The organism is Marinobacterium sp. BA1 (assembly GCF_041155135.1).
Lineage (GTDB): Bacteria > Pseudomonadota > Gammaproteobacteria > Pseudomonadales > Balneatricaceae > Marinobacterium > Marinobacterium iners.
This window is the reverse complement of sequence record NZ_BAAFHC010000001.1, coordinates 1718048-1948733: the sequence shown is the minus strand read 5'-3', so window position 1 is coordinate 1948733 and position 230686 is coordinate 1718048. Positions and strand designations below refer to the sequence as shown.

The following is a 230686-nucleotide window of genomic DNA, read 5'->3' as shown; positions in this document are numbered from 1 at the left end:
GCAGAGTGGAAGCGTGCTCCAGATACTGTTGCACCCTGTCCTGGCGGACCTGATGCAGGAACAACACTGTCAGCAGGAAAAGGCCGGAAAGCAGTAATACATAAAGACCCTTGCGCATAGTTCGGCCCTTCATGGCTCAAGATCCATTAAGGAGATCTTGGAGTCAGCTTAGCACCCGTTGCTGACGGGCACAAAGCATCCTCTTCCCGGGCTCAGTCCGGTTGGAACAGAGCACCGCTGGTAATTGCGCGCAGGGTTTTGAGCAGCAGCAGACAGACTACAAATGTCACCACAATCAGTGAAAGCCAGGAGAGCAGCAGAAAAAACTCACTGCCTGTCTTCATCAACATGATTTGGGTCGCGATGCAAAATGCTGCCAGTGGGAAGCTGTAGGCCCACCAGGAGATGAAAAAGCGAATGCGTGAAAAACGCGGTAGCTGGGTAAAAAGAAGCAGCGTAATGAACATCGCGCTGTAGTAGAGAATACGTGCAAAGCTATCGACCACTCCCTGATTCAGTTGCAGGTAGGAGACAAAGCCAACCGCAGGCGGTGCGATCATGATGAAGAGTGTCGGCAGCATTTTTTCAGGCAAGGGGTCGTGAAACAGCACCCGGTTGAAAATCAGTGTTTTCAGTACCAGCCAGTAAAGCAGACCGATGCTGAAGAAGAACCAGCTGGCTTCGGTGTAGCCGTGCTGTACACCGGCAATCGGCGCGACGATGTTCCCCACGACCGGGATAAACCAGGCAGGCGTACTGTGCTGAACCTTGAACCGAGAGTGGTGTATCCACTGGGTCATCACATGCAGCGTCAGCAGCAGATGAATGATGGCACCGCTGATCCACAGATAGCGTGAGAGACCCGGTGAAAGCTCCAAGGTGGCGGTGGCGATAAGCAGCAGGCTGATTGAAAAAGCCGGAAAGAAACTGATTTTGATCGGGTGGTTGAACTCATCCATCACTTCAGAGCTGAAGCGCATGGTTTTGAGCAGGTAGATGCTGGTAATCATCAGCAATACACAGGCAGTTACTACCAACAGGATCTGTCCGACCAGTGGTGACATCCCCAGTGTGTAGGCTGCTTTCTGCCAGCTTAGGGTGAGGCCTCCGAGTCCCATTACCATTGCAATCAACGCAATGGGGAAGTGCTGCAGGCGTTGCGGGGCAGACAGCGTTGAGCTGGGCTGCTCGGTCATGGCGGCGGCTCCTTTATTTAGTTTGTTCTAATATTCTAGGGCCGTAATCAATCTGGATCAATCCTGATCAGTCTGAAGGGTGATACTGTTTACATCGACCCGGTCCCGCGTGATACGAAAGCGAATGTTCAGACCATACAGGCTGATACCGTATTCTCTTGCCTCATCCTGTTTCCTGTAAGCCGGGCGCGGGTCACACAGCAGGACTTCGGTGATCTGTCGTGCCAGTGGCTGGCCAAGGCGGTCTGCATGAATCTGGCAAGCCTGTTGCGCAGACTGACTGAAATGCACAGGAAGCGTTAACCGCTCGATGCGCGACGCCAGAGCAAACTCCGCCTCAGGCAGGCTGTCGGCGTAGGGAAGGTAGGGTTTGATGTCGAGAATGGGAGTTCCGTCAAGCAGGTCTGCCCCTTCCACTTCCAGCCAGACCCTATCTCCGCTTTGCTCGATACTGCACAGACGGACCGGCGACAGGCCTATGGGGTTGGGGCGAAACGGTGAGCGGGTGGCAAATACTCCCAGACGCTGGTTGCCACCCAGTCGAGGTGGCCGCACTGTGGGACTCCAGCCCTGGTCTGAGGTTGCGCTGAACAGGAACAGCAGCCAGATATGGCTGCACTGCTCTAGCCCGCGTACCGATTCAGGGTTTGAATAGGGGGGAACCAGTTCAATTCGTGCGCGAATAGAGGCCAGCCCCGGCTGGCGCGGGATGCCGAACTTTTGGTCAAACGGGCTGTGGATAAAGCCGATCGGTGTCATGCTGTGGCTGTGTGGGACGGTCATCGTCTACTCCGCAGGATTCAGCCGGCAGTATACCCGATCAGGCCGCCTCAACCAGTGGTGCTCGTTTCTGCACTGGCGTTGTACTGCTCCAGTGGCGAGATGCTTTCTCGGCCTGCTCGGCCAGACGATGAATGTGGCTCAGGGCATCCATCAATGCAACAGAGTCAGCTGTGTTCAGCAGGCTGGAAATGGTCTGGTTCAGCAGGCTGCCCTTGAGGTACTGATATTCACGCTGTACCTGGCGCATCATCTGGTGTGCTTCGTAGCCCTGAATGGCCTGATCTTCGCGCACTTCACAGGCGTCGATGAGATGGATGACCGCCTGCTGAAACTCCTGCACGCTCGTGCGAACACCGGGGTCCTTGAGTTGCTCCAGTACTGGGTAGTATTCCGGAAGGCGCGCTGACAGGCGTGCGACTTCACTGAAGTAGCGCGCAACCCTGAGTGAGATTGGCAGCGTTTCACTGATCTCAATACTCAGGTTCTGTCGTGCCAGCTCCTGGTTGAAGTCACCGATGCGGCTGATCAGAAGGTTCACGCTATCCGACTGTTGTTGCAGCCGAGTGGCCGCGCCGCGCTCAGCGCTGATCGCTTCACGAGCCATTCGGCTGCAGATGCGGCTGACGCGAGCCAGCTCCATATTAATCGCTTCAACCGCGAGGGAGGGGGTCGTGATGATGTTTTTGTCCAGATACTGGGGCGTTGCCTCATCTTCTTCCTGGGTGCGGAAACGTTGCTTCAGAAACGTGACCATGCGGTCGGTCAGAGGCCACATCAGCAGTACCCCCAGTATATTGAACAAGGTGTGGAACATCGCCAGTAACGCAACCAGATCAAATTGGGCTGGGTCCAATCGGTTGAGGAAGCCCCCCAGCAGCATCAGCAGCGCCAGACCGACCAGCCCTGTCAGCAGGTTGAAAATGACATGTGCCGCTGAGATTCGCTTGGCATTGGATGTGGCGCCAATGGACGCCAGCAGGGCGGTGGTTGTGGTCCCCACGTTGGCGCCGATAACCAGTGCAGCGGCTGCCGCAAGAGAAATGCTGCCCGTGTACACCAGCGACAACGCGATCGCAATGACGGCGGCGGAGGCCTGCATCAGAAAGGTCATCACAATACCGGCCAAAACAAACAGTGCCAGTGCCAACGGGCCTGCACCCAGCTCGGCAAGGGGCACCGAAGAACTCAGGCCGTCGAACGCGTCGCGCAGGAAATCCAGGCCGATAAAAAAGATGCCAAAGCCGGCCACAGCGGTACCGATATGGCTCAGCCGATTGTTGTTGCCTGTAATGCGCAGCACCATGCCGAGCCCGATCATGGGTAACGCAAAGGCGCTGATCTTGAACTTGAAGCCGATCAGTGCCACCAGCCAACCGACCATGGTGGTACCGATATTACTGCCATAGATGATCGAAACCGATTGGGTCAGTGTCAGCAGGCCTGCGTTCACGAACCCCAGGGTCGCGACGGTTACGGCGCTGGATGACTGAACCAGTGCAGTAATCAGTGTACCTGATACAAGCCCTCGCAGTCGTGAGCCTGTTGCCATTTCAAGTGCTGCGCGCAAGGAGCGCCCGGCTGCCTGTTTCAGGCCATTGGTGAGCAGTTGCATGCCCAGCAAAAAAAGACCGATACCACCAAACAGCTGTCCCAGCATTTCAAATGTCATCGCCTTTCCATCCAGGCAGAAAATAAGCTTCAAGCTAGCAAAAACCCGGACATCCGTCGATATGGACCGGTAGCCGAATCCTATGCTTATCGGCTTTTAACGGTTCTCGGGGGTTCTTGCCAGAACCCAGACATCGACCCGTTTACAGCCATGCTCACGCAACAGTCGCGCCAATGTTGATACAGTGGTACCGGTGGTCATGACATCGTCGATCAGTGCGACGTACTCAGGAGCGGTTGAGCGCACAGTAAATGAGTCTTGCAGGTTACGGCGCCTGGCTTCAAGACTGAGCGACATCTGTTTGGGGGTTCGACGATGCTTGCGCAGGCTGAGCTGAAGCGGAATGTGTAACTGATGGCTCAATCTTTGTGCCAGCAGCTCGGCCTGATTGTAGCCTCTGTATATCTGGCTGAAGGGGTGCATTGGGACCGGTATCAAGGCATCCGGCCAGCGGCCCTCGTGACGCTGGCGAATAAAATCGCTGAGCGTGGCCGCCAGCCACCCCAGGTGCGCAGGCTGGCGTTGATACTTGATCGCCGGAATTAACTGGCTGAGTGGGAATGAATAGGTGAAGGCGGCCTGTACCTTGTCAAAGGCTGGCAGTTCATTGCTGCAATGTGAGCACAGGCCCGACAGGTGGCGGGGAAGAGGCAGAGCACAACGAGGGCAGGCATGTATCAACCACGGCAGGTCTGCGTGGCAGCCTTCGCACAGGCCGTGAAACCGGTGGTCTGACGCACCGCAAAGCGAGCACTTCTGTATATTATATAAACAGCTGTTGATTGTGTATTTAAACATAGGTTGACAGTTCCTTCTGTCTAATTAAGATGCTGGGAATTGATATGCGATCCGTGCATGTCCCATGATTATGTCACAAGGGGATTGGAGTTATGCTAAGCCAGGCTGAAGTGCGCCACGACTGGACCGAACAGGAAGTACGCGCCCTGTTTGAATTGCCGATGAATGATCTGCTGTTTCAGGCTCAAAGCGTACACCGCCAGCACTTCAATCCCAATGAGGTACAGGTCAGCACGTTGCTGTCGATCAAGACCGGCTCCTGCCCGGAAGACTGCAAATACTGTCCGCAGAGCGCTCACTACAATACCGGTCTGGAAAAACAGCGCCTGATGGAAGTCGAAGCGGTGTTGAACAAGGCCAGGCAGGCGAAAGAGTCTGGTTCAACCCGTTTCTGTATGGGCGCGGCCTGGAAGCACCCCACCGAGCGTGATCTGCCCTACGTGATCGAGATGGTCAAGGGCGTGAAGGCGATGGGGCTGGAAACCTGCATGACGCTGGGCATGTTACAGGAGTCTCAGGCGCAGCAGTTGGCAGAAGCCGGGCTGGACTATTACAACCACAACCTGGACACCTCGCCGGAGTTCTACGACAAGATCATCACTACGCGCAGCTACGAGGATCGTCTGAATACCCTGCAGCATGTACGTGATTCCGGCATGAAAATCTGTAGCGGCGGCATTTTGGGCATGGGTGAAACTGCCAGGGATCGTTATGGCCTGCTGATGCAACTGGCCAACCTGCCGCAGCAGCCAGAGTCGGTGCCGATTAACATGCTGGTGAAGGTGCAGGGCACGCCGCTGGAAAACGTGGAAGACCTCGACCCTCTGGAATTCATCCGTACCATCGCCGTGGCGCGTATCATGATGCCCAAATCCCATGTGCGTCTGTCTGCCGGTCGTGAGCAAATGTCCGACGAATTGCAGTCCATGGCGTTCTTTGCCGGTGCCAACTCCATCTTCTACGGCGAATGCCTGCTGACCACGCCAAACCCGGAAACCAACCGCGACCTGCAGCTGTTCAAACGTCTGGGTATTCGCCCGGAACAGCGCATCGAAGACTCCGATGCCGACCAGGAGCAGAAACTGGCCGCCGAGATTCAGGCCCAGCAGGATGCTGATCTGTTCGTCGACGCCACCGTCGCGCACTGAGGCAGATCCATGTCCTTCAATGATCTGGCTGCCGCGCTCGAGTCGCGGCGGCAGGAGAACCTTTATCGCCAGCGTCGGGTGCTGGAGTCGGCTCAGGGGCCGGAAGTCAGCGTTGATGGCCGTCGCTATCTGGCGTTCTGCTCCAACGACTATCTGGGGCTGGCCAACCACCCAGAGGTGATCGCTGCGCTTCAGCAGGGTGCCGATACCTACGGCGTGGGCGGCGGTGCGTCTCATCTGGTCAACGGACATTCGCAGGCTCACCATGCGCTGGAAGAAGAGTTGGCGGAATTTACCGGCCGTGAGCGGGTGCTGCTGTTCTCAACCGGCTACATGGCCAACATTGGTGCCGTCAATGCCCTGATCGGCAAACAGGATGCGGCGTTTCAGGACCGTCTCAATCATGCATCCCTGTTGGATGCGGGCCTGCTCAGTGGTGCTCGTTTCCAGCGTTACCTGCACAACGACCCCGATAGCCTGGCTCAGCGGCTGAGTCGCTCAGAAGCGCGCCGCAAGCTGGTGGTCACTGATGGCGTGTTCAGCATGGATGGCGATATTGCCGACCTGCCAGAGTTGAGTCGAGTAACCCGCGAGCATGACGGCTGGCTGATGGTGGACGATGCCCATGGTTTTGGCTGTCTGGGCGCCAAGGGCGGCGGCTGCGTCGAGCACTTCGGTCTGAGCAATGAAGAGGTGCCGGTACTAATCGGCACTCTGGGTAAAGGCTTCGGTACCTCCGGCGCTTTTGTAGCCGGTTCCGAGGTGCTGATCGAAACCCTGATCCAGTTTGCCCGCACTTACATCTATACCACCAGCATGTCGCCGGCGGTGGCTCAGGCCACCCGTGCCAGTCTCAGGCTGGTGCAGTCCGAAAGCTGGCGCCGCGACAAGCTGACGCAGCTGATCCAGCGCTTTCGCAGTGGCTGTGAGCAGCTGGGTTATGCGCTGATGGATTCGCCAACGCCTATCCAGCCGATTCTGATCGGCGATGCCGGTGAGGCGATGCGGATCAGTGCCGCGCTGGAAGCGCGTGGTATCTTTATAAGTGCCATCCGTCCGCCCACTGTCCCGGCGGGTAGCTCGCGCCTGCGAGTGACCCTCAGTGCGGCCCACAGCGAAGAGCAGGTGGATCGCTTGCTGGAAGCGATGAATCAGGTTCGTACCGGAGGCGTGGCATGAGTCTGTGGCATGAAACCCGTGGCACTGGCCCTGATCTGGTGCTGCTGCATGGCTGGGGGCTGAACTCTGGCATCTGGGGTGATTTTTCCGACCGCCTGGCCGAGCGTTATCGTGTAACGCTAATTGATCTGCCGGGGTTGGGGCGTTCTGCACCTGCAGGCGATATGTCGTTGGGCTCCGTGATTGGGGCTCTGCTTGAAGCCGCACCCGAACAGGCGCACTGGGTGGGTTGGTCACTTGGCGGACAGCTGGCATTGGCCTGTGCCGAACAGGCGCCGGTACGAGTGAAAAGTCTGAGCCTGATTGCCGCCAACCCTTGTTTTGTCGCCCGTGAGGATTGGTCCTGCGCCATGGCGTCGGACGTATTCAACGCCTTTGTTGAGTCACTGGCGGACAACGAGGCCAAAACCCTGCAGCGCTTTGCCGCCCTGCAGACGCGTGGTTCAGCCAGCGCCCGTGATGAGTTGAAACGACTTAAAGGTGTTATGGCAACGGCGGAGCCTCAGGCACTGGCATCAGCGCTGATGCTGCTGGAATCCGACCTGCGCTCGGCCCTGGCCACTCTGAACTGCCCAGCCCAGCTGATATTGGGTGCTGAAGACCAGCTGGTACCGGTAGGTCTGGCGAAGCAGGTACTGGCATTGAACTCTAAGCTGAAGGTTAATGTACTGGCGCAAAGTGCACACCTGCCTTTTATCAGCCATGCCGATGAAGCGCTGAACATGCTCAATGCGCTGGTGCGCCAGGTGGATGGTGCCGATGCAGCGGGATAAACGCAGGGTTGCCCAGGCATTCAGTCGTGCGGCCGAGAGTTACGACTCCGTTGCTCAGTTGCAGCGCGCTATCGCCGACCGTCTGCTGCAGTGGCTGCCCAAGGAGGTCGAAGGCAACCTGCTGGATCTTGGTTGTGGCACCGGATATGCCGCGCCGCATCTGCATGCGTGTTATCCAGAGTCACCGCTTCTGCATCTGGATCTGGCCCATGGCATGCTCACCTTTGCCCGCGAACAGCGGTCGGTGCCGGGGGCATTCTATCTCTGTGGTGATGCCGAACAACTGCCACTGGCGGACGCCAGCATTGAGCTGATCTGGTCCAGCCTTGCCGTGCAGTGGTGCGAACAGCCGGACCGGTTGATGACCGAACTGGCGCGGGTGCTTAAACCGGGCGGTCGTTGTCTGCTGGCCACGTTGGGACCGGATACGCTGCATGAGCTGAAGCGGGCATGGGCAGCGGTGGATGACGATGTGCATGTGAACAGCTTTACAGCACTCGAACGGCTACTGGCATACAACACCGGCCTGACATTGGCGCGGTGCGAGACTGAATACAGGGTGCTCCGTTACAATCGCCTGCAGGAGCTGATGCACGAGCTCAAGGCGTTGGGTGCTCATAATGTGAACAGTCGTCGCGATCAAGGGCTGAGCAGTCGTCAACGCTTGATAAGGCTGCTGGACGCCTATGAACGGCAGCGTCAAGCCGATGGTGCTCTTCCCGCTACCTATGAAGTTTATTATCTGGAACTGTTCAAGGAATCCCAGTGAAAAAGCGCTTTTTCATCGCCGGTACCGATACCGATGCAGGCAAGACTCTGGTGACCACCGGACTGCTCACGGCTGCAAACCGCAGAGGGTTGAGAACCATAGGCCTGAAACCGGTGGCAGCCGGGTGTGAACAGACGCCGGATGGACTGCGCAACTCCGATGCGCTGCTGCTGCAACAGGCTGCCAGCGTCAAGCTGAGTTATGAGCAGGTCAACCCGATCGCTTTCGAACCACCGATCGCACCGCACATTGCCGCCGAACAGGAAGGGCGAGTTTTGACCGCCGACCGACTGGCGGCCTATTGCCGTGGCACCATGATGCAACCGGCAGATCTGGTGCTGGTGGAAGGTGCCGGTGGCTGGCGCGTGCCGCTGAGCATGCGTGAAAGCCTGGCGCGGCTGCCACAATTGCTGGAGCTGGATGTGATCCTGGTGGTGGGGATGAAGCTGGGCTGCATCAACCACGCTATTCTGACCGCCGAGGCGATCGCCCGCGATGGCCTGCGCCTGGCCGGCTGGGTCGCCAACCATATCGACCCGGACATGAGTTGCCCGGATGAAAATCTGGCCACGCTGGAGAGGCTGTTCCGCGCGCCTCTGCTGGGGCGGATTCCCTGGTTGGATGATCCTGACCCAGAGCGAGTTGCCGACCATATTGATCTGATTCCACTGTTGGATGAGTAAAAAGTGACCAATGGGTGCAGTTGTTCTATACTGCTACCAGATGCAATCAAAGGCGTACCGAGCGTCAGGATACTAAGGTCCTGACGCGTGCTGTTTTGTCGCCTGAACTGCAATTGAAAATGGAAGGTGCCCCATGAACATTACATCAGCTCAGAACAGTGGCATGTTCAACGTAAACCGTACTCTGGACAACACACCGAAAGTATCCGGTGACACTCAGGGCAGCGGTCGTCCGGACTTGGCAGAAGTCGCTTCCGGGCGTGAAATTAATCAGGCTGTTGCCAACTCTACCGTCAATGAAACCACCGAAGCTGCCGCTACCAAGGTGGTTAATGCGACGGATGAGGTGCTGGGTAACCTGATCGATACCATGGCCTGATACAGGAAGGGAGGGGTGATCCTCCCTCTTCTGCCATGAGCACAGCACTCTCCAGTATCTCACCCCCGTCGGTTCCTGTTTCCGGCACATATTCACAGCCTGCCACCCGGGCAAGCCAGCCTGATTCGTCTGCGCAAGCGCAGGCAGGCAGTGCAAGCGACACTGCGCAAGGCTCATCCTCGACTCCAAAAGACACTGTATCAAGTTCACGCCAACAGTCGGTTGAGCAGCGTCAGGAGCAGCGCGTTTTACAGCAGCTAAGCGCCCGTGACCGGGAGGTACGGCAGCATGAAATGGCGCATCAGGCTGCCGGCGCCGGTATTACCGGTGCTGTTTCCTACAGTTACGAACGTGGCCCTGATGGCCAGATGTATGCTGTTGGCGGTGAGGTGAGTATTGATACCTCTGCCGTCAGCGGAGACCCGCGTGCGACCCTGGAGAAGGCGGAAGCGATTATTCGTGCGGCGATGGCGCCGGCTGAACCTTCGTCTCAGGACTATAGAGTTGCAGCCAGTGCTCGTGCCATGGCCGCCGAAGCACGTGCTGAGCTGGCCCAAATGGAGGAGAGTGAAGCGAGCGAAGAAAGCGGTGAAGAACCGGAGCAGACAACGGGTGCCGCAGCTGAAACGCGTCAGGAAGACGGTGCCGGTAACGAGAGGCGCGCCGAGATGCGTGAGGCGCAGGCAGAATCCATGGGGCGGCTGCAGCGGCAGCTGGTTGAGGCCGGTGTTTTTGCTCGGATGTATCCGCCCGGCACTCTTTTCAGTTATCAGGTCTGAGGAATTTTTCGACCAGCCGAGTAAATGCGCTAGGTTTCTCGACATGCGGCAGATGTCCCGCACCGGCGATAATCTTGAAGTTAGCGGCAGGAAAGCGTGACAGAATGGCCTGCTGATGCTCTGCCTGGATATAACCTGACTCCCCGCCCTTGATGAACAGAACAGGTCCTCCGTAAGGCGTGCCCTCGGGCGCAGCCGCTATCTGGCGATATTGCTGCTCAAGTGCGGGCAGGTTCATGCGCCATGCGAAATGTCGGTCTTCATTGCGGTAGAGGTTTTTCAGCAGGAATGCGCGGGTTGCCTCTGAATTCACATGCTGGCTCAGTATATCGTCAGCCTCGCGTCGGCTTTTCAGCTGCGACAGGTTAATGCATTTAAGGCCTGCAAACACATCGTTATGATGTGGTGGATACTCGACCGGGGCAATATCAACCACTATCAGCCGCTCGACTTTGCCTGGATGATCCATCGCCAGCTGCATCGCGGCCTTGCCACCCATTGAGTGCCCCATCAAATTGACCTTTTCAAGCCCCAGCCGGTTCATCAGCTCGATCACGTCATCTGCCATGGCGGTATAGTCCATACGCGAATCGTGTGGGGAGCGGCCATGATTGCGAAGATCGACGGCAATGACATCAAAGTGTTCACTGAGCTGTTTAATCTGGGCACCCCAGTTTTCCAGCGTGCCAAACAGGCCGTGCAGAATGACCAGCGGCGCTCCCTTGCCACTGCGATGAAAATTCAGTTGCATGATGAATACCCGAAATGAGCAGGCCGCACGTATGCTTGGCTACGTGCGGCGACAGGATCACAGAATGTCGATCAGCTCGACATCGAATACCAGAGTTGAATAGGGCGGAATGCCACCGGGAGAGCCCTGGGCACCGTAGGCCAGTTGGTAAGGTACATAGAGGCGCCATTTGGCCCCTTTGGTCATCAGCTGCAGGGCTTCGGTCCAGCCTGCGATCACGCCACCGACCGGGAATTCGGCCGGCTGGCCGCGTTCATAGGAGCTGTCGAACACCTTGCCATCGATGAAAGTGCCGTGATAGTGGGTGCGCACCTTGCTGCTGGCGGTCGGATTTTCACCATTTTCGTCACCGGCTTCGATGATTTCGTACTGCAGGCCTGATTCAAGCGTCACCACACCTTCACGTTTGGCGTTGTCTGCCAGAAACGCTTCGCCCTTGGCTGCCGCTGCGCGTGCCTGTGCTTCCTGAGCTTCGCGCATGCGCTGAGTGATCTCGTTGAACGCGGCCTGAATCTGCTCGGCAGGTACCCGCAGGCCTTCACCACCAAAGGAATCGCGCAAACCGGTAATCACTGCTTCCACATCGACACCATCAAAGCTGCCCTGAGCCAGCTGGTCACCCATCTGCCGGCCAATGCCATAGCTGGCGCGCTGTTCTGTTGTTTCGAATACCTGTTCAGACATATTAAATCCGCTTGTCGTTCGGTTGATTAAAGAGGGCGATGCTAACATAACTGCAGCTTTGACGGGGCTTCAGTCGCTGATCTTCTCGACGCGGCAGATCAGAGAACCCCGGTGCAATCGGGCCTGGATCTGCTCGCCCGACTTGACCTGTGTGTTTGCAGTAATGGCGGTACCATCGCTGGACTGAACAATGGCGTAACCACGCTCCAGTGTTGCCAGAGGGCTGACACTGTTCAACTCGCGCATGAGTCCCTGCAGCTTGAGCTGGCGACGTTCAAGCAAATGGCAAATGGAAGACTGCAGCCTCTGTTGCAGTGGCTGCAGCTGCTGTGCCTTTTGCTGCAGCATGCGAGATGGCGAAACCTGACGCAGTCGCTGTTCCAGAGTATCCAGCCGCTGTTGGCGTCTGTTCAGCTGCTGTTGAAGCGCACGCTGCAAACGCAGTTCCAGCTGGTCGAGTCGTTGGCTCTGCTCACGCAGGCGTTCACCGGGGTGACGCAGCCTGAGTCGAAGGTGATCCATACGCTCACGGCAGAGCTGCAGCTGTAGATGCATTTGCCGCTGCAAGCGGTGCTGCAGGCTTGCGAGATGCTGCAATTGCACCTGCTGATCCGGACTGATTAGCTCAGCCGCAGCTGAGGGCGTAGGTGCACGCAGGTCAGCCACAAGGTCGCTGATCGACACGTCGACTTCATGCCCTACCGCAGATACAACAGGAATACGGGAGGCTGCAATGGCGCGTGCCACAATTTCCTCGTTGAAGGGCCAAAGATCTTCCAGAGAGCCGCCGCCGCGACCCACAATCAGTACATCACAGCGCTGATCACGGTTGGCCAGTTCGATGGCGCGTACAATCTGGCCTGCAGCCTCGTTACCCTGAACCGCGACCGGATAAAGCGCTATCGGCAGTGCCGGGCAGCGTCGCTGCAGAACGGTCAGTATGTCGTGGATCGCCGCCCCGGTAGGGGAGGTAATCACGCCAATATGGCGTGCAGGGGAGGGAAGCGGTCGTTTACGGCCGATCTCGAACAGGCCTTCACCGGCCAGTTTCTGTTTCAATGCTTCAAAAGCCAGCTGCAGCTTGCCCAGTCCGCTTTCCTGCATCTGCTCACAAATCAGCTGAAAGTCTCCGCGTCCTTCGTACAGGCTCACCTTGGCCTGAATCACCACCTGGTCCCCTTCTTTCGGGCGAAAGCGAACCTGTTGGTTGCGGTTGCGGAACATGGCGCAGCGTACCTGCGCTTTGTCATCTTTCAGCGTAAAATACCAGTGTCCTGAGGAAGGACGGGCGAGGTTGCTGATCTCGCCTTCGACCCTCAGGCTCATGAAGGAATTTTCCAGCAGTGAACGCACCTGACGGTTCAGTTCACTGACGCTGATGGCGGTAGAGTGTGTGGCTTCAGATCGGTTCATGCCGGCATGATAAACGACATCGGCAAGGCTGGCATCCATCGTGATCGCTGATTGTTGTCTGCGCAGGTTTTGTGTATAATTTCCTGTTTAATTTTTCACAGAAAACGGGCTGGTTCAGTATGTTGCGAATCGTTGAAGAAGCGCTAACCTTTGATGATGTTTTGCTGGTTCCGGGATACTCGGAAGTACTCCCGAAGGACGTTTCACTGAAGACCCGCCTGACCAAGGGTATTGAACTGAATATTCCGCTGGTCTCGGCGGCCATGGACACCGTTACCGAATCCCGTCTGGCCATCGCGATGGCACAGGAAGGTGGTATCGGCATCATCCACAAGAATCTCACCCTCGAACAGCAGGCCGAAGAAGTGCGCCGGGTCAAAAAGTTCGAGTCTGGCGTTGTGCTGGATCCGGTTACCTGCAGTTCCGATACCACCGTGCGCGAAATCATTGAGCTGTCGCGCAAGCTGAGCTTCTCCGGCTTCCCGGTTGTAGATAACGGCGAGTTGGTGGGTATTGTTACCAGTCGCGATGTGCGTTTTGAGCATGATATGGATGCGACTGTTTCCACTATCATGACACCCAAGGATCGACTGGTCACAGCCAACGAAGGCGAAGATCCTGACGTTATTCGCGAATTGCTGCGCAAGCACCGCATCGAAAAGATCCTGCTGGTTGACGACAAGTTCGCTCTGCGCGGCATGATGACCGTGAAGGACATGAGCAAGGCTCAGGCGTTCCCCTATGCTGCCAAGGATAGTCGTGGTCGTCTGATCGTTGGTGCCGCAGTGGGTACCGGCCCCGAAACCCCTGATCGTGTGGCGGCTCTGGTAGCAGCCGGTGTTGATATGATTGTGGTGGATACCGCACACGGTCACTCCAAGGGAGTTATTGATCGTGTGGCCTGGGTGAAGCAGAACTTCCCGCAGGTGCAAGTGGTGGGTGGCAACATCGCAACGGCAGAAGCTGCCATTGCGCTGGCTGAAGCAGGTGCGGATGGCGTGAAAGTGGGTATCGGTCCCGGTTCCATCTGTACTACACGAATTGTTGCCGGTGTGGGCGTGCCGCAGATTTCGGCGATTGCCAATGTGGCAGCTGCACTGCGCGAGCATGGTGTTCCTTTGATCGCTGATGGTGGCATACGTTTCTCCGGCGACCTTTCCAAGGCGATTGCTGCCGGAGCCTCTGCGGTGATGGTCGGTTCCATGCTCGCCGGTACTGATGAGGCGCCGGGCGAAGTCGAGCTGTTCCAGGGGCGTGCCTTCAAGTCCTACCGCGGCATGGGCTCTTTGGGTGCCATGTCAGGCCTGACAGGCTCTTCCGATCGTTACTTCCAGGATGCGAAAGACGGTGCCGAGAAGCTGGTGCCGGAAGGCATCGAGGGTCGTGTGCCCTGTAAGGGGCCGATGGCGGGTGTCGTGCATCAGCTGATGGGTGGTCTGCGCGCTTCGATGGGCTATACGGGTTGCGCCACCACCGAGGAGATGCGCAACAAGCCCAAGTTTGTACGCATCACCAACGCGGGTATCACGGAAAGCCATGTACATGACGTAAGTATTACCAAGGAAGCCCCCAACTATCGTGTGGGCTGAACAACCAATATCTAACTGACAAGTGGGGCGGTGGACTGCCCCACTTTTTGTTTGTGCCGCCTGGCGGCCAGCATTCGGTGGAGTCACTGAGTATGAGCAAAGATATTCACGCGCAACGCATCCTGATTCTGGACTTTGGGTCCCAGTACACCCAGTTGATCGCTCGTCGGGTACGCGAGATCGGGGTTTACTCCGAGATCCATGCCTTTGATATGGATGAGGCGGCGATTCGTGAATTTGCCCCCAACGGCATCATTCTGGCAGGCGGTCCTGAGTCCGTCACTGAACTGGATTCACCGCGGGCTCCGGCATGCGTATTTGACATGGGTCTGCCGGTGCTGGGCATTTGCTACGGCATGCAGACCATGGCCGAGCAGCTGGGCGGCAAAGTCGCCAGTTCCGACAAGCGTGAGTTTGGTTATGCGCGTGTGCGTCTGGCCGATAGCCCGAGCCGTTTGCTGGAAGGTATTGAAGATCACATCGCAAACAACGGCACTCTGTCACTGGACGTCTGGATGAGCCATGGCGACAAGGTGACTGAAATGCCTGATGGCTTCCATGTGATTGCGGCCACGGATTCTGCGCCGGTTGCTGCCATGTGTGATCCCAAGCGTAACCTGTATGGTGTTCAGTTCCACCCGGAAGTGACGCATACCAAACAGGGTCTGCGCATTCTGGAACGCTTTGTACGTGAGATCTGCAACACAGATGCACTGTGGACGGCAGCGAATATTATTCAGGACCTGATCGAAAAGGTGCAGAAGCAGGTCGGTGACCAGAAAGTGCTGTTGGGCCTGTCGGGTGGCGTGGACTCGTCCGTGGTTGCAGCCTTGCTGCACAAGGCGATAGGCGACAAACTGACTTGCGTGTTCGTGGACAACGGTCTGCTGCGCAAGGGTGAAGGCAACCAGGTGATGGAGATGTTCGCCCGTAACATGGGTGTCAACGTAATCCGTGTCGATGCCGAGGATCAGTTCCTGGGGCGCCTGTTGGGCGAAGCTGATCCTGAAGCCAAGCGCAAGATCATTGGTAACACCTTCATCGAGGTGTTCGATGATGAAGCTGAAAAACTGAAGGATTGCCGCTTCCTGGCACAGGGAACCATCTATCCGGATGTGATCGAGTCTGCCGCTTCCAAGACCGGCAAGGCGCATGTCATCAAGTCACACCACAATGTGGGTGGCCTGCCGGAAGACATGAAGTTTGAGCTGGTTGAACCGCTGCGTGAACTGTTCAAGGATGAAGTGCGCAAGATCGGTCTGGAGCTGGGCCTGCCGTACGACATGGTTTACCGCCACCCCTTCCCGGGGCCGGGGCTTGGTGTGCGTATCTTGGGTGAAGTGAAGAAGGAATACGCAGAAATTCTGCGTGAAGCGGATGCGATCTTCATCGAAGAGCTGCACAAGGCCGACTGGTATCACAAGACCAGCCAGGCATTTGCCGTCTTCCTGCCGGTGAAGTCCGTGGGTGTTGTGGGTGATGGTCGTCGCTATGAGTACGTGATTGCCCTGCGTGCCGTTGAAACCATCGACTTCATGACAGCCCGTTGGGCTCACCTGCCCTATGAGCTGCTGGAAACCGTATCCAGCCGTATCATCAATGAAGTCGTCAAGGTTTCGCGCGTGACCTACGACGTTTCCAGCAAGCCGCCGGCCACGATTGAGTGGGAGTGACCCTACGCTAGATACTAGTTTTTAGTAACTGATTATAAGTGAAATAAAAGCCCATGTCTTCATGGGCTTTTTTGTTCCTGTAGCCTCTTGAAAGTGCTACCCCAGGTGGTGTCATCGGGAAGTAATGCCATGAGTTCCAGCTAGTACCTTGCTTTTTGATTTTGTGTGTTTATGCGATAGAAGTTTTTTGATTTTTATTTGATGTTTTCTTGGGTTTGAGGTCGTTTTTCCAGTATGAATTAGAAGTCAAGAAAGAAAAGGCTCTTGCTGGCCGGTACGGGTTTGCGCAACATCAAACCGAAGGCAAACTCTATAAAATGACTTGGTAGGGCTACCTTAATATAGGCTTCATTGGGGGCTGCAGCGAAGCACGTCACAAGGCTCTTGGTTGATTGTTATAGGTTTTATAGGTGGCATTAGTGAAAAAAATAGAGAGGACCTTTAATGACATTCCTGATGGGAAAGTTAATGCTGCCGACCAGCAGTCTTTCTTGGTCAGTCTGGGCTGGTCGAGAGGGTGTACATGGAATGAATTGCTGCATTCAAAACGTGTACTGATAATTTCAGAGGCCGGGGCAGGAAAAACCTACGAATGCCGTAAACAGTCAGAGATTCTTTGGGCTGCGGGAGAACCTGCATTCTTCGTTGAATTGGCGGCGTTGGCAACAGAAGACCTTCGCAGTCTGTTAGATGCAGATGAAGAAGCCCGGTTGGACTCTTGGCTTGTCTCACAGTCTGAAGTGGCGACATTTTTTTTGGACTCGATTGATGAGCTGAAATTGACGATGGGTTCGTTTGAGCGAGCGCTCAAATGTCTGAAAAAGTGTATCGGAGGTCAGCTTCATCGGGTGCGGGTTGTCATCACGACACGGCCGATCCCCTTCGACGAACAGTTGGTCCGAAATGTGCTTCCTGTTCCTCTGGCGCCGACTTACGAATCCGCTGAAGAGGCATTTGCGAAGATCGCAATGCGTGAGCATCGGGAGCAACACAATAACAGAAGCAAAAATCAAGCGCCCGATTGGCGGTCTGTAGCTTTAATGCCGCTATCGGACGAACAGATCGTCGATTTTTGTCGACACCAGGGAGTGAGCGATCCTGATCTTCTTTTTGAGGACTTACGACGTCGCAATGCCCTTGAGTTTGCACGCAGGCCTCAGGACTTAATTGAGTTGTGCGCAGACTGGCGTGAGCATAAACGTATTCGAACACATCGCGATCAGGTCGCTACGAATGTTCGCATGAAGTTGCTTCCTCGTGAAGACAGGCCTGAGCCGGCGGAATTGTCTATCGACAGGGCGATTGAGGGCGCTAGCCGGCTAGCGCTCGCAGTTCAGATGACGCGACGTCTAACCATTCGTCATAGCGCCGCGTCCGACGCTGTTGACGATGAGGCTGCTCTCGACCCTGCGATCATCCTCTCCGATTGGCAACCGAACGAACGAAAAGCACTGCTGGAGCGTCCGTTATTTGGCTTCGCTTCTTATGGCCGAGTGCGCTTCCATCATCGTTCTGTTGCCGAGTATCTTGCCGCGGAACGGCTAATAGCTTTTCGAAGGCAGGGCATGCCGTTTCGAGCCCTTAAACGTCTTCTGTTTGCGGAGACGAAAGGCAGCACAATCGTTCGCCCGTCCAAACGGCCAGTGGTGGGATGGTTGGCCTTACAAGAACACGGGATATTTGAACTGTTGCGGGACAATGAACCTGCTGTGCTTCTAGATGAAGGTGACCCTGAGTCGCTAACGCAAACTCAGCGAAATCAAGCTCTTCACGCCTACGCAGAGCGCTACGGCCCTGGTGGATGGAGAGGCCTTAAGGTGCCTCACATTCAGGTCAACCGTTTTACATCTAACGAGTTGGCAGGAGAAATCGGTAGGATTTGGCGCAGTGGAGTGGTAGAGAATCCGGATGTGCGAGAAGTCCTCATCAGCCTCATCGAGGCGGGTCGCATAGAAGCTTGTGCTGACATCGTATTCGAGATCACTCAGGACATTGCAGCAACTACGGTCGAGCGCATAATGGCTATCGACGCCTTAATAGCCCTTGATGACGAGAGATTAGGCACAATCGCCGCGCGTATAGCAGATGCTGACGATCTCTGGCCCGATAGAATATCGCGTGGTGCCGTGCTGCGTCTTTTCCCAAAATATATGTCGGTTGAAGAGCTTTGTCGGGCGCTTCGATGGCTAAAGCGAGAGAAGCGGAGTGCAGGAAGCCTTAACTGGCAACTTCCGCGCCTAATAGCTGCATCGGCCTTTGAGCCCTCTATCCTCGAGGAGCTTCGTGATGGCCTTCTTGCTCTAATCTCAGAGGGGCTAAAATGGCAAAAGGAGTGGCCACATATCACGAGCGATCGACCGGATCTCATCGGGTCACTTGCCGCAACCTGTGAGCTCGGCCTCAATATAAGCCAAGACGAGCAGTGGCTATATGCTGGTGTAATCGCATTGCGATTACACCAAAGGGACTATGGTGACGATGATCCGATCAAACCGCTTCGCGAAAAGATAAGTAATCTGAATGCGGTAGACAGTGCGCGTCTTTTCTGGGTTATGGATGGTTTGCTGCAGTCGCTCCATGAAATTAAAGATCCTTGGAAGCGGTTCGTAGAGATAACTATTTATGATGGACCAGTTCAGCTAAGACCAGACCGGGATCTGACTTGGGTGAGCGAGGCGCTTGGAGACACGACCCGGGATGCGGGTGAGCGCGCAATGCTCTTGGAGGCAGCTATCAGCCTGTCGCCGGATCGTGATACATGGAAAGAACACGTTGAGGGACTGAGGCCTCTCATAGAGGATGAACCTTCATTCGTGCAAAGACTTGACGACAGGCTGAAGCCATCGAAGTACGACAAAGAACATCGTCGCAGGGAAAAGAGGCAGGCTGAAAGAAATAAGCAAGAGGAGCGGCGAAAGGCAAAGAACCACGCGAGCTGGGTTCAGTTCTGGCGAGAGGTTGCCAATCAGCCTGAAAACGCATTTTCGACAGAGCAGAGCTGGAACACTGCTTGGAACTTGTGGCGCACAATGAGTCACGATGGTGAGGACAGTCGATCATCAGGCTGGAACCGGCGATTCATTGAAGAGCAATTCAATCAAGAAACGGCCGACAAGCTTCGCCGGGCGTTGATGAAAATCTGGCGTGATGACCATCCAACTTTTCCCAGCGAAAGGCCCGAAGGCGAACGCAATACATTTCTTGTACCTTGGCAGCTTGGTCTGGCCGCGATCTACGCCGAAGCGGAGGACCCTGACTGGGCAGCTAAACTCAACGATGCCGACGCCGAGCTGGCCGCGCGGTACGCTCCGATTGAACTGAACGGCCTGCCTCAGTGGATAGAAAGTCTCGTAGACACGCATCCAAACACTGTGGAGCGGGCGCTTGGAAATGAATTGTCGTGGGAACTGAGCCAGCCGCTAGGTGAGCATGGACATTCAGGCCTGCTTCAAGGAATTGGTTACGCGCCTGAGAGAGTGGCGAGACTATTTCTTCCACGGCTGGAATCTTGGTTAGATGCCGGCGGGGAGCAGATCAATGGCGCCGACAACGCGACTGGGATGACCGAAAGGCTTCGGCAGGTCACACGGGTTATCTTGAAGCATGGGGATGCTTCGGAAATTGAGAGACTTCGAGAACGGGCACTCCAAAGATTGGAGCAACAATTACCGTTTGTGCTGCGTATTTTTTGGTTGTCGACCTTGATGCGGATTGATCCGCAGGCGGGCGTCGAAAAGCTGGCTGATCAGATCGAGATAGTTGAACCATCTGAGAGATCAGACGCTGTAACATGGCTGGCCAGCCTCTTTGGGGATCGCCAAGACGGAGTTGGGTTGGGTGACGAACGCTTCACGCCGCAATTACTGCTGCGGCTGCTTCGCCTGGCCTATCGACACGTTCGAATACAAGACGACGCGCACCACGAAGGATCCTATTCACCGGACACTCGCGACGACGCGGAACAGGCACGTAATAGCATTGTAACGGCATTGTTTAACTCGAAGGGCGAGGAGGGCTTGGCTGCCAAACTCGAGATGGCCGCAGATCCTTTGTGCGCTCATTTCAAGGATCGGATTTTGGCTGTGGCAGAAGAGAGTTGGGCGCAAGAGATTGATGCTGAAGCATTTGATGAGGCTCAAACGATAGCACTTGACCGAAGCGGGGAAGCGCCTGCCTCAACGAATGAAGCCATGTTTGCGATTATGAAGGATAGGCTGTCGGACCTAGACGACCTTCTTCTCCGTGATGCGTCACCGCGAGAGGCTTGGGCAGGGATATCAGACGAGAGGGTCATGCGTCGAGAAATTTCGCGCGAGCTGAGCCATGCTGCGAACTCGATCTACACTGTGGACCAGGAGGCTGTTACAGCTGACGAAAAGGAAACTGATATACGTTTGCGCTCTATTCTTTCTAAACATGAAGCTGTGATTGAACTAAAACTTGGTGATGGGCGTACAGCGACAGACTTGCGAGATACAATAGAAAATCAGCTTGTTAGGAAATACATGGCAGCAGAGCACAGTAAAGCTGGAGCATTACTGGTGACTCTTGCAAAAGATCGTCAATGGCAACATCCAGATGAAAAGCGCATGATCAAAGCGGATGAGTTGTTGTCGCTGCTGACTGCAGAGGCTGACAGAGTGCAACAGGCTTTGGGAGGTGGAACTTACATATATGTACACCTTCTTGATCTGCGTCCTAGGTTGCCTATTGAGTCTCAGGCTACGCCTTGAATGTTCAGGTAGGCCCTGATTATCGACTGTGTTACTTAAATTGGTGATTTTTCTGTGTGGTATTTTTTATGGTCTTTTGCTTTAAGTGTTTTGTATGGCATTGGAAAATAAAGGATTTCAGTGGCTACATATAATTGAGTGGGAATGATCACACGTTAGGCATTAGCTGGTACTGGCTGGCATTGAATGAAACTTAAGCCCATGTTTTCATGAGTTTTTGTGTCTGGCGGTATTTGGCAACTGATGGCAGCGGGAAGCACCGCTTGAGCGTGGTATCCAAGGTGGTATTATCGAGACATGATGCCATGAGTGATGGCTTATACCATGCTGCGCAACCTCAAGCCACGGGATAAACTCTACAAGGTGAATGACCGGGATGACCTCTATGTGGCTGTCACCCCTGCCGGTTCTTTCTCATTCCGTTACAACTACTCGATCAATGGCAGGCAAGAGACAATCACCTTTGGCTGATTGGCGAGGCCAAGTGTTATAAGTCGTTGCGACGTTTCAGTGAGGCGACAAGGCAACCCAGCCATTTTTTGCTCGGCCGCTCAGCCTGATTTCAAGGCCAGAAAGCCGCTACCGACGGAACAGAGGTAACGGCTTTCTTATATCGATTGCACGTTAGGCTGAAACCTGGAATCGCGACATCAGTCCGGTGAGATTACTCGCTTGCTCTGTCATCTGCGAAGCCGCTTCCGAGCACTCCTCGGCCCCTAAACTGTTACGCTGCGTTACCTCATCTATCTGGGTGAGTCCGATGCTGACCTGTTCAATCGCCTGTGCCTGTTCCTGAGAGGCAGAGGCGATCTCGGCCACCAGGGATGAGACTTCCACCGCCCCCGCGACGATCTCCGCCAGCGCTCCAGACGTACTGCCGGTCAATTCCATGCCACGCAACGTGCGTTCGTTGGAAGCCTTAATCAGGGCAGCAGTTCGCCCTGCTGCTTCTGCGCTGCGGGCTGCCAGGTTGCGTACTGTAGTGGTCAACCAGTCCCGGACAGTATTTTAAGGTTTCCTCAGCGGCAACAGGCGAAATTTAGTTTCGAGCAAATCTGGCATGCTCACCGAGAGCGTGACACAGCTCACCGATGACTACGAGAGTTGGTCGTTGAACTAGCGGCCGATTAATTTTTGATACCTACTGATCAATCTTTATATTACCCCCTCCATGGCAGCTATTACCTCACTCAGGTATCCCTCATGAAGTCACCGACAACCGATTACACTCCAGAATATTTTATTTTCTGTCCCCGGGAAGTAGATGCTTTGGATTACTAGTTGCCGTGATGGTATTGCTTGTCGCACTCAATCCAGTAAGCATCCCAGTGTTTGCAAGGCTGGGGACAGCATCGATTCCCACGGCAATGCGCAGTTTATTCGGAAATGGTGTTTGAATCGTTGATCGCTGGAAAATAAATATCCAGGGGCGATGCTGATATTGTGTTCCAGTGCTTTTTGATAAAGCTCGGTGGTATCGAACTCCCCAGGCAACTGCACCCACAATACAAAGCCGCCGCGAGGTTGGGAGGTGCGGGTGCCGGGTGGAAACGTTGTCTTAATCAGGTCAATACATTGTCCTATATTCACGGCATAACGGCGGCGTATTTTCCGGACATGCCTGTCCATACCGCCATTACGCAGGTATTCATCCAGTACCCGTTGGTTCAATGTAGCGCTGGCAATATTCTGGGTGAATTTCAGGTAGGCGGCTTTCTCCGTATAGCGACCGGGTGATAGCCACCCTACCCGCAGGCCTGGGGAAACCGATTTGGAGAAAGAGCTGCAATAGAGTACCTCCCCGGTCGTGTCGAAGTGTTTGTAAGGGGCCGGGCGATGACCGTCGAAGGCAAGGTCACCATAAATATCGTCTTCCACCAACGGCACATCGAAGCTATTGAGCAGTGACAGTAACGCCTGTTTTTGATTGTTGTCTGGGCAGCTCCCCAGTGGATTGCTGAAGTTGCTGACGACGATACAGGCCTTTACGTCCCACTGCCGGCAGGCGTCCTCGACCTTGTCTAGGTCCATGCCGGACTCGGGGTGGCAGGGGATTTCCACCGCGCGTAATCCCAGGGTATCGATCACCTGCAGTAAACCATAGTAGGTGGGGGATTCAAGCAATACCACATCACCGTGTTCGGCCACGCACTTGAGGGCAATAATCAGTGCTTCGTGACAGCCGTTGGTGACGAGGATGTCCGCGGCACTCACATCACAGCCGTAGCTCAGCATCCGCAGCGCCAGGGATTCGCAAAGTGATGGCAATCCGGGCGGAACTTCGTAGCGCATAAGTCCGGTACCGTTGGCTCGACTGATTCGGGCAGCGATTCGTTGCAGCTCCTGCCCGGGGAAGCAGCTTTCGTGGGGCAGGGCCGCTCCCAGTTGCACCATGGTCTTGCTGCCAGTGGCCTGGATCAAATCCAGCGCCAGTCGCTGGCGCTTCACCAATATTGGTCTCAACGTGGCCTTGGCAGGTTTTTTTACTAGCAGTGCGGAGTCTTCGCCGCACCATTTGACGAAAAACCCCGAGCGCGGAACCGCTTCAATCATGCCCTGATTTTCCAAAAGTTTTTGCGCCTGGAGGACAGTATTGATGCTGACACCATGGGTTTCCGCCAGCACACGCGTTCCGGGGATTTTTTCTCCTGGACTGTAGCGTCCTGCCTGAATCTCCCGGGTCAGCTGTTCGGCAAGCTGCTCGTAGCGATGGAGTTGAAAGCGTGTAGTGTCCAAAATCTGTATCCGTTTAAATTCATATAAACTGTATCTGTACCCTTTTCTTGGAAAGATTACACTTCCAGCATTGCTCCCTCAATAGCCTGAACCGGATGAGACCATCAATGGCATCGTTATCTTTCAGGCAGCACAAGAACGTCAACTCTGTGAGGTGATACCGGATGCAGGCCCAACCCATGTGTCATACAAAAACGAAGTATTCTTGCTGGAAGAATGGTGAGCTTGTGAGCGCTGATCAAGCAGTTGTTTCGATCTATGATCACGGTTTGCTATACGGTGACGGCTGCTTCGAGGGACTGCGATTTTATCACCGGTATCCTTTCCGGCTCGATCGTCACCTGGCGCGGCTGCGCTGTTCCCTCAGTGCACTGGCGATCACTGTTCCCTATAGCGATGATGCTCTCGCAGAAGCAGTCATGGCTTGTATCGCTCGCTCGGGCATGGCCGATGGTTACCTGCGGATTCTGGTGACCAGGGGGGAGGGGGATATGGGGCTAAACCCCCTTAATTGCACTGCGCCCAACGTATTTATCATTCCGGCATCACTGTCGTTGGTCAGTGATGAAGTCCGGAACCAAGGGGTTAGCCTGATCACCAGCAGTATCAGGCGAGCAGTCGGTACGGGGCTGGATGCAAGGGTCAAATCCCTGAATTACCTGCATTCGGTTTTGGCCAGGGCGGAAGCGAATGCCGCCGGAGTTGATGAAGCAATTTTGCTCAACCAGTTTGGTCATGTGGCGGAATGCAGCGCCGAGAATATCTTTGTCGTCAACGCGGGATCGCTGCTAACGCCGCCAGTTCAGGACGGTGCATTGGAAGGAATTACCCGCGAAACCATTTTGGAGCTGTCGTCTCAACAAGGATTGGAGGCTTGCGAGCAGTCCCTCACCAGCTATGATCTTTACACTGCCGAGGAGTGTTTTATCTGCGGCAGCGGTGCGCGGTTGATTCCAGTTAAAACAATCGATGGTCGGCAGATCGCCCAGTGTCCTGGGCCTGTATATCAGCGTCTGTCAGTTGCCCACCAGGCTTTGATTGATGACGAATGTGGGGAGAAAAGACAATGACCTTTGACTTGGCCAGCTACGCAAACAACATGGCTCGCTACAACCAATGGATAAATGGCGGTCTGTATTCGGCTGCGGAGACCTTGCCCCCTGAGCAGCGCCGGTCGGAGTGCGGCTTGTTCTTCGGCTCCATCTACAACACCCTCAATCACTTGCTGGTTTGCGACCTGATGTGGCTGGCTCGATTCAAAAAGGAGTCTGTCACAGTGAACAGCCTGACCCAGGAGCTGTTCGGTGATTATGCCCAGTTGCGACAAGCTCGGCAGCAAACTGACAAGGACATTATTGCTTGGGCACAAAGCCTTGCGTTATCCCCGCCGCCCGAACGCTTGAACTATGTCAGTTTGTCGAGCAATACCGAGCGGAGTGTGGACTTCGCTCAGGCTATCGTGCATTTCTTCAATCACCAAACCCACCATCGTGGACAGGTGACAGCGGCGCTGTCCCAACAAGGTGTGGACTTCGGGGTGACTGACTTGATCTTTATGCCTGATGAGAATTGACGACATTAAACCCTTTCTCTTTTGTATATTCATTATTTTCGAGAGACAGGCATCGAATCAAACGCAGTAATTTTTCAAATAAAAATTAGGTAGGGAGATAAAAGGTGAAAGCACAAGATACAGGTTATGAATCCAAGACATTCGAGAGCTTTGGCCGCCAGGTAGTGATGCAAACCCTGGAGGCGGAGCTGAGTATCCAGGGGGCAGGAATCGTCTCCATTCGCTTTCCCTTCCAATCTCAGTTTACGCAACAAAACGGCTATATCCATGCAGGCATTGTCGCGACTATTCTGGACAGTGCCTGTGGCTATGCTGCATTTACACTGATGCCACAAGGAGCGGATGTGCTCACCGTGGAATTCAAGGTAAACCTGTTGCGCCCAGCCAAGGGGGATAACTTTGTTGCGAAGGCAACTGTGGTCAAGCCAGGCAAAACAATTTCTGTCGTGGAAGCTGCATTGTACAGCTCGGAATATGGCGAAGAAAAACCGGTAGCGACGATGACGGCAACTATCATGACAATGTTGCAATCATAAAAACTGAGGAGTAAGCAGGAAAGAATAATGAATCGCTACACAACCTTGACCTAAACCACGGTGCGTTGATCAGCATCAATGTACAAAACGACTTTGTGAGCGTGATTTCAGGATTATGCTGGTCACAGATGCGATTTCTCAGCTCTATCCCAAGGGAGAAAAAAGATATGAAAAATGTTGGCGTGACACTCTGCTCCTCTAAAGGTCTGGACTAGTTGGTACGGGGATCCATTTGTAAGGAATGATTTGGAGGGATCAACGTGATTGGGCACTGTAGATGTACGAATATGAAAGTGGAGTGGCAGTTTGACCGTGCCAGCGAAGTTCATCCCGTCATTTGTGATTGTGAATACTGCACAGCCCACAATGCTCAGTATGTATTCCAGGCTGGCACTGCCGTGGAAATACACATAAGGGATTTTTCATTCTATGGCCAAGTCCAGCAAGGAACGAAGACTGCCGTATTTCATGAATGTCGAAAATGCGGAATGTTGGTTTGTGTGACTGTTGAATCAGGTGGAAAAGTTTATGGGGCGATTAGCCGTGACTGTTTTCCTGATGAGCTGGCTTTCGCAACGCCGTTAAGGATTAATCATGATGGTGCTCCTGTAAAAAACCGAATAAAGAAATGGGAAAAAAATTGGTGCTCTTCGGTGACTATTAATTCAGGATAGATCACAGGACATTGAGATAAATAAAAATTGATCGAGGATGAGCGCAGTGTTGTGTGGGAAAAATATACATCAATGAGTCAATCAGCTAGGAAAGCAGCGAATAAGTCCGCTGCATGAGCTAATTCCTGCTGTATCCGATTGAGCTCGCACCGATTACGGGTAGAGTCGGCGTGTGTAGTATCGTTGGATCCAGCTGCATGGAAAGGAACTCTGTCCATGAAGCACTTCATCCGCATTTCTTTTCACGCGGTCCACAATGTCGGATGCTCAGTCAGTTAGGTGTCTTCTTTTTTGCGTACACTCAAATGAGCGAGTGCTAACTGCAGGTGTTCCAGAAACGCCTTCACTTTGCTCTGTGGGTACTTTCTTCCGGAATAAAGCGCATATAGCACTAAATCCTCTGGTTCGCGGTTACAGTCAATTTTAACAAGGGATCCGTTGTCGATGTCTGATTGACAGGCATGAAGGGGCAAAATGGCGAAGCCAAGCCCTTTCAGTGCAGCGGCCTTGGCCATTTGGCCACTGTTCACCTTGTAGTTGGATCTAACTTGGACGGTTTGGTTCTGTTTAAACCGCCAAGGCGTTCCTTGGAGTACCGACATACTGGTAATACAGGGGGCTTTGGTCAGTTCATCCAGTGATTGTGGCGATGGATGATGTTTCAGAAGTTCTGGTGCAGCCACCACACAGCTCGGCCATCGCAGGATTTCTTTGGCGACCCAGCTAGAATCTTCCAGGGGTCCACGTCCAAAACGTAACACCAAATCGAATCCTTCCAGTAGTCCGTCTGTTGGGTCCAGTTGGGTGTCACAACTGAGCTGTATTTGAGGATGTCGAATGCAAAAGTCCGCGAGAATATCAGCCATGAATGGGAGATCTGGTGTAATGATCTTCAAGTGGCCGGATAGGGAATCTCCAAATAGGGATACCTCTTCCAAGGTATGATCCATGGCTTGAGTGAGTGGTGTAATGGATCGATACAGCTGCTTACCGGCTGCTGTTGGAGTCATCCTACGCGTTGTACGTTCCAGCAGCCGCACATTAAGTTGTCGTTCTAGCAAAGCGACGTGCCGACTGACATTGGATGTTGGCAGCTGTAGTTGCTCAGCTGCGAGCTTAAAACTCAGCCTTTCATAGACAGCCTGGAAGCACAGCAACCACTGAATTTCGACTTTCTCTATCATTGATTATCCCAAAATATGAGATTAATAAAACTATAAAATCATATTTATCATGAATTTGGGTTTCATTACAGTCACTATCAAGTTGCATAAATCAGGAGAGAGTCGATGATCAGAACTAGTAAAATTGCCATAGTAGGTGCCGGTGTTGCCGGGATAGCACTGGCAATACTCGCCACGAAACGGGGCTGTCAGGTCAGCCTATTTGAGCGTGGCAGTACTGTCTCATCCATGGGTGCTGGTGTTACGCTATGGCCCAATGCCATGTTTGTCATGCAGCAGATTGGGCTGGACAAGGAGGTCAAGCGTATGGGAGGCGCGCCAGGCACTATGCGTCAATTTGACCGGCATGGGGTCCTGCAAACTGAGTTCGATATCATGGCAGTAAACTCGCTCTGCGGCTTTCCCAGTGTGACGGTATTGCGGCGTGATCTGATGAGTCTACTGGCCGGTGCGCTCGATGACCTAGGGGTGAAGATCAAGTTTGACTGCTCAATCACAGCCGCGGATGTGACGAAGTTAAGCCAGGAGTTTGACCTGGTAGTCGGGGCCGATGGACGGATGAAGTCGGTCGTGCGCCAGGCATTGTATGCGGAGAAAGTGACTCCTCGTTATCACGGGTTTGTCAATGTCGTAGGAGTGAGCAGGCAGCGAGAGGGTGCTTTGGATAACGCTATTCATGACTTCCGCGGTCTAGGTGAGCGTTTTGGAATTGTCCCGGTGAATGATGGGTGGTGCTATTGGGCGGGAGCCTGGAACGCCGCTGTCGACAGGGAGCGGTCCGGGGCCCATTGGTACGAGGAGTTGAATCAGCGTTTCCGGGACTGGCCCGATCCAGTGCAAAATGTGTTGCAGTCCTGTGATAGAGCATCGGTTAATCGCATTTTTGTTCATGACATTGATCCTCTTCCCTATTGGCATCAAGACAATGTCATAATTATCGGGGACGCGGCCCATGCTCCCTTGCCGACCTCTGGTCAGGGGGCATGTCAGGCGCTAGAAGATGCATGGCACCTTGCCCGCTTACTGATGGAGACCGATGAGCTGGAAGTCGCTTTGCAAGGCTTCTATCAACAGAGGAATGTTAAAACTTCTGCAGCTCAATTGGTTGGAAGACAGGTAGCTAAGAAGATATTTTCTGAACAACCTGAACCGCTGCTGCCGGCATCCCATATTTCTGCTACTGAACTCAGCCAGTTCTGGATGCAAGGATTAAAGTAGTTGTGACCAGCTCCCCACTTTCTAATCCATGAAGCTGTCAGTAATGTTCATCACAGAGAAAGGCGATGAACATGAAGAAGCGATTCACTGAAGAACAGATCATCCCGATCCTGAAAGAAGCGGAAGCAGGTGTGCCATCTGTGTTTGTGCCAGCAATGGTGAGAATACTAGAGATCATGAGCCGTTCGTTTGTCCAAGGGTGATAGCGGCTGCTTGACGGGCGACCTTGGCGACATCGAGACTCAGGGCAAGGCCGGCATCGGTCAGTTCGTCGAGGCTAAACCACTTCGCATCAAGCGCATCGTCTCCAGCTACGGGCTCTCCGGCAATCCATTCACAAAGGACCGCAATCAGCACGAAGTGCTGATGTATCCGGCCGCTTTCGTCCTGGTCGAAGGCGTCCACCGCCGTGAATACTTGACGTGCACGACCCTGCACCCCGGTTTCCTCAAATAGTTCTCTGACGGCGGCAAGTTCAATCGATTCGCCAGCCTCTATTTTCCCTCCGGGGAAGCCCCAGCGGCCTGCGTCCGGCGGGTTGGCCCGGCGTACCAAGAGTATCTTTTCTTTGTGATAGACGGCGGCAATCGTAGCGGCGATTGGTCGAATGGTGGGGGTGTTCTCTGTCGTTGATAACATGTCAGCCTCGTTTGCGAGGCCAGCGAAGGTATGAGGCGTCAAAACCTGTCCCTTCGCCGGCATGATCCGATTCAGGCTCAAAGGGTCACTGTGCTGCAGCATCGCCAACAGTATTTCAGCCCCTTGGTGGGTGCCCCCTCGGTAATGAGAAGCATATCAGGCATTTTCGAATGGCGCAGTACCAGGTTAGTAGGTCTGTCTTATTCCACCTGGAGCGACCTGATTGATCGTCTCATGGTACAGAATTTCGAATAGATCTTGCGCTGCCGGGCTAGCATTCGAAGCACAGAGCAGCTTAAGGGCAGTAGGTGGGAGTTCGGGCAGATCAAATTTTTCGCCAATACACCTGATGTCTTTAGGCATGCCATGCTGGGTCCGCACTGCAAGACCGAGATTCGAACGAAGCGCGGCCCAGATGCCCGGAAGACTTGGTGTTGTCACTGCTACTTTCCAGCGCTTACCCGCCTGATCGAGTGCGGCTAGTGCAGATTGTCGGAAGAGGCAGGGATGGTCGAATAGCACCAATGGTACCCGGTCATCGAGGGAATCATTCATAAAGCGCTCATGTGCCAACCATTGCGTGGGAAGCTCACAAATGAGATCACCGTCACTTTCACCAGCGGAGCTTGCTGGGAAAAAGGCGATGGCACCATCCAGACGGCCAGCCCGAACCTCTTCCGCAAGTACGTGATTTGGGCCAGCTTGAATCTCGACGTGTACTCCCGCGTGTTTGCGGGAGTATGCAGACAAGGCTGCAGGCATCACGTCCTCAAAGAAATCCTGTGGCAGGCCAAGCCTAACGGTGGCAGAAGTCGCCGTCGCGCCGAGTGCGAGTGCGGCTTCATCGTTGAGAGCGATAATTCGGCGGGCATACGCCACCAATACCTCTCCAGCTTCGGTTGGGACCAGATTTCTGCCCTTGCGGATGAATAGCTGTGTGCCAGCCTGCTGTTCCAGTTTCTTGAGTTGCATGCTGACTGCCGACTGTGAGCGCCCCAGTTGCATGGATGCTCTTGCAAAGCTGTGTAGGTCAGTTCCGGCCACAATCGCACGTAGTGCATCAATGTCGAAAGCAATATTCACTTCAAAAATCCAAAACTATTATTTAAAATATATTCGATATTAAAAAGAATATCTCGGTGCTAGCATCGGCGTCAATAAGGAGTGACAGGCAGCTGAGTTGCCAATCAATTTTCCTCAAAGACTTAAGGTGCAAGAGTGAGATAGCCATGATGCTTCATAGAAAAGCCTCCAAAGGCTCGAATCCGGAGATGATGCCAATCGTATTTGCTGGTGGCTTTGTATTGGCCTTGGCCTTTGGGGTACGTGCGATCTTTGGTGGTGTTATCGAGCCGCTGTCCGACGAGCTGTTCGGTGGCAGAATCGAGGTGTTTTCGCTTTCAATCGCTATTCAGAATCTGGTGTGGGGGCTTGCACAGCCGGGCTTCGGAATGATCGCCGACAAGTTTGGTGATCGTCGTGCATTGTGGCTGGGCTTCGGTTTCTATGTGGTGGGAATGGTGGTTTGCGCCTTTGGTACGACACCCTTGGCTCAGCATCTTGGTGCCGGTGTGCTTGTCGGTATGGGGATATCCGGGACGGCATTCGGCGTCGTCCTGGCCGTGATTGGACGAGCCGCGCCCGAAGCCAGGCGCAGCCACTATCTCGGTATCACATCGGCCATTGGCTCCGCTGGACAAGTCATCCTGCCATTGCTGGCTTCGTGGTTGACGGAGTGGCTTGATTGGCGGCTTATGGTTGTTGTGATAACCGGAGCGCTTCTGCCTATGGCTCTGTGTATCCCTCTTCTGCGAGTGAACGAAGCACCATTGTCCGGTCGCGCTGAGTATGCTCCGGTCACTCAAACGGTTAGAAGTGCCTTTGGCCACACGAGCTATCTGTTGCTCAATATGGGTTTTTTCGTATGTGGGTTTCATCTCGCATTTATAACTGCTCATCTGCCCAATTACGTACAGCATTTCTGTGTCTCCTCGGCCTCTCAAGATGAATTGCGTGCTCTAGGGCTACAGGCACTGGCGTTGGCCGGTTTCGCAAACATATTCGGTACGCTGCTCGCCTCGCGCCTCGGCATGTTTTTTCCAAAACCCTACGTGCTTGCGGCAATCTATGCCCTTAGAGCCGTGGTAATCATCATTTTTATCTCTCAGCCAGTCACCCCGGCCTCGGTGATGATCTTCGCATTGGTCATGGGGGGACTATGGCTTTCCACCGTCCCATTGACCAGCGCGCTGGTTCTGACCATGTTTGGCCCCCGTATAATGGGTACTCTGTTTGGTTTTGTATTCCTGAGTCATCAGCTTGGGGGCTTTGCTGGGGTTTGGCTCGGCGGTGTTTTGTTTGATCGCTACGCGAGCTACGATCAGGTTTGGTATATTTCCATCGCCTTAGGCGTGTTGTCGGCAATTGCTCACCTGCTGGTGCATGAGCGTCCGGCTCCCCGAGTAGGTTTGGCGTATGATGGATAATCTCATTTTCATGTGGCTGGCGGCTTTTCCCCTGATGGGAAGTCCTGGGCCGGCGACACTGAGCCTTGCCGGTCTTGGTTCCGCTTTTGGATTCCGGACCAGTCTGCGTTATATGCTCGGCATTATTCTGGGAACAATCGTTGTGCTACTAATGGTCGCAACTGGTGTTACTACCCTGGTGCTTGCTCAGCCAACCTTGCTTTTTATACTGTCCAGTATCGCAGGCCTGTATATACTTTATCTTGCTGTAAAAATCGCAACGGCACCTGTAGGAAAAGTTACAGCTCCAACAGAAAGTGCGCCGAATTTTCTTCCAGGATTCAGCCTCGCAGTGGCAAATCCAAAGGCTTTTGCAGCAATTGGCGCGGTTTATTCGAGTCATAGTATTGTGGCTGATAACGTGATCGTCGACATGGTCTGCAAGCTGTTGGCACTAACCGTGGTTATACTCATTTTTAGTGTCGTCTGGCTTGCTTTTGGCGCTGCTTTTTCGAAGTACCTGAGGAACCCCGTCATCGGGCGTATGACAAACATTATCTTTGCCGTCATGCTGGTTTTGTCGGTTGGATCATTGTGGTTGCTACCAAAGGGGAACTAATGCTGCTGCGTATACCCAGAGGCTGCTAAGTAGGCTACCCAGCTCTACAGCTGCATGAAAGTACATTTGAGGCAGGAGTTGCCAACTTGCTGTACAACAAGCCAAATTATTTCGTTTTAAATAATTTTCTTACATTATGGTTCTGAGCATGGGGTTTGTCATGAGAAGGGGGGCATGACGCTTAACTTATTGATAACAAAATTTCTTTTCACAATCGAGAGAGAGTGACAGGCACTAGCCGACAAGGTCGGTAATGCAGTTCTTTTTGCACTCTCTATTCTGCAGAAGGTGGTTCAGGAAACTGTAACTCTGCTTTTACTCCGTGATTCAGCCATTCCAGAGACAATTGCCAGTCAAGCCGATCACAGATTTTCTGTACAAGCATCAGTCCCAGCCCAAAGCTGCTATCACTATCCTCGGCCAGGTATTCGCTCTTATTACGAATGACGATGCTCTGGTTCGTCACGGTAAGTGTGATGGTGCCCCTTTCTGTAAACTGATAGGCGTTGCGTAGAAGATTGGCCAATACGATACGCAATGGAACAAGAGGCAGGGTTTGCACCGATCTCGCTTCTGGATAGTCCCGCTGCAGCTGTACCTCTTTGCCCTGAAGCAGATATGCCAGTTCTTCACTGATGTCATCCAGTAACCTTACAGGATCAACAGAAGATATGGATGGCGGGGTGTCGTTTTCCCGGCTTAACCAGAGCAGGGTTCCTGTTAGCTGCTGCATGTTTTGGCTGGCTCGGTTTATCCGTTCCATCGGACGCTCGAACATTGTTGGTATACCCACTCGTTGAAGTAATTCCAGGTTCGTCCGGATGATAGCGATTGGCGTGCGTAATTCATGACTGGCGTGACGGAGGAATTGATGCTCCCGGTCCAGAAGCCTTGCGATCCGATCAAAGGCGCTTCTTAGTTGCTCTGCAATGCTGTTGAGTTCGTGGAAGTGGAAGTTCGGCACCGACTGCTGGATATTTTCAAGAGAAAGGCTGTACGCCCAGTCTGCCAGTTTCTGAGTGTAGTGGTTGATCCGGCGATTATAGAGCCAGATAGCCAGCAGCATGATCAGCAGATAGCCCCCGGCCAAGTAGAATTTCAGCTGCCAGGTCTGATCTAAATCCGCCTGTTCCTCTTTGGTCAGCAGGTTGCTCTGGTAGTCGGAAATAACAAACAAGCGCCGCTGATCAGGCAGCAAGTGCAAGTAGACGATCAGGTAACGGGAATCTTGCCAGTTTTCCTCACCATAGGGTTCCCAGTGATATTCGCTGAATTGTTCGGGCTGCAAGGTATCCGGATCGATCAGTTGGCGATAAAACTCAGGTGCGTTATCCAGGTTATCCAGAAAGGAGCGGATCGATGATGAGTTCGATAGTGGTGTCTCAGGATTCTGTCGGTATTTGGCCTCGAAGGACCGGGCTTCCATCAGCAGGGCGCCACCGACTGCTTCATCCAGTCCTTTGATAAAGAACAATTCCAGCGCAAAAGCGAAGGCCAGCGCTGTCATCAGCGCCAGACCCGATACGTAGAGGGCCAGCTCCCGACGCATGGTGCGGGGTTGCCGCTTACTGCTCCGGTTCTTCATCACGGATCGCAAATCCCTGTCCTTTGATGGTCTGTATCAAAGCTTTATCGAAAGGCTTATCCACTAGCTGCCTCAGGTGGTACATATGTACTTTCAGGCTGTTACTGTCAGGTGGTTCATCCGGCCACAGGGCCTGCTCCAGTTGGCTTCGGCTCACGACCGCCGGGCTTGCCCGCAGCAGCGTTTCCAGAAGAACCAGGCCGGAAGGTTTCAGTTTAAGCAGGGTGCCAGCACGGCTGGCGGTGCGGTTATCCAGCTCCAGTGTAAGGTCGGCCAGACACAGTTTGCGCACCTGGCCACTGCGTCGTTTAGCCAGCGCCCGAACCCGCATGATCAGCTCTTCCATTGCGAAGGGTTTCACCAGGTAGTCGTCAGTGCCGGCACGGAAACCGGCGACTTTATCGTCCAGCGTATCCCGGGCGGTGAGCATCAGTACGGGGGTGTCTGTTCCCTGTTGTCTGAGTTTTTCACACAGACGCAGGCCGTCAATCTGTGGCAGCATAAGATCCAGCAGCAGTACGTCATAACGGTTAGAGGTTACGAGTTGCAGTCCCGCCTGACCGTTGTAGGCATGATCGACACAGATCTTTTCCAGCGCCAGGTAGTCGGCCACCGACGCGGCCAGATCACGGTCATCTTCTACCAGTAATACCTGCACAACCTGATCGCTCATGACATGGTTTCCATCGTCGTTTTTGATGTGGTGCTGTGTTGGCGGCGTTTCTTCCGCCATTGACGAATATTCAGATCCTCACTGATCATCACCAGTACGGGAATCAGGATTAGGGTAATCAGAGTGGCAAACAGTATCCCGTAACCCATTGCGACAGCTGCAGGAATCAGGAACTGGGCGTTCTCAGCGGTTTCCCATATCAGCGGTACCAGACCAGCGTAAGTCGTTATTGAGGTCAGTACGATAGCCCGCATCCTGCTGCAGCCAGCTTCCACCATCGCCAGTCTGGTTGGTTTCCCCTGCAGTCGATTCTCATTGTAGCGGCTGATCAACAGGAGGCTATCGTTAACCACGACTCCGGACAATGCCAGGATGCCAAACAGCGACAACAGGCTCAGCGGAATATCGTGCAACCAGTGCCCCAGCAGGGCACCGATCACACCAAAGGGGATCGCACTCATAATCATCAGCGGTTGCAGGTATGACTTCAGCGGGATCGCAAGCAACGCGTAGATCGCAATCAGTGCAACCAGAAAAGCGCCTTTCAGCGAGTTGGTGGTTTCTGCTTCTTCCTGCGCTTCGCCGCCAAACCGAATGGTCAGGCCTGGATAGTCCCGTTGCAGTTGGGTCAGCAATTGAGCGTCGATACTGGCGATTATTTCCGCGGGGGCGGCAATCGCTTTATTCACATTGGCGGTGACCACTGCCACCCGGCTTCGGTCAGTTCGCTTGATCTCATCGGCGACATACCGGGTGGATATATCCGCAACTGTGCTCAGCGCGACCGTCCGGCCGTCCGGGGTGCGAATACGAGCCCGCTGCAGATCATCCAGTTGTTGGCGTTGATCCTGTGGATAATGCACTTTGACCTTCATCTCGTCCCGGCCACGCTGTATGCGCTGCACCTCATACCCCTGATAGGCTTGTTGGATCTGGCGTGCCAACAGGGCGGTGGTGAGTCCCATCGCCTCACCGGCCGGCCGTAGTTGGAGGTCGATCTGGGCCTGGCCGGTTTTCATGCTGTTTTCGATACCGGAAACACCGCTGTAGAGTGCCAGCGCTTCCTGTACTTTTGTGGCGGCCTGTTGCAGCGTTTGCGGAGATTCAGCAGCCAGTTCAATACTGATATCTGCGGCGCCTTCCCAGGTGGTGACAAACTTCAGCTTGCGCACGGCCTCCAATGGCCCGACCTCCTGTTGCCATAAATCAGCAATCTCCTGAGTGCCGAACGGACGCTGATCGCGGGGCGACAGTCCGGCAATGACAGACGCACTGCTATCACCGGACAGTGTCATCAGGTGGGGGATGGGAGGCTGAGACAGCTGGTACTCATCCTGCAGGCTCTGATTAAGGCGGGCGGCGGTCTGTTCAATCTCGACCGCCTGTTGCTGAACCAGGCCGTAGCCTGCCTGCGGGTCCAGCTCCAGTTGCACTTCGATAAAGTCGCTGGGAATGTCAGGGAAAAAAACTGCGCGTATCTGGCCGGAAGGCACCATTCCACCGACAATAATGAACAGACTGATTGCCAGCATAAGCGCGACATAGCGGAAATTCAGAGCCTGATGAACAAACGGCCGATAGATCTTGCGGGTGAAGTAAGTCAGACCGTGACTGGCCTGAGTTTGTAGCCATTGCCAGCCGCGGCTGACGGGATTGCGGGCAGGGCTGTTGTCCATTTTCAGGTGGGCCAGGTGGGCGGGCAGGATAAATTTGGATTCCACCAGCGAGAAGATCAGGCAGAAAGCGGCCGCGTAGGCAAAGAAGCTGAAGATTTTACCCAGTTCTCCTTCAACCAGAACCAGCGCCAGAAAGGCGACGATGGTGGTTAACACCCCGAACACTGTCGGCACCGTGACTTGCTGGGCTCCCCTGATCGTCGAGTTGAGGCTTGCACCGTAGCGCTGACGCTCGCTGTAGATGCTTTCGCCCACCACGACGGCATCATCGACGACGATGCCCAGGGCGATAATAAAGCCGAAGGTGGTCAGTTCATTGAGGGTCATGTTGAATAGTCGGGCATCCATCAGCAGCATCGCGCCGGTGAAAATGACCGGCAGACCAGCCCCGACCCAGAACGCAACCCGGATATTCATGAACAAAGCTAACAGCAGCATGACCAGGGCGATACCCATTACACTGTTTTTCAGCAGCAGGTTAAGGCGAGCACCAATATACAAGCTCTGATCGTTCCAGATCGTGGTGGTAACGCCTTGCGGCAGACTGTCACTGAAACGGTCGACTTCCATCCGGACCGCTTCGCTGATGGCCATGATGTTTGAGCTGGAGTACATTTTGATGTCGAGCCAGATCGCCCGCTCACCGTTGAACCGGGACAGCACTCCGGATGGTTCATAGCTGTCCCGGACTGTTGCGACATCGCTGAGCGTCAGGCGCTGACCGTCGCCGGTCTGACGGATCACAATCGCTTCAAAGTCGCGCAGCCGGTAACGTTGCTGATCGGCTTTGATAATGATTGAGCCTTCCCGACTGAAGAGTTCACCTCCGGCCACGGTGAGGGATGAGGCGGCGACCTTTTCGGCAATATCGCTGATGGTCAGGTTCAGCGCCTGGAGTCGATGCTCATCAACCTCGATGCTGATCTCCGGTGTTTCCCGACCATTGGTGTTCACCCGTTCGATTGCCGGATTGCTCAGCAACCGGGTGCGTAACTGACGGGCGGTTTCTTGCAGCACATCCTGAGGAACATCGCCGGCCAAATGTACCGATACCGCATCTTCAAGATAGGTGTCTTTGGTGATGACTGGGCGTTCGGCTTCGGCGGGCAGAGTCGCGATGCCGTCGATCCGGTTCTTGATGTCCCGGTACAGCGTATCCAGATCGTACCCGCTGCTGCGCTCGACCGTGATATTACTGCCCTCTGTGTTGGAGATACTGCTGATCTTTTTAATACCCTGAATGCCTTGCAGGGCCTCTTCTATTTTGAGGGTAATGCCTTCTTCTGCGGAATGGGAAGAGCCACTGTCGTAGCTGACAAAGATACTCACACTGTTCGGTGGAATCGGCGGAAACGCTTCGACCCGCAGATTAAAAGCGCTGATGCCGCCAGCCACTAGAATCAGTAGCATCAGCAGATTGGCCGCGACCGGATTGGCGGCGAACCAAGCTACCCAGCCTTTCTGGCCCAGATCATTCATTGGGTGTTTCCTCAGACAGGTCAGGCTGAACCGCCATTCCCGGCATATAGCTGGCCAGTGGTTTGGCAACCAGTGCGATTTCTGCCGGCAGTGAAGTTGCCGGAATGTAGTGCAGTCCCTGAGCGCTGAACAGCGGTGTCGCCGCATGCCTTTGCAGCCGGTTTTCGGTCACGGTCCAGATATAGCCATCAGCCGTAAGTGCGCTGGCCGGAATCGCAAACAGATGGCTGCGCGGTTGCCCTTTCAAGCTCACTTCCACGAAACTGCCGCTGAGCAGGGGAGGCGATTGTTTCAGAGGGTCTGCGACGCTGACAGTCAAACTACGCTGTCGAGTTTCAGGGTTAATCGCGGCCGATAGCTGGCTGACCTGTCCCTGCCATCGATGTGTTGGCTGGTCCGGGTCACGTAGCTGTACCGCAACCTGTTGAAGGTTTTCAGGAAGTTGTTGCCACTGCTGGCTGGACAGTGTCAGCTCCAGTTCTACACGTTGGGTTCCTCGAAGGGTTGCTACGGTCGCACCGGACTCGATGTAACTTCCCAGGGTTGCGGAACGGTTTATGACAACCGCATCAAAGGGGGCTCGCAGCGTGGTTTCTTCCAGATCCCGTTGTGCACGCTGAAGCGTCTTTTTGGCAGCAACGACCCGTGCCTCAGCGAGCTTTAGTTGCGGTTTCCTCAGCACCAGATCGCTGGGGGCCTCCTGAATCCCTGAGCGTTGCCAGTCCCGCTCCGCTTGCTTCTGCTGACGACGTTCCTGAATCAGCGTTAACTCGGCATCGGCCAGCGCTTGGCGAGCATTGGCCACCACTTCCTCATAACTGGTGGCATCCAGCCTCAGCAGTGCTTCGCCCTGTTTCACTGGATTGCCATTATGGAACGCGTCCGAGCGCCAGGTGACCCGACCGGAAACCAGACTGCCCAGCTGAACTTCATCGGTGGCACGGACCTCGGCATAACCTTCAATGCGGCTCTGATACGTGCCGCTTTGTAGTGAGAGAACGGTGACCCGGGGCAATGTTGCCGGTGCTTTATATTGCTCCGGTTGCGGCTGGTTGCTGATGGCAACGTTGGTATAAACCAGCGCCAACGGGATCGTACACAGTGCCAGACCGGTAAGCGTGAAAGGGAGCCAACGACGTCTTGGTTGCATGATGTTCTCTTGTGATTCAGATGTTCATCCCCAGCGCCAGGCCGAGGGTGATGCGGTTAGACAGGCGGTTCTGGCGAACCTGGAGAAGCTGGATTCGGGCCTCAAAAGCAGTCTGCTCGGCATTGATCAGATTCAGGATGTCGCCCACGCCATCGCGGTACAGTGAACGGTAGTGATCGAGACTGGTTTGCGAATGTTGCAGGGCTTGTGCAAGGGCCTTTTCCTGTCGGGCCAGGGTCGCTTCCAGGTCGAGTCCGTTATCCACTTCGTTTACCGCATCCAGCAGCGTTTGCTGATAGTTGAGGTAGCTGAGCTCGGCATCCAGCTGGGCAATGTCTGCCTGGGCTTTCAGGCGTCCGGAATTGAACAGCGGTGCCGTCAACTGCCCGAGAAGACTCCACAGCGGCGACCCTTTGAGAAGTTGATCCAGGTCTTGTCCGGTATTGGAGAGGGTAGCCTGCAATGAGAACCCGGGAAGCAGCTGCTTGTAAGCTTTGGCGGCACGGTGATCAGCGGCCTGGATTCTCAGGTAGGCGGCTTGCAGGTCGGGGCGACGTGCCAGAACATTACCGGGAAGTGATATCGGTGGGATGGTGATATCCGGTGTCACCAGGTTCCCGGGCGGCTGACTGTTATTGCTGACGCCGCGCAGGAGATTTAACTGCCTTAAGGCCGCTCGTTGCTGGTTCTGACGCTCAATCAGGCTGGCCTGAACTCGGGCCGTTGCGGCCTTTGCCGTCGCCAGATCCGCCAGGTTGCCCAGTCCGCTCTGATAGCGGTCCAATATTACAGCGCGGTTGTTTTCAGAACTTTTCAGCCATTGCTGCTCAGTTTCGATGACCTGCTGGCGCAGACTGATATCCAGCCAGCTTTGAACCGTGCGGGCCGTCAGAGAGTTGCGTGCAGCGTTATAGTCGAGTTTCTGCGCTGCTGCCGTTTGCTGTGCTGCCGCCTGACCATCCGCCAGGCGACCCCAGACATCCAGTTCCCAGTTGAGGGTCAGGGCCTGTGTGTGTTGCTGAGTGATGGCGTTTTCCTTTGACCGCTGGCTGGTCAGCGCAGCAGACAGTTCCGGGCGACGGGCGGCTTGTTCAGGAACGATAAACAGTTGTTGCTGACGTAAACGCAGGGCGGTTTGTTGCAAATCCAGGTTATTGTTAAGGGTTTCATCGACAAGCTGTTTCAACTGCGGTTGCCGGAACAGATCAAGTAGCCCGGCATCCTGCGGCAGCAGGGAGAGATCCAGGGTTTCTGCGGGTACCGCCCAGTCTGCGGGCATGGCCAGACTTTCTGCCCTGCCAGCCTGAGGGTCACTCAGGGTGCTGCAACCACCGAGTAACGCCAGTGACAAACTTAAAGTTAACGCGTCTGGTTTCACGTCCGCCAGTTCCTATTCGGGAGCCAATATCACAATAGTTTTAAACGGACAGTGGTTAATGGAGGGTTAAATGAAGGAATAGATAATGAGTAATTTCGCAGCTTCAAGGAGTCGGGGGGCAGCTCAGTATCTTGATATGGAGTTGCTCGTTATCAAAAATGGGCAATTGACCTGATCACGTCAGGCGCGTTAGCACTGCATCTACATCATCTAGAAAACTCGTCCAATCACCATCTTCGTCAATGCCATTGATACGCAAGAGGAATAACCCCTCAACGGCAAGGAAGGCAACGCGTGCTGCTTGGGCGTTTGAAGATGCGCCTGCCATACGGTCGAAAATTCCCCGGTACCAGGCGCGTGTTTCCCTTAAGTTCTCAGGGTTTTCCAGATAACTGACCATCAGGCCTGCAATCTTGGCATCCATAGCCTTTTGTGCGGTTCTCATTGCCTCAATGTAGCTTCGAATAAAGTCGAGCGGATCATTTGTCGGTGTTTCGTCCAGCATCGCATCGAACCGACTTGTCCAGCGGTCAACTAAGCTGCTTACCAACTCATCTCTGCTGGAGAACGAGTACTGTACGCCTCCCTTGGAAATGCCTGCAGCCTTTGCCAAAGCACCAATGGTCAGCGCTGAACCACCTTGTTCGCGTACAAGTGCTTCGGCCACATCCAGTAACCTGTCACGGGTAATAGTTGGTTTTCTGCCCATTGTTTTTCTTTTTTACCCCCACTATTATCTTTTTAAATACGATTGTATTTTTATTTAAAATGACGCGCAAATCAGGGGTGAACCTGTGTCTTACTACTTTCCAAACCCCAGGCGCTGGCTGATTCTGATAGCAGTAATGCTGGCATTCCTGCCGGTTGTTCTCGATATGACCATTCTGCATGTTGCGGTCCCCACGTTAACCCAGGCGTTGGGAGCAACAAATAACCAAGTTCTGTGGGTCATCGATATTTATCCGCTGTTGATGGCCGGCTTGCTGGTGCCTATGGGTACTCTGGCCGACAGGGTAGGTAACCGACTCATCTTACTGATCGGCTTGATGATCTTCGGGGCTGCCTCAGCCGCGACGGCCTTTGCGCCTACTGCACAGATGCTGATTGGTGCGCGCGTTATGCTGGCGTTGGGGGGATCAATGATCATGCCGTGCGTGCTGGGCATTATCCGCCGTACCTTTGAGGACGATAAGGAGCGAGGACTGGCGCTCGGATTATGGGGTACGGTGGGGGCTGCCGGTGCGGCGGTTGGCCCGTTGATAGGTGGTGCGCTGCTGGAACATTTCTGGTGGGGCTCGGTGTTCCTGATCAACGTGCCTCTGATGCTCGTTGTAGCTCCGGCCTGCTGGCTACTGCTGCCGCGTCAGGAGCAGACCGTACCCGGTCATTGGCCGATTGGTCAGGCTTTGCTGCTGGTCATGGGTATGATTGCAGTGGTGTATGCGGCCAAGACGGGATTTGGTGGCAAGCAACCCCTTGCAGTGGTATTGCTGACGTTGGCTTTTGGATTGGCAATGCTGGTGCTGTTTGCTCGTAAGCAGTTCCGCACTGCTGCGCCGATGCTGGATCTTTCCTTATTGGCACACCCTGCCATCGTCGCTGGCATTATCATGGCGGTGGTCGCCAGCGGCGCATTGGCCGGGGTCGAACTGACTCTGGCGCAGGAGCTGCAATACGTCCTGGACAAAACACCGCTTCAGGCCGGGATATTCCTGATTCCCATCATGGCTGCGGCAGCAGTGGGCGGTCCGGTTGCGGGCTGGCTATCTGCCCGGTATGGACTGCGGCCAGTGGCCAGCCTGTCGATGGTCGTCGCAGCGCTGTCGCTGGGCTGGCTTGCCGTGCAGGATTTTCATGCTCCGGGAGTGATCGTACCGCTACTGCTGGCACTGCTGGGTTTAGCGCTGAGTATCGGTCTGACTGCGTCGTCCATCGCTATTATGGGCTCAGTCGATGCAAGCAAGGGCGGTGCTGCAGGTTCGCTGGAAGCGACCGGGTATGAACTTGGCACTGGTCTCGGCATCACTCTATTTGGTGTGTTTATGTCGGTTATTTTCAGGCGTAACCTCACGACCCCTGCTGGGTTATCCCCTGATCTCGCAGATCAGGCTGCGGTTTCGATGGGCGATACGTATCTGGTCGCGCGGCAGCTTTCCGACGATCAGGCCGCCGCATTGGTTGCTGCGGGCAAGGCGGCTTTTTCGACCACACACTCAGTGCTGCTGCTGACGTCTGCCGCATTGATCGGGGGGCTGGCGGTGTTGGTGTTTTTCCTGCTGACTGACATGCGCAAAGACTCTGCCTGAGATTAGCGCATGCCGACATCGTGCCCGGTTTGCTCGGCTCGGACAAATCTCATATCCGCAGGGCAGGCTCAACAGTTATATTTTTAGTGATAAAGTGGGAATAGGCGGCGAAGAGAACGTCTGATGTGAAAACGGGTATGGTATGCGGCTCTATGGCGGTTGGGATCAGCATGAATGCCGAGACGGGACGGTGAGGCAGAGTAACGAGATGGACCAAGAAACACGGGATCAGGCTTTCATGCGTCATGCTCAGGTGCTCGCGGCGCGTGCAGCCGAGCTGGGAGAAGTGCCGGTAGGAGCGCTGGTGGTGCTGGATGGCGTTGTGATTGGCGAAGGCTGGAATCGACCGATCAGCAGTCATGATCCGACAGCTCATGCTGAAATCATGGCGTTAAGGCATGCTGCAGACAAGGTGGGAAACTATCGCCTGGTGGGAGCCGAGCTGTATGTCACCATCGAACCCTGCACTATGTGTGCCGGTGCCATCGTACACGCGCGTATTGCAAGGGTTGTGTTTGGTGCTACTGAGCCCAAAGCAGGGGCTGTGGTAAGCAATGGCTGCGTGTTTGATCAGACCTGGGTCAATCATCGTCCGGAGTATCAGGGTGGGGTATTGGCACAAGAATGCAGTGAGCAGATCAGTGATTTTTTCCGCTCGCGCAGAGCACAAAAGAAACAGCTCAAGGTTACAAACGGCCAGATTCCAGATGGCACAAATTCAGAGTGAGCTGGGCAGGTTACTCAAGGGCAGAGGGCGTGTTTCCGAGCTGCTTTCATTCGAGTCAGCGGCATCGCTGTCGCTTTCAAGGTCCGGGTTCAGGTTGCGTGCCCCGGCGGTCTCCACTTCCCAGCGCAACAGCTCCATATACTTGCGGATGTTGCTGACGTACTGCACCGGCTCATGCCCTCGGGCGTAGCCGTAGCGCGTTTGGTTGTAGTAGCGAGGGTTGCTCAATAGAGGCAGGTATTCGCGGACATGTTGCCACTTGTCGGGGTCCTTGCCGGCTTTCTGGGTCAGGATGCGGGCATCTTCAAGATGACCAAACCCCACGTTGTAGCCTGCCAGTGCAAACCAGGTGTGGTCGGGCTCGGGGATCCGCTCAGGGATCTTCTGCTTCACATTGACCAGGTATTGAGCACCGCCGAGAATGCTTTGCTTCGGGTCGGTACGGTCATCAACACCCACTTCAGCTGCCGCTGCCTGCGTCAGCATCATAATGCCTCGAACGCCTGTGGGAGAGACGGCATCGGCTCTCCAGTGTGACTCCTGATAGGCGATGGCCGCCAGCAGTAGCCAATTGATCCCGCTTGCGTCTGCTGCTTCACGGAACCAGGGGTAAAGTGGTAGAAAACGTTCTTCCAGGTCCCTCCGAAATGAAACCGTATCGAAGAAGTTAAGCGGATTGGTGCGTGAAAAGTAGCGCTCCTCGAGGGTTTTGATCAGTTGTGCTGTTTCTTCCAGAGCAAACCATTGTTGCAAAGCTGCCTTGAGAGTGCCGTCATGATGGCGATTTAGCATCCAGGCGATGGGCTGGGGTGGTTGCAGTTCAAATGCGGCTTTCAGGCCGGGATAGAATGATTTTTGTGCATCAAAAACGGTTGAATCCAGAATGGTGTAGTCGAGGCTGCCCTCATGGACTCGGTCGAGCAGGTCGGTAACCGTATCATCCGGGTTACTGAACCACCGCAGCTTGGGGAATTCTTGTCGCAGTTGATCCAGCAGTTCTTCATAACTTGAGCTTTTGAGGACACCGATGCTGCGTCCGTAAAGGTCCAGCGGGGTTTTGGGCGCCGGATTTCCCTGTCGTACTCGGTAGATCAGCACGGGTGCGCTTTGGCGGTAGGGAGGCGAAAACTCAAAGCGCTGCTGGCGCTCGCGGGTGACGGTCAGGCTGGCAGCGGCCAAATGGGCGTTACGCTCCTGCAAGACCTGAAACAGCCCCGAGAAACTGGATGGCAGGACCAGTTCAAGCTCCACCCCCAGGTGGTCAGCAAATGCCTTGGTAAGTTCATACTCAAACCCTGCCGGCTCGGAGCGGCGAATAAAATAGGTCATGGGAGTATTGGTGGTGGCTACCCTCAGAACACCGTTGTTGCGAATCGCATCGAGCTGGGTAGGCGTTTTCAGCCCGATTATGGCGAGCACGAGCGTGAGACTGATCAGAGCGCCCGAATAGATCAGTTCTCGCAGGTGGGGTGATTTCCGCTCTTTAAACATAGGCTCGGCTATTCTGTATCTCGGTCGCCCGATCGGGTAAAATCAGCTTTCATTCTTTCGCTCTCCCATGCCTGGTCTGCAGGTAGAATCAAGAGGCTCGATATCAACATGCTCGTACTGCGTGGAGCTCCCGCTCTTTCGTCTTTTCGTCATGCCAAACTGCTTTCCTCGATCCGGTCGCAGGTTTCGTCCGTTACAGGTCTATACGCAGAATACACTCATTTTGCAGATCTGCAGCGTGATCTGGAGGAACAGGAGTCTCAGGTTCTAGATCGTATCCTGCGTTATGGTCCCAAGGCCAGTGCGGAAGAACCGGTCGGAGAACTCTTCCTGGTTGTTCCGCGTCCCGGCACTATCTCGCCCTGGTCCAGCAAGGCCACGGATATTGCCCGTAATTGTGGTCTGAATGCAATCGAGCGCCTTGAGCGCGGCGTCGCCTACCATGTGCGCAGCGAACAGCCGTTGACTGCTGAGCAGCGCGGTCACATCGCCGAGCTGCTGCATGATCGCATGGTCGAAGCGGTGATGACTGACCTGGATCAGGCGCAGTCCCTGTTCCGCCACGAACAGCCACGAACCATGACTCAGGTCGACATTCTCGGCGGTGGTCGTGATGCCCTGGCCAAAGCGAACGTAGAGCTGGGTCTGGCGCTGGCAGACGATGAGATCGATTATCTGGTTGAAAGCTTTAACGGTCTGGGGCGCAACCCCAACGATGTAGAGCTGATGATGTTCGCCCAGGCGAACTCCGAGCACTGCCGTCACAAAATCTTCAATGCCAGCTGGGATATTGATGGCGTGCGTCAGGAGCATTCCCTGTTCGCCATGATCCGCAACACCTATAACCTGGGTGGTGAAAACGTCCTGTCTGCCTACAAGGATAACGCGTCCGTAATCGTGGGCAGCAAGGCGGGTCGTTTCTTCCCGCATCCGGCCACCGGCCAGTATGGCTACAACCCGGAAGCGATCCATATTCTGATGAAGGTGGAAACCCACAACCACCCGACCGCCATCGCGCCGTTTTCCGGTGCCGCGACCGGCTCTGGCGGTGAGATTCGTGATGAAGGTGCTACCGGCCGTGGCTCCAAGCCGAAGGCGGGCCTGACCGGTTTCACGGTATCCGATCTGAACATCCCAGGCTTCGAGCAGCCCTGGGAATCCGGCTATGGCAAGCCGGAGCGCATCGCGTCTGCGCTGGATATCATGATCGAAGGCCCCATCGGCGGTGCTGCGTTCAACAACGAATTCGGTCGTCCCAATCTGACCGGTTACTTCCGTACCTTCGAACAGCAGGTGCCGGGTGCCAATGGCGATGAAGTGCGCGGTTACCACAAGCCGATCATGATCGCCGGTGGTCTGGGCAACATCCGTGAAGACCATGTGGAGAAGGGCGAAATCACTGTCGGTGCCAAGCTGATCTGCCTGGGTGGCCCGGCGATGCTGATCGGCCTCGGTGGCGGTGCGGCATCCTCCATGTCCTCTGGCAGTTCTTCTGCCGATTTGGACTTCGCCTCAGTACAGCGTGGCAACCCGGAGATCGAGCGCCGTTGTCAGGAGGTAATCGATCGCTGCTGGCAGCTGGGTGACGACAACCCGATCGCGTTTATCCATGACGTGGGTGCCGGTGGTCTGTCCAACGCTTTCCCCGAACTGGTGAAAGATGGTGGCCGTGGCGGCAACTTCGAATTGCGCAACGTCAATAACGACGAGCCGGGCATGTCGCCGCTGGAGATCTGGTGTAACGAAGCTCAGGAACGCTATGTGATGGCGGTGAAGCCGGAAGATCTGGCCCGCTTCGAAGCGATCTGTGAGCGTGAACGCTGCCCGTTTGCCGTGGTCGGTGAGGCTACCGAAGAGCACCACCTGACCCTGGGTGATACCCACTTCGAGAACAAGCCGGTGGATCTACCGATGAGTGTGCTGTTCGGCAAGCCGCCGAAGATGCACCGCTCAATCGAGCGCAAGGCCTACGAAGTGCCCGAGTTCGATACCCGCAAAATCGAGCTGGCAGATGCGGTCGAGCGCGTGCTCAAGCTGCCGGCGGTTGCATCCAAGTCCTTCCTGATTACCATCGGTGACCGCTCCATCACCGGCACCGTTGCCCGTGATCAGATGGTCGGCCCCTGGCAGGTGCCGGTGGCTGACTGTGCCGTGACTACCGCGTCCTACGACACCTATGCCGGTGAAGCGATGGCGATGGGCGAGCGTACCCCGCTGGCGCTGATCGACTCACCGGCCTCAGGCCGCATGGCGGTCGGTGAGACCATCACCAACCTGGCCGCGGCTCGTATCGGTAAGCTGTCCGACATCAAACTGTCCGCCAACTGGATGTGCGCTGCCGGCCACCAGGGTGAAGACGAAAAACTGTATGACACCGTCAAGGCGGTGGGTATGGAGCTGTGTCCGGAGCTGGGCATCACCATTCCGGTGGGCAAGGATTCCATGTCCATGCGTACCGTTTGGAATGACAACGGCGAGCAGAAGAGCGTGACTGCACCAATGTCGCTGATCATCTCCGGCTTTGCGCCGGTGTTGGATGCGCGCAAGACACTGACGCCGCAGCTGCGCACCGATAAGGGTGAGACCGACCTGATCCTGCTGGATTTGGGCAACGGCCAGAACCGCATGGGTCTGTCGGCACTGGCGCAGGTCTACAACGAAGTCGGTAACAGCGTACCTGATGTGGATGACGCCGAGCTGCTGGCCCACTTCTTCACCGCCATTCAGGAGCTTAACGAGCAGGGCCTGCTGTTGGCCTACCACGATCGCGCCGATGGCGGTCTGTTGGCCACTGTTGCCGAGATGGGCTTTGCCGGTCGTACCGGTGTGGATCTGAACCTGGATCTGCTGGCCGAAGACACCTCTGAGCTGGCCGCCGCCCTGTTCAACGAAGAGTTGGGTGCGGTAATTCAGATCCGTCGCGACGATATGGAAACCGTGCTGAACGAACTGAACGCGGCAGGCCTGGGTGATGTGGCCAAGGTGATCGGTACGCTGAATCCGGATCTGCAGCTGAACTGCTTCTTCGATGACGAAGAGGTCTACAGTGCCGATCTGATTCAGCTGCAGCGCTGGTGGAGCGAAACCTCCTTCCGTATTCAGGCGCTGCGAGACAACTCCGAATGTGCACGGCAGGAGTTTGATCGTCTGTTGGATCGTGAAGATCCGGGCCTGAATGTAAGCCTGAGCTTTGACCAGAACGAAGACGTGGCGGCCGACCTGATCGCCTCCGGTGTGCGTCCGAAGGTTGCGATCCTGCGTGAGCAGGGCGTCAACGGTCAGGTCGAGATGGCGGCAGCCTTTGACCGTGCCGGCTTCGATGCCATCGATGTGCACATGAGCGATATACTGTCCGGTCGCATTACGCTGGATCAGTTCCGTGGTCTGGTCGCCTGTGGCGGCTTCTCCTACGGTGACGTTCTGGGTGCTGGCGAGGGCTGGGCCAAGTCCATTCTGTTCAACCCGGTGGCGCGCGAGCAGTTCACCGCATTCTTCGAGCGTGAAGATACCTTTGCGCTGGGCGTGTGCAATGGCTGTCAGATGCTGTCCAACCTGCATGAACTGATTCCGGGTGCCGATCTCTGGCCGCATTTCGTGCGTAACCAGTCGGAGCAGTTCGAAGCCCGTGTAGCGATGGTGGAAGTACAGGACAGCCCGTCCATCTTCCTGCAGGGCATGGCCGGCTCCCGCATGCCGATCGCGATTGCTCACGGTGAAGGTCGTGCCGAGTTTGAAGACGATGCGCAGCTGCGCATGCTGAATGAATCCGGTACAGTCTCTCTGCGTTTTGTGGATAACCGTGGTGATGCCACCACTGTGTACCCGGCTAACCCGAACGGTTCGCCTCTGGGTATCACCGGTCTTACTACGCCGGATGGCCGCGTCACCATCATGATGCCGCACCCTGAGCGTGTCTTCCGTGGTGTGCAGAACTCCTGGGCGCCGGATGACTGGTCCGAGGATGGTGCCTGGATGCGCATGTTCCGCAATGCGCGTGTCTGGGTCGGTTGATCGGGTAATGGCTTGAATTTAGAAACGGCAGCTTCGGCTGCCGTTTTTGTTGGTGTTGGATAAACGCTGGCAGACAGCATCCAACAAAAAAGCCGGCACAAAGGCCGGCTTTTTATTAGAGCAGAAGGGTTCTTATTGCTGAGCGCGCTTCTGACCCATGATTTCAACGTCTACACGACGATCCGGACGCAGGCATGCGATCAGTTCTGCGCCACGACCGGTGCAGTTTGCAACCGGAGCGGACTCGCCCATGTAACCGATAGTCATTTTGCTGGAGTCAACACCGACCTGACCCAGTTTGGCGGCAACGGCTTCAGCACGACGCTTGGACAGCTGTTCGTTATAGGCAGCTGAACCGATGAAGTCAGCGTAACCTACCAGTTTCACACTCTGGAGGCTGGCCAGTGAACCGATGTAGTTAACGATGTTGCTTACATCACCAACCTGAGTGCTGTCGAAGTCGAAGTACAGAGCGAACTTCTTCTCAACATCAGCCATGGTGGCAACCGGAGCGGCTTCAGGGGCGGCCGGCTCAGCTTTGGCAACAGCGCCATCACAGCCTTCTACTGCCTGATCCTGAGTCCAGAAACCGGTGTGCCAGCATTCGCCGAAGCTGGTGCGCCAGATGGTATCATCAGAGTTTACGGCATAACCCGGAACCTGAGCCTGTACCGCAGCTGAGGTACCCAGTGCCATCGCCAGTCCAGCAGCAATTGCAATTTTCTTCATCATCATATCCTTGTGTGCCAGGTGGATGTTTTTTAATTGTGTACAAGTATAGAACATTCAATCAGGTTTTTCCTTAACGGCACCCATACAGGCAACTTGAGTCCGTTAAGCAGCCGTAACCTGAATCCGGTATGCAGCTAACAGCTATATTAGCTTAGGGTAGAACTTTTTTATATGGTTTTACAGTCACCTTTTGATAGACGCCTGCCTTGCAGTAAGGGTCGTCATCGGCCCACTGGCGGGCGGCTTCAAGCGATGCAAACTCTGCAATGACGAGGCTTCCAGTGAATCCGGCAGGCCCTGGATCTTGACTGTCAATGGCAGGGTGGGGGCCTGCAACCAGCAGACGCCCTTCACCTTTGAGTTGTTCCAGCCGTGCAAGGTGCTCAGGCCGTGCGGCCATGCGGGCTTCAAGTGAATTTTCAATATCTTCTGCAATGATAGCGTAATACATCAGCTTTCTCCGCTGTTCTCTTCCTGTTCGGGCATGTGCCTGGATATATAAATGCCCTGGCTAATGACAAAAACGAGGGTGCAGCCGAGCATGCCGAACAGCTTAAAATTGACCCAGGCTTCCTCGCTCAGGGTGTAGACCACCGCCAGGTTGGCTATTCCCATAATAATGAAGAAGCCTATCCAGCCAATATTAAGATTGCTCCAGACTTTGGATGGCAGTTCGATGCTACTCTCCATCAGGCGCTGTACGATGGGTTTCTTGCCGATAAACTGACTTAGCAGGAAGGCTGCTGCAAAAAGCCAGTTAACAACAGTAGGCTTCCATTGAATGAATGCCTTGTTGTCCAGTAACACAGTGGCGCCGCCGAGAATCACAACCAGACCAAGGGTGACCAGTTGCATTTTCTCGATCCGATGAGTCTTGAGCCAGGTGTATGCCATCTGGGCCAGCGTGGCCGGAATTAGCACAGCGGTGGCCAAAATGATGTCACCACTGAATTTATATACCGCAAAGAATATAATGACAGGAAGAAAGTCGAGTAATAGTTTCATCGGGCCGCTAATATGGTTGGTGAAAGGTTCATTTCAACAGAGGTAAACAGCTTATCGTGACTGAGTCCACAAAAGTGGCACGCCTGCCAGGGTTTGACCTCCACATGCATAGTACCGCATCTGATGGCGCACTGTCCCCGTCAGAGCTGGTTGCAAGGGCGGTGGATGCAGCGGTCGAGTATATGGCATTGACTGACCACGATACGCTGGCAGGGCTTGCGGAGGCGCAGCAAGCGGCCAACGATGCCGGCTTGACGTTGATACCTGGTGTGGAACTTACCTGCCTGTGGAATCGACGTGTGCTGCATCTACTGGGCTTGGGGATTGATCCTGACTACCCGGGTTGGAAAGACTATGAAGCCCGGCTGGCAGAGCTGCGTGTTACCAGAGCTGATAAAATCGCACGCAAGCTGGTTGCTCGTGGTGTGCCGGATAACATTATTGAGCTGGCCAGAGCACAGGCAGGGGATGGTCAAATCGGCAGGCCTCATTTTGCGCGTGCATTGCTGGCGGCAGGAGTTGTAAGCAGTGAGAATGAAGCGTTTGATCGTTATCTTGGACAGGGCAAGCCCGGTGATGTGAAGGCGGAATGGCCGGATATCGTTGAGTCGATTGATATTATTCGCAAAAGCGGCGGCTTTTCCATTCTGGCCCATCCAACAAAGTACAGTTTAACCTTTTCAAGGCTGAGGTTGCTGATTGCTGAGCTTGCCAAGTCTGGAATTGATGGTATTGAGATTGGTTGTCCCAATGTTAGCCGAGACCAGGTAGGTCTGTTGTTGAGAATAGCGGATACACTTGACCTTAAAATTTCGTCCGGCAGTGATTTTCACAATCCGGACATGACCTGGACGCGACTTGGCCGTTTCCCTGCCGTCGAAAGCGACAGGCATCTTATTTATGACTTTATCAGGCGCTGAAGCAGTTCAGTGCTGATTCGACAGGAGGCTTGAAAATGAGCCAGTTTTTTCAGATACACCCGGAAAACCCCCAGGCACGCCTGATTCAACAGGCGGTAGAGATTATTCGTTCAGGCGGGGTTGTCATCTACCCCACTGATTGTGCCTATGCGCTGGGTTGCCATTTGGGAGATAAAAAGGCGGTTGATCGTATCAAGCGTATTCGGCAGTTGGATGATAAACATAATTTTACCCTGGTATGCGACGATCTTTCCTCTATAGGTACCTATGCCAAAGTGGATAATCAGACCTTTCGTCTCTTGAAGGCGCATACCCCTGGGGCGTATACATTTATCCTGCCTGCCACTACAGAAGTGCCACGCAGGTTGCTGCATCCGAAGCGTCGCACGATCGGTATTCGTGTACCGAATAATCCGATCGTTGCAGCGCTCTTATCCCAGCTTGGCGAGCCCATTATGAGTACCTCCCTGATTATGCCGGGTGAGGAGTTGCCAATGACGGATCCATACGAAATGCGAGACCTGCTTCAACATCAGGTTGATCTGATCATTGATGGTGGATATTGCGGTATGGAAGCAACCAGTGTGATTAATATGGTCGATGAAGTGCCGGTGGTCGTGCGTGAAGGGGCTGCTGATACTTCACATTTTAAATAGGATTTTTTTGCTGTCAGTATTGAAAAAAAAAGTTTTGTAGCGATAATTAAGCACATTCACCTGTTCAATTAATTTATGGCGGCAAAATATGACTGATTTTAACAAGATTCTGACTCGCAAAAACTCTCTGCGTAAGCACTGCCAGGAGATGACACTGGCCGAAATCGACAAGGTTATTACTGACCTTAACGATATTCGTTTGGAGCTTGAAGAGGCTAAACTGCGTGAAGAGCAGGAGCAGCAGGCCAAAAAGCATCAGGTAGAAGAAATCCAGCGTTTGATGCGCGAAGCCGGTATTGGGCTGGAAGAGCTGAAGCAGAATGTTGAGCCGGTTGCGCGTAAAAAAGCGGTCAAGGCCAAATACGTTATTAAGGATAGCGAAGGTAATGAGCACGCCTGGTCTGGTCGTGGCCGTACACCGGTTGCTTTCCGTGAATATATGGACGCGAATAATCTGACCAAGGAGCAGTTGCCCACCGTTGATTGATCGGGCATCATGCATGTGGCGATAGCCTCTTCGGGGAAACCCGAAGGGGCTTTTTTGGTTTTTCGCCGATTTATATCAACAGGGCAGTCGTCAGGTGCCCCGAAAAGAGACGTCAAAATGTCAGATGAAAAATTGCAAAAGGTTTTGGCGCGCTCCGGTTTTGGCTCACGTCGTGAGATGGAGCGTTGGATAGAAGAAGGTCGTGTTGTCCTGAATGATCAGCCAGCCAAGCTGGGGGACAGAGTCAGCGCTGCTGACAAAATCATTCTGGATGGCAAGCCGGTCACACTGACCTTTGCCTCGATGGCAGAGCGTCGTGTTCTGATTTACAACAAGCCGCTGGGTGAAGTGTGTACGCGGCATGATCCTGAAGGGCGGACGACGGTTTTCGATAATCTGCCTCCCCTCAAGCAGGGGCGTTGGGTTGCCATTGGCAGACTCGATATCAATACCACGGGGCTGCTGATTTTTACCACTGACGGCGAGCTGGCCAACCGTATGATGCATCCCTCCATGCAGATCGACCGCGAGTATGCGGTCAGGGTGCTTGGGAATGTGGACGATGACATGCTGGAACGATTGAAGCAGGGTGTTTTGCTGGATGACGGCATGGCCAGGTTCACTGATGTGCGTTACTTCGACGGTGAAGGCGCCAATAAGTGGTATCACTGTGTTGTGATGGAAGGGCGTAACCGTGAAGTGCGTCGCTTGTGGGAATCGCAGGGGCTGCAGGTTAACCGGCTCAAGCGGGTGCGCTTTGGTCCTGTATTCCTGCCCAGCGATATCAAGGTAGGCACCTGGCGTGAACTGCCGCCCAAAGAGGTTGAGTTGCTGGCACGTGAGCTGGAGCTGGATACCGCTCGTACCCATCGCCCGACACCAAATGAGGCAGAAAAGGAGCAGCGCCTGTACAAGCGCCAGAAAGTGCGCCAGGCAGTCATCAAAGGGCAGCCTGCTGCGGTGGAAGAGAAGCGTCGCAGTGGCAAAACCAAGGCCCGCTCGGTGGGTAAGCGAAACACCGGTAATCGCGGGCGTCGGGTCTGAGTTCCGGGGTCAGGCGGATTCCTGACCCTGAGCGTCCATGGAGCGGCCATTGACCCCTTTGCTGTCCGGCCCCATCAGGTAAAGGTACAGCGGCATGATTTCAGCCGGGGTGGGGTTGGTTTCGGGTGGCTCGGCGGGGTAGGCGTAGCTGCGCATCTGGGTGCGGGTCGCGCCCGGATTGATGGCGTTGATCCGAATGGCCGGGTCGTTATCCAGCTCGTCTGCCAGTACCTGCATCATCCCTTCGGTCGCAAACTTTGACACCGAATAGGCCCCCCAGTAGGCACGGCCTGTGCGCCCTACGCCTGACGATGTAAAGATCACGGATGCATCGCTGGACTTGTGCAGCAATGGTAAAAGCGCCTGAGTCAGCAGGAAGGGGGCGTGTACATTAACGCGCATGACCTTTTCCCAGGTAACCGGATCATAGTTTTCGATCGGGGTGCGCATGCCGAGAATGCCGGCATTGTGCAGTACCCCGTCCAGGTGGCCGAACTCATCATACAGCTGGTTGCTCAGCTCGATATAATCATGCTCGACCGCAGTGTCCAGATTCATGGGTACGATGGCGGGCTGGGGCAGACCGGCGCTCTCGATTTCGTCATACAGTGATTCAAGCTTTTCCAGGGTGCGGCCAAGCAGTACCACGGTGGCGCCGTGTCTGGCGTAGTGCCAGGCAGCGGCACGGCCAATCCCATCGCCGGCGCCGGTAACCAGAATGATCCGGTCCTTGAGCAGCTCGGCCGGTGCATCGTAGTGAAACATCCTTAGCTCCTTAAACTCCCGGTTTTTCCGGGAGTATGTTTTCAGCCTGTAACAATAATGAGTTTAGCAGCGGCTGCAGCTCTGATGGCTGATGTGAAATATAGTGACTGTTCCAGTCTTCGGCCTGTTCTCCGGCGTTCAGGTAGCCCCAGGCTGCCGCGACGGTGATCATGCCTGCGGCGTGACCTGCTTCGATGTCCCGCCTGTGATCACCCACGTAGATGCACCTGGCCGGGTCGACCTCCAGCTGTTGGCAGGCCAGCCAGAGGCCTTCTGGGTCGGGTTTGCTGGCGTTGACATCCTCCGGGCAGACAAGGCTGGCACAGCGTTCGGTCAGGTTGAGGCTGTCAAGCAAGGTGAGGGTGAAACGCTGTGGCTTGTTGGTGACGATGCCCCAGCGAATCCCTCTTTCTTCCAGCCAGCTCAGCAGAGGCTCTATCTCGTCAAACAGTCTGCTGTCTTGGCAGGTATCAGTGCCATAGTAATCGAGCAGTTGCTGGTGCAGCGCAGGAAAAGCATCCGCGTCCTGCTTCAGCTTGAACGCATGCATCACCATGGCACGGGCGCCGTTGGAAACCTGGGTACGCAACTCACTGAATTCAATTGGCTCGCGCCCGGCTTCGTTTAGCATGCGGTTGATAATGCGGTGGAAGTCGCGAGCGCTGTCGAGCAGGGTGCCGTCCAGGTCAAACAGCACGGCATCGATGGTTGCCATTATTCCGGGCTCCGACTGCAGGCTAGCATGTAGTTGACGCCAACATCGCTCGGGTCAAGGCGGTACACCTTGGTCAATGGGTTGTAAACCAGACCGCTCATTTCCCCTACATTAAGACCGGCGCCTCGTACCCAGCCACCCAGCTCGGCCGGGCGAATGAATTTGTTGAAGTCATGGGTGCCATCAGGAACCAGTTTAAGCATGCGCTCGGCACCCAGAATGGCAAACAGGTAGCTTTTGGGGTTGCGGTTCAGAGTGGAGAAGAACACCTGCCCACCGGGTTTGACCAGGCGGGCGCAGGCGCGTACCACAGACTCGGGGTCAGGGACGTGTTCCAGCATTTCCATGCAGGTGACCAGGTCAAAGCCGCCGGGCATCTCATCGGCCAGGTCCTCTACCGTGATGCGACGGTAGCTGACGCGGGCACCGCTCTCCAATCCATGCAGTTTGGCAACCTTGAGAGGGGCCTCGCCCATGTCGATACCGGTGACCTCGGCGCCACGGTGTGCCATTGCCTCGGACAGTATGCCGCCGCCACAACCTACATCCAGAACGGTCTTGCCAGCCAGGGAGCCGATTCGATCGATAAAGTCCACCCGCAGAGGGTTGATGTCGTGCAGAGGCTTGAACTCGCTGTTGCGATCCCACCAACGGCTGGCCAGCTCCTCGAATTTGGCAATCTCGGCCGGATCAATATTCGGTGTACGCTCGTCACTCATCAGTTTTGCCCTTGCGTCCAGAATCAGATATGCCGCATTCTAGCACTATGGTTTGAGGGTCGGAAATTCACCTCTTTCAATACATCAGGGAATACACGCCGGGAGTAAAAGGATGATCGGTTTCTGGAAACGCAATGATACGGGTGCGGAAGACAAGCCTCGGGCGTCAGGGGTGCGGAAACAACCGCCGCTGCTGACGGGGCGGGCGCAACTCTCCGAGACTGCCATGGTAGAGCTGCTCAATCGGGCGAGTGTTGTTCGTTTTGCTGCCGGTGATGACCTGCTGGCAGTGCAGTCGGAGCTGGCCAGTAGTTATATTTTGCTTCAGTCGGGTACTGTTCGCGTGGCGCCTGCCGCAACCGAAGAGGCGATCAGTCTGGAAGTGACTACGGCACTGAACCTTATAGGTGCTGAAGGATCAGGCCTGCCTCGCTTCAGCGTGCAGGCCCAGAGTGATGGGCAGTTGTTGCTGTTGAGTGATGCTGCGTTCAGTCAGCTGCAGGAATCCACTCAGTTAGTGTTGTTGCAAATGGCACAGCACTCGGCCGCAGAGCGATTTCTGCAGTTGCTGGATCATTATCGTCGGGCGCAGCAGCGTTATGAACGGCTGTCTTCGGTGCTGTTTACTTCTGCCGCCGATGCGGCTGAAGCCTTTGCAGGTTCAGAGCCGGTACAACAAATCATTGCCCGTATACCGAGATTGCCGGTTTCCAGTGTGGAGCTGCTTAATCGGCTGCTCGATGAAAAAACAACACACTCCCAGATTGCAGAGCTGGTGCGTCAGGATCCCTCCCTCACGGCGACCCTGCTGAAAGCGATCAATTCATCACGCTATAATTTTGACCAGAAAATTACCGATCTGAGCCATGCGGTGAGTCTGCTGGGCTTTGAAGGTGTGTATCAGATCATCATGGCCGAAAGCATGCGCAAAAGCCTGCCGGATACGGACCGTTTTCGTGTCAGCTATCATCGTGCGCTCTTGCTCTCCTATCTTGTGTTTGCCCTTGCGCAGGCCAGTGGTCGAGCGCGGCCCGCCGAAATGGCCACCATCGCGCTGCTGCATGACGTGGGCCGTATCGTAATCGAACTGTTGCAGCGCCAAAACCCGGCCTTCAAAGCGATGATTGGTCAGATACATCCCGGTGTGGTGGGGGCTGAGCTGCTTAAGGCCTGGCAGCTGCCTGAGCCGGTCTGGAGCAGTATCGCCTTGCAGCACTACCCTGATTTTGTTCAGCCGCGCCGACTGCCAGCCGAGATGCAGGATCGGGTTGCGTTGTTACACCTTTCAGCCTGGTTGCTGGACTGGCGAGAGCAGGGGGGGAGTGTCGATGAGCCCCTGTTTTTGCAGGAGTATCTGGCGCACGTGGGCTGGGAGGGGGCTACGGCAGAGCAGGTCTGGGAGCGTAAGGTCAAGCCTTTGCTTCGTCAGCGCCGAAGTGCCCTGCCCAAGGCGCTGCAGCAGATGCTTGATGATGCTTGATCCCTGTCAGGGAGTCGGCCGGTTAGCGTGAAATCCGCTCAGCTGTGGTATACTCCCGCGGTTTGAAAGCGCGCCATCAGGGTGTGCCCAGGTACCGGATCAAGGAAAGCTGAGCGAATGGGTGATTTAGCCAAAGAAGTTCTGCCAGTCAACATCGAAGATGAGCTGAAACAGTCCTATCTCGATTATGCCATGAGCGTCATCGTCGGGCGTGCTCTGCCGGATGTGCGTGACGGCCTTAAACCGGTTCATCGGCGTGTACTCTTCGCCATGAACGAACTGAACAATGACTGGAACAAGCCTTACAAAAAGTCTGCCCGTGTGGTGGGTGATGTAATCGGTAAGTACCACCCTCATGGTGACAGTGCGGTATACGACACTATCGTGCGTATGGCGCAGAACTTCTCCATGCGTTACATGCTGGTAGATGGTCAGGGCAACTTTGGTTCAGTCGATGGCGACTCGGCTGCGGCCATGCGTTATACCGAAATCCGAATGGCCAAGATTTCCCATGAGCTGTTGGCCGATCTGGAAAAGGAAACCGTTGATTTCGTCGACAACTATGACGGTACGGAGCGTATCCCGGCCGTGCTGCCGACGCGGGTTCCCAATTTGCTGGTGAACGGCTCGTCCGGTATTGCCGTGGGTATGGCGACCAATATCCCGCCGCATAACTTGGGCGAAATCGTCAAGGGCTGCCTGGAGTTGATCAATAACCCGGATATCAGTATCGATGAGCTGATGGAGTTCATTCCGGGGCCTGATTTCCCCACCGGTGGCATTATCAATGGTCGAGCCGGCATCCTGCAGGCCTATCGTACCGGTCGTGGCCGCATCTATGTGCGTGCGCGCCACCATATCGAAGACCATCCCAAAAACGGCCGGCCGATGCTGGTGATCACCGAGATCCCGTATCAGCTGAACAAGGCGCGTCTGATCGAGAAAATCGCTGAGCTGGTCAAAGAGAAGAAAATAGAGGGAATCAGCGAGCTTCGAGACGAGTCTGACAAGGACGGCATGCGCATCGTGATCGAGTTGCGCCGTGGTGAAGTGCCCGAAGTGATCATCAATAACCTGTTTGCCCAGACTCAGCTGCAAAGTGTGTTCGGGATTAACATGGTGGCGCTGGTTGATGGTCAGCCGAAGATTCTGGACCTTAAAACGATTCTTCAATGTTTCGTTCGTCACCGCCGTGAAGTGGTGACCCGCCGTACCATCTTTGAACTGCGCAAGGCACGCGAACGTGGGCATGTACTGGAAGGTCTGGCAATTGCGCTGGCCAATATCGATCCGGTCATCGAACTGATCAAGCAGTCTCCTTCGCCTGCCGAAGCGAAAGAACGTCTGATCGCAACCGCTTGGGTGCCGGGTAATGTGACCGACATGCTGGAACGTGCAGGTGAAACCGCTTGCCGGCCTGAAGATCTGGAGCCCCAGTATGGCATGCGCGACGGTCGTTATTACCTGTCACCGGTTCAGGCCCAGGCAATCCTCGACCTGCGTCTGCACCGCCTGACTGGCCTTGAGCACGAAAAACTGATCGCTGAATATCGCGAGCTGCTGGATAAGATCGCCGAGTTGCTGCATATCCTGGGCTCTTATGAGCGCCTGATGGAAGTGATCCGCGAAGAGCTGGAAGCGCTGGTGGCAGAGTATGCCGATGAGCGCCGTACCGAGATTCAGGCCTCCATGCAGGATCTGACCGTGGCGGATCTGATCACCGAAGAGGATATGGTGGTGACGATCTCTCATGCCGGCTACGCCAAAACTCAGCCTCTGACCGATTATCAGGCTCAGCGCCGTGGTGGCAAGGGCAAATCAGCGACGGCAATGAAAGATGAAGACTTCATCGAACACCTGCTGATTGCCAATACCCACGACACCATTCTCTGTTTCACCAACATGGGCAAGGTGTACTGGCTTAAGGTTTACGAAATTCCTCCGGCCAGTCGTGCCTCACGTGGTCGCCCAGTGGTCAACATTCTGCCATTGGCCGAAAACGAGTGGATCAGCACCATTCTGCCGGTACAGGCGTTTGATCCTGACCGTTTCATTTTCATGGCAACTGCCAACGGTACCGTGAAAAAGACGCCGCTGGATGCCTTCTCGCGTCCGCGCAGTACCGGTTTGATTGCTCTGGATATTGTTGAAGGTGACCGCTTGATCGGCGCATCCCTGACCAGTGGTCAGGATGATGTCATGCTGGTGACCAGTGCCGGCAAGGCGATCCGTTTCAACGAGAACGATGTTCGCGCCATGGGCCGCACGGCACGCGGTGTTCGCGGTGTGCGCATGGATGATGATGTCCAGGTCATAGCCCTGATGGTGCCGCAGGCAGGAGGCGAAGTACTGACCGCTTCCGAGCACGGTTACGGCAAGAAGACCCGTGTGGACGAGTTCCCACTGCGCGGTCGTGGTGGTCAGGGTGTGATCGCCATGCAGTGTACCGAGCGTAACGGCCAGCTGGCCGGTGCGGTGCAGGTGTTCGAAGGCGACGATGTGATGCTGATCAGCAACCGCGGTACTCTGGTACGGACGCGCAGCAGTGAAATCTCAAGTCTGGGCCGCAACACTCAGGGCGTGATGCTGATCCGCCTGGCTGAAGAAGAGGCGCTGGTGGGGATTGCGCGTATTGAAGAGCCTGACGAAGAGGATCTTGAAGCGGCAGAAGACAGTGCCGAATCACGCACCGAGGTACCGGAAGAGGCTGCCGATGATGCGCAGGATACTCAAGCTGATGATACCGGCAGTGATGCCTGATTCCCTTTATCTAACTGGAATTAAAAGCTGAAATGACACGTAAATACAATTTCAGTGCAGGGCCTGGAGCCCTGCCGGAAGAGGTGCTGCAACAGGCACAGGCTGAGCTGCTGGACTGGCACGGTCAGGGGCTCTCCATTATGGAGATGAGCCATCGCAGTGACGAGTATGTTGGTGTTGCGGCTCAGGCCGAGCAGGACCTGCGCGACCTGATGGGCATCCCGGCCAACTACAAGGTGCTGTTCCTGCAGGGTGGTGCAACGGCCCAGTTTGCCATGGTGCCGATGAACCTGCTGCGCGGTGCGAGCTGCGCGGACTATATCGATACCGGCATCTGGTCCGGCAAGGCGGTCAAGGAAGCCCGGCGCTATGCACAGGTGAATGTGGCTGCCAGCACCGCAGGCAATAACTACACCTCGGCGCCGGCGCAGTCAGAACTGCAGCTGACACCTGGGGCGGCCTATCTGCATTACACCACCAACGAAACCATTGGTGGTGTCGAGTTTGACTACATTCCCGACAGTGGCGATGTACCACTGGTTGCCGATATGTCTTCCGATATCCTGTCTGTCCCGGTGGATGTCAGCCGCTTTGGCCTGATCTACGCCGGTGCACAGAAGAATATTGGTCCTGCCGGCCTGACAGTGGTGATCGTGCGTGAAGACCTGATCGGCCAGACGCTGGCCGGTACGCCAAGCATGTACGACTACAAAATCCACGCTGACGCCGACTCCATGAACAACACGCCGCCAACCTTTGGCTGGTATCTGGCCGGGTTGGTGTTCCAGTGGCTCAAGCGCCAGGGCGGTGTGGAAGCAATGGCCGAGCAGAACCGCCGCAAGGCCGCCAAGCTCTATGCGGCTATTGATGCCAGCGATTTCTATGGCAATCCGGTGGCGATCAACAACCGCTCCATCATGAATGTACCGTTCACGCTGGCCGACGCCGCGCTGGAAAAACGTTTCCTGGAGCTGGCAGAGGCGGAAGGAATGCTCAATCTTCAGGGGCATCGTTCCGTTGGTGGCATGCGGGCGAGCATCTATAACGCGGTACCAGAAGCGGCAGTGGATACGTTGATCGACTTCATGCAGCGGTTCGAAAAAGAGCAGGCCTGAGTATGAAGGCGACTGACAAGGGTGCGGCAGATGCGCAGGAAGCAGAACTGCGGGTGTTGCGTGATCGCATCGATACGGTGGATCGTCAGATCCACCAGCTGCTGAATGATCGCGCCCGGCTGGCACAGGGCGTGGCTGAAGTGAAGGAGCGCTATCGCGAAGGGGGCGAGACACCGGTATTTTACCGACCTGAACGTGAAGCGCAGGTGTTGAGAGCCGTAATGGCCCGCAACGAAGGGCCGTTGCCCGATCAGGCCGTTGCACGCCTGTTTCGCGAGATCATGTCGGTCTGCCTTGCGCTTGAGCAGCCGATGCGTGCGGTGTTCCTCGGTCCTGAAGGCACCTTTACGCAGCAGGCAGCGCAGAAGCATTTCGGGCAGGCTGTTCATTGTCAGGCGTTGCCAAGCCTGGAGCAGGTGTTCAGTGAAGTGGAGCAGGGCAGTGCTCACTATGCTGTTGTCCCCATCGAGAGTGAGAATGCCGGTTTGATCCGGCATACGCTGGATCTGTTTCGCCGCTTCGGCCTGTATATATGCGGTGAAGTGGAGCTGGCTCCCGAAGCGGCAGCGCAGGCCACTGATCGTTGCCCCCGTTTTCTGGTCGTTGGTCGTGAAGCGATTGGTCCCAGCGGTGATGACAAAACCTCACTGTTGCTCATCTGCCGTGATGAGCCTGGCGTGCTGCATGATCTTTTGTCGCCTTTTCACCGACGCAATATCAGTCTGACGCGTCTGGAAACACGCAGCAGCGGTGAGCACGACTGGAAAATGCTGTTCTATATTGATTTCGAAGGTCATCGTGAAGATCCCGCAGTTATCGAATTGCTGACGGAACTGGGTGGTCTCGATATCGAGGTAAAATTTCTCGGATCCTACCCGAAAGCGGTGCTCTGAGTTCATACAGTATAAGGATGCCAAGGGATGTCATGTGATTTTATGGCACTGGCGACACCTGGAGTACAGGGGTTGCACCCCTACGAAGCAGGCAAGCCGGTTGAGGAGCTGGAGCGTGAGCTGGGGATACACGATATCATCAAGCTTGCCAGCAATGAGAATCCGCTGGGACCCAGTGCGTATGCGATTGAAGCTGTACAGAAAGCATTGGCCGAAGCTACCCGTTACCCAGACAGTAATGGCTTTCGTCTCAAGGCGGCGCTGCATCAATATTATGGACTGATGCCAGAACAGCTGACGCTGGGTAACGGCTCCAACGACGTGCTTGAGCTGATCGCGCGTGCCTTTCTTCAACCCGGAGATGAGGTTATCTTCTCCGAATACGCCTTTGCGGTGTACCCCATTGTGACTCAGGCCTGTAGTGCCAAGGCGGTCATCACGCCCGCTCGTGATTATGGTCACAATCTTCAGGCGATGGCTGAAGCCATTACAGAAAGTACCCGCCTGATTTTCATTGCCAACCCGAATAACCCAACCGGCACCGCCTTGATGCGTGACGAGCTGACAGCATTTCTGGCAGCGGTGCCGGAGCATGTCATTGTCGTGCTGGATGAAGCCTATACGGAATATGTTGAGGCTGGAGACTTTCCGGATGGGCTGGAGTTACTGCCTCAGTTCCCGAATCTGGTGGTAACCCGCACATTTTCCAAGGCCTGGGGGCTTGCCGGCCTGCGCGTCGGTTTTGCTGCCGCCAGTACAGTGATTACCGATCTGCTTAACCGTGTACGGCAACCGTTCAATGTATCCCATCTCGCGCTGGCGGCTGCTGAGGCTGTTCTGGATGACGGTGATTACCTGGCTCGCAGTGTCGAGCTTAATCGCAGGGGAATGGCTCAGCTCGAGCAGGGGCTGAAACAGCTTGGAGTCGGTTATATCCCCTCATTCGGGAACTTCATCACTGCCGATATGGCACGCCCGGCCCAGCCCCTGTTTCAGGCACTGCTGCATGAAGGCGTGATCGTGCGGCCATTGGGCGGATACCGGATGCCTCAGCATCTGCGTATCAGTATCGGTCTGACAAATGAAAATGACCGGTTCCTGCGGGCACTCAAACAGGTGCTGGCGTGCTGAACTACTCGGGTAAGTCGCAATACCAGCTCGACAGAGTGCTGATCATTGGCTTGGGGCTGATAGGTGGCTCTTTTGCCAAGGCACTGAAGATTCGCTCCTGTGTTCGTGAAATCGTGGGTGCCGATCGCAGTGAGGAGGAGTGCCGGCTGGGTCTCGAGCTGGGTGTGATTGATCGTGTTGCCACTGACCTTGAAGCGGAAGTGTCAGCGGCTGATCTGATCGTGCTGGCCGTTCCGGTCAAGGCGATGGAAAGTGTGCTTGAACAGATTCGTCCCTGGCTGCGTTTGCGCACACTGGTGACGGATGTCGGCAGCACCAAGGGAAGCCTGGTAGCAGCCGCACGTCGTCTGTTCGGGCAATTGCCACCGACCTTTATTCCTGGGCACCCCATTGCCGGTGCCGAGAAAAGCGGTGTGCGTGCTGCCGATGCTGACCTGTTCGAGCGACATAAGGTGATCCTAACACCGCTGCCCGAGACCGATCCAAATGCCACGCTTGAGTTGGCACGCCTGTGGCAGGCGGTAGGTGCCGAAGTATTGCAGATGGAAGTTGAACGGCATGATGAAGTGCTGGCTGCAACAAGCCACTTGCCGCACCTGCTGGCATTTTCGTTGGTCGATACACTGGCGCGTGAAGAGGAAAATCTGGATATTTTTCGTTATGCCGCAGGCGGCTTTCGTGACTTCACGCGCATTGCTGCCAGCGACCCAACCATGTGGCATGACATCTGTGTTGCCAATCGAAGTGCGGTGCTGGCGCAGATTGATCGTTATACCACCGGTCTGACTCGTCTGCGCAGTGCCATTGACACTGGCGATAGCCAGACGATGCTGGGAATCTTCACGCGAGCCAAGGCGGCTCGAGATCACTTTACCCGATTACTGACGGGGTCAGCCTATTCATCGAATGATCATGCGGCTGGAGTAAGCTTGCGTGTCAGCAGTGATGCTGCACCAGTAGGTGAACTGGTATTGCCGGGTGATAAGTCGGTTTCACACAGGGCGATTATTCTTGCGGCCATAGCCGATGGCGTAACGGATATCAGTGGTTTTCTCGAAAGTGAAGACAGTCTGGCGACGTTGCAGGCAATGCGTGATATGGGCGTAGTCATTGAAGGTCCGCATCAGGGCAGGGTCAGAATCTACGGAGTTGGCCTGCATGGGCTTAAACCGCCACCCGGGCCGCTCTACCTGGGTCACTCGGCTACCTCGATGCGTCTTTTGGCGGGTGTGCTGGTCGCTCAGCCGTTCGATACCGAGCTGTTCGGTGACGAGTCCCTGAGTCAACGTAATATGTCACGTGTGGCGGAGCCGCTGCGCCTGATGGGGGCGGATATTGAAACCGGTATTGGCGGCTGCCCGCCACTGAAAATAAAAGGGGGACGCAGGTTGCGGGGTGTTCGCTATACCCTGCCGATGCCCAGTGCACAGGTTAAATCAGCGCTGCTGCTGGCAGGGTTGTGGGCGGAAGGTGAAACCCGAGTGGTTGAGCCGGTGGCGACACGTGATCACACCGAACGGATGCTGTCAGCGCTTGGAGTTGATATGAGCAGTGACGCCGGGGAGGTCTGCCTTAAACCTGCTCAATCGCTGCGAGCTGCACCTATCGAAGTTCCGCGCGACCTGTCCTGGGCGACACTGTTCATGCTGGTAGCCAGTCTCAGCCCTGGGGCTGACCTGCTGCTCAAAGGGGTGGGTATTAATCCCAGTCGAGCGGGTGCGCTGCGCGTGCTTGAGCGCATGGGGGCTGTCATTACACTGTCTGAGCAGCACCTCCAGGCAGGGGAACCGGTAGCCGATATTCATGTCAAGGCGGGGCGGCCACTGTCTGCAGTGACAGTGGATCTGTCAGATCTTGCCACGGCCAGCGACGAGGTACCTCTGTTGTTGGTGGCTGCAGCCTGTGCAGTGGGACACAGCCGATTTACCGGGCTGGATGGGTTGCGTCGCAAGGAGGAAGATCCGGTGGCGCAAACAGCGCAGCTGTTACAGCAATTGGGTGTGCGGCTAGAGCTGGATAATGACCGAATCGAAGTAACCGGTGGGTGCATCGAGGGTGGTGAGATCATGTTGAATGGGCAGATCCGAGTTGCCATGGCGGCGCTGGCGGCTGGGCTCTGCGGCGAAAATACACTCAAAATTGGCGGAGGCGGCTGTTTGTTGGCAGCATGCCCCGATCTGATCGAGTTGATGCAACGACTGGGTCTGAATGTGCATAAGGAGGAGGGCTGATGTCCAGCCAGGAAAAACAGGCCGCCGTCATTACGGTGGATGGCCCCAGTGGGTCGGGCAAGGGAACAGTCTGTCAGTTGCTGGCACGCGAGTTGGGCTGGCACCTGCTGGACAGTGGTGCGCTGTATCGCGTAACCGCTTTGGCTGCCCGTCACCATGGGGTTGAGCTGGATGATGTAGAGGCGCTGGAAGTACTGGCGGCTCACCTTGATGTGCGTTTCAAGGCGACAGATGGGGGGGATACTCAGATTATCCTTGAAGGCGAAGAAGTGACCCATGCCATCCGTAACGAGCGGGTAGGAGAGGATGCTTCGGTAGTGGCGGCGCTGGGACCCGTGCGTGAGGCCTTGTTGAGCCGTCAGCGTGATTTTGCGCTTGCGCCGGGACTGGTGGCTGACGGTCGTGATATGGGCACGGTGGTGTTCCCCCAGGCCGGTTTGAAAATATACCTTGATGCCAGTGCCGAAGAGCGTGCACAACGACGTTATAAGCAGTTGATTAGCAAGGAACCCGGTGCTAGCCTTGGTGATATATTGAACGATATAAAGGCGCGTGATGCACGCGACATGAATCGTGCAGTTGCGCCCCTTAAGCCGGCGCCGGATGCGGTGATACTGGATTCCACCTTGATGAGCATTAAAGAGGTGTTACAAGCCGTATTGGATGAGGCAAGACACAGAGGCCTACGTTGATGTAGCCGAAACCTGGGAAGGATCAGTAATGAGCGAAAGTTTTGCGGAGCTGTTCGAAGAGAGTCTGAAAGAGCTGGATATGGCGCCGGGTTCCATTGTAACCGGCACTGTTGTGGCGATTGAGAATGACTTTGTGATCGTCAATGCCGGACTTAAGTCCGAGGGGGTTATCCCTCTGGAACAGTTCCGTAATGACAAGGGAGAAGTCGATCTGAAGGTGGGTGACGAGGTACGTGTTGCCCTCGAAGCACTGGAAGATGGCTTTGGCTCGACTGTCCTCTCGCGTGAGCGTGCCAAGCGTGCCGAATCCTGGGGAGTGCTGGAGCAGGCCTACGAGGCAGGCGAAAGTGTGCATGGTCATATCGTGGGTCGGGTGCGTGGTGGCCTCACGGTCGAGGTCAATGGCCTCAATGCCTTCCTGCCAGGTTCTCTGGTAGATATCCGCCCGCTGCGTGATACCTCTCACCTTGAAGGTCAGGAACTGGAGTTCCGCATCGTCAAGCTGGATCAGCGCAGCAACAATCTGGTGGTATCTCGCCGTGCCGTGCTGGAGGAGGTCTACAGCAAGGAACGTGAAAAGCTGCTGGAAAAAATGGAAGAAGGCCTGGTGGTCAAAGGGATCGTCAAGAACCTTACCGACTACGGTGCCTTTATCGATCTGGGTGGTATCGACGGCCTGCTCCATATTACCGATATTGCCTGGAAGCGAGTCAAGCACCCGAGCGAAGTACTCAACGTCGGTGATGAAATCGATGTGAAGGTGCTGAAATACGATCCTGAGCGCAAGCGCGTTTCTCTGGGTCTGAAGCAGCTGCAGGAAGATCCCTGGAATCAGCTTACCAAGGAATATACCGTTGGCAGCAAGGTCAAGGCGCGGGTTACCAACTTGACCGATTACGGTTGCTTTGCGGAAATCAGTACCGGCGTTGAAGGTTTGGTGCATGTGTCCGAAATGGACTGGACCAACAAGAATATCCATCCCTCCAAGGCAGTTCAGGTAGGGGAAGAGATCGAAGTCATGATCCTCGATATCGATCAGCAGCGCCGGCGTATATCACTGGGTATGAAACAGTGCCAGCCGAACCCCTGGGAAGCCTTCTCCAGTCAGTTTGCCAAGGGTGACCGGCTCAAGGGGCGGGTGCGCTCCATTACCGATTTTGGTGTCTTTATCGGGCTTGATGGCGGCATTGACGGTCTGGTCCATCTCTCCGACCTGTCATGGGACCTGCCGGGCGAAGAAGCGATGAAGGCGTACAACAAGGGGGATGAGGTCGAAGCCGTTGTGCTGTCGATTGATCCGGAGCGTGAGCGAGTTGCGCTGGGTATCAAGCAGCTCGATTCCGATCCCTTCACAGAGTATGCCGATCAGCATCCGAAGGGCAGCCGTGTCAGGGGTACTATTCGTGAGGTAACGCCGCGCCAGGCTTTGGTAGAGCTTGCCGAGGGTGTTGAAGGTGTGCTCAAGGTCGCGGAGCTTTCGCATGACCACATCGCTGATCTGACTACTGAGCTTAAATCAGGTGATCAGCTCGAAGCGGCAGTTCAGAGTGTCGATCGCCGTAACCGAACACTTAACCTGTCGGTGCGTCAGTTGGAACAGGAGCAGACCCGTCAGGCGATGAAGTCCGTTCAGGAGCAGCCGGTTGAGGACGCAGGTCCGAAGACCATCGGTGACCTGATCAAGGAACAGATGAAAAAACAGGACTCCTGAGCCAACGGCTCAAGTTCGACTCCGCACCCGGGGCCGGGTGCGGAACCTGGTCTCAACCGGAGGTGTTATGACCAAGTCTGAGTTGATCGAGCGCTTGATAGACGCGCATCCTGAGCTGTCTGTGAAAGATGTGGAGCTGGCAGTGAAAACCATGCTGGATCACATGACCGATGCACTCTCTACCGGTGAGCGCATTGAGATTCGCGGTTTTGGCAGCTTCTCGTTACACTATCGGGCACCGAGAATGGGGCGGAACCCGAAAACCGGCGAAGCGGTACCCTTGCCGGCCAAGCACGTTCCCCACTTCAAGCCTGGCAAGGAACTGAGAGATCAGGTCAATGAAGGACTCAAGACCGGCTATTGATCTCTTGTACCGGGGCGGTACAACGCAGAGGAATTACGAGTGAACTGGCTTAAAAACCTGATTACCATAGTGCTGGGGCTGATCGTTATCGGTGTCGGTATTCTGTTCACCATTCACAACACAGATCAGGTCACCATTGATCTGGTGTTCTTTCAGCTGCCGCAGGCAAGTCTGTCACTCTGGTTGATTGCGACTTTTGTTCTGGGCGCTCTGTGCGGCATTGTGCTGAGCATTTTGACCATTCTGTCCCTTAAAACGAGGCTCCACTCTTCTCAACGCAAGGTGGTTGCCTTTCGCAAGGAGCTGGACCAGTTGCGCACGGCTGGCCTGAAAGACAGTACCTGAAATGAGTGCGGATTATCTGCTTATTGTTCCCCTGTTTCTGGCAGTGGGAGCAGGCTGGTGGTTGGGGCGATCCCAAAACCGTTCGGCGCAGCTTGAGCAGGAACGCAAGGTTAATCTGAGTCGCGAGTACTTCATCGGCCTCGATTACCTGATCAGCGAAAAAACCGATGAGGCGATCGAGAGCTTCATCCGTGCCCTTGAAATCAACTCCGATACCATTCCGGCACACCTCACTCTGGCGAAGCTGTTTCGACGCAAAGGCGATGTTGAACGTGCGATCGGCATTCATCAAAAGCTGCTTGCGCGGCCTGACTTGAGTCAGCAGGACTTTTTGCGTATCCAGATGGCGCTGGCGCGCGATTATGATGCCATCGGCCTGCTCGATCGGGCTGAAAACCTGTTGTCGGATATTATTCGTCAGGCTGGCGGTCAAGAGATGAAGCGCAAGGCGCAAACGCTTTTGATCAAGCTTTACGAAAAAGAGGGTGAGTGGCGGCAGGCACTGGATACCGCCAGCCAGTTGCAGACTCAGGAGTTGCGCGAAATCAGGCATGAGCTTGCGCATTATTGCTGTGAGTTGGCTCAGCGCCTGTCACGGCAGGGTGATGCCGAAGCCGAACGCTTCCTGCGTCAGGCCCTGTTGTATGACCCGAATTGTGCCAGAGCCAGTCTTATACGAGCGAAACTTCAAATCGAGGCCGGGCGCTGGCGACATGCGATCAAGAGTCTCAAGCAGGTACTTGAACAGGATGTGTTGCTGGTCTCCGAAACAATACCGCTGTTACAGCGCTGCTACAGTGAGCTGGGTTCGCTGGCAGAGTTTGAAGGCTATCTGCGTGCCTGTCTCAGCAAGGCACCCTCTGCCAGTGTAATCATTGCGCTGGCCGATCGCATTCGCAGCCAGAAGGACGTGTTTGCGGCTGGTGTCTTTCTGACAGAAGAGCTGAAGAAACGTCCCTCGATAAAGGGCTTTAACCGCCTGATCGACATGCATATTGAGTATGGTTCCAGCAGCGCACGTCAAAGCCTGACAGTGTTGCGCGGCCTGACTGGCCAGCTGGAGCAAAGCAAGCCCGTTTATCAATGTAACCACTGCGGTTTTGCCGGTCGTACGCTGCATTGGCAGTGTCCCTCCTGCAAGCAGTGGAGTAGCACTCGGCCGATCCAGGGACTGGAAGGCGAATAAGAGAGAAGAGCATGACCCTCGATACCAACAGAATCATCGTGGCCCTTGATTATCCCGATCGGGTGGCTGCCCTGCAGATGGCGCAACAGCTTGATCCGGCACTATGCCGCGTCAAGGTAGGCAAGGAACTGTTCACGCGCGGTGGTCCATCCATCGTAGAGGCCCTGCAGAAGCTTGGCTTTGATGTGTTCCTGGATCTGAAGTTTCACGATATCCCCAATACAACGGCACGTGCCGTGCAGGCGGCAGCCGAACTGGGCGTGTGGATGGTCAATGTGCATGCTTCCGGTGGCCGGCGCATGATGGAGGCCTCGCGCGAGGCGCTGGAAAAGGTCAATGGTGCCAGTACCCTGCTGATCGCAGTGACCGTTCTGACCAGTATGGAGCGGGATGATCTGGCCGAGGTCGGTCTGGATATCGACCCGCTGGAACAGGTGGTGCGATTGGCCAGGCTTACGCACAGCAGTGGTTTGGACGGCGTTGTGTGCTCAGCACAGGAGGTTGCTGCAATTCGGGCGGCTGTCACAGGCGATTTTGCGCTGGTGACACCCGGAATACGTCCCGCTTCAGCCGAGCAGGGAGATCAGCGTCGGATCATGACCCCGGCACAGGCGATTATTGCTGGCAGTGATTACCTGGTGGTTGGTCGCCCGATCACCCAGGCGGAAGCACCCTTAACCGTTGCTGCCGAGATTCGTGAAGAGGTTTTGGCAGCGCTGGGCTGATATTTCAATCCTGATCCGGATCAATGGATGGTCTGTAAGGGTTGTAAATTACAGTGTGATGGCCTTAAAGTATTAGAGCCGGTCAGGGAGTGACTGGCTTCCATATGACAAGGAGAAAGTCATGATCAAACGCCTGCTGTCTGCCGCCGCTCTCGCCGGTGCGCTCCTGTTCTCACCCCTGTCCATGGCCGCTGAACCGATTGATATCAATACGGCTACAGCCGCTGAAATTGCAACTTCCCTTAATGGTGTTGGGCCTGCAAAGGCTGAAGCAATTGTTGCGTATCGTGAAGCCAATGGTCCTTTCGTCAGTGTCGATCAATTGACTGACGTAAAGGGCATCGGCGCTGCCACGATCGAGAAAAATCGCACTCAGATTATCATCGAACCCCGCTGACCCCTTGCCATCACTCCCTGATCCATACTCTGAGGCAGGCAAAACCGCCTGCCGCTGCCCGTTCTAAAGTACGAATGCGAGCACCACCGGAATGGTGACAAGGCTTCCGATATTGCCGATCAGTACAATCGATGCAACCAGATGTGGCTCCTGATTGTAGCGTTCTGCGATCATGTAATTCAGTACTGCCGGCGGCAAGGCGCCGAAGATCAGCAGATAGGCAAAATATTCGGCGGGCAGATTCAGTATCGGGTATAACATAAGCGCTACCGCGATGCCGCTCAGTGGAGCGAGTATGGCCCCCCACACCCCAACTCTCCAGTGGGTAAAGTCCACGCTGGTCATCCGTACGCCAAGTGCAAACAGCATCAGTGGGATCGCGATCTGACCCAGCATATCAATAGGGACCTGTGCGGTTGTGGGCAGCGTAACATTGAAGCTGCTGACCAGTAATCCGGCAATGGTGGCGATGATCATTGGCATGCGCAGCACGTTCAGAGGGTTGGTACGATGGTCCAGCATGTAGGTGCCCACCGTGAAGTGAAGCAGGTTTTCCACCAGAAAAAGTACAACAGCGGCTGGCAATGCTTGCTCGCCAAACGCGAGTACCAGCAGTGGTATGCCAAGGTTGCCGCTGTTGTTGAACATCATGGGGGGGAGAAACGTCTTGCCTTTGACGCCCATTAGGCGGCAAACAGGCAGCAGCAATAACCCCGATCCCAGTACAACCACAGCGGCCCCAATGGCCAGCATGGAGTAGGTTGGCAAATCGAAGGATTTTGCAGACATGACCGAAAAGATCAGTGCGGGGCAAAATACATCGATGTTGATTCGGTTGGCGATCGACATGTCAGTGTTGCGCCAGCGGGCATAGAAATAGCCCACGCTGACGATGGCAACCAGCGGGAATACGGTCTGAAAGATCCGTTCCAGCAGTGTGTAAACCGTGCTCTCCATATCCTTTCCTTAATCCTGCAGATACCAGCGACCGGTAGGGCGGTCCTATCGAACCGCACAGTGTACAGGATTTGCCATGATCGATGCAGAGGCGGTAATCAGGGTTGTCTTGGCCTTGAACACTGATCAATCAGGTACACCGGAGAACGGTATTCAATACCACTGTGGTGGCTGAGGCCAATCTCACAGGTGCGACTTGTGGAATAGCCTTCACTGCAGTGGGCGACCGAGTCTTTCAGTGTGCGCAGTGCCGAAGCATTCAATTCAGGTGTGGTAAAACCCTTGTCACCCGCAAAGCCACAACAGGTTATCTGCTCGGGAATCACCAGGTTGTGGCAACAGGCAGATAGAATGCGTTTAAGCGGCTCTGCCAGTCCCATCCTTGTGGTGCTGCAGGTGACATGCAGAGCAACGGGACCTTCTATCGGATCAATAATCAGCTGCGGCAGTACAAAACGGTCCAGGAACTCAATGCTGTCAAATAACTGCAGAGCTGGATCGAGTCCTTCCTGCAGTCGCAAAGAGCAGGGGCTAGTGTCTGAATACACTGGAATGGTGCCTTGGCGGGTCAAGTTCATCAAGACACGATTGAGCTCGTTGCGCTTTTGTTCAGCTGCCTCAAACATGCCCTTGGATTGAAAGGGCATGCCGCAGCAGAGCCCGTCAGCTTGAGTCGGCAGAATGACCTCAAAGCCGGCTTTTTCCAGCAGTGTGATTGTTTTGTCTGCCAGCGAGGATTTGTCTGCCGCCCCGCGCGTGGGCCCCATGGTACGGCTGGCGCAGCTGGGCAGGTAAACGACCTGCCCTGTGGCACCGGTGCTGTGGTTACCGCGGGTAGCGGAGAGAGCGGGAGCCGCGGTCGGCATGGCTGGGGTCCACTGCTGTACCCGGTTACCACTGATCTTGCGCAGACCACGCGTCAGGCCGCCCATGGCTGATGTGCCGATCAACCGGTGTGTAGTATCGGCGATGCGGAAAGCAGCCTTGCTAAGACGCATGGCGCCTCCATAGTGGCTGGCAATCCAGGCGGCAGTGTTTTCATGGGACTCATTGTGAAAGTAACGAATTTCACGGGTCAGGTCACCGGTATTGATACCGACAGGACAGCTGGTTGAACACAGACCACAGGCGGCACAGGTTGTATCGCCCTGATAGTCGTAGTCCTTTTTCAACTGACGCAGGCGCTCTGCATCATCGCCGCTGCGCTCAAGCCGCTGAATCTCGCGCCAGACTGCGATACGCTGGCGCGGTGTCAGAGTCAGGTCTCGCGAGGGGCAAACCGGCTCACAAAAACCGCACTCAATGCACTTGTCTACCAGCGGATTGGCGGCGGGCAGGGGTTTAAGGTTTTTCAGGTGTACCTGCTGATCGCGGTTGAGAATGACGCCGGGGTTGAGAATGCCGGTTGGATCAAGAAGTTGTTTGAGTTCCCACATCAGTTCATATGCGTCGGTGCCCCACTCCAGTTCGACATAGGGAGCCATGTTGCGCCCGGTGCCATGCTCTGCCTTGAGTGAACCACCATAAACTTCGACCACCAGCTTGGCGACATCGTCCATCAGCCCTTCATACCTTATCAGAGCCTCCTGAGTGTCAAACGATTGTGTGAACACAAAGTGAAGGTTGCCTTCCAATGCATGGCCAAAAATCAGGGCTTCGGGGTACTCCCAGCGCTGGAACAGCCGGTGCAGATCGGCAACGGCATCCGCGAGGCGCTCAACCGGGAAAGCGACATCCTCAATGATGACGGTAGTGCCGGTTTCACGCACGGCGCCAACGGCAGGGAAAAGGCCCTTGCGGATCGCCCAGTAACGCGCACATTCGTCCGGATTTGTGCTGAACTCAACTGGTCTCAGAGTTTCAAGATGGATCAGGCTGGCGCAGATAACATCAATTTGCTGCTGCAGTACTGCAGCGGTTTCTGCGCGGGTTTCAATCAGCAGTGCCGCGGCATCATCGGGCAGTTCGCGCATGAAGTCCGGCATGCCGGGCTTGTTTTCGACCGAGCGCAGGCCGGCGCGATCCATCAGCTCGACGGCGGCGACCGGTGTTGCCTTGAGCAGTGCGACAGCCTCGCATGTGGTGCGTACATCATTGAAAAACACCAGGGCGGAGGCCTTGCAGGGATGTTCGGGTACGGTTTTGTAGGTGATCTCGGAAATGAAGCCCAGCGTCCCCTCGGATCCAATCATCAAGTGCTGAAGAATATCGATCGGGTCACCAAAGTCGATCAGTGCGTTGAGCGAATAGCCGGTAGTGTTCTTGAGCCGATATTTGTGTTCGATTTTCTGGCGCAAGGATGTATTTGAGCGAGTCAGCTCTGCCAGTGATCCAAGCGCGTTGAGCATGCAGCGGTGCTGTTGCCGGAACTGCTCGACAGACTCCGGGTTACCAGTGTCAAGAACGCTGCCATCGGACAGAATCATACGCATGCTGGCGAGCGTGCGATAACTGTTCTGCGCCGTACCACAACACATGCCGCTGGCATTGTTGGCGGCAATGCCGCCAATTTTGGCGGCGTTGATGGAGGCGGGGTCTGGTCCGATCTTGCGCTGAAAAGGTGCCAGATAACGGTTGGCATGGGCACCAATGACACCGGGTTGCAGGCGTATTTCACTGGCATCGGCGTTGATTTTGTGGCCATTCCACCCATCCCCCAGCTGGACCAGTATGGAATCGGTTACGGCCTGGCCTGACAGACTTGTACCGGCTGCCCTGAAAGTGAGAGGCAAGGCGTGCGCGTTGGCCAGGCTGATTAGCTTGATGACCTCCTGCTCATTTTCTACACGCACAACCAGCTGTGGAATCAGGCGATAGAAACTGGCATCCGTACCATAAGCCAGGGTTCGCAGTGGATCGCTGATCAGCCGCTGCTTCGGAATAAAGGTTTTGAGCTGGTCGAGAATAGCCTGATAGCGAGCCTGCATGTTTAAGCGCCTCAAATTGGTAAGACCAATTATCCATATTTATTTTTCAGACTTTATTGTGATCCTGTTTGGCTGTCAATTGCTCATTAAACAGGCAATAGGAAAAAACAGATGCTTGAATAATTGGTCAAGCCAATTTATGTTGAGGCTTAAACTTATCCACTGGGTCAACCACGCGTCATGTCGTATCAGCGAGTCAAACAGCCAAAAATTTCAGATGTCATCATGCAGCAGCTTGAAACGATGATTCTGGAGGGTACGCTCAAGCCGGGGCAGCGCCTGCCACCGGAACGAGAGCTGGCCAAACAGTTTGATGTCTCTCGTCCTTCGTTGCGCGAGGCGATGCAGAAACTGGCTGCGCGTGGGCTACTGAACAGTCGTCAGGGTGGTGGCACTTTTGTGTCGGAAGAGATTGGCGGCAGTTTGTCGGATCCTTTGCTGGAGCTGTTTCGAACCCATCCCGAGTCACAGTATGATCTGCTGGAGTTCCGCCATGCACTTGAAGGCGTCAGTGCCTACTATGCGGCGCTTCGTTCCACGGCTGCAGACAAACTGGAAATTCAGGCTCGTTTTGATGAGTTGCAACAATTCCATGAGCAGAAATCTTTCGACCGAGAAGTGGCCGCTGATGTCGAGTTTCATCTGGCGATTGCCGCCGCGACCCATAACGTGGTGCTGCTGCATATGATGCGTGCCCTGTTTACCCTGCTGCGTCAGCACATTTGGGACAACCTTGAGCAGATTTATCCCAAACATGATATGCGCGGACGAATCCATGATCAGCACTATCTTCTGCTGCAGGCGATTTTGGCGGGTGATCCTGAAACGGCACGTCAGGCTGCCCATGACCATCTTGCATATGTCGAAGAGGTGTTGCTTGAGCGGGGCAGAGAACAGACTCGACTGGAAAGAGCGCTCAGACGCGCTAACCTGAGTCATGAGGATGCAACTTGACATTGTCAAAATACTACATCAAGCCCGCTCTAAATACGGGTTAATGCCTAGGAAAATGCGCTATCTGGACAGTGCTTGGGAGTAATTGTAGTATTACTACACACAAAATCATAACAACCGGGACGGCCCGGGGTGCTCCGGCGTGTAATCCATGCCAGTATCAGGCCAGTCTTGGCACATCCACGCTTACAAGTGATCGGAGAAGGCAAAGTGCGAGACATGATTGAAGATATCGATCCAATCGAAACCCAGGAATGGATGGATGCTCTCGAATCCGTCGCCAAAAACGACGGTGACGAACGTGCGCGTTACCTCATGCGCGAACTCGGTTCCAGGGCTGCAGCGCTCGGTGTGCAGGATGCCACCACGCTTAACACCCCATACGTAAACACCATCTCACCTCGCGATGAAGTGCGCATGCCGGGTGATCTGTTCATGGAACGACGCATTCGTTCCTTCATTCGCTGGAACGCAATGGCAATGGTCATGCGTGCCAATGACAATGAAGACGCACTCGGCGGTCATATCTCCAGCTTCTCCTCCTCTGCAACACTCTACGATATCGGTTTTAACTACTTTTTTCATGGCCCTGAAGGCGATCGCGAATCCGACATGGTGTTCTTCCAGGGACACATCTCACCGGGTATTTATGCGCGTGCTTACCTTGAAGGTCGTCTGACAGAAGAGCAGCTGGACAACTTCCGCCGTGAAGTGGATGGCAATGGTCTGTCCTCCTATCCGCACCCCTGGTTGATGCCGAACTTCTGGCAGTTCCCGACCGTTTCCATGGGTCTCGGCCCGATTCAGGCGATCTACCAGGCGCACGTGATGCGTTACCTGTCTGCGCGGGATCTGGTCAAGCGCGGTAACCGCAAGGTGTGGGCATTCCTGGGTGATGGTGAGTGTGATGAGCCGGAAACACTGGGGGCCATTTCACTGGCAGGGCGCGAGCAGCTGGAAAACCTGGTATTCGTGATCAACTGCAACCTGCAGCGTCTGGACGGCCCGGTACGCGGCAACGGCAAGATCGTGCAGGAGCTTGAAGGCGTATTCAAGGGCGCAGGCTGGAACGTGATCAAGGTCCTGTGGGGTCGTCACTGGGATCCGCTGTTTGAACGCGACACCACTGGTCTGCTGACCAAACGCATGAATGAAGTCTGCGACGGTGAGCTGCAGAACTACAAGGCCAACGGCGGTGCCTACACTCGCGAGCATTTCTTCGGCAAATACCCGGAGCTGCTTGAGCTGGTGAAGGACATGTCCGATGACGAGATCATGAAGCTGAACCGTGGTGGCCACGACCCCTACAAGGTGTACGCAGCCTACCATGAGGCGATGAACAACAAGGGCCAGCCTACCGTTATTCTGGCTCAGACCGTCAAGGGTTACGGCACAGGCCAGTCCGGCCAGGCCAAGAATGATACCCACTCACTGAAGAAGGTGGCACTGGACGATCTCAAGGCGTTCCGTGATAACTTCAACATTCCGCTGTCTGATGATCAGCTGAAGGAAGTGCCGTATTACCGTCCGTCGCCGGACTCGCCTGAAATGAAGTACATGCTGGAGCGCCGCAAGCAGCTTGGCGGTTTCTATCCGGCACGTCGTACCGAGTTTGAACAGCTGGAAATTCCCGGGCTTGATGCCTTTTCCGGGCAGCTTAAATCCAGCGGAGAGCGAACCCTTTCGACTCAGATGGCGCTGAACCGTGTACTCAGCACCCTGGTCAAGGACAAGAGCATGGGGCAGCGTGTGGTTCCGATTGTACCGGACGAAGCGCGCACCTTCGGTATGGAAGGCATGTTCCGTCAGTTGGGCATATACTCTTCTGAAGGTCAGCGTTACGTTCCGCACGACTCCGACCAGATCATGTACTACAAGGAGTCCAAGAGCGGCCAGATCCTGCAGGAAGGGATTAACGAGGCAGGCGCCATGTCGGCCTGGATTGCGGCGGCCACCTCATATGCCAACAACAACTGCACCATGGTGCCGTTCTACATTTTCTACTCCATGTTCGGCTTCCAGCGCATTATGGACCTGGCCTGGGCAGCAGGTGACTCTCAGGCGCGTGGCTTCCTGATCGGTGCCACATCCGGGCGTACAACCCTGAACGGCGAAGGTCTTCAGCACCAGGATGGTCATAGCCATCTAATGGCGCAAATGATCCCGAACTGTGTCTCCTACGACCCGACCTATGGCTACGAGATGGCCGTGATCGTGCAGGATGGCCTGCGTCGCATGTATCAGGAACAGGAAAACCGGTTCTACTACATCACCACGCTGAACGAGAACTACCAGCATCCGGAAATGCCGCAGGGTGCCGAAGAAGGCATCATCAAGGGCATGTACCTGCTGGAAGAGGGCAAGGATTCCGATCTCAAGGTGCAGCTGATGGGCTGTGGTTCGATTCTGCGCGAAGTGCGCGAGGCGGCAAACATTCTGCGCGACGAGTTCGGTGTTGAGGCGGATGTATGGAGTACGACCTCCATCAATGAGCTGCGCCGCGATGCGCAGGCAGTCAGTCGCTGGAATCTTCTGCACCCTGAAGAGGATGTGCGCAAGTCCTATGTGGAAGAGTGTCTGGAAGGGCGTGAAGGCCCGGTGATTGCATCCACCGACTACATTCGCCTGTACGCGGACCAGTTGCGTGAGTACATCCCGCGCCGCTACAAGGTGCTGGGTACTGACGGCTTTGGTCGCTCGGATACCCGTGGCAAGCTGCGTGAATTCTTTGAAGTTAACCGCTACTACGTCACGGTTGCAGCCCTGAAAGCACTGCAGGAAGAGGGCAAACTGGAGGCTTCGGTTGTCGCCAAGGCCATTCAGAAGTTCAACATCAACCCGGAAAAGCCGGCGCCCTGGACACTGTAAGTGGCAGGCGAGTGAACATCTGACTGGTTAAGCGAGAGGAATTATTGTGACTACCACTACCATTAAAGTGCCTGATATCGGCGGTAGCGAAAACGTCGACATCATCGAAGTATGTGTCAAAGAGGGCGACACCATCGCCGAGGGTGATTCTCTGATCGTGCTGGAGACTGATAAGGCCTCCATGGAAGTCCCCTCCACCCACGCGGGTGTGGTGAAGAAAATTGTTGTTTCAGAAGGCAGCACCTGTAACGAGGGTGACGTGATTCTGGAGCTGGAAACGGACGCGGAGGGCGGCTCTGAGCCAGCGGCGTCTGGTGAGTCTGCAGCGACGAAGGCGGAAGAGTCGGCGCCGGTATCTGAGCCCGAAGCGACCAAACAGGCGGCGCCCACGTCTGATTCCGGCAGCCGCATTGAGCAGGTGCTGGTACCGGATCTCTCCGGCGCATCTGATGTGGATGTGATCGAAGTGCTGGTCAAGGCCGGCGATGAAATCGCTGAAGGCGATAGTCTGATTACTCTGGAAACCGATAAGGCTTCAATGGAAGTGCCAGCCCCGATGGGTGGTAAGGTTGTTTCCATGAAGATTAAGGAAGGCGATCAGGTTAATGAAGGCGACCTGCTGCTCGAGCTTGAAGTCAGTGGCGGCGCGTCCGGATCTGGCCAAAGTGACACTCCGGCTGCTGATGCATCGGTGACACCGTCTAATTCTGAGTCTGCAGCTGAATCTGCGCCTGCAGCTGCATCCGGTGGTGTGGAACAAGTGACCGTTCCGGACCTGTCCGGTGCCAGCGATGTAGACGTGATCGAAGTGCTGGTCAAAGCCGGTGACGAGATCGCGGAAGGTGACAGCCTGATCACACTTGAAACCGACAAGGCTTCTATGGAAGTGCCGGCTCCGAAAGGTGGCAGGGTCAAGTCTGTCAGTATCAGTGAGGGCGATAAGGTCAATGAAGGTGATGTGATCATTGAGCTGGAAGTGGCGGGTGCTCCTGCCGCAGCCCCCAAGGCTGACACTTCCAAGGCTGACACTTCCAAGGCTGCATCAGCGCCCGCTGCCAAGTCTGCATCGGCTGCTGCACCTGCCAAGTCGGCTGCTCCGGCAGCGGATAAGAATGTGGATCTTGGAGCGCTTGAGCAGAAGAACCGCAAGGTACATGCTGGCCCGGCCGTGCGTGCACTGGCACGTGAGTTTGGCGTCGAGCTGGCCAATGTCTCCGGTACGGGCCGTAAGGGTCGTATCCTGAAGGAAGATGTTCAAGCCTATGTGAAGTCTGCGTTGAAGCAGCTGAGCGAAAAAGGTCCGGCTGCCGTGACCGGCGGCAGTGGTATTCCGGCCATTCCGGCGGTGGACTTCAGCAAGTTCGGTGAAACCGAGATGGTTAAACTGAGCAAGGTGGACAAGATCACCCGTGACAACATGTCGCGCTGCTGGCTGAATATTCCGCACGTGACTCAGTTTGATGATGCTGATATCACTGAGCTTGAAGCTTTCCGCAAAGAGATGAAGGACGCGGCTGCGAAGGAAGGCGTCAAGCTGACCCCGCTGCCGTTCATGATCAAAGCCTGCGCCATTGCGCTCAAGCGTCACCAGAAATTCAATGCATCGCTGCATCATGATGGCGAGCACATTGTATACAAGAAGTACGTCAACATCGGTATCGCGGTGGATACACCGAACGGTCTGATGGTGCCGGTGATCAAGGATGCAGATCAGAAGAGCGTCTACGATCTGGCACGCGAAGCGACCGAGCTGGCCGGCAAGGCCAAGGATCGCAAGCTGAAGCCGAACGAAATGCAGGGCGCCTGCTTCACCATCTCCAGCCTCGGCGGTATCGGCGGCAATGGCTTTACGCCGATCGTCAATGCGCCGGAGGTGGCGATCCTCGGTATCTCCAAGGCGGATATCAAGCCGCGCTGGAATGGCAAGGAGTTCGAGCCGCGCCTGATGCTGCCACTGTGCCTGTCCTACGATCACCGTGCCATCAACGGTGGTGATGCCGGTCGTTTCCTGACCGACCTGAACGGGCTGCTGAGCGATATCCGTCGTCTGGTTCTCTGACCTGCTGTAATCGGCAAGGCTTGGAAATACGGCAATAAAAAAGGGGTGAAGATCCAGTGATCTTCACCCCTTTTTTCGTTGTGCCATAGCGCGGTGCATGACCGGGATAAACTCGCGTGCCTCTAGCCGTAAAACGCCATTTTAACGATGAACAGGGCGGACAGTATCCAAAGCGCTGGATTAAGCTGATCAAAGCGCCCACTCAGTGCTTTGATCGCGGTGTATGAGATCAGACCAAAGGCGATACCGGTAGTGATGGAAAATGTCAGCGGCATGCTGACGGCGGCGATGACAACGGGCGCGGCTTCGGTGATGTCATCCCAGTTTATCTGGATCAGGCTGTGAGTCATCAGCACGGCAACGAACAGAAGGGCAGGGGCAGTGGCATAGGCCGGAATGGTGCCTGCTAACGGTGACATGAACAGGCAAGCCAGAAACAGGATGCCCACAACGACAGCCGTGAGGCCGGTGCGCCCGCCGGCAGCGATGCCTGCGCCGGATTCGACATAGCTGGTGGTCGTTGAGGTGCCCATGACCGAACCAGCCATGGTAGCGGTGGAGTCTGCCATCAGGGCGCGGCCCAGGCGTGGCAGTTTGCCATCGGGCGTCAGCAGCTTGCCTTTCTGAGCTACCGCGATGAGTGTGCCCGAGGTGTCAAACAGGTCCACAAACAGGAATGAGAAGATAACACTGACCAGGCCAATGCTGAGAGCGCCGGCTATGTCCAGTTGGCCAAGGGTGGGGGCGAGGGACGGTGGGGCGGAAAATACGCCGTTGAACTCTGTCTGGCCTGCTATCAGGCTGACCAGAGTGATGGCGAGAATGCCGATCATGACAGACCCGGTAACCTGGCGGTAATACAGAGCAGCAATCAGAACAAAACCGATGCAGGCCATGATCGCACCCCATTGTCCCATGTCTCCGATAGTGACCAGAGTGGCGGGGTTGTCCACCACAATGCCTGCGTTCTTGAGGCCGATAAAACCCAGAAACAGACCGATGCCTGCGCCAATGCCTGCTTTCAGTGCCAGTGGGATGCTATTGATGATCCACTCGCGAATGCGGAAAACTGACAGCAGGAAAAAGCAGACGCCGGAAATGAATACGGCACCCAGTGCGGTTTCCCAGCTGTAGCCCATCTGTCCGACAACGGTAAAGCTGAAAAAGGCATTCAGGCCCATGCCGGGTGCAAGCGCGATTGGGTAGTTGGCCCAAAATCCCATCACAAAACAACCGATGGCCGCTGCAAGGCAGGTGGCGACAAACACGGCGCCTGCATCCATTCCGGTACTGGCCAGCATCGAGGGGTTCACAAAAATGATGTAGGCCATTGTCAGAAAGGTGGTGATTCCGGCAATGACTTCAGTCTTGATGGAGGTGTTATGCTCTTTGAGCTTAAATATCCTGTCCAGCATGAGTGAGATATCCACAGATTACGGGAAAGGCGAAATTCTACCTGAGTCTCACGCAGTGATCAGTATTGAATATGATGAAAGGCGGGAAAGAAGATTGGTCGGGGTGACAGGATTTGAACCTACGACCCCTGCCTCCCGAAGACAGTGCTCTACCAGGCTGAGCTACACCCCGACGCAATACCTAGATTCAGCAAGTGGTCGGGGTGACAGGATTTGAACCTACGACCCCTGCCTCCCGAAGACAGTGCTCTACCAGGCTGAGCTACACCCCGACAAAGCTGAAGCTAAGTAATTGTTCTGATTGGAGGATGGCGTGGGAACGCCTCAATCAGGAACGGGGCGCATTATAGAGAGCCGGTGCCTGATTGCCAATAGGCGAGAGGTATTTTGTTAAGAAAATAAGTACACTCCTCAACGCTGATAACAGTGAAAAAGGGGGGGATATGCTGATTGGGTTGATGGTGCTGCTGATTTGTCAGCTGCTGGGTGAGTGGGTGGTGTTGGCGTTGGAGCTTCCGGTACCCGGGCCGGTAATGGGCATGGTACTGCTGCTGGTAGGGCTGGTGATCAAGCGACAAGTGCCGGACCTGATCCGGCAGCCATCCGAAGGTTTGCTGCGCCATCTGACGTTACTGTTTGTTCCGGCTGGTGTTGGCTTAATGGTGCATGCCGAGCTGATTGCGGCTGAGTGGCTGATTATTATGGTAGCGCTGGTAGTCAGTACAGTCGTCACGGTACTGGTGACGGCGCTGGTACTGAAACGATTGACTCGTAAGCTGGATATGGCCGCATTGGAGGAACGGCGATGAGTAGCTTTTGGGTCTATTTTGCCGCCAAGCCCCTGTTCTGGATTATTGTCACCATTGCCACTTTTCTGTTCAGTAGTTGGCTTAATCGGAGGGTGGGAGGCACGCCTCTGCTACACCCCGTGCTGGTAGCACTGTCGCTGATCATTGTTTTTCTCCAGCTGACCGGAACGGACTATGACACCTATTTTAGTGGTGCCCAGTTCATTCATTTTTTGCTGGGGCCAGCAACAGTCGCCCTCGCAGTACCGCTGTATGACCATTTTGAACGGGTCAAGAAAATGTTGGTGCCGTTACTGGTTGCGTGTTTGTGCGGCGCGGTAACCGCCAGTGCATCGGCCATCCTTGTGGCCTGGGCATTGGGCGCATCCGAAGGGATGCTTTTGTCATTGGCACCCAAATCCGTGACTTCACCGATCGCCATCGGGATTGCCGAGAAAATTGGTGGCTATCCTTCGTTGGCAGCGGGTCTGGTACTGATTACCGGCGCCATCGGATGCATTGTTGCGCCCCCGATTTTTCGGTTGCTCAAAATCGAGGATGATGCCGTGAAGGGGTTTACCCTGGGGGTTTCAGCTCATGGTTTTGGTACGGCGTATGCTTTTGAGTTCAGTACGCTGGCCGGTGCTTTTTCCGGGCTTGCGATGGGGATGACCGGGTTGCTGACCGCTTTTCTGGTGCCGGTGTTGGTACGAATATTCGGGCTGGGGTGACCTTGAATACGGCGGCTTGCGTAACAGCCGTGTTGCGGATTTGCGAAAACCGGTCTGCAGCAGTAAAGTTCGCCCCCGTTGTGGCGTTCATAAACTGACCAGAGGTGCAGACTGAAGATGACCCCGCTTGAACGATACCGTAAAGACCTGGAGCGTGAAGACTTCTCCTATGATTCGACTCAGGAGATGGCGGTCGGCCATCTGCAGCGCCTGTACGATGAGCTGGTAGCGGCTGAACGGGCGCCAAAGCCCGGTCTGATGCAGCGTTTAGGCGGAAGGATCAAGCGTACGCCACAGGAGCCGGTCAAGGGGTTGTATTTCTGGGGTGGTGTCGGACGGGGCAAAACCTATTTGATGGATACCTTCTATGACAGTCTGCCGTTTGAGCGCAAGATGCGGACCCACTTTCACCGCTTCATGCAGAGGGTGCACCATGAGCTCAAAGCGCTGGATGGAACCAAGAACCCGCTGACTGAAATTGGTCGCAAGTATGCGCAGGAGGCGCGCATCATCTGCTTTGATGAGTTTTTCGTGTCCGATATTACCGATGCGATGATTCTGGGTGGATTGATGCAGGAGCTGTTCAACAATGGAGTGTCGCTGGTGGCGACGTCCAATATCGTTCCTGACGGGCTCTACAAGGACGGTCTGCAGCGTCAGCGTTTTCTGCCGGCCATTGATATGCTCAAGCGTTTCACCGAAGTGGTCAATGTGGACGGGGGAGTCGACTATCGTCTGCGCGCGCTGGAGCAGGCCGAACTCTACCATTGGCCGCTGGATGCAGCTGCAGACGAGAGCCTGAGTCGCAGTTTTGAAAGCCTCGCGCCCGACCTGGAGGAGGAGCAGTATGGTGCCCAGATAGAGATCAATGGTCGCAAACTGCAGGCGCGGCGTCTGTGTGAGGATGTAGCCTGGTTTGATTTCAATGCACTGTGCGAAGGTGCGCGCTCTCAGAACGATTACATTGAGCTTGGCAAAATCTATCATGCTGTGCTGCTCAGTAATGTTCCCCAGTTGGGGCGCAAGAATGATGACGCTGCTCGCCGATTCATCAACCTGGTCGATGAGTTCTATGACTCAGGCGTCAAGCTGATCATCTCCGCAGAAGTACCGATTCATGAAATCTATACTGAAGGTCGGCTTTCATTCGAGATTGAGCGTACCCAGAGTCGTCTGCTTGAGATGCAGTCGCATGAGTATCTGGCGCGCGAACATCGGGCCTGAAAGCACTTTTCAAGCAGGGTTGAAGCAAGTATAATGCGCGCTCCCTGAATGCAGGGTGCCGAAAAAGTGTACGTTAGCGGCTTTTGCTGCTAACCAATAACTATAAGGTAAGTCGGAATCTCGGATTCGAGACTTAAATTGTAAGGTGAAACCATCCATGAAAACTTTTACCGCCAAACCGGCCGAAGTAAAACGCGACTGGTATGTTGTGGACGCAGAAGGTAAAACTCTGGGTCGCCTGGCAACTGAAATTGCCCGTCGTCTGCGTGGCAAGCACAAGCCGGAATATACTCCGCACGTTGATACCGGTGACTACATTGTTGTAGTGAATGCTGAAAAGGTTCACGTAACCGGCAACAAGCGCAATGACAAGATGTACTATCGTCACTCCGGTTTTCCGGGTGGTCTGAAGGAAGCTAACTTCAACAAGATGGTACAGACCTTCCCTGAGCGCACGATTGAGCTGGCTGTAAAGGGCATGCTGCCGAAAGGTCCTCTGGGCCGTGCCATGTACACCAAGCTGAAAGTCTACGCTGGTGGCGAGCACCCGCACCAGGCTCAGCAACCGAAAGAACTGAACATCTAAGGGGAAGGCGAAAATGTCTACTACTCAGTATTACGGTACCGGCCGTCGCAAAACCTCTACTGCTCGTGTCTTCCTGCGCCCGGGTACAGGCAAGATCATGATCAACAACCGTACTCTGGAAGAGTACTTCGGTCGCGTGACTGCACGTATGATCGTCAAGCAGCCGCTGGAGCTGACTGATAACGTCGAAAAATTCGACGCGCACATCACCGTCAAAGGTGGTGGTGGCTTCGGTCAGGCCGGTGCTATCCGTCACGGCATCACTCGTGCTCTGATGGAATATGACGAAACTCTGCGTGGCGCCCTGCGTGAAGCGGGCTACGTTACTCGTGACGCACGTATGGTTGAGCGTAAGAAAGTGGGTCTGCGCAAAGCACGTAAGCGTCCGCAGTTCTCCAAGCGTTAATTTGCCTGCGGCATTGCCGCGTTATGGCAGCGAAAAAAAAGCCTGCAGCCTTATGGTTGTGGGCTTTTTTTGTATTTGGGGTCAGGTCAATGAATGCTGCGTTCGCCTAATGGAGGGTTCTTTTTACCTTGTAAAAAAAGGGTATTTTCTTTAATATTCGGCGCATTTGAACGAACCGGTTTTTGTGTTTTTTCATGACTGAGCGGTCCGCAGGTCTTTTGTGTCCGTACAAAAGCGGCGGGTCGATTGAGGGGAGATGAAGTTAATGAGCAATGACGGCGTGAATAAGGGTCGACGTCGTCTCCTGATCGGTGCCACATCTGCAGTAGGTGCAGTGGGCGCTGTCGGAGCGGCCGTCCCGTTCGTGGCTTCCTGGAATCCGAGTGCCAAGGCGAAAGCTGCCGGCGCTCCTGCAAAGGCGGATATCAGCAAGCTGGAGCCAGGTCAGCAGATGATCGTGGAATGGCGTGGCAAGCCGGTATGGGTTGTGCGTCGTGGAGAGGAAGCGCTGGCGAATCTGGAAAAGCTGAATGATCGTTTGGCTGACCCGGCTTCCGAGAAGCCGCAACAGCCGGATTATATTCCGAAGACTGCTGCTCGTGCGATGCGTCCTGAAATCGCCGTTATGGTGGGTATCTGTACTCACCTGGGTTGCTCTCCGACCTACCGTCCTGAAGTGGCTCCGGATGATCTGGGCCCTGAGTGGCTGGGCGGCTTCTTCTGCCCCTGTCATGGTTCGCGTTTTGACCTTTCGGGCCGCGTGTACAAATCCGTACCGGCGCCGACCAATCTGGTCATTCCGCCCCACTCTTATGAAGACGACAACACACTGATCGTCGGTGTTGATCCGGAGACTGCATAATGGCTGGCACACGAAATAAAGGGAATCCGGGCCTGATGGGCTGGATCGACGACCGCTTCCCGGCAACTGCCATGTGGGAAGATCATCTGTCCAAATACTACGCACCGAAGAACTTCAACTTCTGGTATTTCTTTGGCTCTTTGGCACTGCTGGTACTGGTTAACCAGATCATTACCGGTATCTGGCTGACCATGAGCTATAACCCCAGCGCTGAAGGCGCCTTCGCTTCCGTCGAGTACATCATGCGTGATGTCGAGTATGGCTGGCTGCTGCGCTACCTGCACTCCACAGGGGCCTCTGCCTTCTTCGTTGTGGTCTACCTGCACATGCTGCGCGGTATTATGTACGGCTCCTACCGCAAGCCGCGTGAACTTGTGTGGATCTTCGGCATGACGATCTACCTGGCGCTGATGGCTGAAGCCTTCATGGGTTACCTGCTGCCCTGGGGTCAGATGTCCTACTGGGGTGCACAGGTAATCATCTCCCTGTTTGGTGCCATTCCGGTTATTGGTCCGGACCTGCAGCAGTGGATTCGTGGTGACTTCCTGATCTCCGGCATTACACTGAACCGTTTCTTTGCACTGCACGTGATCGCGCTGCCGATCGTGATTCTGGCACTGGTTGTCCTGCACATCATCGCCCTGCACGAAGTGGGTTCCAACAACCCGGATGGCGTTGAAATCAAGGACAAGAAAGACGAAAACGGCGTGCCGCTTGACGGTATCCCGTTCCACCCATACTACACCGTGAAAGACATTGTGGGCGTGGTGGTGTTCCTGTTCGTATTCTGTACCGTTGTGTTCTTCTTCCCTGAAGGGGGTGGTTACTTCCTCGAGAAGCCGAACTTTGAACCGGCCAACGCGCTGAAGACACCTAACCACATCGCACCGGTCTGGTACTTCACTCCCTTCTACGCCATGCTGCGCGCGGTGACTTTCCCGATGTTCGGTCTGGATGCCAAGTTCTGGGGTGTAGTGGTCATGGGTGCGGCAATTGCCATCCTGTTTGTACTGCCCTGGCTGGATCGCAGCCCGGTCAAATCAATCCGCTACAAGGGCTGGCTGAGCAAACTGTGGCTGGCAATCCTGATCGTCAGCTTCGTGATCCTGGGTGTACTGGGTGTGCTGCCTGCAACTGAGGGCCGTACCATCATGTCCCAGATCTGCACAGTGCTGTACTTTGCGTACTTTATCCTGATGCCGTTCTATACACGCATGGAACGCACTAAACCGGTTCCGGAAAGGGTTACAGGCTAATGAAAAAGTTCCTTATTACTCTGCTGATGGCGCTGGCCCCGATGACGGCAAGCGCGGCTGGCGGCGCCGGAGTGCCGCTGGACAAGATTGATATCGACCTGAACAATCAGGCATCTCTGCAGCGCGGTATGCAGACCTTCGTCAACCGTTGCATGGGCTGTCATGAAGCCGGCTACCAGCGCTTCGAGCGTTCGGCTCAGGATTTGGGCATGCCAAATGAACTGGTTGAGCAGTATCTGATTTTTGATCCCGAACGCAAAATCGGTGATCACATGAAGATCGCCATGGCCAAGACCGATGCAGCTGGCTGGTTCGGTGCACCGCCGCCGGATCTGACGCTGGAAACACGCCTGCGTGGCTCTGATTGGGTGTACACTTACCTGCGCAGCTTCTATGCTGACGAAAACCGCCCCTGGGGTGTGAATAACGCTGTCTTCCCGGATGTTGGTATGCCTAACGTACTGGAAGATCTGCAGGGTAAGGTGGTTAACCACTGTTCACCAGCAGAACTGGCGCACGGCGGCAACGATGAAATCGATCCGCTGACCGGCAAGAAGATGGGTGGCTGTCTGACTGTTTCCGAAGCCGGCTCTCAGTCTGCTGAAGAGTTTGATCGTACCATCTATGACCTGGTCAACTTCATGACCTACATGGGTGAGCCGTCACGTATGGAGTCCGAGCGTATCGGCTTTAAGGTACTGATCTTCCTGGCGATCCTGTTCGTCTTCGCCTTTGCTCTGAAGAAAGAGTACTGGAAAGACGTACACTGATCCCCACGGGGTTGGCACGTCCAATACTACGCGGTCGCAAGGCCGCGTAGATTTTTTGTTTCTGCACGCAATATTTTTATGGGGATAGTTCGATGGGAGTAGTGGCAAAGCGTTCTTCCATGACCTTTTACTCTGATGGTACCGACCATTACAGTCACCGTGTACGTATCGTACTCTGTGAGAAAGGTGTGGCAGTCGATATCGTCGAGTGCAAAGAGAATGAGCTGCCGGAGGATGTGGCAGCGCAGAACCCGTACAGCGCGCTTCCGACTCTGCTGGATCGGGAGCTGGTGTTGTATGAACCGAATGTGATGATGGAGTATCTTGACGAGCGCTTCCCGCATCCGCCGTTGCTGCCGGTCTACCCGGTTGCACGCGCCGAAAGCCGTCTCTACATGCATCGTATTCAGAAAGACTGGTGTGCGCTTGTGGATCAGATTCTTCTGGGTGAGGGGACTGATGCCGAGCTGGATGCCGCTCGCAAGGAATTGAGCGACAGTTTGGTAGCGGTATCGCCGATCTTTGCCGAGAAGCCTTTTTTCATGAGTGAAGAGTTCACCCTGGTGGACTGCTGTATTGCCCCGATTCTTTGGCGTTTGCCTCAGTTGGGTATTGAGCTGCCGGAAGCGCAAACGCGTCCGCTGCAGAAATACATGCAGCGCCTGTTCGAGCGTGAGTCGTTCCAGGACAGCCTGTCCGAACTCGAGCGCGAAATGCGCGACTGAGAGAGTCGATACCGGACAACAGGGGGATGAAGGTAACTTCGTCCCTTTTTTATATCAGGACGTAAGATATGCCATTGTTGCTTCTGGCGCTTTGGCACTATCAGGAGTCAAATCATGAGCAGTATCAAGCCGAGCCGTCCCTATCTGCTTCGCGCCCTCCATGAGTGGGTGCTGGATAATGGCCTGACACCCCATCTGGCTGTTGATGCCACGCTGCAAGGCGTTCAAGTGCCTGAACAGTTTGTACAGGATGGCCAAATTACCCTGAATATCGCGCCTGGGGCAGTGCAGGGGTTGATGATTGACGATCATGGCATCAGTTTCAGTGCGCGTTTTGGTGGTGTGCCGATGAATGTCTATGTGCCAATGGTGGCTGTCATGGCGATATTCACGCGTGAAAACGGCATGGGGATGGGGTTTGGCGTGGAGCCGGGTGTTGAGGAGCTTCTGAAGCAGGCTGAGGCTGGTGTGCAATTGTCACCGGATGATGAACCGCCAGAGCCTCCCAAGGGTGGTCGCAAGCCTGCGTTACGGGTAGTGAAGTAGACTCTGTGAACTCAAGCGGCCGGGAAGGATACCCGGCCACAGAAGGCTTCAGGTGGCTTGGGTTTAGCCACCAATATACTCAAATACCTTGACGATCTTGCGCACACCGGTGACCGAGCGCGTAATATCAACAGCGCGATCAGCCTCATCCCGTCGCACCAATCCCATCAGATAGACCACACCGTTTTCGGTGACGACCTTGATACGGTTGCCCTCAATGCTCTTGTCAGCCAGCATCTGTACCTTGATGCGGCTGGTCAGATAGACATCATTGCTGCGGACAATGGTGGATGTGGGACCTGCTATCTCCAGCTCGTTATGAATCTTGCGCACATGCCGCACCTGGCTGGCTACCCGTTCGGCTTCCTGTTTAACCTGTTCATTCGGAACCTGTCCCACCAGCAGTATTTGGCCGTTATAGCTGACCACATTGATGTGAGATTGGGCCAGTGGTTGAGAGCCCTTGCTGATGTTGACCAGTGTCTTGGTCTCGATAGCCTCGTCTTCCAGGTAGCTGCCCAGTGTGCGGCTGTCCTGACTCTCGCGGATGGGCTCGTCGCGCGTCGCACTGATGATGTTGGAGCAGCCGGTGACAAGAGTGGACGTCATTACGATGGCGATCAAGGAGTGTTTCAGCATGGGTCAGCCTCCAAATAGTTGATATTCAATCAGGTCACACAAGCAGTGCAGCACCAACAGGTGAGCGCCATGAATCAGTGCATCTTCGCCGCCTGGAATGCATATTTCGATCTCGTCCGGCAGCAGCAGTGCTGCCATGTTGCCACCATCACCACCGCTGAGTGCAATCACCATCATGTCACGGTCATGGGCTGCCTGTATGGCCTGTACCAGACTGTTGGCGCGTCCGTGAGTGGAGATCACCAGCAGTATATCGCCAGGTTGACCCAAGGCTCGAATCTGCTTCGAGTAAACCTCTGTGAAACCTGTTTCTTCTCCGATGCCACTCATGGCGGCCGAGTCATTCAGTGCCAGCGCCGGCAGGCCAGGTCTTTCATGGCGAAAGCGGTTCAGCAGCAGTGATGCAAAATGCTGGGCCAGTGCGGATGAGCCGCCGTTACCGACACACAGAATCTTCTGTTCACTGACCAGGCACTGCAGCAGGAGTTCACCTGCGTCTGCGATAAGGGGAGTGTGCTGCTCAATGGTGAGCGCATTGATCTCCATACTGTTGTGAAACTGACTGACAATACGGTCTTCAAGTTCCATTAAAAACATTTCCGGTGTTCATGGACGAAAGGCATCTTTATACCACACTGGAGGGGTAGTCTCCGAATCTCCCTCATAGGCCAGTACATCGAAGCGGCAGGGAAAATTGTTCCAGTGTGGATTACGGCTGAGCATGAATCGAGCGGCACGAATAAGTTTTTGCTGCTTGCGCCAGTCTACTGAGGCAGCGGCGCCACCGAAGCCGGCTCGGCCGCGGGTTCTGACCTCAACAAATACGATCTGATCATGATCACGCATGATCAGGTCGATCTCGCCAAGGCGGCACTGTGCGTTGCGCTGCAACAGGGTGAGTCCCTGTGCAGTAAGCCAGGCTTCGGCCCGGCGCTCGGCATCCATGCCGATCTGTCTGCGATCCATCGCAATATCTCCATCAGGTCAGGGGCGGTTTGACGGCACGGGGGCCGGTACACCATCAACAAAGCGGGTACAGCTCAATACACGCTGTACCCTGCGGTTGGCATCAATGCTGAGCATTCCGGTTTCGGCCTGCAGGAAAGCGCCTGGGGCACTCTGCAGTTGCTCTAGCCACGGATACAGGTTGATCGCATCGACCCCCAGGGCGTAAAGGCGACCAAAGCGTGACAGGGTATCCTTGCCTTCAGCACTGAGTGCCCGGTGTGCTTCGCTGGGCGGCTCCAGAATCCACGGCAGGTCGCAGAAGGTGATGTTGTTCAGGTCCAGATCGCGACTGGCATCAGGGTATCCCGGATACAGGTGGGATGTTGCATACACCGGCAAGTCAGCTGCGTAATGGTAGTTAAGCATCGATTTAATCAAGCGTGCAGCATCCGGTAATGCAGTCAACAGAATAGCATCAGCATCCTGGCGTGACCGCTCCTGAAACTCCAGTCGATGCCGCAGCAACTGCCGTAACTGCTGTTCACGCTGTTTGCTTTGATCGGTAAGCATCAAACGTGCAATCTGTTCGTCATAGCTGCCTCCGGCCTGATACCGCAGCGTACCGACAACACGGCCTCCACCGGCTGACAGCTCCTCGCGCATCACGGCCTGCACCCGGTCACCCCACTCGGCAGCAGGGGTAATCAGCAGAACATTGCGTCGACCTTCAGCCAGTGCTCGCTTCGCAACCATGCGTGCTTCATGCTCTGAAGACAGCTCCAGTTGCCAGGGCGTCGAGGGGCCATTGGGTGCCGGATTGAGTGCCAAAACAGGCAGCTCACGTTCAGGTTGGTTGGAAAACTGTGCAACCAGCGCCTGGTCCAGTGGTCCGATAATCATCTCGGCACCCTGTTGGCGTGCAGCCTGTACAATATCGTCGGCATTTGAGTACAGGCTTGAATCGATCAGTGACAGTTGAGCAGGCACCTGCCCCTGGCGGCTCTGCACAGACTGTGCTGCACGGATACCGTCCAGGATGGCGTTGGCAGGCTGAGCCAGTTCCCCGGTCAAGGGCAATACAACGGCGATTCGGCGGGCCTGTATCATTTCACCACCCTGTTGCAGCCCCATCAGGCCTGTGGGTGGCAGAATCATTACAGGGTGTGCTTGCCAGAGCTGACGCCAGCGCTCAAGGGCTGCTTCACGGCTGGGCAGATCACTGCTGGCACGTACCATCTCGGCCAGTTCAAACCAGCCCTGTTCGTGGTAGCTGTTGCCGGATTGAATAGCCTGACGCAAACTGGAATCAGGCACTGCCTGCAGCAGTTGCCAGATCTGATCGTGATAGCGTTGGCGTTCGGTGTCATCCTCCACCAGCAGGCTGCTCATGATCAGTTCACGGCTGGCGGCGACACGATCATCCTGTGCCAGCCATGCATCGGCACGCAGCTGGCTCAACTCTGCCTGCTGTGGCGCAGGCAGGGCACTGAATCGCTGCCGATCAAGATAGCGCAAGGCCTCTGCAGCACGCTGCTGCTCCATGCTGTCGCCGGCACGCAGCTTGGCGACCTCAAAGGCAAGAGTAGGAGGCAGGATGTTCGTATCAATGGTGGCAAGAATCCGCTCCACCCGATTACGCTCGCCCTGTTGCACCAGCAACTGGGCAGCCTGCAGTTTGAGTTCGGCTGAACGGATTGGCCGCTCTCTTTCAGCCTGGCTCAGCAGCATATCAACGCTGGCAGCCTGAGTACTGCCGGTTGCATCTACCACCTGTGGTGGCTTTGAGGGCGCTGAACAGCCGGCCATCAAGGTTGCTGTCACCAGCAGGCTGAAAGACAGCCGTCGTAGATTCATCATATAATCCGGGTCCTTGCCAACAGATGGGTGTCCTAATGTCAGAACCAGTACTTTATATCGTAGCCACGCCGATCGGTAACCTGGCAGACCTCTCGGCACGGGCTCAGGAGGTGCTGGGCAGCGTCGATTACATCGCGGCCGAAGATACCCGTTATAGTGGGCGTTTGCTTGCGCACTTTACCATTAAAGCGCCCATGATTTCAGTGCATGATCACAATGAACGCCAACGATCCGAGCATATTATCAATTTGCTTGCGGCGGGCCACTCAATTGCGCTGGTCAGTGATGCCGGTACTCCACTGATTTCGGATCCCGGTTTTCATCTGGTACGGGCCGTTCGAGAAGCAGGGTACCGGGTATCACCTGTACCGGGTTGTTGTGCCTTTGTAGCCGCTCTGTCCGCTTCGGGGCTGCCGTCTGACCGGTTCCAGTTCATTGGTTTTCTGCCGGCCAAAAGCGGAGCACGGCTTCAGACACTGAAGCCCTATGCTGCCCACACTGAAACGCTTATTTTCTACGAATCGACGCATCGCATCGTTGACAGTCTTGCTGCGATGGCTGAGGCGTTCGGGGGCGAGCGTTACGCAGTAGTGGCACGGGAACTTACCAAAACCTTCGAGACCATTCACGGCGATACCTTACAGAACCTGCTGGAATGGATTCAGGCGGACAGCAATCAGCAAAGGGGAGAGTTCGTGGTGCTGGTGCATGGTGCCCCGGCACCAGAGCAGGGCGATCAGATCGATCCTGAAGCCGAACGCATTCTGCATATTCTCGCGAAAGAGATGCCACCGAAAAAGGCTGCGGGCCTTGCTGCCGAGATAACCGGCGAGAAGAAAAATCGACTGTATCAGCTGCTGATCCAGTAAGTGCTTGCTTAACTGCGCCTTGGCGTTATACTGCGCGCCGAGAGTCTGCCAGGCAATCGCCGCCGCTTTTAAGCGGGGGAGGAAAGTCCGGGCTCCACTGGGCAAGGTGCCAGATAACGTCTGGGCGGCGCGAGCCGACGGAAAGTGCAACAGAAAGTATACCGCCTAAGCATCCTCGGATGCCGGTAAGGTTGAAATGGTGCGGTAAGAGCGCACCGCGTGGGTGGCAACACTCCACGGCGATGGTAAACCCCACCCGGAGCAAGACCAAATAGGGACCCATTAAGGCGTGGCCCGCGCCGGGTCCGGGTAGGTCGCTTGAGACCAGTGGTGACGCTGGTCCTAGATGAATGATTGTCCACGACAAAACCCGGCTTATCGGCAGACTCTCAACTCTTTTCAATTGATGCTTTGGTGTCAGTTGCTTCACAGAGCGTGCAGACGCTCAGCGGAGCGCCTGCACGTCTTGTTCAATATAACAAGTCTTGCCTCAGGATTCGTTTTGTTTCTTGTCACGCTTTTCGCGGCGCTTTTCTTTTAATGTTTTAGTTGGCTGCTTTTTTTCTTTTCCCTTAGCCATTTCAATTTCTCCTCAATAAGACGTTTAAAAAATATAAAAAATTCCAGGTTATTGGAGAGATGCATTCCGCATCAGAAATACTTCAAGGCGCCGTCCTCCTGATATTTCAGGTTAACCGATCACTTTGATTAATCTGAAACTCAAATTGTGGCCCATAAAACCCAAGCTGCAGGTCTCTCCGGATTTCATTCCCAGCAGGGCCGAGCCCAGAGGAGAAAATACGGAGATGCGCTGCTCATCCGGGGCAGCAGCGCTGGGGGTAACCAGCTCCAGTATGAAGATTTCATGAGTTTCGACCACTTCCAGCAACAGCAGGTTGCCCAGTCGAGCACGGGACTTGGCATCCGTTGCCTTGTTCAGCTGTTCAATACGACAGTACACCGACAGCAGATGCAAAGGACGGCACAGGCTGAGACTGTCGCCGGTGATAAAAAACTGGCTCATACGATCCAAAAAACGTCTCAAAGACGATGCAATTAAATTATTCATGGTGACTCTCCGCAGTCGTTATTATTTTATTCTCGCCGGAGAGCAGAGCTCTCCGGCTTAATACGGAAAGGCGAGGCTGGTACACGGGTATGATATTTTTCTCATTATCACTCGAAGGTTTTATTTAAGTTTTGCTTGATCATACCCTGAGCAAAATAAAAGGCAAGCCGATGCCGCTTGGATAAAAATCAGTGCCTGGGCCTGTATTCAATTTTTCAGCGGTCTCTGTCACATCACGAGCGTCACAACCCATGCAGGCACTGCGGCAGGCCGATCTCCATGGCGATGGGACGGTGGTCTGAAATTGTGCAGTCCAGGACTTCGGCGTGGCGCATCTCAAGGCTTGGGGTAATCAAAATATGGTCCAGTGCCCGCGTTGGTTTCCAGCTGGGGTAGGTGGGCATCACCTGCTCAGCCGATACCAGCCCAAGCCCCTGCAGTGCAGGGCGGTTCAGTAGATGCTCCAGCGGGTTGTTCATGTCACCCATCAGCACTACGTGAGGGTGGTGTTCAATCAGCTCGCGGATGTAGCGCAGTTGGCGGTCCTGAGTGCGAACACCCAGCGCCAGATGCAGAACGATCACCAGCAGTGAATTTTCGCCACTACCAAGGCGCACCACAATGGCACCACGACCGGGAATCAGCCCCGGTAACGGGTGATCTTCCACAAGGCTGGGCTCAATTCGGCTGAGTACACCGTTGCTGTGCTGTGCCAGCTTGCCCAAATTTCGGTTGCGTTGCTGGTACCAGTGCTGAAACTGCCCGGACTGTGCCAAATACTCAACCTGATTCACAAACCCGCTGCGCAGGCTGCCTCCGTCAACCTCTTGCAAAGCGACCAGATCATACTGGCGCAGTACCTGAGCAATCTCGTCCAGCGTGCGGTTGCGCTGCCGGTGGGGCAGCAGGTGCTGCCAGCTGCGGGTGACATAATGGTGGTATGCCTGAGTATTGATCCCGACCTGAATGTTGAAACTGAGCAGCTTCAAACTGTCACGGGGGCTGCGGGGCTGCTTGTCATGATCAGAAACGAGGCCTGGGCTGGCGGGATACTGCGGGACCGGGGTGGGTTCTTGCATCACGGTGGCACGGCCTTTTTGAATGAAGTGGTCAGTTCCTAGGCTAGGCAAGTACTGTTGGCAGGTAAAGGCTAATTGCATAATCCGGTTGTCTGTTTTTCAACCCCAAAACGCAATTTAAGGTTGGTATCAGGTAGAGCGATACAGAATGGCTCCATATCTGGAGGATTATCTGTATGCCCAATCGAAATCTGATCCTGAGTCTCATTGCACTGCTGGCGGTACAGCTGGGTGTCTGGCAATGGAGTCTCAGCTATGAACATTTTCTCACCCTCAGCGGCTTTCTGGCCATCAACTTCATGTCCATCACCATGCTTCTGGCCATGCGACCGAAATGGCTGGAATTCCCCTTAGGTGGTCTGGACAAGCAGTATCACCTGCACAAGTGGACCGGCATTCTAGGCGCCATTTTTGCTCTGGCACACTGGCTGGTCGAGATGGGCGATGACGCCTTCAAGGCGCTGTTCGGCAAGGATCGCAGCCTGCGTGAAGCCGACTTTTCCGGCCTGCTAGACAATTTGCAGGGAATGTTTGAGGACTGGGGAGAGCCCGGCCTGTATCTGCTTCTGGGTCTCGTGGTCATCACCTTGATCCGTTGGGTCCCTTACCGTTTCTGGCGCTATCTGCACCGTGTCATGCCGCTGATCTATCTAAGCCTGGCGGCCCATTCTCTGTTGCTGGCGCCGCTGAGCTGGTGGCAGCAGCCGACCGGCTGGCTGATGGCGCTGTTGATCGGTGCAGGCAGCATCGCCAGCCTGCAGTCGCTGGCGGGGCTGATCGGCAAAAGCCATCGCTGGAAAGGTGTGGTGAAGTCTGCGCGACAGATATCCGAGACCACCCTGGAGGTCGTCTGTGACATGGGGCGGAACTGGCCGGGGCATCGTGCGGGGCAGTTTGCATTGGTGACATTCGACCGGGCCGAAGGAGCGCACCCGTTCACCCTGACAACGGCAGACCGGCAGAATGGTCAGCTTGGTTTTCATATCAAGGCGCTGGGCGACTATACCCGTACTCTGCCACGCCGATTGCATGCCGGTCATGCGGTCACGATTGAAGGACCTTATGGCTGTTTCAATCCCGAGAAAAACCGGTCCAGTGCCCAACAGATCTGGGTGGCCGGCGGCGTCGGCATTACCCCATTCCTCGCCGCCCTGGAAAACCGTTTGGCCAACACAGACACGCAGTATCAGCCAGTGACCGTACACTACTGCACGCAAAGTGCGATTGATGACCCCAACGTGGAGCACCTGCATGTGCTGGTGAATCAGTTGCCGGACGTCAGCCTGCAGATCCATGACAGCAGGCAGGGACAAAGGCTGACAGCAGATGGGTTACAAATTCAGTCAGCAAAAGTGGATATCTGGTTCTGTGGGCCCCAAGGATTGGCAGCAGCGCTTCGCAGTGGGTTGAGCGACTCGGCTGTCTCGCTGCGCTTTCATCAAGAACGCTTTGAATTCAGGTAAATGAGGATATTAAAGATGCTCGAGCTGAAACGTCCGAACGCCCTTAAAACATGGCTGCCAGCGGTGCTGTTCGCCGGTCTGGTAACCTTGCCTGCAGTGGCTCAAGCCAGAGAGGTCACCATCGACACGCAACTGAGTCAGTACCGGGGTGATGGTGCCTATCTGGCCATTTATCTCACGGACGCAAGGGGTGTGTATCAGCAAACCCTTTGGGTTGCCGGTAAAAAAAGCAAATACTACAAACATCTGAGTGACTGGGCGCGTGGCAGTAACCGGAGCCGTGCCGAGTATGACGGGCTGACCGGCGCCAGCATTACCCAGGGCGAGACCCTGCAGATCAGCGTGAATCTGGATGATGCGTTGATTGACAGTGGCTACCAGATTCGTGTGGACGCAGCTGTAGAAGATCTGCGTGATCGGCCGGCAGACATTATCGTGCCCATTACCACTGACGGAGCTGGAAAGCCGGTCAACGGACAAGGCTATGTCCAGTCCTTGACCTACACTTTTTGAACAGGCTGAACCTGTGATCAGTCAGCTTCCTTGGAGTACATCTATGAGCCACGTGGAAATTCACCGATCGCACCGTGTTGGCTGGTTGCGTGCAGCGGTACTTGGGGCAAACGACGGCATCGTCTCGACCGCCAGCCTCATCATCGGCGTTGCCGCTGCGAACACGTCCCATGAGAGTATCATTCTGGCCGGTGTGGCCGGTCTGGTTGCGGGTGCTATGTCGATGGCGGCAGGGGAGTATATTTCGGTCAGCTCACAGTCGGATACCGAGCAGGCCGATTTGGCGCTTGAGCAAAAATCACTGGATGCCGATCTCGAATTCGAGACACAGGAACTGGCCGAGATCTACCAAAATCGAGGAGTTGAGCAAGCACTGGCGCGTCAGGTTGCGGAACAGCTGATGGCGTACGATGCCCTTGATGCGCATGCCCGCGATGAAATAGGAATTTCGGCCAACGGCGGTGCTCAACCCGTTCAGGCAGCCCTGTCGTCAGCGGTCACCTTTACTGTCGGTGCAGCTCTGCCGTTACTGGTGGCCTGGATGGTGCCCACCGGGTATCTGATTACGCTGGTTGCTCTGTGCTCACTGGTGTTTCTCGCCATGCTGGGTGCTATTGCTGCAAAAGCCGGTGGCGCATCACTTGTGATCGGCGCCATCCGAGTTGTTTTCTGGGGAGGCCTGGCCATGGCGCTGACGGCGGGAGTCGGCAAGATGTTTGGCGTAGTCGCATGATGGTGCAGGAAAACACGAATACACACAAAATATTGGATCTTCCTTTCAGCTGCACTTCAGCCTTGTTTCAGCTCCGTTGCCGTCAAGGGGCGATATTGACCCGGTGCAAGATCCGGGTCGAGCCGGATAGAACCCATGCTTTCACGGTGCAGGGCTGTCACTGCATTACCAATTGCGGCAAACATGCGCTTTACCTGATGGTGACGGCCTTCATAAATCGTCAGGTGCGCTTCACAGGGACTGATCCGTTCAAGCTGGGCAGGGCTGGTGAGTACACCTTCCCGTGCCAGCCAGACACCCGCGGCAAAGCAGGCTTCGGCATCGGGGTGAATGGGCTCGGCGGTGGTGACGTGGTAAACCTTGGGAATTTTCTGCTCGGGTGCGGTGATTCGTCGTGACCAGATACCATCGTTAGTCAGCAACAGCAGGCCTGTAGTGGCGCGATCCAGCCGGCCGGCCAGGTGCAGGTTGGTGCGCAACTCCGGTGGCACTAGCTCAAGCACCGTAGGGTGTTGCGGGTCCGAGGTGGCGCTGAGATAGCCGGTGGGCTTGTTCAACATCAGGTAGTGGGACTGCTGTTGCTGCAGGCGCCGGCCGTCCAGTTCAACACACATGAAGCGATCGATTTCGGCGCGCAGGTTGGTGACAACCTCGCCGTTCACCGATACTCGACCGCTCGCCACCAGCCGCTTCGCCTGCTGATGGCCGTGCTCGGTGTGCTTGCAGATAAAGCGATCCAGTCGCATCAGACCGATGCAGCGCCGGCAAGCGTGTCTTCGTCACCGATACGGCTGACCATCAACTGATCCACTCTCAGGTTGTCAATATCCATCGCCTCAAACTTGAAGCCGGCAAAGAGGATAAAGTCGGTGCGCTTGGGAATGCGCTTGAGGTGATAGATCAGAAAACCCGCCACCGTTTCGTACTGGCTGTAGTTGGGGAAATCTTCAATATCCAGCCCCAGTACACGGGCCAGATCGATGACCGGAGTGGTACCGTCTACCAGCCAGGAGTGCTCGTCACGCTGGATGATTTGCTCGTCACCGGTACTGGAGATCAGGTCGCCCATAAAACTGTTCATCAGATCCTTGACCGTCAGAATGCCTACAACCAGCGCATACTCGTTCAAAATGACGGCAAAGGGCTGGGCCGATGTCTTGAATGCGTTCAGCCCTTCCGACAGGGTAAGGGTATCGGGCAGGTAGAGCAGGTCATGCTCGATCATCTCGGTCATGATGCTCGAGGGTTCGCCCTTGAGCACCTTGCGCAGAATCTCTTTGGACTCCACCGCGCCGATCACCTTGTCCAGCGAGCCGTCACAGACCAGAAACCAGTTGTGCGGGTGTTCGATGATCTTGGCGCTGATCTCTTCGCTGCTGTCGTTGATGTCGAAATAGACGATATGCTCGCGGGTGGTCATGGCGCTGGGCAGGGTGCGGCCTTCCAGCTCGAACACGTTGCCGATCAGGTGATATTCCTGCTGCTGAATGCTGCCGTGCTCGGCGCCGGCATCCATCATGGCGACGATATCATCGGTGGTGACGATCTCCTCGCGCTGGGTGGGCAGGCGCAGCAGGCGCAGAATCAAATTGGTGATGCCGTTGAACAGCAGCACCAGCGGCGTCAGCAGCAGGGTGACCCAGCGCATGGGACGCACCAGATGAATCGCCATGGTTTCCGGTAGAATCATGCCCAGACGCTTGGGCAGCAGGTCGGCAAACAGAATGAACAGCGAGGTGATGGTGATGAACGAGAGCGCGAAACTGGCCTTGTCCAGCAGGGGACCGTCATAGAACAGCTGCAGCAGCTGTTTCATGTAGGGGGTCAGGCTCTGCTCGCCGACGATGCCGCCCAGAATGGCGATGGCGTTCAGCGCGATCTGAATCATGGCGAAGAAGGCGCCGGGCTGCTCCTGCAGGTTGAGTACCGCCAGGGCCTTCTCGTTGCCTTCCTCGGCCAGCACCCGCAGCTTGATCTTGCGGGCCGCCGCGATGGCGATTTCGGAGATCGCAAATACACCGCTGAACAGGATCAGCAGGAACAGTATCAATAACTCGCCAGGCATCATGGGCTCCGATCAGGCAGTGCAGGCTGGGGTTGTCAGACTATTCTGGCACTTTACCGGCAGGATTACTCGCCCTTGAGTTGCTTGATCAGGCTGGCGGGCAAGTCTGTCAGAGTAAGCGTCTCTGTGCTCGGGTCAAAGGCGATACTCTTGCCCAGTGACTCGTTGCTGAAACTGATCGACACCTCGCGGGTACGGCCGGTGTAACGGATGTACTTTTTCAGGCTACTGCGATCGGGAATGAATTCCTCCTTCAGCTCCGGCGCACGTTCGGCGATGAAATCATCGAAGCCGACTTCTGCTACGGAATCCACCGACTCGGCCAGGGCACGGTAGTTGACCGCCTCACCTTCCTTTGACTGCTCCATGCAGAACTCGGCGACCTCTTTCTGGTAGCGTTTGGCGTTCTCTTCCGGCATGGCGGCGCTGTAATCCTGTACCAGTCCCATGAAGCGTTCGGTGTCTGCCTGAGTGTCCACGGTATCGGTAAAGCTGACAAACTCCATCAGTGCGCCCTGCAGTGGGCGATCACCAAAGCCGAAACTCAGGGTCAGGTAGCGCTTCTTGTCAGGGTGCTGGATATCCTGCAGGTCAAGGCAGGCGCAGAGCCCGGTTTTGGCGAAATCCACATACAGGGTGTCCTGCAAATCATTATCGCTGTTCAGCAGCAGACCTTCTTTCTGCTTCAGGTTGGCAATCCAGAGCCGCCGTGCCGCTTCAAGCTCTTCGACGATGAACAGCCAGTGGCCATCGGTTTCCAGATCCTGCTGCTCCATCAGCATGGCGAGCTGTTCGATCACCTTGCGACTGAACTGGGTAAAGCTCAGGCTCTGGTCGAGCCAGCTTAGCACCAGCCCCTTGAAAGCGCCGGACTCATCCGCAAAGCAGCCATAGCGCTTGCTGGCGCGCCGGGTAAACAGCGGCTTGATCTCGCTGAGCAATCGGTTGTTCAGCGACTCGGAATCAAACGGCTGCTCGCGCAAACTGTAGGACTGCTCGCCGGTACGGCGGGTCAGGCGGTGGGCAATCGCGTCGGTGGCAGGCATGGGGGGACTCCGCAAGATGATCAACAGGGGCACGATTATATAGAATGAGGGTGCCGGCCGTCTTGTCAGGCTGCTATTCTCAAGTCAACAAAGGCTGCAGGGAGCATGGTCGAGTGCATGAAATGTCGATTGCCAATAGCATCATCCGACTGTTGCAGCAGCAAGCGCAGGAGCAGCATTTCAGGCGGGTAAAACATGTCTGGCTGCAGGTTGGGCCGCTGGCGATGGTTGAAGTCGAGTCACTGCGTTTCTGTTTCACCGCCGCCTGTCGAGGTACGCTGGCAGAGGAGGCGGCCCTGGATATTATCAGCCCTGAAGCGCGTGCCCGCTGTCAGCAGTGTGGCGAGGAGCAGCCGGTCACAAGCCGGTTTGATGCCTGTGTTCACTGCGGCAGCTATCGGTTGCAGTTGCTGCAAGGGGATGAAATGCGGGTACATGAGCTGGAGGTGGAATGATGTGTGGCGTCTGTGGTTGCGGCAAGGACGAAGTGCAGGTGGGCAGTACGAACGGGCACCGGCACGATGAGCATCAACATACACCTCATCAGACGGATGGCACACGCCGTCTAGTGCAGATTGAACAGGATATCCTGAGTGAAAACGCGGGTTATGCCGTCGCCAATCGTGAGTTGTTTGAACAGCAGGCGCTGTTGGCGCTGAATCTGGTCTCCAGTCCCGGTTCCGGCAAGACCAGCCTGCTGACAGCCACGATCACGCGTTTGTCCGGCCAGGTGCCGTTGGCGGTGATTGAGGGCGATCAGCAGACCAGCCGTGACGCTGAACGTATCCGCGCGGCAGGTGCGACGGCACTGCAGATCAATACCGGCAAGGGCTGCCATCTGGATGCGCACATGATTGGCCATGCCATGCAGCAGTTGCCCAATCTGCAGGGGGGGCTTCTGTTCATTGAAAACGTGGGCAACCTGGTGTGCCCGGCCGGCTTTTATCTGGGTGAGGCTCATCGCGTTGTGATTCTGTCGGTGACCGAAGGCGATGACAAGCCGATGAAATACCCTGACATCTTTCACCACTCGGACCTGCTGTTGATCAACAAGATCGACCTGTTGCCTTACGTGGAGTTTGATCTGAATGCCTGCATCGATTACGCCCGGCGCATCAACCCCGACATTGAGGTGATCCAGCTCTCAGCCCGCACTGGTGAAGGCATGGAAAGCTGGGTCGACTGGGTCAATCAGCGACGACAGCAACGGCTGCAACAGAGAATCAGTGCACTGCAGGCTGAAGCGATCCGGCTGGAGTCTCTGCTCTAGTGCAGTATCTGCGTGTTCAGGGATTGGTTCAGGGCGTTGGCTTTCGCCCACTGGTCTACCGGTTGGCGTGCGAGTTGGGTTTGCAGGGGCGGGTGTATAACACGCCGGCGGGCGTCTGTATTGAGCTGCAGGGTGATGCGGCAGCCCTGCAGCAGTTTGAGCCTCGGTTGCAGGACCGGTTACCGGTGATTGCCCGGATTGATCGCATCGAGCGCGTCACAATGCCGGATGAGCCGAACCTTGTCGGGTTTTGTATTCAGCCTTCTCAAGATGAAATCCACGACAGCGGTGAGATACTGCCGGATCTTGCTCCCTGTGATGACTGTCTGGCTGAACTGTTCGACCCTCGTAACAGGCGCTGGCGCTATCCCTTTATCAACTGCACCCGGTGTGGCCCGCGCTACAGCATTCTGAGGCGGTTGCCGTATGACCGTCACAATACCAGCATGGCCATGTTCCCCCAGTGCCCGTCGTGCCTGCATGAATATGACAGCCCCGCCGATCGACGCTTTCATGCCCAGCCCAATACCTGCAGCGATTGCGGCCCTTCGGTCTGGGTTGAGACGGTTGATGGAGTTCGGCTCGATGAGGCAGATCCCCTGGAGCAGGCACTGGATACCGTTCGGCGCGGTGGGATTCTGGCACTCAAGGGGGTGGGCGGATTTCATCTGATCTGTGATGCACGTAACCCTGCCGCCATTGCACGGTTGCGCCAGCGCAAACAGCGCCCGCACAAGCCTTTTGCCATCATGGCTGCAAACACGCAGTCGCTGGACCCTTTGGTGCAGCTGAGCGAGACCGCAACACGCTGGCTAACGCATCCGGGTGCGCCGATCGTGATAGCCCCCTGCGTCAGGCAAGGGATGTTGCCTGACACAGTGGCGCCGGGACTGAATGGACTTGGCGTCATGTTGCCGCAAAGCCCGTTGCACTGGCTGCTGTTCCATGAAGCGGCAGGACGACCTGTCGGCACCGATTGGCTTGTTCAATCGCAGTCCCTGTTGCTGGTCATGACCAGTGCCAACCTGAGCGGGGAGCCACTGATCCACACCAATGCGGATGCCCGAACGCAACTGCGGGACATTGCGGATCGGCTGCTGCTGCATGATCGCGACATCGTTCAGCCTCAGGACGACCCTGTGATCAGCGTACTGGCGGCCTCCGGGGCCTGGGTGCGCAGAGGCCGAGGCGTTTCGCCGCAGAGTATAAAACTGGCGGTTACCGACCCACCCATGCTGGCACTGGGCGGCTACCTTAAAACTAGTCTCTGCCTCAGCCAGGGGCCGCGCGCCTGGCTGTCACCCCCGCTGGGTGATCTTGCCAGTGTCGAAAGCTGTCGCCGTTTGCAGTTACAGGTTGAGCAACTGCCGGCGCTGTATGGTGTAACCCCGGCACAGGTCAGTGTCGACCTGCAGCCGGACAGCTACGGTTATCGACTGGCGCAGCAGTATGCCGATGCAAAGGGCATTCCGGTCAGCTTGGTGCAGCACCACCATGCCCATGTGGCCGCCGTGATGGCCGAACATCAATTGACCGGCCCGGTAATCGGACTGTCACTGGATGGACTAGGGTTGGGTGAAGCGGGTGAGTTGCGCGGTGGTGAGTTGCTGAAGGTGAACGCGAGCGGCCATGAGCGGCTGAGTGCATTGAAGCCGCTGCCATTGCCCGGTGGTGACCGTGCCGCACGGGAGCCCTGGCGGCTGGCACTGGCACTTTTGTTTCAGCTGGGCCGGGAGGACCTGATGGCCGAGCGTTTTGGCCACCAGTCTCTTTGGCAGGAGGTTGCACAGATGCTGCGTGCAGATATCAATTGCCCGCCCAGCAGCAGTCTTGGGCGACTGTTCGATGCGGTGGCGGGGTTGATGGCTGTTTGTGATGTACAGACCTTTGAAGCTCAGGCCGCCATGTTGCTGGAAGCACAGGTCAGGCAGCTGCCTGAACCTGATGCTTCACTCTGGCGTGTGAGTGATGGCAACTGTCTGGATGTGACCCCCTTGCTGCAGCGTCTGCTTGAAATGGACAATGCCCGTGAAGGGGCTGAATGCTTTCATGCCAACCTGATCGCTGCGCTGACTGCATGGGCCGGTAAAGCCGCACATGAACAGGGTGTCAGCGATGTTGTTCTCAGCGGTGGCTGCCTGCTGAACGGCTGGCTTCGAGCGGGTCTGGTGGACGCGTTGCAGCGGCAGGGGCTGACGCCGCGCCTGCCGATAGATCTGCCCCCGGGAGATGCCGCGTTGTCACTGGGGCAGGTATGGGTGTCGATCATGCGTGCGAATGTCGAACGGGAAAGGGAGCAAGGCTGATGTGTTTGGCTGTACCGGTTGAAGTGGTGGCACTGACTGGCCCGGGGCGTGCGCTGGCCGATATGGGGGGCGTGCGCCGCGAGATAGACGTGTCATTGCTGGATGGCCTTGAGGTAGGTGACTTCGTGATTCTGCATGTGGGCTTTGCGCTGCAGAAACTGGACCGGGTCGAGGCTGAAAAGACTCTGGCAATACTGCAGCAGATGGCGGCGCAGCAACAATGAAGTACGTGGACGTATTTCGTGATGCCGAACTGGCCCACCAGTTGGCGCGGCATACCCATCAGCAGGCTGATCCGGGGCGTCATTACCGATTGATGGAGTTCTGTGGCGGGCACACGCATGCGGTATTCCGTTACGGCCTGCCCGCGCTGCTGCCTGACAATGTTGAACTGGTCCATGGCCCTGGCTGCCCGGTCTGTGTATTGCCGGTCGTGCGCCTGGAGCAGGCGCTTGAACTGTCCCGTCTGCCGGAGGTGATTCTGTGCAGCTACGGTGACATGTTGCGGGTACCCGCCGGCAAGGGGCAGAGTTTGCTCAAGGCGCGTGCCGACGGGGCTGATATACGCATGTTGTATTCACCGCTGGAGGCGCTGACGCTGGCGCAGCAGCACCCCGAGCGCCAGGTGGTGTTTTTTGCCATCGGCTTCGAGACCACAACACCGCCCACGGCGGTACTGATTCAGCGTGCCGATGAAATGGGCATCAGCAATCTTTCAGTGCTGTGCAACCATGTGCTGACCCCGGCGGCGATGCACGCCATTTTGACCCCGAGAGAGGGCGAGGCTACTGCCATCGATGGTTTTATCGGTCCGGCGCACGTGAGTACCGTGATCGGCAGTGAAGCCTACGCGCCTTTCCCGCGACAGTTTGGCAAACCGGTCGTGATTGCCGGATTTGAGCCACTGGACCTGCTACAGGCCATCAGTATGCTGGTTGGGCAGCTGAATCGTCATGAGGCCAGAGTTGAAAACCAGTTCAGCCGGGCCGTTACGCCTGACGGCAACCCAAAGGCCAGGGTACTGGTCGAGAGGGTGTTTGAGCGCCGAAGCAGCTTTGAATGGCGCGGATTGGGTGAGGTGCCGGCAAGTGCACTGAAAATACGACCAGAATATGCCCGTTATGATGCCGAACAGCGTTTTGAACTGTCAGCGCCAAGGGCCAGAGAGCATCCAGCCTGCGAATGCCCGGCTGTTCTGCGTGGACAGAAGCGGCCGGATCAGTGCCGACTGTTCGGTACGCCCTGTACACCGGATAATCCGCTGGGTGCCTGTATGGTGTCATCGGAAGGGGCCTGTGCTGCCTGGTACCGTTACAACCGGGGGCGGATTGCGATGCAGGAGAGAGAATGAGTCGACTGGATTTGACCAACGGCAAGGTCGAGATGGCACATGGAGGCGGAGGCTGGGCCATGGCACAGCTGATCAGTCAGCTGTTTGCACGGGCGTTTGACAATGAGTGGCTGGCGCAGGGCAATGATCAGGCTCAGCTGAGCTTGCCGGCCGGGCGACTTGCCTTCGCCAGTGACAGCCATGTGGTGTCGCCGCTGTTTTTCCCTGGTGGTGATATTGGCTCGCTCGCAGTACATGGCACCCTCAATGATCTGGCCATGTGCGGTGCCCGACCACATGCACTGTCGGTGGGCTTTATTCTGGAAGAGGGCTTTGCTCTGGCCGAACTGGCCCGCATTGTGGAATCGATGGCGCAGGCCAGCCGCGAGGCGAACGTACCAATCGTGACTGGTGACACCAAGGTGGTCGAACGCGGCAAGGGCGACGGCGTGTTCATCAACACCAGCGGTGTCGGCATTGTGCCTGAGGGGCTTGATCTGTCAGGTGACCGGGCACGTCCCGGCGACTGTATCCTGCTGTCGGGCAGTGTGGGCGATCATGGTGCCTGTATTCTGACCCAGCGTGAGTCATTGGGCTTTGCGGCGGATATTCGTTCCGACAGTTGCGCACTGCACCGGCTGACACAAGCCATGGTCGCGCAGGTACCACAACTGCGCTGCATGCGTGATCCCACTCGCGGTGGGTTGGCCAATACACTGAACGAACTGGCACAGCAGTCCGGCGTCGGAATGCAGCTGGAAGAGGCCGCCATACCGGTGATCCAGCCGGTACAGGCGGTGTGTGAACTGCTTGGGCTGGACCCGCTCTACCTCGCCAACGAGGGCAAGTTGATTGCGATCTGTCCGCCTGAACAGGCTCCCATGCTGCTGGATCTAATGCGCGCCCGTCCAGAGGGACAGGCCGCAGCCATTATCGGCACTGTCACTGCTGACCCGCAGCAGTTTGTACAGTTGCGCACTCGCTTTGGCGGCAACCGCCTGCTGGACTGGTTGAACAGTGAACCGCTGCCACGGATCTGCTGAGCGGCAGAGAGTGCAAGAGAGTTAAGGCGGACGGTTTTGCCTCAAGCTGCTTGGGCAGCTGCAGCCATGGAATGCAGATCGTCTGCCCCTTTCAGTTCGCCGGGCAGACTGTCGAGGCTCAGGCTGTCCTGAATCACCTGGCCCTGCCAGAACCGCTCGATTTTCTCCCGCTCTGCAGTCGTCGTAAAGTGCTGGATGAATCGATTGACCTCGCTGAGAAGTGTTGCATTGTCCGCATCCGCTGACACGGCCATCGAGTAAAAATAGGACTGATCTGCCAGGTTCCCCGGCAATGTTTCAATCTTGCCAAACCAGGGGCTGTCAGGGTTGTTGCAGGCCCAGTGGTAAATCGGCAGGTCGACAATAAATGCATCAACCACTCCCCTGGCAAGACAGTCATGGATGCGGCTCTGGTCTGAGTAGGCAAGAAGGTTCGACAGCCTGATTCGGCTGTTGGTATCCGTACCGATGCCAAGGTTGTCCAGTACGGCAAAAGCGGCGGGGTCATTGATAATACCCAGTGCCTTGCCTTCCAGGTCGGTATGGGACCGAATGCTGCTGTCACCCACGCGGCGCGCCAAAACGCAGTGTAAATAGGTGTAGGGGTCTGAATAGGCAACGTGTGCATAGCCTTCATCCGGTGGCAGTGCGCTGATAACGATATCGGCTGGCATCCCGCCGGGTTGTTCGCTGCTGAACAGGCGCTCAGTACACAAATCCCATGGGGTCTCGACGAACTCGCACCTAACCCCAAGGTGTTCAGCCAATGCATGGGCATAGCTGATATCAAGGCCCTGCAAAGGCTCTCCCGGTTTGCGCCGGAATGACAGTCCGACAAACTGTGGTTCCACCGCCACACGCAAAATACCTCGCTGCTGAATCTGACTTAGCCGGTCTTTGTGTGAGGTGAATCCCAGTTGAGCGCGCAGTCGCTCCAGCGGTGTTTCGGCGGCGCTCAGGCTCTCAAGCCCGGAGGGCAGTACTTCAAGTGCCTGACTGATCTGCGTTGAAAGCGAGGAGATCCAAAGCTGTTTGTCCTCAATGCGTCCCATGGAGTCTTTAAGCAGATGCAGGGTCTCGAACAGGATATCCGTATTCTGGCGTACTTGGCCGATGTCCTCGTTGATGTGGTCAAACAGATTACCCAGACGCTCTTGAGAGAAGCGGACCGCCTGGTCCGATGATTCAAGCTTGCTCATCGTGTGATGACGCAGCTCGGTCAGGTCCTCTTCAATCGCTGCAAAATCAAGCTGTTCACGGGCTTCGTTGACATGCTTGACAGTGACTTCGGCCAGATTGCGTACTTCGTTGGCAACGACAGCAAAACCGCGACCATGCTCACCGGCTCTGGCGGCTTCTATGGCCGCGTTCAGGGCCAGCAGGTTAATCTGCGCACCAATACGAATGATGTTTTCAAGTACTGAATGGGCGCCGTTCGCCTTGTCTTCCAGTTTGGCTGAGATGCCCTCCATGGCTTTTATCACCGCTTTACTGGTATCACTGACGGTGTCGCCCAGCGTCTGTTGCAGTTGCCCGACTTCGTCCCGTGACTGTCCGACCTTGTCGGCAGCGGCATTCAGCTCGCTTTCCAGCAGCGAAGAGCGCTGCTCCATTTGCTCAATCAGACCTTCCTGCTGAACCAGTGTACGGCGAGTATGACCGGCAAACAGCCCGCAGCGTTGCAGCAGGCTACTGATTGTGTGCAGTATGCTCCGAACTCCCTGGGTGGAGTTGACGCTATGCCGCTCTCTGAGCTGAAGCTGCAGCTGTTCAAGCTGCTGTCTTAAAGCATCGTCTGGCACTTGTTTGCGGGTCAGTTCAGAGCTTTCCAGGTGCGTGAGACATTCAAGCAGTCTGCTCTGTTGTGTTTCGGCTTTACTGCGGCGTCGAAATAGCATGGGTATCACTCCAGATCTGTTCTACCAGCAGTAAAGCAATTTTCGTTCCAGTAAATCAGATCAGCTATTGGGCAGTGGAGTGCACGCCAAGGGCGGGCAAGGGACGTGGGTTCCCAGAGGTGCACTGCTTGAGTGCGCAGGATCTTATATGTGCCCCATTCAGGTGTAACCGAACAGGGGCTGTATAATCGTTTTCAGTCGAGAGAGGTAGTCTTGACGTAGCAGTTGCGCCCCTGCCTTTTGGCGGCATACATCGCTTCATCCGCCATGCGGGTCAGGGTTTGTGTGTCACAGCCATCGTCCGGGAAATAGGCGATACCGATGGAGGCGCCGATATTGATACTGTGTTCGGCTATATGGAAGGGCTCCAGCAGGTGCGCAATCAATTTGGCCGCGATGACATCGGCTTCCTCTGGCTTTTGCAGGTTCCCGGTCAATACCAGAAACTCATCGCCACCAAGGCGGCCCACGCTGTCTTCTTCACGCAATGCATGTTGTAGACGTTTGGCAACCGTTTTCAGCAGCTGATCACCAACAGCGTGACCAAAGTTGTCATTCACCGGTTTGAAGTTGTCCAGGTCGATAAACAGAAGTGCACAACGCTGTTGTTGCTGTGCCGCCTGCTGCAATTGCTGCTCGATCTGTCGGTTCAGGCTGGCGCGATTGGGCAGTCCGGTGAGTGAGTCCTGACTGGCCAGTCGTTGCATTCTGCGCTCATTTTCCTTGGCATCGGTGATGTCATTGAAAATATGGATCAGGTGGTTGATGCGCCCCTGATCATCCCGCACACCACTGATGGTTTGCAGTGTTGGAATGATATGTCCGTCTGCATGACGATAGTTGATCTCACCCTGCCAGGCATCATCACGGTTCAGGGTGTGCAGGATCAGCTCAATCTGATCACCTTGACGGCTGGACTGATCGAACAACTGATCAAGCCCGATGCCAAGCAGTTGTTCGGATGAGTAACCTGTGACTTCACTGCTGGTGCGGTTGCTGCGCTGAATTTTGAGACCGGGATCAGTGACGATGATTGCCTCCTGGGCGTGCTCAAACACATTGGCAGACAGGCGCAACTCAGCAGAGGACTCTTCAAGCCTCTGAGTCTGCTGAGTAATGCGTGCTACCAGCGGAGACAGGGCTCTGCGCGTCAGGAACAGGCCCAGCAGCATCATGGCGAGTATCACACCAGAGGTGGTCAGCAGCTGCTGATTGGCCTTGGCATACAGGTCAGATCGAGGCAGTCGTACCGCCAGAACCCAGCTGTCCAGTGCCAGAGGTGTCAGCAACAGGCGGTTTTTGCCATCGTCTGCATGAATCAGAGTGCGGGGTGTGAGCGCGGCAAGGTAGGGCTGATGTTGCTGCAGGAGACGGACAAACTCCCCTGTACTGTCCAGCGACGCCAACACCGTGCCAGAGGGCGAAACCTGTACCAGCGTCAGGCGTGCCTGAGTACTGAAGCCACTGTCTGATGTAAGCAGCGCCTTTAGCCGTTCTGAGCTGAACAGCAGGGTATCGATACCAACACGACGACCATTATCATCCGTGATTGCACCCACCGCCCGAATCACAAAACCGGTCGAGGTTGGTAATGGCATGAGGCTCACGCCGGTGGTGTCGATATGTTCAAGTTCAAGGCCCGGGTTATGCCCCAGGCTGACAACCGGTTTTAGATCGGGGCCGCTGCGACGCATGAACAGCAGTTCAGGCAGCTTGCTCATGGGGTCTTTGAGGCGGGGCCGAGTAAAAGCCACAAGCTCATCAAACTCCAACTCTCCGGCTTCATACGCTTCGAGTCGGCGCCTAATCTCGGTACGGCTTGTGAATTGGCGCGCAATATCCTGATAGCCGGCCAGCAGGCTGTTGATTGCCGCGGCACGGGCTTCCAAGCTATCCAGTGCTGAGTTTTCAACATGCTCACGGGCGGAAAAAAACATGGGCAGGGCACTGCTTAGACCGACCAGAGTACCTGTCAGTAGAATGCCAACCAGCGAAATGGACAGGATCAGCTGACGACAACGGTCAATCTGGCACTCCCTCAACCCAATGCTCCTTCAATACCCACCCGTTAAAGATGGTCGAGAATTATACACGTCGAAGGTTATATCTGTACCTGTATATAGACAGATAGTCTAAGTATAAAAAGCAATGGATACCTGTCTTACCTGTTACCTGCTGTTTTGCCTAACGGAGGAAGTTTTCACACAAAGCCCATGCACGATCAGCACTCTGGGGATTATAGAGCACACCAGCCTTGGGATTGTCAGCATCCGGCAGCATGAATGAGTGATAAGTACCACCAAGCGAAACCAGTGTCATGTCCAGTGCCCGGTCATCAAAAAACTGAATGGCTGAAGTCACCTCATCAGATGAAACCATTGGATCCCGACTCCCGTTCAGAATCAGGAAGCGAGTATTTTGGGCTGCATGGCCGGTTATGGATGGCAGCTTCAGTAACCCGTGAAAACTCACGGCGGTGTCAACGTCATGCTCCTGCAGGCCGGCGTGCAGGGCACACAGTCCGCCAAGACAAAAACCTATTGCAGACATGGGCTGGTTCACTGCCGGTATTGCCCGCTTGACTGAAACAATCAATGCGCTTACGTGAGCCTGAAGTACGGCCGGGTCCTGAAGGTAGGGCGATATGGCGCGTTGTTTCTTCTCAAAGGTTGATAAGTCGGCACTTTCCCCGAAGAAATCGACAAGTATTGCGCTATGTCCGGCTCTGTTAAGTCTTTCGGCCACGCCGCGTTCGAAGTCTGTAATCCCTGCCCAGGTGGAGAAAACCAGTATCTGTCTGCCGTGTGAGGTCTCCTTCATCGGGTATAGCTCATGCCTGTGTGATGCTTCACCCAAACTCACCGAAATCGTGTTCATGTCACCACCTCTGCAATACATACATATATGTATCTTATTTTATTGTTGGTATCACAGTCTTGTAAAATGGTTTTTGTTTTTAAAGAACATACCATTCTGTTAATGCAACAGTTCTTATGTTTTTATAAACAACAGGTTATATGTTTTTTGATCATTTTTTACCTTGTTTATGAATGTTTTTCAGTGTTGAGAATCACTCGATCTGTTGACGGTTGTGTACGTACTCACTAGTATCTGAATACACAACTGTATGTTCGGAGGTGTGATGAAAGAGTCAGATCGCAAGTTTGTTCAGGCAGCCGGCCATGAAACGGCGTACTTTGAATGCGGTGCCGGAGCGCCTCTGTTGCTGCTGCATGGTTCAGGTCCGGGTGTATCCGGCTGGACCAACTGGGGCGGCGTCATGGATCAGCTGGCGGAAAACTTCCATGTCATCGTGCCGGATATCGCCGGCTTCGGGTTTACCGAGTTCAAGGAAGATACCCACTACGACATCAAGTTCTGGGTCAATCATCTGGTTGAATTCATGGATGCCATCGGTCTGGATAAGGCGTCTCTGGTGGGCAACTCCTTCGGTGGCGCGGTCGGTATCGGTCTGGCGCTGTTCAATCCGGAGCGTCTCGACAAGCTGGTGCTGCTGGGTACGCCGGCAGGTACTTTTGTACAGACCAAGGGGCTGGCGGGTGCCTGGTTGTACGAACCGTCAGTCGAGAACATGCGCTCGCTGATGGAGCTTTTCCCTTACGACACGTCATTGATCACGGATGAATTGGTGCAGTCACGCTATGAGGCCAGTGCGCGACCCGGTGCACAGGATGCCTTGCGCAAACTCATTCCTCAGCCAAGTACAGATGGCGAAACCATGGTGAAGGGCTTCCCGGAAAAGGCCGTTAAGAACATCAAGGCGCCGACTCTGGTTTTGCATGGACGTGAAGACAATGTAGTGCCAGTGCAGTGTGGGCGTGTGCTGTCCGAGAACATCCCCAACAGTGATCTGTATGTGTTTGGTCAGTGCGGCCACTGGGTACAGACCGAGCAGAAACAGAAGTTCCTCAAAATTCTGAACAGCTTTATCGGCGGGGGGCAGGCATGAGTCGGGACGTGCTTGAGCGCATCCTCTGGAGCCTCTCCGTGGATCGCTTTTCAAAAGAAAAATACCGCGAAGACCCGCAGAAATTCCTGAGTCGCTTCCCGGTTGATGAAGAGGGCGTACGCATGATTCTTGAGTTCGACGTCAAGGGAATGCAGGAGGCAGGTGTGAATCCGATGTTGACGCTTGGCTACTGGATCGAGATGTCACCGGATCGCCGGGTTTCTTCCTACAACCGCAAGCTGGGCTCTGATTCCGCCCACTCCGCATCCATTAAGGGGTAAACATCATGGCAGAGATTACTGGCGGTTTTCTTGTACCGCATGACCCGGTCATGTTTGTGGCCCCTGATGCACCCGAGGCGGAGAAAGCCAAAAAAGTGTGGGATGCCTACGAAGCCTGTGCTGAACGTTTGGCCGAGAGTGGCGCGTCCAGCGTCATTATCGTTGGCAATGACCATTACATGCTGTTTGGCACCACTTGCCTGCCCAAGTACTGCATTGCCACCGGGCATGTGGAAGGTCCGTTGGACCAGTTGCCGGGGCTGAAGAAAGAGCAGGTGCAGAACCACGAAGCGCTGGCGCAGCACATCGCGGCTCATGGCAGTGAAACTGGATTCGACTGGGCCGTGGCACGCTCGTTTACCACGGATCACGCGTTCTCCATCCCCTACAAGCTGATTGTGCGTCGTGCCGAGGAAATCAGCGGCCGCAGCATCAGTGCGATACCGGTTTACCTGGCCAGCGCTGTAGACCCCTTTATTACCAAGACTCGCGCGCGTCAGTTGGGTGAACAGATCCGAGGTGCCGTCGAAGCGTTCGATAGTGACGAGCAGGTATTTGTAATCGGCAGCGGCGGTATCAGCCATTGGGTTGGCGTCAAGGAAACCGGCAAGGTCAACGAAGAATTCGATCGTCAGATCATTGACCTGTGCTGCAACGCCAATATCGATGGGCTAGTGGCCTTTACCGATGAGCAGGTGTTGGAGAACGGCGGTAACGGTGCGATGGAAATTCGTAACTTCATTTGCGCCATGGCAGCCGTGAATGCACCACGCGGCGAACTGATCGAGTATCAGCCGGTGCCGGAATGGGTGACCGGTCTGGGCTTTATTGAATTGAAGAAAGGCTGAGCAGCAATGGAAGTTATTGAAAAGGTGTTTTTGTGCAAGGTGTCAGAGCTTGCCGAAAACCAGGTCAAGAAAATCGATAACGCCGAGTTTGGTGACATCGCGGTGTACAACCTCGGTAGTCAGTACTACGCGACTGCGGATCTTTGTACGCATGCCACGGCATCTCTGGCTGAGGGTGATATTGAAGATGATCTGATCACCTGCCCCGTTCATTGGGGACAGTTTCATATACCGACTGGCAAGGCGCAGGGGTTTCCCTGCGAAATCGACCTGAGAACCTATCCGGTCGAGATTGAGGGTGACGAGATATTTGCCTTGATTGAGGCAGATCCGGCGTTAATTGCGAAAGGCTAAGGCTAAAAGGTGTTAGACCATGGGAAATATAATTAAAACACTCGATGTAACGGATTCGCTGACGGGGCTCAAGGATGTATGCGACCTTGAGAACGGTCGCATTGCAGGCAAGATCTTCTACGACCAGGAGATCTATGAGCAGGAGCTGGAAAAGGTATTCGCGCGTTGCTGGCTGTTTGTAGCGCACGAATCACAGATCCCGAAAACCGGTGACTACATCACCACCACTATGGGTGAAGATGAAGTGATCGTGATTCGCCAGAAGAGCGGCGGCATCAAGGTGTTTCTGAATGCCTGTCCGCACCGTGGCAACAAGGTCTGCTTTGCCGAGTCCGGCAGCACGCGTGGTTTTATTTGTAACTACCATGGCTGGTCCTTCAATGTCGAAGGCAACCTGGTTGGCCAGCATGAGTCTGGCGTTTACGAAGACAGCAATTTCGACAAGTCCAAGTGGGGTCTGAAAGAGGTTGCTCAGGTCGATTCCTACAAGGGTCTGGTCTTTGCCACCTTCGATGCCAATGCTCCGTCTTTGAAGGAGTACCTGGGTCCGATCGCCTGGTACATGGATGCCCTGTTCGACAATCAGGAAGGCGGTACCGAGTTTGTCGGTGGCTGCATCCGTTCTACCTATGAGTGCAACTGGAAAATTGCCGCCGAGAACTTCGTCGGTGACATTCTGCACGCAGGCTGGACACATGACTCCGCTGCCCGTGCGATGCTGGGTGGCTCCGTTGCCAAGGTCAGCGACTTCGAAGAGTCCTATTCCGTCAACTGGAATGGTCACGGATACGAATTTGCACTGGATACCGTGGGCAACGTGGCGGTACTGGGTGAAAGTGCCCTGAATAAGTACCTGCATACCATCAAGCCGTCCGTGGCCGAGCGCCTTGGCGACTTCCGCTCCAACATGATCGGTTCGGTTTCGTCCTGCACCATCTTCCCGAACTTCTCTTTCCTGCCGGGCCAGAACACCGTGCGTATATGGCAGCCGCGTGGGCCGAACAAGATGGAACTGTTTACCTGGGTCGTGGTGAACAAGAGTGCACCCGAAGAGGTGAAGGAAAAATGGCGCAAGGGTGCCATGATGACCTTTTCCCCGACCGGCGTATTCGAAATGGACGACGGCGAAAACTGGGAATACTGCACCAAGACCGCCAAGGGGCGTGTCACGGCTCAGCAGGACCTGTTTGTAGGTTTGGGCATGGATACTCTGCTGACCGATACTCCGCTGCCGGCTAACGTTTATGAAGGCCAGCTCAATGAGGCCAACTCCCGTGCTTTCTACCAGTACTGGTATGACATGCTGAATTCCCGCAGCTGGAACGAAGTTCCCAATCGAAACGTTGGCAAGCAGGAGGCTGAATAATGACCGCTCTGTATGATGAACTGCGCCCGGTTTCAGTAGAACAGCATTACCGCGTATCTCACTTTCTGAACTACGAATACCGTTTGCTGGATGACGAGCGCTTTGATGACTGGCTGGGATTGATGCACGAAGAGATCCATTACTGGATGCCGGGCATCGAGAACCGTCGTCGTGAGAATCTGCTGGAGCATGGTTTTTACGCCGCAGACCACATGGCATTTTTTGATGACGGTTTGCGCGACCTTGGGCGCCGTGTTGCACGTTTCAAGCAACCTTCTGCCTGGGCGGAAAATCCGGCAACCCGTAATGTGCATCAGCTGACCAATGTCGAAGTCTATTACGGCGAAAACGATGGTGAGTACGTCGTGCATTCCACCTTTCAGAGCGTGCGAAGCCGCGGTCTGGATGAAGAATATGTGATCTATGGTCGTCGTCAGGATCTGATCGTGCAGGACGGGGAGAGCTTCAAGATCAAGAAGCGTCTTATCCTGATCCCGAACGCGACGTTGACCTGCAAAAACATCAACACCTTCCTCTGAGGTGCCACATGACAGTACTGGATTCCAAGGTGGCCCTCGTATCAGGGGGTGCCGATGGCATCGGTCGGGCCGTGGTCGAACGTTACCTGGCCGAGGGCGCCCGGGTGGCGGTGTTCGATATCAATGCCGACAAGCTGGATGCGCTCAAGCGTGACTTCCCCAAGGGGCTGATCACGGTGCAGGGCGATGTGACCCGGTACGAAGATAACGAACGCGCGGTGGCCGAGACGGTCGCCGCGTTCGGCAAACTTGATATCTTCGTGGGTAATGCGGCGCTGTTCGACTACTTCGTACCGCTGCGCAAAATCGCACCTGAAAAACTCGCCGACAATTTCGATAGCCTGTTTCGCGTCAACGTATTGGGGTATTTGAACGGGGTGCGTGCGGCACAGGAAGAGTTGAGCAAAAGCGGCGGAAATATCATTTTGACCGTGTCCAACTCCGGCTTTTACCCCGGTGGCGGCGGCATTTTGTACGTCACGTCCAAACATGCGGTCGTAGGCATGATTAAACAGCTCGCCTATGAGATGGCACCGAATGTACGCGTTAACGGAGTGTCTCCCGGTGCAACCGATACCGAGATGAAGTCGGTGGACGGCATTTCGGGGCGTGCTCAGCCACTCAATCATATTCAGGGATTCCATGAAAATGCGGCCAATGCCGTGCCGCTCAAGCGGATGGCCTCTCCCTCGGATCATGCCGCGCTTTATGTTGTGCTGGCCTCTAATGAACAGTCCCCGATGACGACCGGCTGTGTCATTCACAGTGACGGCGGTTGGGTTGCACGCTGAGGAGGGTTTATGAACCTGTTTAATGAATTGCGTTTGCCACTGGTGGTCGCGCCAATGTTTTTGGTGTCTTCACCGGATTTGATTATCGCCAGCGCGCGCTCGGGTGTGATTGGAGCCTTGCCGGCGGCCAACGCACGTACAGTGGAAACACTGGATGAGTGGATGGTGCAGATTCACGCAGCCCTGCATGCCAGTCGGCAGCCCTGGCTGCTCAATATGATTGTGCACTCTTCTTACGATCGTTTTGATGCAGAGCTGGATCTGGTGCGTCGTTATCAACCCGCTATCGTATCGACTGCCTTGGGGTCACCTGCACGCGTGACCGATGCCGTAAAGGCGTATGGTGGCAAGGTGTTTGCTGACGTGATCACGCCGGCGATGGCGAAAAAGTCGATTGCAGCCGGTGTTGATGGCCTGATTCTGGTGTGCAGTGGAGCGGGTGGCCATACCGGGCAATACAATCCTCTTGCCTTTATCAATGAGGTACGCACTTTCTGGGATGGCCCCCTGGGCGTTGCGGGCTGTATCTCGCGAGGTGCGGATGTGCTGGCAATGCAGGCGGCCGGGGCTGATTTTGTTGTCTCCGGTACACGCTTTATCGCTGCGCAAGAGAGTTTTGCCAATGACGACTATCGCGCGATGCTGGTGGCTTCGGGTCTTGAGGATATTGTTGAGACCAAAGCGGTCAGCGGCGTCAATGCAACCTGGATGAAAGCCAGTCTGGAACAGGCGGGAATTGATCCGGAACAGGTCGGCCCCGGTAAGGCGATCGATTTTTCCGGCAACATTTCGACGGCCAACAAGGCGTGGAAAGATGTCTGGTCGGCAGGGCAAGGGGTCGGAGCGATTCGTGCCGTGGCATCAGCCGGCAAGATTGTGGATGAGTTGCATGAAGAATATGTGATGGCTCTGGAAAACATGAAGCGCCTGTCAGAGAGATATCTGTAAATGAGCCAGCAAGAATTTAACGCCGTAGCGCAACGAATTATCAAGGCGCGAGCAGACGCCTGCGCCACAGGGCCAATTTCGTCAGATTATCCTCATTTCGGCATGGATGACGCCTATGCGGTACAACAACTGGTCAACCGTGACAGGCTGGAGAAAGGAGGGCGAGTAACCGGTTACAAAATCGGTTTGACCTCTGAAGCGGTTCAACGGCAGTTGGGCGTGGACCAACCTGATTATGGTGTTCTCTTCGCCGATATGGAGCGCCGCTCTGGCGAGCGGATTGACTGCTCGCAACTGATCGCGCCCAAGGCGGAGGGCGAAATCGGCTTCATTTTCAAAAATGATCTCGATTGCAGGGATCTGACGTTCACCGAGATACTGGCAGAAATTGAGTGTTTCATGCCGGTAGTGGAGATTGTCGATTCTGTGGTGCGTGACTGGAAAATCAACATCGTCGATACCGTAGCCGATAACGCATCCTCTGCCCTGTATATGGTCGGTGCCAAGCGATTTGATCCCAATGGCGTGGATTTTACCCGCCTGAGTGTATCCATCGAGTCTGAAGGCCGTGACCCTGTCCGAGGTACTGGAGCTGCGTGCCTGGGGAATCCGTTGAATGCGACCTGGTGGCTGGCGCGCAAGCTGTATGATCTGGGTACTCCGATAAGAAAGGGGCATCTTGTGCTGTCGGGTGCCATGGCACCAATGGTCAACATCACGCCGGGCATGCAGCTAAGGTTCTGCTTTGATCAGCTCGATGAGCTGGTGCTGAAAGCCGGTTAACTGACTGATAAAAATAATATTTCAAAGGTTTTATCATGAGTGCAGATATTTTTTCACAGCTGCCGAATACCCGTGTAGCCGTTGAAGCACGTGAAGGCGGAGCCTTCGTCGTACGTTCTGAAACCGAGCTGAAGCCCTATGATCGCTGTGTGGGTGACTGGCTGGAAAAGTGGGCCGACGAAAGGCCGGGTCAGGTATTCATAGCCGAACGTCATGGCAGTACTTGGGATGAAGTCAGCTATGCCGAATTTCGCAATCGTGTAAGAGCCGTGGCGCAGGGGCTGATCGATCTTGGTTTGCCCAATAGCGACAAGCGACCGTTGGTGATTCTGTCGGGTAACTCGGTTGATCATGCGTTGATCAAAATGGCCGCCATGCATATTGGTATTGCCGTAACTCCCGTGTCGGTCGCGTACTCTTTAATGTCACGTTCGCATGACCGTCTGCATGCGATTGTCAGACAGCTCAACCCCTGTGCCATCTTTGCCGATGATGCTGAGCATTTCAGCACTTCCATTGAGGCGTGCAGAGGCGATCATGCCGTGATTGCCTCCAGAAACATTCCTGAAAACTCTGGCATTCACAGCCTCAAAGAGATGCTGTCAAAAGAAAGCACAGGGGAGGTTGACCGGCTGTTTGCTGCGATCGGCCCGGATACTCATGCAAAATATCTGTTGACGTCCGGCTCCACCGGCACCCCAAAGGTAGTGGTCAACACACAGCGCATGATGTGCTCCAACCAGCAGATGATTGCACAGTACATGCCGTTTCTTGAGAAGAAGGCGCCGCGTGTCCTCGACTGGCTCCCCTGGAGCCACATTTTTGGCACCAATCACAACTTCAATATGGTGCTTCGCAACGGCGGTTCGCTGTATATCGACAATGGCAAGCCGCTGCCCGGTTTGATCGGTGAAACCATTCGCAACATTCGCCATGTGAAGCCCAACCTGTTCTTCAATGTGCCCAAAGGATATGAAGTGCTGCTTGAGCACATGCGGGATGACGAAGCGCTGTGCCAGACCTTCTTTTCCAATCTGGATATGTTGTTCTATGCCGGCGCAGCCCTGTCCCGGCCGGTCTGGGATGAGCTCAAGCACCTTTGCGAAGCCACTGGCAACGACGTTTTCTTTACCACTGAATGGGGTGGTACAGAGACGGCACCAGCGATCACTAACGTGCACTGGCGGCTCGACAAGCCCGGTAATATCGGTGTGCCACTGCCGGGGGTTGAAATCAAGTTTGTTCCCAATGCCTCCAAGCTGGAGATGCGCATCAGAGGACCGATCGTCTTCAGGGAGTACCTGAATGCACCGGATCAGACCACACAGGCTTTTGATGAGGAAGGCTTTTATTGCATCGGTGATGCAGGGAAGCTGAAGGATCCTGAAAACGCCTCTGCAGGGATTCTGTTTGATGGTCGCGTATCGGAAGACTTCAAACTCAGTACCGGGACCTGGGTGTGTGTTGCCAGTATTCGAGCCAACGTTCACAAGTTCTTTGGCGATCTGGTAACCGATGTGGTGCTGACCGGTCATGATCGAGATTACCTGGGACTGTTGGTAATACCCGGACCGCGCATGCGCAAGCTGGCCGAAGATTGCGAAGGCAAGATGACCGGCTCCGAACTGCTGCAGGACCCACATGTGCGTGAAGAGCTGCACACGGCCATGACGCTGATGGCACAGGTTGCCAAAGGCTCGGCACAAAAGGTGTGTCGCTTGGTGGTGTTGGATACGCCGGCCGAGATCGAAAAAGGTGAGATAACCGACAAGGGCAATTTGAACCAGAGAAAGATGCTTGAAACGCGTGCTGCGGATGTCGAGCGACTGTATGCGGCGAAGCCGGATGAGCTGGTTCTGAGCATTATTTGATTGGGTGAGAATCAATGAGCAATAAACTCAAAGCGGTCATCATTGGCCCCGGTAACATCGGCACCGACCTGCTGATGAAAATGCAGCGCTCCGAGTGGATCGAGCCGGTTTGGATGGTGGGCATCGACCCTGAGTCTGAAGGCCTCAAGCGCGCCGCCGAAATGGGCATCAAAACCTGCGCCACCGGCGTAGACGGTATCCTGCCGCACGTGATTGAAGACGATATCCGTGTCGCCTTCGACGCCACCTCGGCCTATGTCCATGCCGAGAACAGCCGCAAGCTGAACGAACTGGGCGTGATCATGGTTGACCTGACCCCCGCCGCCATCGGCCCGTTCTGCATCCCGCCGGTCAATCTGACCGACCATGCCAAGAACCTGGAGATGAACGTCAACATGGTCACCTGCGGTGGCCAGGCGACCATCCCGATGGTCGCTGCCGTCAGCCGCGTACAGCCGGTTGAATACGGCGAGATCATCGCCACCGTCTCCTCCCGTTCCGTAGGCCCGGGCACCCGTCAGAACATCGACGAGTTCACCCGCACCACGGCCGGTGCCGTTGAAAAGGTCGGCGGTGCCAAAGAGGGCAAGGCGATCATCATCATCAACCCGGCCGAGCCACCGCTGATGATGCGTGACACCATCCACTGCCTCACCGAGAGCGAGCCGGATCAGGCCGCCATCACCGAGTCCGTCCACGCCATGGTGAAAGAGGTACAGAAATACGTACCGGGTTACACCCTGGTCAACGGCCCCGTGTTTGATGGCAACAAGGTCTCCTGCTTCATGCAGGTCGAAGGGCTGGGTGACTTCCTGCCCAAGTACGCCGGCAACCTGGACATCATGACGGCTGCCGGTCTGCGCACCGCCGAGATGTTTGCTGAAGAAGCGGCCAACGGCACCATCACACTGCCGGCACGCGGCTAAGGGGAGAACAGAACATGAACCTGAACGGCAAAAAAGTAACCCTGCACGACATGAGCCTGCGCGATGGCATGCATGCCAAGCGCCACCAGATCAGCCTGGACGAAATGGTCAGCATCGCCTCGGCGATGGACGAGGCGGGCATGCCACTGATCGAAGTCACCCACGGTGACGGCCTCGGCGGTCGCTCACTGAACTACGGCTTCCCGGCCCACAGCGACGAAGAATACCTCAGCGCCGTCGTACCCAAGATGAAAAACGCCAAAATCTCCGCGCTGCTGCTGCCGGGGATCGGTACCGTTGACCACCTGAAAATGGCCCGGGACTGCGGCGTCTCCACCATCCGTGTGGCCACCCACTGCACCGAAGCGGACGTATCCGAACAGCACATCGGCATGGCCGCCAAAATGGAAATGGACACCGTTGGCTTCCTGATGATGGCGCACATGGTCAGCCCGGAGAAGATCCTGGAACAGGCCAAACTGATGGTCAGCTACGGCGCCAACTGCATCTACGCCACCGACTCCGCCGGCTACATGCTGCCGGATGACGTCACCGCCCGTATCGGCCTGCTGCGTGCCGAACTGCCGAAAGAAGTGGAAGTGGGCTTCCACGGTCACCACAACATGGGCATGGCGATCGCCAACTCCCTGGCCGCGATCGAAGCCGGTGCCTCGCGCATCGACGGCTCCGTAGCGGGTCTGGGTGCCGGTGCCGGCAACACCCCGCTGGAAGTGTTCTGCGCCGTACTGGACCGCATGGGCGTCGAGACCGGCGTTGACCTGTACAAGATCATGGACGTAGCTGAAGACCTGATCGTACCGATCATGGACCAGCCGATCCGTGTCGATCGCAACGCCCTGACGCTGGGCTATGCCGGTGTGTACTCGTCGTTCCTGCTGTTCGCGGAGCGAGCGGAGAAGAAGTACGGCATCTCGGCGCGCGACATACTGGTCGAGCTGGGCCGTCGCGGCACCGTAGGTGGACAGGAAGACATGATTGAAGACCTGGCACTGACCATGGCGAAAGAAAAGGGGTTGATCTAATGAGTCATGCCGTTACTGTTGATCCGGCTGGAAAAACCTTCGATGTACATGCAGGCGACAGTATTCTGGATGCCGGACTGAAGGCTGGTGTTGTGCTCAAGCACAGTTGCCGTGATGGCCAGTGTGGTGAGTGTCGCACGGAGCTGAAGTCAGGACGGGTGGAATACCCGGAAGGGCTGGAACTGAGCGAAACCGACAGGGCTGGTACAACCGTGTTGGCCTGTCAGGCTCGGCCGCTCAGTGATCTGGTGTTGCACTCGCCTGAAGTTACCAGCTTCGAAGGCGTGACGGTGCAGAAAGTGGCTGCGCGTGTGATGGGTAAAGAGCCGCTTGCAGACGACGTGGTGAAGCTGACCTGCAAGCTGGCACCGGGAACCGTATTCAATTATGTACCTGGACAGTATGTCGATCTGACGATCAAGAATATCGTCACACGCAGTTATTCAATGGCAACTGCTGAGGCCGTGGATGGTTGTATCGAACTGCATGTGCGGCTGGTGCCGGGAGGTCAGGCGACGCCGATGATCTTTGAAGAGGTTCAGCTCAAGAACGTGGTGACAATCGAGGGGCCGTTCGGCACCTTCTATCTGCGTGACAGCGATGCCCCTGCCATCTTTTTGGCCAGTGGAACCGGTTTTGCACCGATCAAGGCTTTGATGGAACAGCTGATCGCCAGCGGCAGCGGGCGTCGGGTGCATCTGTATTGGGGTGGGCGTGCTGCGCAGGATCTGTACATGGACCACCTCTGCCGTCAATGGCAAGCTGAACTGGACTGGTTTGAGTACACACCTGTACTGTCAGATGATATATCCGGGTGGAGTGGCCGTACGGGATTTGTGCATGCAGCTGTCATTGAGGACTATTCGGATCTGTCTTCATATCAGGTGTATGCCTGCGGCGCACCTGTAGTGATCGACTCAGCTCGACGCGATTTCACAGCTCAATGTGGTCTGCAGGAAAGCAATTTCTTTGCAGATGCCTTCGTATAGCGGTTTTGACTGATCCCATTATCTCGCACCTGAACCAAAGTTGATTATCAAATAGTGAACTTAGTGTTGCATTAATGGTGCGTATGTAGAAAATACAGTACTGTACTGTATGTAAAAAACATAAAAACAAACGGAGCCATAGCGATGTCATTATTGAAAAAATCCACGCTGTTCAAAGCCACCATTGCTGTTACTGGTGCGTTGTTGACCTCCACAGCTTTTGCGGCAGAGGTGACCCTGCGTTACAACCAGTGGTTCCCTTCGCAGCACTGGTCACAGAAAGACGGCCTCTATAAGTACTTTGAAGAGATCGAAAAAGTGACAGAAGGGCGTGTCAAGGTACAGCCATCCGCCAAGCCGTTGGCCCCTCCGACTCGTAACTACCAGGCCGTTGTATCTGGCATTGCTGACCTGGCCTGGGGGCCTCATGGCTATGCGCCGGGTGCTTTCCCGTTGACTGAAATGGTTGAGTTTCCGTTCACCAATATTGATGCAGGCGTCAGCTCGGCAGCATATTGGCGTGCATATGAAAAGTATTTCAAGGCAGCAGGGATGCATGACAATGTGCATACGCTGGCTGTACATGTGACATCCGGCGGCAATCTACATATGAAGTCGAGCCCGGTTGTTAATCCTGCAGACCTTAGCGGTAAAAAAATTCGTGTCCAGACCAGTGTTGTAGGCGATGCCTTGACCACGCTTGGTGCGGTGCCCATTTCGGGCTCTTTGTCAGAGCTTCGGGAGTTTCTGTCCAGAGGAATTATTGACGGAACCACGCTCTCGGATGAGTTGCTGACTGGGTTCAAAGTAGATAACTACGTTGAGCACATTACACAAATACCGGGTGGCATATTCACAAACAGTACCTTTGTAATTGTGAACAAAGACAAGTGGGACCAGATAAGCCCTGCAGACCAGAAAGCAATTATGGATATTTCCGGAGAGAAACTGGCCGTGCGCATGGGATCTCTTTGGCATGAAAACGATGTTCTGGCACGTGCACAGCTTAAGGAGCGGCTGGGTGAAAATTATAAAGAAGCAGGCGAAGAGCTGAATGCGGCAATCGACAAGGCTTTTGAACCGGTGCGCGCTGATTGGTTCGATAAGGCGGAAGCCAATGGTGTTGATGGTAAGGCAGCTTTTGATTTCTATATGAACGAGATTAAACGTCTGAACTCTAAATGAGGATAAGGGCCATGCTGGTGCATGGCCCTTATACAGGGTTTTTTATGAGTATGTCCTTGTTGAAAGTGTTGGATTACATCTGTTCGAAGATATCAATGTTATCTCTTGTTGTTATGGCTGGGATAACCTTTGCAGATGTATTCGGACGTGTTTTTTTCAATAGCCCCATTGGTTTTGCTTATGAAGTGGTAGGTATATGCCTTGCAGTTTGTTTTTACTCGGGCTTGTATCATGTCCATAAAAAAAGAAAGCATGTCAAGATTGATTTGCTTGAGAAAATATTCAAAGGCAGGACTGGAATATTTCTCGCGTGGTTCAGTTATATCATAGAGGTCGTTTTCTTTTCGGCCCTTGTTTATATGGTTTATATACAGGCTAAAGAGTCCAGGTTGTTTGGGGATGTGTTCATGTTCCTTGGATTGGAAAAGTGGATAATATTGGCGGTTATGGCTGGTTTTGCAATGGTTGCATTGATCAGTCTTTTGGTTGTTTACCCCGATAATAATCAGGAATAACAGGCGAAATTATGGTAATGCTTATAGCTTTTCTTTCACTTCTTTTCCTGTTGTTTATTCGTGTACCCATAGCAATATCGACGGGTGTAGTCGGTGTGCTTGGTCTGGCATATTATCAGGGTTGGTCGCCAGCAATGAGCCAGCTGGGCATGATTGCAACGGAAACGGTACTTTCCTATGAGTTTTCGGTTATTCCGTTATTTATTCTTATGGGTAACATCATCAGTCGCTCAGGCTTGGCTGATGAGTTATACAATGCCACTCATGCGTTGGTAGGTCATCTTAAAGGGGGCCTTGCAATCACGACGATAGGTGCATCAGGTGGTTTCAGTACTTTCTGTGGTTCCAGTTTTGCCACAGCTGCAACCATGACGCGTATTGCATACCCTCAGATGAAAAGATTCGGTTACAGCGATGGCCTTGCAACCGGATCCATTGCTGCGGGCGGGACTCTGGGTATTCTTATACCACCCTCCATTGCGCTGGTGTTCTACGGTATTATTACCGAAACTGATATTGGCAAGCTTTTCGTGGCAGGTGTTATACCTGGTATTCTAGGTGTCATCTTTTACGTTGCAGCTGTACTTTTTGTGGTTCATGTTCTGAAAGATAAATGTTCGGATGCGAGTGAAGCGACACTTAAAGAGAAGCTGTTGGCCATTCGGCAGTTGTGGGCCTTCACTCTATTGATTTTTATCGTATTGGGTGGGATCTACTTTGGGCTTTTCTCTCCGACAGAAGCGGCTGGTGTGGGATCTGTCGGCGCCATACTGATTACATTGATCAGAGGACGAATGAGTTGGCAGAAAATGCGAGATGCGCTTGAGGATACGGCTGCAACTACAGTTGCGCTTGTGGCTATTCTGATCGGGTCGCTGATATTTGCAAACCTGGTTAATGTGTCCAATCTTCCATTTACCATCGTTCAATGGATGGAAAGTCTGAACCTGGGTCTGATGGGCGTCCTGCTTTTAATCCTGATGATCTATTTTGTTCTTGGAGCTGTTCTTGAATCCATTTCAATGCTGCTGTTAACAGTGCCGGTTTTTTATCCCATCGTTGAAGGAATGGGGATGGACCTTATCTGGTTCGGTATCATTGTGGTAATTGCAACAGAAATCAGCTTGATTACTCCCCCGGTAGGGCTGAACGTATTTGTACTCAAGTCAGTAGTGCCTGACGTTGATCTTAAAGTGATATTTAAAGGGGTGTTCCCGTTCCTTATCGCTGATATTTTAAGATTGGCACTTATTATTCTGTTCCCTGCGCTTTCTTTGGTTCTGGTTGAAATGATGTAGCTCCTGCGACGCCAATGGTTTTGGAACCGAGCCACCTCTCAATGAGGTGGCTTTTTTGTAGCAGGTTAGAGGTTCCTGAATTTGCAGTCAGACAGCGGGCAGTTGTCTGCCAGAAAGTGGGCTATGCGCTGAGCCCGTTCCTTGCGGACTTCCTCAGAAGAGAAGGGATCGACCAGAGATGTGGCAATCAGGAAAGAATATACCAGGTGTGCGAGATCATTCGCCTGACTGCTGGTGTGGCCAAGGTCGATAAATAATCCTTCGATGAAGCCGATTCTGTAGCTGTCCACTTCATTCACGGCAGCACGTGCAATTTCATCGCGCCGACCCCAGGCCCGAAGGGATATTTCAATTGATGCGGCTTCCTGGGCTTTATCGCCTTTCAAGGGAAGTGACATCAGCTCCATCAGCTGCTCTTTACTGTCCTGGGATTTCTGTTTCAGGCTATCGATGACGGCTTCAGTCGCTTTCAGCCTCCAGGTGTCCAGTATCGCTTGAAGCAGTTCTTTTCTGCTGTCAAAGTGGTAGTAGAAGCTGCCGCGCGTAATTTTCAGCTTCTTGGCAAGATTGTCCACGCGCACCATGTCTATGCCACTAGTGGCAAGCACTTTAGTGGCTGCATTTATCCAGTCGTTGCGTGATAAGCGCTTGGTAGCCATAGTACTGATTGATCCCTAGTCACTGTCCCAAATGATATGAGTATACAGCTTATAGGCAATATAGTGACTAGGCTGAATCTATTTCAGATAGAATTCATATTAAACAACGGGATATATCAGTCCACGTAAAGTCCATATGTGTATGTTTTGGATCAATTGTTGTCGCAGGTCTGGCTCGTTGCCCGCAACTTCTCCCACGCTGCATACTGGCTCAGGAAAATCTCACCACTCAAGTCGTGCAGAAAGTGAGTGTCCTTGAGCTTGTCCATAACTGGCCCCTTGACTTCCGACAGGTGGAATTTCACACCGCTATCCATCAAGCGCTGATTAATCGCCTCAAGACTTTCAAGTGCCGATGCGTCGATCAGGTTGACGGCCGGGCACATCAGTACAAGGTGTCGCAGCTCCGGGTTGCGTGCCACCTGATCATAGATGAGATCTTCCAGATAGCGGGCATTGGCAAAGTAGAGGCTTTCATCCACACGCAGGGTGAGGATGTGCTGCTCGGTTTCGACCTGGTGTCGGTCGATATTACGGAAATGCTCTGTACCGGGTACTCGACCCACAATGGCACTGTGTGGTTTGCTGGTGCGATACAGGTAAAGCAGCACAGACAGGCCGACACCGGCGATGATGCCCAGCTCAACGCCATGTACCAGGGTCAGCACAATGGTGGCGAGCATGGCAGCGAAATCACTGCGTGAGTAGGCCCAGGTTCGTTTGAGTGCCCCCAGGTCAACCAATGACAGGACTGCTACGATGATGGTGGCCGCCAGCGTTGCCTTGGGCAGGAAAAAAATCAGGGGTGTCAGTACCAGTGTAGCCATTGCGATGCCGACTGCCGTGAAGGCACCCGCGGCGGGTGTTTCGGCACCGGCATCAAAGTTGACCACTGAGCGTGAGAAACCGCCGGTTACAGGGAAGCCACCGGACGCTGCAGCAGCAATGTTGGATGCGCCAAGCCCCACCAGCTCCTGATCCGGGTCGATTCGCTGGCGTCGTTTGGCTGCCAGCGTTTGTGCGACTGAAACAGATTCGACAAAGCCGACAATGCTGATTAAAAGGGCGGATACAAACAGCTGCTTCCAGAGTTCCAGATCAAAGGAGGGCAGGGTCAGTCCTGGCAGCCCTGAAGGCACCTGTCCGACAACCTTCACGCCCTGTGCCTGCAGGTCCAGTCCCCAGACAGCCAGTGTAGTGGCAACAACAGCCAGCACAGGCCCTGCCTTGGCGATAATGTCGGCAAGGCGAGGACCCAGCCCCACTTTCACCAGCAGAGGCTTGAGTTGCTTGCGTACCCAGAACAGAAAGGTGGTGGCGCTCACCCCGATGATCAGCGTTGGCAAGTTGATATGCGCCAGCTGGCCCGCCAGCGCCATCAGGATATCAAGCAGATTGTGACCGCCGGCATCGACACCCAGTATGTGTTTGAGCTGGCTGGCTGCGATGATCAGGCCGGAGGCGGTGATAAAGCCCGAGATGACCGGGTGGCTGAGAAAATTGGCCAGAATACCAAGACGAAACAGCCCCATCAGGATCAGGATGACACCGGACAAAAATGCCAGTGCGATGGCCGCTGCCAGATATTCAGCTGTACCGGCCAGCGCCAAATTGCCCACCGCAGCGGCAGTCATCAGTGAAACCACCGCCACAGGCCCCACCGCCAGGGTGCGGCTGGTACCAAAAATGGCATACGCCACCAGCGGCAGGATGCTGGCATAGAGGCCTACTTCAGGCGGCAGCCCGGCCAGCAGGGCGTAGGCCAGCGACTGAGGGATCAGCATGATCGTGACGATCACGGCAGCCACCAGGTCGCTGGTCAGGGTTTCACGGTTGTAGACCTTGAGCCACTGTAATATGGGCAAGTAGCGTTGCAACATCAATCAGGCTTCCTGAGTCAGGGGGGCTGTATAGGTGTTATTTCCGATCACCGAAGTCACAAGCCTGAGTGGCCTCGTGATCGGCGGGTCGGTGATTGAGAATCTCGGGTCCTGCCATCCACTCATGCCCTTTTAGCATGGCATTCCAGTAGATCCAGGGCAGCATTTTTTCCTTCAGCAGCCAGGCAAAGCGGCTGGGTTCCTTGCCGTCGACCAGCCAGAGCGGAAAGCTCGGCTGCAGTTTGCCACCATAGCCGAATTCCGCCAGCACGATCTTGCCACGCTCCACTGTCAGTGGGCAGGAGCCGTAACCGTCGTAGATGGCTCGTGGCGCTTCTCCCTTTAGCGCCAGCAGAATGTTCTCGGCCACGACCGGTGCCTGCTTGCGCACGGCAGCGGCAGTTTTGGCATTGGGGGTGTTTCCGGCGTCGCCAAGCCCAAAGATATCGCCGAAGCGGCTGTGCTGAAGTGTTTCCGGATTCAGTTCAATCCAGCCGGCAGCATCCGCCAGCGGGCTCTCGCTGATCAGTTTCGGTGAGCGTTGAGGCGGGCAGACATGCAACATATCAAATGGTTTTTCGACTTCCTGGCTGTTGCCTTCTGCATCCGTAACCTTGAAAAGGGCAGTTTTGGCCTGTCCGTCCACTTGAATCAGATTGTTCTGATAGTTCAGGTTGATGCCGTACTTCTCCACGTATTTCATCAAAGCCGGCACATAATCGGCTACCCCAAACAGGGCAGCACCTGCCGTACAGAACTCGACTTCGATATCCTTCAGCACGCCCTGACGCATCCAATGGTCACAGGACAGATACATTGCCTTCTGCGGTGCGCCTGCACACTTGATAGGCATCGGTGGCTGAGTGAACAGGGCACGCCCCTTTCGAGTACTTTGTACCAGCTCCCAGGTATAGGGTGCGAGGTCGAACAGGTAGTTGGATGTGACACCGTTACGACCCAGGCTTTCACGTAACCCGGGTATTGCGTCCCAGTCCAGCGTCAGGCCGGGCGCGACCACCAAAATGCGATAGCCGATCTGTTCGCCGTCTTCCAGCAGAACCTGCTGCTGTTCGGGGCGGAACCCTGATGCGGCCGCATGGTACCACTTGACGCTGTCGGGCATGACTTTGCCCATCTGACGTACGGTCTCACGGCGTTCAAATACACCACCTCCGACCAGCGTCCAGCCCGGCTGATAGTAATGTTCAGAACGTGGTTCAATGATGGCAATATCCAGATCCGGCTGGCGCTGCAGCAGGCTGCCGGCGACTGACTGACCAGCAGCGCCGCCGCCTACAATCAGTACATCATGACGCTTGCGGCTGGCTGTATGCATGGCCTCAGCATGGCTGTGAGTACCCGCCAGAGCCTTGATGCGATCACGCTGTGCAGTCAGGTCATATCCGGCTGCTGCCGTGGTTTTGAGAATGGCGTCCACATCCAGGCGTGGGGCTTCTGCCAGCGCCCACAGGGTGGTACAGCGAGTACCGGTACGGCAGAAAGCCAGTACAGGTCCATGCAGGCTGTTCATCAGCTCATGAAACGCAGCTACATCCGTATCGGTTATCTGGCCTGAAACCACAGGCTGATAGCGCCATTCCAGCCCATGCCGTTCGGCAGCGGCGCGGATGTCGTCGGTGTCCGGCTGGTCATGACTTTCCTGATCAGGCCGGTTACAGATGATCGCCTTGAACCCCATGGAGGCGGCGAGCCCCACATCGGCGGCCGTCAATTGGGGGCTGACACTAAGAAAAGGCGTAAGCTGATGAACTTCCATAAAACTCTCCCGCGGTACTGTTGTTATTATCGGTTTAGTTGGGACGGTTAAACTCAGAACAGGTCGATAGGTACCTTGAGGTAAACCTGACCGTTGCTTTCTGCCGGCGGCATCTTGCCGGCACGCATGTTCACCTGCACGGAGGGCAGAATCAGGCGTGGCATATCCAGAGAGGCATCGCGTTCGGTACGCATGCGGACAAAATCAGCCTCGTTGATCCCTTCGTGCACGTGGACGTTGTGTGCGCGCTCTTCAGCCACGGTGGTTTCGTAAGCGTATTCATCACGGCCCGGTGCCTTGTAGTCGTGACACATGAACAGGCGTGTTGCGTCCGGCAGGGTAAATACCTTCTGAATTGACTGGAACAGGATATGGGCATCGCCACCGGGGAAGTCACAGCGGGCGGTACCGTAGTCCGGCATGAACAGAGTGTCACCAACAAAGGCGGCATCACCAAAGACATAGGTCATGCAGGCCGGCGTGTGGCCGGGGGTATGCATCGCCTTGCCTTCCAGAGTGCCGATGCGAATGCTGTCGCCATCGTTGAACAGCGCATCAAACTGGCTGCCGTCACGGGCAAATTCGGTTCCGGCATTGAACGCCTTGCCAAAGGTGTCCTGTACGGTGGTGATGTGTGCACCGATACCCAGTTTTGCACCGGTTTTTTCCTGCAGGAACGGTGCTGCTGACAGGTGGTCGGCATGAACATGAGTTTCAAGAATCCACTCCACCGTCAGGCCCTGTTCGGCAATGAAGGTCAGAATGGCCTCGGCTGAACGAGTATCGGTTTTGCCGGCGGCATAGTCGAAGTCCAGTACGGAGTCGACGATGGCGCAGCTGGAAGAATCCGGGTCCTGAATCACATAGCTGTAAGTGAAGGTCGGTTCATCAAAAAAGGCTGTAACGATCGGTTGCATAATAAACCCCGCGTATATTCTTAATAGTTATATTCTTATAATCTATTAATAGATACTAATCCTCATTGCACACTCTGCCAACCCCCTTGGGGCTATGGAGATGATTGAGTGGCTAAATCGGATCAATGCAAGGCTGGGAAGTGGCTGGATGTGAAATGATACCGGCCGGGTGGATCCGGCCGGTGAAGGGGAGGGGTTATTCCTGTTTTGGGCCGACCCAGACCTGTTGAATATTCACGAATTCAAGGATGCCGTGGGGGCCAAGCTCTCGTCCGAGTCCCGATCGTTTGATACCGCCACTGGGCAGCCGAGGATCGGTTTTGACCAGTCCGTTGACGACCACCTGACCGGCCTCAATTTCTCGGGCCATCGCCTCGCCACGGCTCTGTTCGGTCCAGATTGAGCTGGCCAGACCGTATTCGGTGTCGTTGGCCAGTGCCAGAGCATGCTCTGCATTATCGGCCTTGAGTACCACGGCGACCGGGCCGAAGGTTTCTTCCCGGCAGGCGGTCATGTCATTGGTTACATCCACCAGCAGGGTCACGGGGTAAAAAAAGCCCGGGCCCTCCGGTAGCTTCCCACCGAGCAGGCAACGGGCCCCGGCGGCAATGGTTTCATCCACCTGACGCGCCAGTTCGTTGCGCAGATCCTCTCGTGCAATGGGGCCTATGTCGGTTCCGGGGTCGGCCGGATCGCCCTGATTGAGCTTCTCCAGCCGTGCCTTGAGCAGTTCCACAAAGCGGTCATAAACCGAAGCCTCGACAATGATGCGCTTGGCCGCGATGCACGACTGTCCCGCATTGATGATGCGGGAAAAGCCTATCAGGTCCGCGGCCTGCTCCAAGTCTGCATCGGCCAGAACGATGGCCGGGTCAGAGCCGCCCAACTCCATTACAGCAGGCTTGATTTCGGATGCGGCCATGGCCGCAACCTTGCTGCCCCCGGCACTTGAGCCGGTAAAGGATACAGCCCGTATACCGGGGTGACGGATAGCGGCTTCCACATCCGGTGTCTGCAGGGGCAGATTCTGCATGATGCCTTCTGGTGCTCCTGCACGAGCGAATAGATCCACTATCGCTTCAGCACAGGCCGGCACATGGGGGTCATGCTTGAGCAGGCATGTATTGCCCGCCATCAGTGCCGGTGCGCAGAATCTGAACGCCAGCCAGAACGGAGCGTTCCAGGGCAGAATCCCCAGCACCGGCCCAAGAGGCAGATGCTGGACATAGCTGTGGCTTGCGTCCGAGGCCAGACTCACGGGCTGCAGGTAGCTTTCGGCATGCCCGGCATAGTGTTCGGCACACCAGGCAGCCTTGAGCACCTCACCCCGAGCTTCCTTAACCGGTTTCCCCATCTCGTCGGTCATATGACGGGCCAGTTCAACTTCCTCGGCCCGCATGAGAGCAGCGACCTGATGCAAAACCTCGGCACGCTCTGCAAAGCTGCGTGTGCGCCAGTCGGCAAAGGCCCTGTTCGCCATGTCGATGCGGCTGTTCATGCTGTCGCGATCCAGTGCGGGATATTCATGCAGCAGCTGACCGCTGGTGGGATTGATCACTCTGAGCATGTGGCTCTCCTTAGTGTTTCTTGCCGGATTTTTGCTTCGATGGATGCTTTTTGCCTTTGGTGTGGCAAGGCGTATCCGGTGGGGCAGAGCTCGCAGCCGTCATGACGGGCTCCCCGGTCTTGGTCGCTGCGCTGGCACCCGCTGCACCGGGCTTGATCACAAAGTCCTGTGGCATGTCCTCGAAAAACGAGCCACAGCCGTCATCGGTTATATAGAAGGTATCCGATATGCCACAGGTCTTGTCGCCATCAACACCCCACATCCAGGGGATCAGGTGGAAGGTCATGCCCGGCTCCAGCACCGAGCTGTCACCACCCTTGAGGCTCATGATGTAGCCTTCATCCCAGCTGGGCGGAAAGGCGATGCCGATGGAGTAGCCAGATCGGGTGATCAGGCGGGCACCTACATCGTTTTCGGTAATGATGGAGCGCACAATGTGGTCGGCGTCAGATACGGTAAGCCCAGGCCTCAGTTCAGCCCTGATGTGCTTGAGAGCACACTTCATGGTTTCCTGAGCCTTGTACATCGATTCACTCAGTTCACCGCAGATGACCGTGCGCATCAGGGCGGTGTGATAACGACGGTAGCAACCGCCCACTTCCAGAAATACATGCTCACCGGGCTGAACTTCACGCCCCTCCCAGGTGGCATGACCAATCATGGTACGTGGGCCAGAGGTGACGTAGGGCATCACGGCGGGAAAATCGCCGCCGGCCCGAAACATGCCGGCACTGATGGCGGCACCGATCTCGTTTTCGGTCACACCCGCCTGACAGGCCTCAATGCCGGCCTCCATCCCGGCTCGGGCGGCACGGGCAGAGATGCGCATTACATCCAGTTCATGCGAGGACTTGCACTTGCGGCCCTCTTCCACGATGCCAAAGCAGTCCATCAGCCGCCCATCCTTGAAGGCCGTACGAAAGTAATCCTGATGGTAGGCCGGGAAAAAATAGCTGTTACGCTCATAGCCCAGCACCTTTTTTGACAGGCCAAACTCTCGCAGCGATTCGATCAGCATCTGGATTGCATCGCCGGTGTCGGAATAGGGCCGCGTTTTTTCCACCCAGGTGCGGGCATGAACGTTAGACTCCTCCATCATACGGGTGATCATGAACGGCTCGTCTTCCAGTGGTACCACCAGCGCCTGAAAATAGGAGTAGCCGGTGGTCTGGTAGTCGGTCAGATACATCAGGTTCTCGGGGTCAGAGATGATGACCGCATCCAGCAGGCGTTTTGACATGCGCTGGCGCAGCTCATCGATGCGGCGCTCATATTCCTCGAACGGGAACGTCATATCATCGCGTTTGCGCATCAGGCAGCCTCCATGATTTTTATGACGGCGGCTTCCAGCCGGTTGAGACCGGTTTCCAGATCCTCATCGGGGATGGTCAGGGGAGGGATCAGCTTGATGACCCGACCACCAATACCACAGGGCCCTACCAATAGGCCTGTGTCAAAGCACTCACGGGCGATGGTTTTGGCCAGTGCGCCATCGACCACATCCAGTGCCTGAATCATGCCGCGTCCACGCACGGCAAAGCCGGCGTCGGGGAAGCGTGATGCCAGTGACTGCAAGCACTCGTGAATCATTTCACCGCGCTCGCGGGTCAGTTGCATCAGCCGGTCATCCTCGAAGTAGCGCAGAGCTTCGCGCCCGGCCACAAAAGAGAACCCTTGTCCTCGGAAGGTGCCGGTATGCTCGCCAGGCTGCCAGTGGGCATCGTGCTCAGGCTTGACCAGATTCATCGCCAGAGGCGTGCCGAAACCGCCGATCCCCTTGGCCAGACAGATGATGTCTGGCTCCAGCCCGGTGTTGTCAAAGCTGAAGTAGCTGCCTGTGCGCCCACAGCCCACCTGAATGTCGTCTACGATCAGCAGGGCACCGGTGTCCCGTGCCAGCTGTTGCAGCTCCAGCAGCCACTCGGTGCTGGCAATATTGACCCCGCCTTCTGCCTGAATGGTTTCAATGATAAACGCGGCGGGCTGCTCGAAACCGCTGGAGCTGTTCTCCAGTGCCTCACGCAGGGTGTTCAGACACCTCATGCCACAGCCTGATGTAGTCTCGAACGGTGCATGAGTGACGTGATTCAGGGGTACGCCTGCAGCCTTGCGGAACACCTGATTGGCGGTGCACGCCAGTGAACCCAGAGTCATGCCATGAAACCCCTGGGTGAAGGCGATAACTTCGGTGCGGCCGGTGACACGACGGGCCAGTTTGAGTGCGGCTTCCACCGCGTTGGTGCCGGTGGGACCCATGAATTGCAGCTTGTAGTTCATCTGGCGTGGTTCAAGAATGGTGTCCACAAAGGCGCCGATGAATTCGCGCTTGACCGTCGTGCTCATGTCCAGACTGTGGGCAACACCGTCTGAGCGGATGAAGTCGATCAGGGCTTCCTTCATGTGCGGGTTGTTATGGCCAAAATTCAGCACCCCGGCCCCGGCAAAAAAGTCGATATAACTTCGCCCCTGTTCATCCACCTGACGGGCGTTGGATGCGCTTGCAAACACGGTTGGGTAGGCACGGCAGTAGCCACGGATTTCGGATTCCCATTTTTCAAACAGATCCATGTCGATCTCCTTGTGTAGCCAATTGTGAAATGGAGCCAGGCAAGGCAGGGGCCTTGCCAAAGTTCGGACTGTTATGTGTTTGCCGGTGAGTCACCGGGTGGATGTACAGCTGAGATGTTCAATTGAGTGTTAGCGGAATACGTACAGGCTTGCACAGCCCTGCAACTTCACCCTAGAAGAGAAAGTGCAGGGCAGCAAGTAAAGCGACGTTTTTTATGTACCGGGACGTACGGTATGCTGGGAGTGCAATTACAGTCCAGGTGGGGTGTTCGCTTTAGACAACAGCAGAAGGAACCCACCGTAAGATTCATATCTTTGAGAATCAAAGATGGACTCCTAAGTGTCATATGCTGCCTAAGGATGATGTGATGCTAAAGCCCAAATGTCTGCCCTGCGCACATTGCAGACCTTCGCAGGAGTTGGTCGCTCAGCGCACAACAGGATCTGTGGACAAGCTGATTTGAGTTTCTGTGATTACATACAGTGTATTGATGGCTACATGCGCTCCGCGCTCGCTTTGTCGCGTACCTGTGCTCATTTGCGACTGGTAACAGGCAGGAAAATCGTTCAGTATCAGGAAGCTATGGACTGGCCGTTGCAGGATAACGCGCACGGCAAAGCTGCAAAACGCGCATGCTCGTTTTCACCGGAAGAGAATGACTGTGATATCTCGATTTATTCTTTGTCTTCAGGTGCTTACAGCAGAATTTCCAGCCTTGGCTGAGAGCAAAGATGCGCATGCGCAGTATTAAAAATGTTATGCGACAGGTGAATAATCTATGCAAACTTCAACAAATTGGAATGTTTTAATTCAAGGTTTTCTTAGCCTTATTTGGTGTCAAGAGTCAATAAACCCTAAGAATCAAGGTAAGCAGGTTGTAGAGTTACTATCTGAATTCAGAGCTAAGAACGAAGGTATCAACCCTCTAAATATAGGGTCAATGTTGTCTGCTGCTTACTTGTGCTTTATGTACCCACAACAATCTGAATTTAAAAAAATGGATTTCTCGGCGGTTGATGTATCTCATTTTAATGTTGTACAAGGAAGCAGCGCAGACTCCAAATACATATGTCGAAGAATTAGAAATTCATTGGCGCATGCTCGATTTGAAATAACTGATAATGGCTTTGTGTTTTACGATGTAAGGCCAGATGGAAGCGATGAATTTAAGGCTGAGATTAAAATTGAGTTTTTTGGTGATTTCCTAAATAATTTTTTCTTTGAGGCAAAGTCTCAGCACTTTCATCGAGGCGTCGCATAACAAACGCATCAATTCGCTCGCAGGCTCGCTGGGACACCAAAACTACGCGGCGATTAGTTTGGTGATTCGCTCAATTTTAACCCAATCGCCGCTACGTTTTGCCGCCCTTTATGCGGGCGTTAGGCTTTTCCAATTATGAGGATTCTATAAAAATGGATGCTTTCCCTACTACATTATTAATAGAGCGGCCCCTTATCTACGCATCTATATATGAGCTGTCAGCAATAGTATTTGGTAGTGAAGGCTTGGCTAAACTTTCTACTGGCGATAATCGTGACGAGTTTGACAAGTTGAGACTTCGTCATGAAATTGCTCAGGGGAGTAAGCTATTGATTGAAATTGCTGTTGTCTTACGTAATTTCATAGATAGTGAAAAATGGCCAATGGATCCCGTTCATGAAATTCGTGTTGAAGAGCGACCCGAAATGAATGTCGGTAAGATTATAGAAGAAGGAAAAAAAGAAAAAGAATTATCTTTCAGGCAGGCTTGTAATAAGCTTATTCATTCAGAAAAACTGTCATTTGGTATGAAATCATTACCGGGTAAGATGGATTTCCTTGATGGTTCTGTAGAGCTTCATGGCAGAAGAGAAGGAAAAGCATGGACGGCAAATATCGACGTTTCAAAGTTCGTCAGGATGGCAGTACGTCAGTTGTGACTTGTATTATTTCCGATCACTGTAAGCCTAACAAGCGGCTGTTGTTGCCCCTTGTAGTTCCGCCGCTTCGCGGCTACAAGTCCGCCCCAAAGCCGGGCGTTAGGCATAAAAAGAAATGGCACAAGTAAGTAGATCGAAAGCGTCTTTACGATTAATAGGTGACTCCCTTAATCCCAAAGAGATATCAGATATTTTGGGGTGTGAGGGTACAACTATGTATTCGAAAGGTGATGTTCGTATCAACAAAAGAACAGGTAGCCATTACGAACGAAAAAGTGGCCACTGGTCTTTGGTGGCAACGGAATGCGAGCCAGAAGATATTGATGGCCAGGTTTCGGAAATACTAAGCCAATTGTCCAGTGATTTAACTATTTGGAATGAGCTATCAAGTAAGTACAGCATTGATTTGTTTTGTGGGATATTCATGGAAAAAAACAATGAAGGTATGGATATATCACCCAAGACATTGGTAGAGCTTGGCAATCGCGGCATTATGCTCGCGCTTGATATTTACGATGGATCGGAGTAAGACAATGCCTAACAAAGTGGTGTTGTTCGCCACTATCGCGGCTGGGACCTCCACTGCGCTGCGCTTCGTTCCGGCCCCAAACCACGGCGTTATGTGAATTGGTGTGGGCAAGAAGTTGGAGAGTAAAATATGAAACCAAAAATGTTTGTTGCTTCTTCAGTTGAAGGCCTCACGGCTGCTTATACAATGCAAACCAATTTGCAACACGACGCAGATGTCACTGTCTGGCCTCAGGGTGTTTTTAATATATCTGAAGCACCTATTGATTCATTGTTAGAAATTTTAAATGTGTGTGATTATGGGGCATTTGTATTTAATCCTGATGATGTCACGCTAATGAGAGGTGAAAATAAAGCGGTCGTCAGAGATAATGTTTTATTTGAGCTTGGTTTATTTATTGGGAAGTTAAGTAAGAAGAGGTGCTTTATCATTGCGCCTAGTGAGCCTGCTATACATTTGCCTTCAGATCTTTGGGGGTTCTCTATAGCTACCTATGATGCAGAAAGAGAGGATATTGCAGGAGCAATTGGCCCAGCATGCCATGAAATAAGGCAGGCAATTAAAAAACATGGCCTTTATAAACGCCGAGCGGAAAAAAATGAGTCTATTAAGATAAACCCTTATGATAATTATGATGAAACTGATAATGTAGCTTTGTTAGAGTCATGGCTTAATCCTAGTAAATCAGGTGAAGCTATTAAATTTAGAGATATAGATGACGAGCTAGGGTTAGAACCAGGAACCTCGAAAGAATTACTTCCAAAGGTTATAGGCAGACGTTCAAACTATTCTATTGAGCAACAAGGCTCAAATATAATTAGGCTGAAATACTCAAGACCAAAGCGTAGCTATACCTCATACTAAAGATGTTGATATCACATAATAAATAATTCAAGAACGCCCGCAAGCGGGCTGGGACCTCAAAAGCTACGCTTTTCGGCCCCTTAATTGAGCGTTAAGCAATAAAATGGAAATCACACATTGATCGAAGAAGACTATAAAAAAGGATGGCGACAGCACTTTCCTACTTACCATTTTGATGATCGTGATATCGCTTTAGAGGAATATAAGGTTTCAGCTAAGAACCTAGAGTCAGAAGAAAGGGTTTTTCTAAACGCATCAAATGTGACGCTTGTTTCATCGGCTGCGTTAGGGTCGTTATTAGTTGGTTCGTCAAGCCAACTAATAAGCGTTTTTAGTGGCATAATTCCCCCGTACATTATTTCATTAATTTTATTTTCTATAATTATTGGATTCTCATTTATAAGTCTAAAGTATTTTTCTGATCGACAAAGGGCAATTGTCTTTTCCGGAAGAAAGGTCATTATATTGAGACGAATGCTGGGATTAAGCTACGGGAATGTCCAGCTTTTGCTGCCAAATTGGAGAATCGAAGGGGCAGATCAGCCGCTTGCTCTGAGGTTATTTCCCGGTTGGCTAACATATGCGGCTTACCCATTCTGGATTGTCTCAATTATTTCAAGCTCGGTAGTATTATTCTTGAGCGCCTATTTTATTAAGCAGAATCCTGGTGTTATCCCAGCGGAAATTAATTCTATTTTTATTTTAATAATGGGGTTTCTCTGGTTTCTACTTGCAATGGTTATCTATCGGTTATCTTTGTTGGATACTCATGAAACATCTCGTCTTCTATTTTATAAATTCTTATCTAGAATCATAGGTTTGCCATTAACTGAAAATACTGAGTACATCGCATATCGAGCCAAATTAGCAGTCTATGAAACTGACAGACTCAAAATATCTACCATAAATATCAAGAAGTTTCTCGTCTTCATTGAAGATAAAGACTTCTATAGCCACTCTGGAGTTAGCTATAAATCGCTTGCTCGAAGTTTATTAGGCTTGATCAATATAAAGCCAAGATCCGGAGGTTCAACCATTGTACAGCAGCTTGCGCGAACGTTATTTATTACAGATTTAAGCAAAACAAAAAGGCGTAAATTTATTGAGTTGGCATTGGCTCCATGGATTACGAGAGTCTTTAGTAAAGATCTAATTCTAGATATTTATATTTCGTCCGTGCGCTTCGAACGTCGATGCTTTGGTGTTGTCGCAGCCATGAATCACTTCTGGGGTAATGCAGAGAAAAGCCCAACTAATGCGCAAGCTTTCTTTCTCATCGAACGGGTAAGTAATATTCGGTCAAAATTGCTTGTTAATAAAATAATTCAAACAGTTAGGTCCGCAAAAGAAAACGGGCTATTGAGCGATGAAGATATAGAAAGCCTTGTTGATTTATATTCTGATGCTGTAGAAAGGGGTAAAATCACGGCAGATCAAGCTGAATTACTTAAATTGGCTGAAGGTGTAAGTGCTTAACAATTCAATCAACTACGCGCCTTCGGCGCCGAACGCAGCAAAGCTGCGTCGGTTATTGAGGCGTTATTGGGCGTAGGGGATTCAGCATTTACCCAGCACTGAACAACACTAAATGGCGCGAGTTGCAGCAAGCCATGTATGCCCTCGAAGAGCATAGTCCTAAGTGGCGGACAAAGTGTGTTACAAACGGACACGTATCAAATTGGGATGGTGAGTGGTTCTATCACTTCTCAGAAGGTGGCTACAAAGATATCGAGTGGGTCGAGATACAAGCTGAAAACGAAGAGCATAGAAGCGTTATTCTTTCTGAACTTCGCAAAGTTCATGTTCCCGGTGAACGTACAGCTCGCGGGTTTAAGATATATGGATATGTGCAGGACGGCAGCCCAGTTGAGTATCTTTAGCCCTATAACTATCCGCAGCAGTCGCTCCCGTTGGTTGCCGGGACAGCCAAAACGCTGCGCTTTTTTGTCAGCCCCTGTGCGGGGCGTTATTGTCGCGGTCCATTCATTAGAACTCCCTAAAGTTCTGCAAAGGGCCAGCTCCTGATGTACCGATAGATGTGGGCCTGGTCGATCTGTCAGAGAGCCACTTCGCGCACAGAGCGGACATTGGCGGGAACTATAGTCACCTGTCGCTCAGCTCCTGACACACCTTTTCAGTTGCAGGCGATCTTGCCTGCGTCGGTGTGTCCGGAAAACTTTTACCAGATAAAGATGGCTCAGTTGTCATCCAGATGCGGCATCAAGGGGGGGGGGGGTACTCACTACTACTCGAACCACTTGTATTAAACCGGTGGCAATTTAGGCCTGCCAAATCCGGCTGAAAGCCGCATGCTTACTGGTACCTTTCCGACAGAAACTGCCGCCGGGTTAATAATATAAAAAGCGGGTGCCACATATATAGTAATATATGGTACCCGTATTTTTTGGTATTCGCTAAAAACTACCCTTCTGATTTCCCAAACCATCCTTGTCCAGTTGCTTCACGATAGATGCCGCTGGCATTACTATTCGTAAAATCGATCATCATTGCAAGAATTTGTAATGGGTCAGTTCCTTTGGCTTTTTCGGAGTTATAGAGTGAGAGTCGCTTTTCATCGAGTTGCGTAGCTTCTCTTTCAAAGGCATTTTTAAAGATGTCGAATGAGCTGTCTACAACCCTTCCTGAGGTCGAAAGCGTTAGTTGCCCATCGTCAGCCCCGTTTTTTATAAGACCAGAGATGTTATAAAATATGGTGCTCTTCGAAATTGCCATGTCATGGGCTATTTGTTCTGCGCTGGCTGTATCGGAGCTGGCGGCCATAATCAGTCTTTCCTGGGCTGCGGTCCTAGGCTGTGTAAGGGTGCTCTCGCTGGCAGACAACGCCTTTCCTGCATTTGATAATGTGACCTGATCTGCAGAGCTTGCCGCTCTCCGTTTGCCCATAAGAGGCCGAGGTAATTCCATAAATTAATGGGTTATAGCTAGAACCAACAATCATGATGCTGGTGCTCCTGTACCAATTTAATACTTGTAGGATGATCTGTACCAATTCAATACCTGTAAATAGTCTTCTGGCTGAGTTGCCATATACTCATGGATTTTCTTAAATATATCTGCGGCAGAACTTCCCTTCGCTGATTCTGAATTGAAGATTTGCGTAGTTTTCTCAGTTATCGACTGAGCTAGTGCATTAAATCGCGCTTCACTTTCCTTGGTTACCGGTTGTCCAGTGGCCAAGTAGTGCGGAGTTCCACCAAAATTTTCCGGAATAGAAACTAGAGGTCCGCCCGGAATTGTTGCCATCATTTTAACATCATCCATCGCTTCCTTTTGGTCTGGATTATTGCTTAAGCGATTGATTACTTCCTGTACCCAACCGGGAAATTCGTTTGATGCTGCTTGTTTGGCCTCGTCGGATATCGTAACTTCAGCGACTCTACTGGATGTAGAGTTCACTGCATCGTTCAAGATGCTAGAGAAATCCTCTTGTCTATCGCGGTTCTGCTTAGAACTGTTCTGATTACTCGTGACAGTATTTGAATAACTACCAATTGATATATTACTCATGGAAATTACTCCTTTTTTGTCGAGGAATTAAATAGATGGATCGCTTTAAAAGCGATCCATCTTCAATGCCTGAAACTCTTTAATCACACTTTTGGCAGGCTCATCAATGTTTATATGAATTTCTCGCTTTGGACCATCGTAGACTCCTTTCCAAGTTACCGGTTTAATATAAGACATATAGGCCTCCAGTCCTTAGTATTTTTTATGTATATATTTAATAGCCATTAACCAAACCAACCTTCCCCAGTAGCTTCTTTATATACTGGGCTTGCATTTTTATTTGTAAAATCGATCAATATTTCAAGAATTTTCGAAGGTTCTGTTCCTTTAGACTTCTCGGAATCGTAAAGCTCTTTTCTGGCTGTTTTAAATATAGCCGCGTCTCGATTAAAAGCAGCTTCAAAATCCTGGGTAACCAAGCGCCCAGAAGTTGCGAGCCTATGAGGACCATTCAGGTTTTCGCGGATAGACTCCAAACTAACAAACATGGTTGTTACCGAGTTCACCATCATGTTTGACATTTCGTCCGCAAAAGAAGAGTCTAAATTCCCCTCGTTAATGAGTCTCTGTTGGGCCTCGGTCCTGGGTGGTATTTCGTTCAGAGTGGAAGCATTCTCCACAAAGGTCTTTCCAGCACTGGAAATAGTCACTTGATCCGCATATTTTTCCACACTGGCACCCGTGGCGGGCAATACATTGCCGCTTTGCTTACCACCTACGGATGATTGAATGTCATTGTAGGTCAATACGTTATAGCCGGGCTGAATGATCATATCGCGCTCCTTGCAAGTAATCTTAACGTTTACGAAGCACAATCCATGCCAGAATCCTTACGGATAAAGGAAATACCGTGAATTCGCTGAGTCGCTTTTTTACTAACTAATCTCTCCCTTTTATCTTCAGCTTCTACTGTCTGAAAGGGCCAGCAAGCACTGACCCTCTCCATGCCCGCACCTCAGACATCAGTTTGCTCAGCCAAAGCAAGGGCGTCTTCCAACTCCACTCCTAGGTATCGGACAGTGCTATCCAACTTCGAATGACCGAGTAGTAGCTGGACTGCCCTCAGATCATGCGTACGTCTGTATATCAGAGTCGGCTTGGTCCTTCTCATCGTGTGTGTCCCGTAGTCACAGACATCCAAACCAACACTTGTAACCCACTGATCAACGATGCGGGCATGTTGCCGTGTAGTCAGAGGGCGGTTGGGAACGACCCTGCAGGGGAACAGAAAGTCATTGCTTGTTAACCTTTTATTGTCGATCCAATCGCGCAGGGATTTTCGGGTCTCTTCAGTAATCTCGAACTGTACTGGCTTGCCTGTTTTCTTCTGGACGATGATGGCTCTGCTCTGAATAGATATCCCGTGGCTGATGTCTTTGACTTTTAGGTTCATCAAGTCACAGCCGCGTAGTTTGCTATCGATCGCGAGATTAAACATCGCCAGGTCACGAGTCTTTTCTACAAGCTCAAGACGGATTCGAATGCCCCAAATCTATTTAAGTCTCAGTGGGCGTTTTTGTCCCAGCAACTTCCTTTTGTTCCAGGGTGATTTCAGGTGTTCTACAGTAACACGGGGCTCGCTCATCGCTCTATCCTCCTCAGTTGGGGGATAAGTATTGATCAGTCTGTAGGTCTGCGCTGAAGCGCAGAAGTTGATCTCCATAGCATCCATACCCACCCAGCCAGAATGCCCAGTGTCAGAGCTACCCAACCGTTAATTACTGCACTGACGCCAGGTGCCAGATTAGGAAGTTGGTGTGCTCCCTCCACCACGAGTCCGTAGTAGTCTCTGACTTCAATGAAGCCAAAGGAAGATGAGGCCGCCAGTACCAAAACAGAGACCACCATTGCGGCACTGGTTCCCGGCCAGCGATGGCGTTCTTTGGCTTCACCGGCTAAGCGCCTAGCATGCAGGTAGGTACCGCTCAATATGAGTCCCGACAGCAGCAGGCCAAACAGGAACCAGATCGATTTGCTCCACAGGCCGCCAAAGTCACCGAAATGCAGCGGATCGGCGGTATCGGTCCAGCGCCAATAGAGTGAATAATCGTGTGGCGTTTGGTTGTAGAGGACCTCACCAGTGTAGCGGTCCAGGCGTACCCGGTTGGCGCGATCCCTGACCAACAGGTGGTCGGACTGGCCTTGAATCACGATGGTAGGGCCGTCAATGTAAACACTGCGGATTTCGAGGTCGGGGCGCTCTGTCCGGGCTTTCTCAATCAGTTGTGTAAGTGGTTGAGCGGGGAGACCATTGGGGTGGTTCGGTACCGGCAGTTGGTGGACCGCATAATGAGCAGTGCCGGCATAGCTGATTTTGCCATCAATGAAATCGTACCGTGCGGCTTCGACAAGATACCACAGGCCCGTAATGCCAATAACAACAAGAAACCACAATGACCAAAGGCCGCCGGTTTTGTGCAATTCGCTCCAGAAGCTTCGGCTATGTAACTTTGGCAAGCGAAAGAACCGGCGCCACCAGCGCTTGTAGAACATCAGAGCGGCAATCAGTGAGACCAGCATGCTGACGGCGAAGGCGGACACCACATATATGCCGATGCCGGGTAGAAAGAGGTTCCTGTGAAAACTGCGAAAAAACCTTTGTACGTTAAAGTAGCTGTAGTCCCCGAGCAGTTCGGCTGATGCAGGGTCGGCATATACACGCACAGACTTTTTTTCGGGCAAGTCGATTATGACCTCGGCGGATGAAAGGGGGTGTAGGGGAGCGATGAGCCAACGCAGCGTGGCGTCGGGATATGCATCCTCTACATTTCTGACCACTGCTTCCCAATCCAGTGGGGCTTTGGGTACGTCTATCCGCGTTTCGGGGGTTACAAGCCAGTCCAGCTCGTGTGCGATGACAGCGAATGTTCCGCTCCAGCAGATAATGAATAGCAGCAGGCCGGTAATCACACCGGTAAAGCTGTGAATGCGGAACCAGGTTCGAACTTTCATAAACGATGCCCAATACAGAGAGCACCGGTCTGAGCCGGTGTCTTTTGTCAAAATAGAGTAGAGTGAATTAGCAGGCTGACTGCCCCGTGCGGCGGCAGTCAGCCATTCTTCAGGGTCTGTAATCAGGTCACTTAGAAAGAGTAGCTGGCAGACAATATTACCTGAAGCGGATTCCCCGGATAGACTCGGCCAGGGTAGTAGCCACCGGTCCAGTGGTCTTCATCGGTCAGGTTCTTACCCATCAGAGACAAATTCCAGCTGTTGGTGCGGTAGAACAGTCCGGCGTTGTATAGAGTGTATGACGGCAGGTCGAAGCCTTCCTGGAAGGTCTTGCGCTCGCCCACGTATTCGGCACCGACACCCATTGAGAGTGCCTGGTTCAGCTGGTATTTGGTCCAGATTGACGCCGCGTGCTTGGGAGCACCCTCTTTGGTTTTGCCTTCGTTCTCTTTTACTTCGTCCTTGGTGACCTTGGCCTCGTTGTAGGCATAATTGGCAACAATGGATAGTCGGTCCGTAAGCTTGCCAATCATCTCCAGCTCAAGTCCTGTGGACTGCTCCTGTCCACGTTGACGCATTAGGTCGGAATTTCCGGTGACGTTGGCCCAAGTAACAATGTCGTCATTGATGATGTGGTAGAGTGCCGCTGTGAACAAAAGGTCGCCATCAAATGCCTGATGCTTGGCACCCACTTCATAGAGTCGGCTGGTAGTTGGAGCGAAGGGACCGCCTTCTTGCGCTGTGTAACCGAAATTCGGCTCGAATCCTTCGGCGTAAGTGCCATAGAAGCTCAAGTTGTCGGTATGGCGGTATACAGTACCCAGGCGCAATGCCAGATCACTGTCCGAGTTTTCCTCTCCTCCGACCGGGGTGGTTGTGAAGTGCGAGTAGCGTACGCCAGCCAGCAAATCCCAGTCGCCCAACGTCATTTGATCCTGAATGAACAGGCCAACACGTTTGTTCTCAGCTCCCCAAGGGCTCGATGAGGGGGTGGTGAGCGTGTAACTTTCCACGGGTCGGCTGATATTTTCAGGGTTGAGAACATCAAACACGAAGACGTTGTTGGCACCCATGTCACGTGATTCATTCTCTTGCGTTAATGCATCACCCCCGACAACCAGTTTGTGGGAGATGTGCCCGGTATCGAAATGGCCGGTCGCATATATGGTTCCGCTGAGGGTTTCTGCTTCAGTTGTACGATCTCCGTATCGTACGTTGTATTCACTGCCGGAAGGCAGACTGCTGCCTACTCGGTGTTCGGTCAGGTGCTCGTCATAACTGTGGTACTGGAACGCGGCTGCGAGGCGCCACTGATCCGACAAAGCCTGGTCCAGGGACAGTGAAGCGGTCAGGTCCTCGTAGTCGAGGCCATCACCAGGCTGAGTGACCGAAACGTCGATCGGTATTGTGCCCAGCGAGTCTGCATCGGCCAGATTCGGCTGTCCGCGGTCCAGTACGGTGTTGCGGTTGGTGTAGCTGAACTCCAGGTTGAGGCGGGTATCATCGCTGGGAACCCACGACAAGGATGGCGAAAGACTGTAGCCTTTGTCGAAGATCTCGGTTCGGAACGAGTCATGGTCCCATTTTGAAGCGTTGAAGCGATACAGGAATGTACCACTTTCATTGACAGGGCCCGTTGTGTCGAGGGCGACCAGGCCCTGTTTTTTGCCTGAACCAAAGCTGCTCAGATCACCGCGTATCTCATGTCGACTTTCGTTAAGCGGTTTTTTCGTAACTATATTGATCACGCCGCCCGGACTGGCTTGCCCGTACAGCATGGCGGACGGCCCCTTGATGACCTCGACGCGTTCAACGTTGGCGATATAGGGCTGGGACCAGAAGTTATTGTAAACACGCATGCCATTGACGCGTCGGTCATCCGAGTTGCGAAAGCCGCGAATCGTCAGGTCATCGTATACCGAGAACTCGTTTACCCCGGCCACGAAAGGGGCCACATCATTGAGTAGCAACAGGCTCTGCTCCTCAATCACCTCTTTGGTCACAGTGTTGACCGTCTGAGGAACATCCAGAATGTGGGTTTCGGTCTTGGTGGCTGAGAAGGTGGTTTCGGCAAAGTCAGTCTGGGAGGCACGGCCGGTCACCTCAATGGCCTGAAGCGTTACTACCTCATCGCCTCTCAGTTTGGCTTTGACACGGTAACCGCCGTTTTCAGGAACGGCGATCAGACTGGTCCCATTCAGCAGTTGCTGCAATGCTTCCTGAGTTGCATAACTGCCTTTCAGGCCTTTAGTCGTCTTGCTGTTCAGCTCACTTGCTTCATAGCTCAGATTAACCCCGGCCATGCGAGCAAACTGCTCCAGGGCAGAGTCCAGAGGGCCTGCAGGAACGGTGAACTGGTGCACCTCGGTGGATTCTGTCGCCGCGAATACCTGTGCCCCGGCTGTAAGGCCAAGCGCGATACTCAGAGTGGCGGCCTGGAGGGCGATGGCAAGGGGGGAGCGGCGCAATACACACGACTGTCCGCGAAAGGGGGGATGGTTCATTCTCAATCCTCATTAACAAATTAGGGTTGTCGAGTGCGGGGGCTGAATAAAAGCCGAATGAGAATTAAAATCCCCTCAATTTGCATTTAATTTTTTGATGGTTGAGTCTCTGGCAGAGAAAGTGCCAGGGAATTGACATAAGTAATCAAAGGCCCAAAGGGGCTTGTCGCTGTCAGGCAAGGTCGACGACCACCCAGAATGGAGTCCTGAATTCAACTTTGATAGGTTGGGTATTCGCCAGGAATTTCAGAGTGTCATCGGTGTTGTGTAACTGAAAAACGCCTGAAACGGGAAAGTCTGCTAGCCTGGGCGTATAGTCGATAACACCGGTGCGATAGCGACTTAGTTCATCGAGCAGCTCTCCCAGTGGAATGCGTTTGCCCGCTATAACGCCACTCGTCCATGCATCGGCTGGAATTGTGCCAGTAGCGGCCTGTGATATGCCGTTTGCCGACAGCCATATGCTTTCACCGCTCTGACCCCGCTGATGGGTGCCCTTGCGGTTGAGCAGTTCGACGTGTCCCTCAAGAATGCTGACTCTGGCGCGTTGGTCTTCGAGCCGTACGGTAAAACGCGAATTCAGAGTCTGTATGCGACCTGCTGATGTTTCGACTCGAAACGGGCGGGGCTGCTCATGCCCAGAATCCCGGCCCGTTGCAAGCAGCATTTCCCCACGTCGCAGGGTCAACGTGCGAAGCTGTCCACCCAAGTCCGTGCTGACGGCACTGTCTGTATTCAGCATTAAGTGACTACCGTCAGGCAAATCCAGGGTGGCTTGCTCTCCGGTTACGGTCGTGAAGTCCGATAACAAGCGCTGCCATGGGGTGTATTCCTTTGTCAGCCAGCCGCTACCCAACATCATTCCAGCCAGTGACAGTGTCTTGAGGGCCCTGCGACGGCTTTGTCGAGAAATTTGGCGTTGTTTTTCCAGCGTTCTGAGAGCATGTGCGATGGGCTGGGATTGGAGCGTGGTGAAGCCCCCATGTAGGTCCTTGACGCGTGACCAGGCTAACCGGTGCAGGGGGTTGCGCTGCAGCCACTGTTCCAGCTCTGTATGCTGATCTTCAGTTGCCTCGTTCATTTCAAGCCGGATGAGCCATGTAATCGCTTCATCAATGATAGGGGCCGGGACGGTGTCCTTGTGTGATTTCATGGTTCATACTGCAGGTGATAGCAGTGTCGAAGTGCCTTGGCGAGATAGCGCTCTGCGGTAGCACGGGAAACGCCAAGTTGCTCAGCTACTTGGCGGCAGGTGCACCCTTCAAGCTGAGCCAGCAGAAAGGCCTGGCGCACTTTGGGTTTGAGGGTGTCCAGCATTTGATCGATTTCTGTCAGTGTTTCGAATAGTACCAGCCCCAGTTCTGGAGATGGTATGGACTCCTCAGGTAGCTGTGCAAGTGTTTCCTGCCAGGCCAGCTCCAGTTCACGGCGTCTCCAGTGGTCTGTCAGCAGACCTCGCGCTATTGTGGCCAGAAACGCTCTGGGTTCACGCAAAGGCTGGTCTTGAAGCTGCCCACGACGCCGAATAACCCGTAAAAAAGTATCTTGGGCCAGATCCTCTGCCTGGCAGGCACACTGAGTACGTGAACGAAACCAGCAGCGTAACCACGTGTTGTGCTCGATGTAGAGTGCTTCTGTTGGGCAGATACTTTTCGATGGCATGACGCAATTCAACCACAGCCTGCAATTTTTTATAAATGATAATCATTGTTAATATGGTACGCAACAGCGGGTTGAATCAGGGAGGCAGGCTTTGGCTGGCGGCTTGAGCGGCTGGCAAATAGCTGTCAGTTAATTGGTCCATATCAGCTTGCCTCATTCTCAGCCGTTGAGGACGGTCAGCCTAACGTCAGCTTTGGGCCAACTCCAGCATGACTGACGCGCTGGCCTAGCTAGCGCACATTGCAGACGTTCGAGGAAGCGTATCCGAATGGTTCTCATAGGTGCTCTGAGAAACAGGGGATCTTCAGTTCACTATAAAACGATCATCTTTTGTACTGTTTCAGGATAAATCTAAACTGGGTCACTAAAGAGAAAGAGTGACCCAGCTCACTGCTGAAGTTTTGCTGATTAGAAGTCCAGTTGAGCACTTAGGATAAATGCACGACCCGGGCCGGGAACTCGACCTACCGGGCTGACGTCGGCGCCACGGAAGTAGTAGTCCTCATCCAGCAGGTTGTTGGCCGATAGGGCCAGCTGCAATTGCTTGTTGCTACCCAGGTTGAAGTCACGGGCAACACGGGCGTTGACCAGCGTGTAGCTCGGCAGTTTGCCGGCGCTGCCATTGGCGGTTTCCGCCTCGGTATTGGCGGCATCGCTATAGCTGCTGCTGACGTAAGTGCCGGTCAGGCTGCCTTGCCACTGGTTGTGCTGATAGACCGCTTCGGCACCCCAGTGATGGTGAGGTGCATTGGGCAGTTCATTACCGACATTGGCGCCACTGCGCTGCTCTGTATCCAGGTAGGTGTAGCTGAGTCCCAGCTTGAGCTGATCACTGGCCTGCCAGTCGCTGCTCAGCTCTATGCCCTGAGAACGGGCTTCTCCCAGATTGATGTAGGTGTTGCTGGGCTTGTCATACTGGATCAGGTCTTCATGTTCGATCCGGAACAGGGTAGCACCGGCAGACAGGTCAGTAGTTGCCTGCAGGCGAGCGCCCAGTTCGTAATTCCAGGCCAGTTCGTTGCCCACTTCCCCCGGCTTGGTGACCTGTGCGGTCTGTACCGGAACCAGCGAGCGCTGGGCGTTGGTGTAGACAAAGAGGTCGTTGGTGGCCTGGAAACCGACGGTCAGGCCCGGTAGCCACTTGCTGACGCTGTTTTCGTCGACCGTTCCGGAGATGCCGTCGTTGTAGTCGGTTGTAACGTTTTCATAGCGGATACCCGGTGTAACATCCAAGCGTCCGTTCATCAGGCTGATGGTATCGCTGGCATAGGCGGCCCAGGCGTCTGTCTCAAAATGCCAGTCGCGCACGTTGGAGTAGTTGCCGGTCGCGAACTCCAGTCGGTTGACGTCAAACTCGACTTCCTCGCGAATGTAGCGGGCACCCAGCGTGATGGTGTGGTTGTCCTGACGCAAGGTCAGTCGTGGCTCGGTGCCGTAAACGGTAAACAGGCGTGGCGAGTCCGCCAGGTGGGTGGACGGCAGGGATGGGTCTGCCCAGTGATCACTTGTCCCCAGGCGCTGACCGAAATAGAAGGTACGATCAGCGTCGTGGGCAAAGTTGCGCCACTGGAACTCGACATCATCGTTGGGTGTGTAGGTCCAGGTCAGGGTGCCACGCAACATGTCCGCGTCATAGCCATCGTGTGGACGCTGTGACTGCGTGAGGTCATCCTGGTAGGCGGCAGGGCTGAGGGCACCGGGCAGGCTGGCATCGACATCGTAGTACTGCAGTTGGGCGGCTATTTCGTGCTCAAGGTTGGGGGTGTAGCGTGCGTCCAGAATCACGTTGCTCACGTCGGTGTCTGAGTTCTCACGGGTGCCTTCACCGTTTTGCAGGTTGACCTGCAGTTGCAGGGCCAGCTGCTCATTAACTGCACCACCGACACGGTAGTAGAAGTCATTCAGCAGATTTCCGGTCTCTTCGCTGATGATCACCTGTTCACGGATGGTCTGTGACAGCTCATTTGGAATGGCACGGGTATGCAGGTTGATCACACCGCCCAGGTTGTTGGGGCCGTAGTGAACGGCGGCGCCGCCGCGCACCACATCGATGCTCTGAATGCTGGGAAAGGTGACAGGAAACAGGGAGATGCCCACGTTGGTGTACGGGCCGATGGCGATGGGGTAGCCGTCCACCAGGAACTGAACACGCTCACTGCGCAACGGGTTCATGCCGCGTACGCCGATATTGGGCAGAATACCGGTACCGGTTTCATCCAGAACCTGCAGGCCGGGCGTGCCGCGCAGGGCGTCTTCCAGATTGAGTGCACCGCGCTCATGCAGTGCTGCTTCAGTAATCAGGTTACGTGAACCGGGGTAGACCCTGATTTCCTCCTCGCTGGCGCTACCAAGCCAGTCACCGGTAACCACCAGAGTGTCCTGAGTGGTCTCGGCCTGGGCCATTACAGAGAAGCTGGCCAGCAGGCAGCTGCAGTACAGGGCCTTGCGGGCAAAAGGATGTTTTGGTGGCGTGCTCTTTGTGCTCATCAAACTGCGTTCCCGAATTGGTTAAGACACAAGCATCGAGTCGTTGGGCGCGGTTTAGGCTGTTTGAGTGAGGGGGAAGCCTGTCCTGCTGAGGGTACTCGATACGATGTGGGCGGGATCATAAAAGCAAATTGGCGCCATTACAACATAATGATAATAATTATCACTTGGTCTTCGTATTCTATCTCTGCGTGAGGGTGGCGCTGGCCAGGCTGGAAATCAGTCGCAGCAATCAGGCGTTCAGTTCGGTATAGCTTTCACGCCAGCGGTTGAGATGGATGTGAATTAACGCCTGCAGGCGAATCAGATTTCTCTCTCTCAGCGCATCGACCATATCCAGGTGGTCCTGCGCACTGGCCTCTTGCGTGCTGCGTTTGGTCCAGCCACGGTCGGCGCTGCCGACACCGCGCTCACGCATCTCATCGACCATACGGGACAGGTGAGGGTTGCGGCAGTATTCATTGAAGCAGCGATGGAAAGCGAAGTTAAGCTCCATCATGCGTGCCAAGTCTTGCTGCTGGACAGCTTCTCTGAACATCAGGGCAAGCGACTCAAGCTCCTTCAGACCGGCTTCGTCCATATTGAGCATCACCCCGGCGGCGACCGCACACTCGACCAGTTCGCGCGCTTCGGTAATGGCCATGCGTTCCTGTAGGGAGTGCTCGATGACCCTGTAGCCCTTGTAGGGCACATGCTGCAGGAAGCCACTGCCGTGCAGCTCGCTCAGCGCAGAGCGTACGGTAAAACGGTTGACGCTGTAGGTCGCTTCCAGGTCGATCTGTTTGAGCCACTCGCCCGGACGATAAAGGCCTGACCCTATGGCTTGCTTGATTTTGCTGACCAATAGCTGGGTGGCCTGGTCGGAAAGCGGTTTGCTTTTGTTGCTCATACCTGTCCTTGTCTGTGCTGATAGAACCTTGTCCGTTCTCTGGTAGCGTTGGCATACCTGTCGAAAAAGAGGTCGATTTTGGCGCCAATTATGCCATAATGCGCCGCTTTAATGTGAATGATTCTGATTAGGTTTTATTGATGGCTAGAATGGTGCTTCGCACGCTCCTGCTATGTTTGGTGACTGTTCCGCTTGTTGTATCTGCCGTTACGGTCAAGGATGACCGCGGTGAGCCGGTACAGCTGCCCACATCTGCCGAGCGGGTGGTCAGCATTTCTACTTTCGGCACTGATCTGCTGTTGGCGTTGGGCATGAAACCGGCCGCGATTACCCGCTTTGGTCCTTTTGCCCAGCCAGATTACCTTGGTGACCGGCTTGCGGGCGTACCCGTCATCGGCAGCCGTTCACAGGTCAATATGGAATTGCTGTCTGAAGTCGCCCCGGATCTGGTGTTGGCCATCCGTCGCTATACGGAAAAAGATGCCAGCCGTTTTGCCGAGATTGCGCCCTATGCCGCACTTAACCTCGTGACCCTGAATGATAGCATCCGAGCAGTATCCATTGCCGGTGAGCTGTTGGGCAGGGCAGAGGATGCTGAACAGATTAACCGCCAGTTTCAACAGCAGCTGGAAACATACCGTGCGCAAGCGCCCGGCGGGCTGTCAGCCGCCCTGCTGGTGACGGGGGGCGAGGTGCCCTTCATCTACTACGATCACTTTCTGACGTCTGAGCTGCTCAACTGGCTCAATGTGGACAACGTTGGGGGAGCCTTGGCCAATCCCGAGCAGGGACTGCCGCTGGGTTACCGCATGCGCCTGGAAGACCTGTTGCAGCGGGATCCAGATGTGATTTTCCTATTTGCTTCCAACAAGGAGCGCGCCTTTACCCGCAACCCGATCTGGCCCTACCTGAAAGCGGTACGTCAGGGACGTGTGTACGAAGTGGGGCAGCACTGGAAGGAGGCCGCCGGGCCTATTGCCCGCTCGCTGGTGCTGCAGGAGATGGCGTACAGGCTTTATCCCGATCAATTTGCCATGCCGGAACTGCCCGAGTCACTGCGCAGCCGGCGCTATAACTAGGCATGCCGGTGAATATCAAGCTAGCGGCCGCTACGGCAGCTATTGTCGTGCTCACGGTGTTGCTGTCCTTGATGGTCGGTGCTCAGCCATTTACGCCGCTTGATCTCTGGCAGCTGAGCCAGGGCCAGGGCGAGCCGCTGCAGCGGATCCTGTTCTGGGAGCTGCGCCTGCCCCGTACTCTGCTGGCCTTGCTGGTGGGGGCAGCGCTGGCCACGGCTGGTGGCCTTATGCAGGGCGTAACACGCAACCCTCTGGCGGCACCGGATTTGACCGGCGTCGTTGCCGGTGCCGCTTGCATGGTAGTGATCCTGAGTACACTGGCCTCGGTAGACGCGGCCTGGTACCCACTGGCCGGTGTGGCAGGAGGTACGTTGGTGGGCGCTTTGACATTTGCGCTTGCCTGGAAAAATGGCCTCATGCCTGTCCGTGTGGTGTTGGCCGGTGTCGCCATGAGCTCGGTGTGTGTCGCCGTGATGACCGGATTGTTGGTGTTCTCGGGGGCTGAGGCGGGTGAGCTGTTTTTCTGGCTGGCGGGAGGTCTTAGTGGCCGAGGCTGGTCGCAGCTGGCAGAGGTTTTCGCCTGGACGGTTCTACCGCTGCTGCTGGCAGTACTTCTGGTTCAGCGGTTCAGGGTGTTACTGCTGGATGATGCGATAGGGCGCAGTCTGGGCATTTCCGTGTCTCGCTGGCGGCTGGTGTTCATGCTGTTGGCGGTGGTCATGACGGCCGGGGCGGTAACCGTTGCCGGGCCGGTCGGGTTCATTGGATTGGTTGTGCCCCATATCACGCGACGACTGCTGTCGGAGCAATCAGCGGCCTGGTTGCCGTTGAATGCCGTGCTGGGCGGGGTACTGTTGCTCTCGGCTGATGTGCTGGCGCGCTTGTCGGCGACCGCCCAGGAAATACCACTGGGTGTCGTCACGGCGCTTCTGGGCGGCCCCTGGCTGATCCTATTGATGCACAAGGGGCTCAGGAGGGTGGCATGAGCAGAATTGTGATTTCGCCTGCAACCTGTTGGGGGCTGTTGCCCCCGGCCATTGGGCTGGGCCTGCTGCTGAGCCTCTGCCTGGGTGCGTCTTCGCTCAGTGTCGAGCAGGTTTTCGAGGCGCTGGTCGGCAGCGGCAGTGAGCATGGCATGCGAGTGGTCTGGGAATTGCGTTTGCCCCGGGCCCTGCTGGCTGCCGTTGTCGGGATACATTTCGCGCTTTCGGGGTGTTTGTTACAGACGCTAAGCCGCAACCCTCTGGCAGACCCCGGGATTCTGGGCATCTCCGCCGGTGCCAGCCTGGCGGCGGTGGCTCTGGTGGTGGGGGCCGCGATGCTGCCGGCCGGGGCGAGTCTCTATTGGCAGGGCGAGCAGCTGTTGACTTGGTTGCCTTTGGTGGCTCTGGCCGGCGGCGTGCTGGCCGCGGCAGGGGCGTATCTGCTCAGCGGGGCGGCGCGATTGACGCCACTGAGGCTGATCCTGACCGGAGTTGTCTGTGCGGCGGTTCTCAACGCCCTGATGACCGGGGTGTTGGCGCTTTGGGGACAGGCTCATACCGAAACCCTGGTGGCCTGGCTGGCCGGCAGTCTGCATGGCCGCGACTGGCACTATTTATGGGTGATTTTGCCATGGACGCTGCTGGGCCTGATCGGGACCGCATTGATTTTGAAACCACTGGGCCTGTTGCGTCTGAACGATGAACAGGTGCTGGGTCTGGGGCTTGATCTGGGGCGCTGGCGCCTGCTGGTGTTACTGGTGGCGACGCTGCTGGCCGCAAGCGCCGTGGCTGTGGCTGGCCCGATCGGCTTCGTTGGGCTAGTGGTGCCGCACATGGCGCGTGCACTGGTACCGGGAAGCCTGTCACACCAGTTGGGCATTTCGGCACTGCTGGGGGCCTTGCTGGTACTGGCGGCGGATCTGGCCGGGCGTACTTTGGTGGTCCCTTTCGAACTGCCCGTTGGAGTGCTCTGTGCCCTCATTGGTGTGCCCGCCTTTCTGTATCTGCTGAAGCAGCAGCCTTGAAAACAGGGGGAGAAACATGAACCTGAACGTGGAGCAGGTGCAGCTGGGCTATGACGGCAACACCATTATCAAAGAGCTGAGCGTAGCGATTCCCATGCAGCAGGTGACGGCCCTGATCGGCCCCAACGGCTGCGGCAAGAGTACCTTGCTGAAAAGCCTGGCGGGCCTGCTCAGGCCAACCCGGGGCTGCATTGAATTGCATGGCCGTTCACTGCAAGACTGGCCTCGCCGGGAGCTGGCGTTCGAAGTCGCCATGTTGCCGCAAAAGCCGGTGGCGCCAGAAGGTATTCGTGTGCGTGAGCTGGTCGAATACGGGCGCTTTCCCTATCAGGGTATTCTGCGCGGCGTCAGCCGCGAGGACCGGGAAGTGGTTACCTGGGCGATGGAACAGACCGGCGTGGAGAGTTATGCCGAAAAGCCCGTGCAGGAACTGTCCGGGGGGCAGCAGCAACGGGTCTGGATTGCCATGGCGATCGCCCAGCAGGCCAACATTCTGTTGCTCGACGAGCCCACAACCTTCCTCGACTGGGGGCATCAGCTGGAAGTACTGGAACTGCTGACCAAACTGAACCTTGAGCAAAAGCTGACGGTGGTGATGTCCTTGCATGACCTCAACCAGGCCGCGCAGTTTGCCGATCACGTGCTGGTCATGGAACAGGGGACCTTGCTGGCAGCGGGGACTCCAGAAAATGTTATTGAGGCAGGGATGCTGGCGAGCGTGTTTAACGTTGATGCCGAAGTGGATATCCGTGCCGATGGTAAACCCTACTGCCTGGCCAGAGGATCTATGAACAGGCCAGGAGTGCCCGAACGGATGAAGGATGCCGTGTGAGAGAGTTGCAGAGACGCTACCAGCGGGGGCGTATCCCGTTTACGGCCTGCCGGGCCGACCCCCGTTTTTCATACTGCCTCTATGTGCCGAGTAACCACCAGAATCAGGTGCAAACGGACGCCCCTCTGTTGGTGGCCGTGCATGGCTCGGGACGAACGGCCGAGGGGTTCAGGGATGCCTATATCGAGTTTGCCGAAGCGCATGGCTGCGTCGTGTTGGCGCCGCTGTTTCCTCGTGGCGCGGTTTGTGATGACGATCCGGATGGTTACAAGCTGCAGTCTCCGCGTGGCTATCGCTATGACCAGGTGCTGTTATCGATCATCGAAGAAGTGGCGACTGAATACCGGACAGAACGAGAGTTCTATCTTTACGGCTTCTCCGGAGGCGCTCAGTTCGCACACCGGTTTGCCTACCTGCATCCCCGCCGTCTGAAGGCTGTGTCCATTCATGCCCCCGGCCAGATATGTTTGCCCCACGTGTTTGAAGTGTCTGACCTGAAAGCACTTGAGCAGATCAGGGTGCAGATGGCGGTGGGGTGTGAGGATAGCCACCGACTTCCCGAAGAGGTAGGTGAGGGCGCAGGATGTTGTCGCAGAACCTTGTTGCTGAATTTGCACAAGGTCTGGGAGCAAGCGGGTATTAGGGCTGAACTGGAAGAAGTGCCCGGTGTCGCCCATGATGGCTTTGCGCTGATGCCTGTCGTGCAGAAATTCTTCGCCAAGCTGTTGGAGCAGGATAAGCTGAAAAATCTCTAGATGGCTCGTTTCACTTTGCCTGTCAAAACACCGCTGTATAAAGTCTGCTTAGGGTCATCGTCTGGTGTTCTGGCTACCTGGACACTTGCCGAAGCGCTAGGTAGCCCCTTCGCGCACATTGCAGACCTTCGCAGGAGTTGGTCGATCAGCGCACAACAGGATCTGTGGACAAGCTGATTTGAGTTTCTGTGATTACATACAGTGTATTGATGGCCACATGCGCTCCGCGCTCGCTTTGTGGCGTACCTGTGCTCATTTGCGACTGGTAACAGGCGGGAAAATCGTTCAGTATCAGGAAGCTATGGACTGGCCGTTGCAGGATAACGCGCACGGCAAAGCTGCAAAACGCGCATGCTCGTTTTCACCGGAAGAGAATGACTGTGATATCTCGATTTATCCATTCTCTTCAGGTGCTCGGGAATTCAGATAATAAGTGCGACACTCATGGTTGAACGGCGAGAGGTAGCCAACTGCTGACAGTGGTACGCTTCATCTCGCCAAAGGTAGAAGTAAGTATCACCATGAGTTATCAGCAGTTGACCGAGGGGAAACGATACCAGATATCGGTTCTTCTTGCGCAGGGAAGTCCAGCAACAGCGATTGCCCAAGCAGTCAAAGTCCATCGTTCGACGGTCTATCGGGAGTTGAAACGCAACAGTAGCCGAGAGGCATACAATCCCGGCAAAGCGCATCAACAGGCCATGCGGAGGCGTACAGGTGCCGCCAAATACCGCTTGCCGGAACGGGTCGTTCGCTATGTGGAATTGACTTTATCCTGGCGGTGGAGCCCGGAACAGATCAGCGGCGTCAGCAAGCTCATCGGCCTACCGGTGAGCCACGAGTGGATCTACCGCCATGTGGCGGCGGACAGGGTGCGTGGCGGCAAGCTTTACAAAGCGCTGCGCCAGGGCCATAAACGGTATCGTAGAGGCGCCAACAGCAAGCGTTCGGTGATCCCTGATCCGCGCTCGATAGATGAGCGCCCGTCGATTGTGGATACGCGAGAGCGCTTCGGTGACTGGGAGGTTGATACGGTGCTGGGCAAGCATGGTAGCGGTGCCCTAGTTACCTTGGCTGAGCGCAAAAGCAGGTTGTATCTGGTCCGCAAAGTAGCAGCCAAACGGGCCAGTGATGTGCGGGATGCCATCATCGATATGCTCAAGCCCTATGCGGCGTATGTGCACACGATTACGGCGGATAACGGGAGCGAATTCGTAGAGCACAAGGCTATAACCAAAGCGCTGGGCGCGGAGTTCTATTTTGCCCACCCGTACTCGTCATGGGAGCGAGGGCTGAACGAGAACTTTAACGGCCTGCTACGCCAATACATCCCGAAAGGTACGGATCTGCGGATGATCACCGGCGAGGATGTCCGCAAGGCAGAAAAACAGTTAAACCTGAGGCCTCGCAAATGCCTCGGGTTCAGGCAGCCCGAAATTGTATTCCAGGAATACCTTCAGGCTGCATAGGCGGGTGTCGCACTTCGGAGTTGAATTCGCGCCCTTAGCACGGCGTTAGCACTCAAAATCATACAAAAAGGAGGTTTTATGTTTCCATTAGAGGTATTTGTTACTTATACATTGGCTTGTTTATTGTTAGTTATTTCGCCTGGACCAGACAATTTGCTCGCAATCGGTCGCGGTTTAAGTCAAGGTCGACTGGCGGCAGTAATGTCAGGCATGTCTTCTGGAGCGGGGATCTTATTTCATGTCGTCGCGGCGACCTTCGGACTAACTCTTCTAATTCAAACCTCTGAACTTGCGTTTTACGTAGTAAAACTCGTTGGTGCTGCTTACTTAATTTGGTTGGGTGTGAAAGTTCTTCGTTCGAGAAACCTGTTCTCATTGGAACCAGCGAAAAAACAGTCTCTAAAAGTTATCTTCTCAACTGGTTTTCTATCAGCCGCGCTTAACCCGAAGCCAGGTATGTTTGTTCTTGCTTTTGTACCTCAATTTGTAAACCCAAGCCTAGGGTCAGTGACGACTCAAATGATCGGCTATGGAGTCTGGTTTGCGGTATTAACCGCAGTTGGCTTTAGCTTAATGGGTATTTTCTCGTCTCAATTGTCTGAGTGGTTTAGAAATAAACCAAAACTGGTGTCAGGGTTAAATATTGGTGCAGGTATTACATTCGTTTCTTCTGGTTTAGCAGTGGCGTTTATGAAGCAGCGATAGTCTAAGTGCTAACAAACAATTTAAGAGTGATTCAGCACGCTTGGCATTTTTGGTTTGGGTTAAGCTTAGTGTCTACGGTGGTCAAATTAAGTGTCGTGGTCGCGTGCTTCACACCTTAATTGGGCGTTAATCGTCGGTGTACATACATTAGAGTTACCTAAATTTCTGCAAAGGGCCAAATACTGCTGATTGGTTGTCCGTCAAAGCAGTCCACCACGGACTCAATAGCATTGGTCTCGTAGGCCAGGGTTTTAAATTTGAGCCTCATTGGGCTATTGCCTCCAACAGTTTGTGGAGCCTGCAGACTGTACTACTGAACTTGAGGAGTATGTATCTGACTTCGCGCTCCACAAGGTCTTTTGTTGCCATTGCGACTTCCACAAACGGCTCACCATCCCGGTTGTGCTCCAGGTACTCGGATAGGTAGTCAATCGGCCTTTTCCGGCAAAGGCGCTCCTGTCAGTCGGGCAAAAACCTCCACCACTCTGGGCAGCAGGTCGTCATTGAACTGGTAATGTGGGCTGTGGCAGGGGGCCTGGAAGTTGTCCTCCCGTGCCATGCCAATCAGTGCGAACGCCCCCGGCACTTCGTTCAGGTAATAGCTGAAGTCTTCCGATGCCATGATTGGCAGCGGCAGGTTCTGCATCTGCCACTCTTCCCCAAGAGAGGACTCAAGTGCGCGGCGGTATTCTGCGGCCGCTTCAGGATGATTGATGGTGGCTTCATATCGCTTCACGGTTTCAACCTGTGCCGTGACACCGTAGGTGCGCGCTGTGTCCTGGGTGATCTGCTCGATGAGTTCGTTCACCAGTGGGCGCAGCTCGGGCTGTGCCAAACGGATGCTGCCCTCAATGCGAGCGGTCTCGGGTGTCACGGTCGGTGCACTGGGTGCTTCAATGGAGGCAACGCTAATCACGGTCGCGGACTGAGGCGGCAGGCGTCGGCTGACGATCTGCTGCAGGTTAAGGGTCACGGCTGCGGCGGCCAGCACCGGGTCGCGACAGATTTCTGGCTGGCTGGCGTGGCCCCCTTTGCCGGTCAGGGTGATATGAAAGGTGCCGTTGCCGGACATGACCGGTCCATCGGGACAGGCCGCCTGTCCCCAGGGGATGGCGGGCCAGTTATGCCAGCCGTAAATACGGTCAATGCCGTTTAGCGCCCCCTCTTCAATCATTTTGCGGGCGCCATGACCGCCTTCTTCAGCCGGCTGAAACAGCAGTGTAACGGGGCCCGGAAGGTCTGTTTCGTGAGCCTTCAGCCAGGCTGCTGTTGCCCAAAGGGCTGCGGTATGGCCGTCGTGGCCGCAGGCATGCATACAGCCGGGCGATTCAGATCGGTAGGGCAGGTCGGTAAGCTCTTCGATAGGCAGGGCGTCTATGTCGCCGCGCAGGGCGATATGAGGTCCGCTTGCATCAGCAGCCAGAGTGGCAAGCGTGCCGTATTCTGCACAGCTGCGCCAGGCAATCCCCAGTTTGTCCAACTGTTCTCGGATCATTCGGCTGGTGTTTTGCTCCTGCCAGGTCAGCTCCGGCTGGCGATGCAGCTGGTGTCTGAACTGAACAGCCTCTTGCATGATGGCCTGCCATGAATGAGACATGCCCCCTCCTTGTCAGTGGGTTGTACATCTTGTCATGTCACACAGTCTGGCAGAGAGTCGCGCCAACCCCCAAATCGATCGTCAGTCTGCCCAGCCTGAACCGATCGCTCTGAACGGCAGTTCCAGTTGCAGATCAGGCACTTTTTGAGCGACCCAGGCCGGAAAGGTATTGCTGTTGAGGCCGGGGAATACCCGGTATTCATGTTTCCAGGGGTAGTTTTGTGCCGTGCTCTCGATCTGGGTGATCAGTTCATCCACACCTTCGCCGCGACGGTCCAGAATTAGCTCAGGCCTGGCGCCAAACCAGTGGCGGTCAGGCGTGTCCTGCTCGATGCGCAGCACCGGCAAGCCGCGCCGCTCGCGCCAGCCAACGACCTCGTAGACGGTGTACTGATCCGCGTTGCGTGGTTTGAGCGCGATCCATGTGTGCACAGCGAAGATCCCTCGCCAGCCCCAGGCGTCTGCGGCATAGACCTGTATCACGGGCTCGGGTGTTGTGCTTGGGTCGGGAGCGATGCCGGCACTGGCACGGCTGGCGGTACGCCAGTCGTTGTTGGCACAGGCCGTCAGCAACGGTAACAACATCAGAATCAGCAGGTGTTTGGGTTGTATCATCAAGGGGCCTCCTGATTCAGCTTACGTAGCGTGCTTGCATACGGATTATTCGGTACCCATGTCACCCACGGCCGTAGCGATCATCCAGCCGTTCAATATCGGCTTCATCCAGTACATCACCTGACTGGACTTCAAGAATCAACAGGGGTTCCATGCCATTGTTGGAGAGCCGGTGCAGCTGTCCCTGCGCAATGGCGATGGATTGGTTGGCACCCAGCTCAATATGTTCAGCATCCCGCGAGATGCTGGCATGGCCGCTTAGAACGACCCAGTGCTCGGCACGATACCGGTGGCGTTGCAGAGACAGGGCAGCACTGGGGTTGACGCTGATCAGCTTGACGCGAAAGCCGGGACCGTCAAGAAGATGCTCGTAAAAGCCCCAGGGGCGGTGGACCCGGGGATGGTTGATCAGCTCGGATCGGCCCTGTTGCTGCAGCTCGGCTACCAGTTGCCTCATCTCGTTGGCGTAGTTCTTGTCGGCCAACAGCAAGGCATCCGGGGTATCCACCACCAACAGGTTGCTCAGCCCCAGAGCTGCAATCAATCGCTCCCCACCCATGAACAGCGTGTTGTGGCAGTGTAAACGTGTCACCTTGCCCTGGATGCGGCAACCATCGGGTGTGGCGGGCAACTGTTGTTCGAGGGCTGCCCAGCTGCCCAGATCCTGCCAGTGGGCCTGCAGTGCGGTAACGTGGCAGCTGGAAGCATTTTCCAGCAGCGCATGATCGATAGAGATGTCCGGGCAGGTCAGAAAGGGCTCGCCACCCACCCGGGTGAAGTCCAGATCGGTCGTGCGCTGTTGCCAGGCATGCTTGCAGGCTGCAATAAGATCCGGCTGCAGAGGCTTTAGAGTTGCCAGTAATGTGTCCGCCCGAGTGAGTAACACCCCAGCATTCCAGAAGGCTCCTCGTTCAATGAGATCAGCCGCCTGTGCTGCATCTGGCTTCTCGATAAAGCGCTCAACCTGCACCGGGTCTGCAGGGTCTGGCAGAATATACCCATACCCGGTTTCGGGATGATCAGGCACTACGCCAAAAAGGCAAAGCTGGCCGGATTCGGCGGCGGGTCTGGCGCTTTCAGTCGCCTGCACCAGAGAATCAATTGGGTCGATCAGTTGGTCAGCCGGCAGGGCCAGCAACAGCTGGCAGGGTGTACCCCGCTCAACAGCATCCAGTGCGGCCAGTACAAGGCTGGCCGCCGTGTTGCGGCCTTCGGGTTCCAGCACAATGCGGCCTTGCAACCCCGTTTCCTGCAGCTGTTGGGCCAACAGAAAGCGATGCTCTTCGCGTCCTATCAGCAGTGCAGGGACTTGACTGATCTGAGCGGCGCGCTGCAGGCACTGCTGCAGCAGGCTTTGCTGGCCGGCCAGGCTTAAAAACTGCTTGGGATGATGCTGGCGGGACAGGGGCCAGAGGCGGCTGCCACTGCCACCGGCCAGAATAACGGGCTGCATCTTGGGTCTCGGGCTGACGAAAAGCTGCAGTGTACCGCAAAGCGTTGCGAGATGGAGTGAAGAGAATCCGTCTCGGCTTTGCTAACATGTTGAAAACCCATACGGATGAGACCGTTATGCCTGTTGAAAATCTGCTTCCTGCCATTGTTTCTTCGCTGATCATCGCGCTGCTGGTTTGGGCGCTGGTCAGCTGGCGCAGCGGGCTGAAGCTTGAACGCGAGCGACAGGTTGCTGCCCAGCTTCAACTCCAGCTTGAGCAGCTGCAGGATGAAAGTGACATGCTGCGTGACCAGACTCAGCAACAGCAACAGGAGCAACTCAGGCTGAAGGTCGAGCTGAGCCGGCTGCAGGTGCAGCATGACGAACGTCAGCAGGCCGAACGGCAATATGCAAGCTGGTGGCAGGAAGAGAAATCACGCCTCCAGTCACTGCAGCAGGAGTTGCAGCAGCTGCAATCTGAACACAGTGCCCTTAAGACACGGCGTGAAGAGCAGGAACGCCATTTCCAGCAGCAGATGGAACAGCTCGAAGCCAGTCGTGAGCAGCTGAAAAAGGAGTTTGAGCAGCTGGCCAGCGAAATTCTGGAGCGCAAGGGCAAGGCGTTTACCGAAATGAGTCAGCAGAGCCTTAACCATCTGCTGAATCCAATCCAAAGCGAGATGAAGGGTTTTCGGGAAAAGGTAGAGCATATTCACTTGCGGGAAACGGAGCAGCGTGTCCAGTTGCGTACCGAGTTGCAGAACCTGCAGCAGCTGAATCGTGCGATTACCGAACAGGCCGAAAAACTCACCACTGCTTTGCAGGGACAGAAAAAGGTTCAGGGCAACTGGGGCGAGTTGATGCTTGAGAACGTACTGGATAACGCGGGCCTCAGGGCCGGCGTCGATTACCGGCGTGAGGTGAGCTTCAACGGTGAAGATGGACGCCAGCGTCCTGACGCGATCGTCTATCTGCCCGGTGACAAGCACCTGATCATTGATGCCAAGACCTCGCTGGCGGCCTACACCCGTTATGTCAATGCTGAACAGGACAGTGAACGTCAGCAGGCTTTGCGTGAGCATGCCCGTGCGGTTGCCGATCGCATCAAGGAGCTGGCCGAGCGCCGTTATGATCGTCTGCCGGGATTGAATTCACCTGAAATCGTGATCATGTTCATCCCGGTGGAGTCGGCCTATGTAGAGGCGCTGAAGGCTGATGAAACCCTGTATCAGCGGGCACTGGAGCAGAATGTACTGGTGGCGACACCAACCACGCTGCTGACCAGTCTCAACATCGTGCGGCAGCTGTGGCGCTTTGAGGATCAGAGCAAGCATACCGCTGAGCTGGCTGACCGGGCCGAACGGTTCTACAACAAGCTGAACAGTTTTCTCACCAGCATGCAGGATGTGGGCAAGAAGCTGGATGGCGCTCGCATCAGCTATGAGCGTGCGTTTGCACAGCTGTACTCGGGTCGAGGCAATTTGATCAAACAGGCGGCCGAGTTCAAGGAACTCGGCGTTTCGGTGCAGAAAGAATTGCCGACAGAACTGGTCGACAAGGCCAAACTGGAGCTGGATACCGGCAGTTGACGTGAACTGTGCGCGAGAGGTCTGACGCGTGACTCAAGGCGTCACCCACGGATCATGTCGTCCTGGCCGGTACTTCGGCTGAAAACGACCAGTTTGGACGTCATGATCTGGACAATATGCCCATCCTGATTGGATGTTTCCGAACGGACAGTGACAATGCCCCGGTCTGGCCGTGATCGGGAGGGTGTGACCTGGGTTATCTCACTTGTCACCTGTAAGGTGTCACCAGGGCGTGTAGGTTTTGGCCAGCTGACCTCGACGCCGGCACCGATCAGGCCGCCTGCAACCGGCATTCCGCCCTCCACCAGCAGACGCATGGTTGTCGATGCGGTATGCCAGCCGCTGGCGGCAAGCCCTTCGAACAGGGTGTCTTTTGCCGCTGACGCGTCTAGATGGAAAGGTTGAGGATCATAGCTGCGGGCAAATTCCACAATGGCCTTTTCATCAAGTTGTGCCGTACCGCTGGTGAATATCTGTCCAACGCTCAAATCTTCTAAATAAAACTTTGCTGGGGTAGGCAAGGCATCACTCCTGTGCAGCGGGATTTTTAATGATGACCATTATCAATCGGATCGAAGGATAGGTGATATTCATCATCAAAAAAAGCGGTTCTTTTATCCGAGGAGACACTGCACCATTCTTGATGAGCGAGCGTCTTGTCCCCATTTTCAGGTGACAGGCTCGCGGCACCAATCCTCTAGTCTTCTTACAACCAACAAGCGCAAAGACAGGCTAAAGTCATACTGGCCCTGCGAATAAGGATAAGAGGATCGCGTAATGCAATATCATCTAAACGGTTTCAAACCCGGCAACTACCAAATTCCTGATGCTGCGCGTGAGCCGGTTGCCCCGCCGCCCATTGTGGACCTGCCGAAGGAAGTGGATGTCCTGATTGTCGGTTGTGGCCCCGCAGGGCTCGCACTGGCACGTCAGCTGTCCGAGTTTGCCGATATCAAGACCTGCATCGTTGAGCAAAAGTCCGGCCCCATGCTGTTTGGCCAGGCCGATGGCATTTCCTGCCGTACCATGGAGATCATGGAAGCCTTCAACAGCAGCGAGATGCTGGTAAAAGAGTGCTACCAGCTGCGTCAGAATGCGTTTTGGGAGCCAGATACCGATCATCCCGAAAACATCAAGCGCACCCACAAGGTGCCGGATGCGCGCCTCGGTCTGTCTGAGTTCGTTCACGGTGTTGTGAACCAGGCGCGGTTGCATGAACTGCTGCTGGAAGGCATGGCGCAATCGGTTACACATTTGGTGCCACACTACAGCCGCCGCCTTCTTGAACTGGAGGTGGATGAAAGTCTTACCCAGGACCTGAATGCACACCCGATCACGGCGACCTTTGAGCGTGTTGATGCCGAGCAGTCGGCCAAAGTTGAAACGGTCAAGGCGCGTTATGTGGTCGGTACTGACGGTGCGCGCAGTGCGGTGCGCAAGAGTCTGGGCATTGAGTTGCAGGGTGATTCTGCCAACAAGGCATGGGGCGTCATGGACGTTCTGCCGGTCACCGACTTTCCCGATATCCGCGTCAAAACCTTTATCCAGTCCAAGGAAAACGGCGCAGTGATGATCGTTCCCCGAGAGGGTGGCTATCTGGTCCGACTGTATGTGGAGCTGGGGCTGCTGGAGAATAATCAAAGGGCATCACAGCTCGAGTTAACGGCTGATGACCTCATCGCCAGGGCTCAGTTGATCCTGCAGCCATATTCGTTTGATGTGAAGGAAGTAGGCTGGTGGTCAATCTACGAAGTGGGGCAGCGTGTTGCCGAACGATTCGACAACAACCCGGTGGGCAACCCTGACGGTCTCATTCCGCGTGCCTTTGTGGCCGGTGATGCCTGTCATACGCACAGCCCCAAGGGTGGCTGGGGCCTGAATACCTCGCTGCCTGATACGTTCAATCTGGGCTGGAAACTGGCCGCAGTGCTGCAGGGCAAGTCTGATCCCAAGCTGTTACAGACCTATGTTACGGAGCGCCGCAAGGTGGCGCAGATGCTTATCAATGCCGATCGTGAAATGTCCGCCCTGGTGGCCACGCGCCCAAGTGCAGATAAGGCAGATGGACAGGCCAGGAAGACCAGCACGGCGGATATCGAGAAGTTCATCGCCAGACAGAACGGCTTTATCGCAGGGACATCCATTGGTTACGATGAATCCTATCTGTCTACCGGTCATGAGCATCAGGGGCTGGCAACGGGCTTCCCGATTGGTCAGCGTTTCCATTCAGCCGAAGCGGTTCGTGTCGCCGATGGCTGTCCTGTCCACCTTGGCCATCTGAACAAGGCGGACGGTCGTTGGCGCGTATTCGTGTTCGGCAACAGGCAGGATCCGCGAGATACCGCTTCTGAGACTGGCAAGCTGGTACAGTTTCTCGAAAACGCTGAATCATCACCGGTCAAAAAATATACGCCTGCCGATGCGGATATTGACTCGGTGATCGATGTCTACGCCGTGTTCCAGCAGCAGGATCTCGCCATAGAAACGCTGCCGAACTATCTTTGGCCTGCCAAGGGCAAATATGGGCTGAGGGACTATGAGAAGGTGTTTCAGACCGATGCCAACCACGATGTTTTCGAGCAGCGTGGTATCGATCGCGACAGCGGCTGCATGGTTGTGGTTCGGCCGGACCAGCATATTGCCACTATCCTGCCGCTTGATGCGCATGCAGAGTTGAGTGCATTCTTTGATGAGTTCATGATTGCATAAGGCGTCGCCGCAGCGGCAAGCACTGACCTGCTTGCAGGCGGCACTTTGCCACTTGTGGCGCTCAAGTTGTTGATAGGATTGAGTTAAAGATCATGGCCTGAATCTTGCTTGAGTCTGGTGTCACCTAATAAAGGAGCCCCGGATGATCAGGATCGACTCACACTCAACTCCTATGATCACGCAGACCCGATCCGCGAGTGAAAAAGGAGAGGTGGATTTTGCCGTGCTGCTGCAGGAAGAGGCCGCCAGAACGGCTGCTCAAAGCCGAGAGCAGCTTGAGCGAGATCAGGCTGCAGAAAATAACATGCGTATGGAGCAAACGGCAGAGCAGGATGCGCACGATGAGCTGATGCGCCTGCTGCAGATGTCACCCGCTGAACGCATTCGCTACCAGGTGCTCAAGGAGCTGGGCCTGACTGAAGAGTCTCTGGCCCAACTGCCATTTGATGTGCGGATGAAGATCGAAGCAATGATCAGGGAAGAGATAGAGCGCCAACTGTCCGGTGGACAGCAGGGACCGAACGGCACTGATCAGAACGTTCAGCAAGCCATAAGTCTTTGATCACGGCCCCCCCCGCCGCTGTAGGCTCATGAGTCAAGGGCTTCTCTTACCAGGCGTGCCTTGCGTCGGTTGAGCAGGTCCTTGGCACTGACCAGAAATATGCCGGTCAGTACCAGTAGGCCGCCGCTGATGAACTGTACACTCAGGGTCTCGCCCAGAATGAGCACCCCGAACAGCACGCCGATCAGTGGCGTAATGAAAGTGAACGTGGCCATGCGTGATGCGAGATAGCGGCGCAACAGCCAGAACCAGGTCAGATAACTGGCAAACGCGATCACCACGGCTTGAAAAGCCATGTTGATACTGGTTTCGGTGGTCCAGTTCATCTCGCCGCGGCCCAACGCAAACGCCATGCCGATCAGCAGGATCGAGGCGGCAGCCATCTGGTAAAACAGCGTCTTGACGGCAGGTGCCTCCGACAGTTTTGAACGGCGAATGGCAACGGTGGTGAAGCCCCAGACGGCACCGGCCAGCAGGGCATAGAAGTCCCCCAACAGGGTGGTTTGCTGTCCGGTGTTGCCCGGCCCCAGAAATGCGATGCAGACGCCCAGAAAAGCGAGACCAATACCGCTCCACTGAATGCGGCTCAGACGTTCGTCAGCATGGACGAAGTGCATCCCCAGCGCGGTAAAGATGGGTGAGGTATAGAGAAACACGACCATGTGTGACGCGCTGGTGTACTCCAGCCCCAGCCCGACAAACAGGAACTCGACGGCAAACATGGTTCCTACCAGGATACCCGCCTTGACGGTACCGTCGGCGAAGACGTTACGGCCTTCGCTGCGCAGCATCAGCAGGAACAGAACACTGGCCGCAAAGGCCGAGCGCAAGCCGATCTGCAGGGTCGGTACGATGTCATCTGCCGCCAGCTTGAGCGCCACCTGCTGAAAGCCCCAGATGGTGCACAGCATCAGCATGATGCTGATGGCAAAAAAGTCGAGATGATTGCGCTGGGCCGACATGTTAATGACTCCTGGAGACGAACAGAATGTAACACAGCTTACACTCTCTGCCGGGTGAATTCACCCTGCCGCCGGGTCGATAAAACAGCACCGTATTTCTGTTCAAAAATGCAGCAAAAATTGCTTTGCGCCGCCGCAGAAGCGGATTATTATCCGCGACTTTCAACTCACCGGTTCAACACAAATGAAATGCGTGTCCTTTGATGCGTTCCGAACCCTTCACCTTCCCGATGTTCACTACATCAAGCCGGAGCATTTGTTCCGTGAGCGCGAACGAATTGAGTCGGCGGACTGGGTTCTTTTCCCTGAATACTGGCAGGTCAACGCACTGGTATTTGGCCTCAACAAGAAGATATTTCCTAGCCTCTCCTCTTACCTGATCGGTCATGACAAGGTTGAGATGACCCGTGCCTTTCAGATGGTGGCAGCAGGCAATATTCCCTGGACGCTGATTGAACCCAATGATCCGCAACATGCGGAGCGTGTCTGGGATCAGATGCCATTGCCTTTCGTTGCCAAGATTCCGAAAAGCAGCATGGGGCAGGGCGTCTTTCTGATCGAGAACCGGGCGGACTGGAATGCCTATCTGGCGAAGACGCCGGTGATCTACGTGCAGGAACAGCTGCCGATTGATCGTGACCTGCGCATCATAGTGGTAGGTGGCAAGCTGGTGGCCGGTTTCTGGCGCTGCCAGGGTCATGATGGCTTTCATAACAACCTGTCTCAGGGGGGCACCGTGGATATCGAGACGCCACTGCCACAGGCCGCCGTGGATCTGGTGCTGCGCGTGGCCCAGCAACTGGAGATCGACCATGCCGGCTTTGACGTGGCGATGGTGGATGGCTACCCCTACCTGCTGGAGTTCAACCGCCTGTTCGGCAATACCGGACTGCAGGGGTTGAGTCAGCAGGTCTCGCAGGCGATTGAGCACTACTTGCGCGAGCAATCGGAGCGGGATGACGATCCGATCGATCCGACCCCGCCGCTGCCGGTTGCGGTATAGCGCGCATCTGAATCAGCGGCAATCTGTTCTGCCAGCCAGGTCGAAAGCTGTTCTGCCCCTGTGATGACGCTGGTGGACAGGGTGTCGTGTTCAGGCTGGCTTGAGCGGGGGGCGATGCAGATCCCAAACAGCCGGAGCCGATGCGGCAGGCCCCCCAGGGCCTGTGCCAGCTTCAGCGTGGGTGCCAAACCAAAGCCATGACTGGACAGGTCTTCAGAACTGTCCAGCTGGTCGATATCAAGCGCCATCCAGTGCCCCGCGGGAAATACCGTTGTCTGTGCGGCATCGATCAGAATCGTTTTTATGTCCCGCTCAAGCCAATTGATCAGATCCGGGCCTGGTCGATCCAGCGTTATCAGCTCCACATTCTCTGGCAGTGAGTGCTGTGCCAGCTGTTCCAGGACCACCCAGCCTGCACGGTCGTCCCCGAACGGAGAGCCGATGCCGATCACCCGCCAGCCACTCATGATCGACGCATATCCAGCCTGAGAAAATGGGTGGCGCAGGAGATGCAGGGGTCATAGTTGCGAATGACCTGCTCGGCCCTCAGCCTGAGAGACTCCTCATCCCGGTTCAACCCGAATGCGGTCAACGAGCGATACAGGTCCGCTTCAATGCGCGCCTGATTCTGGCTGGTGGGCGGCACGATGCGCGCTGCCTTGATCCGCTGATCCGGTCCTACCTCATAGCGGTGCCAAAGCAGGCCACGCGGCGCCTCACTCATGCCGAAGCAGACCCCTGCGCTCAGTTCGGGTTGCGGGCAGGGAGCGGCTGGGTATTCATAGTCCTGCAGTATGTCGATCGCCTCGTGAATCACAAGCTCGATCTCCAGTGCACGGGCTATCAGGCTGTGAAACATGTTGTTGCTGGGCAGTTGCAGCCCGGTTGCCTTCAGGCTTTGCTGAATGGCGGGCGGCAGGTGTTGGTGATTGAGATTCAACCGAGCCAATGGACCGGTGAGATAGGGCTCGCCGTTCAGGTCGGACCAGAGGGCGGTGGAGTCCGGCTTGTGGTGTTCGTGGAAGTGCTGCTCAAACTCCTCAACCCCGAGACTGAGCCCGGTACTGGTAATCAGCCGACCGCATTCAATGGCATAGCGATCCGGATGAGTCAGGGCGATGCTGATAAAGTCCTGCGGGTCATCCGGCAGGTCCAGCCCTGCGCAAAAAGCGGTCAGATCACGGGCCAGTGGCTGAGCCTCGCGCAGCTTGTCCAGCAGAGGCTCGATCTGCTCCGGCTCCGGGGCGCGGTGGAAGCCACCAATGCGGGCGCCAACGGGGTGTACCGAGCGTCCCCCCAGCAACCGGATCAGTTCATTGCCCAGCGCCTGGAATTGCATGCCACGCCGGACAGTCTCCGGGTGTTGCTCGGCCATGGCGATGGCAGAGTCGAAACCCAGAAAATCGGGCAGGGCGAGCAGATGGATATGCAGGGCGTGACTTTGCAGCCATTCGCCACAGTAGAACAGCCGGCGCAGTTTTTGTACCCAGTGTGGCAAGGGGGCTTTGGCCAGTGACTCGAGGGCATTAAGGGCGCTGACCTGATAGGCGATGGGGCAGATGCCACAGATGCGGGCCACAATGTCCACGACTTCATGGGCATCGCGCCCTTCCAGAAACTTCTCGAAATAGCGCGGTGGCTCAAAGATCGACAGGCCCAGTTCAACCAGTTGGCCATTAACGACCTCCAGTCGCAGCGAGCCCTCACCCTCTACCCGCGTCAGGGCGGGTACATCGATGCGGATACGGCGCTCAGTCATCTTCAGCCTCCTGTCCCGAGTGCCAGAATACCCGACCGGTTTGCAAAAACGCGGGGGCCTGAGAGTTGATCAGCAGAAAACGTCTGGCAATGGCGTCCGGCATCAGGCCCAAGCCCGCAAACCGGCGCGCTAGCGTATCGGTCTGTGCTGTTTCGGCAGGGCCATAACAGCCGTAACAGTCGCGGCCAAAGCGAGGACAGAGCGCTCCGCAGCCGGTGCGTGTGACCGGGCCCATACAGGGCTTGCCCTCGGTGACCATCACGCACACGGCCTGCTGGCGCTTGCACTCCAGGCAGACCCGATCACGATCATCCACCGGCGCGACGCCAAACAGCAGCGAGCGCACGGCTGCCACTATCTGGGGGCTGCTGACCGGGCAACCCCACAACTCCAGATCCACGTCCACCACGGAGGCGATAGGCTTTACATCCTGCAGGGTCCGTATGAACTCGGGGCGGGCATAGATCGCATCTCGCCATGCATCATGCTGACCATCCAGATTGCGCAGTGCCTGAAGGCCGCCGCTGGTGGCACAGGCGCCGATGCTGACCAGAAAGCGGCTGTTGGCGCGTACCTGCTTGATGCGCTCCAGCTCATCCGGCGTAGACAGGCTGCCCTCAACGAAGGCGATATCCACTTGAGCATCGGCTTCGCTCATGCCTGCTTCCAGAAAGTGCAGAATTTCCAGCTGTTCACTCAGCTGCAGCAGCGACTCGCCCAGATTCAGAAACGCGAGCTGGCAGCCATCGCAGGAGCTGAACTTGTGCACGGCAACTTTGGGTCTGCTCATGCCTATACCCCCTTGAGGCCCAACCGGTCACGGATGTGTGGATAGTTGAACACCGGGCCATCGCGGCAGATGAAGTCGGCGCCGAACTGGCAGTGGCCGCAGTGGCCGGTGGCACACTGCATGTTGCGCTCAAGGCTGAGCCAGATCGCATCCTCGTTCACGCCCTGAGTGATAAGCTGCTCGGCACTGGCGCGCATCATTGGCTCGGGGCCGCAGCAGTAAACTCGGGTTCGTTCCGGTTGCAGTGACAGACGCTTGATCAGTTCGGTGACTCTGCCGCTGAACCAGGGCCAGTCGGGTGCGGCGCTGTCTGCAGCCAGCTGTACCTCGGTATCGGGCTGGCGCGCCCAGGCCTCGTACTGGGTACGCCAGATGAGATCGTCCGAGTGGCGTACCCCCTGAATGATATGAATCCGGCCGAATGCCGAGCGGTTTACAAACAGGTGCTCAACCACCGAAACCGCCGGGGCGCAGCCCAGTCCGCCGGTGATCACACACACATCCTTTGCCTGAGCCTCGGCCAGAGGCCAGCCGTGACCGAAGGGGCCGCGAACGCCGATTCGGTCGCCGGGCTTGAGTGCCGACAGTGCCCGTGTGACACGGCCCACCGCGCGAATGGTGTGTTCAAGCAGGGGCGTGCCATCATGGTCGTTTGTCAGGGCCTTGAACGAAACCGGGACTTCACCGACACCGAACACGCCCAGCATGTTGAATTGGCCGGGCTGAATAGTCAGCAGCGAGGGGTCTGACGGATCGTCCAGTCGCAGCTGCAGGGTGAAAATATCGGCGGTTTCCTGCACTCGGCGGACGACTTCGGCACTGGCGGGGAGCTGCTGATGACGCATTATTTCACCTCTTCGCCCAGCTCGCGGAGCACCTGCAACGGGTCGATCCCTACCGGGCACCAGCTGATGCAGCGACCGCATCCGGTGCAGCCGCTGCGGCCATACTGCTCCACCCAGCTGCCGAACTTGTGCGTCAACCACTGTTTATAGCGGCTGCGGGTATCCGGTCGGACATGCAGGCCGTGAATGTAGCTGTGGCCTTCGCTGAAACAGGAGTCCCACTGACGCTGGTGCTCCGATTGCTGGCCATCCAGCGTCGGGGCTTCCGCCTCGCTGTGACAGAAACAACTGGGGCAGACGGAGGTACAGTTGCCGCAACTGAGGCAGGCATCAGCGACTCTGTCCCAGGCTGGGTGTTCACTCTGATGAATCAAACCGGCTGGATCGAAGGCTGGCAGGGCCCGTTGCTGGCAGCGTGCCTGTGTGGCCTGCTCGATGGCGTCCTGTCGCAGGGCGGCATCGGACGCAACCAGTGGCAGGGCCCGCATGATACCTTCCCCGCGCACACTCCCGGCTCTGACACGGTAACCTTCGGCCAGCTCGGTCAGGGCCAGATCAAATCCGGTTTGCGCTTCGGGTCCGTCGCCAGTGCTGGCACAAAAGCAGGTGTCAGCCGGGTGCGAGCAGTCCACCGCAATCAGCAGCAGGCTGTCGCGGCGTTGACGATAGAGAGGGTCTTCAATTCGCTCCAGAAAGTGGCGGTCCTGCAGTGCCAGCGCGGCCAAATCACAGCCACGTACCCCGATCACCGCAGTAGCACGGGTCACGACGGGGGCTTCATGAAAGCGCAGGCTGCCATCGGCCTGCAACTCCGAGCGCCAGAGTGTTTCTTGCGGGGTAAACGTCAAAGGTTTTATTGCCTGCGGGCCGTTGGCCCAGCTGAAGCAGCGTGGGGAATCACTCTGCTGCAGTCGATAATGCCCGGGTGCCTGCTGCTGGGTAACCCCTCTCGGCAGTTGATCAACGTGCAGTGTTGGTCTGAACAGAATAGCGCCATCGCGCACCTGTGGCGCAAGGATTTCAAAACCCTGCTGTAACAGGTGATCCAACAGGGATTGAAGTCGATGACGGGGGAGAAAGTCTGCCGGTTCCATTCTGTCGCCGCTGTCGGGGATACCCATTCAACGTTAGGCACAAAGGGCGATGAATACAAGCAGCAGAGGCTGCCGGATTGATTTCCGGCAGCGCTTTGTGTCACACCAGCTGAGACTTGGAAGGTGCGACCGGCGGTGCCTGATCGAAGAAGCCTTCGGTGTGGATCATCTCGGCCTGAGCCCCCTGCGCCTTGACCGCTTCGATGCAGGCATCTACAAACTCCGGGCTGCCGGCGATGTAGATTGCATGCTTTGACAGGTCAGCATAAAGATCCTTGATGATGTCGGGAATACGACCGTGTTGCATTCCTTCTTTCTGTTCCCGGGTCAAAGTCGGGATGAACTTGAAGCGACGATGACGCGCATTCCACAGTTCCATCAGGCCACGGCAATAGATCTCATCTTCGGTGCGAGCCGAAAACATCAGGTGCACCGGCTGCTTGAAGCCACGGCGCAGGGCGGCATCTGCCAGACTCAGAATCGGAGCAAGGCCAGTACCGGCGGCCAGACACAGTACGGGACCATCAGTACTGGGGTCGCCAATGAAGGTGCCATAGGGGCCTGACACGTTGACCATGCTGCCGGGCTTTACTTCATCGTGAACCCAGTTGCTGGTTTTGCCATCCGGCACGCGTGTGATCTGCAGCACGATCTCGCCATCAGGGCGCGGGGCGTTGGCGATGGAATAGGAACGTGGGGTGACCGTTTTCTGGGTATCGGTCAGGCTCACATACTGACCCGGCCAGAAGCGAATCGGCTCACCAATGGGGCGCAGGCGAATTTCGGCGATACGCGGCGTCCGCTCGATGCGGTCCACGACCACGCAGCGAATATTTTCGCGTGGCGGAAACAGTTTGGGTTTGGCATCATCCGTGCCCCAGTCGATCTCAAGGGTATCGCTGAGTGGCTTGCACATGCACATCAGGCCATAGCCCTCGGCACGCTCGTCCTGAGACAGTGCCATATCCAGCACCATGCCCTGGTCGAATTCACCGCTGAGCACTTTGACCTTGCACTCGCCACAGGCTCCGGCGCGGCAATTGTTGGGCAGGGCATAGCCGGCATTTTCCAGGGTTTCCAGCACGGTCTCGCCGGTTTTGGCCTCAACCTCTTTGCCGGACGGGGACAAACGGATTGTAGTCATACGCACCTCCGGGCTCTGAATGGCTCAGTCAGCCCTGTAACAGCAGAAATTGGTAACGGAAAACAGCCGACCCGATTGGGTCGGGGCGGCTGTAAAAGCAAGCATCGGACAGGTGGGATCAGAAGATCGGAATGATATCCGCTGAATCCAGATCCGCCTGAGTCACTTCCTCACCGGTGATGTCCACTTCGGGGATCGCCGGGAACGGGGTGTCATACTTGTCCAGAACCGCTTTCAGGTTGAGCATGGCGTTGCGCCAATTTTCGCGCTTGTCTTCGTAGGTCGGGATACCGAAGCCGGCTTCACGTGCAATGGCTTCCGCTTCACGCTGGGTAGCGATGAAGTCTTCAGGCAGATCCCAGAACTCGGCCGGCGGCTCGAAAAGCACGGCAGACAGGAACAGGTAGCCTGCGCGGATCTGCTTGGTGATGATCGACTTCTCTTCCTGGGAGAGCTTCGGATAGTCGCGCTCCATCAGCGACAGGCAGATCGCCATGTGGCGGCCTTCGTCACGACCGATGTTCTTGAAAGCTTCAGTGAATACCAGCTCTTCGCAGCTCTGAGACATCTGCTTGAAGATGGTGGCTGCCGCGATTTCACCCATCAGGAATGAGCTGAACAGTACGGCCAGGCTGTATTTGGGAACGGCTTTCTTGTAGCCATTCCAGTAACGACCACCGTTGTAGTACAGCCAGCGTGCATTCTTCTGCAGACGGCGACCCAGTTCAGTTTTGGGCTCATATTCCAGCGGGCTGGCGGACTCGAGCATTTTGGTGATCACCAGACCACACATCTGCTCGTGGTTCTGCTCGTCACGGGTGACGGAGAAGAAGCAGCGACGAATGGCATCTTCTTCGTGATCTTCGTAGGTCTTGATAAATGCTTCTGCGAACACGGGCGGTGCAGAGGCATCAAATACAGAGAGCAGGGTCCACCAGTAGGCGATTGCTTCACGCTCTTCCCATGAGTAGCTGGAAGCGTCAAAGGTGTCCCAGGGCAGGTCTTTCGGGTTCCAGGCTTCACGCAGAGATGCATCCCAGATCTCTTCTACTTTGGAAGACTTGGTTTCCCAGCGCAGCGGGTAGATGTTCGGCTGCGGTGTTTCCGGCGGAAATTCCATGGTGTTAGCGAGTTTATCATGCATGGAGCTTACCTCTGTATCGGGGTTCTTGTTGTTTGAAAGCCCTCGCAATTTAGCACTCGTGATACATAAATCAATATTTTAAAAATACGTTATGTATCATATTGGAAAGTACCTATTTTGTTATTTATGAAAATTTAACTTATTGAAAAACAATAATATTTTATTTTTAATAAGAAGCATTATTGATTATTTTGCATGTTTTTGATCCTGTAATTGGATACTTAATGAGCTAAAAAATGTTTTTGTTTTGACTCATATCAATATTTGCAGATGTCAAAGATTCGAAGGGCGGGAGAAAAAGAGGGGTGTGCCCTGCCTTGGCAGGGCGTGGGGGCTTTGTCAGATTAGCGGGCCAGCATGCGATGGCCATTGCCTTGCAGAATCAGTGCACCGCTGGGGTCGATTGCAATGCGCTGGGCCGCTTCCAGCGCATTCAGGAAGCGGCGCTCCTGCTGCATCAATGCTTCCGGGCAGGCCATCATGGTGGTGGCCACCTGATTGATCTCAAGCCGATGGCCATTCAGGCTGTAGCTGGCAAAGTATCGGTTGCAGCTGGTTGAGCCACTGACCCGTCCCTCAGTATCGAAACTGAGGCTGGCGCGTGAGCTGTCGATGATGCCCTGTCCGTCAATATCTTCGACGATCCACTCCTTGCTGGTCAGCAACGGCGCGTACTGGGGGTGCTGGATCTGTTCGTTCGGCTCTTGCGGTTGTGTCGTACAGCCACTTACAAGAGCGGCCACAGCCAGAGCGACAAGCGTCCTGTTCATGATGTTGTCCTTTGCCGATAGGGGGGAGTTGTTTCAATGTAGCAGACAATGACCACAGATCACGGGAAGGGTTCAGCTACAAAAAAGCCGCACGTACAGGTGCGGCTTCGGTACAACAAAATCAGAGCCTAGAACAGCCAGCCGGTGACGTTGGCAGGTGCCTGTTTCATGTCCAGCGCTTTCATGCCTTTGACACAACGAATGATTAGCCATACAACCCAGAAAAGGATGACAAACCAGCCGATGATGACCAGCGACAGTATGCTGCCGATTACCAGATAGAGAAAACCGATCCAGAATGTGCGGATCTGAAACTGGTAGTGGCGCTGCAGCCATTCCGGTGCATCACTTTTATTGATGTAGGCCATAATGACACCGATGATACCGGTGATACCAAACACAAGCCCTACCAGATACAGAATGTAAACCAGCTTGCAGCTGCCTTCAGTGGTGGGCTTTTCCGCAGTTACTACCTGCTCAGTCATATCAAAACTCCATTTCAAATTGAATATTCAAAACACGCCATAATAACCGGGGATGCGTTTATCTCGCAATCGGTGATATGACGCTATTACCTGTAGTTGCACAAAAGGCCACACCTTGCGGTGTGGCCTTTGTTTAATTGTTCAGATGCTGAAGTGAATCAACAAAATTGACGGCGAATGCGCGGTGACAGCATCGCCATCAGGCCCAGCAGCAATGCAGTCAACAGCAAACCGAACGGACCCATCACCGGAATGGCGGTGGGGGTCAGGTCTGAAGACCTGCGTTCACCGAAGTTCCATTCCTCACCATGCTCATCATCTCCAACATTCACGACAAACACATCGTTGCTGTTGGCTGAGTCGGTGAAGACACTGCCTGCTGTCTCACGGCCATCGACCCAACCTGAAGGCTGTTCCTCCGTAACGGTGTACTCCACGCCCGGCTCAAGACCGCTGAAAGCGTAATAGCCGCTGGCATTGGTGGTTGTGGTCCGAACGTCACCATTACCATTACCTTCCAGACGTACGGTTACGCCGGCAATAGGAGCCTCGTCCGTATCAAACACGCCATTGTTGTTGCGATCATGATAGACATGGCCCGAAATGCTGGCCGTGACGGTGCCGGTTCCCAGATCTCTGAGTTCACCGAAATTGTATTCGGTTGCGTCTGTGTCTGCGGGCAATGTGATGTCGCTGATCACATCATTGGTGGCAATACTGCCGCCTTCAGAGCCGGCTGTTTCTTCGGCATCAATCCAGCTGGCCGGATGCTGCTCTGTAACAGTGTAGTTACCGGGTGCCAGATTGGTGAACAGGTATTCACCATTACCATCGGTGGTCGTTGAACGGCTGACCGGGTTTCCAAAATCATCAGTACCCGTCAGGTTAACCGTAACACCCGAAATGGCCGGGTTCGTACCGCTGGTGTAGTTGCCGCTATCGTCATTGTCGTGATAGACGCGGCCTGCAAGGCTGGATACCACGACATCAACATCGACATTGTCCTCAGCCGCAGGTGGTGGAGGATTATCAAACTCGAGGTCGGTATCCAAATGCAGCTGAGCTGTGTTGTTCAATGTGGCAACAGAGCCGCCGGTAACCCTGACAGGAACACTCAAAACGACCTGCCCCTGTGCCGGTACTCCTTCACCCAGTGCGCAGGCAAAATCTGTATCGCCAGCGGCACTCGGTGTTCCTGCAGCGGGCGGCACCGGAATGGTGGTACAGACAAGTGCACCGTTAACCAATGCTCCGCTAAGTGTTGGTGTGCCAGCCAGTTCCATGTTAGCGGGCAACGTATCTTCAACTTTCGGGTAGTACAGCTGAGCGTCGACATCGTTGTTGGTAACAGTGATGGTGTAGCTGAACGGTTCCATCAACGATACTACCGGGGTGGATACTTCTTTTGTAAAAGTAAGATCCGGTGTGGTACGTACCGTGGTGCGGTGCTGTACAACATCGTTTTCCCAGTGTCGGTCGCTGAACCCCTGACCAACACGGTCGATATGTTCCTGAGAACGTACAACCGAGTGGTTCATGTACACGCCGCGGTCTGTAGCTTCCAGAGTGTAGGTCAGCACGCGTGTTTGGCCGCTTTCCAACAAACCCATGTTACAGGCGATATCCGCATGATCCAGAATGCGTGAGTCCCACGCGCCATTGATGTAATCGGAGTTATAGTCCGGCTCTGTTCCGACCCAGCTTTCGTTATTGGGCGGCCACATCCAGCTGAGTTTACTCGGCAGGTTTTTGTCTTCGCCACCAGTACCAATATCATCAACACTGGGCAAGACGGAGCAGCTGATACCTGCGTCGGTCAGATCAGCGCCTGTAATTTCGTTACCTGGATCATAGCTGCCTTCATAGAATCGAACGTCACCAACCCACTTGAAGCCGGCAGTTGGCAGATAATCGTAGATGGACGCGTTAGTGGCAACGGATGGGCCGTTGTTGGTAATGCGTACTTGATACGTCACTGTGTCGCCGACATACACAGGGTCTGTCATATCCTGCTTGTTGACCTGAAGGTCAATGTCCGACTCATCAGCGGTGGCGCTGGCCTGGTCAGTATTATTGGTGTAGTCGGTTTCTTCCGTAGTGCCGGCTTTGGCAGTTTGGGTACCGGGTTCCACATTGACGTAGACGTCGTTAACGAAGGTTTGCCCTTGCTGTTCGTTGTTCGGACGAATACGCACAATGAAGCTGCGATCGCCACCGCGTGGGAAACTGCTCCAGCTGCATTCCAGAGTTTTATCCGTTGATGTTGTTGTATCATCAACATTCACGCCGCTACAGGACGGAAGAGTTGATCCGCTGAGGCCCAGGTAGGTCACGTTTTCCGGCAATACGTCTGTTACAACAACATTGTTTGCACCTGAGAGACTGGCGTTGCTGACAGTGATGGTGTACTGCAGCTCGGTACCTGTCTTCTGGTCCCAGCTTGTCACTGCCTTGGTGACTGTAAAGTCAGTTTTGGCCTGTACCGCGGCATTGACTGAGCCAGTGTTGTTACTGAAATCAGGCTCCGGGGTATCTGACTGAATATAGGCTGTGTTGCTGCGGTTGAGATTATTACCGTTGCTGGCAGAGCCCTGTGGGCGAATACGGAACCCGAGGTTAGTGCTGACACCGCCGGCCAGTGTGGTAGTGGTACAGCTTAGGTTTACTGAGGTAGAGTTCAGGTAATCACCCGAGCTTAAAGGTGTGCCTCCATTACTACAGCTCCAGCCAGTTGGAATCGTATCGATCTGGAAGCTGCCGCCGTCAGTGCTGGGGATCAGTCCGGTCAGGTTGTCAGAAACAACAACATTGCTGGCAGGATTGCTGCCAAAGTTGCCCATTGAAATTCTATACGCAAGCCAATCGCCTGCCTTTATGTCGCCAGCAGGGGTTGTAACAGCCTTGGTGACTGCGAGATCGGTACTGTTGGCGGCTGGATGGCCGGTAACAGCAGCTGCTGTGTCACATACTTGATCGTTTTGCGTACCCACCAACGGGTGGGTGAACGCGGCGCGGCAGACCTGGTTTTCCAGGTTGGTGCCCGTGTCACTGGATACCGTAGCATTTACGGTGAATGTTTGGCTGGAGTTCCGTGGGAACGGATCGGCCTCGGTGTAGGTACGGTTACAGCCTGAAGTGTTACAGGTCCATCCTGCAGGGCCATTAATACTATTAATTGTCAGCCCTGCCGGTGCGGTCTCTGAAAAAGAGAGAGGACCCCAAAAGTCAACATTGCTGCTGGAAGGGTTACGCAACGTTACGGTGTATTGAATGTTTGTACCCGTTTCGAACTTGTTTTCAGGCGCTGTGGGCCCTGACTTCGAAATGGTAATGTCAACTGTTGGTTCTGCAAAATCTACGATTACGTCGTCAGTGTTGTTTGTAGGGTCGGCCTCAGTCGAGCTGCTGGTTAGATTACCACTCAAGGTGTACTGACCGGTTGGTCCGGTTACATCAAAAGTGGCAGCGCCCATTGGCTGTAATGCACCAGCTACTGCACCACCGGCGTTCCAACCACTACAGGTTAATGTGGTTGTGCCAGTGAAACTACAGCTGCCCCAGCGGGGATCGTAGCTGAGTGAGCCGGTATCAACGGTCAGCGTATTCGGGATGTCTACCGTATAGGTGGGCGTATTGGGAATATCACCAGTGTAACGGGGTGTCACTGTGATAGTGGATGGATCACCAGCGATGATGGTGCCCGTGGGACTCTCGCTGAGATCCAAGATCAGATCAGTACCCGGTGTCACAGAGGCGCTTGACGTTGCTGAGTTGTTCGTTGAGTTATCATCAGTCAGGTCAGACGCAACGCTCGCTGTCAGGCTTAAAGATGATCCCTGCGCAGCAATCACTTGTGACTCAATGCCGTTAAAGGTTGTTGATGCCTGATCAGCAAAGCTGCCGCCGATGGTACACTCGACATTGGCGCCGGCAATGCTGCATCCAGAGGGCAGGCTGCTTGGTACCCACTGAGTTCCGGCTGCAGGTACAAGCGTCACGATGGTGCCGGTTGTGCTCAGGGGGCCATTATTGTTGACGGTAATATCATGAGACCAGATGGCACCTGATGCAATATTTCCACCACTTACTGGGCTGGATATCAGTGTGACTGCGAGGTCTGTTCCTGCCTGGATATTGGTCGTTACAGACTCTGACTCGTTGCCAGACACTTGGTCACCGGCGCTGGTAACAGTGGCGATGGTTGACAGGTTTGCAGAGGGAGGATTGCTGTCTGGCAGCGTGTCACCATGAACGAGGAAATCAAAATCGATGGTGAAGTTTGTCGTCCCGTGTGGAATGTCATCAATGGCGCAAGTGATTGTGCCTGCTGTGTCATCTAAGCATGAGCCTGTGCCATTGCTGAATGTAGTGCCGGTAAAACCGGCAAGACTTGAATTGTAAGTGTATGTAAGAGCTACTCCAGTAGCTGTATCGGTCCAGCTTGGAGAGCTGTTGTCCAGCCTGACGGTGTAAGTCGCTGTTTGCGTTAACGATATGGTGTCCGGCCCGGTATGCTGCAATACCAGATCATGAGCGGCCCAGGCTGCTGATGCCGTACTCATAAGTGCAGCTGCAAAAGCCGCTTTTTTAAACATGGTTCTGGTTCTATGCAGCAGGTTCACTGTGGCGTGTGAACCCATGCTTTCCACTACTGGGACGCCGGCACTTGGCGGGCTGTACCTGTTTCTTCGTCGGAAAAACATCATATTGACTATCCCTGAGTTGTTAACACACACAAAGACGCGACTATAACCAAACTGGCGTTTGTTTTTGTTTGGTGGAGGGGAAGGGGGTTTGCTGGCAGGTAAGTTTTTTGATCGGTATCGATTTGAAATATCACACAAGCAAAAGTCGCCTCGAGCAAACCTGTTGGCTTTGCCTCCAAAGTTCCGATCAGGGACTTCCTTTATGATTAAGGCTGGTTTACGTCTAACATTCGTTCAGGCATCAGCTTATGTCGTCCAGTCAACACTATTGCATAGCCCTGCAGCCTATTTGTGATGCGCGCATGAGGCATGTGGCAGATGAGTTGCTCTATCGGGCCAGTGCAAATGCAAATACTGCGATTATAGATGATCAGATGATGGCCACCGCGAGGGCTTGTAATGCGGCCTTCTACGAAACCGGTATTGAGTCACTGTGTGGCAGTCGCAAACTGTTTTTCAATGCACCTCGTGACTGGCTGTTACAGCCGGAGTTGCTGCCACCGAATCCAGAACAGGTTGTAATCGAGGTGCTGGAAAGTGTTGAAGGCGACTCCGAGGTGCTTGCGGCGTTACAAGGGCTTAAGGCGCGGGGGTATGCGCTGGCGCTTGATGATTTTGAACTGACATCGGCCACACGACCATTGCTGGAGTTGGCGGATATTATCAAGCTGGATATGCTCAATCAGACCTTCAAAGAGCGAGACCTGGATGAATACCGGGCGCGGGGCATCACCTTGCTGGCGGAAAAGGTGGAAGATCTGGCAACGTTTGAGTCCTGTAAATTGCAGGGGTTTACCCTGTTTCAGGGGTACTTCTATGCGCGGCCTGAAGTCAAACGGAAAACGGCAGTCAAGCGGGAGGGTCATCGAGAGGCGCAGTTGCAGCTACTAAGCGAGCTGCAACACCCGGAAGTGGATTATGACAGGATCGAGCAACTGCTGGCACATGAACCACAGTTGTGTGTACGCCTGCTGCGAATGATCAATTCAGCGCATTGCAAGCGCGCCAACACTATCAGCAGTTTGCGCCAGGCAATACTTCTGTTGGGTATCGATCGGCTGCGCACACTGGTCACCACGCTGGTGCTCGCAAACGATGATCCGTGCAATATGCTGTTGTTACCACAGGCTTTGACGCGGGCTGCCATGTGTCTGCGACTGGCGGCCGGTGAATTCAATGATGACCCTGATGCCGCATTTATGGTGGGATTACTGTCGATGGCAGACTTGATGTTGAGCGAAAGTCTGGAGACTGTGTGTGAACAGTTGCCCTTGAGTGACGCAATCAAGCGTGCACTGATGCTGCGCACAGGGAACCTTGGCAGAGTTTTAAAGCTGGTGATTGCCTTTGAAGGTGCTGCATTGGGAGCTACAACCGATAGAGCGGTGATCCGCTTGAATCGTTACTATCTGGAGAGTTGCAGCTGGACAAGCGCCGCGTTGGCAGGACTATATGGTACTTGAGCTGTCGGGTATTCATAAAAAGCAGGTGTTGCCGTGCCGATTGTAGTCGTCATGCCCGTAAGTGGCATTGGTTTTGTTATAGAATGGTTCGGCTTTGCCCGATGGGTAAGTCTTTTGCCAGAGGGAAAAAGTATAGGTTGATTACATGAAACGCTCGTTTGTGTGCGATGATTGCCGACAACACAAGCATGAACGTAATTCGGTTGGGCGTATGGAATGGATGTGCTGAAGGGAAAAAGGATACTGGTGATCGATGACGCTGAAGCGGAGCGGATGCTTATCTCAACCTATCTGCAACAATATGGTTGTCGCCTCTATCATGCGCATGATGGTGTCGATGGTGTCCATAAAGCCAAACTGCTGTCGCCAGACCTGATTTTGATGGATGTGGATATGCCGCGTTGCGATGGTTTTGCGGCATGTAAAGCGTTAAGTGGTGATCCAGCTACATCCCAGGTTCCGGTTATTTTTCTGTCTGCTTTCTCCGGTACCGAACAGCGGGTGCAGGGGTTGCTGGCTGGAGCTGTGGATTTTATTGGAAAACCTTTCAGTTTTGACGAAGTACGGTTGCGACTGTCGGTCCACCTGCGGAATCGTTTGATCCAAAGCCCTCAGCATTTTACGGATGTGATGGGTGCACCTGGAACGGTGAGCGAAGTCAGCAATAATGATGGCAATTTGTATTCTGTCCTCTTTCACAGCGCCCGGGTGTATTTGTTGCGCAGCCTTGATAATGCGCCCGGTATTCAGGAGTTGGCGCGCCTGACAGGCACCAACACCAAGCGTTTGAATGCCGCTTTCAAGCATTGTTCCGGAATGACTGTTTTTGAGTATCTTCGAGAGGAACGCATGAAAGAGGCACATAAACTGCTTCAAAATACCGGCTTATCTGTCAGCGATATTGCTGCCCGCGTCGGTTTCAGCAGCAGTGCCAACTTTGCCACCGCATTCAAGGAGCGGTATGGCATGACCCCTTCGGCTTTTCGCCAAACTCGCATCATACCGTGAGAATGTGATGAGCCTTGTTCGTATTACAGGTCTTTTAACGCTGCTATTGCTGTTATTTCCCTTTTCGGCAAAAGCGCTTCCCGTGCTGGATCTGGCTGAACCTTCCGAGCGCAATCGTGTGCTTGAAATGGAGATATTGTCTGAAGAACAGGGGGCGAAGGCTGGACCGGGTGATATGCTCTACTCCAATGGATGGCTGAGTGTGCGCGACGTCCCCGAGTTGTTGAGTGCACCACGGCGGAAAACAGTAATATGGCTACGCGCCAGAATACAAAACGGGTCACCGGAACCCGTTCAACGGTGGTTGGAACTATCACCTTGGCGATTGAACAGGATCGATACATGGCTGATTGATCCGCTGACGGGCCAGTTCAATGATCGTATGTCAATCGGGCTGGATCAACCAATCAGCGAGCGCAGGGTGCCTTCCAACCGAGCAGTTGTACCGCTGAATCTGCCGGCTGGTCACACTGTTGATCTGTTGATCCGTATAGATAGTGACAGTCGTCCCTTTCTGTTCATCAAAAACTGGGACCCGATTAATTTTACCACTGATCAGGCTCAACGCTACCAGTTTCACTCCATTTTGTTGGCTATTACGCTGACCTTGGCAATGGTGTTGCTGTTTCAGGCCAACGTGCGTTACACGCTGGTTTGTCTCTGGATGCTGTCACTGTTTGTCTTCGAAGCGGAAAAAGAAGCCTATATCAGCTATTTGCTGTTTGATGGTTTGGCTGACTATGCCAGTCACCTGCGCTTCTCATTCTCGGTGATCGCCAAGAGTTTATTCATGTTGGTGTCGGTATATCTGCTGGGGTTGAATCGACACCATATCTGGCGCTGGGTGCTGCCGGTGACTCTGCTGTTTTCATTGAGTTACATCGGGCTGAACTTTGTGCTGGAGAATAACCAACTCAGAAACAGTGCAATGGTGTTTCATGTGGCATGTGCACTTGTCTGGCCATTGCTGCTTCCGGCTGCATTGCGGCAGAAGTGCCGCTTGCAAAACACCATGCTGCTGCTCTTGGGCATAGGTTGGCTGACCAGCAGTATTTACGTATTCAGCTATGCACTGAACATCAATTACACCTCGGAAATGGCTACTGTCAGGCTTCTGATTGAAATTTTTCAGGCATTGGCTTTGCTGCTGATTTATGCCTTGCAAAAACGTAACTACGAGCGCTCGCTGGAGCGGCAGCTTCGTGAGGCAGAGCAGGCTGAGCGTGCTCGGCTTGAGCAGGCGGTAGCTGAACGAACCCGAGAGTTGAATTTGGCGCTGGAGGCAGCCCAAAAATCCGATACTGCCAAGACTAAATTTCTTAGCCGTGTGACGCATAACCTCAAATCCCCATTAACATCCATCATGGGCTATGCGCAGTTACTGAGTTTCGAGCAGGGTAAAATCGGGCAAAAGAGCCGCATCATATATAGCAGCGCAACTCATATGCTCAACTTGATCAATCGTCTGATCAATTATGCGCGTGACGTCAAAACCCTTGAAGTCGTACAAACAGATCTGTATCTACACGCGTTTATCAATGATATCGCTTATGAAGCTCGTATTTTGGCCGGTAAAAATAATAACGGCTTCAGGCTTGAAGTTGATGAATTGCTGCCGTCTGTAATTCGCTGTGATGAGACGCTTTTGCGTGAGATATTACTTAATTTGCTGGATAACGCAGCGAAATATACGGTTAATGGTGATATTGCGCTTCGTATTTACGATAGGAATACACACGAGAGTGAGAAAGGGTCCGTGCTTCAGTTGGTGTGTGAGGTTGAAGATACAGGGTGTGGTATAGATGCCGAAGAGCATGATCAGCTGTTTGACCCGCTTTTTCGAGTGTCTGATAAGGGGGAGGGAACCGGCCTTGGGCTGGCTATTGTCAAAGAGTTGGTCGAGCGAATGGGGGGGGATATTTTCTTGAGCAGTGTGCCAAATAAAGGTACCTGCGTGCGTTTCACTGTGCCGGTCAAACCGGGTAGAGAAGATGCAGGCATTGCTGTGCTTAAAAGCCCGACTCGAATGTTGCCTTTGTATAATGCCGATGGCCTTGAGGCTTGGGTGGTTGAAGATTCTGAACAGATTCGTCATTTACTGTACATGGAGCTGTCAGAGCTTGGCTTTACAGTTGTAACGTTCGCCGACGCGGAGTCAGCGATCAATGCTTTGCAGGCTAAGAACACAATGCCGGACATCATTCTGACTGATTATCGTTTGCCAAAGGCATCAGGTGGTGCCGTCCTCGAGGCGGCGCGAGCAATAGACCCTCTGGTGCCGGTACTGCTGTTATCAGCTACCTGGTACTTGCAACCGGAACGCCAAGAAACGGGAGAGTGTTACACCGCCTTGCTGGGCAAGCCGGTGGACCTGGCTCTGCTGCGTCATGAGGTTGCTCGTGCGTGTGGATTGGCTGACATACAAGCGTCGAGCTCTTCGGAAGCGCATTCTTCAGGTAGTGTGACGGCCTCAAGTATTGTTATAAATGAGGATTCCATTCAACAGCTGGAAGTGTGGCTGGAGTTGGGTGCTGTTACTGATATAACCGAATGGTGTGAACAACTGGGCAAGCAACATCCAGAAAGTGTTTGTTTCGCCGAAGAGTTGAGCGCGTTGGCGCAAAGGGGAGATTTCAAAGCCATTCACAGGCGACTTTTGGAGTTGAGTTGATCTTTAGTTCCTCCTGCAAAAATAAGCAGCAAAAGCTGACGCGGGCCCTGAATCAAAAGTGCGCGCAGTTCTGTGGTCGCTGTATGCGTGTTCTAATGCTGGAAACCCTTTTGATATTCAGGCAGGCTTTCAGGCGTCTTAAGGTCTTGTGCAAGTAATGTGATGGCAGCACCTCGTAATTCCAGTCGTACTTTCTACCGCCGTGGTCCAGAGCATCGCTTTGGTGAAATCATCAATTTCGCCGACATCCGCAAACGTTATGACTTTCGTTCCATTGAAATAGGTCGCTGGGTAACACGAGACGAAAACGAACAGGCCGCAGCCCATTTCTACGATGCGTTGGGTGACCTGATGACAATCTTGAATGGACCTGAGGCACTTATCTCGCTGCGTGGTACGCTGGCTTTTCAGTATGGTATCGGTGGGCGCCCGGGCGTGGCTGCCCATTACACACCGGCCACACGCTGTTTCTCGCTGGCGAAGAATGCAGGCCCCGGCAGTATCGCGCATGAATGGTTCCATGCACTCGATCACTATCTGGCTGACAAATGCTTCGATGATGCACCCAAAGGCATGTTTGCCTCGAAGGCTTGGTTGCATGACGCGATTCCCGTTCCGCACCCATTGAATGATTGCCTGTTTGCCTGCTTCAAGGCAATCATGCTGGATCCGTCCGGTGAGGGGCCCAGCGAGCTGTGTCGTGCATCTGTGGCGATGGACAGGGAGTTGAACAGCCTCTACTACAGCCGTCCGGAAGAGATGTGCGCGCGAGCCTTTGAGGCGTTTGTGCAGGATCAGCCGATCCGTAATCACTTCCTGGTCAAGGGTACCTGTTCTTCAAAAGAGGCTCGCCTTGGGCTGTTTCCGCAAGGCGAGCAGCGCTTGCAGATCAATTGTGCCTTTCGGGCATACTTTGATCGGCTTGGTGCGGCGCTCAGGCGTGTTGTTGGCAACGGATCAGCGATAGCCAACACTTGAGTCCCAGCAGTGCGCAGACCAGTACCAGCAGGGCGGTGGCGGTTATGCTGCCGACCATGCCGATCAACAGCGTGTAAAGTGCTGAGATCAGTGCGGCTGAACTCATCTGAAACAACCGCATTACGCCGGACGCCTTACCCTTGCCCTGACCGATCACGTCCATCGCCATATGGTTGGCTGCTGGTGACAACAGGCCAAATCCGAGCAGAATAAACGCCATCAAACTGCCTAATAGCAAGGCCTGCACATTGGGCATGAACAGTAGGATGAAAGCGGGTACCAGCATGCACAGCAGGCCGATCAAGATCACTTGGCTGGTGGTAACGCCTCGTTTGGCCAGTTGTGCATTGAACCAGGAGCCGACACCGGCAAGACCTGAAGTAAAAGCCATGATCAGCGCCAGTTGGTCGATGGAGAAGCCATAGTGGTCCACAAAGAGGCTGGAGGAGGCGGAAACATAGGTAAACAGGGTACAGAAGCCCAATGTGTAGATCAGCGTTGCGAGTAGAAACACTCGCTTGGCCATAATGTTGTTCAATTCGGCCAGGATGTCTCTGACATTAAGTGTCTGGCGTTTATCAATGGGCAAGGTCTCGGTGAAGGTAAATGTAATGATCAGCAGTGAGAGCAATCCAATAACCGCCTGAAAGTCATGGATGCGCTGCCAGGGGCCGAACTGCATCACCAGGCTGCCCAGCAGCGGTGCTACCAGTGGGGCAATTCCGACCAGCATTATCATGTAGGAGATGCGCAGCCGTGCAGCTTCGCCCTCCAATGTGTCGCGGATGATAGCGATTGGGATGGCAAGGCACAGTCCAGCAGCGAGTCCTTGCAAAAGGCGCGACCCCAGTAACAGTTCAAAGCCGGGAGCCAGGCTGCATAGCTGGGCAGCCAGGGTATACAGCAGCAGAGAAAAGAGAATGACCGGCTTGCGTCCAAATCGGTCCGACAGAATACCTCCGAGCAACGGTGACACGGCAAGGCCGGCTACGAAAAAGCTGAATGTCAGCGCTCCCTTTCCGGTGGCCAACTGGAAGAAATTTTCGATGTCGGAAAGCCCGGGTAGCCCCATGTCGATCGACAGCGGACCAAGTGAGGAGATGAAACCCAGAAACAGCGTGAACGGGACAGGGCGGTGATTAATGCTTTTCATACTACGGGCAGATCCATGCGACTGTTTGGGTAAGTTCAGGGTAAAACAAAACCGGCGCTATTCCCGGTAGATGGGTACCGGACGTAGCGCCAGAGCGTGTTACTTTACCTTAATGGCTGTCTACTGCAGCAGAATTGAATCCAGTGCCAGCTCAAGGCGATGTTTTGCCTCAGTTGCATCCTGCACGGCCTCCATGCAACGCCAGGCGACATAGCCGTCTGGCCTTACCAGCAGGGCACCGGACTCGGGTATTTCGCGTCTGCGCTGCCATTCACAATAGGGGTCTTTTATGACATTGCCTACCTGAAGTAACCTCAGGCAGGGCTTGTCGATCGACTTCAGTGCCGTGCCCCAGGCATTTCCCGACAGGCCGGTCATCAGCGTGAAACCATAACCCTTGACCAGATCCAGGGTTGATACCTTCATACCCTTGGCGTCTATCAACCAGGCGTGCGGCAGTTTTGCCCCCGGTCGCGTGGTGGCCTTCAGGTACAGCTGTCGGTCTTTGTCCCAGACTTCTTCGGCCTCTTCCGACCCATCGATTGCCAACGAGTGATAGCGCTGGTTCATCTCGACACCCTGCGCGTTGAACTCGGTATTCTTCAGCTCGAGCGCTTGATTAAGGGCTTCTCGTGCGGCTTCACCTTCAGGAGTCGGCGACTTCAGGCGCTCAATGCCGGCGACAACCGGGTTTTCGGCACCTTCGACGCGGAACGCCTTGTGCAGCGCACCGTAATCAAGACGTGACTGGTTGGCACGCAGCACGATCTGTTTGCCGACCGGTGCACGCTCTTGGGTGTAGGTCTCCAGCAGATCGGCTCTGGCATCCCCCTTGATAACCGCGGCAATTTTCCAGGCCAGGTTAAAGGCATCCTGTACGCAGGTGTTCAGCCCCAGCCCGCTTGAAGGCGGGTGGCGATGTACGGCGTCACCGCCACAGAAGACGCGGCCTCTCGAGTATTCCGTTGCATAGGCCTGGTTCACATACCAGATCGACTTGGTGATGATCTCGATTTCAAGGTCGGGTACACCCGTCAGCAGGCGTACGCGCTCGGTCAGCTCGGCATCAATCAATTCAGGATCACCTTTCGAAATGTCGAAGCCCCAGCCTGCAATCCATTCGTTCCAGGGTTTGACGGCGCGCAACAGTCCCAGGCCGATTTCTCCAAAGCTGGCATGAGGTGACACGATCCAGTGCAAAATGCTGGGGCGGTGCTCGACATATTTCGACAGGTCGGCCCTGAAATTCACATATACGGTACCGGCCCGACCATGATGGCCTTCAATGGGCAGGTCGATATCCTGTGCGACCCGTGAGCGAGCCCCGTCGGCACCGATCAAATAGCGTGCACGCAGGACGTATTCCCTGTTTTGAATCAGATCTCGCAGTGTGACGGAGACTCCCTCATCATCCTGTATGTGGCTGACATATTCCGTATTGAAAGCGGCGCGTGCACCACGTTCAAGTGCGTTCTTGAAAATCACGGGCTCAACAATCGGTTGCGGAATGTCGAGCAATTCGCAGGGGCTGCCACTGAGGTAGTCTCCCTTGCGCTCATCACCGGTACCCCAGCATCGCAGACGTGCCAGCTCCTCCCCCGCAAGGCTGGTGGTGAACAGGCTGTCGCCCATCTGATCCCAGGGGGTCGCGTGGCGATACAGCTCTTCCTCAATATCCAGCGCGCGGAACACTTCCATGGTGCGCTGATTGGTAATGTGGGCACGGGGCGTATCGGCAAGCCAGTTGGTGCGAGACACCATATGGACATCAATGCCATAGGTTGCCAGTGCAAGGGCAGCGGTTGCGCCTGTTGGTCCTGTGCCGATGATCAGAACATCGGTATCAAAGTGGTCAGTCTGCATGTTCAGCCTCTTGTGTTTATTCTTGCATACTAGCATGTTAGTTGTCTGGGCAGAGTGCCGCTGAGTACGGCTCCGGTTTATCTCAGGATGAGTGCTGCATGAACGTCACTACGTCTCGGGATACGCTGGCGATATGCTCTTCGGCAGCTTCACGGGCGGCTTGTGTATCCCGATTCCGTATTGCTTCAATAATCATCGTGTGCTCATCCGTGGCTGCGTTCAGATGCATGTGAAAGCCACAGGTTTGCACGATAAAAAAGTCAGACAGTTCAAAGTTCGACATTTGACGTGTGCCGAGAATCTCTGAGCGGGCCATCCGCTGCAGATGCCGGTGAAAGTCGGCATTCAGTTGACGGTACCGTTCAGAGAGTTGGGTTGAGCTGTGACCGAGTGCAATAATCTGATCGTTGATCTCTGTCAGTCTGAGCAACTCCTCAGGTGAATGACGCTCAGCGGCCAGACTGGCGATCAGTCCTTCGGTGGCAGAAAACATCCGATAAAAATCTGCTACCTCAGAAACGGCCGGATCGACGACTTCGCAACCCACCTGAGCCGTGATATGAACGAACCCTCGCTCCTGAAGGTTGTTCAGCGCGGTCATGATGGGCTGACGACTGACGCCCGTTTCGTTGCTGATATCCTTGACCGAGATCTTCTCACCAAACCTGTACTGCTGATTTAACAGCCGCCCCAGTACATCCTGATATATAAGATCCTTCTTGTTGAGAATTCGCATTGTCAAGAAACCCGCACCCGGTGTTTTTTAAGGAAACAGAGGATGATTATAGAGTGCATTCGGGTTAATCAGAACCTGAAAGCGCTCTGGCGTGTATCAGGACTCCGGTTGATAATCACGAGCACGCTGACGAAGGGCCTGCAGAGCAGCTTTGTTATCAACGCCAGATGCTGAGGTTTTTTCCAGCCAGACCTGGTCGATGCCTTCAAGAACGTTGGTGAGCTCTTGTGTTAACGCATCGCCGGGATGCAGTTCGTTGACGATGACAGCATTTTCCCGAGCGGCTTTGATACCGTCCTCGTCGGCGGCGTCAAATGCCTGACCGCACGTGCGTGAAAGGCTTTCACCGGATACCCGACGAATGGCAGCCCGGTCTTCATCACTCAAGTTGGCCATGAAATCCGGGTTCAGGAAGATGGACAGGCTGCCAAGATAGAGGCCGCTGGGATAAACCGTCAGGTGAGACGTCACTTCATTGAGTCTCAAGCCGCGCTGTTCACTCTGGGGCATTGTGATTCCATCAATGACCCCCTGCTGAAGTAGTTCATAAATTTTGGGCCCGGGTGCTGCGACAGGTGTCACTTGCATGCGTTTGGCAATTTCACTTTGTACACCGCCGCCAACGCGTATTTTTTTGCCCTTGAGGTCGCTTAAGGCGTTGATGGGGAATTTGGTATGCAGCTGCCCTTGGCCATGTGTGCACAAAGCCATCAATTCAAGGCCATCAAACTCGCCTGCCTTTGCAAAGTATTCGTTGTACACATTCCAGAAACTGACGGATGCCGCTTCGGCATTGGCACCCAGCATCGGCATTTCAACGGCTTCGGTCAGAGGGAAGCGACCGGGAACATATCCATGGAACCCCCAAGCACCATCAGCCACACCATCCTCAGCGATGGAAAACATGGAGCCGGGTTCACCCAGGTTGTATTCGAATTTCACACTAACGCGACCTTCAGTCCCAGCTTCAATTTGCTTGGCCCATTGGGGCAGAATAGTCGCATTTATTGGATGGCCTGGCGGCATCCAGGTTGCAAAGTTAAGTTCGGTAGCGGCCTGCGAGGTAGAGGCAGGGCCGATGAGCGCCATGGCGAGTCCAAGGCTGAGAGCTGTCTTCTTCATTATTCAGTCACCTTTGGTTTTATATTTAGTCAGGTCACAGGCATCAATCTACTGGTCTTGATTGACATGCTAGCATGTTAGCATGTCAATCAAGATAGGCAAAATAATTATTAAGATATTGGTTCAGCGATCTGTGCAATAGGCGCCGGTAATCAAATGGTGATCGATAGAGGGCAGGGTGAACCAAATCCGGCAGCTGTCGTATCGGTATAAACGCCAACACACTGATGACATGCTCATGAACAAAACAGCCTATCTACTTGGTTTGTCCGGTTTGATTCCCTTTGTCGGGTTGACTGTATTGATGCATCAGCCTTGGGCAGTTACTTACTTCCTGTCATACAGCGCGGTAATTCTGTCGTTTCTGGGCGGGATTCATTGGGGCGTGGCACTGCAGGACGACAAGTGGAGCAATAGCTGGCGGCTTTGTCTGTGCATGCTCCCCAGTTTGCTGGGGTGGGTGGCCTTGCTGTTGCCAGTTGCGCTGGCGTTTGCGCTGCTTTTTGTAGCCTACGCGCTTTGGTGGGGGTACGACTACAGTCAGGTGAAAAACGGCGATTATCGGCAGTTAAGACGCTGTCTTAGTATTGTGGTTTTGGTGTGCCATGGTAGCTGGATGTTTTTCGTGATTTTTTGATCACTGATCCCGCTCTATCCAGCTCAAGCAGCAGTTCGCACCAGTCAGTTGGCAGCGGCGCGACTCAGACGGTCCCATATATCAGCCCAGGCGGGATCTTTGGGTGGTGCTTCGACCCATAGCTGGGTTACACCGTCACAATCGGCTTCGTACAGGGCGGCATACAGTGCCTGACGATAGCCTTGATGATCAGCCGGCATCACCTTCAGGTGCTTGCAAGGCAGTGATCTCAGTGCTGTTGAATACACCAGTGCACCTGAGTGCGGGGCTGCTGATGCAGCCAGGGCCGTTATCTCGTCAGTCTTACAGAGCGTGATGCGGGCATTGGGTTGATAGTGAATTTTCTTGTTACCGGAGACAGCGTGCTCATGGCTGCTCGGAGTGCGCACCGGTACCTGCAGATAGGGCTGGAGCATCTCTGCTGAGATGGGGCCGCTTCGCAGAATTTCTGCACTGTGTTCATCCACACGCAAAATGGTCGATTCCGTGCCGACACCGCAGGGACCGCCGTCAAGCACGGCTGCAATCATCCCGTCCATGCTGGCCAGTACCTGTTCCGCACTGGTGGGACTGAGTTTCTGGTACGGGTTGGCCGACGGAGCGGCGACAGCAATATCGAAGCGTTGCAGCAATGACAGCAGCACCGGGTGATCGGGCATACGCACTCCGATCGTTGGCAGGCCGCCGGTAATGACATCTGAGACATCCGGATGGCGATCAAAAATCAGTGTCAGTGGACCAGGCCAAAACGCTGCTGCCAGAGGGGCGACCCAGTCAGGCACGATTTTGACCCAGCGTGGCAGCTGATCAAGTGAGGCGATGTGCGTAATAAGCGGATGGTTGGTCGGGCGCCGTTTCGCGGCAAAAATCTTTGCTACCGCTTCGGGGTTTGAGGCATCGGCAGCCAGCCCGTATACCGTCTCTGTCGGCACGGCGACCAGCTCGCCAGCCAGCAACAGTTCGCCGGCACGTTGCAGATGGTCGGGGTTTTGAGCGCTGAGTCTTTCTGTCTTCATGGATCACACCAGTAACGGACTGGTAATTATTGTAACATTGGACGCGTCGCGAGCATCCATTTCATACTGCTCCTGGTGTTAAAAAGTCGCTGCTCAAAAGGCGTTGCTGTAGTCGGGGTATGGGGTTGAGGAGTGTTTCAAGTGTTTCGAACAGATAAATGGCGTAATCACAGGGCTGTGTGCGCTCCTGTCGCGATTTTGGCGAACGCTCCGCAAATTGAATGAATCGTGTCCACAACGGTTTAATGTTGCTGCTGCAGCCGTTGTCGCAATTTGATGTCATGATATTTATGCGGTCAAATAGGGTGTTCCGGTTTCCGGTTTCCGGTTTCCGGTTTCCGGTTTCCGGTTGTGTATCGTTTTGCGAGTATCTGAATTGAACTGTTCTGCCTCAGATAAAATGGAGATTTTACGATGACAGACAAGGTTGACTGGCGTGGTAAATACAGAGCGCTGGCACTTGAGGTGGAGCAGCATGAGCAGCAGCGCTCACAGGCGGCTGACTGTCTTCGCAGCCTGGCCGTTCAACTTGACCTGGCGGCGCATGGCGAATCGGCTGAGCTTGACCAGTTGTTGGCATCGCTGGTGACTGAGTTGCAGACTGGCAAGCTGGATAAAGTGCCAGAGTTGCTGCGCAAAACCGAAAAACATGTCCGTCTGCTGGATGAAACACGGGCGCAGCAGGCCAGGCAGCTGATCAAACGCATCGATGAGTGGGTGCTGTTGTTGCAGGGTACGGCTGAAAGCGAGGAAGGGGGGCTGGTTGAAGTCAGGCAAAAGCTTGCCGGTGTGGCTGACAACATGCGGCAGTTGCCGGGGCTGATTGATACGCTTTTGACCTTTCAGCGACAGATTAGTCGTTCTGACGTTGGTGCTGTAAGCACTGATGATTTGGCGCAACCAAACGATGTGATCAGCAAGCGTATGGCTCAGCGATTGCTTGAGCTGATTCAGCTGTTCAATGTACCTGTCCAGCATCGAGCACGTACCCACGAATTGATCAGTCGCCTGGAGGCGGGCCCTGGTCCGGAAGAGCTGGAACGCTGTCTTGAGGAAGTTTCCGCCTTGGCGCGGACCTGCGGAGGTAGTACAGGGGAGGATATTCAGGCCTATCTTGTGGGGTTGAATGAACAGCTTGCCTATCTGCGCAGCTTTCTGGACAGGGCAGAAACGGCTGATGTGGTACAGCTTAAGCGCAATAATCTGCTGGACCAGACGGTGCGCCATGATGTTCATAAAATCAGTCAAGCGGTCAAACAGACCAGTGACATCAATGAGTTGAAAACGGCTGTCAGTACTCAGCTGGCAAGCTTGATCAAAGCGGTTGATACACACAAGAAAGCGGAAAATCAGCATGTCGCCGAACTGCAGCGGGAGCGGAAGATCCTGTTGAGTCGCCTTGAGGAGATGGAGTCGAAGGCTGCCGGGTTCCGCAGAAGTGCGGAAGAAGCGCATATGAAGTCGCGTACCGATCCGCTCACGGGATTGGCGAATCGGTTTGCCTATGACCAGCAACTTGCGAATGAAATTGCGCGCTATCAGCGCTACGGCACACCTTTCGCTCTTTGTGTTGCTGATATCGACTTTTTCAAACGCATTAACGACCAGTATGGTCACCTGGCGGGCGACAAGGTGCTGCGGCTGATGGCCAAAGTGCTGCGCAGCAGTTTGCGCGGGGTTGATTTTATTGCTCGCTTTGGCGGCGAAGAGTTTGTCATTTTGATGCCGTCGACCGGTGGGGAGTCCGCCCGTCAAGCGGCCGAGAAGGTGCGCAAGGCTGTTGAGCAAAGCCCGTTCAATTTCCAGAGTCGCCCGGTACACATCACGATCTCAATCGGTGTGGCAGAGGTCGTGTCTGACGATACAGCCGAGTCCCTGTTTGGTCGTGCAGACAGCAACCTGTACGCGGCCAAAAGCAATGGCAGAAACAAGGTTGTGATGCACTGAACCTTGCTGTTGGGCCGCGAATCTCTCGTGGCTTGAGATCAATAACTGTCGTCTTTCCCACCAACGCTTTGACGCCCGTCCCACTTTTACACCTGCAACCTCATGTTTCCTATCAGCTTCCCGTGCAGGTCGCATGCTGCATGGGCTGTAGCTATTTTCGGTCAGGCAGGACATGGCCTCGATCTCATCTGATAACCACACCCTTTTCACCTGTTTTCGACCTTGCATCTACTGTGCTTACTACCTATAGTGTCGCGTAGTGGGAAAAAGTGGTTAAAAGTGGGCTATTTGGGGAAAGACAGTGGGCGTCATGTTCCGCGGAGTCAATCCGATCAATCTCGATGCCAAGGGCCGAATGGCGCTTCCGGCACGCTATCGCGAGTCGGTACACAGCCATTGTGACGGCCGTATGGTGGTGACGATTGATACCGAAGACAAATGCCTACTGCTTTATCCTCAGCCCGAGTGGGACGAAATCCAGGCCCGCATTGATGCGCTGCCGAGTTTTAACAAGGCGGTGCGTCGCATTCAGCGTCTGTTGACCGGTCATGCGACCGATCTGGAGTTGGATGCTAATGGGCGCATGTTGCTGCCGGCACCGCTGCGAGAGTATGCGCAGCTGGACAAGAAGATTGTGCTGTTGGGGCAGGGCAACAAGTTTGAGATCTGGAGTGAAGGGCTCTGGAACAGTACGCGTGACGAATATTTGCAGGCTGATGAGGATGAAGAGATCCCCCAGGAACTGCAGTCACTGTCACTTTAACGCACTCCCAGGTAACGGGGCAGCATGAGTCAGACATTCAGCCATACCACAGTTCTGTTGGAAGAGGCGGTCAAGGAGCTGGTAACAGATCCGGAAGGCTTTTACATCGACGGCACCTTCGGCCGTGGCGGTCACAGTGCGCGTATCCTTGCAGAGCTTTCTGCAGGCGGTCGTCTCATGGCCATCGACAAGGACCCCGAAGCAATCAGCTTTGCCGCTGAGCGCTTTGCCGGTGAGCCTCGATTCAGTATCGAACATGGTTCTTTTGCACAGCTCCAGTCCTTTGTTGAGCAGCGTGGCTTGATGGGGCAGGTCACTGGCGTGCTGCTGGACCTGGGGGTCAGTTCGCCTCAGCTGGATGATCCTGAACGGGGCTTTAGCTTCGTCAACGACGGTCCGCTTGATATGCGCATGGATACCAGTAGCGGTGAGAGTGCCGCAGACTGGATCAATCGTGCTGATGAGCAGGAAATCGCGGATGTGATGTATCGCTACGGCGAAGAGCGTTTTTCAAGGCGTATGGCGCGCGCAATCGTGGCTGAACGAGAGCAGGCTCCCATTACCACAACGGCACGGCTGTCAAAAATCATTGCAGAAGCCAACCCTCGCTGGGAAAAAGGCAAAAATCCTGCGACGCGTGCCTTTCAGGGCATTCGCATCCACATTAACCGTGAACTTGATGATGTGGAACAGTGCCTGGATCAGGCGCTTGAGGTGTTGGCTCCAGGGGGCAAGCTGGTCGTGATCAGCTTCCACTCTCTGGAAGACCGGATTGTGAAGCGCTTCATTCGTCGTCACGTTAAAGGGGATGAGCACTTGCCGCCAGGTGTGCCGGTGACCGATGCGATGATGAAACGACGCCTTAAATCGGCAGGGAAGGCTGTAAAGGCAGGTAAGGATGAGTTGAACCAGAACCCCAGGGCACGCAGTGCTGTAATGCGTGCCGCCATCAAACTGGCATGAAGCTTGGTTTTGGCACACCCGTCTGGTTGACGGCCGAGTTCTGGCAGGAGTGGCTTGGGTCTGCGCGGCGCAGGCTGTTGCCGCAGCGCGCAAAAGGGGAACCTGAGCAGCGAATGGTAAGCGGAGGTGAGTTGCTGGTGCCGGCGTTGCTGGTGACGGGGCTGACCCTGGCGGTGATGATCAGTGCGATGGCGGTCATTTTTTCGGCCTATGAATACCGCCGTCTGTTTAACCAGCACCAGATTCTGGTGCAGCAATGGGACGAGTTACAGGTGGAGTGGGGGCAGTACCTGCTGGAGCAGAGTGTATGGTCCTCGCACCATCGGATAGAGTCGCTGGCGGCCAGTGAAATGGATATGGTCGTGCCGGAAACAGAAGCAATCGAGATCATACGTCATGAGCAAAAGTGAAGACCCGATCATACAGACCCATGCAGCCAGAAGCTGGCGGATCTGGCTGGTTGTGTTTTTGCTGGCGCTGATCGTGGCGGGTATTACTTCAAAACTGTTGTCACTCTACGGTGATGATCAAGCCTTTCTGCGCAGCCAGGGCGATGCTCGAACGCTGCGAACCATGTTGATTCCGGCTCATCGTGGGCTGATTACGGATCGCAACGGTGAACCGTTGGCGGTGAGTGCGCCGGTTGCAACCATCTGGGCAGACCCGTTGCGAACCGACCTGCAGCACGGCGGACTGACCCGTTTGGCCCAGTTGCTTGATATGAAGCCGCACGAACTCAAATCGGTGCTGACAGCAAACCCCGAGCGCCGCTTTCTCTATCTGAAACGACAGGTAACGCCCGAACTGGCAGAGGCCGTTGAGGCACTGGGTATTCCGGGTGTGCATGCAGACCGTGAATACAAGCGCTACTACCCGGCAGGAGAGGTGGCAACCCACCTGATCGGTTTTACCAACGTGGATGGTGAAGGTCAGGAGGGGCTTGAGCTGGCTTATAACCACAGCCTGAGGGGCGAGCCTGGGCGCAAGCTGGTGCTCAAAGACCGTGTGGGGCGTACCATCAAGCATATCCGCTCACTGCAGGATGCCGATGCTGGAAGCGATCTGCAGTTGAGTATTGATCTGCGCCTGCAGTACATGGCCTACCGCGAGCTTAAGGCAGCGGTGGAGTCGCATCGTGCTGATGCCGGCTCTGCCGTGGTACTGGATGTTAAGACCGGAGAAGTTCTGGCGCTTGTGAATCAGCCATCCTACAACCCCAATGACCGTTCGGAACTCAAGACGGATGCGTTGCGTAACCGGGCACTGACGGACCTGTTTGAACCGGGCTCCACCATGAAGCCCTTGACTGTGGCAGCAGCCATGATGAGTGGCCAGTATACGCGTGATTCCATCATCGATACTTCACCCGGATACATTCGAGTGGGTGGCGCCAGCATCAAGGATCATCGCAACTACGGCAAGCTGGATCTTACCGGGATCATCACCAAATCGAGCAACGTGGGAGTGACCAGACTCGCACTCGAAATGCCGCATGATACCGTTCGCAACCTGCTGCACAATGTGGGCCTTGGCCGAGATACCGGCACAGGCTTTCCCGGTGAACGTACCGGAGTGTTGCCGTTCCTGGCGGAGCGTCAGCGTGTTGAACGTGCAACCATGTCCTATGGCTATGGTCTTTCCACCACGCTTTTGCAGCTGGCACAGGCGTATGTTCCATTAGCGGCCGACGGCATCATGCGACCGGCAACGCTGCTGAAACAGACTCAGACACCCGCTGGCACCCGGGTTTTGCCGCCGGGTGTGGGGCCTCAGGTGCTGGATATGCTTGAAACCGTCATAAGTGCAAAAGGTACGGGCCGACGGGCAGCGGTTGAAGGCTATCGTGTCGGTGGCAAGACCGGAACGGTTCACAAGGCGAGCGGCGGCGGTTATGCCGAAGACAAGTATGTGTCGGTGTTTGCAGGGGTTGCACCTCTGACCAACCCGCGTCTGGTTATCGCGGTGATGGTCGACAACCCAAAAGGGCAGGAATATTACGGCGGGTTAGTAGCGGCACCAATATTCTCGCGTATCGCAGCCGGCTCTCTGCGGCTTTTGAATGTGCCGCCAGATAAATGGCCTGAACCTCCATCAACTCATGTGGCGATGCAATGAATCAGTATTCTCAATCATTGCTCACATTACTGCCGCAGGCGTGTGCAACGCTTGCGGCTTTGCCGTCTGATCGCAGTGTGAATGTCAGTGGTCTGGCGCTGGACAGTCGTCGGGTTAAACCTGGCGACCTGTTTTTTGCGCGTGCAGGTATCAATCATCGCGGTGCTGACTTTATCGCGGATGCGATCAAGCAGGGTGCTGTTGCGGTGATGGTACAGCATGGCGTACTGGACAGCGCCGAACGAGCCGCGGTTTCCGTTCCGTTGCTGGAGGTTGATAACCTGGACCAGGTGGTGGGTCATGTGGCGAGCCGCTTTCATGACCGGCCCAGCCAGCATCTGAAGGTGGTCGGCATAACCGGTACCAACGGCAAGACTTCCTGCAGCAGCTATCTGGCACAGGCACTCGAGTCGTTGGGGCATCGCTGTGCCGTAATCGGCACCCTTGGCAACGGTTTTGTCGATGATTTGCAGCCGGCAACCCATACCACGCCCGATCCCATCGCGCTGCAGGCATTGCTGGCCCAATTTCGGCTTCAGGGTGCCGAGTACGTGGTGATGGAGGTGTCCAGCCATGCACTGGACCAGAAGCGTGTGTCTGGGGTGCATTTTACGGCGGCAGCGTTTACCAACCTAACCCGGGACCATCTTGATTATCATGGTGACATGGCTCGCTATGGCGATGCCAAGGCGCGTCTGTTTGCAGACTATGCGCCGCCGCTGCAGGCAATCAATCTGGATGATGTGTTTGGTCGCACCTTGTTTGATCGTCAAGCCAGCGAATCGTCTTGTGTTCTCGGTTTCGGCAGTGTCGAGCCTGGAGTTGATGTGGCTGCCGGTCAGCTGGAGTTTGATGCCAGCGGCTGCCGGTTTGAGCTTACAACCCCTCAGGGTCATCAGCGAGTGCATTCGGCCCTGCTGGGCAGCTTTAACGTCAGTAATCTGCTGCTGAGTGCAACCCTTCTGCAGCTGCTGGGTTTCAATCTTGAGCAGATCGCGTCAGCCCTTGGTGCAGTCAGGCCGGTGGCCGGACGTATGGAGTGTTTACCTCAGGCCGAAGGGCAACCGCTGGTCGTTGTTGATTATGCCCATACCCCGGATGCGCTCGCGCAGGCATTGCAGGCGTTGCGCCTGCACCAGCCTGGCAGTGGGCATCTCTGGTGTGTATTTGGCTGTGGCGGTGATCGTGACCGGGGCAAGCGGCCTGAAATGGGAGCTGTTGCAGCAAAGCTTGCCGATCGGCTGGTGTTGACCAGTGATAATCCACGCAGTGAACCACCCGAGCAGATCATTCGTGAGGTTATGGCAGGGGTGCCTGCGACTGCGCGCCTGCATGTGGAGCAGGATCGTGCAGCTGCCATTCGCTGGGCTGTGAGTCATGCCGGTCCCGGCGATCTCGTACTGATTGCCGGAAAAGGGCATGAAAACTATCAGGAAATAGATGGAACACGCCACCCATTCAGTGATCATGAACACGCCTTGCGTGTATTGAAACAGGGAGCTGATGTATGATGCGCGCCTTCGAACTGGATGAGCTCAAGCAGGTGCTCGGAGCGCATCTTCAAGGAGAGAACAGGACCGTCGCAAGGGTTGTCACGGATAGCCGGCAGTTGCAGTCGGGTGATCTGTTTGTGGCATTGAAGGGCCCTAATTTTGATGGTCACGATTTTGTCGGTGCTGCCGAGTTGAAGGGGGCTGAGGCCGTGGTTGTGAGTCAGTTGATGAACACAACCCTGCCTCAGTTGGTTGTCACCGACACCCTAAAGGCATTGGGGCAGCTGGGCGGATACAACCGCTCGCTGTTCCGTGCACCCGTGTTTGCCGTCACAGGAAGTGGCGGCAAAACCACGGTGAAAGAGATGCTGGCACGGCTATTGGCCACCAGCGGCAAAGTATTGGCAACCCGGGGTAACCTGAATAACGAAATCGGCGCCCCGCTGACGCTGCTGGAACTGTCACCCGAGCATGAGTCCGCCGTGATCGAACTGGGCGCCAGTGCACAGGGCGAAATTGCCCGCACCACGGCCATGACCCGTCCTGATGTGGCGATACTCAATAATGCGATGGGGGCCCATCTGGAAGGCTTTGGCGGCCTTGAGGGTGTGGTGCGTGCCAAGGGCGAAATTTTTGAAGGGCTGCCCGAAGGTGGCGTGGGGGTTGTCAATCTGGACTCGCCCCATGCCTCGGCCTGGATTGAGCGCCTGCAGCGGCTAAAACGTCGCATGATCAGCTTTGGCGTCGAAAATGGCGCTGCCGATGTCAGTGCCTCAAAGCTGGAGATGAATGCGGATGGCAGCTGGCGTTTTGTGCTGGATGACGGTACAGAACAGCTGCCGGTATCGTTGAAGTTGCTGGGGCGCCACAACGTGGCCAATGCAACGGCAGCGGCGGCGGCGTGGGTGGCGGCAGGGCGACCGTTGTCAAAAATTGCCGGTGTACTGGATCAGTGCCGGTCGGTGGCGGGGCGTCTCAGTCCACATCGCCTTGACAGCGGCGCGTTGGTGATTGATGACAGCTACAACGCCAATGCCGATGCGGTAAAGGCAGCCATCGATCTGCTGGCCCAGCTGCCAGGGCATCGTGTGCTGGTACTGGGTGACATGGCAGAGCTGGGCGAGCAATCGAAACAGCTGCATGCCGAAGTGGGTCGCTATGCGGCCGAGCGTGATATTGATCAGCTGCTGGTAACCGGCTCTGCCATGCGTGCAGCGGCCGATGCCTATGCGGCGATCCGGCAGGGAGCCGAGCATTTTGCGACACAAACACAACTGATAACACATATTCAGGCACTGCCGCAGGAACAGCTGACCCTTCTGGTCAAGGGCTCGCGCAGTGCCGCAATGGACAGGGTAGTTGCGGCCTTGTTGAAAGGGGATAACTGAAACCATGCTTTTGTTGCTCGCTGAATACCTGTCACAGTTTTATACCGGCTTCGGGGTGTTCCGCTACATCACCCTGCGCGGCATCATGGGAATCCTGACCGCTCTGGGCCTGTCGCTGTTTCTGGGTCCCTGGTTGATTACGCGCCTTAAGGAAAAACAGATCGGCCAGGCGATCCGTTCTGACGGCCCCCAATCACATCTGAGCAAAGCGGGAACGCCTACCATGGGGGGGGCTCTGATTCTGCTCTCCATCGCCATCAGTACGTTGCTGTGGAGCGATCTGACCAGCCGCTATGTCTGGGTGACGTTGATTGTAACGCTGATCTTCGGTGCCGTCGGCTGGGTGGATGACTGGCGCAAGGTGATCGAGAAGAACCCACGCGGTTTGCCTGCACGCTGGAAGTATTTTTGGCAGTCGATTGGCGGGCTGGGTGCCGCCGTAGTGCTGTACATGACGGCGCAGTCACCAGTGGAAACCCAGCTGATTTTGCCGTTTTTCAAGGATATCGCCATTGATATGGGGATTTTCTTCATTGTCTTCACCTACTTCGTCATTGTGGGCAGCTCCAATGCGGTCAACCTGACCGATGGCCTTGATGGCCTGGCGATCATGCCGACGGTGATGGTGGCGGCGGCGCTGGCCGTATTTGCCTATCTGAGTGGTCACGTTCAGTTTGCCAACTATCTGCACATTCCATACGTGGCTGGCTCCGGTGAGTTGATCATCTTTTGTGGTGCCATTGTTGGGGCCGGTCTGGGCTTTCTTTGGTTCAACACCTACCCGGCTCAGGTGTTCATGGGTGACGTAGGCGCCCTGTCACTGGGTGCGGCTCTGGGAGTGATTGCCGTCATCGTGCGGCAGGAGCTGGTACTGGTGATCATGGGCGGGGTGTTCGTGATGGAAACCATCTCCGTGATTCTGCAGGTAGCTTCATTCAAGCTGACCGGGCGGCGTATTTTTCGCATGGCGCCGATCCATCACCATTTTGAATTAAAGGGCTGGCCGGAACCGCGGGTCATCGTGCGTTTCTGGATCATCACTGTGGTGCTGGTGTTGATTGGTCTGGCGACATTGAAGATTCGTTAACGATAGTTTCGAGCAGGAGAGCAGGGTGAGTCTGATTACGACTGACAAGCAGCGCATCATCATCGGTCTGGGCCAGACCGGGCTGTCCTGTGCGCGCTACCTGCAACGGCGAGGGCTTCGTTTTGCGGTCTGCGACACCCGCGAGGCTCCGGCTGGGGTTGATGCCTTTCGTGCTGAATTTCCGTCTGTAGAGCTTCGTCTTGGTGAGTTTGATGCCGATTGGCTTGGTCGGGCTGGCGAGCTGATCATCAGCCCGGGCGTGGACAAACGGCATCCGGTTATCGCTTCTGCCGTGGCAGCAGGTGTGCCGCTGCTGGGTGATATCGACCTGTTCTGCCGTGAAGCCAAGGCTCCCATCGTGGCCATTACCGGCTCCAATGCCAAAAGTACCGTGACCACACTGGTAGGTGAGATGGCTGCAGCAGCCGGTATCAAGGTGGGTGTGGGTGGCAATATCGGTACCCCGGCACTGGATTTGCTGCAGGACCCCGCTGAGCTGTATGTGCTGGAGCTGTCCAGTTTTCAGCTGGAAACCACGCATGAACTGCGCGCAGCCGCAGCGACCGTTCTGAATGTCAGCCCTGATCATCTCGATCGTTACAACGGCATGCAAGACTATACCTTGACCAAGCAGCGGATCTACCGTGGCGCTGCTGTCGTGGTTGCCAATCGTGAAGACCCGCTGACTCAGCCCCTGCTGGCTCAGGGGATGCAGTTGCGCAGCTTTGGTCTTAATCGACCGGATCTCAAGGATTATGGCTTGCTGGATCATGAGGGTGAAGCCTGGCTCGCCTGTGGGCTTGAACCACTGTTGCCGGCTTCGGCATTGAAAATTCGCGGCAGCCACAATCTGGCCAATGGTCTGGCGGCGTTGGCCTTGGCGGATGCGGTTGATATTCCACGTGACGCGTCCCTCAGAGCGCTGCAGAAGTTTGCGGGCCTGGCGCATCGCTGCCAGTGGGTCGCGGACGTTGCGGGTGTGAGCTATTACAACGACTCCAAGGGCACGAACGTCGGCGCTACGCTGGCGGCGCTGGAGGGGTTGGGGGCTACGCTGGAGGGTGATGCTCGTCTGATTCTGATTGCAGGTGGTGTTGGCAAGGACCAGTCTTTTGTGTCACTGGCCGCACCGCTGCGTCGCTACAGTCGTGATCTGGTACTGATCGGTCGAGATGCCAGTCAGATCGCGGCAGAGGTTGCAGGGCCTCGGCATCATTTTGCCGGCAGCATGGCGGAAGCGGTGCAGTGTGCAGCGGAGCTTGCCCGTCCGGGTGATGTGGTACTGCTGTCGCCAGCCTGTGCCAGCTTCGACATGTTTTCGGGTTACAGCGAGCGTGGGCAGATGTTCATTCAGGCGGTGGAGGGGCTGTCATGAGACTGGCGCTGCCATCCATTCAGATCCCCGCCAGGCTGCAAGTGCCAGCAGGAGTGGCGCCGTTGGACCCCTTGCTGTTGGTAAGCACACTTGCCTTGATGCTGACCGGGCTGGTGATGATTACGTCCGCGTCCATGGATGTGGCGGCGCGCGATTTTGGTTCACCGGGTCATTTCATCCTGCGCCATGGCGGGTTTCTGCTGGTTGCATTGGTGAGTGGCACCCTGGCGCTGATGGTGCCGGTCAGAGCCTGGGAAAAATACAGTGGTGTGCTGCTGCTGATCGGTCTCGCGTTTCTAATACTGGTGTTGATTCCCGGTATTGGTCGTGAAGTGAATGGTTCGCGGCGCTGGATCGGCGTGGGGCCTATCAATATTCAGGCCTCCGAAATCGCCAAGGCGTGCATGGTGATTTTCATCAGCGGTTACCTTGTCAGGCGTTTGGCGGAAGTCCGCAGCGGCTGGTGGGGCGTGGTCAAGCCGGCCATTCCGATGGGTTTTTACGGTGTGGCCCTGCTTATGGAGCCAGACTACGGTGCACTGGTTGTACTCGTCGGCACCGTAGCCGGCATGGTGTTTCTGGGCGGCATGCGGTTCATGCAACTGCTGGTGGTTGTAGTGTCAGCCGGCCTGCTGGTTGGATTGCTGGCCTTTGCTCAGCCCTACCGGCTTGAGCGCCTGAAAAGTTTTACCGACCCCTGGGCTGACCCTTATGGCAGCGGCTATCAGCTGTCGCAGGCGCAGATCGCCTTTGGACGGGGCGACTGGTTTGGTACCGGGTTGGGCAACAGTGTGCAGAAGCTGTTTTACCTGCCCGAGGCGCATACTGACTTTGTCTACTCGGTACTGGCGGAAGAGTTGGGGTTGCTGGGGGCACTGATTGTAGTGGCACTTTATGTGTTGCTGGTGGCCAGGATTTTTATCATTGGTCGTCGTGCTGAAAAAATGCAGCAGTTCTTCAGGGCTTATATGGTGTATGGCTTCGGTTTCATCATTGCCGGTCAGGCGCTGATCAATATCGGCGTTAACGTGGGAGCCCTGCCCACCAAGGGGCTGACGCTTCCATTGCTCAGTTACGGTGGGTCCAGTTTGCTGGTTTGTGCCGGGATGATCGCGATCGTGCTGCGCGTTGATTACGAACTCAAGTGTCAGCAGCTGAAGAAGGTACCACGCGAATTGCCACTGGTACGGCGAATACTGAAACTGGAGGAGCGACCAGCATGAGTGACACCTCACGCAAGGTATTGATCATGGCAGGTGGTACCGGAGGTCACGTATTTCCGGCGCTGGCAACGGCCGATATTCTGCGTCAGCGAGGTGTTGTGGTCGAATGGCTGGGCAGTCAGGTTGGTATCGAGAACGAAATTGTGCCCAAATCCGGCATCCCGCTGTACAGAATTTCAGTAACGGGGCTGCGTGGCAAGGGGCGGTTAAGCCTGCTTCTGGCACCCTTCCGTCTTGCCCGTGCGCTTGGGCAGGCGCTGGGCGTGTTACACCGCGCCAAGCCGGATGTCGTGCTGGGTATGGGCGGTTTTGCTTCAGGCCCGGGTGGTCTGGCGGCATGGCTGTTACGCGTTCCGGTTGTGGTGCATGAGCAGAATGCGATTCCGGGCATGACCAACCGCACACTGGCACGTTTGGCGAGCAAAGTATTGCAGGCCTTTCCGCAGGCTTTTGCCGGGCGCGGGGATGCTATCACCACCGGCAATCCGGTACGCGGACCAATTCTTGAGCTGGCGCCGCCGGTCGAACGCTTTGCCGGCCGTGAAGGTCCGTTGCGTCTGCTGGTAGTGGGAGGCAGTCTGGGCGCGCTGGCGATCAATGAGATGTTGCCCAGGGCATTGGCGCTGCTGCCACAGGAACAGCGCCCGGAAGTCTGGCATCAAACCGGCAAGCGTCACCTGGACTCAACCACGGCGGCTTATGCCGAAGCGGGCGTCACGGCCAGTGTCGTGCCGTTTATTGATCGTATGGACAAGGCTTACGGTTGGGCAGATCTAGTGCTGTGTCGCTCCGGCGCGCTCACGGTGAGTGAAATCGAAATTGCCGGTCTGGGTGCCATTTTTGTGCCTTTTCCCCATGCGGTGGATGACCACCAGACCGCCAATGCGCGGCATCTGGAACAGGCCGGTGCTGCGCGAGTGGTGCAGCAGTCCGAGTTGAACCCGGAGCGGTTGGCCGCTCTGCTGAGCGAACTTGGCAGTCGAGAACAATTATTGCAGATGGCCGAGCGGGCGCGTGAGCAGGCCCGTCCCGAGGCGAGCACGACAGTGGCAGAAATCTGTCTGGAGGTTATGAAGTGACAGCGGTGAACCGCAGCGTAAAAGTCTACGAGGTGCCCGAGATGCGCCGTATTCGCCGCATCCATTTTGTCGGTATCGGTGGCGTTGGCATGTGTGGCATCGCCGAAGTCCTGCTGAACCAGGGTTACGAGATATCCGGCTCTGATATCCGCCCGTCCGCCACCACGGATCGGCTGAAATCGCTCGGTGCTCAGGTCTTTATCGGTCACGCCGAAGGTAATGTAGTGGGATCTCATGTCATCGTGACCTCAACTGCGGTGAACGAAACCAACCCGGAAGTGGCCGCTGCGCGCGAGCTGCGCATTCCGGTGGTGCGTCGAGCCGAAATGCTGGCCGAGCTGATGCGCTACCGCCATGGCATTGCGGTGGCAGGCACTCACGGCAAAACCACCACCACCAGCCTGATGGCATCCATCATGGCGGAAGGTGGGCTCGATCCCACTTTTGTGATTGGTGGTCGACTCACCAGTGCCGGTACCAATGCGCAGCTTGGCGGCAGCCGATATCTGGTCGCCGAAGCGGATGAAAGTGATGCTTCCTTTCTTCACCTGCAGCCAATGGTCGCCATCGTAACCAACATTGATGCTGACCATATGGACACCTATGGCGGCGACTTCGGCAAGCTGAAGCAGACCTTTGTCAGCTTTTTGCACAACCTGCCGTTCTACGGTCTGGCCGTACTCTGTACCGACGATCCAGTGGTGCGTGAGATTCTGCCCGAGGTCAGCCGACCAACCCTGACCTATGGCTTCCATGAAGGCGCTGACTACCGTGCGCTGGATCTGCGACAGAACGGCATGCAAACCCGTTTCAGGGTTGAGCGTCCGGCGGGACAGAAGCCCCTTGAGGTGTGCCTGAACATGCCTGGGCGGCACAACGTACTGAATGCGCTGGCGTGCATTGCAGTTGCTTCTGACGAGCAGATCGATGATGCCGCCATCGTGCGGGCACTGGAAAAATTCGAAGGTGTTGGGCGCCGCTTTCAGGTATTGGGCGAGCTGCCACTGGCTAACGGCAGTGCCACGCTGGTGGACGACTATGGTCATCACCCGCGTGAAGTGCAGGCGGTTATTCGTGCGGTACGCGAAGGCTGGCCCGATCGGCGTCTGGTAATGATCTATCAGCCACACCGCTTTACCCGTACACGAGATCTGTACGAAGACTTTGTACAGGTGCTGTCGGAAGTGGACCTGCTGTTGCTGATGGAGGTCTACCCGGCCGGTGAAGAACCGATACCCGGTGCAGACTCGCGCAGTCTGTGCCGCAGTATTCGCCAGCGGGGTGTTGAACCGGTGTTTGTTGAGGGGCCCGATGATGTGGCAGAAGTGTTGCGCAATGTGCTGCAGCCCGGTGATCTGGTGTTGACGCAGGGGGCCGGTAACATCACCAGTCTGGCGCATCAGTTGAAACAGGAAAGTCTTACAGCGGTCGATGCGGAGAATAAAGCATGAATGAGTGGCGACTGGATGCATCGGAAGCGGCTGCCTTTGGCCGTGTGGCCGTCATCATGGGAGGGCGCTCCGCTGAGCGTGAAATCTCGCTGCGCAGCGGTGCCGAAGTACTGCGCGGGTTGCAGGCTGCAGGTGTGGATGCCTTTGCTGTCGACCTTGCGGCAGATGGGCGTGACCCCGTTGCACAGCTGCTGCAGGCCGATTTTGACCGTGCCTTCCTGATTCTGCATGGCCGTGGTGGCGAGGACGGCACCATTCAGGGACTGCTGGAAATGATGCACAAGCCCTACACCGGCAGCGGTGTCTGCGCATCGGCGTTGGGTATGGACAAATTGCGCTGCAAGCTGCTGTGGCAGGGCGCAGGGTTGCCGACACCGGCATTTGCCGTGCTGGACGAAGGTGCCGACCTTGGTGCTGTTGAAGCCCGTCTGGGGTATCCGATCATGGTCAAGCCTGCACATGAAGGCTCCAGCATCGGCATGAGCAAGGTGCGCACCCGTGCCGAACTGGAGGCCGCCTTTGCTCAGGCAACCGCCTATGACAGCAGTGTGATTGCCGAGCAGTGGGTGGATGGGCCGGAATTTACAGTGGCGGTGCTGGGGCATGAAACCTTGCCGGTGATTCGGCTGGAAACACCGCATGATTTCTATGACTTCACGGCCAAGTATGAAGCGGCAGATACCGCTTACCACTTCAGAACCGCACTTTCGCCGGAGCAGACCGAGTCTTTGCAACAGTTGGTGCAGCAGGCATTCAAGATTGCCGGTTGCCATGGTTGGGGCCGTGTGGATGTGATGATGGATGCCAATGGGCAGTTCCAGTTGCTGGAGGTGAATACAGCTCCTGGCATGACAGACCACAGTCTGGTGCCCATGGCCGCCCGTGAGGCGGGTATCAGCTTCAGTCAGCTGGTGGTTGAAATCCTGCGTACGGCAGGGGAGCGGGAGTAAGCTCATGAGCAGGAGCAGTGTCGAACAACACACACAACAGGGGCTGGATCGCTACTGGCGCAGTGTTGTGTTGCTGACGCTGCTGGTGGTGTTTGTCGGCATTGGCAGCTCGGCGCTGCGTGAGCTCTGGGGCTGGCTGAATCAGCCGGTAGCTGAGATCCGTATGGCGGGGGCGACACGCCATCTGGACAAAACCGCGCTTGCACAGACACTGGCCGGAGGCCTCACCAGTCCGCTGCTGCAGCTGGATTTGAAGCAGATTCAGGAGCAGTTGATCGGTGATCCCTGGGTGCACAGCGCCAGTGTCAGACGGCAGTGGCCGCCTTCGCTGGAGGTACAGCTTGAAGAGGAGGTGCCGGTTGCCCGCTGGGGTGACAAGGGGCTTCTGAACCACCAGGGCGATATTTTCTGGCCCGAGCTGAAGCCAGAATACCGGGCGTTGCCTCGACTGAGCGGGCCGGCTCATGAAACGGTCAGGATCATGCAACAGTTTCATGACCTGAACCGGATGTTCTCCAGTGAAGGACTGCGGCTTACGGGCCTGACGCTGGAAACACGTGGTGCCTGGACACTGGAGCTGGATAACGGTATTCGCGTTGTTGCCGGTCGTGAGCAGCTGGTACCGCGACTGAAACGTTTTTTAAGCATCTATCGCCAGAATCTGGCCGAAAAGGCGGGGCAGATAGAGCAGATCGATATTCGATATACCAATGGCGTGGCCGTTAGCTGGCGCGCAGGAGCAGGACAGGATAATGCAGGTTAAGGGCGATATGGCAGGTAACATGATCGTCGCACTCGATATCGGCACCTCGAAGGTGGTGTGTCTGGTGGGCGAAATGACCCCACAGGGCACAATCGAGATCGTTGGCGTCGGTTCCCAGTCTTCACGCGGGTTGAAGCGTGGTGTAGTGGTCAATATTGAATCAACTGTCAGCTCGATCCAGCGTGCCGTGGAAGAGGCTGAACTGATGGCTGGCTGTAAGGTCCACGGGGTCACGGTGGGGATCGCCGGCAGTCACATCAGCAGCCTGAATTCCCATGGCATCGTGGCCGTGCGCGATCGCGAAGTGTCCGACTATGATCTTGAACGCGTGATTGATGCAGCGCGTGCCGTGGCCATTCCTGCGGATCAGAAAATCATCCATATCCTGCCGCAGGAGTATCTGATCGACAATCAGGAAGGGATCAAAGAGCCACTGGGAATGTCGGGCGTGCGCCTTGAAGCCAAAGTGCATTTGGTCACTGGCGCGATCAACGCGATTCAGAATATTGAAAAATGCATCCGCCGTTGCGGCCTTGAGGTGGATGCCGTAGTGCTGGAGCAGCTGGCGTCCAGCTATGCGGTCTTGACCGATGACGAGAAGGACCTGGGCGTTTGTATCGTCGATATCGGCGGTGGCACTACCGACATTGCTGTCTTTACTGGCGGCTCGATTCGCCATACGGCGGTTATTCCGATTGCCGGTGATCAGGTAACCAACGATATCGCCATGGCGCTGCGCACGCCGACGCAGCATGCGGAACAGATCAAGATCAAATACGCCTGTGCACTGGCTCAGCTCGCCCATGCGGACGAAATGATCAAGGTGCCCAGTGTGGGTGACCGCCCCGCACGGGATCTGTCCCGCCAGGCGCTGGCTGAAGTGGTTGAGCCTCGCTACGAAGAGTTGTTCACATTGATTCAGGCCGAACTGCGTCGCAGTGGCTTTGAGGATCTGGTGGCCGCCGGCATCGTGCTGACCGGTGGCACCGCCAAGATGGAAGGTGCCGTGGAGCTGGCGGAAGAAATTTTCCACATGCCGGTACGGTTAGCCAGACCGCAGGGCATTCGGGGGCTGGAGGCTCAGCTTAGCAACCCGATCTATGCCACCAGTATTGGCTTGCTGCACTACGCCAAACAGGATCATGAGGTGCCGATGGCACCCATCGCCGCAGAGACTGGCACTGAGCTGGTTGCGGTACCGCAGGAACGTCCGCGCATGCCCAGACCTAATCCGGGTGTGTATCTGAAACGGTTCAAGGAATGGTTGCAGGGCAACTTCTAAGAGCGAAATTCATTAATGCAGTTGCCGGTAGTGCCGGAAGGTAGTGGCAGGCGCCCGGTAAGGAGGAAAACATGTTTGAACTGGTTGAAAGTGTTACGCAGAGTGCGCTGATTAAGGTTATCGGTGTCGGTGGCGGTGGTGGCAACGCCGTACAGTATATGGTCAACAAAGAGGTTGAAGGTGTCGAGTTCATCTGTGCCAATACCGATGCTCAGGCACTGAGCCGTAATGCTGCCCGTACGGCGCTGCATATCGGCGGTGAGCTGACCAAAGGGCTGGGTGCAGGCGCCAACCCGGATATTGGCCGCCAGGCGGCGATCGAGGATCGCGAGAGGATCGCTGAAACACTGGCCGGGGCTGATATGGTATTCATTACTGCCGGCATGGGCGGTGGGACCGGAACCGGTGCCGCACCCATTGTGGCCGAGGTCGCCCGCGAACTGGGTATTCTGACCGTGGCTGTGGTCACCCGACCGTTCCCGTTCGAGGGCCGCAAGCGGATGAAAATTGCGGAAGAGGGCATCAGTGAGCTGCGTGATGCGGTCGACTCCCTGATTATTATTCCGAATGAGAAACTGATGCAGGTGCTGGGTAAAAACTGCAGTCTGGTCAATGCGTTCAGTGCAGCCAACGATGTGCTTAAGGGCGCCGTACAGGGGATTGCCGACCTGATTACCCGTCCGGGCATGATTAACGTCGACTTTGCCGACGTGCGAACCGTTATGTCTGAAATGGGCATGGCGATGATGGGCAGTGCGGTTGCGCGTGGTGACAATCGTGCCGAAGAGGCCGCCGAAGCCGCCATTCGCAGCCCGCTGCTGGAAGATATCGACCTGCGTGGTGCCAGTGGTATTCTGGTCAACATCGCGGCAGGCGAAGATCTGAGTCTGGGTGAATTTACCGAGGTGGGTAACATCGTCGAGCAGTACGCCGATGAAGATGCCACCATTGTGGTCGGTACCGTTATTGATCCGTCTCTGGGCGATGAAATCAAGGTAACTGTCGTTGCCACAGGACTTGATCGTGCGCGCAATCAGTCGATGAAAGTGGTTCAGGGCAATGCGCCGACCAGTCGCAAACAGGATGGATCGCTCAACCTGGATGAAATCGAGCTGCCGACCATTCTGCGTCGTCAGCGCGAGGAAGCGCTGCTGGACAAGCCTCAGCAGGATTCAGGCGTTGACCAGAGCGGGCGTCGGGATGACTACGGAAGCCTGGATATCCCGACATTTCTGCGGCGTCAGGCTGATTAGAAAACAGGCAGGTGAGAACCTTTAGATTGATGAAGGTGTCACTTGTTTGTTAGAATTTCCTGATATTTTTGTAACATTTTAGGTTGGCGAAGCGGATGATCAAACAGCGCACTCTCAAGAACAGCATTAAGGCCACCGGCATCGGTCTGCATACCGGCCAGAAGGTGTACCTGACGCTGAAGCCGGCGCCGGTCAATACTGGCATCGTGTTTCGACGAGTTGACCTGGATCCTGTTTTCGAGATCGAGGCTCGTGCTGATAACGTAGCCGATACGACGCTGTCGACCAACCTGGCGCGTGATGGCATCCGTGTTGCGACGGTCGAGCATCTGTTGTCGGCATTGGCAGGGCTGGGTATAGACAACGCGCTGGTGGAACTGAGTGCTGAAGAAGTTCCCATCATGGATGGCAGTGCTGCTCCCTTCGTGTTCCTGGTTCAGTCTGCCGGCATCGAAGAGCAAAATGCCCCGAAGCAGTTCATTCGCATCAAGAAGGAAGTAACCGTCAGCAACGAAGGCAAAACCGCAACCTTCCGTCCTTTTGATGGCTTCAAGGTGGGCTTCTGCATTGAATTCGATCACCCGGCTTTTGCCAACCGAAACATGGAAGCAGTACTGGACTTCTCCAGCACCTCCTTCGTGAAGGAAGTCAGCCGGGCGCGCACCTTTGGTTTTATGCGCGATATCGAATATCTGCGCTCGCAGAACCTGGTACTCGGTGGAAGCTTCGAGAATGCCATCGTGGTTGATGACTTCAAAATCCTGAATGAAGACGGTCTGCGCTACGAAGACGAGTTCGTCAAACACAAGGTGCTGGATGCAATCGGTGATCTCTACCTGTTGGGCAAAAGCCTGATTGGCGAGTTCTATGGGTACAAGTCCGGTCATTACCTGAACAACATGTTGCTGCGTGAACTGCTGGCAACCGAAGATGCCTGGGAGCTGGTTACTTTTGAAGGTCAGGAACAGGCTGCCCCTATTTCCTACCATCGTCCGGTTGCGGCGGGTTGATCGCTCGCTACCGCTGACCAGCAAAGCCGGCCCCGTGCCGGTTTTGTCGTTTTCAGGGCCGGTTTTTGCTGTTCCGGCACCAAGTCAAATTTGTATCGCATTGACATTCAACTATCTGCCCCAATACAGGTACAATGTCGTATCCATTTTTTCAGGCAAAGGATCTCCGGGCTTACTCCCGCCTCTTTGCATTCAACCGGTTAAAAGTCGAATTATGCTGACCTCACTGTTCAAGAAGATTCTGGGAAGTAAAAACGAGCGCGAACTGAAGCGCCTTGGCAAGATCGTCAAGCAGATCAACACGCTGGAGGAGGCCTTTGAAGCGCTCTCCGATGACGAGTTGAAAGGCAAGACAGTTGAGTTCAGGAAGCGTCTGGAACAGGCGGAGCCGCTGGACAAGGTCCTGCCCGAAGCCTTTGCCGCTGTGCGCGAAGCCTCCAAGCGTGTGATGGGCATGAGGCACTTTGATGTCCAGCTGATCGGTGGTTTGGCACTGCATGAAGGCAAAGTGGCCGAGATGAAGACCGGTGAGGGCAAGACGCTGGTCGCCACCCTGGCCGTTTACCTTAACGCCTTGCCTCAGCGTGGCGTGCATGTTGTCACCGTGAACGACTACCTGGCCCAGCGTGATGCCGACTGGATGCGCCCGCTGTACGAATCCCTTGGTCTGAGCGTTGGTGTCGTGCGCTCCGGGCAGGACCCGGAATCCAAACGTGCAGCCTATGCCTGTGACATCACTTACGGTACCAACAACGAATTCGGCTTTGACTACCTGCGCGACAATATGGCGTTCAGCCTTGCTGACAAGGTGCAGCGTGACTTCTGCTTCGCGGTTGTCGATGAGGTTGACTCCATCCTGATCGATGAGGCGCGTACCCCTCTGATCATTTCAGGTCCGGCGGAAGACAGCTCAGCCACCTATCAGAAGATCAATCAGCTGATCCCCAATCTGCAGCAGTTCCATGGTGAGCTGGATCCGAAAGATACTGAACAGGTTGTCGATGAGCATTTTGCGGTTGATGAGAAAAACCGCACGGTCGAGCTGACCGAAGCCGGCCATCAGCTGGTGGAAGATCTTCTGATCGAACACGGCATGCTTAACGAAGGTGAAAGCCTGTATGCGCCGCAAAACCTGAACCTGTTGCACCATGTGCTGGCCGCACTGCGAGCCCACTATCTGTTTCAGCGTGACAAGGACTACATTATTCAGAACGGCCAGATCGTCATCGTTGACGAGCATACCGGCCGTATCATGCCCGGGCGTCGCTGGTCTGAAGGGTTGCATCAGGCTGTTGAAGCGAAAGAGGGCGTTCAGATCCAGATGGAAAGCCAGACACTGGCTTCAACCACCTTCCAGAACTACTTCCGTCTGTATGAAAAGCTGTCTGGCATGACCGGTACGGCCGATACTGAAGCGTTCGAACTGCGTCAGATCTACGGCCTTGATGTGGTGGTTATTCCCACCAACCGTCCGGTGCAGCGCAAGGACTATAATGACATCGTGTTCCTCACCATCGAGGAAAAATATCAGGCGATCGTCAAGGAAATTCGCCATTGCCGCGAACATAACCGGCCTGTATTGGTGGGCACGGCTTCGGTTGAGTCATCGGAACTGCTGTCGGCACTGCTGAAGAAAGAAGACATTCCGCATAACGTTCTCAACGCCAAGAATCATGGGCGTGAGGCTGAAATCATTGCTGAAGCAGGCCGTCCTGGCGCAATCACCATCGCTACCAACATGGCAGGTCGTGGTACGGACATCAAGCTTGGCGGCAAGCTGGAAGCTGAGCTGGAAGCAATGTCGGCTGACAGTAGTCAGGCTGAAGTTGATGAAGCCATGCGCGAATGGCGTGAACGCCACGATATTGTGATCGAAGCGGGTGGTTTGCACATTATCGGTACCGAACGCCATGAATCCCGTCGTATCGACAACCAGTTGCGCGGTCGTGCCGGCCGTCAGGGCGACCCTGGGTCATCCCGCTTCTTCCTGTCGATGGAAGATGACCTGATGCGTATCTTCGCCTCCGAGCGTGTGCGCCAGTTCATGCAGGCACTGGGCATGGAAAAGGGTGAAGCGATTGAGCACAAGATGGTGACCAACGCCATCGAAAAGGCACAGCGCAAGGTAGAAGGTCGCAACTTTGATATCCGCAAGTCGCTGCTTGAATATGACGATGTCGCCAACGATCAGCGCAGCGTGATTTATGACCAGCGTAACGAAGTGATGGCATCGGATGATATTTCCGAAACCATCGCCTCAGTGCGTGATGAAGTGATTGAAAACACCATCAGCGAACATGTCCCGCCGCAGAGTCTTGAAGAGATGTGGGATGTACCGGCGCTGGAAAAAGCGCTGGAAACTGAATTTGCTCTTCAGATGCCGATACAGCAGTGGCTGGATGAAGATGATTCGCTGCATGAGGAAACCCTGCGCGAGAAAATCAATCACGAAATCGTATCGGCCTATAAGGCGAAGGAAGAGGTTGTTGGCGCCCCAACACTGCGCATGTTCGAGAAACAGGTGATGCTGCAGGTCCTCGACACGCTTTGGAAAGAGCATTTGCAGACTATGGACCTGTTGCGTCAGGGTATCCATCTGCGTGGTTATGCGCAGAAAAACCCCAAGCAGGAATACAAGCGCGAAGCCTTTGCTCTGTTCCAGGACCTGCTTGATAACATCAAACGCGATGTGATCCGCATTCTGAGTCATGTGAAGGTTCGTGAGCAGGAAGAAGTGGAACGTATGGAAGCCGAGCGCCGCGCCCAGGCCGAACGTCAGCAGATGAACTTTGAACACGCTCAGGGCAGTGCCATGGCGGAAGAAGAGACCCAAGAGCAACCTGAGGCTGATCCGGCCGATAACGCCGAGCCCTATGTGCGTCAGGCACCCAAGGTAGGTCGTAACGATCCCTGCCCGTGCGGATCAGGCAAAAAATACAAACAGTGTCACGGTAAAATCAGTTAATTACTAAGGAAAACAGCATCATGGCAGTTGGTCCGGCTACTTTGCCACAGTTACATCCGGTTAAGGGATTTCGTCTGGGTATCGCATCCGCAGGGATCAAGAAACCGGGCCGACGCGATATTGTGCTGATGGAGCTGGCCGAAGGCAGCTCGCTGGCTGGCGTGTTTACACTGAATGCCTTTTGCGCTGCGCCGGTGCGAATCTGCAAGCAGCACCTGGGCCAGGCCGGTTCACGCTATATGCTGATTAATACCGGTAACGCTAACGCGGGCACTGGGGAGCAGGGCATGCGTGATGCGATGAGCTGTTGTGAAGCCGTTGCAGACTTGTGTGATGTGCCGGTAGAAGCAGTTCTGCCGTTTTCCACCGGTGTGATTGGTGAACCGCTGCCGGTAGCGAAGATTCTGTCGGCGCTGGACGCGGCCAAAGCCGACCTGTCGGAAAACAACTGGGAGCAGGCCGCTTCGGGCATCATGACCACCGATACCCGCCCCAAGGCAGCCAGCGAACAGTTTGAATACAAGGGCAAAACGGTAACCCTGACCGGCATCTCCAAAGGCGCCGGCATGATCATGCCCAATATGGCCACCATGCTGGGCTATGTCGCTACCGATGCCGAGATCCCGCAGCCGCTGCTGCAGCAGTGGTTGAGCAGTGTGGCGGACCGCTCTTTCAACCGCATCACTATTGATGGTGACACTTCAACCAATGATTCTTGCATGCTGGCGGCTACAGGTGCCAGCGGCGTGCTGATTGACGGCTCGGACTACGAGCTGGCCAGCCTGTTTACCGAAGCACTGGAGCGCGTCATGTTGTCACTGTCACACGCCATTGTGCGAGATGGTGAGGGCGCGACCAAGTTTGTTGAGGTGCGTGTTGAGTCAGCGGGTACCAGCAAGGAAGCGCTGGATGTTGCCTATACCATTGCTCACTCACCTTTGGTCAAGACGGCGCTCTTTGCCAGCGACCCGAACTGGGGCCGTATTTTGGCCTGTGTGGGCCGTGCCGGGATCGACAATCTGGATCTGGACGCTTTGCAGATCTACCTCAACGATGTCTGCATTGTTGAGAAGGGCGGTCGTGCGGCCAGCTACACCGAAGAAGCCGGTCAGGCGGTCATGAACGGAGAAGAAATTTTGATCCATGTGGTCCTCAACCGCGGCCAGGTCACCGAACGGGTCTGGACCACAGACCTGTCCCATGACTACGTCAGCATCAACGCGGATTACCGCAGCTGATCTGTATCCGATATGCCTAAACTGATCCACGTTGCTGCGGCGGTCATTCGTGACCGCCGCGGTCACATCCTCATCGCCCGTCGACCCGATGACAAGCATCAGGGCGGTCTGTGGGAGTTTCCCGGTGGCAAGGTAGAGCCTGGCGAACCCGTTGCTCAGGCGCTCTCCCGTGAACTGCTTGAAGAGTTGGGGATTCAGGTTTTACAGGCACACCCTCTGATTCGTATTCCGCATCATTATCCTGATAAGTCGGTGCTGCTGGATGTATGGGAGGTGACTGTGTTTGAGGGTGAAGCGCATGGGGCCGAAGGTCAGCCGGTTTGTTGGGTTGCGCCCGAAGTACTGGATGACTATGCCTTTCCCGCGGCCAACACGCCCATCATTACAGCCGCACGCCTGTCGCCACGGCTGCTGATCACCGGTGACGTTGATGACATCGATGTGTGTACAGGAAAACTGCAACAGGCGCTGGAGCAGGGCATTACTCAGGTTATGCTGCGTGCCAAGTCGCTCAGCGAGACCGCTTTTGAGGACCGGTATCAACAGCTGCAACCGTTGTGTGACGAATTCAATGCTCTGATGGGGGTGAATACCTCCGTTGAGCAGGCCAATGCATTGTGTGCTGAGCACCTGCATCTAACGTCGGCGCGTTTGCAGGCGCTGGGCAATCGGGCTCAGTTCAAGGGGCGCTGGCTCAGTGCCTCCTGCCACAACGCGGAGCAGATCCGCATGGCGCAGGAGAAGGGCGTCGACTTCATCACCCTGTCACCGGTCAAACCCACCCGCTCACACCCGGGTTCACCGGTGTTGGGTTGGGAAGGTTTTGCCGAACTGGTCGCCGAATGCAGGCTGCCGGTCTATGCGCTGGGCGGGCTTGGTGAAGATGACTTGGCCCGGGCTCGAGAGCAGGGGGCTCAGGGTATCGCGGCGATCTCGGCCTGGTGGTGAAGCCGAATCGTTTAATGTGTTACTGAGCGTTCTTGAAACGAATCCAGATCAATAAAATGCTTAATTTCCACTGCGGTGTGCAGATGTTTGCTGTGCACAATCGCGGCTTGGTAGCCCTCCAGTTCAAACTCAGACAGCTGCCATTCCAACTGTCCGCTTTTTAATTGTAAATACGATAGCTTTTTTAAGATTGCTTCTGATTGGTCAAATTTCGGCAAGGCCTTGTATAAAGCTTCCTTGGCACACCAAACGCGATAGAAATATAACTGCCGTTGGTGCTCAGAGGTGGGCAATCGCTTTAGTTCGCTGCTGTTCATGAACAGCTCTGCCATCGATTGCAGGTTTTGCCTTGGCTGTACTCTTTCTATATCAACACCAACTTTAAGTGGGCTTAGAGTAAAACAAACCAGGTCATGGCTGTGGCTCAGGCTAATATAAGCAGGGGATGGCAGATTATGAATAATGGGAGCTGCATTGGTAACCTCTTCAATTATCCAGCTCTCGGCTGGACGTTGGTAATATCGAGATAAAGCCAGGCATATCAAGAGCCTGCTGTAGAGGTATTCCCGCTGTCGTTTATTCGAGTTAATGCGCAGGTAATGCTGTTGTTGCATCGGCGGGAGCAGATGTAACATCTCCTCAGATGTCAGTGGAGAGTGCATCCGGACTCTGGTGTACCAGAGCCGGATACATGTGTTTGGCTGCTCAGCGGGCAAGCTTGACCACTTCACCGGTCAGTGCAACACCGGCCATGATCGCCCCAGCATGACACTCGTACTCTTTATTACTGCTGACCTTGTTTTTCTTGTAGTAGCTGGCAATATTTATGACAGCATTACCGCCTTCTTTTATTGCGCGTTCCTGCAGGGTAAGGAGAGCAGACAGCATTACCCAGCGACAGGCTTCTTCATCGCTTTTGTTGAAAGCGTTGGTTTTTTTGTTGGTCGAGAAGTTCCCAAAAGATCGTGATACTTTAGGATGACTCTGGTTACCAAAATAGAAACGGATATTCGGATCCAGCTTCTCTTTGAAATCCGGTGACTGAAATGCTTCCTCAATGGACAGCATATGCTTGGTGTCACGACTAAAGGCTTGAGGTGATGCCAGAATAAGAAAGACTGAGAGGCACGCAGCAATTTTTTTCACGCTTAACTCCTTGTGTTATCAGAATCCCGAGTGCCGCGGATTATAGGCATAGTAACCTCATTGTTCAAACGACTTGCTCTTTGCATCGACCTGTTGTGCAGGTAGAATCCGCTTGTCCCTCAACAGGGACAATGTTTCAAGACTGGGATGGCTGGCCTGCTTGGTTTTGAGTGTACTGCAGGCAGGAGTAAGGACATTGCTGAGTTTCAAGTTGCAAGCATGGAATGCATTGGCACCTGGACTGGAAGATTCCTCTGACTGGAGTCGCTGGCTGGAGCAGCCAGTTTCTCTCCCTGCCGAGCTGCATAAGGTAGCCCTGAAACAGATTCCTCCCATGTTGAGGAGACGCTTTACCGAGCTGGGTCGTTGTGCTGCTGGTGCGGCCTTGCCCCTGCTCGAAGATGTTGATGGTGTTCCTGGCGTCTTTGCATCAAGACATGGTGATACACCGCTGACTTTATCCCTGCTGGAAGGCATTGCTGGTGATGAACCAATGTCGCCAACAGGGTTTAGCTTGGCGGTTCACAATGCCGTGAGTGGGCTGCTCTCAATCGCCCGCAAGGACGTCAGTGAAGTGACGGCGATAGCATCGGTCGAAAATTTGATCCCTCATGCATTGTTGGAGGCTGTGACTCAGCTGCAGAATAGTGAGAGCGTACTGTGCCTCATTTATGATGTTCCCCTGCCTGAGCTTTACCAGCCCTATACTTCATGCGAGCCTTTCCCCTTTGCCCTTGCGATGCTGCTCAGTCGCAGTGAGGGTGTCAAAATGACGCTTGAGCAACACTCGCCTCAGGCTATTGAGGCCGACTCCAGTGATTTGCTGCGCACGATGCGGTGCATAACCGGGCTTGATCGCGACGTGCACTTTCCAGTGTGCGCAGAAATGGGCTGGAAGCTGAGCCGTGATGAATAACATGCAGGCGCGTATTAATCATGTCTGGCGTTGGTGTGGCACCGCATTCAGTTTTCTGGTGTTTGGTGTGGGGGGCATATTGCTGCCGCTTATTATCATGCCGGTACTTTATGTGCTTCCCGGTAGTGCCGAGCAGCGTGAGCAAAGAGGGCAACAGGTAATCCATCATGCCTTCCGCTTTTATATTGGCCTGATGAAGTTTTTGGGTGTGCTCAGCTATGAAGTGGACGGTCTCGACAAGCTGCGCAACGCTCGACTGATTCTTGCCAATCATCCGTCATTGATTGACGTAATCTTCCTTATCGCCCTGGTGCCCAATGCCAGCTGTGTGGTGAAAGGTAAATTGACCCGCAATCCATTCACCCGCGGGCCGGTTAAAACTGCCGGTTACATTATCAATGAAGAAAGTGACAAGGTTATAGCGGCTGCCAGTGCTGCCTTTGCCAAAGGACGTGCCCTGATTATTTTTCCGGAGGGTACACGTACCACGCCGGGAAAACCTCTGCAGCTTAAACGGGGTGCGGCCAATGTGGCCGTTCGTACCGCTGTGGATATTACACCGGTTTTGATTTCCTGCTGCCCGACCACTTTGACTAAGGAGGACCGCTGGTATCAGGTACCTGCGTCGAAAGTGCATATGCGTATACAGGTTAATGAGGCTATTCCAATAGAGCCATACCTGCAGGATAGTGTCCCTTCTGTAGCGGCAAGACAACTGACGGCGGATCTTGCCGATTATTTTGATAAGGAGTTAAGAGTTCATGAGCAGTCTGCACCTGGAAGTAAAGCAGATGATTATCGATGCGCTTGATCTTGAAGATCTTGATGTAACAGAGATCGACGATAGTGAGCCCCTGTTTGTTGATGGGTTGGGTCTGGACTCGATCGATGCATTGGAAATCGGACTGGCATTGCAAAAACGGTATGGCATTAAGCTGAAAGCAGACTCTGAAGAGACTCGTCAGCATTTTGCCAGCGTGAATGCGCTGGTTGCTTTGATTCAATCTCAAGCTGAACGTAAGTGAGTGCTATGTCAGGTCAGGACAAAACCTATCAAAAAATCGCACAGGTTCTTGAAGAACTGTTTGAAATCGACCCGGATTCGATCCATCCCGATGCAAACCTTTATCAGGACCTCGACATTGACAGCATTGATGCAGTCGACCTGGTTGTTGAGCTGAAGAGAATGACCGGTAAAAAGATCAAGCCGGAAGATTTCAAATCAGTGCGCACCGTGCAGGATGTCGTCACCGAAGTTGAAAAACTGCTCGACTGATCCTGATGCTGATTCGCGCCCTGGTTACATTACTGACCCTGAGCTACCCGTTTTTGGTGTACTGGGGACTGCAGCGTTTTGATGCGCTTGCCTTACTGCCTGTTCTGATGGCGGTATTGATTCTCCGTTGGCTCGGAGGAGAGCATGCGCGTGATCGTTTTGTGATTGCTGCCAGTGCGCTGGGTGTGTTGGCCGTCACGCTGCTGTGGGATCCCCACCAGGGGCTCAAGCTTTATCCGGTACTGGTTAACCTGGGCCTGCTGGTCGTGTTTGGCAGCAGCCTCTTTGCGTCTCAGACAGTTATTGAGCGGCTTGCCCGTATAAAAGAGCCAACCCTTCCGCCAGAGGGAGTGCGCTACACACGCAAGGTGACGCAGGCCTGGTGTCTGTTTTTTATGTTCAACGCAGCGGTATCGACCGCTACCATGTTATGGGCTTCAGAAGAGGTTTGGGTGCTATACAACGGCCTGATAGCCTATCTCCTGATTGGGGTTATGCTGGCAGTGGAATGGCTTGTCAGACAGCGTGTCAGGAGGCGAGCATGAGCAGCCTTGTACCCCTGTCGGACTGGTTGAACCAGGCTCCCAATGCAGCTGTGGCTCATGACGAAACAGGGCTCGTTTCACGATCGGACATCAGCAAAAGAGTCGCTTACTGGTGCCTACGATTGCCGGCCGAATCTGGGCAGCGTTGGGCTGTCTATCATCAGGATACGGTTGAGTTTTTGGCTCTGTCGCTGGCGCTGTGGCAGCTGGGCTGTACCGTATGCATTCCCGGTGACAATCTTCCTGCGACCAATGAACGTTTACAGCGCAGAGTGTCGGGGTTTGCTGGCCAGTACCCCGCGTCATTGCTGTCTTACAATGACTCCCCCTCGAAAGCATCAAGCGCACAGATCTGGCGCCCGTTGCCAGCCGGTTTTCCGGCACTGGAGATCTTTACCTCCGGCTCGACGGGAGAGCCCAAGCCCATTCTTAAAACCTTTGCTCAGATTGAAAGTGAGTTGGGGGCATTGGAGCGGTTATGGCCGGAAGAGAAGCAGGCCGTGATCGTGACCACGGTGACGCACCAGCATCTGTATGGACTGACCTTCCGCCTGTTTTGGCCGCTCTGCAGAGGGCAGATCTTTGAACGCAACAGTTGTCAGTTCGTTGAAGACATTGTCAGCAGAGCACAACAGCATGCACAGTTTGTTCTGGTGTCTACACCCTCTCACTTAAGCCGACTGAATCCGGGGCTTGATTGGGTGAGTCTGCGTTCACGCTGTGAATGTGTTTTGTCATCGGCGGCACCCTTACAACGTGCAGATAGCCTGCAGGTGTCAGCGTTGCTGCAGGCCCCGGTACGTGAAATATATGGCAGCTCGGAAACCGGCGCGGTGGCCTGGCGTATTCAGCACCCCCAGGTTGAGGCCCGTTGGCAGCCATTGCCAGGGGTGCGTTGTACGCTGACGGCTGACTCGACTCTGCAGGTGGACGCCCCTCAAGTGCAGCATGGCCGTCAGGTTCTGTCTGACCGGGTTGAGCTTGCACCGGATGGCAGTTTTGTTCTGTTGGGTCGCACCGATCGCATTGCCAAAATAGAAGGCAAACGAATCTCTCTACTGGAAGTGGAGCAGGTGGCGGAGCAACAGGGGATGATTAAAACCGCCAAGGCACTTGTTTTGAATGGTCGTCGCACAGAAGTAGCTCTGGTTGCGGAGTTGACCCCCGAGGGGGAACGGTGTCTTCAGGCAAGCAGTAAAAAAGCGCTGGTGCGCCAGTTGCGTCAGGCATTCAGCCAGCATTTTGAGCCGGTAGCACTGCCACGGAGGTGGCGGTTTGTTAAACAGATGCCGTACAACCCGCAGGGGAAAATTACAGTGGATTCCTTGAAGGCGATGTTCCAGCAGGATGAGGTCAAGTGGCCGCACTTGGTGAATCAGACCGTTACGGTTCACACGGCTGAGCTCGAATTGAAAATTCCGTCTCAGCTAATCTATTTCGACGGTCATTTTGCGGGAAACCCTATTCTCCCGGGTATTACCCAAGTGCACTGGGCTGCACATTATGGCCGTGAGTTGCTGGGGGTTAAGGGTGTTTTCTGTGGCCTTGAGGCTGCGAAGTTTCAGCAGGTTATTTTCCCCGAAGCGGAGATAACATTGTTGCTTGAGTACTCGAAAGAGAAGCAAAAGCTCACATTCAAGTATGTTTCGGGGAAAGGAGGTCATTCCAGTGGACGGATCTGTTTCAACTGAGCCTCTGTTCAGGGCGGCTATCGTCATTCCGGTCTATAACCATGAAGAAGCCATAGGGCCTACACTGGCCAGTGTGCTTGAATATGGCTATCCAGTACTGTTGGTCGATGATGGCAGTGGCCTGGCCTGCCGTGATGTGCTTATCAATCTGGACCGGCAATATGATGAGCGGGTGCAGTTGATCAGGTTGGCACAAAACGGCGGCAAGGGTGCGGCCGTAAAAGCAGGCCTGCGGCATCTGTTTGCGCTGGGCTATACCCATGCCGTTCAAATCGATGCAGATGGCCAGCATGATCTAACCGATCTGCCCACTTTCATGGCCACCGGTAAGCGTCAACCTGAAGCGCTGGTTACCGGCTATCCCCGTTATGACGCGTCTGTACCTGCGCTGCGATATTATGCCCGTTACCTGACTCACGTTTGGGTCTGGATCAATACACTGTCGCTGCGTATCAAAGACACCATGTGTGGCTTCAGAGTGTATCCCCTGGCAAAAGTGGTTGAGCTGCTGGATCAGGAATCCTGCGGCAATCGCATGGATTTTGATCCGGAAGTCATCGTACGCTGGGCGTGGCGTGGCTGGCCGGTGGAAAATCTGCCTACACAGGTGCATTACCCGATTGATGGGGTATCGCATTTCAATGCGGTTAAAGACAACGTTTTGATCTCGTTAATGCATGCTCGGCTGTTCTTCGGCATGCTGGTGCGCTTGCCGAAAATCCTGAGTAATCGTCGTCATGTCTGAGCCTCGCAAACACTGGGCCGGTGTTGGCGAAGCCGGTACCTTGTTGGGCATGAAGAGCCTGTTGCTGGCCTATCGGTTGTTTGGCCGTACTGGGTTCAGGATCATCCTGCTGCCGGTGATGGCCTATTTCTATTTGACGCGCACTGAGTCACGTCGTGCTTCCAAGGCCTATCTGCGACGAATGCTTGGTCAACTGCCGTCCGAACGGCATACCGGGCTGACCCCGTTTCGCCACTTCTGGTGTTTCGGTGAAATTCTGCTCGATAAGCTGTTGGTCTGGATGGGGCATATTCGTCACGAAGATGTGGTGTTTGCAACCCCAGACGCATTTGCTGAGGTCGACAGGAGCCGCAGCGGCGGCATTATCATTGTCTCTCATCTGGGCAATACGGAGGTGTGCAGCGCCCTGGCACATCAACTTCCGGATATCGCCGTGACCATGCTGGTTTACACCCGGCATGCCGAGAAATTCAATCGGCTCATGAAGCAGGCGAATGCTACTGCTGCCATCAACCTAATGCAGGTAACCGACATGTCTCCGGCGACGGCGATGTTACTGTCGGAAAGAGTCGCTGCGGGGGAGTACATTGTGATAGCGGGCGACCGTACTCCGGTGCATGGAGGCGGGCGAACATCAAAGGTCAACTTTCTTGGTGATGAAGCCGAGTTTCCGCAGGGGGCCTTTATCCTGGCCAGCCTGCTGCGCTGCCCGGTATATCTGATGTTTTGCCTGAAGGAGTCGGGCCGTTACCACCTCTACCTCGAGTGGTTCAGTGACCAGTTGTCGTGGCCGCGCAAAAAACGCAATGAAGGCCTGCAACAGGCCGCTCAGGATTATGCAGACCGGCTGGCTGAATATTGCCGTCGGACACCCCTGCAATGGTTTAATTTTTTTCCCTTCTGGTTGGCGGATCAGGACGAGAACCCCTCACCAGAGTCTGAGTGCTCTCGGTCAAACAAGCACTCATGAAGAGGAATGCACATGGTTAGTACTGCAGTTGAGCTTGAAATTCCCTTTCACGATGTCGATGTCATGCGCATTGCCTGGCATGGACACTATGCGAAATACCTGGAAATAGCACGCTGTGCGTTACTTGAGCAGATTGACTACAACGTGCCGCAGATGGAAGCATCGGGATACGCCTGGCCTGTCATTGACATGCGTATTCGCTATGCCCAGCCGTTGCGTTTTCAGCAAAAAATCCGGGTGGAAGCGAGGCTGACCGAGTGGGAAAACCGGCTGAAGATTGATTATCTGATCAAGGATGTCGCGAGCGGAAAACGGCTGACAAAGGCCTACACAGTGCAGGTGGCCGTGGCGATTGAGTCTGGTGAAATGCTCTATGCTTCACCGACCGTGCTGCTGCAAAAACTGGGGCTCGAATCGTGAGATATCGTTTCGTGTTGTGGTTGATGGTTCTGCTGGCACCCTCTGCACTGGCTGAATCGGGCTACCAGGCAGTGGAAGCGCTGATGGAGTCGCCAGCGTCTCTTCAGGGGCGTTTTGAGCAGGTCAAACACCTGGCATCGCTTGATACTGAAATACAATCGTCCGGACGCTTTGCTTA

At 55.0% G+C, this 230686-nt stretch carries 211 protein-coding genes, 2 tRNA genes, 1 other RNA gene, 2 pseudogenes and 1 riboswitch (2 of these 217 cut by a window edge); of the genes and pseudogenes, 133 read left to right on the top strand and 83 right to left on the bottom strand.

What is annotated here, in order from left to right; all coding sequences use genetic code 11:
- The 5 genes from ACAM29_RS09405 to ACAM29_RS09385 all read right to left on the bottom strand — a co-directional run.
- Positions 1-133, bottom strand: the 5' end (the start) of a protein-coding gene (locus tag ACAM29_RS09405; RefSeq protein ID WP_369623964.1) for a diguanylate cyclase. 1796 nt of this gene lie to the left of the window's left edge; the window shows 133 of its 1929 coding nt (coding positions 1-133); it begins with the start codon at positions 131-133; the stop codon falls past the left edge of the window.
- A 79-nt stretch (positions 134-212) separates the two neighbouring features.
- Positions 213-1196: an SLAC1 anion channel family protein gene (locus tag ACAM29_RS09400; RefSeq protein ID WP_369623963.1), complete on the bottom strand. Its 984-nt coding sequence runs from the start codon at positions 1194-1196 to the stop codon at positions 213-215.
- 57 nt (positions 1197-1253) lie between these two features.
- Positions 1254-1979 (bottom strand): tRNA (N6-threonylcarbamoyladenosine(37)-N6)-methyltransferase TrmO, encoded by a 726-nt coding sequence (tsaA, locus tag ACAM29_RS09395; RefSeq protein WP_369623962.1) that lies wholly within the window; start codon positions 1977-1979, stop codon positions 1254-1256.
- A gap of 37 nt (positions 1980-2016) precedes the next feature.
- Complete coding sequence (locus ACAM29_RS09390; RefSeq protein WP_369623961.1) at positions 2017-3648, bottom strand: Na/Pi cotransporter family protein; 1632 nt, start codon at positions 3646-3648, stop codon at positions 2017-2019.
- A 96-nt stretch (positions 3649-3744) separates the two neighbouring features.
- Positions 3745-4446 (bottom strand): ComF family protein, encoded by a 702-nt coding sequence (locus ACAM29_RS09385; RefSeq protein ID WP_369623960.1) that lies wholly within the window; start codon positions 4444-4446, stop codon positions 3745-3747.
- A gap of 92 nt (positions 4447-4538) precedes the next feature.
- On the opposite strand from ACAM29_RS09385, the gene bioB reads away from it, so the two are divergent.
- The 7 genes from bioB (at position 4539) to ACAM29_RS09350 (ending at position 10156) form a co-directional block, all read left to right on the top strand.
- On the top strand, positions 4539-5594 hold the full coding sequence (gene bioB / locus ACAM29_RS09380) for a biotin synthase BioB (protein WP_369623959.1): 1056 nt from the start codon (positions 4539-4541) through the stop codon (positions 5592-5594).
- Between the two features lie 9 nt (positions 5595-5603).
- Complete coding sequence (bioF, locus tag ACAM29_RS09375; RefSeq protein ID WP_369623958.1) at positions 5604-6773, top strand: 8-amino-7-oxononanoate synthase; 1170 nt, start codon at positions 5604-5606, stop codon at positions 6771-6773.
- Complete coding sequence (gene bioH, locus ACAM29_RS09370; RefSeq protein WP_369623957.1) at positions 6770-7546, top strand: pimeloyl-ACP methyl ester esterase BioH; 777 nt, start codon at positions 6770-6772, stop codon at positions 7544-7546. The genes bioF and bioH overlap by 4 nt, the downstream gene beginning before the upstream one ends.
- Entirely contained in the window at positions 7533-8315 is a 783-nt protein-coding gene (bioC, locus tag ACAM29_RS09365; protein WP_369623956.1) for a malonyl-ACP O-methyltransferase BioC, read from the top strand. Before bioH ends, bioC begins: the two co-directional genes overlap by 14 nt.
- On the top strand, positions 8312-8998 hold the full coding sequence (gene bioD / locus ACAM29_RS09360) for a dethiobiotin synthase (protein ID WP_091825465.1): 687 nt from the start codon (positions 8312-8314) through the stop codon (positions 8996-8998). The genes bioC and bioD overlap by 4 nt, the downstream gene beginning before the upstream one ends.
- 133 nt (positions 8999-9131) lie before the next feature.
- Positions 9132-9377 carry a hypothetical protein gene (locus ACAM29_RS09355; protein WP_091825468.1) on the top strand — a complete coding sequence of 82 codons (246 nt, stop codon included), beginning with the start codon at positions 9132-9134 and terminating at the stop codon, positions 9375-9377.
- Positions 9378-9412: 35 nt separating this feature from the next.
- A complete protein-coding gene (locus ACAM29_RS09350; RefSeq protein WP_206840440.1) occupies positions 9413-10156 on the top strand; it encodes a putative metalloprotease CJM1_0395 family protein in 744 nt (247 codons plus the stop codon).
- Here ACAM29_RS09350 and ACAM29_RS09345 read toward each other — a convergent pair.
- From ACAM29_RS09345 to xseA, 3 genes are all read right to left on the bottom strand, one after another.
- Positions 10140-10907: an alpha/beta fold hydrolase gene (locus ACAM29_RS09345; protein ID WP_369623955.1), complete on the bottom strand. Its 768-nt coding sequence runs from the start codon at positions 10905-10907 to the stop codon at positions 10140-10142. The genes ACAM29_RS09350 and ACAM29_RS09345 overlap by 17 nt on opposite strands.
- A 57-nt stretch (positions 10908-10964) precedes the next feature.
- On the bottom strand, positions 10965-11591 hold the full coding sequence (locus ACAM29_RS09340) for an FKBP-type peptidyl-prolyl cis-trans isomerase (protein WP_091825476.1): 627 nt from the start codon (positions 11589-11591) through the stop codon (positions 10965-10967).
- A 69-nt stretch (positions 11592-11660) separates the two neighbouring features.
- On the bottom strand, positions 11661-13004 hold the full coding sequence (xseA, locus tag ACAM29_RS09335; RefSeq protein WP_369625139.1) for an exodeoxyribonuclease VII large subunit: 1344 nt from the start codon (positions 13002-13004) through the stop codon (positions 11661-11663).
- 119 nt (positions 13005-13123) lie between these two features.
- Between xseA and guaB the strand changes: the two genes are divergently transcribed.
- From guaB to ACAM29_RS09315, 4 genes and pseudogenes are all read left to right on the top strand, one after another.
- Positions 13124-14593: an IMP dehydrogenase gene (guaB, locus tag ACAM29_RS09330; RefSeq protein ID WP_091825478.1), complete on the top strand. Its 1470-nt coding sequence runs from the start codon at positions 13124-13126 to the stop codon at positions 14591-14593.
- A 92-nt stretch (positions 14594-14685) separates the two neighbouring features.
- Positions 14686-16266, top strand: a complete 1581-nt coding sequence (gene guaA / locus ACAM29_RS09325; protein ID WP_206840446.1) for a glutamine-hydrolyzing GMP synthase — start codon at positions 14686-14688, stop codon at positions 16264-16266.
- Positions 16267-16685: 419 nt separating this feature from the next.
- Positions 16686-20999: an NACHT domain-containing NTPase gene (locus ACAM29_RS09320; protein WP_369623954.1), complete on the top strand. Its 4314-nt coding sequence runs from the start codon at positions 16686-16688 to the stop codon at positions 20997-20999.
- A gap of 309 nt (positions 21000-21308) precedes the next feature.
- Positions 21309-21467 (top strand): annotated as a pseudogene (locus tag ACAM29_RS09315) (Arm DNA-binding domain-containing protein); the annotation flags it as partial.
- Positions 21468-21623: 156 nt separating this feature from the next.
- Here ACAM29_RS09315 and ACAM29_RS09310 read toward each other — a convergent pair.
- Both ACAM29_RS09310 and ACAM29_RS09305 read right to left on the bottom strand, forming a co-directional pair.
- Positions 21624-21989, bottom strand: coding sequence for a methyl-accepting chemotaxis protein (locus ACAM29_RS09310; RefSeq protein WP_369623953.1), 366 nt, complete (start codon positions 21987-21989; stop codon positions 21624-21626).
- Positions 21990-22307: 318 nt separating this feature from the next.
- Positions 22308-23735 (bottom strand): PLP-dependent aminotransferase family protein, encoded by a 1428-nt coding sequence (locus ACAM29_RS09305; RefSeq protein WP_369623952.1) that lies wholly within the window; start codon positions 23733-23735, stop codon positions 22308-22310.
- Positions 23736-23899: 164 nt separating this feature from the next.
- Between ACAM29_RS09305 and ilvE the strand changes: the two genes are divergently transcribed.
- The 4 genes from ilvE to ACAM29_RS09285 all read left to right on the top strand — a co-directional run bounded on the left by ilvE (position 23900) and on the right by ACAM29_RS09285 (position 26518).
- Positions 23900-24805 carry a branched-chain-amino-acid transaminase gene (gene ilvE, locus ACAM29_RS09300; RefSeq protein WP_369623951.1) on the top strand — a complete coding sequence of 302 codons (906 nt, stop codon included), beginning with the start codon at positions 23900-23902 and terminating at the stop codon, positions 24803-24805.
- Positions 24802-25308 (top strand): DinB family protein, encoded by a 507-nt coding sequence (locus ACAM29_RS09295; protein ID WP_354407760.1) that lies wholly within the window; start codon positions 24802-24804, stop codon positions 25306-25308. The genes ilvE and ACAM29_RS09295 overlap by 4 nt, the downstream gene beginning before the upstream one ends.
- Before the next feature lie 104 nt (positions 25309-25412).
- Positions 25413-25844, top strand: a complete 432-nt coding sequence (locus ACAM29_RS09290) for a PaaI family thioesterase (RefSeq protein ID WP_369623950.1) — start codon at positions 25413-25415, stop codon at positions 25842-25844.
- Between the two features lie 287 nt (positions 25845-26131).
- The gene (locus ACAM29_RS09285; protein WP_354407763.1) at positions 26132-26518 is read left to right on the top strand and encodes a hypothetical protein; all 387 of its coding nucleotides are present in this window, start codon (positions 26132-26134) and stop codon (positions 26516-26518) included.
- 275 nt (positions 26519-26793) lie between these two features.
- Here ACAM29_RS09285 and ACAM29_RS09280 read toward each other — a convergent pair whose 3' ends face one another.
- Positions 26794-27702: a LysR family transcriptional regulator gene (locus ACAM29_RS09280; protein WP_369623949.1), complete on the bottom strand. Its 909-nt coding sequence runs from the start codon at positions 27700-27702 to the stop codon at positions 26794-26796.
- A gap of 105 nt (positions 27703-27807) precedes the next feature.
- On the opposite strand from ACAM29_RS09280, the gene ACAM29_RS09275 reads away from it, so the two are divergent.
- Both ACAM29_RS09275 and ACAM29_RS09270 read left to right on the top strand, forming a co-directional pair.
- Positions 27808-28920 (top strand): FAD-dependent monooxygenase, encoded by a 1113-nt coding sequence (locus tag ACAM29_RS09275; protein ID WP_369623948.1) that lies wholly within the window; start codon positions 27808-27810, stop codon positions 28918-28920.
- 71 nt (positions 28921-28991) lie between these two features.
- A complete protein-coding gene (locus ACAM29_RS09270; protein WP_369623947.1) occupies positions 28992-29123 on the top strand; it encodes a hypothetical protein in 132 nt (43 codons plus the stop codon).
- Here the strand turns inward: ACAM29_RS09270 and ACAM29_RS09265 are convergent.
- Both ACAM29_RS09265 and ACAM29_RS09260 read right to left on the bottom strand, forming a co-directional pair.
- A complete protein-coding gene (locus ACAM29_RS09265; protein WP_369623946.1) occupies positions 29095-29559 on the bottom strand; it encodes an NUDIX hydrolase in 465 nt (154 codons plus the stop codon). The two genes, ACAM29_RS09270 and ACAM29_RS09265, sit on opposite strands and share 29 nt — an antisense overlap.
- A gap of 30 nt (positions 29560-29589) precedes the next feature.
- Positions 29590-29708: riboswitch (TPP riboswitch) on the bottom strand.
- A 37-nt stretch (positions 29709-29745) separates the two neighbouring features.
- Positions 29746-30642: a LysR substrate-binding domain-containing protein gene (locus tag ACAM29_RS09260; RefSeq protein ID WP_369623945.1), complete on the bottom strand. Its 897-nt coding sequence runs from the start codon at positions 30640-30642 to the stop codon at positions 29746-29748.
- 146 nt (positions 30643-30788) lie between these two features.
- Here ACAM29_RS09260 and ACAM29_RS09255 point away from each other — a divergent pair, with 146 nt between their 5' ends.
- Both ACAM29_RS09255 and ACAM29_RS09250 read left to right on the top strand, forming a co-directional pair.
- On the top strand, positions 30789-32045 hold the full coding sequence (locus ACAM29_RS09255) for an MFS transporter (protein ID WP_369623944.1): 1257 nt from the start codon (positions 30789-30791) through the stop codon (positions 32043-32045).
- On the top strand, positions 32035-32643 hold the full coding sequence (locus ACAM29_RS09250) for a LysE family translocator (RefSeq protein WP_369623943.1): 609 nt from the start codon (positions 32035-32037) through the stop codon (positions 32641-32643). The genes ACAM29_RS09255 and ACAM29_RS09250 overlap by 11 nt, the downstream gene beginning before the upstream one ends.
- Before the next feature lie 274 nt (positions 32644-32917).
- Here the strand turns inward: ACAM29_RS09250 and ACAM29_RS09245 are convergent, their stop codons facing one another.
- The 6 genes from ACAM29_RS09245 to ACAM29_RS09220 all read right to left on the bottom strand — a co-directional run bounded on the left by ACAM29_RS09245 (position 32918) and on the right by ACAM29_RS09220 (position 41293).
- Positions 32918-34228: a sensor histidine kinase gene (locus tag ACAM29_RS09245; RefSeq protein ID WP_369625138.1), complete on the bottom strand. Its 1311-nt coding sequence runs from the start codon at positions 34226-34228 to the stop codon at positions 32918-32920.
- Entirely contained in the window at positions 34209-34886 is a 678-nt protein-coding gene (locus tag ACAM29_RS09240; protein WP_369625137.1) for a response regulator transcription factor, read from the bottom strand. Before ACAM29_RS09240 ends, ACAM29_RS09245 begins: the two co-directional genes overlap by 20 nt.
- 11 nt (positions 34887-34897) lie before the next feature.
- On the bottom strand, positions 34898-38056 hold the full coding sequence (locus ACAM29_RS09235) for an efflux RND transporter permease subunit (RefSeq protein ID WP_369623942.1): 3159 nt from the start codon (positions 38054-38056) through the stop codon (positions 34898-34900).
- On the bottom strand, positions 38049-39206 hold the full coding sequence (locus ACAM29_RS09230; RefSeq protein WP_369623941.1) for an efflux RND transporter periplasmic adaptor subunit: 1158 nt from the start codon (positions 39204-39206) through the stop codon (positions 38049-38051). The genes ACAM29_RS09235 and ACAM29_RS09230 overlap by 8 nt, the downstream gene beginning before the upstream one ends.
- Positions 39207-39222: 16 nt before the next feature.
- Positions 39223-40584: an efflux transporter outer membrane subunit gene (locus ACAM29_RS09225; RefSeq protein ID WP_369623940.1), complete on the bottom strand. Its 1362-nt coding sequence runs from the start codon at positions 40582-40584 to the stop codon at positions 39223-39225.
- Positions 40585-40759: 175 nt separating this feature from the next.
- Positions 40760-41293 carry a TetR/AcrR family transcriptional regulator gene (locus tag ACAM29_RS09220; protein ID WP_369623939.1) on the bottom strand — a complete coding sequence of 178 codons (534 nt, stop codon included), beginning with the start codon at positions 41291-41293 and terminating at the stop codon, positions 40760-40762.
- Between the two features lie 85 nt (positions 41294-41378).
- Here ACAM29_RS09220 and ACAM29_RS09215 point away from each other — a divergent pair, with 85 nt between their 5' ends.
- A complete protein-coding gene (locus ACAM29_RS09215; protein WP_369623938.1) occupies positions 41379-42890 on the top strand; it encodes an MFS transporter in 1512 nt (503 codons plus the stop codon).
- Between the two features lie 208 nt (positions 42891-43098).
- On the top strand, positions 43099-43617 hold the full coding sequence (gene tadA, locus ACAM29_RS09210) for a tRNA adenosine(34) deaminase TadA (protein ID WP_369623937.1): 519 nt from the start codon (positions 43099-43101) through the stop codon (positions 43615-43617).
- Here tadA and mltF read toward each other — a convergent pair.
- The gene (gene mltF / locus ACAM29_RS09205) at positions 43609-45108 is read right to left on the bottom strand and encodes a membrane-bound lytic murein transglycosylase MltF (protein ID WP_354407782.1); all 1500 of its coding nucleotides are present in this window, start codon (positions 45106-45108) and stop codon (positions 43609-43611) included. The genes tadA and mltF overlap by 9 nt on opposite strands.
- A 108-nt stretch (positions 45109-45216) precedes the next feature.
- Between mltF and purL the strand changes: the two genes are divergently transcribed.
- Entirely contained in the window at positions 45217-49119 is a 3903-nt protein-coding gene (purL, locus tag ACAM29_RS09200; RefSeq protein WP_369623936.1) for a phosphoribosylformylglycinamidine synthase, read from the top strand.
- A 132-nt stretch (positions 49120-49251) separates the two neighbouring features.
- Here the strand turns inward: purL and ACAM29_RS09195 are convergent, their stop codons facing one another.
- The 3 genes from ACAM29_RS09195 to ACAM29_RS09185 form a co-directional block, all read right to left on the bottom strand.
- Complete coding sequence (locus ACAM29_RS09195; RefSeq protein WP_369623935.1) at positions 49252-49848, bottom strand: OmpA family protein; 597 nt, start codon at positions 49846-49848, stop codon at positions 49252-49254.
- A gap of 154 nt (positions 49849-50002) precedes the next feature.
- On the bottom strand, positions 50003-50302 hold the full coding sequence (locus ACAM29_RS09190; protein WP_354407788.1) for a YciI family protein: 300 nt from the start codon (positions 50300-50302) through the stop codon (positions 50003-50005).
- Positions 50302-50856: a septation protein A gene (locus ACAM29_RS09185; RefSeq protein WP_091825566.1), complete on the bottom strand. Its 555-nt coding sequence runs from the start codon at positions 50854-50856 to the stop codon at positions 50302-50304. The genes ACAM29_RS09190 and ACAM29_RS09185 overlap by 1 nt, the downstream gene beginning before the upstream one ends.
- A 56-nt stretch (positions 50857-50912) precedes the next feature.
- Here ACAM29_RS09185 and ACAM29_RS09180 point away from each other — a divergent pair, with 56 nt between their 5' ends.
- The 4 genes from ACAM29_RS09180 (at position 50913) to rluB (ending at position 53963) form a co-directional block, all read left to right on the top strand.
- Positions 50913-51776, top strand: a complete 864-nt coding sequence (locus tag ACAM29_RS09180; RefSeq protein WP_242530132.1) for a PHP domain-containing protein — start codon at positions 50913-50915, stop codon at positions 51774-51776.
- A 35-nt stretch (positions 51777-51811) separates the two neighbouring features.
- Positions 51812-52432, top strand: a complete 621-nt coding sequence (locus ACAM29_RS09175; RefSeq protein WP_206840460.1) for an L-threonylcarbamoyladenylate synthase — start codon at positions 51812-51814, stop codon at positions 52430-52432.
- 88 nt (positions 52433-52520) lie between these two features.
- Positions 52521-52919 (top strand): H-NS family nucleoid-associated regulatory protein, encoded by a 399-nt coding sequence (locus tag ACAM29_RS09170; RefSeq protein WP_091825576.1) that lies wholly within the window; start codon positions 52521-52523, stop codon positions 52917-52919.
- A 117-nt stretch (positions 52920-53036) separates the two neighbouring features.
- A complete protein-coding gene (gene rluB / locus ACAM29_RS09165) occupies positions 53037-53963 on the top strand; it encodes a 23S rRNA pseudouridine(2605) synthase RluB (RefSeq protein WP_354407793.1) in 927 nt (308 codons plus the stop codon).
- Positions 53964-53972: 9 nt separating this feature from the next.
- Here the strand turns inward: rluB and ACAM29_RS09160 are convergent, their stop codons facing one another.
- The 3 genes from ACAM29_RS09160 to ubiG are packed head-to-tail and all read right to left on the bottom strand — an operon-like array spanning position 53973 to position 56162.
- Entirely contained in the window at positions 53973-54728 is a 756-nt protein-coding gene (locus ACAM29_RS09160) for a YciK family oxidoreductase (protein ID WP_206840463.1), read from the bottom strand.
- A 10-nt stretch (positions 54729-54738) separates the two neighbouring features.
- Positions 54739-55443 carry an HAD family hydrolase gene (locus ACAM29_RS09155; protein WP_369623934.1) on the bottom strand — a complete coding sequence of 235 codons (705 nt, stop codon included), beginning with the start codon at positions 55441-55443 and terminating at the stop codon, positions 54739-54741.
- The gene (gene ubiG, locus ACAM29_RS09150) at positions 55443-56162 is read right to left on the bottom strand and encodes a bifunctional 2-polyprenyl-6-hydroxyphenol methylase/3-demethylubiquinol 3-O-methyltransferase UbiG (RefSeq protein WP_206840466.1); all 720 of its coding nucleotides are present in this window, start codon (positions 56160-56162) and stop codon (positions 55443-55445) included. The genes ACAM29_RS09155 and ubiG overlap by 1 nt, the downstream gene beginning before the upstream one ends.
- A gap of 112 nt (positions 56163-56274) precedes the next feature.
- Here ubiG and ACAM29_RS09145 point away from each other — a divergent pair, with 112 nt between their 5' ends.
- The 13 genes from ACAM29_RS09145 to ACAM29_RS09085 all read left to right on the top strand — a co-directional run bounded on the left by ACAM29_RS09145 (position 56275) and on the right by ACAM29_RS09085 (position 71192).
- On the top strand, positions 56275-57642 hold the full coding sequence (locus ACAM29_RS09145) for an HDOD domain-containing protein (RefSeq protein ID WP_354467120.1): 1368 nt from the start codon (positions 56275-56277) through the stop codon (positions 57640-57642).
- Positions 57643-57759: 117 nt separating this feature from the next.
- On the top strand, positions 57760-60402 hold the full coding sequence (gene gyrA / locus ACAM29_RS09140) for a DNA gyrase subunit A (protein ID WP_206840471.1): 2643 nt from the start codon (positions 57760-57762) through the stop codon (positions 60400-60402).
- 32 nt (positions 60403-60434) lie between these two features.
- Positions 60435-61517, top strand: a complete 1083-nt coding sequence (serC, locus tag ACAM29_RS09135) for a 3-phosphoserine/phosphohydroxythreonine transaminase (protein WP_369623933.1) — start codon at positions 60435-60437, stop codon at positions 61515-61517.
- Positions 61518-61519: 2 nt separating this feature from the next.
- Positions 61520-62410, top strand: coding sequence for a chorismate mutase (gene pheA / locus ACAM29_RS09130; protein ID WP_369623932.1), 891 nt, complete (start codon positions 61520-61522; stop codon positions 62408-62410).
- Positions 62411-62437: 27 nt separating this feature from the next.
- On the top strand, positions 62438-63541 hold the full coding sequence (hisC, locus tag ACAM29_RS09125) for a histidinol-phosphate transaminase (RefSeq protein WP_369623931.1): 1104 nt from the start codon (positions 62438-62440) through the stop codon (positions 63539-63541).
- Positions 63535-65772 carry a bifunctional prephenate dehydrogenase/3-phosphoshikimate 1-carboxyvinyltransferase gene (locus ACAM29_RS09120; protein ID WP_369623930.1) on the top strand — a complete coding sequence of 746 codons (2238 nt, stop codon included), beginning with the start codon at positions 63535-63537 and terminating at the stop codon, positions 65770-65772. The genes hisC and ACAM29_RS09120 overlap by 7 nt, the downstream gene beginning before the upstream one ends.
- Entirely contained in the window at positions 65772-66464 is a 693-nt protein-coding gene (gene cmk / locus ACAM29_RS09115) for a (d)CMP kinase (RefSeq protein ID WP_091825605.1), read from the top strand. The genes ACAM29_RS09120 and cmk overlap by 1 nt, the downstream gene beginning before the upstream one ends.
- A gap of 28 nt (positions 66465-66492) precedes the next feature.
- On the top strand, positions 66493-68175 hold the full coding sequence (rpsA, locus tag ACAM29_RS09110; protein ID WP_206840481.1) for a 30S ribosomal protein S1: 1683 nt from the start codon (positions 66493-66495) through the stop codon (positions 68173-68175).
- A gap of 67 nt (positions 68176-68242) precedes the next feature.
- A complete protein-coding gene (locus ACAM29_RS09105; RefSeq protein ID WP_091825610.1) occupies positions 68243-68539 on the top strand; it encodes an integration host factor subunit beta in 297 nt (98 codons plus the stop codon).
- A 39-nt stretch (positions 68540-68578) separates the two neighbouring features.
- On the top strand, positions 68579-68884 hold the full coding sequence (locus ACAM29_RS09100) for a lipopolysaccharide assembly LapA domain-containing protein (RefSeq protein WP_091825613.1): 306 nt from the start codon (positions 68579-68581) through the stop codon (positions 68882-68884).
- A gap of 1 nt (position 68885) precedes the next feature.
- Positions 68886-70070 carry a lipopolysaccharide assembly protein LapB gene (gene lapB, locus ACAM29_RS09095; RefSeq protein WP_091825616.1) on the top strand — a complete coding sequence of 395 codons (1185 nt, stop codon included), beginning with the start codon at positions 68886-68888 and terminating at the stop codon, positions 70068-70070.
- An 11-nt stretch (positions 70071-70081) separates the two neighbouring features.
- The gene (pyrF, locus tag ACAM29_RS09090; RefSeq protein ID WP_369623929.1) at positions 70082-70795 is read left to right on the top strand and encodes an orotidine-5'-phosphate decarboxylase; all 714 of its coding nucleotides are present in this window, start codon (positions 70082-70084) and stop codon (positions 70793-70795) included.
- A 121-nt stretch (positions 70796-70916) separates the two neighbouring features.
- Complete coding sequence (locus tag ACAM29_RS09085) at positions 70917-71192, top strand: helix-hairpin-helix domain-containing protein (protein ID WP_091825622.1); 276 nt, start codon at positions 70917-70919, stop codon at positions 71190-71192.
- A gap of 63 nt (positions 71193-71255) precedes the next feature.
- On the opposite strand, the gene ACAM29_RS09080 is transcribed toward ACAM29_RS09085, so the two are convergent.
- Both ACAM29_RS09080 and ACAM29_RS09075 read right to left on the bottom strand, forming a co-directional pair.
- On the bottom strand, positions 71256-72149 hold the full coding sequence (locus ACAM29_RS09080) for an AEC family transporter (RefSeq protein ID WP_206840483.1): 894 nt from the start codon (positions 72147-72149) through the stop codon (positions 71256-71258).
- A gap of 98 nt (positions 72150-72247) precedes the next feature.
- Positions 72248-75076: an FAD-binding and (Fe-S)-binding domain-containing protein gene (locus tag ACAM29_RS09075; RefSeq protein ID WP_369623928.1), complete on the bottom strand. Its 2829-nt coding sequence runs from the start codon at positions 75074-75076 to the stop codon at positions 72248-72250.
- Between the two features lie 180 nt (positions 75077-75256).
- Between ACAM29_RS09075 and pdhR the strand changes: the two genes are divergently transcribed.
- The 3 genes from pdhR to aceF all read left to right on the top strand — a co-directional run bounded on the left by pdhR (position 75257) and on the right by aceF (position 80957).
- Positions 75257-76030 (top strand): pyruvate dehydrogenase complex transcriptional repressor PdhR, encoded by a 774-nt coding sequence (gene pdhR, locus ACAM29_RS09070; protein ID WP_091825631.1) that lies wholly within the window; start codon positions 75257-75259, stop codon positions 76028-76030.
- A gap of 219 nt (positions 76031-76249) precedes the next feature.
- Positions 76250-78898, top strand: coding sequence for a pyruvate dehydrogenase (acetyl-transferring), homodimeric type (gene aceE / locus ACAM29_RS09065; RefSeq protein ID WP_206840487.1), 2649 nt, complete (start codon positions 76250-76252; stop codon positions 78896-78898).
- A gap of 46 nt (positions 78899-78944) precedes the next feature.
- Complete coding sequence (aceF, locus tag ACAM29_RS09060; protein WP_369623927.1) at positions 78945-80957, top strand: dihydrolipoyllysine-residue acetyltransferase; 2013 nt, start codon at positions 78945-78947, stop codon at positions 80955-80957.
- 122 nt (positions 80958-81079) lie between these two features.
- On the opposite strand, the gene ACAM29_RS09055 is transcribed toward aceF, so the two are convergent.
- The 3 genes from ACAM29_RS09055 to ACAM29_RS09045 form a co-directional block, all read right to left on the bottom strand.
- Complete coding sequence (locus ACAM29_RS09055) at positions 81080-82372, bottom strand: NCS2 family permease (protein WP_091825639.1); 1293 nt, start codon at positions 82370-82372, stop codon at positions 81080-81082.
- Between the two features lie 95 nt (positions 82373-82467).
- Positions 82468-82544: transfer RNA gene (locus tag ACAM29_RS09050), tRNA-Pro, on the bottom strand.
- A gap of 23 nt (positions 82545-82567) precedes the next feature.
- Positions 82568-82644, bottom strand: a tRNA-Pro gene (locus ACAM29_RS09045).
- A gap of 171 nt (positions 82645-82815) precedes the next feature.
- On the opposite strand from ACAM29_RS09045, the gene ACAM29_RS09040 reads away from it, so the two are divergent.
- The 10 genes from ACAM29_RS09040 (at position 82816) to ACAM29_RS08995 (ending at position 90266) form a co-directional block, all read left to right on the top strand.
- Positions 82816-83181, top strand: coding sequence for a CidA/LrgA family protein (locus ACAM29_RS09040; protein WP_091825642.1), 366 nt, complete (start codon positions 82816-82818; stop codon positions 83179-83181).
- Positions 83178-83891, top strand: coding sequence for an LrgB family protein (locus tag ACAM29_RS09035; protein ID WP_369623926.1), 714 nt, complete (start codon positions 83178-83180; stop codon positions 83889-83891). Before ACAM29_RS09040 ends, ACAM29_RS09035 begins: the two co-directional genes overlap by 4 nt.
- Before the next feature lie 117 nt (positions 83892-84008).
- The gene (gene zapE, locus ACAM29_RS09030; RefSeq protein ID WP_369623925.1) at positions 84009-85115 is read left to right on the top strand and encodes a cell division protein ZapE; all 1107 of its coding nucleotides are present in this window, start codon (positions 84009-84011) and stop codon (positions 85113-85115) included.
- Positions 85116-85272: 157 nt separating this feature from the next.
- Positions 85273-85701 (top strand): 50S ribosomal protein L13, encoded by a 429-nt coding sequence (gene rplM / locus ACAM29_RS09025; protein ID WP_091825651.1) that lies wholly within the window; start codon positions 85273-85275, stop codon positions 85699-85701.
- Positions 85702-85714: 13 nt separating this feature from the next.
- Positions 85715-86107 (top strand): 30S ribosomal protein S9, encoded by a 393-nt coding sequence (gene rpsI / locus ACAM29_RS09020; protein ID WP_091825654.1) that lies wholly within the window; start codon positions 85715-85717, stop codon positions 86105-86107.
- 265 nt (positions 86108-86372) lie between these two features.
- Positions 86373-86969: a ubiquinol-cytochrome c reductase iron-sulfur subunit gene (petA, locus tag ACAM29_RS09015; protein WP_091825806.1), complete on the top strand. Its 597-nt coding sequence runs from the start codon at positions 86373-86375 to the stop codon at positions 86967-86969.
- Positions 86969-88225: a cytochrome bc complex cytochrome b subunit gene (locus tag ACAM29_RS09010; protein WP_091825657.1), complete on the top strand. Its 1257-nt coding sequence runs from the start codon at positions 86969-86971 to the stop codon at positions 88223-88225. The genes petA and ACAM29_RS09010 overlap by 1 nt, the downstream gene beginning before the upstream one ends.
- Positions 88225-88995 carry a cytochrome c1 gene (locus ACAM29_RS09005; protein WP_091825659.1) on the top strand — a complete coding sequence of 257 codons (771 nt, stop codon included), beginning with the start codon at positions 88225-88227 and terminating at the stop codon, positions 88993-88995. The genes ACAM29_RS09010 and ACAM29_RS09005 overlap by 1 nt, the downstream gene beginning before the upstream one ends.
- 92 nt (positions 88996-89087) lie before the next feature.
- On the top strand, positions 89088-89720 hold the full coding sequence (locus ACAM29_RS09000) for a glutathione S-transferase N-terminal domain-containing protein (protein ID WP_091825662.1): 633 nt from the start codon (positions 89088-89090) through the stop codon (positions 89718-89720).
- 123 nt (positions 89721-89843) lie between these two features.
- Positions 89844-90266 carry a ClpXP protease specificity-enhancing factor gene (locus tag ACAM29_RS08995; RefSeq protein ID WP_369625136.1) on the top strand — a complete coding sequence of 141 codons (423 nt, stop codon included), beginning with the start codon at positions 89844-89846 and terminating at the stop codon, positions 90264-90266.
- 63 nt (positions 90267-90329) lie between these two features.
- Here the strand turns inward: ACAM29_RS08995 and ACAM29_RS08990 are convergent, their stop codons facing one another.
- From ACAM29_RS08990 to ACAM29_RS08975, 4 genes are read right to left on the bottom strand one after another with little or no spacing between them, the layout of a single operon-like run.
- The gene (locus ACAM29_RS08990; RefSeq protein WP_091825666.1) at positions 90330-90905 is read right to left on the bottom strand and encodes a BON domain-containing protein; all 576 of its coding nucleotides are present in this window, start codon (positions 90903-90905) and stop codon (positions 90330-90332) included.
- Positions 90906-90908: 3 nt separating this feature from the next.
- The gene (locus tag ACAM29_RS08985; protein WP_091825669.1) at positions 90909-91493 is read right to left on the bottom strand and encodes an SIS domain-containing protein; all 585 of its coding nucleotides are present in this window, start codon (positions 91491-91493) and stop codon (positions 90909-90911) included.
- 18 nt (positions 91494-91511) lie between these two features.
- Positions 91512-91871 (bottom strand): YraN family protein, encoded by a 360-nt coding sequence (locus tag ACAM29_RS08980; protein WP_206840502.1) that lies wholly within the window; start codon positions 91869-91871, stop codon positions 91512-91514.
- Between the two features lie 18 nt (positions 91872-91889).
- Positions 91890-93710 (bottom strand): penicillin-binding protein activator, encoded by a 1821-nt coding sequence (locus ACAM29_RS08975; protein WP_369623924.1) that lies wholly within the window; start codon positions 93708-93710, stop codon positions 91890-91892.
- A 35-nt stretch (positions 93711-93745) separates the two neighbouring features.
- On the opposite strand from ACAM29_RS08975, the gene rsmI reads away from it, so the two are divergent.
- Positions 93746-94579, top strand: coding sequence for a 16S rRNA (cytidine(1402)-2'-O)-methyltransferase (gene rsmI, locus ACAM29_RS08970; RefSeq protein ID WP_369623923.1), 834 nt, complete (start codon positions 93746-93748; stop codon positions 94577-94579).
- Positions 94580-94619: 40 nt separating this feature from the next.
- An RNA gene (rnpB, locus tag ACAM29_RS08965) (RNase P RNA component class A) lies at positions 94620-94973 on the top strand.
- 297 nt (positions 94974-95270) lie between these two features.
- Here rnpB and ACAM29_RS08960 read toward each other — a convergent pair.
- Together ACAM29_RS08960 and ACAM29_RS08955 are read right to left on the bottom strand one after the other, a co-directional pair.
- On the bottom strand, positions 95271-95648 hold the full coding sequence (locus ACAM29_RS08960; protein ID WP_091825679.1) for a GreA/GreB family elongation factor: 378 nt from the start codon (positions 95646-95648) through the stop codon (positions 95271-95273).
- 242 nt (positions 95649-95890) lie between these two features.
- Positions 95891-96727 (bottom strand): endonuclease/exonuclease/phosphatase family protein, encoded by an 837-nt coding sequence (locus tag ACAM29_RS08955; RefSeq protein WP_369625135.1) that lies wholly within the window; start codon positions 96725-96727, stop codon positions 95891-95893.
- A gap of 176 nt (positions 96728-96903) precedes the next feature.
- Here ACAM29_RS08955 and ACAM29_RS08950 point away from each other — a divergent pair, with 176 nt between their 5' ends.
- Genes ACAM29_RS08950 through ACAM29_RS08940 form a run of 3 tightly spaced genes read left to right on the top strand, consistent with a single transcriptional unit; the run spans position 96904 to position 99436 of the window.
- Entirely contained in the window at positions 96904-98190 is a 1287-nt protein-coding gene (locus tag ACAM29_RS08950; protein WP_369623922.1) for a ferric reductase-like transmembrane domain-containing protein, read from the top strand.
- A 15-nt stretch (positions 98191-98205) separates the two neighbouring features.
- A complete protein-coding gene (locus tag ACAM29_RS08945) occupies positions 98206-98703 on the top strand; it encodes a DUF2271 domain-containing protein (RefSeq protein ID WP_369623921.1) in 498 nt (165 codons plus the stop codon).
- 43 nt (positions 98704-98746) lie between these two features.
- Entirely contained in the window at positions 98747-99436 is a 690-nt protein-coding gene (locus tag ACAM29_RS08940) for a VIT family protein (protein WP_369623920.1), read from the top strand.
- A 56-nt stretch (positions 99437-99492) separates the two neighbouring features.
- On the opposite strand, the gene ACAM29_RS08935 is transcribed toward ACAM29_RS08940, so the two are convergent.
- The 3 genes from ACAM29_RS08935 to ACAM29_RS08925 all read right to left on the bottom strand — a co-directional run bounded on the left by ACAM29_RS08935 (position 99493) and on the right by ACAM29_RS08925 (position 102547).
- On the bottom strand, positions 99493-100182 hold the full coding sequence (locus ACAM29_RS08935; RefSeq protein ID WP_369623919.1) for a pseudouridine synthase: 690 nt from the start codon (positions 100180-100182) through the stop codon (positions 99493-99495).
- A complete protein-coding gene (locus ACAM29_RS08930) occupies positions 100182-101501 on the bottom strand; it encodes a hemolysin family protein (protein ID WP_369623918.1) in 1320 nt (439 codons plus the stop codon). Before ACAM29_RS08930 ends, ACAM29_RS08935 begins: the two co-directional genes overlap by 1 nt.
- A gap of 65 nt (positions 101502-101566) precedes the next feature.
- Complete coding sequence (locus ACAM29_RS08925; RefSeq protein WP_369623917.1) at positions 101567-102547, bottom strand: nucleoid-associated protein; 981 nt, start codon at positions 102545-102547, stop codon at positions 101567-101569.
- Between the two features lie 122 nt (positions 102548-102669).
- On the opposite strand from ACAM29_RS08925, the gene hypA reads away from it, so the two are divergent.
- Genes hypA through hypE form a run of 6 tightly spaced genes read left to right on the top strand, consistent with a single transcriptional unit; the run spans position 102670 to position 108496 of the window.
- Positions 102670-103002 (top strand): hydrogenase maturation nickel metallochaperone HypA, encoded by a 333-nt coding sequence (gene hypA / locus ACAM29_RS08920; RefSeq protein ID WP_091825818.1) that lies wholly within the window; start codon positions 102670-102672, stop codon positions 103000-103002.
- The gene (gene hypB / locus ACAM29_RS08915) at positions 102999-103817 is read left to right on the top strand and encodes a hydrogenase nickel incorporation protein HypB (RefSeq protein ID WP_354411709.1); all 819 of its coding nucleotides are present in this window, start codon (positions 102999-103001) and stop codon (positions 103815-103817) included. Before hypA ends, hypB begins: the two co-directional genes overlap by 4 nt.
- Complete coding sequence (gene hypF, locus ACAM29_RS08910) at positions 103817-106123, top strand: carbamoyltransferase HypF (RefSeq protein WP_369623916.1); 2307 nt, start codon at positions 103817-103819, stop codon at positions 106121-106123. The genes hypB and hypF overlap by 1 nt, the downstream gene beginning before the upstream one ends.
- Positions 106123-106347: a HypC/HybG/HupF family hydrogenase formation chaperone gene (locus tag ACAM29_RS08905; RefSeq protein WP_091825702.1), complete on the top strand. Its 225-nt coding sequence runs from the start codon at positions 106123-106125 to the stop codon at positions 106345-106347. The genes hypF and ACAM29_RS08905 overlap by 1 nt, the downstream gene beginning before the upstream one ends.
- The gene (gene hypD, locus ACAM29_RS08900; protein WP_369623915.1) at positions 106344-107474 is read left to right on the top strand and encodes a hydrogenase formation protein HypD; all 1131 of its coding nucleotides are present in this window, start codon (positions 106344-106346) and stop codon (positions 107472-107474) included. Before ACAM29_RS08905 ends, hypD begins: the two co-directional genes overlap by 4 nt.
- Positions 107471-108496: a hydrogenase expression/formation protein HypE gene (gene hypE, locus ACAM29_RS08895; protein ID WP_369623914.1), complete on the top strand. Its 1026-nt coding sequence runs from the start codon at positions 107471-107473 to the stop codon at positions 108494-108496. The genes hypD and hypE overlap by 4 nt, the downstream gene beginning before the upstream one ends.
- 41 nt (positions 108497-108537) lie before the next feature.
- Here hypE and ACAM29_RS08890 read toward each other — a convergent pair whose 3' ends face one another.
- From ACAM29_RS08890 to ACAM29_RS08880, 3 genes are all read right to left on the bottom strand, one after another.
- Positions 108538-110394, bottom strand: a complete 1857-nt coding sequence (locus ACAM29_RS08890) for a methyl-accepting chemotaxis protein (protein ID WP_369623913.1) — start codon at positions 110392-110394, stop codon at positions 108538-108540.
- Positions 110395-110588: 194 nt separating this feature from the next.
- Complete coding sequence (locus ACAM29_RS08885) at positions 110589-112436, bottom strand: diguanylate cyclase (RefSeq protein ID WP_369623912.1); 1848 nt, start codon at positions 112434-112436, stop codon at positions 110589-110591.
- A 142-nt stretch (positions 112437-112578) separates the two neighbouring features.
- A complete protein-coding gene (locus ACAM29_RS08880; protein ID WP_369623911.1) occupies positions 112579-113271 on the bottom strand; it encodes a dienelactone hydrolase family protein in 693 nt (230 codons plus the stop codon).
- 265 nt (positions 113272-113536) lie between these two features.
- On the opposite strand from ACAM29_RS08880, the gene ACAM29_RS08875 reads away from it, so the two are divergent.
- From ACAM29_RS08875 to ACAM29_RS08800, 16 genes are all read left to right on the top strand, one after another.
- Positions 113537-114364 carry an alpha/beta fold hydrolase gene (locus tag ACAM29_RS08875; RefSeq protein ID WP_091825728.1) on the top strand — a complete coding sequence of 276 codons (828 nt, stop codon included), beginning with the start codon at positions 113537-113539 and terminating at the stop codon, positions 114362-114364.
- Positions 114361-114645 carry an extradiol ring-cleavage dioxygenase gene (locus ACAM29_RS08870; protein WP_091825734.1) on the top strand — a complete coding sequence of 95 codons (285 nt, stop codon included), beginning with the start codon at positions 114361-114363 and terminating at the stop codon, positions 114643-114645. The genes ACAM29_RS08875 and ACAM29_RS08870 overlap by 4 nt, the downstream gene beginning before the upstream one ends.
- 5 nt (positions 114646-114650) lie before the next feature.
- The gene (locus ACAM29_RS08865; protein WP_091825739.1) at positions 114651-115493 is read left to right on the top strand and encodes a protocatechuate 3,4-dioxygenase; all 843 of its coding nucleotides are present in this window, start codon (positions 114651-114653) and stop codon (positions 115491-115493) included.
- Between the two features lie 6 nt (positions 115494-115499).
- Entirely contained in the window at positions 115500-115847 is a 348-nt protein-coding gene (locus ACAM29_RS08860) for a non-heme iron oxygenase ferredoxin subunit (RefSeq protein WP_369623910.1), read from the top strand.
- Between the two features lie 19 nt (positions 115848-115866).
- Entirely contained in the window at positions 115867-117213 is a 1347-nt protein-coding gene (locus ACAM29_RS08855) for an aromatic ring-hydroxylating dioxygenase subunit alpha (RefSeq protein WP_354411729.1), read from the top strand.
- The gene (locus ACAM29_RS08850; RefSeq protein WP_354411732.1) at positions 117213-117752 is read left to right on the top strand and encodes a 3-phenylpropionate/cinnamic acid dioxygenase subunit beta; all 540 of its coding nucleotides are present in this window, start codon (positions 117213-117215) and stop codon (positions 117750-117752) included. The genes ACAM29_RS08855 and ACAM29_RS08850 overlap by 1 nt, the downstream gene beginning before the upstream one ends.
- Positions 117753-117760: 8 nt before the next feature.
- Positions 117761-118543, top strand: coding sequence for a 3-(cis-5,6-dihydroxycyclohexa-1,3-dien-1-yl)propanoate dehydrogenase (hcaB, locus tag ACAM29_RS08845; RefSeq protein WP_091825752.1), 783 nt, complete (start codon positions 117761-117763; stop codon positions 118541-118543).
- Positions 118544-118552: 9 nt separating this feature from the next.
- Entirely contained in the window at positions 118553-119491 is a 939-nt protein-coding gene (locus tag ACAM29_RS08840; RefSeq protein WP_369623909.1) for an NAD(P)H-dependent flavin oxidoreductase, read from the top strand.
- Positions 119492-120274 carry a 2-keto-4-pentenoate hydratase gene (locus ACAM29_RS08835; protein WP_369623908.1) on the top strand — a complete coding sequence of 261 codons (783 nt, stop codon included), beginning with the start codon at positions 119492-119494 and terminating at the stop codon, positions 120272-120274. It begins immediately after the preceding gene.
- A gap of 35 nt (positions 120275-120309) precedes the next feature.
- A complete protein-coding gene (locus tag ACAM29_RS08830; RefSeq protein WP_369623907.1) occupies positions 120310-122145 on the top strand; it encodes a feruloyl-CoA synthase in 1836 nt (611 codons plus the stop codon).
- 14 nt (positions 122146-122159) lie between these two features.
- Positions 122160-123071 carry an acetaldehyde dehydrogenase (acetylating) gene (locus ACAM29_RS08825; protein ID WP_369623906.1) on the top strand — a complete coding sequence of 304 codons (912 nt, stop codon included), beginning with the start codon at positions 122160-122162 and terminating at the stop codon, positions 123069-123071.
- 14 nt (positions 123072-123085) lie between these two features.
- Entirely contained in the window at positions 123086-124114 is a 1029-nt protein-coding gene (dmpG, locus tag ACAM29_RS08820; RefSeq protein ID WP_206840176.1) for a 4-hydroxy-2-oxovalerate aldolase, read from the top strand.
- Positions 124114-125103: an FAD-binding oxidoreductase gene (locus ACAM29_RS08815; protein WP_369623905.1), complete on the top strand. Its 990-nt coding sequence runs from the start codon at positions 124114-124116 to the stop codon at positions 125101-125103. Before dmpG ends, ACAM29_RS08815 begins: the two co-directional genes overlap by 1 nt.
- Before the next feature lie 144 nt (positions 125104-125247).
- The gene (locus ACAM29_RS08810) at positions 125248-126288 is read left to right on the top strand and encodes a TRAP transporter substrate-binding protein (RefSeq protein WP_206840561.1); all 1041 of its coding nucleotides are present in this window, start codon (positions 125248-125250) and stop codon (positions 126286-126288) included.
- Positions 126289-126299: 11 nt separating this feature from the next.
- Positions 126300-126803, top strand: coding sequence for a TRAP transporter small permease (locus ACAM29_RS08805; protein ID WP_369623904.1), 504 nt, complete (start codon positions 126300-126302; stop codon positions 126801-126803).
- 11 nt (positions 126804-126814) lie between these two features.
- Positions 126815-128101, top strand: a complete 1287-nt coding sequence (locus tag ACAM29_RS08800) for a TRAP transporter large permease (RefSeq protein ID WP_309546615.1) — start codon at positions 126815-126817, stop codon at positions 128099-128101.
- A gap of 65 nt (positions 128102-128166) precedes the next feature.
- Here ACAM29_RS08800 and ACAM29_RS08795 read toward each other — a convergent pair whose 3' ends face one another.
- The 7 genes from ACAM29_RS08795 to ACAM29_RS08765 form a co-directional block, all read right to left on the bottom strand.
- A complete protein-coding gene (locus tag ACAM29_RS08795) occupies positions 128167-128760 on the bottom strand; it encodes a TetR/AcrR family transcriptional regulator (protein ID WP_091828204.1) in 594 nt (197 codons plus the stop codon).
- A 152-nt stretch (positions 128761-128912) separates the two neighbouring features.
- Complete coding sequence (locus ACAM29_RS08790) at positions 128913-130640, bottom strand: SulP family inorganic anion transporter (RefSeq protein ID WP_369623903.1); 1728 nt, start codon at positions 130638-130640, stop codon at positions 128913-128915.
- A gap of 37 nt (positions 130641-130677) precedes the next feature.
- A complete protein-coding gene (locus tag ACAM29_RS08785; protein ID WP_369623902.1) occupies positions 130678-132417 on the bottom strand; it encodes a TIGR01244 family sulfur transferase in 1740 nt (579 codons plus the stop codon).
- 53 nt (positions 132418-132470) lie between these two features.
- The gene (locus ACAM29_RS08780; protein ID WP_091828207.1) at positions 132471-133337 is read right to left on the bottom strand and encodes an MBL fold metallo-hydrolase; all 867 of its coding nucleotides are present in this window, start codon (positions 133335-133337) and stop codon (positions 132471-132473) included.
- A 193-nt stretch (positions 133338-133530) separates the two neighbouring features.
- Positions 133531-134901: an NAD-dependent succinate-semialdehyde dehydrogenase gene (locus tag ACAM29_RS08775; protein WP_369623901.1), complete on the bottom strand. Its 1371-nt coding sequence runs from the start codon at positions 134899-134901 to the stop codon at positions 133531-133533.
- A gap of 10 nt (positions 134902-134911) precedes the next feature.
- Positions 134912-136213, bottom strand: a complete 1302-nt coding sequence (doeA, locus tag ACAM29_RS08770; protein ID WP_369623900.1) for an ectoine hydrolase — start codon at positions 136211-136213, stop codon at positions 134912-134914.
- Positions 136213-137469 carry an aspartate aminotransferase family protein gene (locus ACAM29_RS08765; protein ID WP_369623899.1) on the bottom strand — a complete coding sequence of 419 codons (1257 nt, stop codon included), beginning with the start codon at positions 137467-137469 and terminating at the stop codon, positions 136213-136215. The genes doeA and ACAM29_RS08765 overlap by 1 nt, the downstream gene beginning before the upstream one ends.
- A 382-nt stretch (positions 137470-137851) precedes the next feature.
- Here ACAM29_RS08765 and ACAM29_RS08760 point away from each other — a divergent pair, with 382 nt between their 5' ends.
- The 7 genes from ACAM29_RS08760 (at position 137852) to ACAM29_RS08730 (ending at position 142663) form a co-directional block, all read left to right on the top strand.
- A complete protein-coding gene (locus ACAM29_RS08760; protein ID WP_369623898.1) occupies positions 137852-138193 on the top strand; it encodes a hypothetical protein in 342 nt (113 codons plus the stop codon).
- Positions 138194-138248: 55 nt separating this feature from the next.
- Positions 138249-138731 carry a HEPN family nuclease gene (locus ACAM29_RS08755; RefSeq protein WP_369623897.1) on the top strand — a complete coding sequence of 161 codons (483 nt, stop codon included), beginning with the start codon at positions 138249-138251 and terminating at the stop codon, positions 138729-138731.
- A gap of 152 nt (positions 138732-138883) precedes the next feature.
- Entirely contained in the window at positions 138884-139390 is a 507-nt protein-coding gene (locus ACAM29_RS08750) for a hypothetical protein (protein WP_369623896.1), read from the top strand.
- Positions 139391-139505: 115 nt separating this feature from the next.
- Positions 139506-139919, top strand: a complete 414-nt coding sequence (locus ACAM29_RS08745) for a DUF4279 domain-containing protein (RefSeq protein WP_369623895.1) — start codon at positions 139506-139508, stop codon at positions 139917-139919.
- Between the two features lie 129 nt (positions 139920-140048).
- Complete coding sequence (locus tag ACAM29_RS08740; protein WP_369623894.1) at positions 140049-140783, top strand: TIR domain-containing protein; 735 nt, start codon at positions 140049-140051, stop codon at positions 140781-140783.
- A 117-nt stretch (positions 140784-140900) separates the two neighbouring features.
- On the top strand, positions 140901-142259 hold the full coding sequence (locus tag ACAM29_RS08735) for a biosynthetic peptidoglycan transglycosylase (protein WP_369623893.1): 1359 nt from the start codon (positions 140901-140903) through the stop codon (positions 142257-142259).
- Positions 142260-142324: 65 nt separating this feature from the next.
- The gene (locus ACAM29_RS08730; RefSeq protein WP_369625134.1) at positions 142325-142663 is read left to right on the top strand and encodes a DUF6678 family protein; all 339 of its coding nucleotides are present in this window, start codon (positions 142325-142327) and stop codon (positions 142661-142663) included.
- 541 nt (positions 142664-143204) lie between these two features.
- Here the strand turns inward: ACAM29_RS08730 and ACAM29_RS08725 are convergent.
- The 11 genes from ACAM29_RS08725 to ACAM29_RS08675 form a co-directional block, all read right to left on the bottom strand.
- On the bottom strand, positions 143205-143564 hold the full coding sequence (locus ACAM29_RS08725) for a hypothetical protein (RefSeq protein WP_139253940.1): 360 nt from the start codon (positions 143562-143564) through the stop codon (positions 143205-143207).
- A gap of 201 nt (positions 143565-143765) precedes the next feature.
- Complete coding sequence (locus ACAM29_RS08720; protein WP_091827735.1) at positions 143766-144311, bottom strand: hypothetical protein; 546 nt, start codon at positions 144309-144311, stop codon at positions 143766-143768.
- A 45-nt stretch (positions 144312-144356) separates the two neighbouring features.
- The gene (locus ACAM29_RS08715) at positions 144357-144488 is read right to left on the bottom strand and encodes a hypothetical protein (protein WP_369623892.1); all 132 of its coding nucleotides are present in this window, start codon (positions 144486-144488) and stop codon (positions 144357-144359) included.
- A gap of 47 nt (positions 144489-144535) precedes the next feature.
- The gene (locus ACAM29_RS08710; RefSeq protein WP_091828113.1) at positions 144536-145084 is read right to left on the bottom strand and encodes a hypothetical protein; all 549 of its coding nucleotides are present in this window, start codon (positions 145082-145084) and stop codon (positions 144536-144538) included.
- A gap of 182 nt (positions 145085-145266) precedes the next feature.
- On the bottom strand, positions 145267-145755 hold the full coding sequence (locus ACAM29_RS08705) for a tyrosine-type recombinase/integrase (RefSeq protein WP_369625133.1): 489 nt from the start codon (positions 145753-145755) through the stop codon (positions 145267-145269).
- A gap of 176 nt (positions 145756-145931) precedes the next feature.
- Entirely contained in the window at positions 145932-147263 is a 1332-nt protein-coding gene (locus tag ACAM29_RS08700; RefSeq protein WP_369623891.1) for a PepSY-associated TM helix domain-containing protein, read from the bottom strand.
- A 131-nt stretch (positions 147264-147394) separates the two neighbouring features.
- Complete coding sequence (locus ACAM29_RS08695; RefSeq protein ID WP_369623890.1) at positions 147395-149767, bottom strand: TonB-dependent siderophore receptor; 2373 nt, start codon at positions 149765-149767, stop codon at positions 147395-147397.
- A 172-nt stretch (positions 149768-149939) separates the two neighbouring features.
- Positions 149940-150920, bottom strand: coding sequence for a FecR domain-containing protein (locus ACAM29_RS08690; protein ID WP_369623889.1), 981 nt, complete (start codon positions 150918-150920; stop codon positions 149940-149942).
- Positions 150917-151429, bottom strand: coding sequence for a sigma-70 family RNA polymerase sigma factor (locus ACAM29_RS08685; protein WP_091827442.1), 513 nt, complete (start codon positions 151427-151429; stop codon positions 150917-150919). Before ACAM29_RS08685 ends, ACAM29_RS08690 begins: the two co-directional genes overlap by 4 nt.
- Positions 151430-151837: 408 nt before the next feature.
- Positions 151838-153916: a TonB-dependent receptor family protein gene (locus tag ACAM29_RS08680; protein ID WP_369623888.1), complete on the bottom strand. Its 2079-nt coding sequence runs from the start codon at positions 153914-153916 to the stop codon at positions 151838-151840.
- Between the two features lie 232 nt (positions 153917-154148).
- Entirely contained in the window at positions 154149-154805 is a 657-nt protein-coding gene (locus tag ACAM29_RS08675; protein ID WP_369623887.1) for a GntR family transcriptional regulator, read from the bottom strand.
- Between the two features lie 179 nt (positions 154806-154984).
- On the opposite strand from ACAM29_RS08675, the gene ACAM29_RS08670 reads away from it, so the two are divergent.
- The 7 genes from ACAM29_RS08670 to ACAM29_RS08640 all read left to right on the top strand — a co-directional run bounded on the left by ACAM29_RS08670 (position 154985) and on the right by ACAM29_RS08640 (position 161653).
- Positions 154985-155884, top strand: coding sequence for an ABC transporter substrate-binding protein (locus ACAM29_RS08670; RefSeq protein WP_369623886.1), 900 nt, complete (start codon positions 154985-154987; stop codon positions 155882-155884).
- Between the two features lie 8 nt (positions 155885-155892).
- Positions 155893-156870 carry a FecCD family ABC transporter permease gene (locus tag ACAM29_RS08665; RefSeq protein WP_369623885.1) on the top strand — a complete coding sequence of 326 codons (978 nt, stop codon included), beginning with the start codon at positions 155893-155895 and terminating at the stop codon, positions 156868-156870.
- On the top strand, positions 156867-157892 hold the full coding sequence (locus tag ACAM29_RS08660; RefSeq protein WP_369623884.1) for a FecCD family ABC transporter permease: 1026 nt from the start codon (positions 156867-156869) through the stop codon (positions 157890-157892). Before ACAM29_RS08665 ends, ACAM29_RS08660 begins: the two co-directional genes overlap by 4 nt.
- Positions 157893-157908: 16 nt before the next feature.
- Positions 157909-158724: an ABC transporter ATP-binding protein gene (locus ACAM29_RS08655; protein ID WP_369623883.1), complete on the top strand. Its 816-nt coding sequence runs from the start codon at positions 157909-157911 to the stop codon at positions 158722-158724.
- Complete coding sequence (locus ACAM29_RS08650; RefSeq protein WP_369623882.1) at positions 158721-159479, top strand: PHB depolymerase family esterase; 759 nt, start codon at positions 158721-158723, stop codon at positions 159477-159479. Before ACAM29_RS08655 ends, ACAM29_RS08650 begins: the two co-directional genes overlap by 4 nt.
- 521 nt (positions 159480-160000) lie before the next feature.
- Positions 160001-160948 carry an IS30 family transposase gene (locus ACAM29_RS08645; RefSeq protein ID WP_369622766.1) on the top strand — a complete coding sequence of 316 codons (948 nt, stop codon included), beginning with the start codon at positions 160001-160003 and terminating at the stop codon, positions 160946-160948.
- A gap of 78 nt (positions 160949-161026) precedes the next feature.
- Positions 161027-161653: a LysE family translocator gene (locus ACAM29_RS08640; RefSeq protein WP_369623881.1), complete on the top strand. Its 627-nt coding sequence runs from the start codon at positions 161027-161029 to the stop codon at positions 161651-161653.
- A 427-nt stretch (positions 161654-162080) separates the two neighbouring features.
- On the opposite strand, the gene doeB2 is transcribed toward ACAM29_RS08640, so the two are convergent.
- The 3 genes from doeB2 to ACAM29_RS08625 all read right to left on the bottom strand — a co-directional run bounded on the left by doeB2 (position 162081) and on the right by ACAM29_RS08625 (position 165318).
- Positions 162081-163250, bottom strand: coding sequence for a N(2)-acetyl-L-2,4-diaminobutanoate deacetylase DoeB2 (gene doeB2 / locus ACAM29_RS08635; protein WP_369623880.1), 1170 nt, complete (start codon positions 163248-163250; stop codon positions 162081-162083).
- Positions 163251-163331: 81 nt separating this feature from the next.
- On the bottom strand, positions 163332-163865 hold the full coding sequence (locus ACAM29_RS08630) for a DUF3750 domain-containing protein (RefSeq protein WP_369623879.1): 534 nt from the start codon (positions 163863-163865) through the stop codon (positions 163332-163334).
- Between the two features lie 61 nt (positions 163866-163926).
- Positions 163927-165318 carry a mannose-1-phosphate guanylyltransferase/mannose-6-phosphate isomerase gene (locus tag ACAM29_RS08625; protein WP_369623878.1) on the bottom strand — a complete coding sequence of 464 codons (1392 nt, stop codon included), beginning with the start codon at positions 165316-165318 and terminating at the stop codon, positions 163927-163929.
- Positions 165319-165434: 116 nt separating this feature from the next.
- Between ACAM29_RS08625 and rmuC the strand changes: the two genes are divergently transcribed.
- On the top strand, positions 165435-166886 hold the full coding sequence (gene rmuC / locus ACAM29_RS08620; RefSeq protein WP_091827458.1) for a DNA recombination protein RmuC: 1452 nt from the start codon (positions 165435-165437) through the stop codon (positions 166884-166886).
- A 41-nt stretch (positions 166887-166927) separates the two neighbouring features.
- On the opposite strand, the gene ACAM29_RS08615 is transcribed toward rmuC, so the two are convergent.
- Positions 166928-167407, bottom strand: coding sequence for a MaoC family dehydratase (locus ACAM29_RS08615; RefSeq protein WP_369623877.1), 480 nt, complete (start codon positions 167405-167407; stop codon positions 166928-166930).
- 256 nt (positions 167408-167663) lie between these two features.
- Here ACAM29_RS08615 and ACAM29_RS08610 point away from each other — a divergent pair, with 256 nt between their 5' ends.
- Both ACAM29_RS08610 and ACAM29_RS08605 read left to right on the top strand, forming a co-directional pair.
- On the top strand, positions 167664-169595 hold the full coding sequence (locus ACAM29_RS08610; RefSeq protein WP_369623876.1) for an FAD-dependent monooxygenase: 1932 nt from the start codon (positions 167664-167666) through the stop codon (positions 169593-169595).
- A gap of 142 nt (positions 169596-169737) precedes the next feature.
- Complete coding sequence (locus ACAM29_RS08605) at positions 169738-170157, top strand: hypothetical protein (protein ID WP_369623875.1); 420 nt, start codon at positions 169738-169740, stop codon at positions 170155-170157.
- A gap of 26 nt (positions 170158-170183) precedes the next feature.
- On the opposite strand, the gene ACAM29_RS08600 is transcribed toward ACAM29_RS08605, so the two are convergent.
- Complete coding sequence (locus ACAM29_RS08600; RefSeq protein ID WP_369623874.1) at positions 170184-171119, bottom strand: DMT family transporter; 936 nt, start codon at positions 171117-171119, stop codon at positions 170184-170186.
- A gap of 184 nt (positions 171120-171303) precedes the next feature.
- Between ACAM29_RS08600 and ACAM29_RS08595 the strand changes: the two genes are divergently transcribed.
- Complete coding sequence (locus ACAM29_RS08595) at positions 171304-172122, top strand: RimK family alpha-L-glutamate ligase (RefSeq protein ID WP_369623873.1); 819 nt, start codon at positions 171304-171306, stop codon at positions 172120-172122.
- On the opposite strand, the gene ACAM29_RS08590 is transcribed toward ACAM29_RS08595, so the two are convergent.
- The 10 genes from ACAM29_RS08590 to ACAM29_RS08545 form a co-directional block, all read right to left on the bottom strand.
- Positions 172050-172589: a hydrogenase maturation protease gene (locus tag ACAM29_RS08590; RefSeq protein ID WP_369623872.1), complete on the bottom strand. Its 540-nt coding sequence runs from the start codon at positions 172587-172589 to the stop codon at positions 172050-172052. The genes ACAM29_RS08595 and ACAM29_RS08590 overlap by 73 nt on opposite strands.
- On the bottom strand, positions 172586-173881 hold the full coding sequence (locus ACAM29_RS08585) for a Ni/Fe hydrogenase subunit alpha (protein WP_369623871.1): 1296 nt from the start codon (positions 173879-173881) through the stop codon (positions 172586-172588). The genes ACAM29_RS08590 and ACAM29_RS08585 overlap by 4 nt, the downstream gene beginning before the upstream one ends.
- On the bottom strand, positions 173874-174671 hold the full coding sequence (locus ACAM29_RS08580; protein ID WP_369623870.1) for a sulfhydrogenase subunit delta: 798 nt from the start codon (positions 174669-174671) through the stop codon (positions 173874-173876). Before ACAM29_RS08580 ends, ACAM29_RS08585 begins: the two co-directional genes overlap by 8 nt.
- A 2-nt stretch (positions 174672-174673) precedes the next feature.
- Complete coding sequence (locus ACAM29_RS08575) at positions 174674-175516, bottom strand: FAD/NAD(P)-binding protein (protein WP_369623869.1); 843 nt, start codon at positions 175514-175516, stop codon at positions 174674-174676.
- A complete protein-coding gene (locus tag ACAM29_RS08570) occupies positions 175516-176610 on the bottom strand; it encodes a 4Fe-4S dicluster domain-containing protein (protein WP_369623868.1) in 1095 nt (364 codons plus the stop codon). Before ACAM29_RS08570 ends, ACAM29_RS08575 begins: the two co-directional genes overlap by 1 nt.
- A gap of 100 nt (positions 176611-176710) precedes the next feature.
- On the bottom strand, positions 176711-177754 hold the full coding sequence (locus ACAM29_RS08565) for a 2Fe-2S iron-sulfur cluster-binding protein (RefSeq protein ID WP_091827429.1): 1044 nt from the start codon (positions 177752-177754) through the stop codon (positions 176711-176713).
- Positions 177755-177872: 118 nt separating this feature from the next.
- Positions 177873-178898: a diiron oxygenase gene (locus tag ACAM29_RS08560; RefSeq protein ID WP_206840616.1), complete on the bottom strand. Its 1026-nt coding sequence runs from the start codon at positions 178896-178898 to the stop codon at positions 177873-177875.
- A gap of 344 nt (positions 178899-179242) precedes the next feature.
- Positions 179243-179668, bottom strand: a complete 426-nt coding sequence (locus tag ACAM29_RS08555) for an META domain-containing protein (protein ID WP_369623867.1) — start codon at positions 179666-179668, stop codon at positions 179243-179245.
- Between the two features lie 128 nt (positions 179669-179796).
- A complete protein-coding gene (locus ACAM29_RS08550; protein WP_369623866.1) occupies positions 179797-180153 on the bottom strand; it encodes a DUF4870 family protein in 357 nt (118 codons plus the stop codon).
- Between the two features lie 158 nt (positions 180154-180311).
- Complete coding sequence (locus ACAM29_RS08545; protein ID WP_369623865.1) at positions 180312-184715, bottom strand: SdrD B-like domain-containing protein; 4404 nt, start codon at positions 184713-184715, stop codon at positions 180312-180314.
- Between the two features lie 392 nt (positions 184716-185107).
- On the opposite strand from ACAM29_RS08545, the gene ACAM29_RS08540 reads away from it, so the two are divergent.
- The 5 genes and pseudogenes from ACAM29_RS08540 (at position 185108) to ACAM29_RS08520 (ending at position 190979) form a co-directional block, all read left to right on the top strand.
- Entirely contained in the window at positions 185108-186322 is a 1215-nt protein-coding gene (locus ACAM29_RS08540) for an EAL and HDOD domain-containing protein (protein ID WP_369623864.1), read from the top strand.
- A gap of 216 nt (positions 186323-186538) precedes the next feature.
- Positions 186539-187330 carry a DNA-binding response regulator gene (locus tag ACAM29_RS08535; protein WP_369623863.1) on the top strand — a complete coding sequence of 264 codons (792 nt, stop codon included), beginning with the start codon at positions 186539-186541 and terminating at the stop codon, positions 187328-187330.
- Positions 187331-187337: 7 nt separating this feature from the next.
- Positions 187338-187826 (top strand): annotated as a pseudogene (locus tag ACAM29_RS08530) (7TM-DISM domain-containing protein); the annotation flags it as partial.
- Positions 187827-187994: 168 nt separating this feature from the next.
- Entirely contained in the window at positions 187995-190001 is a 2007-nt protein-coding gene (locus ACAM29_RS08525) for an ATP-binding protein (RefSeq protein ID WP_369625132.1), read from the top strand.
- 162 nt (positions 190002-190163) lie between these two features.
- The gene (locus tag ACAM29_RS08520; protein WP_369623862.1) at positions 190164-190979 is read left to right on the top strand and encodes a CLCA_X family protein; all 816 of its coding nucleotides are present in this window, start codon (positions 190164-190166) and stop codon (positions 190977-190979) included.
- Here the strand turns inward: ACAM29_RS08520 and ACAM29_RS08515 are convergent.
- The 4 genes from ACAM29_RS08515 to ACAM29_RS08500 form a co-directional block, all read right to left on the bottom strand.
- Positions 190936-192132, bottom strand: a complete 1197-nt coding sequence (locus tag ACAM29_RS08515; RefSeq protein WP_369623861.1) for an MFS transporter — start codon at positions 192130-192132, stop codon at positions 190936-190938. The two genes, ACAM29_RS08520 and ACAM29_RS08515, sit on opposite strands and share 44 nt — an antisense overlap.
- A gap of 120 nt (positions 192133-192252) precedes the next feature.
- Complete coding sequence (locus ACAM29_RS08510; protein ID WP_369623860.1) at positions 192253-193995, bottom strand: FAD-dependent oxidoreductase; 1743 nt, start codon at positions 193993-193995, stop codon at positions 192253-192255.
- Between the two features lie 82 nt (positions 193996-194077).
- Complete coding sequence (locus tag ACAM29_RS08505) at positions 194078-194731, bottom strand: GntR family transcriptional regulator (RefSeq protein WP_369623859.1); 654 nt, start codon at positions 194729-194731, stop codon at positions 194078-194080.
- A gap of 96 nt (positions 194732-194827) precedes the next feature.
- Positions 194828-195853 carry a TRAP transporter substrate-binding protein gene (locus ACAM29_RS08500; protein ID WP_369623858.1) on the bottom strand — a complete coding sequence of 342 codons (1026 nt, stop codon included), beginning with the start codon at positions 195851-195853 and terminating at the stop codon, positions 194828-194830.
- A 238-nt stretch (positions 195854-196091) separates the two neighbouring features.
- On the opposite strand from ACAM29_RS08500, the gene ACAM29_RS08495 reads away from it, so the two are divergent.
- The gene (locus ACAM29_RS08495) at positions 196092-196490 is read left to right on the top strand and encodes a DUF3429 domain-containing protein (protein ID WP_369623857.1); all 399 of its coding nucleotides are present in this window, start codon (positions 196092-196094) and stop codon (positions 196488-196490) included.
- 44 nt (positions 196491-196534) lie between these two features.
- Here ACAM29_RS08495 and ACAM29_RS08490 read toward each other — a convergent pair whose 3' ends face one another.
- Positions 196535-197506, bottom strand: coding sequence for an L-threonylcarbamoyladenylate synthase (locus tag ACAM29_RS08490; RefSeq protein WP_369623856.1), 972 nt, complete (start codon positions 197504-197506; stop codon positions 196535-196537).
- A gap of 414 nt (positions 197507-197920) precedes the next feature.
- Here ACAM29_RS08490 and ACAM29_RS08485 point away from each other — a divergent pair, with 414 nt between their 5' ends.
- From ACAM29_RS08485 to ACAM29_RS08390, 20 genes are all read left to right on the top strand, one after another.
- Positions 197921-199453 (top strand): GGDEF domain-containing protein, encoded by a 1533-nt coding sequence (locus tag ACAM29_RS08485; RefSeq protein WP_369623855.1) that lies wholly within the window; start codon positions 197921-197923, stop codon positions 199451-199453.
- A gap of 310 nt (positions 199454-199763) precedes the next feature.
- Positions 199764-200216 carry a division/cell wall cluster transcriptional repressor MraZ gene (mraZ, locus tag ACAM29_RS08480; protein ID WP_369625131.1) on the top strand — a complete coding sequence of 151 codons (453 nt, stop codon included), beginning with the start codon at positions 199764-199766 and terminating at the stop codon, positions 200214-200216.
- Between the two features lie 24 nt (positions 200217-200240).
- Entirely contained in the window at positions 200241-201179 is a 939-nt protein-coding gene (gene rsmH, locus ACAM29_RS08475; RefSeq protein WP_354410901.1) for a 16S rRNA (cytosine(1402)-N(4))-methyltransferase RsmH, read from the top strand.
- Positions 201176-201589, top strand: a complete 414-nt coding sequence (ftsL, locus tag ACAM29_RS08470) for a cell division protein FtsL (RefSeq protein ID WP_091827416.1) — start codon at positions 201176-201178, stop codon at positions 201587-201589. The genes rsmH and ftsL overlap by 4 nt, the downstream gene beginning before the upstream one ends.
- Positions 201576-203294, top strand: coding sequence for a penicillin-binding protein 2 (locus tag ACAM29_RS08465; protein WP_091827415.1), 1719 nt, complete (start codon positions 201576-201578; stop codon positions 203292-203294). Before ftsL ends, ACAM29_RS08465 begins: the two co-directional genes overlap by 14 nt.
- Positions 203291-204805: a UDP-N-acetylmuramoyl-L-alanyl-D-glutamate--2,6-diaminopimelate ligase gene (locus tag ACAM29_RS08460; protein WP_369623854.1), complete on the top strand. Its 1515-nt coding sequence runs from the start codon at positions 203291-203293 to the stop codon at positions 204803-204805. The genes ACAM29_RS08465 and ACAM29_RS08460 overlap by 4 nt, the downstream gene beginning before the upstream one ends.
- The gene (gene murF, locus ACAM29_RS08455) at positions 204802-206175 is read left to right on the top strand and encodes a UDP-N-acetylmuramoyl-tripeptide--D-alanyl-D-alanine ligase (RefSeq protein ID WP_369623853.1); all 1374 of its coding nucleotides are present in this window, start codon (positions 204802-204804) and stop codon (positions 206173-206175) included. The genes ACAM29_RS08460 and murF overlap by 4 nt, the downstream gene beginning before the upstream one ends.
- Before the next feature lie 4 nt (positions 206176-206179).
- Complete coding sequence (mraY, locus tag ACAM29_RS08450; RefSeq protein WP_354410911.1) at positions 206180-207262, top strand: phospho-N-acetylmuramoyl-pentapeptide-transferase; 1083 nt, start codon at positions 206180-206182, stop codon at positions 207260-207262.
- Between the two features lie 25 nt (positions 207263-207287).
- Complete coding sequence (gene murD / locus ACAM29_RS08445) at positions 207288-208637, top strand: UDP-N-acetylmuramoyl-L-alanine--D-glutamate ligase (RefSeq protein WP_369623852.1); 1350 nt, start codon at positions 207288-207290, stop codon at positions 208635-208637.
- Entirely contained in the window at positions 208634-209860 is a 1227-nt protein-coding gene (gene ftsW / locus ACAM29_RS08440) for a putative lipid II flippase FtsW (protein WP_091827410.1), read from the top strand. The genes murD and ftsW overlap by 4 nt, the downstream gene beginning before the upstream one ends.
- Positions 209857-210939 carry an undecaprenyldiphospho-muramoylpentapeptide beta-N-acetylglucosaminyltransferase gene (gene murG / locus ACAM29_RS08435; RefSeq protein ID WP_091827409.1) on the top strand — a complete coding sequence of 361 codons (1083 nt, stop codon included), beginning with the start codon at positions 209857-209859 and terminating at the stop codon, positions 210937-210939. Before ftsW ends, murG begins: the two co-directional genes overlap by 4 nt.
- A gap of 41 nt (positions 210940-210980) precedes the next feature.
- Positions 210981-212390, top strand: a complete 1410-nt coding sequence (gene murC, locus ACAM29_RS08430) for a UDP-N-acetylmuramate--L-alanine ligase (RefSeq protein WP_369625130.1) — start codon at positions 210981-210983, stop codon at positions 212388-212390.
- Positions 212387-213340: a D-alanine--D-alanine ligase gene (locus ACAM29_RS08425; RefSeq protein WP_354410923.1), complete on the top strand. Its 954-nt coding sequence runs from the start codon at positions 212387-212389 to the stop codon at positions 213338-213340. Before murC ends, ACAM29_RS08425 begins: the two co-directional genes overlap by 4 nt.
- Before the next feature lie 4 nt (positions 213341-213344).
- Entirely contained in the window at positions 213345-214103 is a 759-nt protein-coding gene (locus ACAM29_RS08420; RefSeq protein WP_206840697.1) for a cell division protein FtsQ/DivIB, read from the top strand.
- Complete coding sequence (gene ftsA, locus ACAM29_RS08415) at positions 214093-215385, top strand: cell division protein FtsA (RefSeq protein WP_369623851.1); 1293 nt, start codon at positions 214093-214095, stop codon at positions 215383-215385. The genes ACAM29_RS08420 and ftsA overlap by 11 nt, the downstream gene beginning before the upstream one ends.
- Positions 215386-215456: 71 nt before the next feature.
- A complete protein-coding gene (gene ftsZ / locus ACAM29_RS08410) occupies positions 215457-216638 on the top strand; it encodes a cell division protein FtsZ (protein WP_091827405.1) in 1182 nt (393 codons plus the stop codon).
- A gap of 95 nt (positions 216639-216733) precedes the next feature.
- Positions 216734-217648 carry a UDP-3-O-acyl-N-acetylglucosamine deacetylase gene (lpxC, locus tag ACAM29_RS08405; RefSeq protein ID WP_091827404.1) on the top strand — a complete coding sequence of 305 codons (915 nt, stop codon included), beginning with the start codon at positions 216734-216736 and terminating at the stop codon, positions 217646-217648.
- A 214-nt stretch (positions 217649-217862) separates the two neighbouring features.
- On the top strand, positions 217863-220613 hold the full coding sequence (gene secA / locus ACAM29_RS08400; RefSeq protein WP_091827403.1) for a preprotein translocase subunit SecA: 2751 nt from the start codon (positions 217863-217865) through the stop codon (positions 220611-220613).
- A 20-nt stretch (positions 220614-220633) separates the two neighbouring features.
- Positions 220634-221851, top strand: coding sequence for a bifunctional glutamate N-acetyltransferase/amino-acid acetyltransferase ArgJ (gene argJ / locus ACAM29_RS08395; RefSeq protein ID WP_369623850.1), 1218 nt, complete (start codon positions 220634-220636; stop codon positions 221849-221851).
- 12 nt (positions 221852-221863) lie between these two features.
- The gene (locus ACAM29_RS08390) at positions 221864-222799 is read left to right on the top strand and encodes a Nudix family hydrolase (RefSeq protein WP_369623849.1); all 936 of its coding nucleotides are present in this window, start codon (positions 221864-221866) and stop codon (positions 222797-222799) included.
- Between the two features lie 11 nt (positions 222800-222810).
- Here ACAM29_RS08390 and ACAM29_RS08385 read toward each other — a convergent pair whose 3' ends face one another.
- A complete protein-coding gene (locus ACAM29_RS08385; RefSeq protein WP_369623848.1) occupies positions 222811-223461 on the bottom strand; it encodes a 4'-phosphopantetheinyl transferase superfamily protein in 651 nt (216 codons plus the stop codon).
- Positions 223462-223504: 43 nt separating this feature from the next.
- The gene (locus tag ACAM29_RS08380) at positions 223505-223945 is read right to left on the bottom strand and encodes an excinuclease ATPase subunit (RefSeq protein ID WP_091827399.1); all 441 of its coding nucleotides are present in this window, start codon (positions 223943-223945) and stop codon (positions 223505-223507) included.
- Positions 223946-224141: 196 nt separating this feature from the next.
- On the opposite strand from ACAM29_RS08380, the gene ACAM29_RS08375 reads away from it, so the two are divergent.
- The 10 genes in view from ACAM29_RS08375 to ACAM29_RS08330 are tightly spaced (at most 12 nt apart) and all read left to right on the top strand, a layout consistent with a single transcriptional unit that may run on beyond the window.
- Complete coding sequence (locus ACAM29_RS08375; protein WP_369623847.1) at positions 224142-224861, top strand: beta-ketoacyl synthase chain length factor; 720 nt, start codon at positions 224142-224144, stop codon at positions 224859-224861.
- Positions 224854-225672 (top strand): 1-acyl-sn-glycerol-3-phosphate acyltransferase, encoded by an 819-nt coding sequence (locus ACAM29_RS08370; protein ID WP_254775049.1) that lies wholly within the window; start codon positions 224854-224856, stop codon positions 225670-225672. Before ACAM29_RS08375 ends, ACAM29_RS08370 begins: the two co-directional genes overlap by 8 nt.
- Positions 225623-225886: a phosphopantetheine-binding protein gene (locus ACAM29_RS08365; protein ID WP_091827397.1), complete on the top strand. Its 264-nt coding sequence runs from the start codon at positions 225623-225625 to the stop codon at positions 225884-225886. Before ACAM29_RS08370 ends, ACAM29_RS08365 begins: the two co-directional genes overlap by 50 nt.
- Before the next feature lie 5 nt (positions 225887-225891).
- Positions 225892-226137, top strand: coding sequence for an acyl carrier protein (locus ACAM29_RS08360; RefSeq protein WP_369625129.1), 246 nt, complete (start codon positions 225892-225894; stop codon positions 226135-226137).
- 5 nt (positions 226138-226142) lie between these two features.
- Positions 226143-226682 (top strand): hypothetical protein, encoded by a 540-nt coding sequence (locus ACAM29_RS08355; RefSeq protein WP_091827454.1) that lies wholly within the window; start codon positions 226143-226145, stop codon positions 226680-226682.
- On the top strand, positions 226679-228373 hold the full coding sequence (locus ACAM29_RS08350; protein WP_369623846.1) for an AMP-binding protein: 1695 nt from the start codon (positions 226679-226681) through the stop codon (positions 228371-228373). The genes ACAM29_RS08355 and ACAM29_RS08350 overlap by 4 nt, the downstream gene beginning before the upstream one ends.
- Positions 228351-229118 (top strand): glycosyltransferase family 2 protein, encoded by a 768-nt coding sequence (locus ACAM29_RS08345; RefSeq protein WP_369623845.1) that lies wholly within the window; start codon positions 228351-228353, stop codon positions 229116-229118. Before ACAM29_RS08350 ends, ACAM29_RS08345 begins: the two co-directional genes overlap by 23 nt.
- Entirely contained in the window at positions 229111-230088 is a 978-nt protein-coding gene (locus tag ACAM29_RS08340; RefSeq protein WP_369623844.1) for a lipid A biosynthesis acyltransferase, read from the top strand. Before ACAM29_RS08345 ends, ACAM29_RS08340 begins: the two co-directional genes overlap by 8 nt.
- Positions 230089-230100: 12 nt before the next feature.
- A complete protein-coding gene (locus ACAM29_RS08335; protein ID WP_369623843.1) occupies positions 230101-230508 on the top strand; it encodes an acyl-CoA thioesterase in 408 nt (135 codons plus the stop codon).
- Positions 230505-230686 carry the start of an outer membrane lipoprotein carrier protein LolA gene (locus tag ACAM29_RS08330; RefSeq protein ID WP_369623842.1) on the top strand. 382 nt of this gene lie beyond the right edge of the window, so the window shows 182 of its 564 coding nt (coding positions 1-182); the start codon lies at positions 230505-230507; the stop codon falls past the right edge of the window. The genes ACAM29_RS08335 and ACAM29_RS08330 overlap by 4 nt, the downstream gene beginning before the upstream one ends.

Coding starts and splice junctions, on each gene's coding strand:
- ACAM29_RS09400 (WP_369623963.1), bottom strand. CDS start 1,196: ATGACCGAGCAGCCCAGCTCAACGCTGTCTGCCCCGCAACGCCTGCAG.
- tsaA (WP_369623962.1), bottom strand. CDS start 1,979: ATGACCGTCCCACACAGCCACAGCATGACACCGATCGGCTTTATCCAC.
- ACAM29_RS09390 (WP_369623961.1), bottom strand. CDS start 3,648: ATGACATTTGAAATGCTGGGACAGCTGTTTGGTGGTATCGGTCTTTTT.
- ACAM29_RS09385 (WP_369623960.1), bottom strand. CDS start 4,446: ATGTTTAAATACACAATCAACAGCTGTTTATATAATATACAGAAGTGC.
- bioB (WP_369623959.1), top strand. CDS start 4,539: ATGCTAAGCCAGGCTGAAGTGCGCCACGACTGGACCGAACAGGAAGTA.
- bioF (WP_369623958.1), top strand. CDS start 5,604: ATGTCCTTCAATGATCTGGCTGCCGCGCTCGAGTCGCGGCGGCAGGAG.
- bioH (WP_369623957.1), top strand. CDS start 6,770: ATGAGTCTGTGGCATGAAACCCGTGGCACTGGCCCTGATCTGGTGCTG.
- bioC (WP_369623956.1), top strand. CDS start 7,533: ATGCAGCGGGATAAACGCAGGGTTGCCCAGGCATTCAGTCGTGCGGCC.
- ACAM29_RS09355 (WP_091825468.1), top strand. CDS start 9,132: ATGAACATTACATCAGCTCAGAACAGTGGCATGTTCAACGTAAACCGT.
- ACAM29_RS09350 (WP_206840440.1), top strand. CDS start 9,413: ATGAGCACAGCACTCTCCAGTATCTCACCCCCGTCGGTTCCTGTTTCC.
- ACAM29_RS09345 (WP_369623955.1), bottom strand. CDS start 10,907: ATGCAACTGAATTTTCATCGCAGTGGCAAGGGAGCGCCGCTGGTCATT.
- ACAM29_RS09340 (WP_091825476.1), bottom strand. CDS start 11,591: ATGTCTGAACAGGTATTCGAAACAACAGAACAGCGCGCCAGCTATGGC.
- xseA (WP_369625139.1), bottom strand. CDS start 13,004: ATGAACCGATCTGAAGCCACACACTCTACCGCCATCAGCGTCAGTGAA.
- guaB (WP_091825478.1), top strand. CDS start 13,124: ATGTTGCGAATCGTTGAAGAAGCGCTAACCTTTGATGATGTTTTGCTG.
- guaA (WP_206840446.1), top strand. CDS start 14,686: ATGAGCAAAGATATTCACGCGCAACGCATCCTGATTCTGGACTTTGGG.
- ilvE (WP_369623951.1), top strand. CDS start 23,900: ATGCAGGCCCAACCCATGTGTCATACAAAAACGAAGTATTCTTGCTGG.
- ACAM29_RS09295 (WP_354407760.1), top strand. CDS start 24,802: ATGACCTTTGACTTGGCCAGCTACGCAAACAACATGGCTCGCTACAAC.
- ACAM29_RS09285 (WP_354407763.1), top strand. CDS start 26,132: ATGAAAGTGGAGTGGCAGTTTGACCGTGCCAGCGAAGTTCATCCCGTC.
- ACAM29_RS09280 (WP_369623949.1), bottom strand. CDS start 27,702: ATGATAGAGAAAGTCGAAATTCAGTGGTTGCTGTGCTTCCAGGCTGTC.
- ACAM29_RS09275 (WP_369623948.1), top strand. CDS start 27,808: ATGATCAGAACTAGTAAAATTGCCATAGTAGGTGCCGGTGTTGCCGGG.
- ACAM29_RS09270 (WP_369623947.1), top strand. CDS start 28,992: ATGAAGAAGCGATTCACTGAAGAACAGATCATCCCGATCCTGAAAGAA.
- ACAM29_RS09265 (WP_369623946.1), bottom strand. CDS start 29,559: ATGTTATCAACGACAGAGAACACCCCCACCATTCGACCAATCGCCGCT.
- ACAM29_RS09255 (WP_369623944.1), top strand. CDS start 30,789: ATGATGCTTCATAGAAAAGCCTCCAAAGGCTCGAATCCGGAGATGATG.
- ACAM29_RS09250 (WP_369623943.1), top strand. CDS start 32,035: ATGATGGATAATCTCATTTTCATGTGGCTGGCGGCTTTTCCCCTGATG.
- ACAM29_RS09245 (WP_369625138.1), bottom strand. CDS start 34,228: ATGAAGAACCGGAGCAGTAAGCGGCAACCCCGCACCATGCGTCGGGAG.
- ACAM29_RS09235 (WP_369623942.1), bottom strand. CDS start 38,056: ATGAATGATCTGGGCCAGAAAGGCTGGGTAGCTTGGTTCGCCGCCAAT.
- ACAM29_RS09230 (WP_369623941.1), bottom strand. CDS start 39,206: ATGCAACCAAGACGTCGTTGGCTCCCTTTCACGCTTACCGGTCTGGCA.
- ACAM29_RS09220 (WP_369623939.1), bottom strand. CDS start 41,293: ATGGGCAGAAAACCAACTATTACCCGTGACAGGTTACTGGATGTGGCC.
- tadA (WP_369623937.1), top strand. CDS start 43,099: ATGGACCAAGAAACACGGGATCAGGCTTTCATGCGTCATGCTCAGGTG.
- mltF (WP_354407782.1), bottom strand. CDS start 45,108: ATGTTTAAAGAGCGGAAATCACCCCACCTGCGAGAACTGATCTATTCG.
- purL (WP_369623936.1), top strand. CDS start 45,217: ATGCTCGTACTGCGTGGAGCTCCCGCTCTTTCGTCTTTTCGTCATGCC.
- ACAM29_RS09195 (WP_369623935.1), bottom strand. CDS start 49,848: ATGAAGAAAATTGCAATTGCTGCTGGACTGGCGATGGCACTGGGTACC.
- ACAM29_RS09190 (WP_354407788.1), bottom strand. CDS start 50,302: ATGTATTACGCTATCATTGCAGAAGATATTGAAAATTCACTTGAAGCC.
- ACAM29_RS09185 (WP_091825566.1), bottom strand. CDS start 50,856: ATGAAACTATTACTCGACTTTCTTCCTGTCATTATATTCTTTGCGGTA.
- ACAM29_RS09175 (WP_206840460.1), top strand. CDS start 51,812: ATGAGCCAGTTTTTTCAGATACACCCGGAAAACCCCCAGGCACGCCTG.
- ACAM29_RS09170 (WP_091825576.1), top strand. CDS start 52,521: ATGACTGATTTTAACAAGATTCTGACTCGCAAAAACTCTCTGCGTAAG.
- rluB (WP_354407793.1), top strand. CDS start 53,037: ATGTCAGATGAAAAATTGCAAAAGGTTTTGGCGCGCTCCGGTTTTGGC.
- ACAM29_RS09160 (WP_206840463.1), bottom strand. CDS start 54,728: ATGTTTCACTACGATGCACCGGCCGAGCTGCTCAAGGACCGGATCATT.
- ACAM29_RS09155 (WP_369623934.1), bottom strand. CDS start 55,443: ATGGCAACCATCGATGCCGTGCTGTTTGACCTGGACGGCACCCTGCTC.
- ubiG (WP_206840466.1), bottom strand. CDS start 56,162: ATGAGTGACGAGCGTACACCGAATATTGATCCGGCCGAGATTGCCAAA.
- ACAM29_RS09145 (WP_354467120.1), top strand. CDS start 56,275: ATGATCGGTTTCTGGAAACGCAATGATACGGGTGCGGAAGACAAGCCT.
- gyrA (WP_206840471.1), top strand. CDS start 57,760: ATGGGTGATTTAGCCAAAGAAGTTCTGCCAGTCAACATCGAAGATGAG.
- serC (WP_369623933.1), top strand. CDS start 60,435: ATGACACGTAAATACAATTTCAGTGCAGGGCCTGGAGCCCTGCCGGAA.
- pheA (WP_369623932.1), top strand. CDS start 61,520: ATGAAGGCGACTGACAAGGGTGCGGCAGATGCGCAGGAAGCAGAACTG.
- hisC (WP_369623931.1), top strand. CDS start 62,438: ATGTCATGTGATTTTATGGCACTGGCGACACCTGGAGTACAGGGGTTG.
- cmk (WP_091825605.1), top strand. CDS start 65,772: ATGTCCAGCCAGGAAAAACAGGCCGCCGTCATTACGGTGGATGGCCCC.
- rpsA (WP_206840481.1), top strand. CDS start 66,493: ATGAGCGAAAGTTTTGCGGAGCTGTTCGAAGAGAGTCTGAAAGAGCTG.
- ACAM29_RS09105 (WP_091825610.1), top strand. CDS start 68,243: ATGACCAAGTCTGAGTTGATCGAGCGCTTGATAGACGCGCATCCTGAG.
- lapB (WP_091825616.1), top strand. CDS start 68,886: ATGAGTGCGGATTATCTGCTTATTGTTCCCCTGTTTCTGGCAGTGGGA.
- pyrF (WP_369623929.1), top strand. CDS start 70,082: ATGACCCTCGATACCAACAGAATCATCGTGGCCCTTGATTATCCCGAT.
- ACAM29_RS09085 (WP_091825622.1), top strand. CDS start 70,917: ATGATCAAACGCCTGCTGTCTGCCGCCGCTCTCGCCGGTGCGCTCCTG.
- ACAM29_RS09080 (WP_206840483.1), bottom strand. CDS start 72,149: ATGGAGAGCACGGTTTACACACTGCTGGAACGGATCTTTCAGACCGTA.
- ACAM29_RS09075 (WP_369623928.1), bottom strand. CDS start 75,076: ATGCAGGCTCGCTATCAGGCTATTCTCGACCAGCTCAAAACCTTTATT.
- pdhR (WP_091825631.1), top strand. CDS start 75,257: ATGTCGTATCAGCGAGTCAAACAGCCAAAAATTTCAGATGTCATCATG.
- aceE (WP_206840487.1), top strand. CDS start 76,250: ATGATTGAAGATATCGATCCAATCGAAACCCAGGAATGGATGGATGCT.
- ACAM29_RS09055 (WP_091825639.1), bottom strand. CDS start 82,372: ATGCTGGACAGGATATTTAAGCTCAAAGAGCATAACACCTCCATCAAG.
- ACAM29_RS09040 (WP_091825642.1), top strand. CDS start 82,816: ATGCTGATTGGGTTGATGGTGCTGCTGATTTGTCAGCTGCTGGGTGAG.
- ACAM29_RS09035 (WP_369623926.1), top strand. CDS start 83,178: ATGAGTAGCTTTTGGGTCTATTTTGCCGCCAAGCCCCTGTTCTGGATT.
- zapE (WP_369623925.1), top strand. CDS start 84,009: ATGACCCCGCTTGAACGATACCGTAAAGACCTGGAGCGTGAAGACTTC.
- rplM (WP_091825651.1), top strand. CDS start 85,273: ATGAAAACTTTTACCGCCAAACCGGCCGAAGTAAAACGCGACTGGTAT.
- rpsI (WP_091825654.1), top strand. CDS start 85,715: ATGTCTACTACTCAGTATTACGGTACCGGCCGTCGCAAAACCTCTACT.
- petA (WP_091825806.1), top strand. CDS start 86,373: ATGAGCAATGACGGCGTGAATAAGGGTCGACGTCGTCTCCTGATCGGT.
- ACAM29_RS09010 (WP_091825657.1), top strand. CDS start 86,969: ATGGCTGGCACACGAAATAAAGGGAATCCGGGCCTGATGGGCTGGATC.
- ACAM29_RS09005 (WP_091825659.1), top strand. CDS start 88,225: ATGAAAAAGTTCCTTATTACTCTGCTGATGGCGCTGGCCCCGATGACG.
- ACAM29_RS09000 (WP_091825662.1), top strand. CDS start 89,088: ATGGGAGTAGTGGCAAAGCGTTCTTCCATGACCTTTTACTCTGATGGT.
- ACAM29_RS08990 (WP_091825666.1), bottom strand. CDS start 90,905: ATGCTGAAACACTCCTTGATCGCCATCGTAATGACGTCCACTCTTGTC.
- ACAM29_RS08985 (WP_091825669.1), bottom strand. CDS start 91,493: ATGGAACTTGAAGACCGTATTGTCAGTCAGTTTCACAACAGTATGGAG.
- ACAM29_RS08980 (WP_206840502.1), bottom strand. CDS start 91,871: ATGGATCGCAGACAGATCGGCATGGATGCCGAGCGCCGGGCCGAAGCC.
- ACAM29_RS08975 (WP_369623924.1), bottom strand. CDS start 93,710: ATGATGAATCTACGACGGCTGTCTTTCAGCCTGCTGGTGACAGCAACC.
- rsmI (WP_369623923.1), top strand. CDS start 93,746: ATGTCAGAACCAGTACTTTATATCGTAGCCACGCCGATCGGTAACCTG.
- ACAM29_RS08960 (WP_091825679.1), bottom strand. CDS start 95,648: ATGAATAATTTAATTGCATCGTCTTTGAGACGTTTTTTGGATCGTATG.
- ACAM29_RS08955 (WP_369625135.1), bottom strand. CDS start 96,727: ATGCAAGAACCCACCCCGGTCCCGCAGTATCCCGCCAGCCCAGGCCTC.
- ACAM29_RS08950 (WP_369623922.1), top strand. CDS start 96,904: ATGCCCAATCGAAATCTGATCCTGAGTCTCATTGCACTGCTGGCGGTA.
- ACAM29_RS08945 (WP_369623921.1), top strand. CDS start 98,206: ATGCTCGAGCTGAAACGTCCGAACGCCCTTAAAACATGGCTGCCAGCG.
- ACAM29_RS08940 (WP_369623920.1), top strand. CDS start 98,747: ATGAGCCACGTGGAAATTCACCGATCGCACCGTGTTGGCTGGTTGCGT.
- ACAM29_RS08935 (WP_369623919.1), bottom strand. CDS start 100,182: ATGCGACTGGATCGCTTTATCTGCAAGCACACCGAGCACGGCCATCAG.
- ACAM29_RS08930 (WP_369623918.1), bottom strand. CDS start 101,501: ATGCCTGGCGAGTTATTGATACTGTTCCTGCTGATCCTGTTCAGCGGT.
- ACAM29_RS08925 (WP_369623917.1), bottom strand. CDS start 102,547: ATGCCTGCCACCGACGCGATTGCCCACCGCCTGACCCGCCGTACCGGC.
- hypA (WP_091825818.1), top strand. CDS start 102,670: ATGTCGATTGCCAATAGCATCATCCGACTGTTGCAGCAGCAAGCGCAG.
- hypB (WP_354411709.1), top strand. CDS start 102,999: ATGATGTGTGGCGTCTGTGGTTGCGGCAAGGACGAAGTGCAGGTGGGC.
- ACAM29_RS08905 (WP_091825702.1), top strand. CDS start 106,123: ATGTGTTTGGCTGTACCGGTTGAAGTGGTGGCACTGACTGGCCCGGGG.
- hypD (WP_369623915.1), top strand. CDS start 106,344: ATGAAGTACGTGGACGTATTTCGTGATGCCGAACTGGCCCACCAGTTG.
- hypE (WP_369623914.1), top strand. CDS start 107,471: ATGAGTCGACTGGATTTGACCAACGGCAAGGTCGAGATGGCACATGGA.
- ACAM29_RS08890 (WP_369623913.1), bottom strand. CDS start 110,394: ATGCTATTTCGACGCCGCAGTAAAGCCGAAACACAACAGAGCAGACTG.
- ACAM29_RS08880 (WP_369623911.1), bottom strand. CDS start 113,271: ATGAACACGATTTCGGTGAGTTTGGGTGAAGCATCACACAGGCATGAG.
- ACAM29_RS08875 (WP_091825728.1), top strand. CDS start 113,537: ATGAAAGAGTCAGATCGCAAGTTTGTTCAGGCAGCCGGCCATGAAACG.
- ACAM29_RS08870 (WP_091825734.1), top strand. CDS start 114,361: ATGAGTCGGGACGTGCTTGAGCGCATCCTCTGGAGCCTCTCCGTGGAT.
- ACAM29_RS08865 (WP_091825739.1), top strand. CDS start 114,651: ATGGCAGAGATTACTGGCGGTTTTCTTGTACCGCATGACCCGGTCATG.
- ACAM29_RS08860 (WP_369623910.1), top strand. CDS start 115,500: ATGGAAGTTATTGAAAAGGTGTTTTTGTGCAAGGTGTCAGAGCTTGCC.
- ACAM29_RS08855 (WP_354411729.1), top strand. CDS start 115,867: ATGGGAAATATAATTAAAACACTCGATGTAACGGATTCGCTGACGGGG.
- ACAM29_RS08850 (WP_354411732.1), top strand. CDS start 117,213: ATGACCGCTCTGTATGATGAACTGCGCCCGGTTTCAGTAGAACAGCAT.
- hcaB (WP_091825752.1), top strand. CDS start 117,761: ATGACAGTACTGGATTCCAAGGTGGCCCTCGTATCAGGGGGTGCCGAT.
- ACAM29_RS08840 (WP_369623909.1), top strand. CDS start 118,553: ATGAACCTGTTTAATGAATTGCGTTTGCCACTGGTGGTCGCGCCAATG.
- ACAM29_RS08835 (WP_369623908.1), top strand. CDS start 119,492: ATGAGCCAGCAAGAATTTAACGCCGTAGCGCAACGAATTATCAAGGCG.
- ACAM29_RS08830 (WP_369623907.1), top strand. CDS start 120,310: ATGAGTGCAGATATTTTTTCACAGCTGCCGAATACCCGTGTAGCCGTT.
- ACAM29_RS08825 (WP_369623906.1), top strand. CDS start 122,160: ATGAGCAATAAACTCAAAGCGGTCATCATTGGCCCCGGTAACATCGGC.
- dmpG (WP_206840176.1), top strand. CDS start 123,086: ATGAACCTGAACGGCAAAAAAGTAACCCTGCACGACATGAGCCTGCGC.
- ACAM29_RS08815 (WP_369623905.1), top strand. CDS start 124,114: ATGAGTCATGCCGTTACTGTTGATCCGGCTGGAAAAACCTTCGATGTA.
- ACAM29_RS08810 (WP_206840561.1), top strand. CDS start 125,248: ATGTCATTATTGAAAAAATCCACGCTGTTCAAAGCCACCATTGCTGTT.
- ACAM29_RS08805 (WP_369623904.1), top strand. CDS start 126,300: ATGCTGGTGCATGGCCCTTATACAGGGTTTTTTATGAGTATGTCCTTG.
- ACAM29_RS08800 (WP_309546615.1), top strand. CDS start 126,815: ATGGTAATGCTTATAGCTTTTCTTTCACTTCTTTTCCTGTTGTTTATT.
- ACAM29_RS08795 (WP_091828204.1), bottom strand. CDS start 128,760: ATGGCTACCAAGCGCTTATCACGCAACGACTGGATAAATGCAGCCACT.
- ACAM29_RS08790 (WP_369623903.1), bottom strand. CDS start 130,640: ATGTTGCAACGCTACTTGCCCATATTACAGTGGCTCAAGGTCTACAAC.
- ACAM29_RS08785 (WP_369623902.1), bottom strand. CDS start 132,417: ATGGAAGTTCATCAGCTTACGCCTTTTCTTAGTGTCAGCCCCCAATTG.
- ACAM29_RS08775 (WP_369623901.1), bottom strand. CDS start 134,901: ATGCTCAGAGTGATCAATCCCACCAGCGGTCAGCTGCTGCATGAATAT.
- doeA (WP_369623900.1), bottom strand. CDS start 136,213: ATGCGCAAACGCGATGATATGACGTTCCCGTTCGAGGAATATGAGCGC.
- ACAM29_RS08765 (WP_369623899.1), bottom strand. CDS start 137,469: ATGGATCTGTTTGAAAAATGGGAATCCGAAATCCGTGGCTACTGCCGT.
- ACAM29_RS08760 (WP_369623898.1), top strand. CDS start 137,852: ATGTCTGCCCTGCGCACATTGCAGACCTTCGCAGGAGTTGGTCGCTCA.
- ACAM29_RS08755 (WP_369623897.1), top strand. CDS start 138,249: ATGCAAACTTCAACAAATTGGAATGTTTTAATTCAAGGTTTTCTTAGC.
- ACAM29_RS08750 (WP_369623896.1), top strand. CDS start 138,884: ATGGATGCTTTCCCTACTACATTATTAATAGAGCGGCCCCTTATCTAC.
- ACAM29_RS08745 (WP_369623895.1), top strand. CDS start 139,506: ATGGCACAAGTAAGTAGATCGAAAGCGTCTTTACGATTAATAGGTGAC.
- ACAM29_RS08740 (WP_369623894.1), top strand. CDS start 140,049: ATGAAACCAAAAATGTTTGTTGCTTCTTCAGTTGAAGGCCTCACGGCT.
- ACAM29_RS08725 (WP_139253940.1), bottom strand. CDS start 143,564: ATGGCCGCCAGCTCCGATACAGCCAGCGCAGAACAAATAGCCCATGAC.
- ACAM29_RS08720 (WP_091827735.1), bottom strand. CDS start 144,311: ATGAGTAATATATCAATTGGTAGTTATTCAAATACTGTCACGAGTAAT.
- ACAM29_RS08715 (WP_369623892.1), bottom strand. CDS start 144,488: ATGTCTTATATTAAACCGGTAACTTGGAAAGGAGTCTACGATGGTCCA.
- ACAM29_RS08710 (WP_091828113.1), bottom strand. CDS start 145,084: ATGATCATTCAGCCCGGCTATAACGTATTGACCTACAATGACATTCAA.
- ACAM29_RS08700 (WP_369623891.1), bottom strand. CDS start 147,263: ATGAAAGTTCGAACCTGGTTCCGCATTCACAGCTTTACCGGTGTGATT.
- ACAM29_RS08695 (WP_369623890.1), bottom strand. CDS start 149,767: ATGAACCATCCCCCCTTTCGCGGACAGTCGTGTGTATTGCGCCGCTCC.
- ACAM29_RS08690 (WP_369623889.1), bottom strand. CDS start 150,920: ATGAAATCACACAAGGACACCGTCCCGGCCCCTATCATTGATGAAGCG.
- ACAM29_RS08685 (WP_091827442.1), bottom strand. CDS start 151,429: ATGCCATCGAAAAGTATCTGCCCAACAGAAGCACTCTACATCGAGCAC.
- ACAM29_RS08680 (WP_369623888.1), bottom strand. CDS start 153,916: ATGAGCACAAAGAGCACGCCACCAAAACATCCTTTTGCCCGCAAGGCC.
- ACAM29_RS08675 (WP_369623887.1), bottom strand. CDS start 154,805: ATGAGCAACAAAAGCAAACCGCTTTCCGACCAGGCCACCCAGCTATTG.
- ACAM29_RS08660 (WP_369623884.1), top strand. CDS start 156,867: ATGAGCAGAATTGTGATTTCGCCTGCAACCTGTTGGGGGCTGTTGCCC.
- ACAM29_RS08655 (WP_369623883.1), top strand. CDS start 157,909: ATGAACCTGAACGTGGAGCAGGTGCAGCTGGGCTATGACGGCAACACC.
- ACAM29_RS08645 (WP_369622766.1), top strand. CDS start 160,001: ATGAGTTATCAGCAGTTGACCGAGGGGAAACGATACCAGATATCGGTT.
- ACAM29_RS08640 (WP_369623881.1), top strand. CDS start 161,027: ATGTTTCCATTAGAGGTATTTGTTACTTATACATTGGCTTGTTTATTG.
- doeB2 (WP_369623880.1), bottom strand. CDS start 163,250: ATGTCTCATTCATGGCAGGCCATCATGCAAGAGGCTGTTCAGTTCAGA.
- ACAM29_RS08630 (WP_369623879.1), bottom strand. CDS start 163,865: ATGATACAACCCAAACACCTGCTGATTCTGATGTTGTTACCGTTGCTG.
- ACAM29_RS08625 (WP_369623878.1), bottom strand. CDS start 165,318: ATGCAGCCCGTTATTCTGGCCGGTGGCAGTGGCAGCCGCCTCTGGCCC.
- rmuC (WP_091827458.1), top strand. CDS start 165,435: ATGCCTGTTGAAAATCTGCTTCCTGCCATTGTTTCTTCGCTGATCATC.
- ACAM29_RS08610 (WP_369623876.1), top strand. CDS start 167,664: ATGCAATATCATCTAAACGGTTTCAAACCCGGCAACTACCAAATTCCT.
- ACAM29_RS08605 (WP_369623875.1), top strand. CDS start 169,738: ATGATCAGGATCGACTCACACTCAACTCCTATGATCACGCAGACCCGA.
- ACAM29_RS08600 (WP_369623874.1), bottom strand. CDS start 171,119: ATGTCGGCCCAGCGCAATCATCTCGACTTTTTTGCCATCAGCATCATG.
- ACAM29_RS08595 (WP_369623873.1), top strand. CDS start 171,304: ATGAAATGCGTGTCCTTTGATGCGTTCCGAACCCTTCACCTTCCCGAT.
- ACAM29_RS08590 (WP_369623872.1), bottom strand. CDS start 172,589: ATGAGTGGCTGGCGGGTGATCGGCATCGGCTCTCCGTTCGGGGACGAC.
- ACAM29_RS08585 (WP_369623871.1), bottom strand. CDS start 173,881: ATGACTGAGCGCCGTATCCGCATCGATGTACCCGCCCTGACGCGGGTA.
- ACAM29_RS08580 (WP_369623870.1), bottom strand. CDS start 174,671: ATGAGCAGACCCAAAGTTGCCGTGCACAAGTTCAGCTCCTGCGATGGC.
- ACAM29_RS08575 (WP_369623869.1), bottom strand. CDS start 175,516: ATGCGTCATCAGCAGCTCCCCGCCAGTGCCGAAGTCGTCCGCCGAGTG.
- ACAM29_RS08570 (WP_369623868.1), bottom strand. CDS start 176,610: ATGGAACCGGCAGACTTTCTCCCCCGTCATCGACTTCAATCCCTGTTG.
- ACAM29_RS08565 (WP_091827429.1), bottom strand. CDS start 177,754: ATGACTACAATCCGTTTGTCCCCGTCCGGCAAAGAGGTTGAGGCCAAA.
- ACAM29_RS08560 (WP_206840616.1), bottom strand. CDS start 178,898: ATGCATGATAAACTCGCTAACACCATGGAATTTCCGCCGGAAACACCG.
- ACAM29_RS08555 (WP_369623867.1), bottom strand. CDS start 179,668: ATGAACAGGACGCTTGTCGCTCTGGCTGTGGCCGCTCTTGTAAGTGGC.
- ACAM29_RS08550 (WP_369623866.1), bottom strand. CDS start 180,153: ATGACTGAGCAGGTAGTAACTGCGGAAAAGCCCACCACTGAAGGCAGC.
- ACAM29_RS08545 (WP_369623865.1), bottom strand. CDS start 184,715: ATGAGTACGGCATCAGCAGCCTGGGCCGCTCATGATCTGGTATTGCAG.
- ACAM29_RS08540 (WP_369623864.1), top strand. CDS start 185,108: ATGTCGTCCAGTCAACACTATTGCATAGCCCTGCAGCCTATTTGTGAT.
- ACAM29_RS08535 (WP_369623863.1), top strand. CDS start 186,539: ATGGATGTGCTGAAGGGAAAAAGGATACTGGTGATCGATGACGCTGAA.
- ACAM29_RS08525 (WP_369625132.1), top strand. CDS start 187,995: ATGCTGTCACTGTTTGTCTTCGAAGCGGAAAAAGAAGCCTATATCAGC.
- ACAM29_RS08520 (WP_369623862.1), top strand. CDS start 190,164: ATGGCAGCACCTCGTAATTCCAGTCGTACTTTCTACCGCCGTGGTCCA.
- ACAM29_RS08515 (WP_369623861.1), bottom strand. CDS start 192,132: ATGAAAAGCATTAATCACCGCCCTGTCCCGTTCACGCTGTTTCTGGGT.
- ACAM29_RS08510 (WP_369623860.1), bottom strand. CDS start 193,995: ATGCAGACTGACCACTTTGATACCGATGTTCTGATCATCGGCACAGGA.
- ACAM29_RS08505 (WP_369623859.1), bottom strand. CDS start 194,731: ATGCGAATTCTCAACAAGAAGGATCTTATATATCAGGATGTACTGGGG.
- ACAM29_RS08500 (WP_369623858.1), bottom strand. CDS start 195,853: ATGAAGAAGACAGCTCTCAGCCTTGGACTCGCCATGGCGCTCATCGGC.
- ACAM29_RS08495 (WP_369623857.1), top strand. CDS start 196,092: ATGAACAAAACAGCCTATCTACTTGGTTTGTCCGGTTTGATTCCCTTT.
- ACAM29_RS08490 (WP_369623856.1), bottom strand. CDS start 197,506: ATGAAGACAGAAAGACTCAGCGCTCAAAACCCCGACCATCTGCAACGT.
- ACAM29_RS08485 (WP_369623855.1), top strand. CDS start 197,921: ATGACAGACAAGGTTGACTGGCGTGGTAAATACAGAGCGCTGGCACTT.
- mraZ (WP_369625131.1), top strand. CDS start 199,764: ATGTTCCGCGGAGTCAATCCGATCAATCTCGATGCCAAGGGCCGAATG.
- rsmH (WP_354410901.1), top strand. CDS start 200,241: ATGAGTCAGACATTCAGCCATACCACAGTTCTGTTGGAAGAGGCGGTC.
- ftsL (WP_091827416.1), top strand. CDS start 201,176: ATGAAGCTTGGTTTTGGCACACCCGTCTGGTTGACGGCCGAGTTCTGG.
- ACAM29_RS08465 (WP_091827415.1), top strand. CDS start 201,576: ATGAGCAAAAGTGAAGACCCGATCATACAGACCCATGCAGCCAGAAGC.
- ACAM29_RS08460 (WP_369623854.1), top strand. CDS start 203,291: ATGAATCAGTATTCTCAATCATTGCTCACATTACTGCCGCAGGCGTGT.
- murF (WP_369623853.1), top strand. CDS start 204,802: ATGATGCGCGCCTTCGAACTGGATGAGCTCAAGCAGGTGCTCGGAGCG.
- mraY (WP_354410911.1), top strand. CDS start 206,180: ATGCTTTTGTTGCTCGCTGAATACCTGTCACAGTTTTATACCGGCTTC.
- ftsW (WP_091827410.1), top strand. CDS start 208,634: ATGAGACTGGCGCTGCCATCCATTCAGATCCCCGCCAGGCTGCAAGTG.
- murG (WP_091827409.1), top strand. CDS start 209,857: ATGAGTGACACCTCACGCAAGGTATTGATCATGGCAGGTGGTACCGGA.
- murC (WP_369625130.1), top strand. CDS start 210,981: ATGCGCCGTATTCGCCGCATCCATTTTGTCGGTATCGGTGGCGTTGGC.
- ACAM29_RS08425 (WP_354410923.1), top strand. CDS start 212,387: ATGAATGAGTGGCGACTGGATGCATCGGAAGCGGCTGCCTTTGGCCGT.
- ACAM29_RS08420 (WP_206840697.1), top strand. CDS start 213,345: ATGAGCAGGAGCAGTGTCGAACAACACACACAACAGGGGCTGGATCGC.
- ftsA (WP_369623851.1), top strand. CDS start 214,093: ATGCAGGTTAAGGGCGATATGGCAGGTAACATGATCGTCGCACTCGAT.
- ftsZ (WP_091827405.1), top strand. CDS start 215,457: ATGTTTGAACTGGTTGAAAGTGTTACGCAGAGTGCGCTGATTAAGGTT.
- lpxC (WP_091827404.1), top strand. CDS start 216,734: ATGATCAAACAGCGCACTCTCAAGAACAGCATTAAGGCCACCGGCATC.
- secA (WP_091827403.1), top strand. CDS start 217,863: ATGCTGACCTCACTGTTCAAGAAGATTCTGGGAAGTAAAAACGAGCGC.
- argJ (WP_369623850.1), top strand. CDS start 220,634: ATGGCAGTTGGTCCGGCTACTTTGCCACAGTTACATCCGGTTAAGGGA.
- ACAM29_RS08390 (WP_369623849.1), top strand. CDS start 221,864: ATGCCTAAACTGATCCACGTTGCTGCGGCGGTCATTCGTGACCGCCGC.
- ACAM29_RS08385 (WP_369623848.1), bottom strand. CDS start 223,461: ATGCACTCTCCACTGACATCTGAGGAGATGTTACATCTGCTCCCGCCG.
- ACAM29_RS08370 (WP_254775049.1), top strand. CDS start 224,854: ATGAATAACATGCAGGCGCGTATTAATCATGTCTGGCGTTGGTGTGGC.
- ACAM29_RS08365 (WP_091827397.1), top strand. CDS start 225,623: ATGAGCAGTCTGCACCTGGAAGTAAAGCAGATGATTATCGATGCGCTT.
- ACAM29_RS08360 (WP_369625129.1), top strand. CDS start 225,892: ATGTCAGGTCAGGACAAAACCTATCAAAAAATCGCACAGGTTCTTGAA.
- ACAM29_RS08355 (WP_091827454.1), top strand. CDS start 226,143: ATGCTGATTCGCGCCCTGGTTACATTACTGACCCTGAGCTACCCGTTT.
- ACAM29_RS08350 (WP_369623846.1), top strand. CDS start 226,679: ATGAGCAGCCTTGTACCCCTGTCGGACTGGTTGAACCAGGCTCCCAAT.
- ACAM29_RS08340 (WP_369623844.1), top strand. CDS start 229,111: ATGTCTGAGCCTCGCAAACACTGGGCCGGTGTTGGCGAAGCCGGTACC.
- ACAM29_RS08335 (WP_369623843.1), top strand. CDS start 230,101: ATGGTTAGTACTGCAGTTGAGCTTGAAATTCCCTTTCACGATGTCGAT.